We start from the raw sequence: 226,185 nt of genomic DNA on the forward strand, positions 1-226,185 counted from the left end.
ATCGACGAGGTGGCGATCTGCGCGGTGCCCGGCGTCTGGGAGCCGACCGTCCTCGACGGCCTCACCACGCACTGCGAGATTCTCGGCGACCGGTTCGCCGTGTTCGACGGACCTCCCACCGCCGATCTCGAAGGCATCAGGGACTTCCGCCAGCCGCTGTCCACCGACCGGGCGGCCCTGTACTACCCCTGGCTCCAGGTGCCGCATCCGGCGGGTGCCGGCACCGCGAAGGCGCCCCCGTCGGGGCACATGATCGGCGTCTACGCCCGTACCGACGTGGAGCGGGGAGTCCACAAGGCACCGGCCAACACGGTCCTGCGCGGCATCGTCCCCGGCGCCGGCCTGGCCTCCGACGTCACCCGGCGCGAGCAGGACACCCTGAATCCCGTCGGGATCAACGTGCTGCGGGCCTTCCCCAATCTGGGCCAGCGGGTGTGGGGCGCGCGGACCCTGTCGGACGACACCCGGTGGCGGTACGTCAACGTCCGGCGGCTCTTCCTCTTCATCGAGGAGTCGCTCGACGAGGGGTTGCAGTGGGTCGTCTTCGAGCCCAACGCCGAGCAGCTGTGGGCCTCGGTCCGGCAGAGCATCAGCAGCTTCCTGACCGAGGTCTGGCGGGCCGGCGCGCTGGCCGGCACCACACCGGAAGAAGCGTTCTACGTCGTGTGCGACCGGTCCACGATGACCGAGGACGACCTCGCGCAGGGCCGCCTGGTCTGCCAGGTCGGAATCGCCCCCGTCTTTCCCGCCGAGTTCGTGATCGTGCGGATCCAGCAGGCGACCCGCGAGTCGAACACGTCCTGAACACCCACACCGCCCAGGCCACTCACAACGCTTCAACCGCCGCAAAAGAAAGGGGACGGCTGTGCCACCCGTTCAGCGTGACGATCCGTACGGCGCCTACAACTTCCTCGTGCAGGTCACCGGCGTCGCCGCCAACGGCCAGGACGTCCAGGCGTCCTTCACCGAGGTCTCCGGGCTCACCGTGGACATCCAGCCGATCGACTACCGCAACGGCAGCGAGGACATCCGGGTGCGCAAGATCCCCGGCCTCAAGAAGTTCTCCAACCTGACGCTGAAACGCGGCATCACCGGCCATCCGGAGTTCTGGAACTGGATCAAGAAGTCGATGAACGGCCAGACCCAGCGCGCGCCGGGGGCGATCCTCCTTCTCGACGAGAACCGCCAGGAGGTCATGCGCTGGAACTTCGACCGCGGCTGGCCGGTGAAATACACCGGCCCCTCGCTCGGCGCGACCAAGAACGAGATCGCGATGGAGACGCTCGAACTCTGCGTCGAAGACCTCCAGATCGACGTGTGACCGGGAGACCGCCGTGTCCGCATCCGCCCTCGAACCACCCCTGCCCGCCGAACCGTTGCTGCCGGGACTGACCGCGATGGCAGCCGCGGCGGTGGATCCCGTCCAGCCGCTGCGTACCGATGTGGCCTGCTTCGTGGGGCGCACCCGGCGCGGCCCGGTGGCCACCCCTGTTCGCGTCACGGACTGGGCGGCCTACACCGCGGCCTTCGGCGGCCTGGATACCGCACTCGATCTGCCCTACGCGGTCCGCGGATTCTTCGCCAACGGCGGCACCGCGCTGTGGGTCCTGCGGACAGAACCGGCGGGCACAACCGCCGCCACGGCCGCCTGGCCGGCCGGGGCACCCTCACCGTTCGCACCCGCGGCGGGCTGCCGGGTCGAAGCAGTGTCCCCGGGCGGCTGGGCCGACGGCACCCGGGTAACGGTCCGTCATCGTCTGACCGGATCCGCCGGGCACCCCCAGGTGCTGGTGCGGGTCGATGCCCCCGGCGAGTCCCCCGAGTCCTTCGGCTGGCTGCGCCCCACCGAACTCCCCGCCGCCGTAGCAGCCGTCTCCCGGCTCATCCGGCTCATCCGGCTGATCCCCGACGGCCCCGCGCCCACCGGAGGGGAACCGGCCGCCCACGCGGGAACGCACACGGCCACCCTGGGCGGAGGAACTCCCGCCCCCGGCAGTCCCGATGACACCGGGACACTCGCCGACGCCTACGCCGACGCCGTACGGGCGATGGTGGAACTGCCGGAACCCGCCCTGCTGGCGCTGCCCGACCTGGACCGCAGCGGGGTCGGCGAGACCCACCGCGAGGAGTTGGCCGATCTGCTGATCGAGGGGTGCGCGGACGCGCTCGACCGGCTCGCCCTGCTCGACCCGCCGCTCACGGGCGCAAGGACCTCCGACCCCGCCGCCGCCACCCGGCGGGCCATCGGCTGGATGGAAGCACTGCGCCGGCGGCATGACATACCGGGCCTGCAGGCGTGCGCCGTCCACTGGCCACCGCTGCGGGTGCCCGATCCACTGGCGACCGCGCTCCCGGCGCTGCGTACGGTGCCCGCCTCCGGCCATGTCGCCGGAGTGGCGGCGCGATTGGACCGCGAGCGAGGCGCGTTCGCGACCCCGGCCAACGCCTCGCTCGAGGATGTCGTCGACCTCGCCCACGTACTGCGCTCCGATCAGGAGGTGGCGGTCTACGGATCGGGCGCCAATCTGCTGCGCTGTCCGCCCGGGAGAGGCCCCCTCGTGTGGGGCGGTCGCACGGCGGTGCCGCAATCGCAGGCGCAGGGGGTGGGTGACGGCTGGTTCATCGCCCACCGCAGGCTCGTCCACCGGCTGGTGCGGGCAGCCCGCGAGGTGGCCGGGCCGCTGCTCTTCGAGCCCGACACACCCGGTCTGCGGCTGCTGCTCGTCCAGGGGCTGACCGAAGTACTGCTCGGCCTCTTCGAGGCGGGCGCGCTGGCCGGGGACCGGCCCGCTGAGGCCTTCCGGGTGCGGTGCGACGAAGGGCTGAACCCTCCGGAGCAGGCGGCGCTCGGGCAGGTGGTCTGCCAGGTGGAGGTTGCTCCGGCCGCCCCCATGGAATTCATCGCGATCCGGCTGCTGATGGGCGGACGGGACCGGCTGGAGGTGGTGGAGGGATGACCGAGCAGACGCTGGAGTTCTTCGCCGAGCCGCTGCCGAAGTACCGGTTCCTGGTCGTGCTCGGCCCGGCCGCAGCCCATCTGCCGCCCGCGCAGACGGCGTTGCTGCCGCTCACCGCCCAGGGCGCCTTCCAGCAGATCACCGGACTCGGCGCGCAGCTGGAGGTCACCTCGTATCCGGAGGGCGGGGTCAACGACCGGGTCCGGCAGTTCCCCGTACGCCACTCCTGGAACCGGATTGTGCTGCATCGCGGGGTGGCCCGGGGCACGGGCCTGTGGTCCTGGTACCAGGCAGGGCTCGGCAATCCGCTGGGAGCTCGCCGCAGCGGGGCGGTGCTGCTGCTGGACGGGGCCGGAGTACCCGGCGCTGTGTGGGCTTTCCGGGGCGGCCTGGCCTCGAAGTGGACAGGCCCCGATCTGCACGCGGAGCGCAGCGAAGTGGCCGTGGAGCAGCTGGAGATCGCGCACGAGGGTCTGGTGGCGGTGGAGCAGGCGGTGCCGGGGCTGGGCTGACGCACGCGGCTACGGCCGCAGGGAAAAGCACCGCATGTCGTGATCACGTTCGGGAGAGAACAATGCTGACGATCCATCACCTTTCAGTCGACTTCGAGGTCGGCGGCGATGACACGGCAGTCTTCGCCCGGCTGTTCGCACAGCACATCCGGGAGTGGTCGCAGCAACAGGAGGATGTCAGGGCCCGCAGCCGACTGCTGGCCAGAGAGGCGTCCTTGACCGGTTGCGAACCGGGCCAGGACCCCTCCGGCGGGTCCGCGGCCGGCTGCTACGGGGGTGCCTGATGCTTCCGCTGCCCGGCCTCTCGGGACGGGACGCCGCCGCTACGCAGGCGACCCTGAGCGTGCACCCGCCCGGTTCGGTCTCGGGGCCCGTGGCCCCGCTGCTGACGCTGCCGGTCAATCCGACGGAGTACGCCGTCTCCAAGGCGGTGACGTTCGCCGAGATCGGCGTCCCGGGCCTGGACGCGCCCCCGCTGCAGTTCGTACGGGGCGGCGCGCGGACCCTCAAGCTGGACGCGCTGGTCGACGCGGCCGAGGAGCCGCTGCGTGGGCGCCGCGATGTACAGAAGCGATGGCTCGATGACTTCGAGTCTCTGACGGTCCGTCAAGGTACCACCCATGCACCGCCGGTGGTGACCTTCGCCTGGGGCGCCAATCCCCCGTTCACCGGTGTGGTGGACAGCCTCTCCATCACCTACGTGCTCTTCGACCGGGACGGCACACCGACCCGGGCCAAAGTGTCACTGTCGCTCAAGGAGTTCAGGACGGCGGAGGAGCAGAAGCTCACCACGCCCTTGAGTTCTCCGACCGTGCAGAAGGTCTGGACGGTGCGGCGCGGCGACACGCTCTCCTCCATCGCAGCCGCGGTGTACCGGGACTCCGGGCGCTGGCGCGAACTGGCGGCCGCCAACGCCCTCGCCGATCCCCGGGCGCTCGCCCCGGGGATGGCGCTCGTCGTCCCCGCGCTGGACCGGGGGTGAGGCGTGATGGCGCTCCTGGGGAACACGACCGCGACACCGCTGCCGGCCGATATCTACGCCCCGTGTTTCGAGGTCGCCCTGGACGGCTCCGAGATCGCCGAGCAGATGCGCAGTTGCGTGCTCGACATCCAGGTGGTCCGTGAGCTGGACAAGACCGGCACGTTCTCGCTGGCACTGAGCAACTGGGACGAGCTGAATCTGCGGCTGCGTTTCGACGACCCGAAGCACTTCGCCCCCGGCCAGCTGGTGGAGGTCCGGCTCGGCTACACCTCACAGCCCCGGCCGCCAGTGGTGGCCAAGGGCCAGGTCACCACGATCCAGCCGGACTTCCCCTCGTCGGGGCCGCCGACGCTGCAGATCTCCTGCCAGGACCGCACGGCGCAGATGAAGGCCCGCAAGCCACGGGCCGACGAGGTGAAGAAGTATCTGGACCTCGCCGACTGGCAGATCGCGCAGAAGGTCGCGGAGCGGCACGGGCTGGAGCTGGTGGCCGAGAAGGAGGGCGTGGTGCATCCGCTGGTGATGCAGAAGAACCAGGACGATGTCGCCTTCCTGCTGGAACGGGCGAAAGGCGTCGACCGGGAGTGCTACGTGGCGCCCGACCCGAAGAGCGGGGTGGAGCAGCTGTACTTCGTCTCCCCCGCCGACGGCAGGGCGGGTTCGACGGCCCGCCGGCCGCGCACCTTCGACCTCTGGTACGCGGTACTGGCACGTGGAGCCCGCTCCGGACGCCCGGAACAGGGCGAGGCGTCCAGGACCTCCCCCGCACCCAACCTGATCTCGTTCCGCCCGACCCTGACCCTGTCGGGGCAGGTCGCCAAAGTGACGGTGCGCGGCTGGGATCCCCGGACCAAGAAGGCGATCGTCGGCAGTGCGACACAGGCGGACTTGCAGGCGGAGCGCGACGCCGGGCGCAGCGGTCCAGCGGCCGCCGCACAGGAGATGGGCGAGAGGGAAGAGGTCATCGTGGACCGCCCGGTGAGCTCGGAGCACGAGGCACGGGCACTGGCGGTGAGCGTGCTGCGCGGCAAGTCGTATGAATTCGTCACCTGCGCGGGCCAGTTGGCCGGCCTCCCCGACCTGGTGCCGAGCGACTCGCTCCGGATCGGCGGGGTGGGGAGCAGGTTCGGCGGCACCTACTACACGACCAAGGTGACGCACTCCTTCAACTCATCAGGATTCCTGACCTCGTTCGAGGCACGGCGTACTTCCGAGGGACGGTGACGAGGCGATGACGGGAATGCCCGGATCGACCGTGGACAAGCGGTATTTCGGTGTGGCCACTGGTGTCGTGGAGCGGGTGGAGGACGACCCGGAGAAGGAGTGCCGGGTGCAGTTGAGACTGCCGTGGTTCGACAGCGCCACGATCACCGAGTGGTGCCGGGTGGTACAGCCGTACGCGGGCAACGGATACGGCACGAGCTTCGTGCCGGAGAAGGGCGACGAGGTGCTCGTCGCCTTCGACCAGGGGGACATGCGGTTCCCTGTCGTCATCGGCAGCCTCTACAACGGCGTGGACAAGCCGCCCACACACCGGGCGAGCGGCCGGGACGAAAAGCTGCTGCGGACCAAGCACGGCCACGAACTGGTTCTCGACGACAGCTCCGGCAAGGAAGCCGTACGGCTCACTTCGTCCGCCGGGCACCGCATCGAACTGGACGACGCGGGCAGCTCGGTGGTGGTGCGCACCGCGTCCGGCGGCAAGGTGACGGTGACCGCCGACGGCTCTGTGGAGATCAGTGCCGGTTCCGGCCCCGTGAAGGTCACCGGCGGCTCGGTGACGCTGGACGCGCCGCAGGTGCGGCTGGGGTCGGGCGCCTCGCAGCATGTGGTCCCGTGGGAGACCTTCCTGCCCTGGTTCATCGGGCACACCCACCCCGTCGTCTCGCCCGTCGCCACCGGTCCCGCACTCCCCGCGCCCGGCCCGCCGCCGATGTCGACGACGGTGCAGGTGGCGCCGTGAACGGCGGCGCGCCCGGCGGCGCGGAGGCCTTCCTCGGGCAGGGCTGGAGCTTCCCGCTGCTGCCGGACGCCTCGGGGCGACTGGCATACACGGCAGGCGAGGACAGCGTCCGCGACTGCCTACTGGTGCTGGTGCGCACTGCGCTGGGCGAGCGGGTGATGCGCCCCACGCTGGGCACCCGCGCCCCGGAACTGGTCTTCGCGCCCGGCAGTTCGCGCTCACTGCGCGAGCTCGAGGACTCGGTACGTATCGCCATCCGCGACTTCGAACCACGGGCGGCCGTGGACGACGTACGGGCGCAGGCACAGCCGGGCGAGGAGTGGCGGGTGACGGTCTTCGTCGACTACCGGGTCAGGGCGACCGGCCGGCACGAGACGCTGGTCTTCCCCTACTACCTCGACGGCGGCTCGGGACTGGTGGGCGGCGCGGGCGCGTTCGGGGCAGGCGGACCGGCGGGCGGCGGTGAAGCGTCATGACCCTGGCACCGCTGCGGCTGGACGATCTGTCCTGGGCCGATCTTGTTGACGCGGTCCGCTCCCGGATTCCCGCCGAATCCTCGGGCCGCTGGACCCTGCACGCCCCCGTCGACCCGGGCATGACACTGCTGGACCTCCAGGCATATCTGCTGGAGCAGCAGGTCTACCGGCTCGACCAGGTCCCCGACGCGGTCGTGCACGCGGTGCTGCGGCTGCTCGGCGTGCCCGGACCGGCCCCGGCGACGGCCGCGGTGACCGTGCTGCAGATCGTCCCGCAGGCGCCCGGCACCCGGCTGCGGATCCGGGAGGGCGCGTCGTTCAGCCGTGAACCGGGGCGCGGGAGGGACTTCTACCTCGACCGGAACCTGGACGTACTGCCGGTGCGCGTGGCCGGGTTGTCGGTGCGGGAGGGGACGGGCGACCGGGACCGCACCGCCGACCTCGCCGCCGGACGCCCGGTGCCCCTGACCGGCGTCCACGGCCGCCCGGCACGGGTCCGGATCCGGCTCTCTGTGTCCGGCGACGGTTTTCCGGACGGCGGAACCCTTTCGCTGCTGCTCGCGCTGGAGCAGCCGGCGGGGCCGTGGACCGGGAGCCGGACGCCCGACGGCTGGACCGCCGGGGCCGTACCCGACGTACCGCCCCCGGTTCGACTCAGCTGGTCCTACGGGGCCGTTGGGGACACCGCCCCGCTGCCCGAGGGGGCCGTGGCGGACGGCACCGGCGGACTGCGCCGGTCCGGCCTGGTCCGGCTGACCCTGCCGGCGACGGCCGCCGGGGCCGAGGTGGAGCTGGTACTGGCCACGCCCGCCTCCACCTACGCCGCACCGCCGCGACTGCTGCGGCTGTCCCCCAACTCCGTTCCCGCGCACCACGCGCAACGCGTCCGTCTGGAGGAGGCCTCCGACGGGCCCGTGGTCGCCCAACTCTCGGGCCGCCCGCCGCTTCCCGGCCTCACCGCTGTACTGCCCGGCGACGCCGCCGGGCGGCTGATCGACGTCGTGCGCTTCACGCTGCGCGAGAGGGATGACACCGGCAGCGGTCGCACGCACGACTGGACGGCCGTGCCGGATCTGGCGTTCAGCGGGCCGCTGGACCGGGTGTTCACCGTGGACCGGGCCCTGGGGGCGCTGCGCTTCGGCGACGGCCTGACCGGGCGGATCCCGAGGCCCGACGCCACCGGGCCCGGGACCGTATTGCGGGCGGAGTACCGGCTGGGCGGCGGGCCGTCCGGCAATGGCGGCGCGGACCCGGCAGTGGGCGTCCCGGCCCGCGCTGCCCAGCCGACGGCGCTGCTGGCCTTCCCCGCGCTGGCCGGATTCGCCCGCCCCCAGCCGCAGCGCGCGGCCGAGGAGGAATCGCCGCCCGGGGACTGGGTGTTCACCGGCGGATCCTCGGACACCGAACCACCCGATGCCCCGTGCACCGCTCGCGCCCTCGTCCCGTCCACGGGCGGGGCAGAGCCCGAGACCCCGGCGGCCGCGCGCCGCCGGGCCGCCACCGCGCTCGCCGTCGTCACCCGGGCCGTGACCGCCGCCGACCACGAGGAACTCGCCCTGTCCACCCCCGGGGTCGCCGTCGCCCGCGCCCACGCAGTGGTCGGCGCCCATCCCTCGCACCCGTCGCGGAACGTGCCGGGCGCCGTGACCACCATCGTCGTCCCCCGGGTGCCCCGCGCCGCAGGCGACAGCACCGCGCCCGACGCGGTACCCCTGCCCGTTCCCGACCCCGGCGCGCTGGCCGCCGTACGCGCCCGGCTGGAGGCCGGACGCCTGCTGGGCGCCCAGGTGTTCGCTGCGCCTCCGCGCTACCGTCCGGTCCGCGTCCGCGTCACCCTGTCCGCGGACACCGCCCGTCGGCAGCTCCTCGATGCGGCACTGCGCCGCTTCCTCGACCCCCTGACCGGCGGCGACGACGGCACCGGCTGGCCCTTCGGCGGCGTACTGCGCCCCTCGGCGCTGCTGCGAGCGGCCGAACGGGCTCTTCGAGCGGCGGGCGACCGCACCCCGGTGCAGGCCGTCGCCGCTGCCCTGGACGAGGGTCCCTACGAATCCTGCGGCGATCTTCCGCTGCGCCCCGGTGAACTTCCCGGCCCCGTCGAGATCCTCATGTGCACCACACAGCCGTCCGGTGCCGCTCCACGGGAGGTACGCGCATGACCGCCCACGGCGTCGACCGTTCCACCGCTCCCGATCCCTCCGCAAGGCTCGCCCCCGGGGCGGACGAACCGTGGTGGACGCTGTCCGCCGGCGCCGCGCGTACGGCGCTGCTCGACGCGGACGGCCGCCCGGTGCTGCTGGGTGCCGCACGGGACGACCTGGTCGCCGCGCTGCGCGCCCGGGTCGGCGGCTTCACCCCCGACTGGACCGGGACGGGCCCCGACGACGCGGGGGACGCGCTGCTGCGGCTGTTCGCGCTGATGGCCGAAGCGGTGGCCGAACGCGTGGACCGGCTGCCCGCCAAGCTGCTCGTCGAGCATCTGCGGATCGCCGGGGTCTCCCCGCTGCCCGCCGCGCCCGCCCAGGTGCTGCTTCGTCTCACCGCAACGGCGTCCGCAGGAGCGGGAGTTCAGGTCCCCTCGGGCTTCCAGGCCGGGGCGCCCGGCGAGGACGGCGCCGAAGTGGTGATGGAGACCGTGGACGACATGTGGGTGTCGCCCTCCGAGCTCACGTCCCTGGCCGTCGGCCGCCCCGCGACCGGCAGTCTGCCGGGCCCCGTGGATGAGGTGACGCCGGGTCAGGACCCCTGGGCCGACGGATTACTCCCCTTCGGCGCCCACAGCGCGCCCGGCTCGGCCCTCTGGCTGGGGTTCACCGCCCCCCAGGCGCTCGAGGGCGGACTCTCGCTCGCCTTCGTCGCGGCCCCGCGCCCCGGCGGTCCGGCCGCGGCCGCCCGGGGAGCCGTCGCTCCGCCCGAGGCGGCCCCGCCGCAACTGCGCTGGTCCGTACTGGACGGTGACACCTTCCGCGCGGCCGACGTGGTGGTGGACCACACCGGCAACCTCGCCGCCACCGGGACCGTACAACTGCGGCTGCCGACGGGCTGGCGGCCTGGCCGACCGCCCGGCGGGGCCCAGCTTCCCGAAGCCCGCTGGCTGCGGGTGCGGCTCACCGCAGGGACGTACGCCGAGCCGCCGCGGATCGCCGCGGTCCTGCCGCACACAGTGCTCGCGAGCGCCGTACGGACTGTGCGCGACGAGGTGTTGAGCCCGGCACCCGCGGATCCCCGGGAGCAGGACGGCGGCGCGGGCGTGCGGCTGCGCGTGGCGACGGCGCCCGTCGTTCCCGGATCCCTGACCGTCAGCGTCGCCGACGACCCGGCCGCGCCGCTCTTCCCCGTCGACGGCGCGGCCCCCACCGCGCACGACCCGCTGCCCGTGTGGCGGGAGGTGCCCGACCTGGTCCTCGCGGGCCCCGCCGACCGGGTGTTCGCGCTCGACGCCGACACCGGAGTCCTCACCTTCGGCGACGGAGTGCACGGGGTCGCGCTGCCGCCCGGCGTGGGCCATGTACGGGCCGTCAGCTACCGCACCGGAGGCGGCAGGCAGGGCGCCGTCGCGGCGGACACCGCCACAGTGCTGCGCACGGCGGTGCCGGGAGTGGCTTCGGTGACCAACCCGTTGCCAGGGACCGGCGGAACGGACACCGAGCCGTTCGGCGCGACCGTACGGCGCGGCGCAGCCGAGATCCGCACTGCCGGGCGGGCCGTCACCCCCGCCGACCACGCGCTGCTCGCGATGCGCGCCCCGGGTGCGCGCATCGCCCGCGCCCACGCCGTACCCGGGCACCACCCGGACCATCCCTGCGCCCGGCTGCCCGGCATCGTCGGCCTCTACCTGGTGCCGCCCGACGAGGACCCCGCCACCGCCGGTGCGCCGCTCCCCTCGGCCGGCGACCTCGAGGCCGTCACGGATCACCTGACGCGCACCCTCGCCCCCACCGGTATCACCGTCGTCGCCGCAGCGCCCCGGTACGTCCGCGTCGACGCCCGGATCGGGCTGGCGCTCGTCACGGGCGCCGACCGTGCCGCAGCCGTACGCCGCGCCGAGGACGGGCTGCGCCGCTTCCTGCACCCGCTCGCCGGGGGCGCCGACGGCGACGGCTGGCCCTTCGGCGGCCCCCTCGTCCACACCGCGCTGGCGCGCCGGCTGCTCACCGACGAGGAGGTGGCGGCCGTGCCACTGCTGACGCTCACAGTGGACGGCCTGCCCGTGCCGCCCTGCACCGATACGCCGCTGCCCGCGCACGCCCTGGTCCGCGTCGGACGGGTGACGGCCTCGGTCGTCACCAACACCGCCGCCAACATCACCGCGCAGAAGGGGAGGTGAGGCATGGACATCCGCACCGACGCACCCGCGCACCTGCTGCTGGACTCCGCCTCGGGCTGGCGCCCGGCCGCAGGAGCGGCAGACCCCCTCCCCGAACCCGTCCAGGACGGCGACGCGCTGGTCCTGCCGCCAGGCGTGACAGAGGCGGCGCTGGTCACCGTCCCGCTCGACAGCGGCATCTCCCGGTGCCGCTGGCACCGGATCCGTGTCGACGCCGATGTCCCGTCGGGCAGCGCACTGGTCGTCCAACTGGCCACCACCGGCGACGATCCCGACGGCGTGCCGGGGCCCGACGACTGGCAGACGGCCGCAGGACCGGCCTACGACGTCCTGGTGGACCAGCCGCCGGGCCAGTACGTCGTCGTGCGGCTGCTGCTCGGCCGTACCGACGCCTCCACGCCCGGTCCCGCCGTGCGGCAGCTCCGACTTGACCTTCCCCGGGCCACCTCGGCCGACCTCCTCCCGGCCGTCTACCGCGAGGATCCGACCGCCGACGACTTCACCGAGCGGTTCCTCGCTCTGTTCGACTCGGTGGTCGAGACCCTCGACCGGGCCACGGAACGGGCCCCCGCGCTGCTCGACCCGGCCGGCGTGCCGGACGGTGTGCTGCCGTGGATCGCGGGTCTGCTCGGCATCGATCTGGGGCCCGACCCCGACCCGGCGCCGGGCGCGAGTTCCGGCGGCGGCCCCGGGAGCGGCACGAACCCGGGCGCCCCGGACCCGGGGACTGCACAGCTCGCGCCGTCCGTACTGCGCCGACTCATTGCCGCGGCGCCCGAGTTGCGCAGACGGCGCGGTACGCCCTGCGGGCTCGCCCTCGCCCTGGAGATCGTGCTGGGGGTGCGCCCGGCGATCGTGGAACCTGCCGCGGCGCCGTGGGGTGCGGTGGGCCGGGACACGCGCCTGGGTGAGGTGCGGCTGTTCGGACGGTCGGCCACGCGGGTACGGCTCGGCGGCCCCGCGGTCCTCGGTTCGCGGCTGGCGGGACCCGGCGCCCACCGGAGCGGAGCACCGTTGCGATCGCTCGGCAACCCGGACGAGGACCCGCTGACCGGCACCACGTTCCGTTTCCGCGTACTGATCCCCCCGGGCCCGCCGCCCAGCCCCCGGCGTCCCAGATCGACCGACGCCACGGCCAGGACCGCCGCCGATCTGGTCGAACGACTCTCCCCCGCCCACACCACGGCGACCGTCTGCATCGGCGGTCTCGGTTTCACCGTGGGTGAGCGCAGCGCGGTCGGCGTGGACACCCTCCTCGTCAGCCCCGAGCCGTCCCCGGCCGGCGTGGCCGTCCTGGGCGCCGACACCGTTCTCGGGGCGGACCGTTCGGGGCGACGCGGCATCCGCCTGGACGGCACGTCAGGTGCGGGCATCCGCACGGTCGCCCTGCACGAGGGCGACACCGGCGCACACCCCGACGAGAAGAAAGGCAGGACCCCATGACGGCTCCCCCGACCGGGCGTGACAGCGCCCCGCGGACCGGCCGGCGGCGGCTGACGTACTTCCACGGCCAGTTGCTGTCCGCACAGGATCTCCGCCAGGAACAGGGGCAGTTCCTCGCACGGCTGCGCCTGCACAACCTCGCCCTGCACGGCTATGGCGTGGCCTACGGGATGTGGACGCGCCCGGTGCCACCACCGGCCGCCGAGTGCCCAGATCCGGAGCGCGCGGCCCCCTGGTTCGAGGTGACCGACGGCCTGGCCGTCGACCGGCACGGCGACGAGGTGATCGTGCCGTGCGGCGTCCTGCCGAGACACGACCTGTGGCAGCTGCTCGACGAGGACGAACGGTGCCGCGCCCTGGAGGAGATCCGCTCCGGTCGCGACGGCGTCACCGTCTATCTGACGATCCATCACTGCGAGGAGCCGGTCGACAGCGTCCGCGCCGTCTACACCGAGGCCTGCGACGGCCTCCCGCGCACCGCCTACGCCCACATCCGCGAAGGCTTCGCCCTGCGGGCGACGACCCGGCGGCCCGAGCCTGACTCCTGCGACCCTCCGTGCCCCTGCGAGCCGCCCGTCGAGGGCGCGCCGGAGCAGCACGGATGCGGTGACGGCAGGATCTTCGGCCCCGGGCTGCTGCTGGCTCGCGTGAACCACGTACGTCCCGACCGCGTGCTGGCCCCCGAGCAGATCCGTCCCGAGGTCCGCCGGCCCCTCGCCCGGCGTCCGGCGACCGTGATCACCCGCATCTCCTGGCCGCACGGCGGCCGGCTGACCACCCAGCAGGCCCGCGTGCTGCTGGGCGAACGCGGCCTGCGGATCCGCTTCTCGCGGCCGGTGCGCACCGCGACCCTCCAGGACCCGGGTATCGCCGACCTGTTCCAGATCACCGGCGGGCGGGGCGTCCACGGCACCGTCATGCGCCTGGAGACCCGGATCGAAACCGACGGGCCGGACGACGAGACCACGGACCGGATCACCATCCGGCAGACGGACATCGAGTACCTCAACGACGGCGACCGGATCCACCTGGTGCTGCGCACCCCGTTCGTCCTCGACATCTGCGGCGACCCGGTGGACGGCACCCACACCGGCGGGCTCGTGCCGCAGTCCGGCGGCCCGGTCGCCCACCGTCCGGGGCTACTGCCGCCCGACGGCTGCGGACCCCGCACCTCCGGGACGCCCACAGGCGCGGCCGGCGTCTTCGAGAGCTGGATCTTCATCGACAACCACCGTCCAGACGCCGGCTCCGAGGCCGGGGCGGAACCCGCCGACCGGACGGACAGCGCGGCCGACGACAGCGAGACCACCGAGGGGCAGCCATGACCACCTCCGGCACACACACCGCCGGCCCCCGTGACTGCGGCTGCGGTTGCGGCGGAAGCAGTGGCGGCAAAGGCACCGCGACCATCGCCTCACCTGCCGGATTCCGCACGGGCGGACCGGTCCGACCGGTCTTCTCCGCGGGCCAGCTGCTCACCGAGGACGATCTCGGACAGCTCACCGCCTGGACCACCGGGCGCATCCGCCTCCACAACCGGCTGCGTTACGTATCGCCCGAAGGACAGGGCGCGGTCCTGTGCGGGCTCGCCGTCAGCTGCGACTCATGCGCCCGCGGTGCGGTACGCATCGGCGAGGGGCACGCCGTGGACGGTCTGGGCAACGACATCCCGGTCATCTGCGTCGAAGACGTGGACGTCGTCGCCCTGGTACGGGAGTTCCGCGCCACGGGCGGCGGCTGCCCCGACCCCTGCCCGCCCGGGCCCGAGCGCACCTACGGCCTCTTTCTGCGCTACGAGGAGGAGTTCGCCGAGCCTGTCGCCCCGTACGATCCCGGCGACGGCTGCACGCCGACTGGCTGCGTTCCCACGCGGGTACGGGAGGGCCACCGCTTCTTCGTGGGCTGCGTCCCCGACCCGCCCCCCGACCGTCTCTGTGAACTGCTGCGCCGCCGATTCGGTGACGACCGGGAGTTGCTGGAGGACTGTCAGAGCGAGAGCCGGCCCTCGGCGAGCGAACTCACGGAGTGGCTCACGGCCCGCCTCGATGTCAACGGCGACCTGTGCGACCGCACCCCCCTGGCATTGCTGTGCGACGTACCACCCAGGCCGACCGGCAATGACGTTCAGCACAACCTGCACCGCAAGGTGGGTGCCTGGCGTGCCTTCGAGGCATATCTGCGCGCCGCCGTCCGCTCGCTCCTCGTCGTCCCGTGCCCCGGCGGCTGCGCCCCGGACGTGCTGATCGCCGAGGTGACGCTGGACGGCTGCGATGTCGTCCGTGCCGTGCCGGCCGGGCGGCGTGGCGCCCAGTTGCCCGATCCGGTGGAGCAGCGGTGGCGCAGCCGGCTGGCCAGGCTCTTCGAACACGACGCCGGCACATCGCAGTTGCTGGAGTTCCTACTGGAACTCCTGGACCGCACCGGCTGCCTGCCGCAGCCGACCGACACGTAGAAGCAGAAGGAGCGCAGACCATGCCGGCACCTCTGCGGCCAGAATTCCACGAGGGCCAGATCCTGGCCGCCGACGACCTGTCTGCCGTGGTGCGTTACGACCGTGACGCCGCCGCGCGCCACCACCGGCACCTGCACACCTGGGGGATCGCCTCGGGTCTGGAGGTGACGGTCCGCGCGCGGGCCGGCTCGGACATCTACAAAACAGTCGTCGTCGGCAGCGGCACCCTCGTCGACCCGTCGGGGCGGGAGATCGTGGTGCCCGCGCCGGTGGAACTCTCCACACCCGACCAGGGGTTCGTGATCGCCGACCCCGGCAACACGGCCGCCCGCCCGCTCATGCTCATGTGGAGCGACCAGCCCTCGAACAGCGGCGCGACGGTGTCCTCGGGCGGCTGCGGCACGAACGGGGCCGCGCGCACCTCGGAGGGCTTCGCCCTCGTGGTGGGCGCCCCCGGCGACGAGCTCGACCTCGGCGACCAGCAGCCGCCTGCGCCCGACGCGGGACCCGACTGGCTCGGCGGCGGCGACCGGGGCCGGGTACTCCTCTCATTCGTGACCTGGGGAGGCGGCGAGGAGGGCGGCTTCACCGCGGTGCTGCCCAGTGCGAACGGGGTCGGCCGGCGGTACGCGGGCGTCCTCGCCGACCGTGTGTCCGCGCGCGGCGGCACACTGGAACTGGCGGCCGAGCCGCGCCCGGTGGCCGGAAAGGTGGGCGTCCGGATCGGCGGTGAGCAGGGCAGTCTGGACATCGGCCGGTTCAACGCGGCCGGAGCACTCGCCCCGGCGCTGCGCGTACTCGGCGACGGCAGCACCCAGATCCACGGCGACGTGAAGATCACCGGCGGGCTGACCGTCACCGGCGCCGTAGACAGCCCGCTCGTCACCGGCAGCGTCCTCGTCCAGTCCGGTACCGCGACACACGGCGTCATCCTGCCGTTGCCCCCGCCGGTGACGGCAGATCAGGTGGAGTCGGGCGAGGTCGTTCTGCACCTCCAGGTGACGCCTCGGCTCCAGACGTACGGCGGGCCGCACGAAGGCGGTGTCGACGGATCCGGCTTCGGCGCACTGCCCGTGGTGCTGCGCTGCGAGGTGGACTCCCAGCGCCGGCTGAGCTGCCTGATCGCCTGGTACGGCGGGTTCCGCCCCGACCAGGCACTCGACTCTCCGTCCGTACTGCCGGGCGCCGCCGACTACTTCGTGCTGGCCACGGCCCGGCCGACCACCTGATGCATCCCCACGGAAGCAACGAGGGAGAGCAACGATGACGATCACCGCGCGAGATCAATCGGTGTCGCAGGCACCGGAGTTGACCGTCACGGTCGTCCGCCTCGAACACACCGGCCATGTTCTCGCCGCACTCACCCGCGCCACCGCCGGTCCCCCGCCCACCGTACGGCTGCTGACGCAGAGCGCATTCCCGCTGGCCGTCCCGGGTGCCTCGGGGCTCGTCCTGGTCCCGGCGGAACTTCTCACGACCGAGGAACTCAGCGCGCCCCGGGACATCCTGGCCGCGCCCTGGCGCTGGTACGTGGACACCGGCGGCGAGGAGGCCGCCACCCCAGCAACGCCGCAGCTCAAGCCGGTCTCCTGCCCCGCCCCCTCCGTCGGCCTCACCGAAGGATCGCTCACCGTCACGTCCTCCACCGCTGACGGCGCGGCCCCCGTCCTCGCGCTGGTCCATCCGACCGCCCAGTGGGGCGCCGGCAGCGCCGTCAGCCTTCAGATCCGCGACGTCCTCGGCCCGGGCGGAGCAGCCGTGCTGGGCAATGGCGCCGTCGAGGACAGCGACGAAGCCCTGGTCTTCGTCCGGGGGCGGCCGGTGAAGGTGTACAGCCCGGGCGGGATCGACTGACGGAAACAAGCGGACGGACCAGGGCAGGACGCAGGTGACAGCATGGTGACGGTTCACATGGATGCGACGACCGATGACGGTCTCATCGCCGCCCTCGGCGGCTGCACCGTGCTCGAATGCCGGGTGCGCGTTGTCAGGACCGACGGCTGGAGCTGGGGACCCGATCCCTCCGAACTGGCCCGTGGCGCAGTCGCGATGCTCCCCCGCGTGGTGGAGATGCACCTCGCCGGGGCCCTGGCTCGCACCGGCGTGTCGCTTCCCCCGCCCGTCGCGGGACAAGACCCGCACTCAGGCTTCATCCCGCAGGACATGGAGGTGACCGTCCCCGTGCACATAAGGTCCTTTGCCACTCTCGACGAGCTGGCGGGTGCCGCCCCCATGACGGACCGGACCATCGCGCGCGGATCCGGTCCTGACGCGACAGTGCTCCCCCACCGCGGTCACGCGGACCCATCGGCTCCGGGCACGACGCCGCTTTCCCGTCAAGCCGGATCCGATGCCGGATCCGGTACCGACGCCCGTGCCGAAGCCCTGCCTGGGCCCGGCCGACCGGTGCCGCCCGCGCTCGCCTTCGACCGTGACCAGGTGCTGGTCGGCCTCCTCAACGAAGCCTCCGCGTGCGGGGCGTTCGAGACCGTACTGGCCGGGCTTCCGCACGAGGCGCTACTGCTCCTGTTGCGCGCCCTCGATGCGGCGGGCAGCCGCCCGGCGCCCGGCCCCGGCGCTGCGGCCGACGCGGCCGACGCGGCAACTCCGTTCCCCGGTAGGGCCGGAGCAGTCCCCTGCGAAGCCCGGGACCCGGACCCCGACGCCCTCGCCGCCGCCCTCATGGCGGCCCTGCGGTACGAGCCACCCGTGTGGACGGACACCACGCTCCGTGCGACGCACACCCCGCTCACCGCCACCGGACCCGAGCCCGCCCCCGACTCCGCGCTGCCCGCACTCCCCGCGCGGATCCCCCCGGCCCCCGGCCGGGCAGAACAGCACCACGCAGGCCCTGCGCCCGGCACGGTGACCGATATCGACCGCGTACTCCCCTTCCTCCTGCTGCCCCCGCTGCACGACCGCGGCTATCTGGAAGCGGCGGCCGCCGTCCTGAGCGGTGGTGGCGCACAAGCCCCCGACGGTGCGGCCTTCGCCGCCTGCCTCGCGCACAAAGTGCTGCCTCCGCCCGCGCACGGCTGGCTGCGCTCACCACAGGACACGCACGCGGTCGCCGTCTTCGCGGGCACGACGACGACAGGCCACGCCGCACCCGACATCTCCGCTCTGGATCTCGAACGGCATCTCGGCCCGCTGCTGGCCCTGCTCGACTCCCGGCTCGGACTCCAGACCGCCCAAGGTCACACCGCCACCAGCCCCCTGCTGCTGCGCGCGGTGGCCCCGGGCCGGCTCCTCCTGCTGGACGTCGACGGCCTGTACCCGGTGTGGGACGCGACTAAGCCGGCAGAACTGCTCCGCCCGTGGGAACTGGCCGGGACACCCCTCGTGCTGCTGCCCTCCCAGCCCGATGCCCCCGCGGCCGGAGGGCTGACGCTCGCCCTGGACGCCCTGGGCATCGGCTTCGTGACCGATCTGCCGCCGGCCCGCGGCGAGCAGCTCAGCCGGGTGCCCGCTCCTCGCCGCTGCTGGACCAACACCGGGGCACGGCTCCCCTTCCGCTCCGCCCCGGACGACGCGCTGGTCGGGGCCGCACGGCGGCTGACGTACGAGGCGTCCCGCGCCGCCCGGTTCACCGAGGCGCTGGTCGAGCTGCGCCCTGCCGTCCGCGGCCAGGCCCCTGCGGTCGAACGCACGGTGACGCTGGCCGCCGCGGTCGCGCTGGCCGATCTCTCATGGAAGCTCTGGTCGGAGCGGGAGCCGTCCGACCCGATGTGTGCCCTCGACCGCTTCGCCGACCTGGGGGCCCGCGTGGCATTCCACGACAGCACCGTCGAGGTGCGCCTTCCGCTGGGTGCCCGCCACTCCGACCTCTACCGCCACCGGCTGCTCGCCGACGTACCGGACGTGCCGTGGTTCGGCGGCCGCACCGTCGTGTTCACAGGAGGGTGAAATGCCGACCCGATCAGGCGCCGCCGCGGCTCACTTGACCCTTCGCTACGGAGGGGTCCACCGCGCGCTGCGGGCGGCCGCGGCCCGCCGCGCGAAACGCTCCGGCCTGCTCGCCGGGGCCGAGCTGTCCCCCTATTGCGTCACCGACGAGCAGGCCGGACTGCTCCTCGACTCCACCGATCCCGCCGTGGTGCACCCGGGGCCCCGGAGCGGTGGGCCGCCCGCCGCGCAGACCCACGCCGAGCGCGAACTCCGCTTCCAGGCGGCCGCAGAGGGCATTTCGCTGCCGCTCGACGAGCTGGCGTCCGCAGCAGACCTTGACCCTTTCGAATGCGACGCGCTGCTGCTGTGCCTGGCGCCGGCGCTGGCCGCCGAGCACGCCCTGCTGTTCGGCTATCTCCTCGACGACCTCGACCAGCGCCGTCCCACCGCCGAGTTGCTCCTCACGGTTCTGGCGCCCTCCCCCGCCGAGCGGTACGACCGCCTGCCGGCGCTGGGACCGTACGGGCGGCTGCGCCGCTTCGGTCTGCTGATCCAGGACGGCGACCCGGACGCGTACGGCGGACCGGAACCCTCCGGCGCCGATCTGCTGCGCCCGCTGCACATCCGCGCCGAACTGCCCGCCTTCCTCCTGCACGGCCTCGGGGACCCCGCGCTCCTCGCGTACGACCCCGGCCGGGTACCCGCACCGCGCCCCGCGCTGCTGGACGGGCCGACCCGCGGCCGCACCGCACGGCTGGCCGCCCATCTGCAGGCGCACCCGGCCGGGATCGCCGCCCTCTGGGGGCTCCCGGACGGCAGCCAACTCGATGCGGCACACGCCGTGGCGGAGCAGGCGGGGCTCGCACTGCGCGGCGCTCCTGGCCTGGAGCTGTGCCGGACCCCCGCCGAGGTACGGGCCGCCACAGGCCGGTCTCTGGCCGCGGCGGCCGCGCTCGGTACCGCGTTGTGGCTGCCCGTCGACCGCTTCCACGACCCCGACGCCCGATGGGCCACGGCAGCGGCCGCCGACGTACTGACACGGACCGGCGTCCCGGTCGTCCTCACCGGGCAGACCCCGTGGCGCCCCCTCGATCTGCTCTCCTCGGGCCGCTACGCGGAAGAATCCACGGACGAACCCGGCTACGGGGAACGTCGCACCCTTTGGAGCACCGCCACCGCCGGCGCAGACCCCGAACCCCGCGCCCTTGACGACCTCGCCGCCCGCTTCCGGCTGACGCCCGCCCAACTGCGGTCAGCCGTCCGGCTCGCCGAGTCCGGCGGCATGCTTCTGGATACGGCGGTGCGCCGCGTCCTGGCCGCAAATCCGGGCCGCCTCGCCGATGTCCGCACTCCCTCCCGCGACCCTTCGGACCTCGTACTCCCTGCCGAACAGGCACAGCAGATCGGCGAACTCGCCGCCGCGTTCCGGGCTTGGCCCAAGGTCTCCCAGGAGTGGGGTTTCGGCGGGCAGCACGGCGGCCCCGGCCTCAAGGCCCTGTTCACGGGCGAGCCCGGCACCGGCAAGAGCCTCGCCGCCGAGGTGATCGCCGCCACGCTCGGCGTCGACCTGATCAGGGTCGATCTCGCGCAGACCGTCTCCAAGTGGGTCGGCGAGACCGAGAAGAACCTCGATGAGGCCTTCAGCCACGCGGAAGCGGCGGGCGCACTGCTGCTCTTCGACGAGGCCGACGCCGTCTTCGGCAAGCGCGGCGCGGTGAGCCGCGGCACCGACCGATACGCCAATCTCGAGGTCGGCTATCTGCTGCAACGCCTGGAGCGCAGCCCCGCGTTGGTCGTTCTCACCACCAACCTCCAGGGAAATCTGGACGAGGCCTTCACCCGCCGCTTCCAGTTCGTGGTGCACTTCACGCGGCCCGGCGACCGGGAGCGGTACCGGCTGTGGCGGATGGCGTTCCCGCACAGCGCCCCGCTGGACCCGCAGTTGACGCTGGAGGGGCTGGCGCGGCTCGATCTCACCGGTGCGGGCATCATGGCCGCCGCCCGCGGCGCCGCGCTACTGGCGGCGGAGAGCGGAAGCGCGGTCATCGGCCGGGAGCATCTCGCCGAGGCGATCGCGCGCCAGTTCCGCCAGGAGTCGCGGCTACCACGGTCCGGCGAGCTGGAGTTGGCGCTCGGCCCGGTGCCCGTACGGGACTCCGCCGCGTCAGCGGCGGCAGCAGCCTCCTGCGTGCTGCCATGAGCGCCCCCGCGCGGACCCCCACCACGCCACCGCCCGCCGTGACCCAGCCGGGCGCCAGGCCGGGGCCGCCTTCACCCGGCAAGCTCAAGGCGGTACGGAAACGACCGGCCCAGGCGGCAGCCGCTCCGGCGAAGGAGCGCGGAACCACCACCGCCACACCCACCAAGCGCCCGGGCCGTGCCAGGCCCGCCGTCGGCAACGCCGCCACCGCCGCGCTCGCCGCCCGGGGCGCGCAGGCGCCGGCCGGCCGCGACCAGGGCAAGACCCCAGGGCGGCCCGTCGTCGGCAAGAAGGCCGCCGCGCCGGGGCTGCGCCGGATCGCCGCCCAGGTCACCGCGGGCAAGCGGATCCTCACCCGGCACCCCGCGCCCGCCGCCGAGGCTGCGGCCGCGCAGCGCGCGGCCGCAGCCCCACCCGGAGAGCGTGCCGCGTTCGCCGGGCAGGACCAGGCGGCGGCGATCGCCTCGGCACAGGCGAAGCCCTTCGGCCGGGCCGAGTTCATCGCGAAGTTCGAGAAACGCATCAAGGAACAGCAGCCAGCCACCGCGGACGAGGCCAAGGCACTTGCGGACCCGGCCCGCCCGGACACCCTCACACCCCAGCTTTCCGGCGAGGTGCACGCCGCCGCGGATGCCTCATCGGGTGAGGTGCGAGCGACCGCGGAGACCCCGCCGGACCCGGCGCGAGTACCCGAGCGTCCCGCCGTACCCCTGTCGCCCGACCGCCCGCCGCCCGTCCCTGCCCCGCCCCGTGCGGCGGACGCCGTACCGGCGCCGGTGCCTGCCGCCGCGGTGGACCTGTCCGCGCATGCGAGCGGGACGACGGCGGAAATGGACAAGGCGGGGCTCACCGACGAGACCCTGCAGCGCGCCAACGAGCCCGCGTTCACGGCCGCCCTGCAGTCCAAGAAGGCCGCGGAGAAGGACTCCGCCGCTGCGCCGGGCTCCTTCCGGGCCAAGGAGGCGGAGCAGCGGGCCGCAGCCGAGCAGCGCGCGGCCGGCGCGGGCAAGGCGGCGATGGCCGCCATGGCCGGTGTACGTGCCACTACCGGCAAGTCGGTGGCGGGCGGCAAACAGGCCGCCCAGGCACGTACCGAAGCGCGCCGTGCAGAGATCACGGCACAGCTCACCGGGATCTACGAGGAGACCAAACGCAATGTCGAGGCCGCGCTGGCGGGCCTGGACGACACGGTCCGCACGCTCTTCGACGACAGGGCCGGGCAGGCCCGGAAGCGTTTCCTCGCCGCGTGCGAGAAGAGCTGGTGGGACTTCTTCTCCGGCGAGCCCGACTATGCGAAGCACTCGGCCGCCTACACCGCCGAGATCCGGGGCGTGGTCGACGAGGTCGCCACCGTCGTGGAGAAGCGCGTCAACGACGCGCGGCAGAAGGCCGCGGACGGCCGGCGCCGGATGGCCGATTTCGTCGCGGGCCTCGAGCCGGCGATGCGGGGGTTCGGGGAGCAGTCGGCTGCCGGATTCGCGGCGAAGTTCGACGAGTTGGAAGCCTCCATCGACGAGAAGGCCGACGCGGTCGTCGACCAGCTCGCCGAGTCCTACGCGCAGGCGCAGGAGGCGACGAACGCGGCGCTGGCCGAGGTGAAGGAGTCCAACAAGGGTCTGTGGGAGCGGGCCCGCGACGCCGTGGTCGGCGCGATCAAGATCCTCATCGATCTGAAGAACCTGCTGGTCGGTGTGGTGAAACGGGCGGCGGGCGTGGCCGAACGGATCATCAAGGACCCGATCGGCTTCCTCAGTAACCTGGGCGCCTCGGTCAAAGCCGGGCTGACGCAGTTCCTGTCGAACATCGTCAAGCACCTCAAGGCGGCCCTGCAGGAGTGGCTGTTCGGCAATCTGGCCGCGGCCGGGGTGGAGCTGCCCGAGCAGTGGGATCTGCGCGGCATCGTCAAGATGGTGCTGTCGCTCTTCGGGATCAGCTGGGCCTTCATCCGCTCCGAACTCCTCAAGCACATGCCCGAGTCGGTGCTGAACACGGTGATCGGTGCCATCAAGATCATCGGGGTGATCCGGGACAAGGGCGTCGGAGGCCTGTGGGAGGAGATCAAGGAGAAGATCGGGGACCTCAAGCAGCAGGCCTTCGAGATGATCAAGGGCTTTGTCGTCGAGACCGTCCTCAAGGCGGGCATCACCTGGCTGCTGTCCCTGATCACTCCGGCCGGCGCCCTGGTCAAGGCGGTCATGGCCGTCTACGACTTCGTCACCTTCCTGGTGGAAAAAGCCCGCGCGCTGGCCGAATTCGTCAACAGCATCCTCGACACGCTCGAGGAGATCTGCAACGGCGTGTCCCAGAAGGTGGCCACGAAGATCGAGGACTCCCTGGCGCGGACGCTCCCGCTCGCCATCGACCTGCTCGCCCGGGTGCTCAAGCTCGGCGCGATCCCGGCGAAGATCAAGAGCGTGCTGGAGAAGGTCGGTGCGCCCGTCCGGGGCTTCATCTCCAAGATGATCGCCAAGGCGGCCGCGTACGGCAAGAAGCTGCTGGCCGGCGGGAAGAAGGCCCTCGGCAAACTCGTCGGCAAGGCCGACCGGCGTACGGCGGTGGAGAAGGAGCGCGACGTCAAGGCCGCCGTCCGGCTCGGCGTCAAGACGGTCAACAAGCTGAAGGGAACCCGCCTCAGCAGGAGCATCCTCAAGGCCGCACTCCTCGCCATCCGGATTCGGTATCGGCTCAACTCCCTCGAGCCGGTCGACAACGACGGCGTGTGGAGCGTGCGGGGAACTCTCAATCCGACGGCCACGGAACAGACCGATGTGTCATCTCTCCCGCCACCTGGCACGCCCCGCTACGGAAGCCTGGACGGGCATGGACGCGCCACCGGGGTGGAAGCAACACTCACCGCGGCTTCGATCGGCGGCAGGACCAACCCCAAGGTCAACCCCGTCGACTGGGACACCGAAGCCAACAAGAAGGGCAAGGTGATCTTCCACCGATCGCACTTGCTCGGCGCCCAGCTCGGCGGTTCCAACAGCGAGAGGGGAAATTTCGTCACCCTGCACGCGCGCGCGAACACGCCCAAGATGCGCGACATTGAAAACAAGGTGAGGAAAGCAGTGAAGGAGCCGGGACAACAGGTGAATTACATCGTCACGGCCTTGTACGAGAATCCCGTCCCATCTGTGCCCAACCCCAACAAGAAAGACCTGCGGCCCACGAAGGTGCTCATCAAAGCCACAGGAAAGAATTACAACGTCAGCGAACCCGTGGACAACGTGCCTTAGGCTCACGCCCCGCCCACCGTGTCATACGTCCGCGCCAGTTCACTGCGCGACCGCACCCCTAACTTCCGGTACACATTCCCGAGATGAAACTCCACCGTCTTCGGGCTGAGGAAAAGCGCCGCAGCCGCCTCCTTGTTGGTGGCGCCGCCCGCCACCAGCGCGGCGATGCGGCTCTCCTGCTCGGTGAGCTGTCCGCACGCCGTTCGCCCGGCACGCCCGCCCGCCGCACGCAGTTCGCTGCGGACCGCCTCCTCCCACGGGACTGCGCCGAGCGCGCCGAAGACAGACAACGCCTCCTCCATGGCGTCGCGCGCCTGTGGGATGCGTCCCGTACGGCGCAGCCACTGCCCGTGGCAGAACACGGTCCGCGCCCGCTCGAAGACGACGGCACCACGCGCATGCCATTCCAGGGCCTCGTGGAAGGCCGCCTCGACGGCACCGGGCGTGCCGTGACCGTCGGCCTCCAGCAGCAAGGCGCGGCATCGGGCGCTCACGGCAAGCGCCCAGGAGGGGCCCGAGCGCCGCATTTCGGCGTCGAAGCGGGCGTGTTCGCGCACCGCTTCCCCGATCCGCCCGCTGCGTATGTAGGCCTCGATCAGGTTCGCCGCCCACGGGGTCACCGACGGGTTCTCGATTCCCGCGCTCCGCGCCAGGGCGCCCGCCCGCTCGTAACCGGCCACCGCCTCCTCATACTTGCCCGCACCGAGTGCCAACAGGCCCTCGGACACTGCGACCTGGCCCATGACGAGTTCGAGGCCGTGCGCCCGCGCCACTCCGGCAGCACGGGCCAGCACTGCTCCGCACTCCGTGACACGGCCCTGCGCTGCCTCGAGCCACCCCAGCGCGACCAGCCCCTGGGCCAGCGAAGCGGTCTCCATCCGCCGCGACGCGCACTCGACCGCTTCCGTCGCGTCTGAGCGGGCGCCGTGCCAGTCTCCGGTCCACAGCCGGATCCAGGCCCGGCAGCCGAGCGCGGCCGCCCGCCGCACCTCGTACGCCCTTCGCTCGGTGCCGGGCTGCTCCCCCAGGACACGGGCCAGGAGCACGCAGGCCGCCTCGTACTCCTCCAGCCAGCCCAGCACTTCCGCCCGCCCCACCAGAGTCCCTGCCGACTCGCCCGCCATCTGCGCCAACAGCAGTTCGCCGGCCTGCGCACGTTCCCCCCGCAGAGCCAAGACCTGCGCGAGATGGACCGCCGCGGCCTCGGCCAGATCCCCGCCGGACGGCCGGGTGATCCGGTACGCCTGCCACGCGCTGCCCAGTGCGGCACGGCTGTCCGCCGCGCGGACTGCGGAACCGCAAGCCTCCAGCAGCAGTTCAGCCGCCCGCGAGGGCTCGCCCGCCAGCCGCCCGGCCGCATCGCGCAGTACCCGGTGGACGATCCGCGGATGCCCGGTCGCGCCGCGCTGCCGTGCCTGAAGGACGCCCAGTTCCCGGCGCAGATCCGGCTCACGCGCAAGCTCCATCGCCTTGGCCAGCAGCACCGGTACGTGCTCCGCAGCTCCGGCCCGCTGCCGGCAGCCCGCTGCCAGTCCCAGCAGCCGGGCCGCGTCGTCGTCATCGTCGGCGAAACCCGCGGCGCACTCGTACAGTTCCGCGCATGCGTCCGGGTCCGCCTCCGCGGCGGCGCTCGCCGCCGCCTCAATGGCCTGTGCCACGGCCGGGCTCGGGCCGATGTGCGCGGCGGCCAGGTGGCGTGCCGCGGCCGTGCCGTGCAGGACCTGCGTGAGCGCCCGGTGGACGGCGCGCCGCCGCGATGTACAGGCGTCGTGGTACGCGACCATGCGCAGCCGCCGCTCGGCGAAGACCAGCCGCCCCCGGCGCAGTTCGAGGATGCCTTGTTCTTCGGCGGGCACCAGCGCGTCGGGCTCATGGCCGAGCAGCGCCAGTGCACGCTGGACGTCGCCGCTGCGGCCGTCGCCGGCCGCGGCGGGCACGAGCAGGGCGGTGCGGGCGGTGTCAGGGAGCCGCGCCAGCGTCGGCAGATGGGCGTCGCGCAGCCGCTCACCGGGGGTGAGCGGGTCGTCGAGCGGCAGGATTCCCGCGCACTGGCCCGGCGTGAGGGCGAGCGGCAGTTCGGTGAGTGCGAGCGGATTGCCCTCCGCGACGGCGAGCAGCCGCTCGGCGACGTAACGCCGGAGCGGATGCGGGGCGGACTGCTCGAGCAGGGTCCGCGCATCGGCCGGGTCCAGCGGTCCCAGCCTCAGTTCCGGTACGCCGGTGACGGCCGGGCGGATTGCGGACGTGGCGGCGGAGCAGCGGTGTTCCGCGGTAAGGAGCATGGCGATCGGCTCGCCCGCGATGCGCCGGGCGACGAAGAGCAGCACCTTCATGGACGGGGCGTCCAGCAGATGCGCATCGTCGATCGCGAGCAGCAGAGGACGCCGGGCGGCCGCGGCGCCGAGAAGACCCAGGGCTGCGGCGCCGACCGCCAGAGGGGTGTCCCCGGGCCGGTGGTGCCCGGTGGCCAGGAGGTGGCCGAGCAGATCGCGCTGGGGGGCAGGGAGCTGCGGCACAGCGCAGCGGTGCGCCTGGACGACCTGGTGCAGCCCCGCGTAGGGCAGTCCTGATTCGGCGGCAGTGCCGGCGAAGTACACCGATCGGAAGGTGGCGTCGAAGGTGAGGATCCTGCGGAGCAGGGTGGTCCGCCCCACCCCCGGCTCTCCTGTGATGAACAGCGCACCGCCACGCCCTGATGCCGTGTCACGGAGCAACCGGGCCACGGCTGATGTTTCGACGGTCCTCCCGAGCACATGCACATTGCGCGCGGCGCTTCGGGAATCAGACGCGACGCCCCGCGTCTCCGGTTGCCGCTTCCCCCCTACGGCAGTCTGGCACGCGACGGTTCACCAGAACCGGGAAATTCCAGACATTCACCCGATCTTGCGACGCCTGCCCGACGGCGGACGGGGACCGCCCGCGCCGATCCGACCAGCCGGGTCACCAAGACTCTGACGAGTCCTGGCCACAGGCGCCAAGACCCGCACCTCTCAGCAACCCGAGCCAACGCCCATGACCCGGATCAGCGCACCCGTCCCCGCGGCTTCAGGGCCACCGCCGGGAGTTCGGGAGCGGCCAGCGGACCACCGTCGTAGCCCTTCACCTCGCCGAAGCGGGAGCCGGTCATCCAGTCCGCGCGGGCCTGTTCGATCTCCTCGTGCGAACGGCCCACGAAATTCCACCACATGACGATCTCCTCCTCGAAGGGCTCGCCGCCGAGGAGCATCAGACCGGCATCGGATTCGGCACGCAGCGGGAGTTCGGTGCGGCCGCAGCCGAGGTAGAGCATCGAGCCGGGCAGTACGGGCACGCCGTCGACATGGGCCTCGCCCGACATGGCGAGTACGGCGTACTCGAAGTCGGGCACCAGCGGCAGGTTCAGTTCCGCGCCGCGCGTGAGCGCCAGGTCGGCGCCGACGAGCGGGGTGTACGTGGTGCCGGGCGAGGCGGCGCCCGCCAGTTCGCCGAGGATGACCGTGGCGCTCAGGCCGGGCGAGGTGACGGTCGGCAGGTCGGTGTGGTGCTGGAAGTGCGGCTCGACGTTCCGCTGCTCGTCGGGCAGCGCGACCCAGAGCTGGGCTCCGTGCAGGAAGCGGGCGTGCGGCTTGGGGCTCTCCTCGGAGTGGCTGATCGCGCGGCCCGAGGTCATCAGGCCGAGTTCGCGCGGCCGGATGGTGGCGAGGCTGCCGGTGCTGTCGCGGTGCAGCACCTCCCCGTCGTGGAGCCAGCTGACGGTCTGGAGGCCCATGTGCGGGTGGGGCGGGACCTGCATGCCGGGCTCGTCGGCGATGTCGTCGGGCCCGTAGTGGTCGACGAAGGCCCAGGCGCCGACCATCCGGCGGCCCAGGTTGGGCAGGAGCCGGCGGACCACGGTGGACTCGCCGAGCTGGACCCGGCGGGGGCTGAGGAGTTCACGGACGGGCTCGGCGACGACAAAGCCACGACCGCCGCAGACGGAGAGGGCGGCCTGACGATCGAGATTGCTCATGGGGCTCAACCTATTCCTGTTCGGGCGCGAGCCGTCAGTCCCCACGCCCACCTGATAGTGGAATATTCAACCATCTCTCTCTGTTCAGCTCCATGCAAGCAGCAGACCGGGACTCCGAGGAGGAGAGCACGTGAACGAGACGTACTACGAGTTCGGCACCCCCGCCGAGCGGTGGGACCGGGCGCAGCTGTTCTTCGACGCCAAGGAGTACGTCACGGCCGCCCGCATTCTCGGCGGGCTGGTCACCGAGGCGCCGGAGCAGATCGCGCCGCGGCTGCTGCTCGCCCGCGCCTACTACCACTCGGCGCGGCTGCGCCTGGCCGAGGCCGAGCTGCGCGCCGTCCTGGAGCTCAGCCCCGTGGAGTACTACGCGCGCCTCATGCTCGGCCGCACGCTGGAGCGCCAGGGGCGGCCCGCGGACGCCGCGCCGCATCTGCGGATGGCGGCGGCGATGTCCGGAGAAGCCTCGCCGGTCTGACCGGCAGGGGTCAGGCCAGCAGCCAGGTGATGAGCGAGAGGGAGCCCATCGACAGCAGCGTGGACAGCAGGACAGTGTCCCTGGCCAGATCCGTGTTCAGCCGGTATTCGGAGGCGAAGATGAAGGCGTTCTGCGCCGTCGGCAGGCCGGCGCAGAGCACTACGGCGAACAGTTCGTGCCCGCCGAGACCGAAGCCCCAGCGTGCGAGCGCGTAGGCGAGCAGCGGCTGGACGGCGATCTTGAGGGCCACCAGCACCCGGCGCTCCGCGCGGCCCGCGGAGTCGGGACGCTCGGCCCGCGCGTTCAGCGACATTCCGAGGGCGAAGAGCGCCGCGGGCACGGCCGCACCGCCGAGCATCTGGACCGGAGCGGTCAGCTCGGCGGGCAGCCGCCAGCCCGCGGCCGCGACGCTGACCCCTGCGGCGGACGCCGCGATGATGGGGTTGCGCAGCGGAAGCTTCAGGATCCGGCCCCATCGGGCGCGCGCTTCGCGCCGTACGTCCAGATCTATGAGAACCAGGATCAGGGGCGTGATGAACAGCGTCTGGAACAGCGCGGCCGCGATCACGAACGAGGCGTCGTCGAGGACATGGACGGCGATGGGAATGCCCAGATTGGCGGAGTTGACGTATGCCCCGGCCATGGCGCCTATCGCCCGGTCGGCCCGACGGCGGCGGAAGACCCACCGCCCCAGCAGCAGTCCCACCGCGAACACGATGACGAGGCTGGCCGCGAACACCGCCACGCCGGGACTGGCCAGCTTCGACACCCGTGACCTGGACAGCGTGAGGAACAGCAGCGCGGGCATGGCGAAGGCGAACCGCCCCAGCACGCTCTGCGCCTGAGTGCCGAGCACATTGAACCTGCCCGCCGCCCAACCGACGGCGGTGATGGCCCAGATGGGCAGAAAGCCGGAGAGCACGGTCACCCGGCCAGCATGCATGACCGCGATCATCGCGCCTCGGCCGCCCCCTAGTCTTCTGAGTCAGGAATTCTGTTCAGATGTGTAGGCTTGCTCTATGGCGGGGATGGGGCGGCCGAAGGCCGAGTTGATGCTGTCGGATGAGGAACGGGCCGCGCTGGAGGGGTGGGTGCGGCGTCGTTCCACGCCGCAGGCGTGGGCACTGCGGTGTCGGATCATTCTGGCCTGCGCCGCGGGTGCCTCGAACAAGGACGTGGCGGCCCAACTCGGTTCCACGCCTCATGCGGTGGGGCGGTGGCGTGCCCGGTTCGTGCAGTACCGGATCGCCGGTCTGGGTGACATGCCACGTCCGGGTGGTCCCAGGACGGTGACCGACGAGCAGGTGGCCGCGGTGGTCACCAAGACGCTGGAATCCACTCCGAAGAACGCGACGCACTGGTCGACACGGGCCATGGCGAAAGAGATGGGCCTTTCGCAGTCGTCGGTGTCCCGGATCTGGCGGGCCTTCGGCCTGCAGCCGCACCGGTCGGAGACCTTCAAGCTGTCGACCGATCCGTACTTCGTCGACAAGGTCCACGATGTCGTCGGTCTCTACCTGGACCCGCCCGAACGGGCTCTGGTGTTCTGCGTGGACGAGAAGTCGCAGATCCAGGCCCTGGACCGGTCCCAGCCCGTGCTGCCGATGATGCCCGGGGTTCCCGAGCGGGCCACCCACGACTACGTCCGCGCCGGTACCACCACACTCTTTGCCGCTCTCGAGGTCGCCACCGGCAAGGTAATCGGCTCCCTGCACCGCCGGCACCGGGCCGAGGAGTTCAGGAAGTTCCTGACCAAGCTCGACAAAGAGGTGCCAGCCGGCCTGGACGTCCACCTCGTCTGCGACAACTACGCCACCCACAAGACGCCCGCCATCAAGAAATGGCTGCTGGCCCACCCCCGCTTCCACCTGCACTTCACACCCACAGGATCGTCCTGGCTGAACCTCGTCGAGCGGTGGTTCGCCGAACTCACCAACAAGCAGATACGGCGAGGCGTCCACAAGTCCGTCCCGGCCCTGGAGAAGGACATCCGCAACTGGATCGCCGCCTGGAACACCGACCCGAAGCCCTACGTCTGGACGAAGACCGCAGACGAGATCCTCGAACGCCTCGCCTCATATCTGAACAGAATTCCCGACTCAGAAGACTAGGCCGTGTTTTAGAACTCCCTCCCCCAGAGCTTCGCATGGGAGGTACCCCCAGCCCGCGACGCCTGGCACGCACACTCGCTGCGTTGTCGGAGTCATCCAAGTACGTCCAGTACGAGGATGATCCTCCGCCTTGCGATTGCACGCACCAGACGCCGCGAGCCCCGCCCTATGGGCGGACGGCGCTAGTTCTAAAACACGGCCTAGGCGCTATCTCCCCGCCCCGAGGCAGCGGAAGTTGGGCCGGATTTTCACCGTCGGGTGGCCAGGAAGTGGAAGCCCGGACGGGGGTGCATCAGGAAGTCGTGGTGGGAGATGTTCCACGCGTACGCCCCGGCCAGCGCGAACACCACACGGTCCCCCGCCCGCAGACCCGCCGCCGGGACTTGGCGAGCCAGGACGTCCTTCGGTGTGCACAGCTGGCCTGCCAGGGTGACCAGCTGCTGCCGGGCCACTGGCCGCGGCCACGAGTGCGGCCAGTCCTCGACCGGAAGGACGACGCAGGGCTGGTCGTGGCCCTTGGTCGCCGGGGTACGCAGATGGTGCGTGCCGCCGCGTACGACGGCGAACTCCTCGCCGTGGCTGGGCTTGACGTCCAGGACCTCGGTGGCGTACCAGCCGCAGTACGCGGTCAGCGAGCGGCCCGGCTCGATGCGCAGTGTCAGACCGGGGTGAGCGGCGGTGATGCGGGCGAGGCCGGCGCCGAAGGCGGGCCAGTCGAAGCGCGCTTCGGGGGCGGCGTAGTCGACGGTCATGCCGCCGCCGACGTTCACCTCGGGCAGCTCGATGGTGTGGCGGGCGGCGAGGCTCGCGGCCCAGGTCACGATGGACTCGGCGGCGGCGAGCTGGCGAGGGGCGTCGAGTCCGCTGGCCAGGTGGGCGTGGATGCCGAGGAGTTGAAGGTGCGGGTAGGTGCCGTCGGTCAGGAGGCGGACGGCGGCGTCCGCCTGGGTGGGGTCGAGGCCGAACGGCGTCGGACGGCCGCCCATGGACAGGGCACTGGCCTCCAGCGATGCGTCGGCCAGCGGAAGGTTGAAGCGCAGCAGCACGCCGACGGGCTCGGCGCAGGCCCGCAGCAGGGCCAGATCCGCCAGCATCCTGAGCTCGTGGAGACTCTCGACATGGAAGCGCTCCACGCCGAGGTCCAGCGCCGCGGTGATCTCGGCGGGCGTCTTGCCGGGGCCGCCGAAGGCCAGCGGACGCTCCGGGACGATCTTTGCGACATGGGCGAGTTCGCCGCCCGACGAGACCTCGTAGCCGTCCACGTACGGCGCGAGCGCGGACAGGATCTCCGGTTCCGGGTTGGCCTTGGCGGCGTAGTACAGCTCGACGCGGTCGGGCAGCACCGAGCGGACGGACGCGGCGTGCCTGCGCAGCGCGCCGAGGTCGTACAGATAGGCGGGCAGGGACTGGGCCGGGAGCGACAGGGCACGCTCGCGCACCGGCGGTGTGAGGACGGTCATCGGGCGCTCCAGACATCATCGGTGCTGCTCGCCCCGGAGAGCACGTCCCGGGGAAGCGCTGCGTCGCTGAAGGGGGATGGCAGGCGCACATAGCCCGCGTCACGGTCGGCCGTACGCTCCCAGCGGGTGAGGAGGTTGGCCTTGGCCGGCAGCGGCGCTCCGGCGAGCAGGGCGGCGAGCCGGGGCGGGCAGTCGTGCTTCTCGGCGTACTCCTCGAGCGCCCGCCGGACCAGGGACCACAGCGCCGCCTCGATCTCCGGATGAAGATCGGCGAGCGCGGCGAGCATGTCGGACACATGGTTCACGACGAGGCAGTAGACGACCCGGTCCCAGCCGCGTTCGGCGTCGTACGTCAGCGGACCCGCGACCTCCGGCGGCAGCCCGGCCAGGCCCTCGGCGTGATGCCCGGCGACGAGCTTGGTGCCTTCCAGGTCCCGGAACAGGACGCGGGAGGGTCTGCCGTCGGCGTCGACGCAGACGATGACGTTCTGGAGGTGCGGTTCGAGGACCAGGCCGTGGTCGAAGTAGGCGGCGAGGACGGGCGGGACGAGCAGCGCGAGGTACGTCCGCCACCAGCTCAGGGCGCTTGCGGGGTCCGAGCCGGCCAGCAGCCGGGAGATGTGGGCGGGGCCCGTGGGGTACTCGTCGGCGACGGCCGCGGCGAGGAGAGGGGTGGTGCCGGGCCGCAGATGGCCGGCGAGGCCCTCGCGGACGATGACGCCGAAGCCTTCGAGAAGTGCGAGATCGGGCCGCCCGTCCGGGCCGGGGAGTGCGAGGCTGCGATAGGCGGGTTCGCGGAGGATGCCGCTGCCGGGGAAGCGGGCGGCCAGGTCGGCGAGGACCGGTCCGAGCAGGCTGGTGAGGGCGACCGCGCCGGCCAGTTCGTAGCTGGCGTTCTTGCGCACGCAGTTGGTGATGCGCACATTGAGGCTGAACTTCAGGAAGGTGTCGCCGTCGTAGAGCGTGCGGACGGACGCGGTCGCGGCGAACAGGGTCCTGCCGGTGCCAAGGTCGAGTACGTCTCCCCGGGCCAGGGCCGCCCGCAACGACGGGTGTTCGTGGAGCAGTTCGTACTGCCAGGGGTGCGCGGGCAGCAGCCGGTAGCCCGCGGGGACCGTGTGCAGCCTCTCCAGCGGGTCGGTCGCGCCGGGCTCGGCCCGCTCCTGGACGACCAGTTCCTCCCGCACGGCGAGCAGCCGGAGCGGGAAGGCTGCCGCGGCCTCGGGGGCGTACGCGGACCAGAGGGCGGGATCTCCGCTGCGGGCCTTGGGCGTGGGGTGGAAGCGGTGGCCGAGGGGGAGGGACTGTTCGGATGCCAGATAGGCCGACAGCGGGCTCCCGTCCAGCCGCGGACGCGGTGCGGCCAGGGCGGCGCCGACTCCCTGGTGGCTCGCGTCGACCTGGGCCAGGAACTCGTCGTTGCGCGCGCCGGTACGCAGCGAGAGCTCGGCATGGGCGTACTCCGCGAGGCGGCGCCAGCCGAGCTCGAACCAGCCGCCGCCGGCCTGTTCGGCGACCGGGCCGCTGAAGCGGTGCGCCCCGATGAGGGACGTGCGGCGCAGGGCCACCCTGAGCAGCACCCCGAGCCGTGGCAGACGCAGCAGCAGATGGCCGTCGATGACGGCGGTCTCGTGCTCGGGACCGGAGACCTCGCGGAGCAGACAGTTGAGGAGGGTGTGGGCCACGGCCTCGTCCGCGGTGGGAAGCCCGGCCGGGACCGCGGAACGGCCGGGAGCCGGCACCAGGGGCTCCGGCGGATACGGCGGGCGGCAGGCGGGTTGTGTGCCGGGCACCGGCGCTCACACCTCCCGCGACAGGTAGTTGGGACCGGTGGTGTAGTGCTTGTTGATGTCGGACGCGCCCGAGCGCTCCTTGCTGAGCAGGGTGCCCGCGGTCACCATCGCTTTGACGGGGAGGCGCGCGGCGTCCAGGACGTGTTCACGCAGGACGGCGCCAGGCTGCCCGGGACCGGTCCCGAGCCGCTCCACGGCTTCGGTGAGACGGTCCCGTACGAGACTCAGCAGCCGGTGGAGCGGGGCGCGGCCGTGGCGGGCGAGACCGAAGGCGTACGCACCCGCGCAGAGGTGGACCGTGATGGTGGTGAACAGATCGACGACCGGAGCGTCGGTGTCACCGAGGATCCGGGCATCGTCGAACTCGCAGGCGTCGGGCGCCTGCGCGCCGAGGGCCGAACGCATCCGGACAGCATTGATGCGCGGTCCGTCGTTGTCCTTGAGCAGCAGTCTGATCCGGGTGCGGTTCGCATGCGTGTCCAGCACCAGCGAGATGTTCTGCTGATGGGACTCCAGGGCGATCCCGTACCCGAAGAGCGTCGTCTGCCAGTCGAAGAGCAGGGCGAGTACGGCGTCGAGGAGGGCGAGGGGATCGCCGCCGTGGAAGCGGTCGGCGAGGTGGTCGATCAGCAGCCGCCCGCCGGGGGCTTCGCTCAGCAGGGCGGCCATCGGGACGACGACGGCGTCGTCCAGACCGGCCGGATACCGGCGGAGCAGTACGGCGAGAAGTTCGTGCCCGGCGTGGGCGAAGCTCGTCTCGTCGGTGTGCAGGACGCTGTCCCGGAAGCGGGGCTCGCGGGCGATCACGGTCTCGAGCAGACGCTGGACCGCGGCGCCGTCGACGAGTGTGCCCGGCTTGATCGTGCGCCGGTTGCGCAGGCCCAACGTGGCGGTGGGCAGGGGCAGTTTCAGATGGATGCGCGGATACGGGGCGAGTGCCACGGTCCGCATCGACAAGGTCGGCACGACCTCCATGTGGGAACGGCCGGACAGTACCGCCCGGCTGTCGAGCCCGGAGCTGCGCAGTGCGTCGCGCAGCGGTTCGCCCACGGTGAGCGGATGCACGGGCAGGGCGACGTGGCTGTCGTCGAGCTCCGGCAGGCCGAGTGCCGACACAGTGGGCCAGGCCGGGTCCGGTGGACCGGCCGTGCCCCGCATCGTGACCGTGTCCCTCGGCAGCGCGAGCCAGCGCAGCCGGAACCGGGGATGGAACTCCGGTGCGTACGCACGTAGTTGGTCCGTGGTGAGTCCGAGGCGGCCGCGCGCGGTGGGGTAGACGGGGTGGTCGAGGCGGGCGGCGAGCGTGTCGTGCGCGAGCCCGCCCGCAAGTCCGGTCCACCGCGCGGGATCGGGGCCGTACCGGGCGGCGAGCGTCGCTGCGACCTCGTCGTGCGTGGCGGCGTGCAGCCGAAGAGTGGCGAGCGTCTGACGGCATTCCTCGGCGAGGGCGTCGAAGCCGCCGCGGTCCTGCGGGTCCGCGAGCGCGCTGAGCGCGGCCAGGATGTCGTCGGCGGTTGTCAGTTCCCTGCGGTCGGACTCCCGGCGCAGCAGCGGCAGACGGGCGCCCCTCTCGTACTGGAACCCGTCCTCGCGTACGGGCAGCTCGAGCGCGTCGCCGTCCGCGCCATCCAGACGCAGCCAGGTCCCGTCCGGGTGCTCCGTCGCGGTGGAGCGGGTGCGCAGACCGGCGACGTCCTCGCGCAGGAGCGCGCTGAGCAGGCGGAGGACGAGGTCCGTCTCGGCCGGAGCGGCGGCTGTGGTAGTGGCGGTCACGGCGTGATCTCCCAGCGCTGGGCGGCGAGGAAGTCGGTGACCGCCCCGTCCACGCTCTCCTGGTCGGTGCCGATGGCCCGGACGACGCCCAAGAGGTCGCGGTTGGTGCGGTACACCTCGTGCCGCTCACCGGTCCGCCGCAGCGGCCGGTAGGTCAACTCGACGTCGTCGATGGTCAGTTCGGTCGGCTCAGGCGCGGCTGTCAGGGTTCCGGCACGCTCGGCGCACGGATAGTCGAGCCGGGCCGCGCCGCCGGTCCGGGCCCCCAGGTCCGTCGGCAGGGGCTCGCCCAGATGCGTACGCAGGATGTGCTCGAAGAGCGGGATGCCGAGCAGCCGGGCGAGGAGAAGATCGCACTGGTCCCCGATCGCGCGGTAGTTGACCTCGATGATGCGCGCGCGTCCTTCGTGCACGACGAACTCGGTGTGGCAGGCGCCGAATCCGACACCGAGGGCGTCCAGTTGGGCCAGGACCTGCTCGACCACGGGCTCCGGGTGGGTTGGAGCGTAGGTCAGGCGTTCCTCGACGAAGTACGGGGGCGGGGACAGCTCGGTGCGGAAACCGCCGAGCACATGAAGAACACGGCCGTCCCCGAGCGTCTCCAGGGTGTGCAGCTCGCCGGGCAGATACTCCTCGACGACCAGGGCGGCTCCCGGCCGGCGCGCCCGTATCTCCTTGCAGCGCAGAGCAAGGTCCGCGGGCCCCTCGACGAGGACGACGTCCTCGCTGGCGACTCCCTCGCGCGGTTTGACGACGCACGGATACGGCATGCCGAGACCGGCCAGCGCGGATGCGGGGTCCTGTCCGGCGGCGATTTCCACCGAGCGGACTGTGTCCATGCCGGTGGCGGAGAGGTGGCGGCGCATCTGGGCCTTGTCCTTGGTGCGCAGCGCGGTCTGCCAGCTCTTGGCGGGGAGGCCGAAATAGTCGGCGGCCAGGGCGGTCTGGGTCTGCAGATGGTCGCTGTTGGTGAAGACGGCGTCCGGCACGCGGTGGGTGGAAACGCGGGTGATGACCGCCCGGAAGTCGCGTACGTCGCAGGCGAGGATCTCGATGTCCGGGCAGACGGCGCGGTGTGCATCGGGCTGGTCGGTGAGCAGGGTGATGTCGAGGCCGAGCCGGCGGGCTGCGGGGAGGAACCCTTCGGTGACCGAGTCGGTCGGGTTGAGGGCAAGCAGGTACAGCTGCATGAAGGGATCACTTCCGCGCGCGAGGTCGGACCGTCCGAGGCGACCCAAATTCTTCTGGGACACGAGCGGAAAGCCTAAGTTAGGTATACCTAACACTGTCAATTCGTCGCCGCGCGGCCCCGGTTCACGGAAAGGCACCTTCATATGGTTAAGGTGAGCCTTGCCTTACCGCTCGTGAGGCCTCTTGTGTGACCTCCCCTGTGTCCGCTCTCGGTATTGAGGAGTACCTGTGACCCTGGCCCCGGCACTCGCCCCGGCCGGACCCGGCGTGAGCTGCTCCGCGCTGCTCGCCGCGACGTACCAAGGGCTCGCCGGGCTCTGCGGGTCGTTGGACGTGGATGTCATGGCTCCCGGCTCGCCGGCCGCCCAGGGGTGGGCCGACGGCGCCGAACTGGCGGAGCGTCCGGAATTCCTCCAGGCGTTCCTCGACGCCGAGGCCCGGCGCATCCAGGAGGAGCACGCCCACACGGCCCGGCGGGACGTCGCCGCGTCCCGTGCGCTGCACGGCTACCTCTGGTCCGTCTGCCTGCTGATGAGCGGCCCCTGGTATCTGGAGCGGCGCGCGCCGCGGATCCGTCCGCGCGACGTCCGGATCAGCCTCACCACCGGAGCGTTCGGGATCGTCCCGGGCGGCTTCGCCTGTCTCCCCGACGATCCGGCGGCCGGCCTTCCCGGCGCCCGCGTAGTGGCTCACGAGGAAGCGCTGCGGGCCGAGTTGCGGGCCGCGGTCGCCGACCACGTACGGCCCCTGCTCGCCGCGGTCGGTCCGCAGATGCGGCGCGGGCCGCGGGCGCTGTGGGGCATGGTCGGCGACGACCTGGTCTCGGGCATCTGGTACCTCGGCCGCATGCTGGACCTGGAGGAGCACGCCGTGCGGGCGGCCGGTGAACTGCTTCCGGGGCCTGTTCCGCCCTTCCCGGGCGGCGCCGACTTCCGCCGGCTGACGGGCCGGGCAGGGCAGTCGTATCTCACGCGGACCCGGCTGGGCTGCTGCCTCTACTACTCGATCCGCCCCACCGAGGCCTGCGACACCTGCCCGCGGACCTGTGACACCGAGCGGCTGCGCCGGTTGGGGGGCGACGAACCTGGCAACACCGTCAGTGCAGGTGACTGACGACGTTGACGACCCGGCCGTTGGGGTCGCGCACGAAGAAGCGGCGTACGCCCCACTCCTCGTCCCGCAGCGAGTGCACGATCTCCGCGCCCCGCTCCAGCATCGCCGCGTACACGGCGTCCACGTCGTCCACCTCGATGCTCAGGTCGGCCGGGACCGGCGCGGTCGCGTCATGGGTGGCGAGGGTGACCTGGGCGGTGGGGTTGGACGGGGATGCGAGCGTCATGACCCAGCCGTGGTTCATGACCTCCTCAAGACCGATGAGGCCGTAGAAGTCCCGGCTCTCCTCCATGGCCTCGGTTCGGATGTCGGGCACGACCCGGCGTACGGACATCGGCGCTTCCTCTCTGCGAACGGACCGTCCACGGTACGTCTCCGGCGGCACGGAGGGTCCGTGAACGGTCCGTTCGGGGCGGGCTAGGCCGTGTTTTAGAACTCCCGCCTGGCCCGCGACGCCTGGCACGCACACTCGCTGCGTTGTCGGAGTCATCCAAGTACGTCCAGTACGAGGATGATCCTCCGCCTTGCGATTGCACGCACCAGACGCCGCGAGCCCCGCCCTACGGGCGGACGGCGCTAGTTCTAAAACACGGCCTAGCTGAACGGGTCCAGCGTGATGTACGCCTGCTGCGGGTTGCCGTCGTGGACCAGCGACTCATGGGCGCCGACGTCGTCGAAGGCGAAGGCGTACGCCTTGCCGTCCGCCATCTGCGCATGGATCTTGCGGGCGTAGTGATTGGTCACCACGTCCTGGTAGAAGTTCGCCGGACCGCTGTCGGGCTGGTTGGGGTTGGTGAGGAGGGTGGAGCGGTTGAATCCGGCGCACAGCGTGCGCGAGATCGGGCCGCGCACCAGGTCGTTCGGCGCGTCCAGCCGCTTGTAGCAGCCGAAGATGCTGTCGGAGTCGGGCTTCTGGAACGAGGTGACGACGGCTCCGGAACCGTTGGTGAAGTTCATGACGCCACCCGAGACCCTGCCGTAGTACTTGGTGCCCGGCTGGTTGGCGAAGGGCGTGACGGTCAGTGTCGAGGCGGAGTACTTGCTCCACACCCGGTTGACGTAGTCGTCCATGACACCCGCCGGCAGGGCGCCGGTCTCGATGCCGTGGCCGGGCGCGAGAGCGCGCAGGACGGTGCCGTCGGAGCGCCGCTGGATCAGGTTGCCCCAGCCGCCGGGCTGTCCCCTGAGGGCGTTGTAGAGGCCGTTGTATCCACCGGGCTTGAGATGTCCGGTGCTCTTGGTGGCTCCGCTCGCCGGTCGGACGCCGACGGCGTACGGGGCCGAGAACATGTCGACCTGGGTGCTGTTGATCCACAGACCGGCGTCATTGAGCGTGTACTCGGACCAGTTGAAGAGGATGTTCCGGTTCGGGTCGGACGGATTCTGCACCGCGGGCTGCACGAGGCCGCCTGTGGTCAGTTTGAAGACGAGCTTCTGCCCGTAGGAGAAGTAGATCCTCCCGGAGAATTTGGGTATGCGGATCGTCTTGGACTGGCCGCCCGCCGGTCCGGCGATGGAGGCGTCGGGGGCGGGCGTGGGCGGGTTGCCGCCGGCGGGCCAGGGGTGGAAGGTGCCGTTCGCGTCGGCCCAGCCCTGTTGGCCCGTGGTGAGCAGCGTCCCCAGGTTGTAGATGTAGATCTGGTCGCCGCGCCCGGAGTTGTTGGTGAACGTGAGGGGAATCGTCGCGGGGACCGCGGCCTCGGCGGGGGGTGTGGGTCCGGCTGCCGTGATCCCGGCGGCGAGCAGCACCGCGGTGACCAGTAACGCCAGGACGTTTCGTTTGGCGAGCACGCTCATCCTCCCAGTCGGGTGGAGCTGTGGGGGTCATTCTGAGAGCGCTCTCAGAGTCAGCTCCCGCAGCGGGAGCGTCAAGCACCTCGACAAAGCTCGGTGAACTCGCCCCGTCCCGGCCGCAGTTATCGGCCCGGGCGATCGGCGGCGTCACGCGGCTCGGGCACCGCGCCCCCGGTCGTCGGTGACCCGTAGGTGGAGGCGAGTTCCGCCGCCAGAAGCGCGAGCCGCCTGCGGGCCGCGGCCGGTTCGAGGATCTCCACGCGCGCTCCGAGCCCGGCCAACTGCGCCGCCAGGATCTCCGGTGACCGCCCGTCGACCGCGATCTCCATCCATCCGCCGCCGAGCGGCCGACCCACCGTCAGCCGCCCGCCGAACAGCCCCTGCAGGACCGGCTCGGCGCTCCGTTCGGCCCGCCCCCGCACGGTCGCCGCGAGCATGCGGTCCTCCATCCGCCCGGCGAGGGAACGCCAGGCGGTGGCCAGATCGAAACCGTCCGGCGGTACGACGGGATCGCCCGTCGCCTCGACGGAGGTGACCCGGCTGAGCCGGTAGGCCCGCAGGCCACGGTCCGTACCGGCGACGAGGTAGTCGACGCCCGCTTTGGACGCGATTCCGAGCGGATGCACGGTCCGCTCACCGTTCGGCCTGCCGGGAGCGGCGTATCCGAGCCGGATCTGCGTACCGTCCACGACCGCACGCCGAAGGGCATCGAGGTGGGGCGCGGCGGCCCCGAGCGCGGAGCGGGACCAGTCGGTGCCGTCGGTGACGCCCGCTCTCGACGCGGCCTCGGCGCCGGACCTCATCGTCGCCGGAAGGGCCCGGACCAGCTTGCGCAGCGCGGTCCGCAGCTCGGGCGTGGCCGACGAAGGTCCCGCCACCAGGAACAGCGCCCGGATCTCGCCCGCCGTCAGTCCGGTCAGATCGGTCCGGGCTCCCCCGACCAGCGACCAGCCGCCGCCCCGGCCCCGCTGCGAATAGACGGGAATTCCGGCGCTCGCCAGCGCCTCCAGGTCGCGTCGCGCCGTGCGCTCGGACACTTCGACTTCCGCTGCCACTTCAGCCACGGTCACGCGCCCGCGCGCCTGAAGGAACAACAGCGTCGCGACCAGACGATCAGCCCTCATGCCGATCAGTCTCTCCCGGAAACTGGCCAGAAGATGGCCAGTTTGGCGCCCAGGATGGCGTTGTGCACCGGCCGGCAGACGGGCCGGACAACCGGAATGGGAGCTGATCATGATCGTGGTAACAGGAGCAACCGGCAATGTCGGACGGCCACTTGTGCAGGCGCTCACCTCGGCGGGAGAGACGGTCACGGCGGTCTCACGGCGGCCTTCCGATACGCAGGCGCAGGCGGGAGTCAGGCATCGGCAGGCCGATCTGACCGAGCCCGAGAGCCTCAAGCCCTTGCTCGACGGCGCCGACGCGCTCTTCCTTCTGGTCGCCGGAGGCGGCGAGGGCGTCAGCGCGAGCGGCATCCTCGACGTGGCCGGGGCGGCCGGGGTCCGGCACGTCGTTCTGCTGTCCTCCCAGGGCGCCCGGACACGTCCGTTGTCCCCGTCCCACGCTCCCCTGCGGGCGTTCGAGGACGACCTGCGGCACTCGGGCCTGCAATGGACGGTCCTGCGGCCGAGCGGATTCGCGTCCAACGCGTTCCTGTGGGCCGAAAGCATCCGCGCGCGGCGAACGCTCGCCGCGCCGTTTCCCGGTGTCGGGCTGCCGGTCATCGACCCTGCCGACATCGGGGAGGCCGCCGCCGCGGTCCTGCGCGATGCGGGGCATGCCGGTCACACCTATGAGCTCACCGGGCCGTCGCCGGTCTCTCCGCGCGAGCAGGCCGAGGCGATCGGTCAAGCGCTCGGGACACGCGTACGGTTCGTCGAGCAGAGCCGTGACGAGGCGCGGGCGCAGCTGCTGCGGTTCATGCCCGAGCCGGTCGTGGACGGCACTCTCGCCATCCTGGGCGAGCCGCTCGCCGCCGAACAGCGGGTGAGCCCGGCCGTCGGGCAGATCCTCGGCCGGCCCGCCCGCACCTTCACGCAGTGGGCGCAGCGCAATGTCGCGGCGTTCAGGTGACCGGCCCGGTGTGACCTTGCCCGTTCGGGCCACCGATGTGGACCGCGGCGCCGGGCGGGGTCAGGCTGGTCGCGTACTCCCGCTCAGCACGCGCCCTGCTCGCGCCCGGCACCAGGAGACGGCCGATGACCTCGACGACGTACCGCGACGACGACCTGCGCGCCGTCTTCATCAACTGCACGCTCAAGCGGTCACCGGAGACCAGCAACACCGAGGGCCTGATCGACAAGAGCCGCGCCCTCATGGAGACGAGCGGCGTCGCGACCGAGGTGATCCGCGCGGTCGACCACGACATCGCGACCGGCGTCTGGCCGGACATGACCGAGCACGGCTGGGAGACGGACGCCTGGCCGCAGTTGTACGAGAGGGTCATCGCCGCCGACATCCTTGTCCTGTGCGGACCGATCTGGCTCGGCGACAACAGCTCCGTGATGAAACAGGTCATCGAGCGTCTCTACGCCTGCTCCAGCATCCTCAACGACCGTGGCCAGTACGCCTATTACGGCCGTGCCGGCGGCTGCCTCATCACCGGCAACGAGGACGGTGTCAAGCACTGCGCCATGAACGTGCTCTACAGCCTCCAGCACCTCGGCTACACGATCCCTCCGCAGGCCGACGCGGGCTGGATCGGCGAGGCCGGACCCGGGCCCTCGTATCTGGACCCGGGCTCGGGAGGACCCGAGAACGACTTCACCAACCGCAACACGGCGTTCATGACCTGGAACCTGATGCATCTCGGCGCGATGCTGAAGCGGGCCGGCGGCGTCCCGGCCCACGGAAACCAGCGCTCCGAATGGGATGCGGGCTGCCGCTTCGACTTCCCCAATCCCGACTACCGCTGAGGCGATCGAGGCCCTGAGTCACGGCACTCAGCCGCGGTACGCCTCCAGCAGGCGCAGCCACACCTCGCTGATCGTGGGGAACGCGGGCACCGCATGCCACAGCCGCTCGATCGGCACCTCGCCCGCGACCGCCACCGTCGCCGAATGCAGCAACTCGCCCACGCCCGGGCCCACGAAGGTGACCCCGAGCAGAATCTCGCGGTCCAGGTCGACGACCATCCGGGCGTGGCCGCGGTAGCCGTCGCCGTACAGGCCGGCGCCCGAGACCGACGCCAGGTCGTAGTCGACGGCCCGGACCCGGTGTCCCGCCTCCTGCGCCTCGGCGAGCGAGAGGCCGACGGCGGTGGCCTCCGGGTCCGTGAAGACGACCTGCGGGACGGCGGCGTGGTCGGCCGTGGCGGAGTGCGCGCCCCAGCGGTCGGTCTCCAGGAGCGGAACATGCTGTGCCCTGGCGGCGATGGCTGCGCCCGCGATCCGTGCCTGGTACTTGCCCTGGTGCGTGAGGAGCGCGCGGTGGTTCACATCGCCCACCGCGTACAGCCAGTCGCTGCCCTCGACCCGGCAGCTGTCGTCGACGGGAAGCCACGAGCCCGGCGCCAGGCCCACGGTCTCCAGGCCGATGCCGTCGGTGCGCGGGGAGCGGCCGGTGGCGAAGAGGACCTCGTCGGCCTCGGCCCGCCCGCCGTCGTCGAGGACGAGCGTGACGGGACCGGTGCCGCCCATGCGTTCCACGGCGGTGACGGATGTGTGCGTACGGACCTTGGCACCGGCCTCGGTCAACGCCTCGATGACATGCTCGCCGACGAAGGGTTCCATCCGGGGCAGCACTCCCCCGCCCCGCACGAGCAGGGTGACCTGCGAGCCGAGCGCCTGCCAGGCGGTGGCCATCTCCACGCCGACCACGCCGCCGCCGACGACGGCGAGCCGCCCGGGCACCCGGTGGGCGCTGGTTGCCTCGCGGCTCGTCCACGCCTTCGCACCGACCAGACCCGGAACGTCGGGCAGTACGGCGCGGCTGCCGGTGCACACGACCACGGCGTGCCGGGCGGTCAGCACATGGTGCTCACCCTCGGGACCGTCGACCAGGACCTTCTTGGGGCCGTGCAGTCTGCCCGTGCCGCGATAGATGCGGGCGCCGATCGAGTCCAGCCAGCGGACCTGGCCGTCGTCCTTCCAGTGGGAGACGTATTCGTCACGGTGTGCCAGCACGGCCTCGGCGTCGAGCGGCCCTTGCACCGAGTGGCGGAGGCCGGGGACTCGGCGGGCGTCGGCGCGGGCGAGCCCGGAGCGGAGCAGCGCCTTGCTCGGAATACACGCCCAGTACGAACACTCGCCCCCGATCAGCTCGCTCTCCACGACCGCGGTACTCAGGCCCGCCGCCCTGGTGCGGTCGACCACGTTCTCCCCGACAGGTCCTGCGCCCAGCACCACAACGTCGTACTCCACGGCTTCCGTCATAGGGACAGTCTGGTCCCGGGTGTGCGTCCTGGCCACATGGGCAGGGGCAGGAATAGCACGACCCCGGGCACCGTTGTCGGGGGCGAGTCCACGGACATCAGGAAGAGGTAGCACGTCATGAGCACTGTTGAGCTCACCAAGGAAAACTTCGATCAGGTTGTAACAGACAACGACTTCATCCTGATCGACTTCTGGGCTTCCTGGTGCGGTCCTTGCCGTCAGTTCGCCCCGGTCTACGAGGGTGCCGCCGAGCGCCACCCCGACCTGGTGTTCGCGAAGGTCGACACCGAGGCTCAGCAGGAACTCGCGGCCGCGTTCGAGATCCGCTCGATCCCGACGCTGATGATCGTCCGTGACAACGTCGCGGTGTTCGCCCAGCCCGGCGCGCTGCCCGAGGCCGCCCTGGAGGACGTGATCGGTCAGGCCCGCGCGCTGGACATGGACGAGGTCCGCAAGTCGATCGACGAGGCTCAGAGCGGCAGCGCGGGGGCGGAGACCGCTTCGGAAGCCTGACCGGCGCCGCGGTTCCTGGTCGTCCCGGTACGGGACGACCAGGAACCGGTCACTTGTGAACTCGCACCTCATTGGCCAATGGTGCTGAAACCATGGGGACTTGAGGGCAGATGGCGGGGTTTCAGCGTTCTGCCGGGTCGACGACTCGCGCCGAAAGCCCGTAGTCCAGTTCCGTTCCGTCGACCAGCAGCGCCTCGACCGTACGTGTGACCGGGTCGATGTCCGCCTCCAGGCCGTCGCCCGAGAAGCGCGGATATCCGGATGACCCGTACTGACCGGTGGCCACCACGACGGCCGAGCGGATGGCACTTGCGGCCAGATGGGCCGCATCGCTGCCCTCGACATGCTCGGGCACCAGCAGGATCTCGAAGCGCTGCGGATCTGTGCTCATGCAAGCGACGCTAGACACGCACCGCGCGGCCCGCATGTCGTCGGGCTCAGGCCGTGGGGCGCGCGGGTCAGCTGGACTCGCGGAGCAGTGCCCGCGCCCCCATCAGATCGTGCCGCTCCGGCTCGACGCCGGGGTCACGCACCACGCGGTCGACGAGTTCGGCGAGCCGCTGACCGGTCACCATGTCGATCTGCACGGTGCTCAGCCGCGGCCGCAGCAGCCTTCCGAGCAGCAGATCGTCCGCACCGATCACCGCGGCCCCTGCGGGGACATCGATGTCCGCGTCCTGCAGGGCCCGCATCAGGAGCATGGCGTACTCGTCGTTGTACGCGTAGACGGCGTCGAGACCGAGTCCGCGCCAGCGGGCGGCGAGCCCGGCGGCCGACTCCTCGTCGTACGGCAGGGGCAGCGGCTCGATCCGGGCGCCCGTGCCCCCCGCGGCCCGCCTGGCACCTTCCAGGCGGGGTTCGGAGAACAGCTCCAGGCCCCTGTCCTGCGGCATGACGACGCCGATGGCGCGGCGGCCGCGCCCGACCAGATGGGCCACGGCGCAGTGGCCGATTTCGCTCTGGTCCATGACGAGGGAGTGCGCGCCCTCCACACGCTGCGGTCCGAGGGTGATGACGGCCTTCGCGCCGGAGCGTTTGAGGACGTCGACGCCGTACGGCGTGAGCGCGACCTCGCCGAGCGAGACGACCGCGACGGGACGCAGTTCGGCCCAGGCTCTGGCCGCCTCGTCGCCGGCGAGGCCGAGGCTGCCGTACTGCACGACGGTGTAGTCGAGGCGGCGCAGCGCCCACTGGAGCTCGTTGAAGAAGCGGCTGTAGAGCGGCCCCACGGGGAAGTGCGCGGTGGGCAGGAGCACCATCCGGGTGTGCCCGGCGCGCAGGCTGCGGGCCGCTGCGTGGGGCACGTAGCCGAGTTCTTCGGCGGCTTCGCGGACGCGGCGGCGGGTGGGCTCGCTGATCCGTACGGCGGAGGTGTTGTTGAGCACGTAGGAGACGGTGGCCCGGGAAACACCGGCCAGCCGGGCGACGTCGGCACTGGTCGGAATGGGGCGTTCTGCGGACTGCTTGGGTGACTGGCTCATCGCCCTCGGCATCTTTCCAGAACAGCTCCGTACGGGGTCCGGCAGATGGCCGGAAACGAGTGCCGCACGGCATCGGCCGTATCCGCGGCGGGGCCGAGCATTTCCTCGCGTATCCGGCGTCCGCGAAGGACCGGATCGAGACGGGGACGGTGGGGACGGTGGTGGAATGTCTGCCGCCACGCACCGTCTGTGTCTCCGGTGTACGGCAGTTGAGCCGGGCCCGATGAGGAGGACACTCTCGATCAGCCGGCGCCGGACGGCACCGGACGAAGGGGGCGAATGCCGATGGTCGTGACGGACGAGCCGAAGGAATGAGGGCGGCACCCGCCCTGCGGGAAGGACCGGGCAGGTCCTACCGTGTGGCGGGTGACGATCTCCCCTGACGCATCCGACAGCGCTTTTGACCTGCCCGGCCAGTCCGGCCCCGCGGCCACCACCGAGGCCGATCCCGCCGAGGTCGGCCCGGTCCGCACCTCGTACGCCCCCGACCGCGACGGCGATCCCGACCCCGGCGAGATCGTCTGGACCTGGGTGCCGTTCGAGGAGATGGACGGACGCGGCAAGGACCGTCCGGTCCTGGTGGTGGCCCGTGAGAAGGCCGGAACCCTGCTTGCCGTGCAGTTGTCCAGCAAGCGCCACGACCGGGACCGTGAGTGGGTGGCGATCGGCGTCGGGCCGTGGGACCGGGCGGGACGCGAGTCCTGGGTGGATCTGGACCGGGTGCTTCGGGTGCACGAGGACGGCATGCGCCGTGAGGCGTGCGCGCTGGACCGGCCGCGTTTCGACCGGGTCGTGCACCGGCTGCGGGAGCGCTACAGCTGGAGCTGACCCCGCGCTCTAAAGCTGAAGCTGACCGGCGAAGGTCCGGCGGAAGGCCCCGAGCGTCGGCCCGGCTGAGCTACGGTCCAGTACGGCGAAGACGATCTCCTCGAAATGGCCCGCGAAGCGGCCGCCCCCGGTGAGCAGGACGTGGAACGCGGCCGCGACCACCGCGGGGTCGTTGCGGAAGACCCCGCAGCCCCAGGCCCCCAGCACCAGGCGCCGGTAGCCCTCCCGTGCCGCTGTTTCCAGCACACGCTCGGCGCGGGCGGCAACCGCGGCCGGGATGCGGTGCGCCTGCTCGGGAGTCCGGCTCGTGATCACCCCGGCGTTCGGCGCGGGCGAGGTCAGAAATCCCACGGTGCAGGGCTCGTCGAGTAGCCGTCCCCGGTCGTCGCGGAAGACCGGGACGCCGGGTGAGTGGATGACCCGGTCGGTGTAGAAGGGGCTGCGCTCGGCGCGGTGGTGCTCGTAGAACTCGGGGGCACGCAGGAGCGTGACGTACAGCGCCGAGGCCCGGCAGAGCGCCTCTTCCTGGGCCTGTGCGCCGTTCAGATAGCCGCCCCCGGGATTGCGTGCCGAGGCGAAGTTCAGGACGGCGACGGGGCCGCTGTCGGTCGCGGTGAGACGCCGGGCCGCCTCGGTGCTGCTCTCGCCCGTGACCTCGAAGGATGTCGCGCGGTCGGTGTCCGGCACGACCTCCACCGCCTCGGGTCCGTACATCCGGGTCCCCGCCAGCGCGGCCGCCAACTCCCGGCCGATGTCGACCGTCCGGCCGTCGGAGGCCGGGTAGTGGCCGGTCTCGACGATTTCCTCGGTCTGCCGTGCGATCCCCCGCAGTCGTGCACTCATGGCGACATCGTGGGCGACCTGCCACGGGCGCGGCAATCGAATTTCTTACGTCCCACGAACATCCAACGGGCACTCTTGTGCGAAGCGGCGGCCTTGGCTTTAGGTTGGCAGAGTGCCTTTGAAAGAGGAACCGGACATGCACCCACCCGATGCAGGCGGCTTCGGCCCGCCTGTCGAGGAAACAGAGGCAGAGGATCTGCTCCGATGTATCTGCTTCAAGAACGGCCCGCCCCGCTTCGTGGGCGTGGAGGTCGAATGGCTCGTCCATGAGCTGGAGCGGCCCGATCGCCCCGTCCCCGCCGGCCGTCTCGTCGCGGCCCACGAACAGATACGTGCTCTACAACTGAATTCGGCCCTCACCTTCGAGCCCGGCGGTCAGCTGGAGCTCAGCTCGCCCCCCGCCGCTTCCCTGATGGAGTGCATCGACTCCGTCGCCGCCGATCTGGACGCCGTACGCACCGCGCTCCGCCCGGCAGGCCTCACTCTCAGCGGAATCGGGCTCGATCCCTTCAATCCCCCGCGCAGGCTGCTCCACGAACCCCGCTATGACGCCATGGAGGCGTACTTCGACCGGACAGGTGCGTCCGGCCGCGCCATGATGTGCAGTTCCGCCTCGGTCCAGGTGTGCCTGGACGCCGGTGCCGAGGAGCCGGGCCCGCTCGGGCACGGTCGTCGCTGGCAGCTCGCGCACCTGCTCGGCGCGGTGTTGATGGCGTCGTTCGCCAACTCGCCCGTACAGGGCGGGCGGTACACCGGCTGGCGCTCTACCCGGCAGGCCGTATGGTCCTCGCTCGATGCCGTACGGCCGCTCGCGCCGCCCCTGGGCGTGGAACCGCGCTCCGCCTGGGCCGCGCACGCGCTGGACGCACCGGTGATGTGCATACGGGGGGACGGCGACCCGTGGGAGCTGCCCGACGGGCTCACCTTCCGTGAGTGGATACGCTCCGGCGTCGTGCGCCCGCCGACCCGGCAGGATCTCGACTACCACCTGACCACCCTCTTCCCGCCTGTGCGGCCACGAGGCCATCTCGAACTGCGCATGATCGACGCGCAGCCGGGCGACGACGGCTGGATGGTTCCGCTCGCAGTCACCACGGCCCTGTTCGACGACCCCGAGGCGGCCGAGACGGTCTACCGCGTCGTGAAACCACTGGCGGAGTACGCAGGTTCGCAGCCTGCGCCGCGCAATCCGCTGTGGACCAACGCCGCACGGCACGGACTGGCCGATCCCGAACTGCACGCCGCCGCCACAACCTGCTTCGCCGTCGCCATGGAGGCGCTCCCCCGCATCGGCGCGTCCCACGCCGTACGGGACGCCGTCGCCGCATTCAACGAGCACTACGTCCTGCGGGGTCGATGTCCTGCCGACGAGCTGCGCATCCCCTCCCTCGGGAAGGAACCGATCAGATGACCGAAGACCTCCGGCTCCGCGCCCTGGACGCGCTGACCGCCGCCCGAGCCCGTACGGCCACGCTCACCTCGTGCGTCGACGACCATGAACTGACCGCCCAGCACTCGCCGTTGATGTCCCCGCTGGTGTGGGACCTGGCCCATATCGGCAACCAGGAGGAGCAGTGGCTGCTGCGCACCGTCGCCGGACGTGAGGCGCTGCGCCCCGAGATCGACTCCGTCTACGACGCCTTCGAGCATCCGCGGGCCCTGCGGCCCACGCTGCCGCTGCTCGCCCCGGCCGAGGCGCGTGCGTACGCCTCCGATGTGCGCGGCAGGGTCCTGGACGTCCTGGAGAGCACCCCGCTGGAGGGCCGGCCACTTCTCGACGCCGCCTTCGCCTTCGGGATGATCGCCCAGCACGAGCAGCAGCACGACGAGACGATGCTCATCACGCATCAGCTGCGCAAGGGGCCCGCGGCCCTCACCGCGCCCGAGCCGCCGTCCGGCAGCGCGCAGGGCCTGCCCGCCGAAGTCCTGGTCCCCGGCGGCCCGTTCACGATGGGTACATCGACCGAGCCGTGGGCGCTGGACAATGAACGGCCCGCCCACCAGCGCGTCGTTCCGGGATTCTTCATCGACACCGTGCCCGTGACCTGCGGTTCCTACCAGGCCTTCATCGAGGACGGCGGCTACACCGATTCCCGCTGGTGGGCGGCCGAGGGCTGGGAGCAGATCCGGCAGCACGACATCGGCGCCCCGCTGTTCTGGCGCCGCGAGGGCGGCCAGTGGCTGCGCCGCCGCTTCGGGGTGACCGAGCCGGTGCCCGCGGACGAGCCGGTGCTGCATGTCAGCTGGTACGAAGCCGATGCGTACGCCCGCTGGGCGGGGCGGCGGCTGCCCACGGAGGAGGAGTGGGAGAAGGCCGCCCGCCACGATCCCCACTCGGGCCGCTCGCGCCGCTTCCCGTGGGGCGACGAGGATCCCAAGCCCTCGTACGCCAACCTCGGCCAGCGCCATCTTCGGCCCGCCCCGGTCGGCAGCTGTCCCGAGGGGGAATCGCCGCTCGGGATCAGGCAGTTGATCGGCGATGTGTGGGAGTGGACGGCGAGCGACTTCCTGCCCTACCCGGGCTTCGCGGCATTCCCGTACCGCGAGTACTCCGAGGTGTTCTTCGGCAGTGCGCACAAGGTGCTGCGCGGCGGGTCGTTCGCCGTCGACCAGGTGGCCTGCCGCGGCACCTTCCGCAACTGGGACCTTCCTGTGCGCCGGCAGATCTTCTCCGGATTCCGTACGGCACGGGACGCACACGTGCGGGAGGAGTCGGCCTGATGTGCCGCCATATCGCCTTTCTCGGCCCGCCGCTGCCGCTTCGGCAGCTGCTCGTCGAGCCCGCGCACGGGTTGTTCAGGCAGTCCTGGGCGCCGCGTCACCAGCGGCACGGAACCGTCAACGCCGACGGCTTCGGCGTCGGCTGGTACGCCGAGGGCGATCCGGTGCCCGCGCGGTACCGGCGCCCGGGCCCCATCTGGGCCGATCTCTCGTTCGCCGATCTCGCCCGCGTGGTCCGCAGCGGCGCCGTGCTCGCCGCCGTCCGCGACGCGACCGAGGCGGGCGCGGACGGCGAGGCGGCGGCGGCGCCGTTCGCGGCCGGGCCCTGGCTGTTCAGCCACAACGGCGCGGTCAAGGGCTGGCCGGGCTCGCTGGCCCCGCTCGCCCTGACCCTGCCCGCGGCCGAGCTGCTGTCGCTGGAGGCGCGGTGCGACTCCGCGCTGGTGTGGGCGCTGGTGCTGCACCGGCTGCGCGACGGCGACGAGCTCGGCCAGGCGCTGGCTGACACGGTCCGCGAGGTCGGCGAGGCCGCGCCGGGCTCCCGGCTCAATCTGCTTCTCACCGACGGAGAGACCGTCGCGGCCACCGCCTGGGGCGACACGCTCTGGTATCTGGCCGAGCCCGGGCGCCGCACGGTCGTCGCCTCGGAGCCCTACGACGACGATCCGCACTGGCGCGAGGTCCCCGACCGCACCCTGCTGGCGGCGACCCGCACCGATATCCTTCTGACCCCGCTCAAGGAGCCACCCGCGTGAGCCCGTTCCTGCTGACCCGAACCCTGCCCGAGGACGCCACCGACGCCGCTCTGCGCGCGGACGTGCTGCACGGTCTGACCCGTACGCCCAAGACGCTGCCGCCCAAGTGGTTCTACGACGCCCGCGGCAGCGAGCTCTTCGAGGAGATCACCCGGCTCCCCGAGTACTACCCGACCCGCGCCGAGCGCGAGATCCTGCTCGCCCGTTCGACCGAGATCGCCGCGGCGACCGGGGCGCGCACCCTCGTGGAGCTGGGCTCGGGCTCCTCGGAGAAGACCCGGCATCTGCTGGACGAGCTGCCCCAGCTGCACACCTATGTGCCGGTCGATGTGAGCGAGAGCGCGCTGACCGGCGCGGCCGAGGCGCTGCTCGCCGAGCGGCCCTCGCTCAATGTCCATGCCCTGATCGCGGACTTCACCCACGGTCTGGCCCTGCCCGGCACCCCGGGACCGCGGCTCATCGCCTTCCTCGGGGGAACGGTCGGCAATCTGCTGCCCGAGGAGCGCGCGGAGTTCCTGCGCTCCGTGCGCTCGATGATGGACCCCGGCGACGCGCTGCTGCTCGGCACGGATCTGGTGAAGGACGAGAACGTGCTGGTGCGGGCGTACGACGACGCGGCCGGGGTGACGGCCGCGTTCAACAAGAACGTGCTGTCCGTCATCGCGCGCGAGCTGGATGCGGACGTCGACCCCGACGACTTCGAGCATGTGGCGGTGTGGGACCGCGAGCAGGAGTGGATCGAGATGCGGCTGCGGGCGCGCTCCGCACTGACCGTGAAGATCCCCGAGCTGGATCTCGTGGTGCCGTTCGAAGCGGGCGAGGAGATGCGTACGGAGGTGTCGGCGAAGTTCCGTCAGGAAGGCGTACGGACCGAACTGGCTGCGGCGGAACTCGAGCTGACGAACTGGTGGACGGACACGGAAGGCAGGTTCGCGCTGTCGCTGGCGACGGCCAGCTGAGCCGCGCGGGCCAGTGAGCGGCGGTCGGGGCAGCTCCCCGCGGGGATGGCCGGCAGCAGCCGGATCTCCGCGGTGAGCCCGCCGGCCGCCACCACCCGCCGAAGGGACGCGGCCAGCGAGTCCTCCCCGACGAAGGCGGCGGCGCCGGTGGGCAGATAGCTGATGCGTACGGGCTGAACGTCCGCGCCCGCGTCCAGCGCGGCCTGGAAGACGGCATGCCTGAAGCGGCCCTGGGCACGGCCGCACCAGGTGGAACCTTCGGGGAAGGCTATGACGCGCGCGCCGCCGTTCATCGCGGACGCCATATCGCGGACGGTGCCGGGCAGCGTACGCAGCCGGTCGCGCTCCAGGAAGAACGTGCCGCCGCGGGCGGCCAGCGGTCCGAGCACCGGCCAGCGCCGCACCTCGCTCTTGGCCAGCATCCGCCCGGGCAGGGCCGCCGCGATCAGCGGTATGTCCAGCCACGAGATGTGGTTGGCGACGACCAGGGATCCCCCGGTGCCCGGCGTGCGGCCGCCGCCGACGATCCGGACGCGTACGCCGAAGGCGCGTACCACCGCACGCGCCCAGCAGCGGGTCGCCAGATGGCGGAACCGGGTTCCGAGCACCACCGCGAGCAGCGCGACCACCGGCCCGAGCAGAAGACCGGTGAGGACCGTCGCGATTCCGGCGAGCAGCCGGGCGGCGGCCCTCAGCGAGCCGGCCGCCGGGCCGTGATGGTTCGCGCAGCCCCGCGGGGTGCAGGGCGCGCTGGGCAGCCAGACGCTCATCGCACCGGGGCGAGGGAGAGGAAGTGGCGCAGGTAGCGCGGGTTGGTGCGGCGCAGCGAGAGCAGCACATAGAGGTCCGCGACACCGAAGTCCGGGTCGTGGGCGGGCGCTCCGCAGACCCAGGCGCCCAGCCGCAGATAGCCGCGCAGCAGTGCGGGCAGCTCGGTGCGGCCCTCGGGGCGGGCGACGGAGTCGGGGTTCCACAGCTTGTGCGGGGTGACCCAGTACTCCTCGGGGGCGAGGTTCTTGGCCTTCACGGTGTCCCAGGTGGCCGCGGCGAGGGTGCCGCCGTCCGCGAGGGGGATGGAGCAGCAGCCGGCGAGCCAGTTGTGGCCGGTGCGGGTCATGTAGCGGGCGAGCCCGGCCCAGATGAGGGCGATGACGGCGCCGTTGCGGTGCAGGGGGTGGACGCAGGAGCGGCCGACCTCGACGAGGTCGTCGCGGATGGGGGCGAGCCTGGCCAGGTCGAACTCGGTCTCGGAGTAGAGCCGGCCCGCGCCCCGGGCGCGGTCGGGCGGCAGCAGGCGGTAGGTGCCGACGACCTCTCCGGTCTCGGCCTCGCGCACGAGCAGGTGGTCGCAGTACGCGTCGAAGGCGTCGATGTCCAGACCCGGCTCGGGCCCCTCCAGCCTGGCGCCCATCTCACCGGCGAACACCTGGTGCCGCAGTCGCTGCGCGGCCCGGACGTCCTCCTGGTCCCGGGCGAGAGAGACGACGTAGCGCTGCTCGTCCCCCTCACGCAGCGGCCCGGGGGCGGGCGAGGGCAGGGGCCCGGCGAGCTGGGTGGGGAGCTGCGCGGGGACGGAGAGCGGGGCGGCGAGTGGGGCGGGGACGACAGCTGGCGATGCGGGCATGACGGTCTCCTGTGCCGGACGGAAGGGGACGGACCGCGGGTGCGGCGGCCCGGCTCCTTACTTCTTCCGTGGCTGGCTGGATTCGACATGACCGCCCGGCGGAGAGTGGATGTGCGACGGCTGAATGGCGGGGAATGGCGTGCCGGGGACCTGGCACGCAGGGTAAGGAGAGCCGTCGGTTCAGTGAGGAGCGAGGGCTCCGGCGATGCGCTTGGGGGCCTTGCGCACCGCCCGCCGCAGGTGCCGGGACACGTCAGGCGGCCCGCTCATACGCGCTAGGCGGAGTCGAGATGGGCGAACACCACCACATTCTCGGTGTAGTCCTTCTTCTTTCGGTCGTACGAGCCCCCGCAGGTGATGAGACGCAGCTGCGGGTTCGGGGTGTCGGCGTAGACCCGCTCGTTGGGGAAGCGCGCCTTGCTGAAGCTCTCGACGGAGTCGACCACGAACGAGGCGACCGTGCCGTCCTCGCGGGTGATGGCGACCTTGCCCCCGGGCTTGAGCAGGCGCAGCTGCACGAACACGGCCGGGCCGGTCTTGGTGTCGACATGGCCCGCGACAATCGCCGCGCCGCGCTCCCCGGGCGAGACGCCTCCCGCGAACCAGCCGACCAGGTTGCTGTTGTTGGCGGGGGGTGCGTCGAGCCGCCCGGACTTGCCGATGGCCAAGGTCGTGAAGGGGGCGTTGACGCCGATCTGTGGGATCGAGAGCCGCTTCGGCGCGGAACGGGGCAGCACCAGCTCGGCGACGGGCGGCGGGACAGGGCCGTACGTGGGCGGGGCGGCGACCACCGGAAGGACCTGGGGAACGCTGTCCGCGGAGGATCCGGAGGAGTTGAGGATGACGATGACGCCCAGCCCGATCGAGGCGATGGCCCACAGCATCGAGCGGCCGAAGGAACGGGATGCGGAGGCGGGCGGGTTCGGGCCGGAGGACTGCAGGGCGGCCATGGGGGCGTGCCTTTCGTGGACGCGGGCCGGTGGGTCGCGAGCGGACGGCCGCGCGGGGGTTTGCCAGAGGAACCAGCCACCGCGGCCACCGTCCGGGAAGGACGGCGGCCGCGGCGGGAAGTGACTACGGGTGGCCCGGGCTATCAAGCCACCGCGCCACTCGTTGCGTTGCGGCGGCGCAGCGTGTACGCACCGAAGCCGATGCCGCCGAGCAGCAGGAGGGAGCCTGCGGCCAGGCCGCCACCGGAGTCGGCCAGACCGCCGCCACCGGCGTGGACACCGCCCGCCGGCTTCTCCTTCTTCCAGGAGCTGCCGCTCTCCGAGGAGGAGCCGCTGTCCTGACCCCAGTCCTCGGCCACGACCTTGGCCAGGGCGCCACCACCGGCGTGGACACCGCCCCACGGCTTGTCCTTCTTCCAGGACTCCTTCTTCGCCGGCGCCTCAGTCGTCGCCGACTCCTCAGTGGTGGCCGTCGACTCCTCAGTGGTGGTCGCCGACTCTCCGGTCGTCGCCGACTCCTTCTTCCAGGACTCCTTCTTCGCCGACTCGCCGGTCGTCGCCGAGTCTCCGGCGGCCGACTCTCCGGTCGTCGCGGAGTCTCCGGTCGTCGCCGACTCCTTCTTCCAGGACTCCTTCTTCGCCGACGGGTCGGACGCGGTGGAGGAGCCTTCCGTGGTGGAGTCCTGCGCGGTGGAGTCCTGCTTGTTGGTCTTGCCGTAGCCGCTGCTGGAGGAGGAGCTGTCTTGCCCGTAGTCCTCGTCCAAGGTGATGGCATTCGCGGCGGGCGCGGTGATGGCGAGGACCGCCGTCACGGCGGCCGAGGCGAACAGTGTGCGGGCAGAGCGCATGGGGCACTTTCCTTTCGCCGCGCTGCGAAGGCTGACACTTCGTCGGCTCATCGGATCGCAGTGCGACATGATCCACCGTCAGCCCGATCACGGCTCAGCACCAGTCGACACCACCGCAATCGAGTCAGACCCTGGGCCCTTCGAGTGGCGAAGGCCGGAATATCACTCGTTGGACTGCACAACACGCCGAGGCGATGTTTCAGCCGCGGCAATTTCGTCTTCACCTGACGGTGCATCACCTCGAAGAAGCTCTGACCTGCGAAGACGAGAAAGCGGAGGGCGGAAACGATGCTCGAAGCCTCGCTCTCGCCGAGGACCGGCGTCCCCGGCGACGCGATTCCTGCGAGCGCACCCTCGCCCCCGGACTCGGCGTCGACCGGTCGCTCCACCGCCGCGCCCGGCCGGCGCTCCGCCCGGCCTCGGACAGCCGTCCGGGTCCCGACGCCTCGCGCGCCGCCTCCCGGTGGGGCACCGTGGAGTGAACGCATCGAGAGGAGTGCGACACACATGTCGAATCACACCTACCGGGTCACCGAGATCGTCGGCACCTCGCCCGACGGCATCGACCAGGCCATCCGCAACGGCATCCACCGGGCGTCCCAGACCCTCCGCGCTCTCGACTGGTTCGAGATGACCGAGGTCCGAGGCCAGATCGTCGACGGGCAGATCCAGCACTGGCAGGTCGGTCTCAAGGTCGGATTCCGGCTCGAGGACGGCAGCTGACAGGCGGCCGCACGGACACCCGGGCGCCTGAGGGCTCACCCGTACGGACCCTCAGGTGCGGCCCGCGTCGCTCGTGGTCCACGCACCTGGGGAATCCTCGCGCGGCGCGGACGTTGAACCCTGTGTGAGCGCATTGATCGAGTCGACCCGCCTCTCCGTACTGGACCGTTCCCGCACCCGCGAAGGGCACGACGGGCCTGCGGCCCTGCGGGACACGGTCCGTCTCGCCCAGGAGCTGGAAGCACTCGGATACCACCGCTTCTGGGTCTCCGAGCACCACAGCGTGCCCGGAGTGGCGGGCTCCGCGCCGACTGTTCTCGCGGCCGCGGTCGCCGCCGCGACCTCGACGATCCGCGTCGGCACGGGAGGAGTGATGCTCCCGAACCATCAACCGCTGGTCGTGGCCGAGCAGTTCGGGGTCCTCGAAGCGCTCTTCCCCGGCCGGATCGACATGGGGCTCGGCCGCTCGGTGGGCTTCACGGACGGCATACGCAAGGCGCTGGGCCGGGGCAAGCAGGACGCCGGGGATTTCGCCGGGCAGCTGGAAGAACTGCTGGGCTGGTTCGACGGCCGGCAGACGGCGCATCCGCAGGTGCACGCCCGCCCGGCGGAGGGCCTGCGGGTCCCGCCGTATCTTCTGGCCACCGGCGAAGGAGCACAGATCGCGGCCGCCGCCGGGCTGCCGCTGGTCATCGGCGACATACGGAGCCGCGACCGGATGCTCTCGGCGATCGACCGCTACCGCCGGGACTTCCGGCCGTCCTCCTGGTCCGCGCGGCCGTACGTGGTCGTCTCTGGCACGGTCGTCGTCGCCGCCACCGAGCGGGAGGCGCACCGGCTGCTGATGCCGGAGGCCTGGTCGCTGGCGTACTCCCGGACGCACGGAGTCTTCCCTCCGCTCGCCCCGCCGGAGCGGATCGAAGCGCTGACGATGACGGCCCGGGAGCGCCAGTTCTACGAGTCCGGGCTCGGCGGCCACATCGCGGGCACCCAGGAGCAGGTTGCGGACGCGCTGGAGGCGGTCATCAAGGACAGCGGCGCCGACGAAGTACTGGTCACGACGAGCACGTACGACCGTGAAGCCCTGCTGGACTCCTTCCGCGGGCTCGCCCGGATCGCGGGGCTGACCAGCGCGAACGCCTAGAATCGTCCGCCGTGCGCAGCCCCGCGACCCGCTGTTGCGCTGTATCGCCTAGGCCGCTGTGTCGAAGGTGTAGTGGCGGGTGTGGTCCAGCATGTCGGCCGGGGTCACGTCGTTCCAGGGGCGCATGGTCTCCCGCAGATCGACGACATTGCGCGTGCCGGCGGCCGGGAGGTAGGTCGAGCCGGGGTGGCGTGTCTGCCACTCGGCCCAGAGCTTGTCGATGAAGGCGTGATGCATCCAGAACACCGGGTCATTGGGCGAGACTCCGGTGGCCATCTGGCCGCCGACCCAGACATGGACCCGGTTGTGCAGATTGACGCCGCGCCAGCCTTCCAGGTGATTACGGAAGCCGTCCGAGGCGCTGTTCCACGGCGGAGCGTCATAGGTGGCCATGGCGAGTACGGAGTCCACCTCGGCCCGGGTCGGCAGCTGACGCCCCCCGGCGCCGAGGTCCCGGCGCAGATAGCCGCGGCCGTCCACGCGTATGCTCACCGGCCATTTGCCGGCCGCGAAGGCGAACGGGCCGTCCGTCACCCGGCCGTCCCTGCTGCGCCCGGTGCCGCCGAGGAAGTCGGCCGCCCAGAGCGAGGAGGCGGCGGTGCGGTCGGCGGTCCAGTCCCAGTACGGGAGCGCCACCGAGGGGTCCACGGCCTGGAGCTGCTGCTCGAACTGTATGAGGAACCTGCGGTGCCAGGGCAGGAAGGAGGGCGAGCGATGGCCGACCCGCTCGCCGTTGTCGGTGTCGCCCATGATGAAGGCGTTGTGGGTGGTGACGAAGGTGTCGTACTGCCCATTGCGCTTGAGTTCGAGCAGCGCGTCGACGAAGCGGCGCTTCTCGGTGGCGGTGAGCTGCGCCTGGTTCTTGCGTACGGTCATGACGGTGCGGGCTCCTGGATCAGGTGGCGTTGAGCGGGACGAGGGCGGCGCCCTGGAGTTCGGCGACGGCGGCACGGGCCACCGCGCGGGGCGTGGCGAACGTCTCGTAGTGGTTGACGACGCTGATCCAGGTGCCGTCGGCGTTGCGCATCACATGCAGTTCTTCGCCGTCGATGTGCACGGCGAAGCCGCCCCCGTGTCCGCCGCCGTGTCCGCCCCCGTGGTGTCCGCCTCCGTGATGCCCGCCCGCCTCGGAGGGCGCGCCTTGTATACGGCGGCCCTGGAAGACCTCGTCGAACGAGGCGGGTTCGGCCGAGGGGCCGGGCACGGTCCGCCCGGTCCGAGCGGCAGCGGCCGTTGTGCCCGCTACGGCCACCGCGGCGGCCGCTCCTGCGACGGCGCCCAGGGCGCGTCGGCGGGTGAGTTCAGGCATGGCAAATACCCCCAGATGTTTCGGTGCTTCGGCCGGTCACGGGCGTGGTCGGCGCCCGTGACCCGGCTCCATGCCTACCGGCTCACCCGAACTCCGGGGAAATCTCCGGGAATTGGTTGGCTGCTATGCGGACATGTCGCGATACGCAGTGCAGCGTTGAACAAGGTTGATCTTGCTGTCCGCGCGTCCCGTTGCCGCCAGAGACGTAAATTCTGCGGCGGATGTGACAGTTGCGTGAAGAGTTTGTTGCTCACATCGGGAAAACGTGCGCGGCCTCACACCGGGAAGCTGTCCGGAATCTCATGGCTCAGCGGCGGACCTTCCGGCTCGCCCGCAGCCACTCCTTGTTCATCGCGGCGATCGACGGCAACGGGATCCCCTTCGGGCAGGCCGTGGCGCATTCGCCGGTCAGGGTGCAGCCGCCGAAGCCCTCCTCGTCCATCGTCGCGACCATGTCGAGCACGCGCGTCTCACGCTCGGGAGCGCCCTGTGGCAGCACATTGAGATGGTTGATCTTCGCCGAGGTGAAGAGCATCGCCGAGCCGTTGGGGCAGGCCGCGACGCACGCGCCGCAGCCGATGCACTCGGCGTGCTCGAAGGCGAACTCGGCGTCCGGCTTGGGGACGGGCGTGGCGTGGGCCTCGGGTGCCGCTCCGGTGGGGGCGGTGATGTAGCCGCCGGCCTGGATGATCCGGTCGAAGGCGCTGCGGTCCACCACCAGGTCCTTGACCACCGGGAAGGCGGAGGCACGCCACGGCTCGACGTCGATGGTGTCGCCGTCCTGGAAGGACCTCATATGGAGCTGGCAGGTGGTGGTGCGTTCAGGGCCGTGCGCGTCGCCGTTGATGACCAGGCTGCACGCGCCGCAGATGCCCTCGCGGCAGTCGTGGTCGAAGGCGACGGGGTCCTCTCCGCGCAGGATGAGTTCCTCGTTGAGGGTGTCGAGCATCTCCAGGAAGGACATGTCCTTGGAGATCCCGTCGACCTCGTACGTGGCCATGGCGCCGGGCGCTTCGGCGCTGCGCTGGCGCCAGACGCGCAGGTTGAGCTTCATGCGTAGCTCCGCTGGGTGGGGTGGACGTACTCGAAGACCAGGTCTTCCTTGTGCAGAACGGGGGCGTCACCGCTGCTGCGCTCTCCCGGGGGACGACCCCCGGACCCCCGAAATTCCCAGGCAGCCACATACGAGAACTCCTCGTCGCGCCGGGCGGCTTCGCCGTCCTTCGTCTGGGACTCCTCGCGGAAGTGGCCGCCGCAGGACTCGGAGCGGTGCAGTGCGTCGAGGCACATCAGCTCGGCGAGCTCCAGATAGTCGACGACGCGGTTGGCCTTCTCCAGCGACTGGTTGAACTCTTCGCCGGTGCCCGGCACCTTGATGCGGCGCCAGAACTCCTCGCGGATCCGCGGGATGCGTTCCAGAGCCTTGCGCAGGCCCGCGTCCGTACGCGCCATTCCGCAGAACTCCCACATGAGTTCGCCCAGTTCGCGGTGGAAGGAGTCGGGTGTGCGGTCGCCGTCGACCGCGAGCAGCAGATTCAGCCGGTCCTCGGTCTCCGCGAGCACTTCTGCCACCACCGGGTGCGAGGCGTCGACGCTCTCGGTGTGCGGGTTGCGGGCGAGATAGTCGTTGATCGTGGACGGCAGGACGAAGTACCCGTCCGCCAGGCCCTGCATCAGCGCGGACGCTCCCAGCCGGTTCGCCCCGTGGTCGGAGAAGTTGGCCTCGCCGATCGCGAAGAGCCCCGGGACGGTGGTCTGCAGGTCGTAGTCGACCCAGAGCCCGCCCATCGTGTAGTGCACGGCGGGATAGATCCGCATCGGCACCTCGTACGGATTCTCGGCGGTGATCCGCTCGTACATGTCGAAGAGGTTGCCGTACTTCTCCTGAACCGCCGTGCGGCCCATCCGCGAGATCGCGTCGGCGAAGTCCAGATAGACGCCCTGCCCGCCGGGTCCCACGCCGCGGCCCTCGTCGCAGACGTTCTTGGCGGCGCGCGAGGCGATGTCGCGGGGGACGAGATTGCCGAACGACGGGTAGATCCGCTCCAGGTAGTAGTCGCGCTCGTCCTCGGGGATCTCGTTCGGCGGCCGGTCCTCGCCCTTCACCGCGGGCACCCAGATGCGGCCGTCGTTGCGCAGCGACTCGCTCATCAGGGTCAGCTTGGACTGGTGGTCGCCGGTGCGCGGAATGCAGGTGGGGTGGATCTGGGTGAAGCACGGGTTGGCGAAGTACGCGCCGCGCCGGTGGGCGCGCCAGATGGCGGTGGCGTTGGAGTTCATGGCGTTGGTCGACAGATAGAAGACGTTGCCGTAGCCGCCGGAGGCCAGGACCACCGCGTCGGCGAAGTGGCTGGAGATCTTCCCGGTGATCAGATCTCGGGCGACGATGCCGCGAGCCCGCCCGCCGACGACGACGAGATCGAGCATTTCGGTACGGGCGTGCATGGTCACGGTGCCTGCGGCGATCTGCCGCGACAGGGCCTGGTAGGCGCCGAGCAGGAGCTGCTGACCGGTCTGGCCGCGGGCGTAGAAGGTACGGGAGACCTGGACGCCGCCGAAGGAGCGGGTGTCGAGCAGTCCGCCGTACTCCCGGGCGAAGGGCACGCCCTGGGCCACGCACTGGTCGATGATCTCGACCGAGATCTGCGCGAGCCGGTGCACGTTGGACTCCCGTGCGCGGAAGTCGCCGCCCTTGACGGTGTCGTAGAAGAGACGGTGGATCGAGTCGCCGTCGTTGCGGTAGTTCTTGGCCGCGTTGATGCCGCCCTGGGCCGCGATGGAGTGGGCCCGGCGCGGGGAGTCCTGGTAGCAGAACTGCTCGACGTGGTAGCCCTGTTCGGCCAGTGTCGCGCCCGCGGCGCCACCCGCGAGGCCGGTGCCGACGACGATGACGGTGTGCTTGCGGCGGTTGGCCGGGTTGACCAGCATGGCCTCGAAGCGGCGCCGGTCCCAGCGCTCGGCGACGGGCACTTCTGGGGCCTTGGTGTCGGCGAGGGGCGCACCGACCGTGTAGTTGAGACGGCTCATGTCAGCCCACCACTCCTGTCATGACGGCGACGGGTACGGAGATGAACCCGGCCGTGAGCACCAGCGCGAGGACATTGGCGACGGTCTTGAGCGCGCGGTCGCGGGTGGCGTTGCCGACACCGAGGGTCTGGGCGGCGCTCCAGAAGCCGTGGCGGACGTGCAGCCCGACGGCGAGCATCGCGACGATGTAGATGACGTTGCCGTACCAGGTGGAGAAGGTCGCGACGACGTTCTCGTACGGATGACCCGGCTCGGCGTTCTCGTTCACCGTCAGCGTCGTCAGGTCGAGCAGATGCCAGACGATGAACAGCGCCAGGATGATCCCGCCCCAGCGCATCGTGCGGGTGGCGTAACTGGCCCGGCGCCGTTTGTGCGCGTACGGCACCGGCCGCGCCCTGAGGTCCCGCCTGCTGAGCTGGTACGCCGAGACCGCGTGCCCCACGACGGCCGCCAGCAGCACGACGCGGACGATCCACAGACCCCACGAGTAGTGCAGTACGGGCTCGCCCATGGTGCGCAGCCAGTGGCCGTAGGCGTTGAACTCCCCAGCCCCGAAGAAGACCTTGAGGTTGCCCATCACATGCGCGACCAGATAGCCGAGCATGATCAGGCCGCTCACGGCCATCACCGTCTTCTTGCCGACCGTCGATCCCCAGAAGGTGCGCGTGGGCGACGGTTTTCGGTCCGTCCTCGTTGCCAGAGCCATACCGGGAACGCTAGGGCCGGGATGCTCCAGAGGTCCAAGACATGATCCGGCTCATCTCCATAGCCCTGGCCTATCGTGGATGCCATGCAGTTCCAGCAGCTCGTCTACTTCGTGGCGGTCGCCGAGACCCGGCACTTCACCCATGCCGCCGAGCGTGTCCATGTCTCCCAGCCGTCGCTCTCCCAGCAGATCAGGGCGCTGGAGAAGGAGCTGGGCGCCGAGCTGTTCAGCCGGGCTCGCGGCAATGTCGCGCTCACGGACGCGGGCGAGGCGCTGTTGCCGCTGGCCCGCCGGATCCTCGCCGACACCGACACCGCCCGGCACGAGGTGCAGGAGCTGGTGCAGCTGCGCCGCGGCCGGGTCAGGCTCGGCGCGACACCCAGCCTCTGCACCGGGCTGCTCCCCGATGTGCTGCGCGCCTTCCACGATCTGCATCCGGGCATCGAGCTGCTGATCGAGGAGAGCGGTTCGCGCGATCTCGTGCGGGAGCTGGCGCGCGGCTTCCTCGATCTGGCTCTGATCGTGCTGCCGCTGCCGCCCGCTTCACCCGCGCTGACCACGGTCGAGCTGTTGCGCGAGGACCTGGTGGTGGTGTCGTCCGCATCGGTGCCCGGACCGCGGAGCCCGGTCCGGATCGCCGATCTGCGCGATCAGCCGCTGGTGATGTTCCGGCACGGCTACGACCTGCGCGAACTGACGGTCGCCGCGTGCCGCGCGGAGGGCTTCGAGCCGGGCTTCACCGTGGAGGGCGGCGAGATGGACGCGGTGCTCGGTTTCGTACGGGCGGGGCTCGGCATCGCGGTGGTGCCGAGCATGGTCGCCGACCGGGCCGGCCGCGACCTGCGGGTCACACCGCTCGCCCGGCCGGGACTGCGCCGCACGATCGCGCTCGCGCACCGCAGCGACGTGGCGCCGCCGCGGGCGGCCCGCGAGCTGCAGCGGGTGCTGCTCGGCTCACGGGCGGCGGTGCGTTAGCTACGGCCCCAGCTACGGCTACCGGACCGCCCGGTCACACCGCGTCCGCCAGAGACAGGGCGTGCAGCTTGTCCGGCGGGCCCGGGCGCGCGTAGTACCAGCCCTGAGCCGTGTCGCAGCCGAGTTCCCGCAGCTGCTCCGCCTGCGCGCCCGTCTCCACCCCCTCGACCGTGACCGCGAGTTCCAGGCTGTGCGCCAGCGAGACGATCCCCTCGACGATCTTCAGATCGACGGGGTCGGCCGGGTGGCGCTGCATTCCCTGGGTGAAGGAGCGGTCGAGCTTGAGGACGCTCACCGGCAGCCGGCGCAGGTTCGCCAGGTTCGAATACCCCGTGCCGAAGTCGTCGAGCGCTATGTCCACGCCCATCTCGGCGAGTTGGCGCAGCGGCTTGAGCAGATCCTCGTCCGCGCCGATCAGCGCGGACTCGGTCACCTCCAGGCAGAGCGCGCCCGGTTCGAGGCCGGAGCGCTCGAGGACGTCGACGGTGTCGGTGACCAGGCCCGGGTGGTGCAGCTGCGCGGGCGAGAGGTTCACATTGATCCGCAGCGGCCCGCCGTCGGAGTGCCGCTCCTGCCAGTATCTGGCCTGGCGTACGGCCTCTTGGAGCACCCAGCGGCCCAGCGGCACGATCAGTCCGGTGTGCTCGGCGAGCGGAATGAACTGGTCCGGTCCCAGCACTCCGTGCTGCGGATGGCACCAGCGTACGAGTGCCTCCGCGCCGTGCACGCTTCCGTCGCCCAGGTGCACCAGCGGCTGGTACTCGATGAAGAACTCGCCGCGCTCCAGAGCCGCGGGCAGCGCGGTGGTCAGACCGTGCCGGGTGATCGCACGGGCGTCCGCCTCCGGGTCGGCGAGCTCGAAGCGGTTGCCGCCCGCGGACTTGGCCCGGTACATCGTGATGTCGGCGCTGCGCAGCACCTCGGCCGGGGTGCGCTCGCCCGCGGGGCCCTCGACGATGCCGATGCTCCCACGGACCGTGAACTCCCGTCCGTCGACCCGGATGGGGGATGCGAGCGCGCCGAGGATACGGCCCGCGAGCTCGTCGACACCGATTTGCGTATCGGGTCCGGTGGTCAGCGCCACGAACTCGTCGCCGCCGAGCCGGGCCACCATCTCGCCCTGAGCGGTGGCGCAGCTCTGCAGCCGGTCGGCGACCTCCACGAGGAGCCGGTCGCCCGCCGCGTGGCCGAGGCTGTCGTTGATCGCCTTGAATCCGTCGAGATCGAGGTAGCAGAGCCCGAAGCGTGAGCCCTCGCCGCCCGACAGAGCCTTCTCCAGCCGTTCGAAGAAGAGCGTCCGGTTGGGCAGTCCGGTCAGGGCGTCGTGCGTGGCCTCGTAGCGCAGCCGCAGGTTGAGCAGCCGGCGCTCCGTGGTGTCCTCCATCAGCGCCAGCTGGTACTGCGGCTTGCCCTCGGCGTCCCGCAGCAGGGAGACCGTCAGATTGGTCCAGAGCACGGTGCCGTCATTGCGGAAGAACGGCTTCTCGACGCGGTAGTCGTCGCGCTCGCCGCGTACCAACTCCCGGTACAGCTCCCAGACATGGGGCCTGTCCTCGGGATGGGACCACTCGGTCACCTTCCGGCCGCGCACATGGTGCTCGAGGCCACCGAACATCCTCGTCAGGGTCTCGTTGACCTCGAGGATATTGCCTTCGAGGTCGGCGATCCCGATGCCGATCGCGGCTCCCTCGAACACCGCCCGGAAGCGGGCCTCGGTCGCGTGCAGCGCCTGCACGGCGTCGCTGCGGGCCAGCAGCGAGGAGCGGGCGATGGATTCCTGCTCGGCGAGGGTGCGCTCGCGCAGCCCCTGGGCGAAGCCGGCGGCCAGCGCGTGCTGCAGCTTCGCGCAGCGGGCCCGGCTCTCCTCGGCCGGCTGCTCGGGATCACCGCTGCCGCAGTAGAGCACCAGATAGGCGTCGACGACGCCGAGCGTGCGGCTGAGCGCCTCCGGGTGCGTGCAGTGGACGTCGATGAGGGCCGCGCCGATGCGCTGGGCGCTCTGCGGGTCGAAGGGGCGCGCGTGCAGCGACTGGCTCAACTTCCTTGCCAGCGGCAGCAGATGCTCCTCGACCTCGGGCCGGGTCAGCGACGTGGCCGTCACCGGGAACACGGCACGGCTCCAGATCGTCGCGAACCGGCGGAGTCTGTCCTCCAGGCCGTCCGGGTCCGCCGGGGAACCCGCCGCCTGCGCCGGCGCCATCACGCCTTGTGCCCCACCCCGGCGAAGCCCGAGAAGGCATATGGGTCCTCCTGCTCGGTGGGGGTGTCGGGCCGCCAGCGCGGCATGGACACCAGGCCGGGCTCGACCATCTCGTACCCCTCGAAGAACCGCGTGATCTGCTCGCGCGAGCGCATGATCAGCGGGTTGCGTATGTTCCGGTAGACGCCGACGGCGCCGCCCGCCTGTTCCTCGGACAGCGGGATGCCCTCGTACGAGGCGTGGGTGACGACGACGAGACTGCCAGGCGCGAGCGCGTCCCGCAGCAGGGCCACGGCACCGTACGGGTCGTCCTCGTCCTCGATGAAGTGCAGTACGGCGACGAGGAGCAGCGCCACCGGCCGCTCCAGGTTGAGCAGTCCGACGACCTCGGGGTGGTCGAGTATCTGCTGCGGCTTGCGCAGATCGGCGGAGACGACGGCCGAGCGCTCGTCGCCGTCCAGGACCGCCCGGCTGTGCGCCACGGCGACCGGATCGTGGTCGACGTAGACGACCCTGGCCTCGGCGCTGGCCTGCTGCGCCACCTCATGGACATTGCCGAAGGTCGGAATGCCGGAGCCGATGTCGAGGAACTGGGTGACGCCCTCGCTCACCGCGTAATTCACGGCCCGGCGCATGAACGCCCGGTTCGCCTGCATGATCTTGGGCAGGCCCGGCATGAACTCCATCGCCTTGCGGGCGGCTTCCCTGTCGACCTCGAAATTGTGCGAACCGCCAAGGTAGTAGTCGTAAATGCGGGACACGCTCGGCACCGATATGTCGATGCCCTGCGGGGCCCAGGCGGGACGCTCCATCGATGTCTCCAACAAGTCGCCACGGGGGAGTTCGGCCATGTCCATGGCCAGTGTTCGAGCCGAGGCTACTGATCGCCCGCCTGGAGAGCGAGCCCAAACGGAAATTAGCGGTCCGTTCTTGGTCACACGTGTTGCTCCGCACGGGTGTTGACATAACGACCGGCCCGCCTGCACGCGGGGGGCGTGAGACGGGCCGGCCGGGCCGGACGCGCAGCGTGGGGACTACTTGGGCGCTCCGACCAGCTTGCCCTGGGGAGAAACCGCGTACCAGGTGCCGCCAACGCCCTGACCGTTGGTGTCACCGGGCTTGGCGTCGCCCGCGAAGGTGTAGATCGGCCAGCAGTCGAGGCTCTGCTGCTTGATTCCGTCGGGACGGTTGAAAGTCACGAAGCCCTTCTTGATGATTCCCTCGGTGTCGTTCTTGTCGACAGGGGCCACAACCGGCCACTTCTTGAGGCAATCTCCAGTGCAGGCCGACTTCATGGGCCAGGCGGAGTCCTTCTTGAAGCGGTAGACCGTCATTCCGTTCTTGTCGACGATGATCTCGCCGAGCTTGGGGTCCTTGCGGACCGAGAGGCCCGCGAGATCCGCCTGCTCGCCGCCCGCTTCCTCGCCGCCGTCGCCGTAGCCGCCCTCGCCGGAGTCCGAGCCACCGCCGGCGCCGCCCGCGGCCTTCTTGCCGTCGGGGGCGGAGGCGAACCACGTGCCGCCCACACCCTGGCCCTTGGCGTCACCGGGCTTGGTGTCCTTGGCGTAGCGGTACATCGCCCAGCCACCGATGGTGAGCTGCTTGGTGCCGTCGGTCCGGGTGACCTCGCCGATCAGGGAGGGGTCGACGCCAGGAGCGGCCGAGGCACCGCCGGCGGCCACGATGGGCCAGGTCTTCGCGCACTCGCCTTCGCAATTCGACTTCGGCGGGCTGGCGGTGTCCTTGTCGAAACGGTAGAGGGTGAAGCCCGCGCTGTCGGTGACGACCTTGCCGAGCTCCTTGCTGTCCCACACGGCCAGCTGGCCGGCGGGCTTGGCCGCCGCCTGGGCCGCGGTGCCGGAATCGGCACCGTAGTCGGAGCCGTAGCCGCCGCTGCCGGGCTGCGCCGGGTTGACGGCGCCGACGGCCTGGCCGTTGGGGGTCTCGGTGCCCTTTTCCTGACCGCACGCCGTCGTCAGCGCGAGTACGGCCGCCGCAGTCACCGCGAGCGAGGCGTTACGCCAGGTGTTCATGTCCACTCCCGTTAGTCCATCGAACCTGTTGCGACGCGTGTGTGCGCCGTGTTCATGGCCCTAGGTACGGACAGCGGGGCGGGGTGTGTTCAACGCGTCGGGAAAAATATCCGAGGTCGCGAACGCGAATCGTCGAAATCCCGCTTCCATCAGGGGAATTCACCCCACAACGGAATGGCTTGATCTCAACTGCCCCACAGGTTCCTTCAGTCACTCAGGGAGCCGAACCGGTCCAGTGCTCCGCGCACCTGTGCCCGCATCGACCGGCTGCCCTTGTGCCCGGCGTCGTCGACGACCACGAGTTCCGCTCCGGGCCAGGCGCGCTTGAGTTCCCAAGGGGTTTCGAGCGGGCTGCTCAGATCGAGCCGGCCGTGGAAGAGCACGCCCGGGATGCCCTTCAGCCGGCCGGCGTCGCGCAGCAGGGCGCCCTCCTCCAGCCAGGCGCCGTGCGCGAAGTAGTGGGAGGCGATCCGTACGAGCGCCAGCCGCGCGGACGGCGGGCAGCCGCCGTAGGGACTGGGCGCGCCCTGAGGTTCCATGGACAGCACGGTGTCCTCCCAGCGGCACCACTCGGCGGCGGCCCTCTCCCGTACGCGGGTGTCGGGGTCCGCCATCAGACGCGCGTAGGCCGCCACCGGATTGACCTCGTCGTCGGCAACCGGGGCGAAGGAGCGGAAGCGGTCCCATGCCTCGGGGAAGAACCGTCCGACGCCGCGGTAGAGCCAGTCGATCTCGGACCGCCGGGTCGTGGTGACACCGTTGACGACTATCTGGGAGACCCTGTGCGGATACCGCTCGGCGTAGGCGAGAAGCAGCGTCGAACCCCACGAGCCGCCGAAGAGCAGCCAGCGCTCGATCCCGAGGTGCTCGCGCAGGCGCTCCATGTCGGCGAGGAGATGGCCGGTGGTGTTGTGGGTCAGATCGGACGCGGGGTCGGCGGCGTGCGGTGTGCTGCGTCCGCAGCCTCGCTGGTCGAACAGGACGACGCGATAGCGGTCCGGGTCGAAGTAGCTGCGTACACCGGTGGAACATCCGGATCCCGGGCCGCCGTGGACGACGAGTGCGGGTTTGCCCTGGGGGTTGCCGCAGACCTCCCAGTGGACGAGGTGCCCCTCGCCTGCATCGAGCATCCCCTGCTCGTACGGCTCGATCGGCGGATACAGCTCGGACATGCCTTGCGCTCCCTGTCTGTACGGATGGGCTCGACCGCCCAGTACATCCCGGCGCGGGGCACGTCCGCCCCTCCTTTCTCATGCGTCGGCCCGGACAACGCCCCGACACCTCCTGGCCGTCCGCCGCACGGGGGACACGGATGCCCCATTCGCGCTACAGCGATCGCGGGGGGTAACAGCCGCTTCTAGCGTTTCGGGCATCGAGGTGCATTCCCCGCATTTTGTGGAAACCGGTTCCGCAGCTGCTCCTCGGAGACCCGGAGGACTGACCATGCGCGCGAAACGTGCCGCATCCGCCGCTCTGCTGGGAGTGGCCTCACTCACTCTGACCGCCCCCGTCGCCATGGCCGCCGACAGTCAGGTGTCGTCGCCCGTCTTCAGCGTCGCCCCCTCGACCGTCTCGCCGGGCGGCCGTGTCACCCTGTCCGCCACCGGATGCAACACGACCTCCACCGCCTCTTCCGGGATCTTCGACACCGTCAGCATCAGCCCGGGCTCCTCGGCCACGGTCACCGTCGACCTCGATGCGCGCCCGGGCGCCCAGTACTCGGTCCAGTTCAACTGCCCGGGGCAGGGCACGGGCTCGTTCAACCTCACCATCAGCGGCGGCCGGTCCACGCCGACCATCAGGACCACCTCCACCTCCAGCGCTCCCGCGGGTGTCAGGGGCGGGCTGGGCGGCAGCATCGGCGGGCTGAACGCCGGGGAACTCGCCGCGGGTACCGCACTGGTCGTGGCCGCGGCCACCGGCACCATCTTCGTCGTACGCAGACGCGCGGAGAGCCGCCGGCACTGACACTGATCGACCCGTAACCGCCCGTCGCCCCGAGTCCTGGCCAGGACTCGGGGCGACGGGCGGTAGGGGGTGTCCGGGAGGTTCGGCCGGTCAGACCTTTCCGCTGATCATGCGGCGGCGCCGGACGATGAAGAGCGAGCCGCCGACGGCCGCCGTGGCGACGAGTCCGCCGCCGATCGCCATTTCGGTGCCGCTCGGGCCGACCGAGCCACCGAGGCCGCCCATCGCGCCGCGGGCCGCCAGCACGGTGAACTGCGCGGTCGCCACGTTCTGGCTGTCGTTGCACCTGACGGCCAGGTTGTACTGTCCCGGCGCTGCGTTGTCGTTGACCCGCGCGGTGGCGGTCGAGATGCCGTTGCGGGGCTGGGAGAGATTGGTCTGCGGGAAGGCGTTGGACGTGACCGTGCCGCCGCGGTTGCAACCCCGGACGGTGACGGTCAGGGAGCCGCCCTGGTGGACAGCCTCCGGGCTGACGGAGAGGACCTGGACTCCGCCGTCGCCCCCCTGCCCTCTTCCACTCTGACCACCTTGGCCGACGTCGCCGCCCGCGGCGGCCATCGGGGCAGAGAGCCCGACGGCCGCGATGGCGGCCGCGGCCACTGCGAGAGCGCGTGATGCACGCATCGTAGAACCTCCTGTGGAAGACGCCCCAAAGCGGCGCTCCGGGAGATTCGACGAGTACGTCTTCCACGACGAACCCTCACCGGGCCTGACAACCCCCGCATTTCGGAATTGGTCCCTTCCGGTGAGCGACACGCCGACGACACGCCGAAAGATCTGACGGAGTCCCAGGTCACAGACCGTCAGAACTTTTATCCGACAAATACGTCGGATGGGCCAGCCCCGCCCGGCCCGCCACCCGTTCGCCCCTCCCTCCTCGCCGGTCCCCCCGCGCTCACTTAGCGTGCGTACAGGGCCTACGAAAAGGGAGAGTCATGGGCGAGTTGTACAGCGGCTCGGAGTCGAGGAAACGCTCGCCCTGGGGCGTACTGGCCCTTGTCATGCTCACCGGGTTGGCGATGATGAGGAACGGCGTCGATGTGGGCCTGGGCCCGCCCCAGCCGGCGGCCGCCGCATCGCAGAGCCGCCCCGGCGAGACCTTCGCCCCTCTGGTCGCCGCTCGGACACTGCCGTACGCCCCCGCGGAACGCGTACGCATCCCCGCGATCAAGGTCGACGCGCCGGTCATGAACGTGGGTCTGGACCCCGACGGCTGGATCGAGGCACCGCCGCCCCAGGACCCCAATATCGCGGGCTGGTACCAGAACGGCATCTCCCCGGGTCAGCGAGGCACCGCGGTCGTCGTCGGCCACGTCGACAATCTGTCGGGGCCCGCGGTCTTCTACGGGCTCGGCTCCATCGAGAAGGGCGAGCACATCGAGGTCGCCCGCTTCGACGGGAAGACCGCGGTCTTCGAGGTGTACGGAGTCGAGGTGTTCTCCAAGGCGAACTTCCCCGGTGCCCATGTGTACGGCGACACGGGCTATGCCGAACTGCGCGTGATCACCTGCGGCGGCGGTTATTCGAAGGGCCGCGGCTACGACGGCAACGTCGTCGTCTTCGCCCGGATGGTCAAGGTCCGCTGACCCGAGCCCGGATGAGCCGTCCCCCGCCAGTCCGCCGCCGTTCGCTGCCGCTGCTGCTGCTGCTGCTGCTCAGCGGTGCGGCACGGTGATGCTGTATCCCGCGTCCAGCAGTTCGGGCAGATAGCGGCGCAGTGCAGCGACGCTCTGCGCACGGTTGCCGCCCGCGTCGTGCGAGAGGATCACGACGCCCGGCGCCGCACTGTCGAGCACCCTGCGGACGATGGTCGCGGTGCCCGGCTCGGTCCAGTCGCGCGAGTCGAGGGTCCAGCCCAGGGGCTCCATACCGAGCTCCGCGCCGATTTCGAAGGAGAGCTTGTTCCAGGCTCCGTACGGGGCGCGGTACCACAGCGGCGCGGCGCCCAGGGTCTGCTCGATCAGCTCGCTGGTGCGGCTCAGTTCGCTGCGGATCTTCGACGGCGGGAGCCCGGGGATCAGCGGGTGGGACCAGGTGTGGTTGCCCACGATGTGCCCGTCGCGGGCGATCTCGCGCAGCAGTTCGGGGTTGTCGGCGACCATCTGGCCGCAGACGAAGAACATCGCGCTCACGTGGTACTGGCGCAGGGTGCTCAGAATGCCGGGCGTGTAGTGGGGATCAGGCCCGTCGTCGAAGGTGAGCACCAGGCTGCGGCCCGGCGCCCGGAACCGCTCGAAGGGTCTGGTCCGCACGGGCGGCAGCGCTCGGCGGAAGCGCGGTGGGACGTCCGCCGTCATGGGCTGCAGCCGGTACGCCGACTCCCTCACCGGCGGGCCCCCGGCGGCGGCCTGTGCGCCCGCTGCCGGGCCCGGGGCAGGGGCCCTGTCGGGGCTCCGGCCCAGCTCGGTGAAGAGCGTCCCAGTGGTGGCGGCCGCGCCGAGGCAGGCCGCGATACGGAGTACCGACCGGCGACCCGGGAGCATCTGATCAGATTTCATGACTAACTGCTCGCACGATCGGGGCCCCTGACACCTCACCCACACCGTTCGGGCGGGTGAAAGCACCCAATCGGAGCAGCCTGGGGTCGTCGGCGGGCGCGTCAGTTGCGGCGGACGAGCGGGAAGGGCAGTGTCTCGCGGATGGTCAGCCCGGTGAGGAACATGACGAGCCGGTCGACCCCGATGCCGAGACCGCCGGTCGGCGGCATCGCGTACTCCAGCGCGTCCAGGAAGTCCTCGTCGATCTCCATGGCTTCCGGGTCACCGCCCGCGGCCAGCAGGGACTGCGCGGTGAGCCGGCGCCGCTGCTCGACCGGGTCGGTCAACTCCGAGTAGGCCGTGCCCAGTTCGGTCCCGAAGGCGACCAGGTCCCAGCGTTCGGCCAGGCGCGGGTCGCGGCGGTGCTGGCGGGTGAGCGGGGAGACGTCGGTCGGGAAGTCCTTGTAGAAGGTGGGCAGCTTCGTCCGCTCCTCGACGAGGCGCTCGTACATCTCGAGGACCACGTCGCCGCGGGTGTCGTCCGGGATGTGCGGCACACCCACCCGGTCGCACAGTCTGCGCAGCACGGCCTCGTCGGTGTCGGCGTCGACCTCCTCGCCGAGCGCCTCGGACACCGCTTCGTACAGCGTCCTGACCGGCCAGAGGCCCGAGATGTCGTGCTCCACCAGCTTGCCGTCCGGGTCCGCCTTGTGCGCGATCGGGGCGCCGAAGGCGGCGGTGGCCGCGCCCTGGATCAGCTCGCGGGTCAGATCGAGCATCACGTCGTAGTCGGCGAAGGCCTGATAGGCCTCCAGCATCGTGAACTCGGGGTTGTGCTTGTAGGAGACGCCTTCGTTGCGGAAGGTGCGGCCCATCTCGAAGACCTTCTCCAGACCGCCCACGCACAAGCGCTTGAGATAGAGCTCGGGGGCGATCCGCAGATAGAGATCGAGGTCGTAGGCGTTGATGTGGGTGGTGAAGGGGCGGGCGTTGGCGCCGCCGTGGATCTGCTGCAGCATCGGCGTCTCGACCTCGAGATAGCCGCGCTCCAGCAGGCCCTGACGCAGCGCCTGGACGGCCGTGGAGTGGTGGCGTACGACATCGCGGGCGCCGGGGCTGGACACCAGGTCGAGATAGCGGCGGCGGACGCGCGCCTCGGGGTCGGCGAGGCCGCGGCGCTTGTCGGGCAGCGGGCGCAGGCACTTGCCGGTCAGCTGCCAGGCGCTGACGAAGAGGGACAGCTCGCCCCTGTCGCTGGCACCGATCTCGCCGGTGGCGGTGATGTGGTCGCCGAAGTCGACGTCGGAGGTGAAGCTGTTCAGTACGTCAGCGCCGCAGATGTCACGGGTGAAGGCGAGCTGGAGGTCGCCGGACCAGTCGCGCAGCACGGCGAAGACGACACCGCCGAGGTCGCGTACGACCATCACGCGCCCGGCGACGGTGGCCTTCCGGCCGGTGCGGGTACCGGCCGCGGGCGCGGGGTTGAGGCTTCGGATCTCGGCGAGCGTGTCCGTGCGCTCTGCGATGCCGACGGGGTACGGATCGATGCCGTCCGCCCGCAGGCGCTCCAGCTTGCGGTGACGGATACGTATCTGCTCGGGCAGCCGCTGCTCCCCCGCCGCCTGTGCCGAGGCCGGGCCCACCAGGCCGAGGGAGTCGATGGACGGCAGCCCCGCGGTCGTGACGGGGCTGACCACGCCCCGGTGCCGTGCCTTCCCCTTGCCCCAGAGCTTGCGCAGGCTCGGTACGGAGACGAAACCCTCCGCGATCGCCGAGGCCATGCCGACCCGGGCGAGGGAGCCGGCGTCTCCGTAGCAGAGGAAGCGCGGATACCACTCGGGCTGGTACTTCACGTTGGAGCGGTAGAGGGCTTCCAGCTGCCACCACTTGGAGAAGAAGAGGAGCAGCCTGCGCCACATCCGCAGGACCGGGCCCGCGCCGATGCGGGCGCCCTCCTCGAAGGCCGAGCGGAAGACGGCGAAGTTGAGGGAGATCCGGCGGACGCCGAGTCTGGGTGCCTGGGCGCAGAGTTCGGCGACCATGAACTCCATGACGCCATTGGGGGCGGTGCGGTCACGGCGCATCAGGTCGAGTGAGATGCCGTCCCTGCCCCAGGGGACGAAGGAGAGCAGGGCGATCAGATTGCCGTCGGCGTCGAAGGCCTCGACGAGCAGGCAGTCCCCGTCGGCCGGGTCGCCGAGGCGGTCCAGTGCCATGGAGAAGCCGCGTTCGGTCTCGGTGTCCCGCCAGGCGTCGGCCTTGTCGACGATGCCTCGCATCTCCTCGTCGGTCAGCGCGGAGTGGCGGCGGATCCGGACGGTGGCTCCGGTGCGCTTGACCCGGTTCACGGCCTGCCGGGTGACGCGCATGTCGCGGCCGTCCAGGTCGAAGCGTGCGACGTTCAAAATCGCCTCGTCGCCGAGCTGGATCGCGCCGAGTCCGGAGCGCGCGAAGGCCGTGGCACCCTCCTCCGAGGCTCCCATCACGGCAGGGGCCCAGGCATAGCGCTTGGCGAGGTCCAGCCAGGCCTGGATGGCCGGGGCCCAGGACGCCCGGTCGCCGATCGGATCACCGCTGGCCAGAGCGACTCCGGCCTCGACGCGGTAGGTGACGGCGCCCCTGCCGCTGGGCGAGAAGACGACGGCCTTGTCGCGGCGGGTGGCGAAGTAGCCGAGTGAGTCCTGCGCGCCGTACGCACCGAGCAGGGCCCTGATCCGGGGCTCCTCGTCGCCGTGCAGAGCGGCTTCCATGCGCTGGGAACGAAAGAGCGTGGCGGCGGCGCTGAGCAGGGCGATCGCGCCGAAGAGACCCAGCAGGAAGAAGAGGAAGCGGGGCGGGTGGCCGTCGAACTGGTCACCTGAGGCCAGACCGCCGAGCACCCGGTTGGCGGCCCACAGCAGGCGCTGGTTCTGCGGCAGAGTGCCGGGGAACAGCTCGACAAGGCCCCAGCCGACGAGTACGCCCGCGGCCAGTCCGAGGACCAGGACGAGAAGCGCGTGACCCAGCGACGCGCGCCGGGACTTGGCGTAGAACTCCCCCCGCGCCGCGACGAGCACCGCCACGGCGGCGGTGCACAGCACCAGATTGGGGATCCACGTCCACTCGTGGTCGACGGCCAGGACCAGTACGTCCGCGATCAGCAACAGGGCCAGATAGCTGACGACCAGCCACCACGCGGCCTTCTTGCGCGCGCCGATCGCCGCGGCGAGCAGCAGCAGGAAGACCGCGTAGGCGAGGTTCGCGCTGACGGGGATCGCGACGCGGTCCAGGAAGACGGCGACGGGGCGCAGCAGGCGCCGTAGCGGAGGGATGAGCGAGAGGATCACGCAGAAGACGCCGAGAGCGGCGAAGAACATCGCGAAAGCGCCGGGCACCCTGCTGAGCAGGCCGCCGCGGGCGGACGTGGGCTGCTCCACGGTGACACTCATGATCTGCACTTTAAGGAGGGCACCGGCGGGCCGCCTGTTGGAACGGATGAGGTCCGTTCCGGTTGATCGGACCCGCAGGATCGGCCGGACAGGGCATAACCTCGATGCTGTGACAGAGCAGCGGCCCCAGCAGCAACCTCAGCGCTTCGAGCGCGGTACCGACGGCCCGAAGGTGATCGTCGTCGGCATGGACGGCTCCGATTCCTCGATGCGGGCGGCGTCGTACGCCGGAGGTCTCGCCCGGCGGCAGAACGCCCTGCTCGCGATCGTGTACGTCCAGCCGGTGATGCCGACGGGTGCGGCGTTCGGTGCGCTGGTCGGGGACGCGACCGGGGACATCGCCGAGGAGTTGGCGGCCGAGATCCGCTCGGCGGCCGAACGGGTCAAGGGGATCTGGGACGTCCGCTGGGAGTTCCACACCGTCCGCGGTGACCCGTACAGCGGACTGGTCGCCGCGGCCGACGAGCTGAAGGCGGACGCCGTGGTGGTGGGTGCTTCGGAGTCGGCGGGCCACCGGATCATCGGCTCGGTGGCGGTCAGGCTGGTCAAGGCGGGCCGCTGGCCGGTGACGGTCGTTCCGTAACGCCGTCAGCGGCCGAGGGTGAGGCCGTCCCCGGCGGCGCCGCGGCTGAGCACCGCCGCGCGGATCGTCTGCTGTGCCTCGCGAAGCTCGTCCCGGTCGGCCCCGCGTCGCAGCGCGTCAGGGAGATTGATGACGCGTCCGGCGTCGGTGTCCATCCACGTCGGGACGAACTCCGCCTTCTTCACCACCCAGCGCCGACCGGCCCCGGCGGGCGGTGCGAAGGTGAAGCGGCCGATGGACCCGTGGACGGCGCCCATGCCGTAGACGATCCAGGTGCCGTTGACCTTCTCGTACGGCTGTGGCGCTCGGGCCTGCGTACCGAGGACGAGGTCGATGTCGGGGCGGCCGGCGCCGGTGGACCCGGTGAGCCGTCTGCCGACGTTCAGCTGATGCTCGTCGGGCTCGGTCTGCCACCGCGTACCCCAGTCCAGACTGACGACGACCACATCCGCTCCGGCTCTGCGGGCGGCGCGCGCGTCGGCGACGATCTTCTGCTCGTCGACGAGACTGACCGCCCAGGGCCGCTTGTCGGCGGGCGTCACGCCGTTGGTGCCGGAGGTGTAGGCCAGTTGGGCGACCTTGGCGCCGCCGGCCTTCAGCCAGGCGGGGCGGCGGGCCTCGGCGGCGGTACGGGCCGATCCCGCATGTCTGACGCCCGCCGTGTCGAGCGCGTCGAGGCTCTGGTTCGAAGTGGTGGAGCAGGAGTCGTATCCGGTGGAGCCCAGCGCCTTCGCGAGCTGCGGCAGGGAGGTGGTCGTGGGGTACTGGCAGATCGCCAGATCGGCCCGCGAGACGACGGGCTTGATGCCCGCGAGCATGGGCCGGAAGTCGTAGCCGTCGCCGCCCGCGTCCGCCCTGGCCCGGCCGACGACCGAGTCGTGCGCGAGCATGTCACCGCTGGCGACGAGCGTGAAGCCGCGGGTCGCGCCGGCACCGCCTGCGGCGGAGGGGGCGGGGTGCACGCTCCCCCGGTTCTGCGGGGCGTGGGCGGGGCCCGTCCGTCCCACGCAGCCTGCAGCGGCGGTGAGGAGCAGGAGGGTGGCGGCCACCGTTCCCTGACGCGTGCGCTGAGTCATCGGTCAGGGTTGCCGGTCGGGGCACGGTCGAGTCAAGCGACAAAGCCGACATGTCACTGAGACGGAGGCAGGGGCTGCCCGGCCGTTCGATTGCTCCCGGCCGCCCGCTCACCGCACCATTCGCCGCTCCGTGCGACCACTCGCCGACAACCGCTGCACGTCATCTGTCCCTTGGCGCCCTGATGCGTTCGTATACGCCACGTGGCGGCGACCTCTGCACGAAAGGGTGTTTGGCGATGGCGACGGCGACCGAGACGACCGACGAGCGGGCCATGGCGGAGCTGCAGCGTGAGCACGGGCCCGCACTGCTCAGCTTTCTGCTCGGTCTGACCTACGGGGACCAGCAACGCGCCGAGGACCTGCTGCAGGAGACGCTCGTACGTGCCTGGCAGCACCCCGAGGCCTTCGACGGGCCCTACGAGTCGATGCGGCCCTGGCTCTTCACGGTCGGCAGGCGGCTCGCGATCGACGCCAGGCGCTCCCGGATGGCCCGGCCGACCGAGATCGGCGACGGCGTCCTGGCCACCACGCCGGACCCGGCGGACATCACGGAGATGGCCGTCGCCGCGATGGATGTGCGGGCCGCGGTCGAGTCGCTGAGCCCCGAGCACCGCGCGGTGCTGGTGCACATCTACTTCCACGGACTGAGCGTGAACGAGGCCGCCGAGGAACTCGGCATACCGGCCGGAACGGTCAAGTCGCGTTCGTACTACGCACTGCGTGCGCTGGCCCGCTGTCTGCCGGGGTACGCGCGCCGCCGCTGACAACCGCCCCGGCTCTCGCGCCGCTCGTCCCGCCGGGCCGACCGTTCGTCGCGGCCCGCGACCCGTGGCGCGGCGGCTGGGCGATGGGGGCGGCACGGGCGGTGGCTGAACCAGGGGCGTGCGCCGTGCGTAATGCCCGAAGTGACCATCGCATGCTTCGACCATCCGAGGACGGTTCCCGTGACCGAGACGCCGTCATCCCGGCGGCCGGCGATCGCCGAGACGGCGCTCGCCGCTCTGGCGCTCGGCCGCTGCCCCGACGCGGCTGCCGCCCGGGCGGCCCGTCGTGCGCGCCGCTGGCTGCGCGGCGCCTCGCCCCAACCGGCGTACTCCACAGCCGGGTTGATCGAAACAGCGCTGCGGAAGCTCGCTCTCCGCGAAGGCGAGCCGGTCGATCTCGGCCACCCGCTGCTCTCCGCACCCGGCTGCGCCGCCCTCACCCGGATCGTCCATGCCGTCGCCGTCCACGTCGATCTCGCCGTGATCGGCGGCGCCCCGATCGCCAGGCTGGGCGGGCTGCTGGCCCGCGACATCGCGACCGGTACGCCGTGCCCCTTCACCGGCCGGCCCGGCTCCCCCGCCCTGCTCGCCGCCCGGCTTCTGGTCGAGCATCCGGCGGCGGGCCGCCTGCCGGTGCGCGAGGCGGTGGCCCGTATCGCGGCCTCGCGACGGGACGAGGCGCGCATCGAGGACGAGCCACCCGCCACGGCGCTGGCTCTGCTGGCGCTCAGCGCGGCGGACGCGGGCAGTCCCGCGTGGCGCAGATGCCGGGCGGGGCTGTTGCGTATTCAGCTCCACGACGGCAGCTGGCGGCACCGGCCGGTCCCGGTGGCGGCCTGACGCCAACGCCCGGGACAGCCGTCCCTCTGTCCGTCGATCCGTCCGAGATTCAGTCCCGCGCGCCCCGGATGTCCCTGCGGTGTCCATGTCCCCCTCGGGCCACGACCAAGGAGCGACAGTATGCGAAACCTCACGCGCAAGTTGAGTAAAGACGGGCTCCTGGCCGTGTCTGACGGTGGAGGCTCGTCGTCGTGTCGGCACGAAGTCGTCCGGAAGGAAGGTGGGAAGGGTGCAGCCCGAGAGTACGAACGGAACCAGCGGCGGCGGGCTGGCAGTCCCCATGGCGTGGCTCTGCGCCGAGTACATCGCCGACGAGATGCTGCGGGCGGGCGCGCTCGTGCAGGGCGGTTCGCTCGAATACCGCGCGGGCAGACAGACGCTGGCCCTCACCATCTATCTGTGCGACAGCGCGGACGAGCTGGCGGGCGTGCGGGTGGTCTCCCGGATCGACGAGTGGCTGTCATTGACCTCGTACGGCCATCCCTGGCAGGAGTGGGTGCAGGAGCGGCTGACCGCCCGGCAGGAGCGGGAGCGGGACCTCGACGAGGGAGCCGATCCGGATCTGGCACTCGCGCTGGACGCCTGGCGCTGGCTGCGGCAGACGGAGCTGCTCGCCGCCGATCTCGGGGACAGCGAGCCCTGGCACCCGGCCGGTCCGCAGTCCGGTGCCGTGGACGAGTACGCGGAGATATGGACTCCGGCCTGGCAGCTGGGTCTTCCGCTGAGCCACCTGGCCATCCATCTCTTCTGCTGAGGGTCCGGCGGCGGATCTTCTGCCGACTGTCCGGACGGGGTTCAGGCCGCCTTGCCCCGCGGCTGAGCCGGACCACCGCGCGATCGCGCGGTCTTCTCAGCCCGTGGACCGGCGGCCTGCCGAGGAGTGCACGCCCGAGTGGTACTTGGGGAGCCGGATCGTGATCTTCATGCCCGCGCCGACGCCTGTCTCGATGACCAGTCCGTGATCGTCGCCGTACACCTGGCGCAGCCGCTCGTCGACATTGGACAGGCCGATGCCCGACGACGCCGTCCGCTCCCCCGCGAGGATCCCCCGCAGCACGGCCGGGTCCATGCCCACGCCGTCGTCCTCGATGGTCACCATGGCCTCGGATCCGGCGTCCTGTGCCGCGATGGTGACGCGGCAGTCGTTCCTGGAGTCCTCCAGACCGTGTTTGACGGCGTTCTCGACGAGCGGCTGCAGACACAGGAACGGCAGGGTCACCGGGAGGACTTCGGGTGCCACCTGGAGCGTCACCTTGAGACGGTCTCCGAAGCGGGCACCGGCGAGCGCCAAGTACTGCTCGATGGAGCGCAGTTCGTCGGCCAGGTTGGTGAAGTCGCCATGCCTGCGGAAGGAGTAGCGGGTGAAGTCGGCGAATTCCAGGAGCAGTTCGCGGGCCCGCTCGGGATCGGTGCGGACGAAGGAGGCGATCGCGGCGAGCGAGTTGAAGATGAAGTGCGGAGATATCTGGGCACGCAGCGCGCGGATCTCGGCCTCGATCAGCCGGGTGCGGGACCGGTCGAGCTCGGCGAGTTCCAGTTGTACGGAGACCCAGCGGGCCACTTCGGTCGCGGCCCGCACCAGGACGGCCGACTCCCGCGAACCGTAGGCGACGAGCGCCCCGAGCACACCCTCCTCGCCGGTCAGCGGGGCGATCACGGCCCAGCGCAGGGGGCACTCCAGGTCCTCGCACTCGGTGTGGACGCTCTGGCTGCGCCCGGAGTCCAGCATGTCGGCGACGCGCACCATCACCCGTTGCTCGTGGTGGTCGGCGCCGGGACCGTCCCAGGCGAGCACGGATTCGCGGTCGGTGAGGCACAGCGCCTCGGTGCCGAGCAGGGAGCGCAGCCGCCGGGCGGCCTTGCGTGCGGTGTCCTCGGTGAGGCCCGCACGCAGCGGGGGCGCGGCGAGCGATGCGGTGTGCAGGGTGTGGAAGGTGGCGCGCTCGACGGGTGTGCCCAGGTCGAGGTCGGGTTTGATGCCGCGCCGCGCGGTCAGTCTGCCGAGTGCGACACCGGCGGCGAGCAGGAGCGCTCCCGCGGCGGCCAGCGCGGCCATTGCAGTCCCGGTCATCGTTCCGCTCCTTCGGGCTGCGGCCTGCCGACAAGGTCTTCCGGCAGATGCAACCGCGCGAGGATGGCGGCGGCGCCGGGCGGTATGTGGCGCTGGGTGGCCAGGGACACCAGCACCATGGTCAGAAAGCCGACGGGTACCGACCACACGGCGGGCCACGCCATCAGGGTGTGCACCCACCCGGCCGGGGCGAGGCCCGCGCGGGTGGCCATCACCGCGGTGAGGGCCGAGCCGCCGCCTGCGACGAGCCCGGCGGCGGCGCCGGGCGGGGTGAGTCCGCGCCACCAGATGCCGAGCACCAGCAGCGGGCAGAAGGAGGATGCCGAGACGGCGAAGGCGAGCCCCACCGCGTCGGCGACCGGCACATTGGTCGCCATCACGCTCAGGGCCAGCGGCACCGCCATGGCGAGCAGGGTCGCGAGGCGGAAGTGCCGTACGCCGCGCGAGGGCAGCACGTCCTGGGTGATGACACCCGCGACGGACATGGTCAGTCCGGACGCGGTGGACAGGAACGCCGCGAACGCCCCGCCCGCGAGCAGCGCCCCGAGCAGGTCCCCGGCGATGCCGCCCACCATCCGTTCGGGCAGGACCAGCACGGCCGCGTCCGCCTCGCCGGTGAGCGAGAGTTCGGGGGCGTAGATCCGTCCGAGTGCGCCGTAGACGGGCGGCAGCAGATAGAAGGCGCCGATCAGCCCGAGGACGACGAGTGTGGTGCGGCGGGCGGCGCGGCCGTTGGGGCTGGTGTAGAAGCGGACGGCGACATGCGGGAGTCCCATCGTGCCGAGGAAGGTGGCGAGGATGAGTCCGTACGTGGCGTACAGGTGGTAGCCGTCCCTGCCGCCGGACAGCGGCTGGGACCAGCTGGCCGGATCGGAGCCCGAGGAGGCCCGCTGGGGCACCTCGGCGCCCTGCGGGAAGCCCAAGCTGGTCCCCGCCCCGATGCGGTGGGTGCCCCGGTCGAGGGTGGCTGTCCCGTTCTCGTACGGAGTGTTGTCGATGTCTCCGGTGACGGTGAGGGTCAGCGGTTCGTCGAAGTCGACGCGGACGGTGTCGTCGATGCGCACGGTGGTGTGTTCGCGGAACACGGCCGGTGCGTCGAAGCGCGCCCGCGGTGTGTCGTCACCGGCCCAGGCCGCCACGAGGAAGAGCGCGGGCACCAGCAGAGCGGTGAGCTTGAGCCAGTACTGGAAGGCCTGCACAAAGGTGATGCTGCGCATGCCTCCCGCCGCGACGGCCCCCGTGACGACGAAGGCGACGACCACGCCGCCCACCCAGTCGGGTGCGCCGGTGAGGATCTCCAGGGTCAGTCCCGCACCCTGGAGTTGGGGCAGAAGGTAGAGCCAGCCGATGCCGACGACGAAGAGGCTGGCGAGTCTGCGTACGGCCGCGGACTCGAGCCGGGCCTCGGCGAAGTCGGAGAGGGTGTAGGCGCCCGAGCGGCGCAGCGGGGCGGCCACCAGCACCAGCAGGACGAGATAGCCGGCGGTGTACCCCACGGGGTACCAGAGCATGTCGGGGCCCTGGAGGAGCACCAGTCCGGCTATGCCGAGGAAGGAGGCGGCCGAGAGGTACTCGCCGCTGATGGCGGCGGCGTTGAGACCGGGCTTCACGGTGCGCGATGCGACGTAGAAGTCGGAGGTGGTGCGGGATATGCGCAGGCCGAGCGCGCCGATGAGCACAGTTGCCAGCACCACCACGGTGACGGCGGTCACCGCGTAGGTCTGGTTCATGTCCGGTCACCGGCGAGCACGGTCAGCGGCCTTCGACGAGTCTGCTGAAGTCCTGCTCGTTGCGCTCGGCACGGCGTACGTACCAGCGGGCCGTCAGCCACATCACCGGGTAGACCGCCACGCCGAGCGCCACCCAGACGAACGGCTCGGGTGAGGAGAGGGTGCCGCCGAAGGCGGCCGGGAGCGCGAACAGCAGCGGCAGCGAGCCGACGAGCAGGGCGAGCGCCCCCAGTGCGCAGAGGGCGGCCCGCAGCTGGCTGCGCATCAGGGAGCGGACATAGGTGGCACCGAGTGTCGTCTGCTCGCTGATCTCGGAACGGGCGGGCGCGTGCCCCGGTGCACGCCGGGCGCCGCGCGGCACGCCGGTGACCACCTCGCGGCGGGGATGTTGCTCTGCAGACATCGTCGTCCGCTCCAGCATCGGTAGGCGAACTCTCGGGAGCTGTGGAGTCTACGCAGGCGCGATTACCTGCGGTAGGGGTGTCTTTTTCGATCAGGCCGGGTCAGTGGCCGGTGCGCTTTGCGCAGTCGCTCAGCGCGATCTCCAGCTCGACATAGGACTCCTCGGCCCTGCGGAAGGCGACTTCGAGGGCGGCTTCGGCGCGCGGGCCGACAAGCCCCTGGGCCGACTCCTGGATCTCGTACAGCACATCCGCCCACCGTCCGGCGGCGCTCTTGACCGTGGCGAGCAGGGCTTCGAGGTCATCAGCGCCGGCCACCCGGGTCGCCGGCAGGCTCCGGAGCTCCTCCAGCAGTGCTTCGATGTCGGACATCAGGCCCCTTCCCCGCTTGCCGGATCAAGGTTAGGCGGCTGCCGGGGGCGGCTGCGGCCGAACGGGAGACCGGTCGGTCAGCGGACGGCGCGCGTCGCCGTACGGCTGTGACGGGTCGACGAGCGGCTGCCCACGGCGCCGAACGGTCACACGTCTGTGTGTCAGCCCCTGGCGTGCCGCATCAGCAGATCGCGCAGCTGGCGGGCGTGACGACGGCTGACGGCGAGCTCCGCGTCGCCCACGCGGACCGTGGTCGTCCCGGCGTCCAGGCGCAGTTCGTCGATGCGGGCGAGGGCGACGAGATGGCTGCGGTGTATGCGTACGAAGCCACGGGAGGCCCAGCGCTCCTCCAGTGTGGACAGCGGGATGCGCACCAGATGGCTGCCGTCCTTGGTGTGGAGGCGGGCGTAGTCGCCCTGGGCCTCGACATAGGCGATGTCGTCGATCGGTACGAACCGTGTGATACCGCCCAGTTCGACCGGTATCTGCTCGGGACCGGCGGTACTCCCGGCAGCGGTGTACTGCGGACCAGCCGGTGCGGTGTGCGCTGCGGGCGTGTGCGTGGCCGGGTCCTGCGGCGCGGGCTGCCGGGGCTCGCGCGCCGAGGCGACCAGGTCACGGACCCGCCGTACGGCTTCGGCCAGCCGCTCCCTGCGCACGGGCTTGAGGACGTAGTCGACGGCCTTGAGGTCGAAGGCCTGGACGGCGAAGCCCTCGTGGGCCGTGACGAACACGATCAGCGGCGGGCGCGCGAACCCGGCGAGCAGCCGGGCGACATCGAGGCCCGTCAGCCCTGCCATATGAATGTCGAGGAAGACGACATCGATGCCCTCCTCGCCGTCCGGGCCCGCGTCCAGCGCGCGGCTGATGCGGCGCAGTGCCTCAGTGGCGTCCGTGGCTCCCTCAGCGCTCCGGATCCGGGAGTCGGAACGCAGCAGGTAGAGCAGTTCCTCAAGTGCCGGTTTCTCGTCGTCGACGGCCAGTACGCGCAGCATGCTGCGGAGTGTAGGCGCGCCCGGACGGCGGGACCACGGGGTGTCGTCGCCGAGACCGCCGAGCAGTCAGCGCCTGTCGCGTTGCGCTTGTGACACATGGGTTGAGCAGAGCGCGCACCTGATGCGTACTCCATGGCGACAGACCGCAACGAAGTCAGCACCGCAAGAGACGAAACGAGGACGCCATGAGCATGCAGCAGCGACACCAGGACGTCGCCGCCTATGCGCTGGGCGTCCTCGAACCCGCGGACGCCTTCCGCTTCGAGGAGCATCTCGCCGAGTGCGTGATGTGCGCCGTACAGCTCTCGGACTTCACCTCGGTCGCCGCTTCGCTGGCCGAACTCGCCGGACCCGAGCGGGTCGAGGCCTCTGTGAGCCCGCGCCTGCTCGACCGGCTGACCGGCGAGGTCGCGGCGGAACGGCGGCGGGGCCGCAGACGCCGGCTTCAGCTGGTGGCGGCGGCCGCCGCGCTGATCGTGGCCCTGCCGGTGGCGGCGGTCGCCCTCCGGGGCGGCGGCTCGGGACCGGCCGGTCAGCAGGTCGAGGCGAGGGACGCCAAGACGGGCGTCACCGCTTCCGCGACACTTCAGGACCGGCAGTGGGGCACCGCGGTCTCGCTGCATCTGACCGATGTCAAAGGGCCGCGCACCTGCTGGCTGATCGCCGTCGGCAAGAACGGCATCGAACACCCGGTCCTCAGCTGGGCGGTGCCGGAGGGCGGCTACGGGATCGCGGGGTCACCCGGGCACGAGGAGCCGCTGGACATCGAGGGCGGTACGGATCTGCCGAGCGGCGAGATCGCCCGCTGGGAGGTCCGCGCGGCCGACGGGCAGCCGCTGGTCACGCTCGGGGGGTAGTCCTTGCCCGACAGCTCGCTTACTTGAGCAGGCGGGAGAGCCTGCGGTCGGCGAGCGGTTTGCCATCGGTCTGGCAGGTGGGGCAGTACTGCAGCGAGGAGTCGCTGAAGGAGACCTCGCGGATGGTGTCGCCGCAGACGGGACACGGCTGACCGGTGCGGCCGTGGACGCGCAGGCCGCTCTTCTTCTCGGCCTTCAGCCGGCCCGCCGCCACTCCGCGTGAGCGGTCGACGGCCTCGCCCAGCGTGGTGCGCAGCGCCTCGTACAGGGCGGTGATCTGGGCCTCGTCGAGGTTCTGCACCGGTTTGAACGGGGACATCTTCGCGGCGTGCAGGATTTCGTCGCTGTAGGCGTTGCCGATGCCCGCGATCAGGCTCTGGTCGCGCAGGGCGCCCTTGACCTGCCGCCGTTCCCCGGCGAGGAGGGCGGCGAAGGCGTCGCGGTCGAAGCCGTCGGCGAGCGGATCGGGGCCGAGGCGGGCGATGCCCGGCACTTCGGCGGGGTCGTGCACGAGGTGGACGGCGAGGCGTTTGGTGGTGCCCGCCTCGGTCAGGTCGAAGCCGCCGCCGGACTCGAGGACGGTACGCAGGGCGAGCGGCCCCTTGCCGGGGCGCGGCGGAGCGGCCGGGAACTCGTCCTTCCACTGGAGCCAGCCGGCCCTGGCGAGATGGGCGACGAGATGGAGCCCGCCCGCGCTGATGTCGAGCCACTTCCCGTGCCGGTCGACGGCGGTGACCTCGGCGCCCTCGACGGCGGTCAGGGGCGGGTCGTACGTCTTGAGGACGCTGATCGCCAAGGGCAGGACGCGGACGATCCGCTGTCCCACGAGGTGATCGTCGAGGAACTCTTTCAGTGCTTCGACTTCGGGCAGCTCCGGCATGCATCCAGAGTGCCAAAGGCATCAGGGGGCCGCAGGTTCACTGCTTGGGCAGTCCGTAGACGCGGCGCGCGGTCCCTTCGAAGACGGCGGTGCGCTCGCCCTCGCTCAGCCGATGGGTCAGGGCGCGGGCCGCGCTCACCACCTCGGCATAGCTGGCGGCGAGCAGGCAGACCGGCCAGTCGGAGCCGAACATCAGGCGGTCGGGGCCGAAGGCGTCGAGGACGGTTTCCGCGTACGGGCGCAGATCGGGCGTGGACCAGGTGGACCAGGCCGCCTCGGTGACCATGCCGGAGAGTTTGCAGACGGCGTTCGGGCGGGCGGCCAGGGCGCGCACCTCGCCTGCCCAGGGTTCCAGCTCCCCGGCCGCGATGGGCGGCTTGCCGAGATGGTCGAGTACGAAGGTGAGACCGGGGAGCCGGGCCGCCGCTTCGGCCGCGGCGGGCAGTTGGTGGGGCCGCACCACGAGGTCGTAGACGAGTCCGGCGGCCGCGACGGCGGCGAGGCCGCCCTGTACGTCGGGGCGCAGCAGCCAGCGGGGGTCGGGCTCGCCCTGGACCTGGTGGCGGATGCCGACGAGCCGGTCCCCGCCGGGGAGTTCACGCAGGCCCGCGAGGGTGTCGGCGACGCCGGGCGCCGTGAGGTCGGTCCAGCCGACGACGCCCGCGACGAGATCGCTGCCGTCGGCGAGCGCGAGGAGTTCGGGGGTCTCCCCGGCGACGGTGACCGTCTGGACGAGAACAGTGGCGCGTACGCCTTCGGCGCGCGCCTCGGGCGCGAGGTCGTCGAGCGAGAAGTCGCCGCGGACGGGCGCCAGCTCCGGGCCGGTGATCCAGTCCTGGTCCCGTACGGCGAGGTCCCACACATGGTGGTGCGCGTCGATGATCGCCATCGGCGGTCACAGCTCCCACACGACGGGCAGTCCGGCATCCGCGCCGTCCGCGGAGTAGTCGTGCGCCACGTCGAGGAGTTCGGCCATGCGGGCCTGCCAGGCGATGTTGACGGGGAGCTTTTCGAGTTCGGCGAGGAGATGGCCGTAGTCGGCGCAGTCGAGGAGATGGAAGAGGTCCGTGCCGCTGCGCCAGATGGTCCAGGAGGTGACACCGGCGGCGCTGATCGCGGCGGTCAGCTCGCCGGGGACCTCGCGGTGCGCCGCCTCGTACTCGGCGATGCGGTCGGCGCGGACCTTGGTGTGCAGGGCGACTCTCATCGGGGTTCCCCGTTCTTCGGTAGCAGTCCTTCGCCGCGCAGGTCGTCCCAGAGCGCGGGCGGGACGGTGAGGGCCAGCATCCTTGCGGCGTCGCGTACTTCACCGGCCGAGCGGGCGCCGACCAGGACGCCCGCGACGGCCGGGTGGGTGAAGGGGTAGTGCAGGGCGGCGGCGCGCAGCGGGACGCCATGACGCTCGGCGACGGCCTTGAGCCTCAGGGCACGCCTGAGGATCACGTCGGGTGCGGTGGTGTAGTCGTATGTGGCGCCGGGGCGCGGATCGGCGAGCAGTCCGGAGTTGAAGACCCCGCCGACGACGACGCTCTTGCCCCGGGCCGCCGCCTCGGGCAGCAGTTCGGCGAGCGCGCTCTGGTCGAGGAGCGTGAAGCGGCCGGCGCACAGGACGGCGTCGACATCGGTGTCGCGCAGAAAGCGGCCGAGCATGGGCGCCTGGTTCATTCCGGCGCCGATCGCGCCGATCACGCCTTCGGCGCGCAGCCTTTCCAGGGCCGGATAGCCCTGGCGGAAGGCGGCTTCCTCGTGCTCGTCCGGGTCATGCAGATAGACGATGTCGATCCGGTCGAGGCCGAGCCGCTCAAGGCTCTCCTCGATGCTGCGGCGCACTCCGTCCGCGCTGAAGTCCCATACGCGGCGGTGGTCCGCGGGGACGGCGAAGCCGTGATCGAGGTCGTCGCCGTCGGCGGGGCAGGGTTCGAGCAGCCGCCCGGCCTTGGTGGAGAGGGTGTACGCGTCGCGGGGGCGGGTGCGCAGCACCTCGCCCAGTCTGCGTTCGGACAGTCCGAGGCCGTAGTGGGGTGCGGTGTCGAAGGTGCGGATGCCCGCGTCCCAGGCGGCGTCGACCGCGGCGGCCGCTGCGTCGGGTTCGACCGGGGCGTAGAGATTGCCGATGGCGGCGGCGCCGAAGGACAGCTCGGTGATCTCGACCGCACTGTGTCCGAGCGTGCTCCATCGCATCCGCTGCTGACCTCTCGCCGTGGCGTTCGCCGATCACGACGAATATTCATCGGGTCTCTTGAGGCCGTCAACACCTTTGATGGGGCGATCTCTTGTGGCGGGACCCGATCCATCCGACCTATCGGCTGAGCGCGAGGAGTTCGTCAAGCTCCTCCCCCAGGCTGCGAGCGAGTCGGTCGAGGTCCGGAACCGCTTTGCCGTCCGCGACCAGGCCGACATGCACCCGCCCGCCGTATGTCGACAGCGCGATCGCCAGGGACTGCCCGCGGGCGAGCGGCGCCATCGGGTAGATCTCCCGCAGCGGGCAGCCGCCCAGCGACAGGGCCGAACGCGGCAGCGGCACGCTGGTCACCAGGACGTCGAACAGCATCCGGGCCGCCCCTCCGGCCAGGGGCGCGCCGAACCTGTGTGCCAGAGGCGGCAGTTGGTCGGCGAGTACGGTGAGCGCCCCGGCCCCGCGGGAGGGCCCGGCCGCCTTGTTGCGGTCCATGGCGGCGCGTACGCGATCCATCCGTGAGCGCGGATCCGGGTCGCCGACCGGCAGTTCCAGCAGATACGCGGAGAATTTGTTGCCCGATCCGGGCGGGCTGCCCGGCCGGCGCCGGGAGACGGGCACCAGGGCACGCGGGCCGACGTCCGGCAGCGGCTCGCCGCGAGACTCCAGCCAGCGCCGCAACCCGCCCGCGACGACGGCGAGCAGCACATCGTTGGCGGTCCCGCCCGCCGCTCTGCGGACGCGCTGGACGTCGTCGAGGTCGAGCACGGCGGTGCCGAGCCGCCTGGTGCCGCTGGAGCCGGCCGAGAGTGCGGGCACGCCGCGCGGGTCGAGCCTGCTGGCCCGTACGACCGAGGCGCCGACGCCGACGGCCCGGCCCAGCTCCTCGATACGGCCCCGAGCGAAACCGGCCACCTGCCGGGTGCCCGAGAGCCAGGACGTGGGCTGCACGGCACGCGCCCGACGGGCACCGACGGTGCGGGCGTCGGCGATCTCGTCGAAGATCCCAGCCCCGATGGCGACCGCGCGCATACCGTCGGCGAGCGCGTGGTGGAGCTTGACCAGCACCGCGAACGGACCTCCCGCCTCCCCGGTCAGCAGGTACATCTCCCAGGGCGGCAGACCCCGTTCGAGCGGACGCTCCATCAGCTCACCGGCGATCGCGACGGCCCCGGCGGCGAAGTCGCCGTCGGGGATGCGGATCTGATGCACATGACGCCGTACGTCGAAGTCCTTGGCCACGGACCAGGCCGCACCGCCGACGGGCAGCAGGACGTCCCGCACCTGCATCCGCAGCCGGCGGATCGCCGCGGCGCGGGTGGCGAGCAGGTCAAGGACACCCTCGCCGCTCTGTCCTCCCGGAGCCGGGGCGAAGCAGGCGAGGGCGCCGAGATGCATCGGATGCCCTTCGGACTCGAGATGCCAGAACGCCAGGTCGAGGGGGGCAAGAAGCTCGCTGCTCAAAGGGGTCCTCTTGTCCTAGAAGTGTCCCGGAAGGCCACGGAATACGAAGTCAACCGTCTACGGTCGGTTACGGTCAAGTACGATCAGTTCACGGACAGTTAACAACAGGTAATCATCGGCGGACCTGCCTGTCCGGGACAATGAATTCGCACCAGACACACTTGCCGCTGCCTCTCGATTCGACGCCCCAGGCCTCGGTCAGCCGGTCCACCAGCATCAGCCCGCGGCCCGAAACTCCCGACTCCCCCGCCTCGCGGCGGCGCGGCAGCGCGCTGGAACGGTCCTCGACCTCCACCCGCAGCCGCCGCTCGGGGCCCGCCAGCGCGCGCAGCGTCACGATCGCGCCTCCGTCGGTGTGCACCAGCGCGTTGGTGATCATCTCGTCCGCCGCGAGCTCGATCTCGTCCGACCGCTCGCGCGCCCCCCACGCCCGTACCGCCGCCCGGATCATGTGCCGGGCCGAGCGCAGCGCCTCCGGGTCGTTCTGCCCGACATGCTGCTGGAGCCGGCCGCCCGCCTGCGAGGTGAACGCGCCCCTGCGGCGCAGCAGCAGGAGCGCCACGTCGTCCTCGCCGCCCCGCTCGTCCACCACCTCGCACAGGCGGTCGGCGAGCAGTTGCAGATCCCGCGGCCCCGAGCGCACCAGCGAGGTCAGCAGCTGCATGCCGTCGTCGAGGTCGATGCCGGGCTGTTCGACAAGCCCGTCGGTGCAGAGCACAAGGGTCTGTCCGGGATCCAGTTCGACGGTGCTGACGGGGTATTCGAGCCTGCCGAACTCCGCCGAGAGCCCCAGTGGCAGCCCGCCCTCCACGGGCAGCCTGCGGCAGTCGCCGTCGGTGTCCCGGATCAGCGGGTCGATATGCCCGGCGCGCACCAGCTGCACCACGCCGGTCGTGAGGTCGGCCTCCGCGTACATGCAGGTCGCGAAGCGCTCGGTGTCCAGCTCGTGGAGGAAGACCGAGGCACGCGCCATCACGGTGGCCGGGGTGTGCCCCTCGGCCGCGTACGCCCGCAGGACGATCCGCAGCTGCCCCATCACCGCGGCCGCGTCGGTGTCGTGCCCCTGTACGTCGCCGATGACCGCGCCGACCCGTCCGCCGGGCAGCGCGATGATGTCGTACCAGTCGCCGCCGATGTCCCGGCCCAGCCGCGCGGAGCGGTAGCGCACGGCGATCTGCGCCCCGGGCACATCGGGGATCCGGCGCGGCAGCATCGCCTGCTGCAGCCCCTCGGCGAGGTCGTGCTCCTGCTCGTACAGGACGGCGCGCTGCAGGCTCTGCGCGATGCTGCTGCCGAGCGCGACCAGCAGATTGCGCTCGTCGGGGGTGAAACCGGTCTTGTCGCTGTACAGCAGGCCGAGGGCCCCGATGGGACGGGCCTGGGCGATCAGCGGCAGATAAGCGGCCGCGCTGATGTCGAGCCCTTTGATGTGCGGCCACAGGCGCGGGTAGGACTCGGCGAAGTCCTGTTCGGACTCGATGAAACGGGGCGCGAGGGTGCGGACCACCTCGCTCATCGGGTACTCCTCGTCGACGCGCGTGTAGCGCGTGCCGGGCACGAAGGAGCTCTCGGGACCTTCGGCGACGAGATGGATCCGGCCCGCTTCGAGCAGCCCCATGACCAGGCTGGTGGCCCCGAAGCGCTCCAGGCCCTGCGAGTCCTTCAGTACGTCGATGACGTCCTGGACGGTCCTCGCGTGGGCGAGGGCCGCGGTGGTGCTCTCCACGATGCTGGTCTGTCGGCGCCGGTCGCTGTCTGCCGCCACCCGCGCTGTGTACTGCGCGAGCTCCTCGGTGGCGTCGCGGATGATGCCGATGATGCGCAGCGGACGTCCGCTCTCGTCCCGGCGGACGGATGCCTGGGTATGGGTCCAGCGCAGCTTTCCGTCGCGGCGGCGGATGCGGAAGTACGCCCCGTAACGATCGCTGCCCTTCTTGAGCGCCTGCGTCACCATCGCGTCCAGCCGGGCGGCCTCGTCCGCCGGCACCCGGCTCGAGAGACTTTCCGGGCGGCCGTCGTACTCCTCGGGTCGCAGATCGAACACCTCAAGAGCGGGCCTGTCCATATGCATGAGCCCGCTGACCAGGTCCCAGTCGAAGCTGCCCATCCGATTGAGGGTCAGGCTCAGATCCGAGTCGGCCGGCCAGTCGTCGGGAAGCGACAGGGCACCCGCTGCCCGATCAACCATGTCGCCACTCTGCCATCATTTGTCGGATTCTTCGACCGATTCGGACCGATCCGCTCAGCCCTGGAAGGTGTCCGGCTCCGCCGGTTCCTCGGTGGGCAGGAGCAGGTCCGGCTCAGATGGAGTGACCCCCTCATCGGAGGGCACATCGGGCTCGACGGGCGGAGGCAGCTGCTCATTCGGCATGTCCGGCACCGGTTCCACGGGCGGGTTCACCGGCTGCTCGGGCGGGGCGGGGCTGCTCGTACCCTCGCTCGGCCCGGTCGAGTCGCCCGGCTGTGACGGGTCACCGGTTCCGGGCGGCTCCGGCATCGGCGGGTAGGTGAAGATGTCGTCCGGGGTCACGGGCGGGAGCACGTCGGGCCGCTTGTCCTCTTCGCCGTCGGTTCCGGCGTTCCGCTCGATCCAGGTGTTGTTGATGACGTTGACGATCACCAGGCTGTTGATGATCTGGACCGTGGGCTTGATGACGACCACCTTGTCGGGCTGGTAGCCGTCCCAGGACTGCCCCGTGTGGACCACGGCGCCCTTGACGGCGACCGGGGGCTTCAGCGGGTTTCCGCAGGCGCATCTGACCTTCGGTTCTCCGTGTCCGTCGACGAGGACCGCGGTCCCGGCCTGCAGCACGGCCTGGAAGCTGACGGCGGAGCCGGCGCGATAGCCGTGGTTGGTGACACGCGTGTCGGCGCGCAGAACGACCGGGGTGAGCCCTCGCAGATAGTCCGGGATGTCGGCCTGGGAGATGCCCGCACCCCGGGCGAAGGAACGCGCCCTGGCCTGGTCGCCGCCCAGGAACATCACCTGCTGCTCGACGTCGCAGCTGCCGATCGACTGGGTGCCGCCGTAGAGACCGGGCGTCGCGCCGGACAGCGTGCGCAGCGTCAGGCCTCTGGTGGGGCTCGGCTCGCTCGACGGTACGGGCGGCACAGGCGGGGGCGCGCCCCCGGAGAGAGCCGTGGTGTCGGTGTACGGGTCCGGCCCCTGGGCCCCGGCCGGCTGCAGGACGACCTCCCCCTGCCCGTCCGTCGCCGCGCTGCTGGCGCCGCCGCAGCCGGCGGCCAGGAGCGTGACGAAGAGCGCCGCGGCAACCGCGGCGTACCGACGACGTTTGGGTGGACGCACGAAGATCTCCCGCCTCTTCACCCGCTGTGCTCCTTCGAGCCGATGTGGTTCCTCAAGTTCTGCCGGACTGCCGACGCCCTCGCGACTTGAACGCGTTCAAGTTTGGCCCTAGTCTCGGCCGCAGAGAGTTGAACACGTTCAAGCCTGGGGTGGGGTGCGTGATGTCCGTACTGGTCAACGTGATCGTGATGCTCGGCATGCTGGTGATCGTGCCCGCCGGACTGCGCCTCATGGACGCCGCCGAGCTCGCGCCCATTCGGCGGATCTGGCCGGTGTTCGCGGTCCCGGGAGCGGTCGCGCTCTGGCTGCCGCGCTCGACGACGGCCGCCGCCCTCGCGGGCATCTACGCACTCGGCACGCTCGCCCTCGCCGCTCAGGCTCCGCGCAGACTCGCCCGCACCCGCTCACTCGCGCCCGGCGAGGTCGCACAGCTCACCGCGCTGGTGAGCCCGTCCGTCGCCGGGCTCGCGCTCGTCGCGGAACGCGCCGGGCACGAGCTCTTCGGTTTCGGCCTGACGGTCCTCGCGCTGACCGTTCCCCACTTCCACTTCGCCGGATTCACCGCTGCCCTGGTGGCGGGCCTGGTCTGCCGCACAACGGCCGGAGCCGCCGGGCGCTTCGCCGCGCTGAGCGTGCCGCTGGGCACCCTGCTCGTCCTGGCCGGGTACTTCCTCGACGACTGGGCCGAACTGCTCGGGGCACTCGTACTGACCGCGGGCATGTGGACCGTGGCCCTGCTGACCTGGCGCGATGTCCGAGCCGGCGGACGCGACGGGGTCACCCGCACCCTGCTGGCCGTCTCGGCCGCCGTCCTGGTGGCGACGATGCTGCTCGCCCTGAGCTGGGCGCTCGGCGAGGCAACCGGCCTGCCACACCCGAATCTCACCTGGATGGCCGCCACCCACGGCCTCGGCAACGCCCTCGGCTTCGCGCTCTGCTCGGTGCTCGCCTGGCGACGACTCAAGGAGACGACCGTATGAAGGACGACGGCATCAACAGCGTCCGCCCCACCACCGGCCGCGGGCTCAGCTACCCCGAGGTGGGCGCCACCCGGCTCGGGCCACTGCCCGACGGCTACCACCATCTCCACCACACCACCCGCATCGGCCGTGGCCGCACCGTCTTCGACGCGGCCGGCGAGGCGGTCACCACCTGGCGGATGCACCGCACATCGGGGGCACAGGTGCGCAGCACGGCGGTTCGCGCCGAGCCCGGCGCCCGGCTCCAGGTCTCGGTCGGCGTGGGACCGCTGCGGTTCACCGCGCCGTGCGAGGTGATCTGGACGGCGTACGAGTCAAACCGCACCGGCTTCGCCTACGGCACGCTGGCCGGGCATCCCGAGCGCGGTGAGGAGTCCTTCGTCGTCGACATCCGGGACGACGGCTCGGTGTGGTTCACCGTCATGGCGTTCAGCCGCCCCGCCCGCTGGTACGCCCGGCTCGCCGGCCCGCTCGTACCCGTACTGCAGAAGTGGTACGCCCAGCGGCTGGGTCAGACGGTGCGGCAGCTTGCCGCGGACCGATACTGGAGGTGATGGAGTGGTTCACGGACAGCGACTACTGGCTCAGCCGGCTGGTCTTCCAGCGGGCGCTGGCCACCGTGTATCTGGTCGCCTTTCTCACCGCCGCGCTGCAGTTCCGGGCGCTGATCGGCGAGCGGGGCATGCTGCCGGTGCCCGCGTACGTACGCCGGGTACCGATGCGGCGCGCGCCGAGCCTGTTCCAACTGCGCTACTCCGACCGGCTCTTCGCGCTCTGCGCCTGGTGCGGGGCGCTGCTCTCGGCGGGCCTGGTCGCGGGCGCCGCCGACGACATCCCGCTCCCGGTCGCGATGCTGTGGTGGGGGGCGCTGTGGGTTCTGTATCTGTCGATCGTGAACGTCGGTCAGACCTGGTACGGCTTCGGCTGGGAGTCGCTGCTGCTGGAGGTGGGCTTTCTCGCCGTCTTCCTCGGCAATGAGCGTACGGGCCCACCGGTGCTCGTGCTGTGGCTGCTGCGCTGGGTGCTGTTCCGGGTGGAGTTCGGCGCTGGGCTGATCAAGATCCGCGGCGACCAGTGCTGGCGGGATCTGACCTGCCTCTACTACCACCATGAGACCCAGCCGATGCCGGGCCCGCTGAGCTGGTTCTTCCACCATCTGCCCAGGCCCTTCCACCGGGTGGAGGTGGCGGCCAATCATGTGACCCAACTCCTCGTACCCGTCCTGCTGTTCACCCCTCAGCCGATGGCGAGCGTGGCCGCCGCGATGATGGTGCTGACCCAGCTGTGGCTGGTGCTCTCCGGCAACTTCTCCTGGCTGAACTGGATCACGATCGTCCTCGCCCTGTCCGTCGTGGACGGCTCTCTGATCGCCGATCCGCACGCGCTGCCGGGCGCCCCGCTCTGGTACGAAGTCGTGGTCATCGCCGTCAGCGCGCTGCTGCTCGGCCTCAGTTACCGCCCGGCGCGCAATCTGCTGTCCCGACGGCAGTCGATGAACCGCTCCTACGACCCCTTCCACCTGGTCAACGCCTACGGCGCGTTCGGCACGGTGGGGCGGGTGCGCTTCGAGCTGGTGGTGGAAGGCACGGACGAGAGGACGCTCCACCCGGGCACGGTCTGGCGGGAGTACGAGTTCAAGGGCAAGCCCGGTGATGTGCGCAGGCTGCCGCGTCAGTACGCCCCGTACCATCTGCGGCTCGACTGGATGATGTGGTTCGCCGCGCTCTCCCCCGCCTACGCGCACCCCTGGTTCGGCCCCTTCATGGAGCGGCTCCTCGACGGCGACAGGGACACTTTGCGGCTGCTGAGCCGCAATCCGTTCCCGGACGCGCCGCCCGCGTATGTCCGCGCCAGGCTTTATCACTATCGGTACACGACCTGGCGCGAACTGCGGGCCACGGGCGCCTGGTGGCACCGGACATATGTGCGCGAATTCCTCAGGCCGACCAGGCTGCTGTGAACACCCGGGCGATCGCCTCGCCGTTGACCTTGAGGCACGTACCGGCGGCCGCTCGACTGCGCGCACCGGCTCCACGACCGTCCGTGCCCCCTGCCTGTGGGGCAGGGGGCACGGGGGCGAAACGGTCCGCTCAGTCGATGCTGGGCAGGATATGCGGCTCGGCGAGGTCTTCCTCGTAGCCGGCCAGCCGGATCGGGGCCGATCGGGCCCACACTTCGAGACTGCCGAGTTCTTCGGACCGAGTGGTCCGTTCGCCGCTGCGTTCTTGCGGGCGCTTATCGTGCTTCTTCACTTCTGATGTCACCGCGCACTCCTCTGTGTCGCGTAACTGGGACAGGGCAGTTCGGGTCGCGGTGGCGCCGTTACTCGGGCGGGACCGCAGCCTGGTTGCAGACTTGTCCCAGGACGGCCAAGGGAGTTTCGTGGATCCCTTGGTGGCGTCCGTTCCCCCAAGGGTAACCATATGAGCGGCCCCCTGCTCGATGGGGCCCTGTAAATCTCCGGTAAACCAACCCAATTCCGGCCAACGATCTTTCTCTGTGCGGGGCTTCGTGGGATCGTACGCGGATGATTTCCGGGCGGGCTGAGCGCTGCCTCGAAGGCAGAACGGCCCTGGTGACAGGGGCTTCACGGGGTATCGGCCGCGCCCGGCGGTGCACTGGCCGCGGCCGGGGCGAACGTGTGGCCACCGCGCGGGACACGGATGGAGTAACAGAGGCTGTGGCCGGGCTGCGGAAGTCGGGCGCGCACGCCGCCGGCTGTCGGCGCGTACGGCACCAGTAAGGCAGCGCTGTTGCACCTCACGCAGCAGCTCGCGGGCGAACTCGCCCCGGGTGTACGCGTGAACGCCGTCTCACCCGGGCTGGTACGCACCGAAATGGCCCGTTTTGTCTGGGAGGGCGCCGAGCGGCGCACCGCCGAAGGTCTGCCGCCGAGCCGTGTCCGGCCTGTTCGACCGGACACAGCCTGAGATCTACCAGTTCGCCGGAGCGTAGTCCTTGAGGAAGCAGCCGTAGAGGTCCTCGCCGTCCTCGCCGCGCACGATCGGGTCGTAGACGCGGGCCGCGCCGTCGACCAGGTCGAGCGGGGCGTGGAAGCCCTCGTCGGCCAGGCGCATCTTGTCCGGATGCGGGCGCTCGTCGGTGATCCAGCCGGTGTCGACGGCGGTCATCAGGATGCCGTCGGTCTCGAACATCTCCTGGGCGCTGGTGCGGGTGAGCATGTTCAGCGCGGCCTTGGCCATGTTGGTGTGCGGATGGCCGGCGCCCTTGTAGCCGCGGCTGAAGACGCCTTCCATCGCGGAGACGTTCACCACATAGGTCCGCTTGCCCCGCGCGGCGGCCATGGCCGGGCGGAGCCGGCTGATCAGGATGAAGGGCGCGGTGGAGTTGCACAGCTGCACTTCGAGTAGCTCGACCGGGTCCACCTCTGAGACCGTCTGGATCCAGCTGTTGGTGTCGTGCAGATCGGGGACGAGACCGCCGGCGTCGATGGCGGTGCCCGCGGCGATGCGCTCCAGTGAGGCCGAGCCGCTGACAAGTGCGAGCTCTGTGACGTCCTGGGCGCTCAGGCCCTCGCCCGCGCCGGAGGGCAGTGCGGCCACGGAATCCACGGCGCCGCTGCCGAAGGTGCCGATGACCCGGGCGGGCGGCAGCTCTCCGGCGGGCAGCGGCGCGGACTCGGCGGCGACCAGTTCGCTGTACGCCCCCGGGGAGCGGCGTACGGTCTGGGCGGCGTTGTTGATCAGGATGTCCAGCGGGCCTTCGGCGGCCACTGAGTCGGCGAGCGCGACGACCTGGGCGGGGTCACGCAGATCGATGCCGACGATCTTGAGGCGGTGGATCCACTCGTCGCTGTCCGGCATCGCCTTGAAGCGGCGGATCGCGTCATTGGGGAAGCGGGTGGTGATGGTGGTGTGGGCACCGTCACGCAGCAGTCGCAGCGCGATGTACATGCCGATCTTGGCCCGGCCGCCGGTGAGGAGGGCCCGCTTGCCGGTCAGATCGGTGCGGGCGTCACGGCGGGCGCGATTCTCGGCCGCGCACTTCTGGCACAGCTGGTGATAGAAGGCGTCGACCTCGACATAGCGGGTCTTGCAGATGTAGCAGGACCGGGGGCGCTGGAGTATCCCCGCGATCTCGCCGCTGACCGAGGAGGACGGCAGCAGACCTTCGGTCTCGTCGTCGATGCGCTCGGCGGAACCGGTCGCGGTGGCCTCGGTGACCGCCTTGTCGTGGGCGGTCTTGGCGGCCCGGCGATCCTGGCGGCGGCGCTGCTTCACCGTGCGGTAGATGCCCGCGGTGGCGCGGCGCACCATGATCGCGTCGGGGTGGTCGACGTCCAGCTTGTCGAGCTCGTCGAGCACGCTGAGGCAGACGGCCAGGCGCTCCGGGTCGATGCCCGGGCCGAACGCCGGGCTGTCCTCTGTCACCGTCATTGCCTTTGCCGTTCCTCGGTCACTCGTACGCAGTGGTTTTCAAAAGCGCAACTTTACTGAGCAAAAGGGTGACGACAAAATCCCGTGACCGGCGGCTTCGGGACAGGAGCTCGCCCGCGGACCCCGGCCCGCGGGCGAAACCCCGGCGATTCCGCACCGGGTCACGCGAACAGGCCGGTCAGCCACGTCCGCCAGGCGTCCTCGTTCTTCCCCGCGTCCGCGCCACTCGCGAAGTCGTGCACGCTGACACCGACCGGCGCACCGAAGTGGTTGCGGCCGAAGACGCGGTACATCGCCTCGTCCGTGCGCAGCCCGACGAAGTACGGGTTGCGGTAGTCGAGGACCGCGTCGACCTGGCCGGCGCCCGGCACCTCGACGCGTACGGTCGCGCCCTCGGCGGCGTCGTCCGGCAGCCCGAGTCCGCGGCTGACGACCTCCAGGGCGCCCGGGGCATTCGACGCTGCGGGAGCGTCCAGCGTGGTGAAGGTGACCGCCCGGCCGGTGAAGTGCTTCAAGTACTGGCGCAGGGTGTGCAGATAGAAGTCCGTGTGCTTGCTCGCACCGTCGTACTGGTTGTCCCAGTCGTCGACGAAGATGCCGCTGTGCACATAGCGCACCCAGGAGCCGCCGCCCTCACGCGGCTCGATGACATGGTCGAGCTGGTTGTAGGTCTGCTGGGGAATGTCCTCCACGTTCTCGGTGCGCCCGGTCAGCCGGCGCGGGGGATCCCATTCGGTGACGGTGCTGCCGAAGGGGCCGGCGCCGCCCTTCTTGGGCTCGTACTCCAACGGCCACAGCCAGCCTCCCGTGCCGGAGGTGATCGCCTCCCAGACCTCTTCGGGGCTTGCGTCGACCTCGAACTCGCGGACGATCTCGAACTCCTTGGACATGGTGACTCCCGGTATTCAGGCGCTCTCGGGCGCTTTCTCAATGGCGGGGACGGCGGGTGGTGTCTTCACCGTGGGGTGGAGGGCGACGACGATGCGGTGCTCCCGGCCGCCCGGCGCGTCCTGGTCGTGATACTTGGCGATCAGCGCGCCGATGCCCTGTGTCAGCTCCTCCACGAACGCGGCCCGGTCGGCTGCCGAAGCGAAGCGCACCTCGCCGTCGAGTGCGTAGGTGGCGAGCCGTTTACGGGCCTTGGCGGCGCCCGTGATCAGCGTGCCGACGTCGCGCACGAGCCGCGCGGCGACCGCGAGCATCCAGCGGGCGGAGAGCTGGTCGCGGAAGCGGCCCGGGTCGGGCTGCACGGCGGCCAGGGCGAGCGGCGAGATGACGTACGAGGCCGCGGTGGCCCGCATCAGCCGCTCGGTGACATTGCCCTTCCTCCGCTCGCCGGCGAGCTCGACCAGGCCGTGCCGCTCCAGTGCCTTGAGGTGGTAGTTCACCTTCTGGCGGGGCAGCCCGACCCGGGCGGCCAGCATGGCCGCCGACGCCGGACCGGCGGCGAGCTCGGCGAGCAGCCGGGAGCGCATGGGGTCCAGCGAGACGGCGGCAGCCGCCGAGTCCTCGATCACGGTCACGTCCAACATGGCTTCACCCTCCCACCGAAAACTTTTTTTGTCCATACTCATTTCATTGTCGGTGGGCGGGCGCAAATGGGAGACGTTCCGACCAGACCACGGCTCGCGCCCGCCGACGGCAGGGCGCATGGGCATGCCAAGAACGACCTTTCCCCAAGTCGCCCAGCTGGTAGGGGACTTCGACTTGGCGGTGGACGAGGAGTGCGCACAGTACGACGACTGTGCGGCGCTGACGCCCTTCGCGAAGGGTGTGGCGTCAGCCGTGCAGATGCGGCGCCCTTGAGGATCTGGTCCTCAGGACGCGGCGAGCACCGCCTGTACGGTCTTGCCGCCGCCGGGTCCGCCCCGTACCGCGAAATGCTGCGACAGCTCGCGCACCATCACGATGCCTCGTCCGCCCTCGTCCAGGTCCAGCGGCGAGCACAACCGCGGGTGTACCGGACTGGCGTCCTCCACCTCGACGGTGACCAGCCCCGGGTCGACGTGCAGCCGCAGCCGGCAGCTGCTCCTGCCGTGCCGGGTGGCGTTGGTGACCAGCTCGGACACGACCAGGGTCGCGTCCTCCACCTGGTCGCCGGACAGCTTCTCGCCGCAGCCCCGGGTGAGGAAGGCCGTCGTCATGTGCCGTGCCCAGCGGGCCGAGTTCTCCGCCTGGGGCAGGACATACGTCGCGCATGCGGCGCGCCGACGGGAGCGTCTGTGCGCACGCATGTCATCACTCCGTTTCCGATCGGAACCAGCCAGGAAAGCCGTGTGGGGCTTTTGTCCGCGGTCCAAGCGCAACGACAGGCCCCTCACCCCAGTGATTCCCGCGGGGTGTGATCGGCAATCGGCCATGGCGCCGCGTTGCGGCCTCAGAGCACCTGCCGGCCCTTGCCCAGAGCGATGACTCCGTTCTTGGAGACGGTATAAAGCTCCTGGTCACGCTCGGGATTGACACCGATCGTCGCGCCGGGCGGGACATCGACGTTCTTGTCGAGAATCGAGCCGCGCACCACCGCTCCACGACCGATTCGCACGTTGTCGTGGAGGACCGAGCCCTGCACCACCGCTCCCTCCCCCACCGTCACACCCGGTGAGAGCACGGAGCGGGTGACCTGTCCGCGGACGATGCAGCCCGGGCTGACGACCGACTCGCTCGCGATGCCCGCGCCGATGAACCGGGCCGGCGGCAGCTGCCCGGGGTGGGTGTAGATGGGCCAGCGGCGGTTGTCGAGGTCGAAGACCGGGTGGTCCGAGATCAGATCCATATGCGCTTCGTAATACGTGTCGAGCGTGCCCACATCGCGCCAGTAGCCGTGCTCCCGGGCGCGCTCGCCGGGCACATGGTTCTCATTGAAGTCGTAGAGCTGCGCCACACCCCGCTCGGTGAGCATCGGCAGGATCGAACCGCCCATGTCATGGACGGAGTGCTGGTCCTCCGCGTCCCGGTGGAGCGCGTCGACGAGGACCTTGGTGGTGAAGAGATAGTTGCCCATGGAGGCGAAGACCCGGCCGGGGTCGCCGGGCAGCCCGGGAGGGTCGGCGGGCTTCTCCAGGAACCTCTCGACGCGGACGCCGTCCGATGCGGGGGTGATGATCCCGAACGAGGACGCCTCGGAGCGCGGCACCTTGATCCCGGCGACCGTGACGCCCGCGCCGCCCTCGATGTGCTGCTTCAGCATCTGCCGCGGGTCCATCCGGTACACATGGTCCGCGCCGAACACCGCTATGTAGTCCGGCCGTTCGTCGTTGACGAGGTTGAGGGACTGCAGAATCGCGTCCGCGCTGCCGAGATACCAGCGCGGTCCGAGCCGCTGCTGTGCCGGGACCGGCGTGACGTAGTTGCCGAGCAGGCTCGACATCCGCCAGGTGGTGGTCACATGGCGGTCCAGGGAGTGGGATTTGTACTGCGTGAGCACACAGATCCGCAGGATGTCGCCGTTGACCAGGCTGGAGAGCACGAAGTCGACGAGCCGGTACATGCCGCCGAAGGTCACCGCCGGTTTCGCGCGGTCGGCGGTCAGCGGCATCAGCCGTTTGCCCTCCCCTCCGGCCAGTACGATTCCGAGCACCGAAGGTCCACCGCGCATCGCCGCCCCTCTCTGCATGCCGTGCCTGCTACTCCTGCTTGAGCAACTCCTCGTACACCTCGTACGTACGCCGGGCCACCTGGTCCCAGCCGAACTCGCGCACCGCGCGCTCACGTCCGGCGGCGCCCATCCTGGCGGCCTGTCCGGCGTCGTCGAGTATCCGGTTCACGGACTGGGCCAGGCCCGACTCGAAGGCTTCGGGATGGTCGGCGTCGTACGGCACGAGCAGTCCGGTGCGTCCGTCGTCCACCACCTCGGGGATGCCGCCGACCGCAGACGCGACGACGGCGGTGCCGCAGGCCATGGCCTCCAGATTGACGATGCCCAGCGGTTCGTACACGGACGGGCAGATGAACACGGTCGCGTGGCTGAGCAGTTGGATGACCTGGGGTCGCGGCAGCATCTCCGGGATCCAGTGCACGCCGTCGCGCAACTGCTCCAACTCGTCGACGAGCGAGCGGAATTCACGGCCGATCTCCGGCGTGTCCGGGGCGCCCGCGCAGAGCACCAGCTGGGTTTCGGGGTCGAACGAGCGGGCGGCGCGCAGCAGATGCGGAACGCCCTTCTGGCGGGTGATGCGCCCGACGAAAAGGACGAAGGGCCGGTCCGGGTCGAGGCCGATGCGCTCCAGGGCGTCCGTGTCCGCGTCGGGGCGGTACATACGGGTGTCGATGCCGTTGTGGACGACGCGCACGCGGTCCGGGTCGAGGGCCGGATAGCAGGCGAGGATGTCGGCGCGCATGCCGTGGGAGACGGCGATCACGGCGTCGGCGGCCTCGATCGCGGTGCGCTCGGCCCAGCTGGACAGCGCGTATCCGCCGCCGAGTTGCTCGGCCTTCCAGGGGCGCAGCGGCTCGAGCGAGTGGGCGGTCATCACATGCGGGACGCCGTACAGCAGCTTGGCGAGATGGCCGGCGAGATTGGCGTACCAGGTGTGGGAGTGCACCAGTTCGCGGCCCTGCAGCTCGGCGGCCATCGCCAGATCGACGGAGAAGGTGCGCAGGGCGTCGTTGGCGTTCTCGAGTCCCGCGAGTGCCTGGTGGCGCAGGACACCTTCGGCCTCACCTTCGCCCCAGCAGTGCACTTCCAGATCGGCCAGGGCTCTCAACTCCCGGGCCAGGAACTCCACATGGACACCGGCGCCGCCGTAGACGTCCGGCGGATATTCGCGCGTGAGCAGTCCCACCTTCACGGAGTCTCACCTCGCGAGGGCGGTCGGTTCAGCCCCGATGGCCTGTCTTTCTGCCGGGGGTCCGGGGGTTGTCCCCCGGGAAGACACAGCACCTCATGATGGTCACTCACATGCGGCGTGCGGGGAAGAGCACGGCCAGGATCACTCCGCTTCTGGCGCCTTCACCTTCTGCCGCCTTCACCGCAGCGAGCGGGGCTGCGGCGGGCGGTCGAAGACGCAGTCGCCGCAGAGCCCGCCGCCGGGGCACCGGTAGTAGAGGCAGCAGGTCCGCCGCCGCATGGCGGGACCTTCGACCGTGCCGGACAGATCGGGGTGGGCGAAGAGCCCGGCGGCGAGGGCCGAGGCCCGCTCGGCGACCTCCGTCCGGCCACCGCGCCCGGCCCAGGCACGCAGTTCGCGCACTGCTCCGGCGAGCGCGGAGCCCGCGTTGCCCCACAGCAGCTGCCGTGAGATGCGGGTGTCGCCGGTGAGCGCGTCGGCGAGCGGCAGGAGATGGCCGTACTGGACCGCCTCGCGCACCGTGGCCACGGTGGCGGGCACGGTCCGGGTGGCGGTCAGACAGAGATCGTCGGGTGCGCTGAGCCGCGGGTCCCAGTGCAGCCGGGCGGGGTCGAGATCGGGGAGCTCGCCGTGCAGCGCGGCACAGCCGAGCGCCACCGACCACAGGCGGGCGGCGAACCCGAGGTGCGCGACCGAGGCTGCGACCCGCCGCTCGGGGGTGCGCAGCCGTGCGGCGACCGTGTCGACCCGGGCCGTGAGGGGTGCCGTGTCGCCCGCGTACAGCCGGGCCAGCGGCATATGCCCATCGCCGGGCTCGCCGGTCCGCAGGGCGAAGAAGCCGCCCACGGACCCCACCTCGTCGAGATCCACACCCACGTTTCCGTCCCTGGTGTCAGCTTCGTGTCAGCCCTGCCGCGGCGACCTGGCCGCCTGCGTCACGGTAGCGATAGCGTCGGCTGTCCCCACGCGCGCTGACCTGCCCACCCGTCGCAAGGGGGACTTTTGACCTAGGCTCGTACTACGTCGGCAGTACGTCCAAGTGCCTGCTCAAGGACGACGACGCGAACGCTGAAGAGGGAGATCGTGGTCTCTATGAGTTCCCTCGCGCTGGCCGTGGTGCTGTCACTGGTCTCCGCGGTCGCATATGCGGCCGGGGCGATCATGCAGGAGCATGTCGCCGCCTCCACCTCGGCCCGGCCGTACGCCCCGCTGCACCACGCCGCGTGGTGGGTCGCCGTCGCCCTCAACGGCTTCGGCGCCGTACTGCATGTCGCGGCGCTGGCGTACGGGCCGCTGAGCCTGGTCCAGCCGCTCGGAGCTCTGACGATCGTCTTCGCCCTGCCGATGGCCGCGCTGTTCGTACGGCGCAGGGCGGGCGCGGCCGCCTGGCGCGGCGCGATCATCACCACGGCCGGGCTCGCCGGACTGCTGGCGCTCACCGGAACATCCGCATCCCAGTCGCTGGACGGCGGGCAGCGCGGACTGCTCGCCGGTGCGACCTTCGGCGGGGTGGCCCTGCTCTTCCTGGTCGCGCAGACCGTGAACCGGCCGATCATCCGCAGCGTGCTGCTCGCCGCCGCGGCGGGTGTGGCCTTCGGTATCGCGTCGGTGTTCACCAAGACCGTCGCGGTGGACTGGACATGGTCGGCACCGCTCGACCAGTGGCCGAGCCTGGTGGCGATCGCCGTCCTGGCCTGCGGCGGGTTGCTGCTGTCTCAGTCCTCGTACCACGGCGCGGGCCTAGCGGCCCCGCTGGCCACGGTCACGGTCGTCAATCCGGTGGTCGCGGCAGCCGTCGGGCTGACGATGTTCGGCGAGACCTTCCGGTACGGCGTGCTGGGAACGGTGTTCGCGCTGGCCTTCGGCGCTGTGGCGGCGGGCGGGCTGATCCTGCTGACGACGGAACGGATCAAGGCGACGAGTACGGCAGCGGAAGCCCTGGCTCAGGCAGAGCCGGCGGCGCAGATACGCGCGTCGGAATCGGCGCCCTCGCGGCAGACGGCGCGCCACTCGGAGCCGCGTGTGCACCACGCGGACGGTACGCCGCGACCCTCGGACCGGCGGGTGCTGTCCTCAGACGCCGGCTCCGCCGGACCTGAGGTAGGCGAGGGGATCGATGTCGGACCCGTATCCGGGCCCTGTACGCACTTCGAAATGCAGATGCGGCCCTGAGGCGTTGCCGGTCGAGCCCGAGCGCGCGATCCGCTGACCGCTGCTGACGTGCTGGCCCGAGCGCACATTGAGCGCCGACAGATGCGCGTACTGGCTGTACCTGCCGTCCGCGTGCCGGATGACGACCTGGTAGCCGTACGCACCGCCCCAGCCGGCCGAGACGACACGGCCGGAGGCGACGGCCTTCACCGAGGTGCCGGTGGGGACCGGGAAGTCGACGCCCGTGTGGTAGCCGCTGGCCCAGGCGGAGCCCGGCTTGCCGTAGGGCGTGCCGACGCTCGCCTCCACGGGCGCGCTGAACCCGCTCCTGTGCGCGGGCTTGGTCTCGTGCGCTTGCTTGGGCGCCTGCTGTTTCGGCTGAGCCTTGGGCTTCGGTGCCTGCTTCTTCGGTGCCTGCTGCTTGGGCTTTTGTGGGGCATGCTGCTCGGGTGCCTGCCGCTTCGGCTGGGCCGTCGGCTTCTGCTTGCCGGGCACCTCGACGCGGAGGACCAGCTTCTGGCCGGGGAAGATCAGGTCGGGGTCGCTGCCGATGACGGTGCGGTTCTGCGCGTACAGACGCTGCCAGCCGCCGACGACGTCCTCGGAGTCCGCGATCTTGGAGAGGGAGTCGCCGCGGGCCACGGTGTAGCCCTCACGGTGCGTGGGCACGGTGGTCGGCGTGACCTTGCGGGGCGCGGTCTTCCGCTCGCTGTGCGTCTGTAAGCCCCTGGCCGGTGCGACGTCGGGTGCGTCGCCGCCACGGGTGAGACCCGCGCGGGCGGAGCAGGCGGGCCAGGCCCTCGGGCCCTGGCCCTTGAGCACCTTCTCGGCGATGGCTATCTGCTGGTCCTTGCTGGCCAGATCCGCGCGCGGGGCATAGTGCCTGCCGCCGTACGCCTCCCAGGTGGACTGGGTGAACTGCAGTCCGCCGTAGTAGCCGTTGCCGGTGTTGATCTTCCAGTTGTTGGTGGACTCGCAGGCCGCGACCTTCTCCCAGACATCCACGGAGGCGGCATGCGTCGTGCCCGCGCCGATGAGCGGCAGGGCCATGCCCGCACCGCCCGCGGTGAAGGTGAGGGAAGCACGGTTGATACGGCTCGGCTGGTATCGGCGGTGCCGACCGGTAGCGCCCATGGTGAGACTCCCCCACTGCCCTGTAGGTCACGCATGCAGTCACGTCGCAAGCGGTCAACTTAGGTGCTTGGCCCGGACCATGACAAGGGCTCAGGCCCGGCGCACTGGTGCCGGGCGGCTGCCTCCGCGCGCCAGGAAGTCGGCCAGCGGGAGCGTCGCCGCGCCGACCGTGACCGCGTCCGGGCCGAGCCGTCCCAGCTCGATGGTGGTGCGGTCGGCAGCATGCCGCAGGGCGTACTCCCCGGCGTACCGGCGCACTTCGGGAAGCAGATGCGGGCCGATGAGCAGTCCCGCCCAGCCGCCGATGAGGATCCGTTCGGGCCGGAAGAGATTGATCAGGTCGGCCACGGCCGCGCCCAGGTACTCGGCGGTGTCGTCGAGGAGGGAGAGCGCCACCGGGTCGGGCTTCGGTCCCTCTTCGCCGGGGAAGGCCGCGGCCAGCAGGGCGGCGAGCGCGGTCTCGTCGTCGGCGTCGGCGGGGAGCGGTCCGCCGGCCTCCTGCCAGCGTTCACGCAGCGCTTCGGCCCCCGCGTACGCCTCCAGACAGCCCAGAGAGCCGCAGCGGCAGCGCCGTCCCCGGATCTGTACGGTCGTATGGCCCCATTCGAGGGCGCTGCTGCGGGCGTTCTCGTCGGGGGTGGCGGCATGCACGACACAGGCGCCGACTCCTGAGCCGATGAGGGCGACGGCGGCCTCGCGGGAGCCGCGCCCGCCGCCGAACCACATCTCGGCCTGGCCCAGCGTCTTGGCGCCGTTGTCGATGAACACCGGGACTTCCGGGGGCAGTTCGACTGCGTCCCGGAGCAGTTTCTCGAGCGGCACGGCGCTCCAGCCGATGGTCTGGCCGTGCACGATCGCGCCGGTCGCTCCGGCACCGGCGTCCTGCTCGATGATGCCGGGGACGCCGATCCCGATGCCGAGCAGCCTCTCGGCACCGACGCCCGCCTCGGCCAGGACATCGGCGATGCCGGTACGGACATGGGCGACGATGCGCTCGACGTCGTAGCCGTGCTGGGCCAACAGGCGTTCCGTGCGGGCGAGTTCGGTGAGCGAGAGGTCGAAGAGCTCGACACGCACGCGGGTCTCGCCGATGTCGATGCCTATCAGCAGGCCGCTGGTGGGGGTGACGCGGAGCAGGGTGCGCGGGCGGCCGCCGTCGGAGTCGACCACTCCGGCTTCTTCGAGCACTCCTTCGGCGACGAGCTCCGCGACGACGTTGCTGATGGAACCTGAACTCAGCCCCGTGGCCGGTCCGAGTTCCTGGCGGCTCAACGGGCCGTCGAAATACAACCGTTGCAGAACCCTCGCGCGGTTGCCCCGCCGCAGGTCACGCACTGTCCGTCTGTTGCGCTCCGCCATTGTGCTCCTTCCCTGGAGGGAACATACCCCGGTCACAGACCTTGACGCGCCCTTCTCTCACCTCTTAAATCATGGCATAAATTAAGTCATGGAGGCCGTTCGGGAACCGAACGCAGCCACCCCCGGGAAGGGGCCACCTCTCATGCGCACGTTCAGAGCCGCAGCAACCTTCAAAGCCGCAGCAAGCCTCGCCGTCGTCACCGCGCTCGCCGCCACCGGCTGCGGCGGCGGCACCGCCACCGACGGAGCCGGCAGCAACGATTCGCCGAGGACGCTCACCTACTGGGCCTCCAATCAGGGCCCCAGCATCGAGGCCGACAAGAAGATCCTCACACCCGAGCTGGAGAAGTTCGAGAAGCAGACCGGTATCAAGGTCAAGCTCGAAGTGATCCCCTGGTCCGATCTGCTCAACCGGATCCTCGCCGCCACCGCCTCCGGACAGGGTCCCGACGTCCTCAACATCGGCAACACCTGGTCGGCCTCCCTCCAGGCGACAGGCGCGCTGCTGCCCTGGGACCAGAAGAACTTCGACACGATCGGCGGACGGGACCGCTTCGTCGATTCGGCGGTCGCATCGGCCGGGGCCGAGGGCAAGGACCCGGCGGCCGTGCCCCTGTACTCCCTCGCGTACGCGCTCTACTACAACAAGAAGATGTTCGCCGAGGCCGGGATCTCGCAGCCGCCGGCCACCTGGGACCAACTGGTCGCGGACGGAAGGAAGATCTCGAAGAACGGGAAGTGGGCGCTGGGCGCCGAGGGCGGGAACCTCGCCAACAACATCCACCAGGTCTTCGTCCTCGGCAAGCAGCACGGCGCGGACTTCTTCGACTCCTCGGCCAAGCCGGCCTTCACCTCCGACGGCGCGGTCGCGGCCGTGAAGCAGTACGTCGACTTCATGGCCAAGGACAAGATCGTCGCCCCCGGCAACGCGGAGTACGCCCAGAACCAGTCGCTCCAGGACTTCGCGCGCGGCAAGACGGCCATGGTGCTGTGGCAGGCGGCCGCATCCACCTTCGCCGCCCAGGGCATGAAGCCGGCCGACTGGGGAGTCGCTCCCGTACCCGTCCCTGCGGGTGCTCCCGGCGCCGGCCAGAACACCAACTCCATGGTCGCCGGGATCAACATGGCCGTCTTCAAGAACACCAAGAACATCGACGGCGCCAAGAAGTTCGTGAAGTTCATGACGAGCGACCCGGAGCAGAAGCTGCTCAACAAGGCGTACGGATCCATCCCGCCGGTCAAGGCCGCGCAACAGGATCCGGCGTTCTCGGCCCCCGACCTCAAGGTGCTGCGCGACACCCTGGCGACCAGCGCCGCGCCGCTGCCGCAGGTGCCCGCCGAGTCGCAGTTCGAGACGACGGTGGGCACGGCCGTCAAGGATCTGTGGGCCGATGCCGCGGCCGGACGGCCGGTGACGACCGAGTCCGTCAAAGCGCGCCTCGCCAAGGCCGAGCAGCTGATGCAGCAGTGAGGTCCTTGCGATGACCGCCACCGTGACCGAAGGCCGCACGGACCGGGCGGGCAGCGGTGAGAACGTGGGCAAGGGGGAAGCGCGCAGGAGACTGCCGCGCATCCCCGACCGGATCCGCCGCGGCGGCCTGCCCTATCTTCTGCTGCTGCCCGCCGTCGTGCTCGAACTGCTCGTCCACCTCATCCCGATGGTCATGGGCATCGTGATGAGCTTCCGTCAGCTCACCCAGTTCTACGTACGCAACTGGGGCGAGGCCCCGTGGGCGGCGTTCGACAACTACAAGGTCGCCGTCGACTTCGACGCCCCGATCGGCGAGGCCCTGCTCCACTCCTTCTACGTCACCTGCGTGTTCACCGTCATCGCGGTCGGCCTGTCCTGGCTGTTCGGCGTGGCCGCGGCGATCATGATGCAGGAGAACTTCCGCGGCCGGGGCCTGCTGCGGGCCGTCTTCCTCACTCCGTACGCCCTGCCCGTGTACGCGGCCGTCATCACCTGGGCCTTCATGTTCCAGCGCGACAACGGCCTGATCAATCACGTCCTGCACGACCAGCTCGGCCTCACCGACGAACCGTCCTTCTGGTTGATCGGCGACAACAGCTTCATCGCGCTGGTGGTGGTGGCCGTCTGGAAGTCCTGGCCGTTCGCCTTCCTCATCCTCATGGCGGGGCTGCAGAACATCCCGCGCGAGCTCTACGAGGCGGCGGCGATCGACGGCGCGGGCATCTGGCAGCAGATCCGCAGGATCACCCTGCCGTCGCTGCGCCCGGTCAACCAGGTGCTGGTGCTCGTGCTGTTCCTGTGGACCTTCAACGACTTCAACACGCCGTATGTGCTGTTCGGGAGGGCGGCACCGGAGGCCGCCGACCTGATCTCGATCCATATCTACCAGTCGTCGTTCGTCACCTGGAACTTCGGTTCGGGCTCGGCGATGTCCGTCCTGCTGCTGCTCTTCCTGCTGGTGGTCACGGCCGTCTATCTGCTGCTGACCTCGCGAACCTCACGGGGAAGGAGGAGCGCCGATGCCTAGGACGGCCGTCTCTCCCAGTGCACCGCCGCGGTCCTTCGTCTGGACGCGTCGTATCGTCCTGAGCTTGCTGACGGCGTTCGCGCTGCTGCCCGTCTATGTGATGCTCAGCAGCTCGCTCAAGCCGCTGCAGGACGTGTCGGGCACGTTCCGGTGGATCCCCTCCGGGCTCACGATCCGGCCGTACATCGACATCTGGCACACCGTGCCGCTCGCCCGCTACTTCCTCAACTCACTGATCGTGGCGGGCGCGGCGACCGTGCTGTCCGTGGTGATCGCGGTGTTCGCCGCGTACGCCGTGAGCCGCTACCGCTTCCGCGGGAAGCGGGTCTTCACCGTCACGGTGCTCTCCACGCAGATGTTCCCCGGCATCCTCTTCCTCCTCCCGCTGTTCCTGATCTTCGTCAACGTCGGCAACAGCACCGGCATCGCCCTCTACGGCTCGCGCGGCGGACTGATCCTCACCTATCTGACGTTCTCGCTGCCCTTCTCCATCTGGATGCTGATCGGTTACTTCGACTCGATCCCCCGGGATCTCGACGAAGCCGCGATGGTGGACGGCTGCGGGGCGCTGGGCGCGCTGTTCCGGGTCGTCGTTCCGGCCGCGGTCCCCGGCATCGTCGCCGTGGCCGTCTACGCCTTCATGACGGCCTGGGGCGAAGTCCTGTTCGCCTCCGTCATGACCAACGACACCACCCGCACGCTCTCCGTCGGGCTCAAGGGCTACGCCACCCAGAACGACGTCTACTGGAACCAGGTCATGGCCGCGTCGCTCGTCGTCAGCGTGCCCGTCGTCGCCGGGTTCCTGCTGCTCCAGCGCTATCTCGTCGCCGGCCTCACCGCGGGCGCCGTCAAGTGAACCGTCCCCCGACCCCAGCAGAAAGGCAGTCCGTGAACGACCTCAACGCCCTTCCGGCCGACTTCACTTGGGGCGCCGCCACCGCCGCGTACCAGATCGAGGGTGCCGTGGCCGAGGACGGCCGCGCCCCGTCGATCTGGGACACCTTCTCCCACACCCCGGGAGCGGTGGCGGGCGGCGACACCGGCGACGTGGCCTGCGACCACTACCACCGCTGGCCCGAGGACATCGCGCTGATGAAGCAACTCGGCCTCGGCGCCTACCGGTTCTCGATCGCCTGGCCCCGCGTCGTGCCGGGCGGCGACGGTCCGGTGAACAAGGCGGGCCTGGACTTCTACGACCGGCTGGTGGACGGGCTCCTGGACGCGGGCATCACGCCCTTCGCGACGCTCTACCACTGGGACCTGCCGCAGGCGCTCCAGGATCGCGGCGGCTGGCCGTCCCGTGAAACCGCCGAACACTTCGCGGCGTACGCCTCCGTCGTCACCGAGCGCCTCGGCGACCGGGTCAAGGACTGGGCAACCCTCAACGAGCCGCTCTGCTCGGCCTGGATCGGCCATCTGGAGGGCCGGATGGCACCGGGCCTCACGGACATCGGGGCCGCCGTGCACGCCTCGTACCATCTGCACCTCGGCCACGGCCTGGCCGTCCGGGCGATCCGCGCGGCCTCGCCCGACGCCCGCGTCGGCATCGTCAACAACCTCAGCCCGATCGAACCGGCCACCGACCGCCCTGAGGACCACGCCGCCGCGACCCGGGCGGACGGCCACACCAATCGCTGGTGGCTGGATCCGGTCCACGGCCGCGGCTACCCGCAGGACATGCTCGACCTGTACGGCGTCGAACTGCCCGAGCGGGCAGGCGACTTGGAGACCATTGCGGCGCCACTGGACTGGCTCGGCCTGAACTACTACTTCCGCCAGATTGTCACCGCCGACCCCACCGGCCCGGTGCCGCACGCCAAACAGATCTTCCTGCCGGGCGCCCGCCACACGGCCATGGACTGGGAAGTCCACGCTGACGGCCTGGAACAACTCCTGCTGCGCCTGACCGAGGAGTACGGCGCGCAACGCATCCACGTCACCGAAAACGGCTCCGCCTACCCGGACGTGGTCCGCGCGGACGGCACGATCGACGACCCGGAACGGGTGCGGTACCTGGAGGAACACCTGGCGGCATGCGCCCGGGCGGCCCGCCAAGGGGCCCCGGTGGCCGGGTACTTCGCGTGGTCACTGATGGACAACTTCGAGTGGGCGTACGGCTACGACAAGCGCTTCGGCCTGGTGCACGTGGACTACGCGACGCAGCGGCGAACCATCAAGGGGAGCGGGCACCGGTACGCGGAGATCATCCGCTCGGCGGGGAGGAGGGGCCGCAGGGCGGCGTGAACTGGGGCGACGGGCGGCTGAGTGTCTCCGAGCCGGCCACGAACGCTGCTTCACGGAGTGCCGCCGGGCCAGGAGTTCTGCGTGAGATCACGTACCTGCAGCCGGAACGTCCGGCGTTTGTCCGGGGCGTGGCGGGTGTGAGGCATCCGTGCGCCGTATGTGCAGATGGCCATCGACAGGGTACGAGGGCGGCGCTGCAGGCAGGACTCTGTCGAACTCGTACCGGCTCTTCTGCGCAACCCGGCACGATGCGAGGTTGTCCATCTGATGAAGGAGTTCGAGACGTTCCAAACCATCGGCCCCGAAGGTGTCGAAGGCCCAACGGGTGAGAACCTCCAGAGCCCGGGGGGCCACACCCCGCCCGCGAGCGTGCGCAGCTGTCCAATAGCCCACTTCCGCCGAGGGTTCGCCGGTCGTGACGTCCTTGAGGACTACGCTGCCGACCAACTGTCCGTGAGCTGATTCGGGTTGTGCTTCAAGGACTGCGAAGCCGAACCGGTCTCCTGCTGCCCAACCCTGTAGCTGAGCCTGGACCCATCGCGCCCCGTCAGCATCGTTCTCCACGGAAGAGCTGGTCCAGGGGCTCAGAGCGGGATCTCGGCAGACCTCAACCAGTGGCTCAACGTCCTCCACACACCAGGGTCGAAGAACGAGAGCGGGAGCGGACTGCGTCGCGCCCGCCTGCAGTATGACGGCGGCATTCACCAATCGATCATATGCGGCGGTGCTCTCACCTGACGCCGGCCATGCCTGCCCCACTCCGCCTCTCGACCGGCCACTACGATGTCTCGGGCCGCTTGGTCTCGAGCTCCATGCCTTGTAGCTGACCGCTCGCCCGGCCCTCCCCGTCGGACCGCTTCGCGCTGGTTCTATCCGCCCTGGTGCCCGCCGGAGCGAAAGGTTCGGCGGTGGGTCGCGGGGCCAACCCCCCGGCGGGCGGCGAAGTGGTGGCGCAGGGTGTCGGCACTGCCGAAGCCCGCGCGGGTGGCTACCGCGTCGACCGGCAGGTCGGTGGTCTCCAGCAGTTCCTCGGCGAGCTGCAGCCGTTGGTCGAGCAGCCATCGGTGGGCGGTGGTGCCGGTGACCGATTTGAAGCGCCTGGCGAATGTCCGCGTCGACATCGCCGCCCGGGCAGCCAAGTCCTCCACAGTCATCGGGTGGTCGAGGTGCTCCTGCATCCAGTCGATCAGACCGGACAGTTCATAGGTGGTGCGGACCTCAGGGACGGGCATTTCGATGAACTGCGCCTGCCCTCCGGATCGGTGAGCCGGCACCACCATGCGACGCGCCAGGGCGTTGGCTGTCGCCGCGCCGTGCTCTCGGCGCACCACATGGAGGCAGGCGTCGATTCCGGCAGCTGCTCCGGCGCTGGTGAGGATGGGACCGTCTTCGACGTACAGCACCTCACGGTCGACCCGCACCGCGGGATACCGCTCGGCGAGCAGGTCGGTGAACTGCCAGTGGGTTGCGGCTCGTCGCCCGTCGAGCAAGCCCGCTTCGGCCAGCAAGAACGCGCCTGTGCAAACGGAGAGCACCTGCGAGCCCCGGGCCACCGCGGTACGCAGCGCCTCCAGGAGTGCCGGCGGCGCTGCCCGGTCCAGCTGTGGCCAGGCGGGGACGGTGACGAGATCCGCGGCCGCCAGCCGGTCAAGGCCGTGGTCGACCTGAAGGGAGAATCCGGACGTCGTTCTGACCGCGCCCGGGGAGGGCGTGCACACGGCGAAGTCGTAGAACGGCAGGCCGTCGGCCAGTCGGTCCAGGCCGAAGACCTGACAGACCACTCCCAGCTCGAAGGCCGCAGCCTGCTCTCCGACCACGGCAGCCACATTGCGGATCGCACCACCCACACCACCATGATGGCAGAAAATTCCCGAACCCTGGCAACCATGCCACTGTTCGCCCGTGCCCGGGCTCGTCAGGCTGGGCTCATGGCAATCAGCGAACACCCCAGCTTTCCCCTTCCGGGGAGCGGACGCGCAGTAGTCGCCGTCGCCGCGCCCGGCCCGGGGCCACAGCGGTGGGCAGGCGCACCGAGCGCCGCCTTCGACGTCGACGGGTCCGTGGTCCTGGCCTATCGCGTGCGTGCCGAGCAGGACTTCAATGTCGTCGCCCGCTCCGCCGACGGCGAGCGGTTCACCACGGTCGGCATCCTGACCACGGACCGCTTGGGCGCCGCCATGGTCGAGCGCCCGGCCCTGGTGCGGACCGGCTCCGGCGCATGGCGGCTCTACGTCAGCTGTGCCACTCCCGGCACCAAACACTGGTGGATCGGCGTTGCCGAAGCCCGCGATCCGGAGGGGCTGGCCAGGGCCGGGATACGCCGGGTGTTCGAGGGCGACAAGGACACAGCGGTCAAAGATCCGGTGATCCGGTACGACGGTCGGAGCTGGCACGCATGGATCTGCTGTCACCCCCTCGACGAGCCGGGCGAAGAGGACCGCATGACGACGGCGTACGCCATCAGCGACGACGGATTGCGCTGGCAGTGGCAGGGCACTGCGCTGACCGGCCGACCCGGTGAGTGGGATGCGCGTGGCGTACGGCTGACCAGCGTCCTGGCCGACGGCCGCGCCAGCTACGACGGGCGGGCCAGTGCCCAGGAGAACTGGTTCGAGCGGACCGGGCTGGCGGTAGTGACCGGTGCCGCCGGAGAGCCACGGATCATGCCGCTCGAGAACTCCCCCGTCGTCGACGTCCGTTACCTCGACGTCCTCGCGCTGCCCGGCGGCGGCCACCGGATCTATTACGAGGCGCGACTGCCCGACGAAAGCCATGAGCTGCGGACCGAACTGATTCCGCCCACAGGCTCAGGCTGACCACTCCGAGGCCCGGCTCAGCCCTAGGCCTGTCGTTCGGATCTTGCCGGGTTCGCGTGCCCTGGCACGCACTCCCCCGTAGCCCTTCGGGCACGGGAGGTGCCCCCACGCCGCGTTGTCGTCAGTCGCCGACGCTCCGCGTCGGCTCCTTCCTCCGCCTTGCGATCGCACGCACCAGACCCCGCCCACTGATCCGGCCTGATCCAAACGACAGACCCTAGTCGACCTCGTCGATCCGCCGCCGCAGGCGCCGCATCCCCCGGAGCCACCTGTCCGTGTCGGTCGCCCGGAACGCGTAGTGCTCCCGCACCTCCCCGTGCGGCAGGATCAGGAAGCGTCCGTCCGCGAGTCCCTCCATGACCTCGTCGGCGACCTGCTCGGGTTCGAGGACCGAGCCGCCGAGCACCGCCTTGGCCGCCGCGTCCGTCTTCTCGTACATCTCGGTACGAACGCCCAGCGGGCATACGACCTGGACCTTAAGGCCCCGGTCGCCGTACGTGGCCGAGAGCCACTCCGCGAAGGCCAGCGCGCCGTGCTTGGACACCGAGTACGGCGCCGATTCGAGGTGGGTCAGCAGGCCCGCCGCGGAGACCGTGGCCAGGAAGTGGCCGCGTCCCCGTTCCAGCCACGGCCCGACGAGGTGGCGGGCCACCCGCACGTGTCCCATGACGTTCACCTGCCAGACCTGGTCCCACACGTCCTCAGGGGCGTGCAACCCGCCGCCGGGCTCGATGCCCGCGTTCGCGCAGAACAGGTCGATCTCGCCGAGGTGGGCGCGCGCCGCCGCGACCATGGCGGCCACGCTCTCCTCCGCGCCGGCGTCGCCCGGCACGGCGAGCCCGCCGACCTCGGCGGCGACCCTGGCAGCCGCCGCGCCGTCCAGGTCGTTGATCACGAGCCGGGCGCCCTCGGCGGCGAAGCGGCGGGCGAGCGCCGCTCCGATGCCCGATCCGGCGCCCGTGACGACCACACCCGCGTCCTTGAGATTCATCGCCGCCATCTGGATCACGCGTCCGCGATCTGGAGAACGAGCTTGCCGAGGTTCTCGCCGCGGAACAGCCGCATCAGGGTCTCGGGGAAGGTCTCGACCCCGCCGGACACGACGTCTTCCCTCGACACCAGCCGTCCGTCTGCCAGCCACTCGGCGAGCTGCGCGACACCCTCGCCGTAGCGGTCGGCGTAGTCGAAGACCACCATGCCCGTCATGGAGGCGCGGTTGACCAGCAGAGACATGTAGTTGCTCGGTCCCTTGACCGGCTCAGTGTTGTTGTACTGGGAGATCGCACCGCAGATGACGATCCGGGCGCCGCGCGCCAGCCTGGTCAGCACCGCGTCCAGGATGTCGCCGCCGACGTTGTCGAAGTAGATATCGACACCGTCGGGAGCGTGCTCGCGCAGAGCCTTGCGCACATCCTCCGTCTGGTAGTCGATCGCGGCGTCGAACCCGAACTCCTCCACCAACGATCGGCACTTGCGCTCTCCCCCGGCGATGCCGATGACCCGGCAGCCGAGGATCTTGGCGACCTGGCCGACCACGTTGCCGACCGCACCGGCCGCTCCGGAGACCACAACGGTCTGGCCCGGCTCGGGGCGGCCGATGTCGAGCAGGCCGAAGTAGGCCGTCATGCCCGACATGCCAAGGGTGCCGAGGTACACGGGCAGCGGAGCCATGGCCGGGTCGACCTTCGTCACACCGCGCCCGTCCGAGACGCAGTACTCCTGGACACCGAACGAGCCCGAGACGTGGTCGCCCACCGAGAATTCGGGGTGCCGGGAGGCGATGACCCGGCCCACCGCGCCCGCGCGCATCACCTCGCCGATTTCGACGGGGCGTATGTAGGACTTGCCCGCGTTCATCCAGCCGCGCATCGCCGGGTCGATCGACAGGTAGAGCACCTGCACCAGGAACTCGCCGTCGCCCGACTCGGCGACCGGCTCCTCGACCTGCTGCCAGTCGGTGGACCGGGGCTCCCCCACGGGGCGGGCGGCCAGGCGCAGTTGACGGTTGGTGCGGCTCATCTTCGGCTCCTCGGCCGTAGCGGGCGGTCTGCACGTACCTACCGGTCGGTACGTCCCTCGTGAGGCTAGATGCCGTCGCAACAGGAGGCAAGCGGCCCGCCGAACCGCAGGAGTGGTGCCCATCACATCGTCGGCCGGCCGGCCCTGGCCCCGCCGGAGGGGATGGTCCGGCGGGGCGAGAGTTCATACGGAGGCCGGTGCCGAGGGCTCCGTGCCCGGCTGGGTGACCACCGACGCCGCCACCTGTGCCGCGAACTCCAGCATGCTCACCGCCCGCTCCGGGCTCAGGGCGCGCTCCCAGCCACCCGTCGTGGCAAGCCAGGCCAGGACGCCCGCCATGAAGGCGTCACCGGCGCCGATGGTGTTGACCACCTCGACCGGGACGGCCGGGACCGAGACGGGCGGGCCCGACGGGGTGTGGGCGGTGGAACCCCGGGCGCCGCGGGTGAGGATCACCAGGCGGCCGCCCGCGGCCAGCCGACGGCAGGTCTCGTCCGGGGCCGAGTCCGGCCACAGCCCCAGCAGGTCCTCGTCGCTGGCCTTGACCACATGCGCGAGCTCGCACAGGTCACGCAGCAGGGCCAGGCTCCGGCCGGGGTCGATCGTGCGGTCCTCGCGGACGTTGGGGTCCACCACGAGCAGCGAGTGCCGGGCGGCGGCGCGCGCCGTGGACGCGACGGCGCCGGCCGCCGGATCGACGACGGCCGCCAGGCCCCCTGCGTACACCGCGCCGAAGCGGCTCACGTCGGCCGCCCGGTCGGGGAAGCGGAAGGTCGCCGTGTCCTGGAGGTGGAAGTGGTAGCCGTTCCCCGACTCCCCCGGGTCGGCGACCGCCAGCGCCGTGGGCAGGTCGGGGCGGGCGCATAGGGTGAGGTCGACGCCCGCGTCCGTGAGCCGGCGTTCGATCGCCCGCGCGAAGCCGTCGGTGCCGAGGGCTCCGGCGAAGGCGACGGGCCTGCCGAGGCGGGCCAGACCCGCCGCGACATTGGCGGGGGCGCCGCCCGACTGGGCGCGCAGGCTTTCCGGCTCGCCGGGCACGGGGACAAGGTCGATGAGCGCCTCTCCCAGGACCAGCACCGAGCCGGGTCCGCCGCTCACGGTTCCACCACGATCTTGCGGCCCTGCCCGGCCTTGAACCGGTCGATGGCCTCGGGGTACTGCTCCAGTGGCAGCCGGTCGCTGATGAAGACGGACGGGTCGAGCACACCGCTCGCGAAGAGCGCCGCGGCCCGCTCGTAGCTGTGCAGCACAGCCATGGAGCCGGTGATGGTGATCTCCTGGTTGTAGATGCGGTACGGCTCGATCACGGCGGTCGTCGCATAGTCGGCGACGCCGAACTGCAGGAACGTGCCCCCCTTCGCGACCCGTCCCAGGCCGTCCTGGATCGCCCCCGCATTGCCGGTCGCGTCGATGACGAAGTCCCAGCCCCCCGGCTGCTCCAGTTCCCCGGCGCCGGCTGCCGAGCGGGAGCAGCCGAGCACCGACGCCGTCGCGAGGCGGTCCGGGTTGATGTCGAGTATGTCGACGCTCGCGGCGCCGGTGCGCTTGGCGAGCTCCAGCATCATCAGGCCCATGGTCCCCGAGCCGTAGATCAGCACATGGGCGCCGAGGGTGCTGCTGTTCAGTACGTCGTACCCGCGCACCGCGCAGGACAGCGGCTCGATGAGCGCCGCGTCCCTGACGTCGATGTGGTCGGGCAGCCGTACGCAGTTGGCGACGGGCGCGACGGCGAACTCGGCCGCGCCGCCGGGCTCGGTGACGCCGATGGCGGCCCACCGGTCGCAGAGATTGCCGCGGCCTGCACGGCAGTAGCGGCATTCGTGACAGTGCAGGGACGGATCGACGGCGACCTTGTCCCCGACGGCGAGTTCGGTGACGTCCCTGCCGATCCCGACGACCTCACCGGCGAACTCGTGCCCGGGCAGGATCGGCAGGGTGGGCGCGAACTCGCCCTGCAGAATGTGCAGATCGGTGCCGCACAGACCGCACGAGGCCACCGAGACGACGACCTCCCGAGGTCCCGGGGTGGGGTCGGGAACCGTCGTGACGGAGACCTTGCCGGGGGCTTCGACGATCGCTGCCCTCATTTAACAGCTCCAAGGGAAAGGCCCTGGACGAGCTTGTCCTGGGCGGCGTAACCGGCGGCGAGCACCGGCAGGGACACAACGACGGACGCGGCGCACAGCTGGGCGAGGAACAGGCCCTGGCTGGTGACGAATCCGGTCAGATACACGGGCGCGGTCTGGGCGACGACACCGGTCAGTACGCGGGCGAAGAGCAGCTCGTTCCAGCTGAAGATGAAGCAGATCAGGGCGGTGGCCGCGATCCCGGGAGCGGCCACGGGCGCGACCACCCGGGCCAGGACCGTGGGCAGGCGCGCGCCGTCGACCTGCGCGGCTTCGATGATCGAGACCGGTACGTCCGCGAGGAAGGACTGCATCATCCAAACCGCGATCGGCAGATTCATCGAGGTGTAGAGGATGACGAGAAGCCAGATGTTGTCCAGCATCCCGGCGTTCTTGGCGAAGAGATAGACGGGCAGCAATCCGGCGACGACTGGCAGCATCTTGGTGGACAGGAAGAAGAACATGACGTCCGTCCACTTGCGTACGCGCCGGATGGAGAGCGCGTACGCCGCCGGGAGGGCGAGGAGCAGCACCAGCAGGGTGGAAAAGGCTGACGCCGTCAGGGAGTTGATCAGGGAGGGCCAGGGGCTCGGCCCGCCGCCCGCGCCGAAGAACTCGCGGTAGCTGTCGAGGCTCAGCGGGGCCGCGAAGGACGGCGGATTGGTCGCCGCGTCCGCCTCCGAGTGCAGGGAGGTCAGCAGCATCCATGCGGCGGGCAGACAGAATCCGATGCCCGCAACCCAGGCCAGCAGGCCCAGCACGGCGGACCGGCGCCTGGCCCGGCGGGCCGCGGGCGGCAGAAGCTCGGGCGGCTTTTTCGACGGAGCCGGTGCGGCTGTGGGAGCGGGAGCGGTATGAGCGGTCATGCGCGGTTCGCCTCCTCACGGAAGAGGGACGAGACCACCCGGAGCGCAAACGTCGCGATGATCATCGTGCCGATCACGACGACGACTCCCGCGGCGGACGCCAGTCCGTACTCGTGGGCCTGGTAGAAGGTTTGGTAGATCGTGTACGGGAGGTTGGCGGTGCCGAGCCCTCCGGAGGTGATCGTGAACACCGCGTCGAAGTTCTGCACGATGTACACGGAGCCGAGCAGCACGCCCAGTTCGAGATAGCGGCGCAGATGCGGCAGCGTGAGATAGCGGAAGGACTGCCAGGCGCTCGCGCCGTCGAGGCGCGCGGCCTCCATCATGTCGGCGGGCCTGCTCTGCAGTCCCGCGAGCAGGATCAGCATCATGAACGGCGTCCACTGCCACACCAGCGCGGCCTCGACCGCGATCAGCGGCATGCCGGATATCCAGTCGGGCTGGGCGGGAGTGTCGTCGCCGAAGAGCCCGGCGACCCAGTTCCAGGCCCCGTTGAGCAGTCCGTACTCCGGGTTGTAGAGCGCGTGCTTCCACAGCAGCGCGGCCGAGACGGGGACGATCAGGAAGGGCGTGATGAGCAGGGTGCGCACCATGCCGCGGCCGAAGAACGTGCGGTCGAGGAGCAGGGCGAGCAGCAGTCCGAGCAGCACGGTGGCGATGACGACGCTCGCGGTGAGCAGGACCGTGGTGAAGACCGAGTCACGCAGCTCCGGATCGGTGACCACGGTGCTGTAGTTGGCGAGCCCGGCGAAGCTGCGTTCGTCGGGGCTGAGGGAGTTCCAGTCGAAGAGGGAGATCACCAGCGTTGCCACGAAGGGCAGTTGGGTGACGGCGATCAGAAAGATGAGGGCGGGAAGGAGCGGGGCCCGGGTGGCCCAGGCCCGTACTCCTCCCTTGCGCTTCTTGGACTGCCGCGCCTGCTTCGAGCGGACCTGCGGGTTCAGCGGCTGGGTGGTGACGGAGGCACTCACTGCTGCTCCTTGCCGACCTTCTCGGCCAGCTTCTGCGAGTCGGCCAGGGCCTGGTCGACCGACTGTCGGCCGGCGATGGCGGCGCTGATCTCCTGCGAGACCTTGGTGCCGAGGTCGGTGAACTCGGGGATGCCGACGAACTGGATCCCGGCCGCGGGGCGGGGCTGGACGCCGGGGTTCTCCGGGTTGGCGCTCGCGATGGCCTTCTGGGTGATGTCCGCGAAGGCGCCCGCTGCCTTGCGGTACTCGGGGTTGGCGTAGGTGGAGGCCCGCTTGCCCGCGGGCACATTGGCCCAGCCGCTCTTCGCGCCGACCAGAGCCTCGTACTTCTTGCTCGACGCCCACGAGATGAACTTCCAGGCGTTGTCGGTCTTCTTGGACGCCTTCTGCATGCCCCAGGCCCAGGTGTAGAGCCAGCCGGAGCTCTGCGTCTTCTCCACCGGCGCCGGTACGTATCCGATCTTGCCCTTCACCGGGGATCCGGCCGCTTCCAGTGACCCGGCTCCCGCTGTGGCGTCGTACCACATCGCCGTCTTGCCCTGGGTCATGTTGTTGAGGCACTCGGCGTACCCGGACTGGGCCGCTCCCGCCTCACCGTGATTGCGCACGAGGTCGACATAGAACTGGGTGGCCTTCTTGAACTCCGGGGATGTCAGCTGCGCCTGCCAGTCCTGGGTGAACCAGGTGCCGCCCATGGTGTTGACGACGGTGGTGAGCGGGGCGATGACCTCGCCCCAGCCGGGCAGCCCGCGCAGGCAGATGCCCTTCATCCCGCTCTCCGCGCCGTCCGCCTTGGCCGCGAGATCCGCCACCTGCTGCCAGGTGGGCTTCGCGGGCATCGTCAGCCCCTTCTTGGCCAGCACGTCCTTGCGGTACATCAGGAAGGACGACTCGCCGTAGAAGGGCTCGGCGTAGAGCTTTCCGTCCTTGGCGGTGAGGGAGTCCCGCAGGGGCTTGAGTATGTCGTTCTGGTCGAAGGCGGTGTCCTTCGTCGCGTACTCGTCGAGCCCGTGCAGCCAGCCGTTCTTGGCGTAGAACGGCACCTCGAAATTGCTGATGGTGGCCACGTCGTACTGGCCCGCCTGGTTGGAGAAGTCCTGACTGATCTTGTCGCGGACGTCGTTCTCCGGGAGCACCGTGAAATTGACCTTGATACCGGTCTCCTTGGTGAAGTTCTCCGCGGTCAGTTTCTGCAGCTCGACCATCTGCGGGTTGTTCACCATGAGTACGTTCACGGCCTCGCCCCCTCCCGAGGACGATGCTCCTGCTCCGCTGCACCCCGCGAGCAGGGCCATGGCGGCCGTGCCGGCCCCCACTCTCAGGTGGATTCCACGTCGTCGGCGCTGGAGGGGCATGATGTCTCCTGATGGCTCGTAGCGGCTCGGTGATCGGTGGTTCAGGGCGTGAGGGCCCTGAACCCCGGCCCGGTGGCCGGGATCAATACTCTTATGGGGTAAGGAAGTCGGGCGTCGGGGGCGCGTCGGCGTCAGACCCGGATGATCTGGGGGCCGAGCAGGGAGTAGCGCTGCGCCTCGGCCGAGGGCAGGCCCACGTCGGTGACGATGGCCTCGAAGTCGCCGACGTCGGCGAAGCGGCAGAAGCTCACCGCGCCGAACTTGGTATGGATGCCGGCGAAGATCCGTCGGCGAGCGCTGCGCATGGCCTGCGCCTTGACCTCACTGACCGCGGGGTCGGGGGTGGTCAGTCCGTACTCACGGGAGATGCCGTTCGCGCCGACGTATGCCAGATCGATGACGAAGTCGGCGAGCATCCGGGTGGCCCAGTGGTCGACCGTGGCCATGGTGCCGCCGCGGACGCGTCCGCCCAGCAGCAGTACGGAGATCTTCTCGGCGTCCGCCAGGACGGTCGCGACCGCCAGGGAAGCGGTGACGACGGTCAGCGGCCGGTCCCGCGGCAGGGCCTCCGCGACGAGCTGCGGGGTGAAGCCCTCGTCGACGAAGACCGTCTCGGCGTCACCGAGGAGATCGGAAGCGGCCGCGGCGATCCGGGACTTCTGCGGGACGTGACGGGTGGTCCGTACCGCGAGCGTGGTCTCGAAGCCGGCGGACTCGACGGGGTAGGCGCCGCCGTGCGTACGCCGCACCAGGCCGTGTTCTTCCAGGGCGTGCAGATCCCGCCTGATGGTCTCCTTGGCCACCTGGAACTGCGCGGCGAGCCGGTTGACGTCGACCGACCCGTCCCGGCGGGCCGACTCGAGAATTCCCCGTCGGCGTTCCTCGGTGTCCACGGCACACTTCCTTGCTTGTGCTTGTGCTGTCGGCCCGGCGTCCGTTCGGGCCCATGCGTCGTTTGTACAAGCAGGTACGGGGGCTCGACCAGGCTCTTCACAGGATCCGCTGTGCCCGATCGTGCCCGTTTCGCCGGGGCGTCGGCCCTGGTAGCACTGCCCGTGGCGAGTCCCACGCCCTGCGGCGGTGCCCGCTTCCCCCCGATATGGCGTCCGAAACCCTGCCCGCGGGCGCACACAGAAGCCGCGCCGGGATTCGGCCACGACGGAAATACGGAAGCATGGGCAGGGCTTGAGGATCAATGAATGGCCGGCTGCGCGCGTACGTATGCGTAGAGGCCGGATTTTCCGACGGACATCCAGGAGCGCACGTATGAGTGGAACAGCCCAGATCGGCGTCACGGGGCTCGCGGTGATGGGCCGCAATCTCGCCCGTAACTTCGCCCGCAACGGCCTCACCGTCGCCGTGCACAACCGCACGGCGGCCAGGACGCGCGCGCTGGTCGAGGAGTTCGGCGACGAGGGCACCTTTGTGCCCGCCGAGTCGCCCGAGGAGTTCGTCGCGGCTCTGGAGCGCCCGCGCCGGCTGATCATCATGGTCAAGGCCGGCGATCCGACCGACGCCGTGATCGAGGAGTTCGCGCCGCTGCTCGAAGAGGGCGACGTCATCATCGACGGCGGCAACGCCCACTTCGCCGACACCGTCCGCCGCGAGAAGGAGCTGCGGGAGCGCGGCATCCACTTCGTGGGAACGGGCATCTCGGGCGGCGAGGAGGGCGCGCTGCACGGGCCGAGCATCATGCCGGGCGGCTCCACCGAGTCGTACGCCTCGCTCGGACCGCTGCTCGAGAAGATCGCCGCGAAGGCTCCCGACGGCACCCCGACCGTCGCGCACATCGGCCCGGACGGCGCCGGGCACTTCGTGAAAATGGTCCACAACGGCATCGAGTACGCCGATATGCAGCTGATCGCCGAGGCGTACCACCTGCTCCGCGCGGTCGCGGGCTACTCCCCCGCGCAGATCGCCGAGACCTTCCGCACCTGGAACACCGGGCGCCTCGACTCGTATCTGATCGAGATCACGGCGGAGGTGCTGGCCCACACGGACGCCGCGACCGGAAAGCCCTTTGTCGACATCGTCACCGACCAGGCGGAGCAGAAGGGCACGGGCCGCTGGACCGTGCAGATCGCGCTCGATCTGGGTGTGCCGGTCTCCGGCATCGCGGAGGCCGTGTTCGCCCGCTCCCTGTCGGGCCATGCCGAGCTGCGCGAGGCCTCACGCACGCTGCCCGGGCCGACGGCGCAGCCGCTGAGCCCGGCCGAGGCCGGGCGCTTCGCCGACCGTGTGGAGCAGGCGCTGTACGCGTCCAAGATCGTGTCGTACACCCAGGGCTTCCACCAGATCCAGGCGGGCAGCGACGCGTACGACTGGGACATCGACCTCGGTTCGGTGGCCGCGATCTGGCGGGCCGGCTGCATCATCAGGGCGGCGTTCCTGGACCGTATCCGCGGCGCGTACGACGCGCAGCGCGACCTGCCCAGTCTGCTCTCCGACAAGCAGTTCGCCGACGAGATCGGCGCGGCTCAGGACGACTGGCGCGAGGTGGTGGCGACAGCCGCACGGCAGGGCGTGCCGACGCCGGGCTTCTCGGCGGCCCTCGCGTACTACGACGCGCTGCGCGCGGAGCGGCTGCCCGCGGCGCTCACGCAGGGGCAGCGCGACTTCTTCGGTGCGCACACCTACCGGCGGACCGACCGGGCGGGCTCGTTCCACACGCTCTGGGGCGGCGACCGCTCGGAGGTGGGCACCGACTGAGTCTGCGCACGCCGGCTGGCCAGCGCTGAGACGATCAGCTCGAAGGCCCCGGCTGGGGCTCCGGCTCCGGCGGGGGTACGGGCTCGGGGCGGGGGCCCGGGCCCGGCGGCTGCGGAATGGGGTCCGGCGGGGGTCCCGGGGGCGGTGCCGGAGGCGGCACAGGGCTGGGCAGGGGCCCCGGATCAGGTCCCGGGAGGGGCGGCGAAGGCGGTACGGGCGGCTGGGTCATGCCGGACCTCCTGAGCTACGGAGTCGTGCGTTCCCAATGTCTCCCGTTGCGCGTGCCCACGCGCGCCGGGTCCACGCGTCATGCGCCGGACGCGATGGCCCCGGCGGCGGCCCGCAGTCCGGCCCGCGGGCTGCACAGAACGGGGACGGCGGTCGTCGTCCGGACTGCCGCGTCCGCCATCGACGCCTGGGCCAGCACGATGACATCCGCCTCCCGCACCCTGTCGACGGCGGTGGCGACCGCGTCCAGATACCCGTCGCGGTCGCCCGCCTCGAACAGCTCCCAGGCGCCCTCGACGAGCAGTGTGCGCAGGTCGACGCCCCGTCCAGCGGCCTCTTCACGGATCAGCGCGAGGGTCGGCTCCAGGGTGCTGTGCACGGAGGCGACCACGACGATCCGGTCGGCCGCGGCCGCCGCCGCGGCCATCGGGCGGTCGACCCGCAGCACCGGCACACCGAGCTCGGCGGCGCATGCCTCGGCAACGCCGCCAATCGTGGAACAGGTGCACAGAACGGCGCTCGCCCCCTCGTCGACCGCCTGTGCCAGCGCGTCCGCGACGGCGGGGGCGACGGCCTCGGCCCCTTCCTCCCGGGCCCGGGCGAGCAAGTCCTCGCGGACGAGATGAAGCATCCCGAGGCCGGGATGGTCCGCGTCCCGCAGCCCCTCGAAGACCGGGACATGGACCGGCGAGGTGTGCAGCAGCGCCAGCGTCCCGGAGGGGCCGGTGGGCACTACCAGAGCTCCGCGTGGTCGGCCTCGAGCTGCGCCTTGGCCTCCTGCACCAGTTCGGCCGGGGCCACGGGGGCCTCGTCGGGGTGCTTGGTGGCCCACTTGGCGGCGTACGGACACAGGGGCACGACGGGTACGCCCTCGCGTGCCGCCATCGCATAGAACTCCCGCACCAGGGCGCTCGCGATGCCCTTGCCCTCGTGTTCCGGCTCCACCACGGTGTGCACGGCGACCAGGGCCGCGGGATCCGCGTCGAGCGTGAAGTAGACGACGCGGCCCGTCACGCGACCGTCCTCGTACGCCTCCAGGAGTCCCTTCGGCCTGTTGTCACGGATGTCGCGTTCTGCCATGGCGGGCTCGCTCCTTGTGGCGCTGGGTGGGTGGTCACACGACGGCGTGCGGACTGCGTTCCGTATCACTGCCGGGTACGGGCGCGGAGGCGTCCGAGCCGAGCGCGACGATCCTGTTCTGCGCGTCGACATGGACCACACTCGGCACCAGTGTGCGCGCCTCGTCGTTGTCGACCTGGGCATAGCTGATCAGGATCACCAGGTCGCCGGGGTGGACGAGATGGGCGGCCGCACCGTTGATACCGATGACGCCGGAGCCGCGTTCGCCCTCGATGACATACGTCTCGAGGCGGGCGCCGTTGGTGATGTCGACGATGTGGACGAGCTCGCCGGGGAGCAGATCGGCTGCCTCCATGAGCGCCGAGTCGACGGTGACGGATCCGACGTAGTGCAGGTCGGCCTGGGTCACGGTGGCCCGGTGGATCTTGGACTTGAACATGGTACGAAGCATCGAGAAACTCCCGGAATGTCTGCTCCCTGCCTGCTTCCTCCAGGTCAAGGGCGGTTCTTTCACTCTACAACGGCTCGCTTTACGACTGCTTTTCACCAGGATTCCCGGTAGCCATGCTGACCGGTTACTGAGTTCCCTGACGCCACGTCGGGCACATGCAAAGACGCCTCAGGAGCCCTCTACCCCACCCTCAAGGCCGACAGGCGGGATCAGCCTACGAAACGGCGCCCCGGACCGCACCGAGAAATCCGTCACGTCGTCCGCGGCCGCGGCCGGCTCCGCGGGCCGTTGGCAGCATCCTCAGTGCAATCGAGCCGCCAACGAGTCCGCCAGGTTGAAGACTTGGTGGCCTGTTCACGGCCGGACAGTTCCAGACATGACTGTGCCCGCCCACCGCCCCCGAAGGGGACGGTGGGCGGGTGCGGAGAGCCGGCTCGGTATCAGAGCGTGCCGGCGAGGGCGATGGAGCCGAGCGGAGTGGCGGCGATGCCCTGGATCGTGGGCACCGCGACCGGGTTCGTGAAGATGGCGCCGGCGGTGTTGCGGGAGGTGTGCACGACCCGGTTGTCGCTGGTGGTGAAGGCGATCTCGACGTCATGGTCGACGCCGGCCGCACCCACGGACTTGACGGTGATGTTGCCGAGGTGGGCCGTCAGCTCCTTGAAGGTGCTCCAGCCGCCGGTGCCGAGGCGGACGGCGTGGTACTGGCGGGTACCGTTGTCCGTGGCGAGGACGATGTGGGCGGTGCTGCCCATCCCGGCCATGGCCACGGAAGTGATCGGGCCGGTGGCGCCGGCGGCCTGGGCGACGTCGCCCCAGACGGACCAGTGACCGGCGGTGGTGCGCAGGGTGTGGTATGCCTTGCCGCCGGTGATGGCGATGACCTGGAGCTCGCCCCCGGTGTTGGCGGTGGCGATCGAGGTCACGCCGCTCATGGGGCTGCTCACGGCGGCGACGTCACCGAAGGGGGCCCAGGTACCGTTCGCGCGGCGCACGGTGTGGAAGACCTTGCCGTTGGAGACCGCGACCACCTGCATCTCGCTGCCGGTGGAGACGGCGGACACCTGGGTGACATTGGAGAGCACGCCGGCCTCGGCACCGACGTCTCCGAAGGTGCCCCATGTGCCGTCCGCCTTGCGGATGGTGTGGTAGATGCGGCCGTTGCTGCCGAGCGCCACCACATGGGTGTCACCGTTGATCCCGGCGACGGTGGCCGTGCGGACGCCGCCGATGCCCCCGGCCTTGGACTGGACGTCGGTGAAGCCGGTCCAGGCGCCGTCCTCGAGGCGGATGCCCTGGTAGAGGGACGTGCCCGCCTGAACGACGGCCTCGGTCTTCCAGCCGGCGGTCAGCGAGCGGACCTCCGCGGACCACACGCTCAGGTTGTCGGCCCGCGCGGAGATGGCCCCGGTGCGGGTCTCGGTGGTGGCAGTGCCGAGGCAACCACCCTGCCAGGAGCGGCTGTTGACGCCGACGAGCTGGCCGGCCGCGTTGAGGAGCGGACCGCCGGTGTCGCCCTTGCAGAGGACGTCGGAGCCCTTGCCGGTGATGGTGATGGTGCCGGTGTCGGACGCGTTCGTGGCGAAGGTGCCCGTGTGGAGCTTGTCGGGGACCCACTCGGTCTTCGTACGTCCGAACCCGGCCGCGGTGAGGTCGGTGCCGGCTGCGGGCGCCGCGGGGGCGATCCTGACGATCGGGAGACCGGTGGCGGCGGTGGCCAGGCGGGCCAGGACCAGGTCGCGGTCGGTACGGGGCACGAGGTCGACGACCTCGACGGCCCTGCCGTCGGACAGCGTGGCGACGGACTTCAGCGCCGGCTTGCCGGCCGGGACCGACGTACCGGGGGTGCCGGCGAAGCAGCTGGCGGCCGTGACGATCCAGTTCGCGTCGACCAGAGTCGCCGTGCAGGCACGGGAGTTGGCCTCGTCGCCGATGTTCAGCTTCACGACGGACTTGTACTGGTCGGCCGGAGCCTCAGGACCTGCCACCGCCAGGGCGGGGGCGGCCGAGATCAGACCTGCGGCGACCGCGGTGGCGGAGAGCAGAACGGTTGTCCGCGCCGGGCGCAGACGGGGTGCGAGCATGGTTCTTCCTTCGGTGAACGGGTGCGTGGGGAAGCGATCGAGTGACGGCCGGACGCGCATCCGGCCTCCGTGCCTGTCGGCAGTGCCGGCTGACCCCTGCCAGTGCCGTACAGGCGTTACTTGGAGGTGCGGATCTCCATGAGCATGAAGTCGCGGCCCTGCTCATCGGCGCTCTCACCCACCGCGGTCCAGGAGTTCTTGTTCACGTCCCACGTCTTCTCCTCCTCGCCGACCTTCATGTCGACCTGGGCGGAGTAGTTGTTGCCCTTGACCGCGAAGACCGAGGGGATCTCCAGAGTCAGGTAGCCGCTGGTTCCGGTGACCCGGAAGCAGATCTTCTCCTTCTCGCGGGACCAGACCTCCATGAGGTCGGTCGCGCTCGCGCAGTCGGCGAGGAGGATGTGGCCGTCACCGCGCTTGAGGGTGATGTTCCGCTCGGCGAGGATCTTGTCGGCGTTCGGGTAGCCGAAGTCCTCGATGGCGTAGCCCGGGCCGTCCTCGGCGATGGACTTCATCGCGGCGGCGTCCGTGGCGGTCCCGCCCGCGGTGGCACCGGCGCCCGTGATCGCCAGCCATGCGAACGCGCCGGCGGCCGTGGTCGCGGCCACCGTGCGGACGAGCTTCTTGCGTGCCTTCATCCCTACCCCAGTCCTCAGTTCCGGTTCACTGCCCGGAAATTTCCATACGGATGCGAAGGCTCATGTCCAACCAACAAGAGGCGCACCAAAGACGGGTGTTCCCTCCTTGGAAGCCCCCAACTTCCTCCGGGATCTTAACCGCACACTTGGAGCAGAAATCAAGTCCAGAAAACGAAGATGACAGCCCGTCAGTCGATTTCTCGGCATTGACCACCGCGCGAGGACATCCGTTCACCAGGCGCCGCGCGGGTGGACTCGCCGACGGTGAAGGGCGGTCGACGGACCTCATGGGCAAGTGATCCGGCTCACATGGGATCGAGGCGCTGACCAGTGAGTATGTATCACTCAGGGAGTTCATGTCCGATTTGGACAGCGAGTTGGGCCACACCGAGGCCCAGTCAAGCTGGGTTTGAATAAACGGAAGTTGATTCTCCGTCATCTTCCGTCTGGCCAAGGCCATGTGTCCCGCGTAGGGTCATGCTGCGCGCCTCTCGGACCTCGCAATGCGTTCCATGGTCCGGCGATTGAAACGCGACTCACACCTTGCCGCCCTGGACCCGTCGCACTCTTTTGCGGCGCGCCATGCGCCGATAGCGAAGGACCGTTTTGGACACCATTTATTGGAGTAGGCGGCGCAGCCTCGCGGTGGTCGGCAAGGGGACCCGTCGTGAAGCGACCGGCGCGCTCAACGACGGTGACTCCGCCATCTCCGCGTTCCTCGCGGGCGGCTTCAAGTCCGCCCACGTGGAGGACCTGCGAGTGGCCACCGCCACGGTGATGGCCACCAGCGGGAAGGCCGTGACGAAGGCGGGCAACGCCGCCCTCACCGACGGCTCGCCGGCCGCGCTGGAGAAGTTCCTCACCACGGACCAGTTCACGGCACGGCTGGAGGACATGCGCGTCGAGGCCTCCAAGCTGCTGATGCTGGCGGGCCCGGAGGTACAGAAGTACGCCAACAGGGCCCTGTCCGGCACGGAAGCCGAGGTCAGCTCACGTGTGCCCGGAGGGGTGCCGGTCCGGACTCGGGGAATCTGCCGCTCCCGCAGGAGCCCCGTGAGGCATGACGGCCAAGGCCGGAAGAGCCCGGGAGATGCCGACCAAAAGGTCGCGGTACTCGGCTTCGGCGGCCCGCAGCGCCCGAACCGCCACCACGCCTTGTTCCTTGTCGGCGGGCATCGCGAGGGCGCGGGCGTCCGCCGCGGCCGTGAACATGGCGGCCAGGCCGAAGGCGACACTCTCGGCCTCCGTGCTGCCGCCCTCGCGGGCCCGGGCGTAGGCGTCCGCCCGTACCCCCTCCGAGCAGTACGCCCCCAGCTCCAGCATCCGGTCGTGGATGTCGGTCATCCGGTCCGTGAGGCGCCGGCCCGGACCGGCGTTCCAGGGAGTGGAGAGCCGCACCGGGCCCCGGGGACCACCGGCGCGACATAACGTCCGCCGCAGGGGGCCCAGGGAACGCAGGGTCCACAGAGGCCCGAACACCCGCGCGGTGATCCAGGGTCCGACGATGGGGATGAGGAAGCCGACGGCGATGAGGAGGGTGCCGAGGCAGGCGAACGACACGGCCGCCCGGTTGAGCGGTTCCCAGTCCCGGCCGCTCCAGGCGGCCACGACCGCGGCGAGCTTGGCCACACCGTAGGTGACGTTGGTCAGGAAGCCGACGGCCAGGACGGTGAGCCCGATGCGCAGCAAGCCTCCGGCCGGTGTCTTCCGCTGCGGGCACTCCCTGCGGATGTCGCGCGCCCAGTTCCAGCACGCGGCTGCCGCCGCGGCGGCAGCCGCGGTGACGGCGAGCAGGCAGAGCAGCACCATCTCGCGCATGAAGGGGGTGTTGGCGTAATACGTCTCGAAGTCACGCTGCCGTTCGACCGGCGCCTCGCCCAGTGCGAAACAGCCGATGAGGAGGATGGTCACGACACCGTGGCCCCAGATCCAACGCCTGACGCGGCGGCGTGTGTGGGGGAGGACCTCCACGTCCTCGCGCCAGTTCTCCATGAGGACCCGGCAGGCACATGCGTAAGCGGAGAGGATGCAGTAGACCAGCACCGCCGAGAAGTTGCTGACGCCCGACATCTCGTTGACGACCGTGATCGTCGGGGGCGCCGAGAAGAAGAACGCCGCGGCCTGCAGGAAGATCACGGCGTTGACGCTGCGGACCATGGGACTGCGCCGGCGCCTCACCAACGAGGGAAGTTTGACGGCCAGCACGATGCCGAGCGCGGCGGCCGGGATGTAGAGATTCACGCCTTCTCGCCCGTCATCCTCTGAGCGAGGCCCAGATGCGGCCGGCCACTCCGCCGAATGGTGTCGTGCTACGCGTGCGCTCCAGGCAGGGCCTGACCCGGTCGGCGAGCATACGGCCGAATCTCTCCGCACGCCGCTCCTCTTCGAGGTCCGGCTCCGTACGGGCGGCGACGTGGGCGACCGCGTCGGCAGGGCTCCAGCGGTCCCCCACCATGCGGGCCGCGGCCATCGCACCGGCCGCGCTGCCATGACCGCAGTGCCCCTCCTTGAGGTGCCACAGCTCATGCCCCAGGATCACGACCTGGTGCAGGGGAGAGGTGTTCGCCTCGAGGACGATCAGATCGTAGTCGCCCATGTCCAGCCACAGGCCCGTCACCGAGCCCGGCGGGAACTCCTCGAGCATCAGGCGCACTTCGCGCCCGCTGCTCCGTGCCGCACACGCGCAGATCGCCTTCAGCAGCTCCACCGGCTGCTCGGGAACCGGCTGCGGCAGCCCCATGAACAGCGCGTCGCGATACCGCTTCATCTCGCGCGAGACCCCCACCCGTGCCACCCGTCCCTCGTGCCGGATGCACAGCCCCCCATGCATCGTTCCTTGCGCGTTACCGCTGGTGAGCCGTGGTGTCCACGCCGCCGCGATCAATCGACGTCATTGTGCACCACTGTTGTCTCGAGGGCGGCCCGAGCCTCCCGGGCACGCTCCTCCCGGGACCGCCGCGCCACGGATTCGATCAGCGCGATCAGGGGCTGGGCGGTGTCGTCCGGTACGTCGGCCAGAGCCCGGGCGGCGTACGCGACCACGCCGAGCGCGGGATCCACCTCGCTCGCGGGCCCCGCGTTCCGCAGGCGCCGCAGATCCTGGTCCTGGCGCTCCACGGTCCGCTCCAGCAGGTCCTTGTGGATCTGCTGCAGGACGCGGTCCAGCGCCTCGGCGGGCTCGGCGACCAGGAACTCGATCTTCTCCCCGAAGAATGCCGCGATCCCGGCGGCGTGGTCGAGGTTCGGAGCGCGGCCGGTCTTGATCATCTTGTCCAGCCACTGCGCGCTCGTTCCCGCGCCGGCCGCGATCTCCGCCAGGGAGTACGCCCGCCTGCTGCCGTCCGAGGCCGCGCGCAGCCGCGTCGCGCGCAGGAACAATATCCGCTCGACCACGCGCCGGTGGCGCGCCTCGACCACGTCCACACCCGGGCCAGGCCCACCGAGCCGCTCGCCACGCAGCAACTCCCGTACCTCCTGGGCCGCCACCCCCGAGGCATACGACAGCCCGCCCTCGCCCTCCACCCGCAGCACGTCCCCGCGGATCAATCCCATGCGGTCCAGCAGAGAGTCGATACTGCGCACCGTTCCCACGAGGCCCCGAGCCGGCCCATCACTCACGCGAACTCCAACGGTTGTTGAACGAGGCCGTGCAAGGCTACAACCACCGTTGATCCGTCATCACCGATCCCTGATCGCCCGATCCCGCCAGCTCGGGCTCGTCCCGGGCAGCCACGGCGATGTATGCACGGCTCATGCTGACCTGCTGCTGATTCGCTGACGCTGCGTAAGCGGGAGCGAGGACTGTGTGTCCGTGAGCGTCGAGGCCTCACCAGAAGCGGGCCGCAGGCGCGAGTGCTGGGGAGCCAGTCGGGTGCAACCGGTGCGCCGACCCGTGGAACACCCTGGCGAGCCTGTTTGTCCTGAACCGCCCACGTCTATGGATTGTGTTGCTTATTCGGTCGATGCCTTGCTGTCCGAGTCATGGCCCCAGAAGTCGTCCACCCCGCGCCGAGAACAACAAACGATCACTGCCCAAGGCCTTCTGAAGGAGCCGAACCCGATGCTCAGACGATCAAGACGGCGTGTCGCCATGGCCGCCGCCACCGCAGCCCTGATTGCCGCCGCTCCGATGGTGCTTGCCGAGCCGGCCTACGCACAGTACCCGCCATGTCCTCCCCCTGAGCTGAGCGATGACACCGTGGCCCCCGGTGATGAGCTCACCTTCTCCGCGACGTGCTTCGAGGCGAATGAGGAGGTAGTCGCGCTCCTGCTCCCCGGTGGTGCCGCCACCACCCGAAGCGGCGCGTCCACGGCCGCACTCAGGACATCGCCGTCGTCCGTTCTGCCCATCGTGTCGCCCGCGGTGGACAGCGGAGAAGGTGGCGGACACGGAGGCGGACACGGGGACCCCGTGTACCTGGGCACCTTCACAGCCGACGCCGACGGAGCTGTGAGCGGAACGGTCACCATCCCCGAGGACGTTCGCCCCGGTGACTACCGCTTCACGCTCAAGGGCCGGTCATCCGGAAATTGGCTCTCGGCGGCGCTGACCGTCACCCGCGACGGGGACGGTCCCTGGGACAACCACGGACGCCCCGGCCACCCGGGCCATCATCACGACCCCTCGCAGCTCGCGAAGACAGGTTCCTCGGATGCGACGGTGGCGCTGCTCAGCGCGGCAGGCGCTCTGGTGCTTCTCGGCAGCGGGTCACTCGTGATCGTCAGGCGGCGGCGCAGCCACACCGAACGCGGCTGAGAGGCCAGCGGATGCCGTGGACGACCCGCAAACTCCAAGGCAGCGCGGTTGTGTCCCACGTCACCGGCCTGGTGCGACGGAATCACCGCCGCGCCCGGCCGCTGATGTGGGCAACGGCAGCCACTCTCCTCACCGGTTCGTGCTGGCTGGTCGTCACCGGCCTGTACGCCCGTAGCGAGCTGCTCGCGGCCCGCGGCGCCCTGGAAACGCTGCGGAACTCGGTGACGGCGCCCGCCTCGTCGGTCTCGACGGCGAAGGACGCAGCGGGCCGCCGTGAGCGCGGCGAAGCCGCTGCCCGGTCCGCTGCGGCGCACGCGGACCGGGCGCACCGCCTCACCACCGGACCCGCTTGGTCCATGGCCGCGTATCTGCCGGGCCTCGGCGGCACGGTCGAGACGGTTCGCGGTACGGCCAAGGCCGTCGACCGACTGACCGGTGACGTTCTGCCCGCCGTCGTACGGACCGCCGGCAACCTCGCCGACGATGCAGGCGCCGACGGCGGCCACTTGGACCTCTCCGAACTGCGCAAGGCCGCCCCGGCTCTCGAGAACGTCTCACGCCAGGTGGCCGTGACCCGTGCGGAGACCCGCAAGCTGCCCAGCCACACCTGGCTGCCCGCCCTGGACCGGGTCCGGGACGAACTCCTCGGCCGGCTCGACCGGATGGCGCCCGCTGTGGAGGACGCCGCAACCGGCGCCCGCCTCCTGCCGCTGATGCTGGGGGAAGACCGTCCACGGCGCTACCTGGTGGTGTTCCAGAACCCCGCCGAGGCGCGGGGAACCGGCGGAATGCCCGGTGCTCATGCCCTGATGACGGCCGACAGGGGCCGGCTGGCCCTGACACACTTCGGACACGACGCCGAGATGGTGACCACCCACCCCAAGGTGGATCTCGGTGCCGAATTCACCGCCATGTACGGACACTACGACGCCGTGAACACATGGCCCAATTCCAATATGAGCCCGCACTTCCCCTACGCAGCACGCATCTGGTCGGCCGCCTGGCTCGACAGGAGTGGCGAGCGTGTCGACGGCGTGCTCTCACTGGACCCGGGCGTGCTGGCCCGACTGCTGGCAGCCACCGGGCCGACGCGCACGACCGACGGCACCGTCGTCACCGCGGACAATGTGGTGGATCTCAGCGAGCGCACCAACTACACGCGGTACTCGGACCCGCTCAAGCGCAAGGCCTTCCTGCTCGACATGGCCCGTGCCTCTGCCGGGCAGTTGCTGGCCGCCGCCGAAGATCCCCAGCGGCGGCCGGGGCTGCTGCTCGGCCTGTACGACGTCCTGAGCAACGGGCAGATGAACATCTGGAGCGCCCACCGCGACGAGCAGCGGGAGCTGGAGTCACGCCCGGTCGGCGGCTCCCTGCCGCTGAAGCCGGAGCCCTACGCCGGGCTGGTGGTCAACAATGCCGCCGGCACCAAGCTGGACTACTACCTCGACCGCACCCTGGACTGGCGTCCCGGTCGCTGCACCGCGGCCGGCCGCGAGGTCACGGTCAAAGCCGTCGTCGCCAACAACGCGCCGTCCCAAGGGCTTCCCACATACGTCACCGACCGCCTGGACAAGCCGCCGTATGCAACGCACGACGGTGACAATCGCCTGCTCGTCTCCTACTACGCGACTGCCGGGGCGGATCTGATCAAGGCGACGGTCGACGGGCGCACGGCTCTCACGTCACCGGGCATCGAGCGCGGGCATCCGGTGTACACGCTCGACGTCGAGGTACCTGCGGGCAGCAGCCGTACCGTAATGCTGCAGCTGCTGGAGCCTCCGGCCGACGACGCGCCCACCGTGCTGAACCAACGGCTTCCGCGTCCGCTGCACGCCACAGTGCACCCCTCCTCGGGCTGCAAGGGGGTACTGAGCGGGGACCCCACCGGTCAGCCCAGCACTGCCGCGGTGATCCCTTCCACCGCTTCCGCGATCCGGGCGGCGCACGCCCTTGCCTCCTCCTCGGACGCACCATAGGGGTCGTCCAGGTCGTCGTCCCGCGATCCCCCGCCGCTTGCTCCCCGCCGGGCCGCGGCCCCTCTGGTCAGGGCCGCGGCCCGCTCGACCGGGTCGGTCAGACCGGCCGCGTCGTCCTCGTGCAGCAGCCGCGCGAACTCCCGCAACGTAAAGGCGCGTCCGAGCCCATGCACCGGGGAGAGCCGGACGGCCGCCTCGCGGTGCTCGGTCGCGGCGCCCAACACCAGTTCCGCATCCTTCACGAGAGGCGCGGTGAGCCGTCGGGCGGCGGCACCGGCGGGGTCCCCGCCCAACTCGGTGAGCAGGGAGGCTGCGGCCGGGTCCATCGGCGCCCCGTTCACCGCGATGGTTCCCGCGCTCGACACCCGGAACCTGCCCCCGGCCGAGGCGAGCCGGAAGGCCAGCAGACGCTCCGCCAGGGGTGAGCGATGCAGGTTCCCGGTGCAGACGACAAGCACACGGAACGGTTCACTCACGGCCGAGCACTGCGAAGGGCGGGGACTCGGCGAAGAAGCCGACACCTGGAAATCCTTTCAACAGGCGTGTCTACGTGTGGCGTTCACGAAATCGACGTGCCGCACCACGCCGGCCGTACGTGAAGGCCAGAGGAACGGCCAGACCCAGGACGCACACCGCCAGGCACTTGCTCCACGCCGTGGGCGTGAGGTGCGGGCTGTGCACAACGGCCACGGCAGCGATGGCGGCGAGCCACACGTGGATCCGCATCATGGCCCTGGCCGGAGAGAGAGGAAGATAGAGCACCACGAGAAGGAGCAGCATGCATTCGAGCAGGGAACGCTGCCGGTAAAAGGCTCCGCCGAAAGCCGCCATATAAGCAGCGGCATAGGCTGAGGCCCCCAGCACGGCGGCGCGCCCGACCCCCGTGGTGTCCGCCCAGGCCCTGCGCAGTGCGGTCGGACCAAGGAAAAGGCAAGCGATCCAGATGATCGTCCCCAGATAGAGCCAGCGTTCCGGCACGGCGGTCTCCGGCCCGAACTCCCACGGGAACGGCCCGAGCAGCAAGGTCACCAGATACTGAGGATGATTCAGCAGGTTCTGGGAGCCGTATCCCCCGCCGAAGGCGAGACGGGTTCCGTCGTGGACCTCCAGACTGTCCACAAGGCCGAAGAGCGTCATCACACGAGGAAGAATGAAGACGGCGGCGGCCCCGACGAGGACAAGTGAACCCGCCAGGTACTCACGGCGGAATCTCACCCGGGCGAGCAGAGCAACCCCGAGAAAGAGGGCTGCCGTTGGTCTGAGGTACAGACATGCGTAGATGCTCACCAGCGTGCTGAAACAGGCGAGCGAGAAGCGCGCACGGGTCTGCACGAGCAGGGACCACAGGACGATGCTGGTGATCAGCCCGTCCTTCAGGCCCCAGGCGTCCCACAGCAAGAGGGACGGACTTGCGCCCACCATCAGTCCGGCGGCGGCGGCGCGCTTGCGCCCCCGCCCGGATGTGAGGGCCAGTCCGTACGCGGCGACCGCGCCGGTGGCCGCGAGAAGAGCCAGAACCGTCTTGGCGGCCAGCCACCCACCACCGGTCAGGAGCCTGCACAGCGCCATGATCGCCGGGTAGCCCCACACCGCGGAACCGACCATGCCCGAGATATTGCGCGGCTCCCAGGGGATCCCGCTGCGCCAGGCCGCGGCAATCATGTCGCTGGCGGATCTATAGCCCTGAGCATCCGGAAAGAGCGCGTCGCCATTGGTCTGCGAGTGAACGACCAGAACAACACCGACGTGAAGAACCGCCGCTGCGGTGAGTACCGCAAGAGCGCCCAGGAAAGTACGTCGCGGGCTGTCGGTCGGGGACGGATGAGGACCGGCCGGTTTTCTGAGCACGGTCGTTGCGCGCATGGTCAACCGGCCTCTTTCGATCTGTATTACTTCGTTCCACGGACGACATAGAGCCCGCGAATGCGTTCGATCTCGAATTCGCTCAGGCGAAGATCCCGGCACCAGCGCTCGAGTCGGCGCCGCGGCTGGGGCCGCTCGAATTGAGGCGAGAGCCAGTCGAAGGTGTCCAGGATCGTCCAGGTCCGCAAGGTTTCGGAGTCGGTCAGCCCGAGGTGGCGGTGATTGGCGACAGGAACCAGCCGGGTCAGGTAGTCGCCCACCCGCGGAACTGCGCCGAGTCGCATGGAAACAGGCAGCAGTCGTGGCGCCACGGATTCGACAACGCTATAGAGCTTGCCGGGAGAAATTCGCTTGGTGACGGGCCTCAGCAGTTGCCGTAGATGCGGATAGGCGACGATCGCCGCGTACACGTCGATGCAGAACTTTCCACCGGGCCGGAGGTAACGGAAGATCGTCTTGAAGGATCGCTCGACGTCCGGCGTGTGCTGGATGACCCCGAGGCAGACGAGGTAGTCGAACGACTCGTCCACCAGGGGAAGGTCGTACATGCTGGCCTGGAGTAGACGCAGGTTGGCGAAGCGGCCATTGGATGCGGCGTTGGCGTCCACCGCATGGGAAATGTCGAAGGAGGTTACGGCAGCGCCCGTCTGGCACAGCACTTCCGTGAAGCGTCCGGCGCCGCTTCCGCACTCGAGAACTTCGCGGTCCTGAAGTTCATCAGCACTCCAGCAACTCTCCCGCAGCAGGCGATCTCTTGATACGGGGAGCCCCACATACGAGTCGAGCTGGGTAAGCCGATGCACATTCCATTGATACCCGAACGAATTCGCGTAGTTGTCCTCGGGAACGAACCGCGGGATCCCGTCACGCACCGGATAGGTCCGTCTGCACCTTTCGCAGGTCAGTGTGGTAACTCCGTGAAGCCGCGCACGGCAGTTGGGACACTGAAGCGTTTCGAACCAGCCACCGTCCCGGTTCTTCTCCGCGAGGCCATCGGCCAATCTCCTGTGCATGCAGGACAAGCTAACTGATCGTTCGCATTGCGGCGGGCAAGCACTCGCGTGTCGTGTTCTTGCCGCATATTACGACGAGTTAGGCGTGCAACCGAATCACGAGACCCACCAATCACCCACCAGAAGAGGTCACCGATTCAGAGCACACCGCGGCGTTTCCCGAATCGAGGGGCGGGCGTTGCGTGGTAAACCAGCCGAAATAGCCGTAAATGTGTGGTATGTATCTCAGGGCCTCTGCGGTCAGCCCGCGAGGCAGTGCACCGGCGAGCGGGAGCCCGCGATGTTGGCGGACCGGTCATCCGAACGGTGCAACACATGGGAGCGTTTATGTGCGGTGTAGCTGGAATCGTGTCCACCAGCCCTCCCGATCCCGAGCAGGTGCGGGCGATGTGCCGCCTCATCACTCATCGGGGGCCCGACGGTGAGGGCTACCACACCGACGCCAACGCGGCGCTGGGGATGCGGCGACTCGCCATCATCGACGTGGTCGGCGGAGGGCAGCCCGTTTACAACGAGGACCGCACCGTCGCGGCGGTCTTCAACGGAGAGATCTACAACTTCGTCGAGCTGCGCGAGCAACTGATCGCGCGCGGGCACCGGTTCGCCACCGACGGCGACACCGAGGTACTGGTCCACCTCTACGAGGAGCACGGCGAGGACCTGGTCGCCCAGCTGCGGGGGATGTTCGCCTTCGCGATCTGGGACATGTCACGGCGCCGGCTGCTGCTCGCACGAGACCGGGTGGGCAAGAAGCCGCTGTACTACCGGCAGTCGGGGACCTCACTGGCGTTCGCGTCGGAGCTGAAGGCCCTCATGGCCGATCCGGCGGTCTCCCGTGAGGTGGACCCGGTGGCTCTGCATCACTATCTGACCTACCAGTACGTGCCCGCCCCCTGGTCGATCTACCGCGGAGTCCAGAAGCTCTCCCCCGGGCACCTGCTGGTCTGGCAGGACGGAGAGGTGAGTCTGAAGCGCTACTGGAAGCTGGACTTCACACCCCGGCCGGTGGGCTCCGAGCAGGACGCGGCCCAGCAGGCAAGGGAATTGCTGCTGGATGCGACGCGGGTCCGGATGGTCAGCGAGCGTCCGCTGGGGGCGTTTCTGTCCGGTGGCATCGACTCCTCCGCGGTGGTGGCCGCCATGGCCCGGCTCAGTGACCGGCCCGTGAAGACGTTCTGCATCGGATTCGACGACCAGCGTTTCGACGAGCGTTCCTACGCGGCGACCGTGGCGCGCCGCTATGGAACCGACCACCATGAGTTCGTGGTGGCGGGATCGGCCGCGCTGGAGGTTCTGCCCACGGTGACGCGGCATTTCGACGAGCCGTTCGCCGACTCCTCGGCCATCCCCTCCTTCTTCGTGGCCGAACTGAGCCGTCGGCATGTGACGGTGGTGCTCAACGGCGACGGCGGGGACGAGAGCTTCGGAGGCTACCGGCGCTATGCGTACATGAAGAAGGTGGGTCGGCGTCAAGCCCCCCGTCGGCTGCACGGCGTGCTGAACCGTGTCGGCTCGGCACTGGCGGAGGCCGGCACCGCACCCCGGTTGCGCAGGGTCGGACGGGGGTTGCGGCTCCTGGGCGAGACGCCACAGCACCGCTACGCCAGCCTCATGTCCTACTTCACCAACGAGAACAAGGACGCTCTCTACACGGATGCGATGCACGAGCAACTGGACCACCTCGACAGCTACGAGCTGATCGGGGAGGTGTTCGACACGTCCCGTGCAGACGAGGACGTCAACCGGTTGATGGACGTCGACGTCAACACCTACCTGCCGGGAGACCTGCTCGTGAAGGTGGACATCACCACGATGGCTCACTCGCTGGAGGCCCGCTCTCCCTTCCTGGACCACCATTTGATGGAGTGGGCCGCGGGGCTGCCCGGGCGCTGGAAGGTCGACGGCCAAGTGACCAAGGCCCTGTTGAAGAAGGCGATGGCTCCGTGGCTGCCGTCCGAGCTGATCACCCGGCCCAAGGCCGGCTTCGGGGTGCCGCTGGCCGACTGGCTGCGCTGCGAGCTGCGACCGCTGGCTTTCGATCTGCTGACCGACCACACCGCTCGCTCTCGTGGGCTGTTCCGGCCCGAGGTCGTGCGCGGACTGCTGCAGGACCATGACGAAGGGCGCGACCGCTCCACGCGGCTGTGGTCACTGCTCCAGTTCGAGCTGTGGCATCGCACATGCGCCGAGACCACCTGCGACACCACAACTGCCCCTCCCGAACCCGCCGCCCAGGGGCACTGTGGCTGACACCGCGCGACAGGTTCTCGGCATACTGGGCAGCAGGGCTGCCTGCCTGGTGCTCTCCGTGGTCACCAGCGCTGTTATCGCCCAGTCGCTGGAGCCGGAGGGCCGCGGTGTCTACTACATGGCAGTCACGGTCGCCACAACCGCCACCATGCTGGGGCACCTGTCGGGGGAGCAGGCGCAGAGCGCCTTGTGGACCGGCACGGAGCGCCGCGAGGCACTCGCGGGCAACAGCGTGCCACTCGCACTCGCCCTCGGGACGCTCAGCGGGCTGGCGGGGACCGCTTTTGTGGCCGTGGTCGGCCCTGAAAGACTGAACCTGCCAGGGCAGTACCTGGTGATGATGGCCTGCCTCAGCGTGCCCTTCGGCATCGCATCGAACTACGCCGGAAACATCGTGCTGCTGCGGGGGCGGGTCGATGTGGCGAATTGGTCGATGCTGGCAGGTGCGCTCGCCCAGTGCGCCGTGGTGGCCGCACTGGCGGCCGGGGGGCGCTTGAGTGTCGAAGCTGCGGTAATCGTGTGGGTCGCCGCCGGATGTGTCCCCCTGGTGGTGTTCACCGCCGCGGGGGCGGCTGCGGGACGCCGCCGGGACCTGAAGCTGGCGTGCACGACTGTGACCACCGGCGCCCGCTACCACCTCGGACCCGCCTCGGTGTACCTCTTGATGAACGCCGACATCTACCTGCTCAGCGCACTCACCGGCGCGCGGGAGGTGGGCATCTACTCCCTGGCTGTCGGCCTGGCCGGGTACAGCCGGATGCTGGCGGATGTCGTCTCCCAGGTGATGCTCAAGCGCCAGTTCAGCTCCAGCGACACCGAATCCGCCGACGTCACCGCCCGGATCACCCGGTACGCGGTCCTGCTGGCCACGGGCTCGGCACTCGTGCTGACAATGGCCGCGCCGGTGCTCGTTTCCGCCGTGTACGGTGCGGCGTACGCCGAAGCCGTTCCCCTCGTGATGCTGCTGGCTCCCGGCGTGATGGCCCTGGGGGCGAGCCGGCTTCCGAGCACCTACCTGCTGCGGTCGCGCCGCGCGCGGACGGTCGTCGTCCCGTCCGTGATCTCGTTGGCGCTCAACATCGCACTGAACCTGCTGCTGATTCCCCTGTGGGGTGCTGCGGGCTGCGCGCTGGCGTCCTCGCTGGCATACGTACTGCTGGCCGCCCTTCAGACGCGACTGTTCACCAGGATGACAGGCGTCCCGGCCCGGCAACTGCTTCCCACGGCCGCCGACTTCCTCACCCTTCTCGCCACCGCGCGTCGCTGCGTACCGGACAAGCGGGCTGCCGTCTGACTGCCATCCGACAGAGGCCTGCGGACTGCCGACCACCGCCGAGCGGCCGTTCACCCGGACGACGGCGCGTCGCGATCGACACCAGAACAAATGCGACTGAGAGCCTGGAGGGAAGGAGCACCCCGCGTGTGCGGAACTGCTGCTGGACGGAGCTGTGATCAGTGACTGGATGCCGCGACACCGAGGCCGTACAGATCACCGGGAATGCCGCCACCGGTAATGAGCTGGCGCGAGTGAGCCTCATGATCGGTCAATTGGGGCTGGGCGGGGCCGAGAAGCAGGTCGTGATGCTGGCTCGTGGTCTGGTCGCTCAAGGCATTGAGACCACGTTGCTCCTGCTGTGCGAGCGAGGGCCGCGTGAGGAAGAGCTGGCCGGTTCCGGAGTGAGGATCGTCAGCCTGGGTTACCGGGGAATCACGCGGCCATGGGTGGATCTCCGGCGCGCCGTCAACGACACCGGTGCCGCCCTGCGGGCGTTCGCCCGGCTCGTGGCGCACCTGCGGCACACGCGACCACAAGTACTGCACGCCTACTTGTTCCACTGCTACATCGCGGCGGCTCCCGCGGCGCGTTTGGCGCGTGTTCCGGTGTGCGTGGCCGGGCGGCGCAGTCTGGGCACGTTCAAGGAGGGGCGCCGCGTGCAGCTGGCCGTGGAGCGCGTGGCCACAGGTATGACCGACTTCGTCGTGGCGAACGCACATGCCGTCGCCGCGGACGCCCTGCGCCAGGAGGGTCTGCCGCAGGACAAGATCGCCGTCATTCACAACGGCATGGAGGAGCAGGATTTCCTGGCGGTCGCACCGGCTGACCTGACAACAGATCTGCCCGTGGTGCTGTGCGTCGCCAACCTGCGTACGTACAAGGGCCACCAGTACCTGCTGGACGCCGTCTGCCGGCTGCAGCAGCGGGGGCAGCGCTGCACACTCGTCCTGATCGGGGAGGGTCCGCAGCGGCCCGATCTGGAGCAGCAGGCAGAGCGGCTGGGCATCGACGTACGCTTTCTGGGCCATCGCACTGATGTGGCCGCATTCCTCGCCCGCGCGGACGTCGTCGTACTGCCTTCCCTGGAGGAGGGCTTGAGCAACGCGATCATGGAAGCCATGGCCGCCGGCCGGCCGGTGGTGGCCACCGCCGTCGGCGGAACACCTGAACTGCTGCGCGACCGTGGGGTGCTGGTACCAGCGGCTGATGCCGAAGCTCTGGCGGAGGGCCTGCACTGGATGCTCACGGACCACACCGCCGCCGCACGACTGGGAAAGGCCGCCCGGGAATGGGCACTTGCGCACCTGAGCGCGGACACCATGGTGGAACGGCACGTCAGCCTTTACCGGAAACTGCTGGAGCGCGGATAACCCCTCGGCCGGGAACGCGGCGCCGCCCGCGCCGGGCGGTTCGCACCCGGCGCGGGCGGTTCGTACGGCCTCGGTTCGTACGGGCCTCGGTTCCTGACGAACGTCAGGCGGCGGCTGTCACGCTGCGAGCGGCGGGCGACGTCTGCACGCTGTCGTGATCGGTGATCGCGGCGAAAACGTACTCGTTGCAGCCCAGACCCCCTCCGCAGGTCTTGAGATGGCGCAGCTCCAACCCATGGCGCCGGCCCAGACGGAACACCTCCTCCGGAGCGGCGACTTCGAAGGGATAGCCTCCGACCCAGTCGATGAGGTCGTAGCGGGCCGACATCCCGCGAGCGCGGCGGTCCTCACCGCCGGCGGGACGTCGCCCCGTCGTGACCGACTTCAGCAGGGTGACCGCTTTCTGGGGAGTCCTCAGGTACAACCCGCTCCCGGCGACCAGCAGACGTCGCGCCAGCGGGCCGGAGGAGTTGTAGGTGCGCTTGACGCCCCTCCATACCCGGCTGCGCAGACCCTGATCGTTGTAGATCGACACGTACAGCAAGCCGCCGGGAGCGACCAGTCGGCAGGCGGTGTCCAACGCCTCCCACATGGCGCCCGTGTGGTGCAGCACGCCCCAGGAGTAGACGATGTCGAACTGTCCGAGGCGGGAGACGAGGGTGGAATCGAGCACGGAACCCTGCTCGACACGCCAGTCGCTGCCGGGTGCGTACCGGTCGCGCAGCTGCTTGGTGGTCGCCACGGCGTCGGGGTCGTAGTCGAAGGAGTGCACCTTCGCACCGAGTTGATGCGCGGCCAGCGAGAAGAGCCCGCTGCCGCAGCCGATGTCCAGGAAGGCGCGCCCCGTGAGGTCGCCGGTTCCCAAGGCCGCCACGAGGGATTCCCGTGCGGCGGCAATACGGTCCTCGTCGACCAGCCGGCTGAACTTCTGCCAATTCTGGCCAAAGGCGAAGCGCTTACCCTGCTCCACCTCGCTGGTGCAGTCGATCACCTCAAGGTCTCCTTCCTTCTGGGGGCATGTACCGCAGGCGCCGGCGCCACCCCTTGTGCTCGACCCGAGGAGAAACGCGCGTACTGACGCGGTATACCAGACGCCGGTCGAGAAAAGCGTCGACGCTGCGGTGACGGATACGAGAATCGACCGAATAGCGGGTTGCCGGCGGGCTCCTTGGCCTGTCGAAATATTTCCGGGCCCAAAGCGATGGAAACCCAATTCGCGCCCTTGCCGGATACCGGAGTGCGCTCGGCTTAATATCGGGCACATGTCGACCACCACGCACCGAGGTACGGGTTCCGGCATTCCACGCCTGCGCGTGATGAGGGTCATCACGCGAATGAACGTCGGTGGTCCGGCAGTTCAGGTCTCGGCCCTCATGCGAGGGCTGGACCCCGAACTATTTGACCATCTGCTGATCACCGGTCAGGTGGGTTCGGGTGAGGCGGACTATCTGGATCAGCGAGCGGCCGACCTGCCGGTCCAGCGGCTCGAATGGCTGGGACGGGCCGTAAGGCCCACCGACGATGTGCGCTGTGTTGTCGAACTGGCCAGAGCCATGCGCCGATTCCGGCCCCATATCGTCCACACTCACACGGCGAAAGCGGGTGCCCTCGGTCGGGCGGCCGCCGTCATGGCGCGTGTCCCCTCAAGGGTGCACACCTTTCACGGCCATCTCCTGCACGGCTATTTCTCCCCGGCGAAGACCCGCGTCGTGGTGCAGGCAGAGCGCTCGCTGGCAGCGTTCAGCGATCGGCTGGTAGCCGTCGGCAGCCGGGTGCGGGACGACCTGCTCGCCGCCGGAATCGGAAAGGTGAAGCAATATACGGTCGTGCCACCGGGAACCAGGCTCGCAGGTGCACCAAAATCCTCGGAAGCCCGGCGGTTGCTCGGTCTTCCGCAGGACTGTCCCGTGGTCGCCTATGTGGGGCGAATTACCGGAATCAAGCGACCCGATCGCTTTCTGGCCGTGGCCCGCGAAGTGCGCCGCGCCGTTCCCGCAACGCATTTCGTGGTGTGCGGAGAAGGTGACTTCGAGCCTGATCCGCAGGCGATCGCCGAACTCGGTGACTCGCTCCACCGGCTGGGCTGGCGCGCGGATGTGGAGACCGTCTACGCGGCCGCCGACCTGGTGTTGCTCACCTCGGACAACGAAGGCATGCCCGTCAGCCTGATCGAGGCCGGGCTGGCGGGACTTCCGGTGGTTGCCACGAACGTCGGCAGCGTCGCGGAGGTCGTGCAGGACGGCACGACGGGGTTCCTGGCACCGCCGTCGTCCACCGAACTCACCCGGCACACGGTGAAGCTTCTGCGCGACGGACAACTGCGCCAGGAGATGGGGGCGCGGGCGCGAACGTTCACCGCCCGGCACTTCGGCGAGGAACGTCTGGTGGCCGACACGCAGGCTCTCTACACCTCCATCGCGGTCGCCCGCCACTGGTGGACCGCATCCCCGTTCGAAAGGTCAGCACTGTGAACGTCCTAGTCACCGGAGGTGCCGGATTCATCGGTGCCAACCTCTGCCGAGAGCTCGCATCACGTCCGACCGTGAGCAAGGTCATCGCTCTGGATGACCTGAGCACTGGATTCGCGGCCAACCTGGCGGGAGTCGACGCGGAGCTGATCGAGGGCAGCATTCTCGACCCCGAACTCCTCGACGACATCGTGTCGGGAGTGGATGCTGTCGTCCACCTCGCGGCCCGCCCGTCCGTACCGCGGTCTCTGGCGGACCCCGTCGCCAGTCACAACGTCAACGCGAACGGGACGGTGTACGTCCTCGAGGCATGCCGACGCCATCGCGTCCCCGTGGTCGCCGCCTCGTCCTCCTCGGTCTACGGAGCCGTCCCCGTACTTCCCAAGCACGAGGACCTGCCCACGCGGCCCATGAGCCCCTACGCCGCGAGCAAGCTCGCCACCGAGTCGTATGTCCTTGCCTACGGGGCCTCGTTCGGCCTCCCGGTCCTGGCGTTCCGGTTCTTCAATGTCTACGGGCCGTTGCAGTCGGCGGGTCACGCCTATGCCGCCGTCGTACCGGCCTTCATCGATGCCCTGCTGCGCGGCACGCCGGTGAGAATCTTCGGCGACGGACTGCAGACGCGGGACTTCACCTACATCGGAACCGTCGTCAGGGTGCTGGCCGACGCTGTCCTGCGCAAGGTCACGTGCCCCGGTCCGGTCAACCTGGCCTTCGGCACGCGGGTGCCGGTCATCGACCTGACCCGGCAGCTCGCGGACATCATCGGGTCTCCGGCCGACATCCGGCACGAGGCGGCGAGGCCGGGAGACGTCCGACACTCCCAGGCCTCGGGCGGCCTTCTGCGCGAACTCTTCCCGGATGTCGCCCAAGTGCCGCTGGAGCAGGGGCTGGCCGAGACCGTGCGCTGGTTCCGTACCCTGCCCGAGTACGAGGCGGCGGTACCTGCCGAGCGCCTCACGGTGGAAGTGGGCTGACCACTGAATCGAGGGGAGCCCCGGCGATGCGCCGGGGCTCCCCTCAACTCTGTCCGCGCCGCTACGTGTACACAGGGACTCTCAGCAGCAGACCCCACGCCAGCGCGGTCACCGCGGTCACCACGACCACCGCGGCCAGCACGGCGCTCTGCGGGAACACCCTGAACATGACGAGCACCGCAGTCAGGCACGACATGGTCGCGAAACCGCCGATGACAACAGTCACCTGACGGACGGTCAGTCCGAGGCTGCGCAGCCGGTGGGCGATGTGGTCCCTGCCGCCCTGGAGCAGAGGCCTGCCCTCCCTGCGGCGGGCGACCATGACCAGGCCGGTGTCCGCGGTGACCACCAGCGTGATGAGCAACAGACTCGTGTACCCGGAAAGGGCGGCGGTGTCCCGGTGCAGGGTCACGGTGGCGGACGCCACCAGAAAGCCCACGAAGAGCGAGCCCGCGTCACCGAGAAAGATCCGCGCGGGATGCCAGTTGTGGAAGAGGAAGCCCGCGCTGGCTCCGGCGAGGGCAGCCATGACCGGGGCAAGGCCGGCCAGTCCGACGGAGAGGGCGGCGCAGCACAGGAATCCCGCGGTGACGGCGGTCACGGTGGACACCACCCCGTCCATGTTGTCCAGCAGGTTGAACGCGTTGGTGGTGAAGAGGATCCACCCGACCGCGAACACCACGTCGAACCATGAACCGAAGAGAACGGGATGGCCGCACCACAGCACCACCGCCAGGGCTGCCGCGGCCTCGACACACAGACGCAGACGAATGCTGAGCGGACGCAGGTCGTCGCCGAGGCCCAGCAGGGCGATGAGCGAGGCGCTTGCGAGCAGGACGGCGACCGTGGCGTCGGTCCCCGTCACGGCGACTGTCGCCGCACACGCCGAGCCGACCGTGGCGATCGCGACCGCGATGCCGCCGAGATACGGAGTGGGATGGACATGGGCTTTGCGTGCGCTCGGCTGGTCGGTGTAGCCGCGCCGCAGGGCCAGGCGTCGCAGGGGCTCGGTCAGCAGGGCGGCGATGAAGAGCGCCCCCACACCTGCAACTGCCGACACGAGCCACGGACTCAGACCGGACATGGACCCACCAGCGCCGTCCGGCCTTTGGGGTCGCCTGTTCCTCCCTTCGCCGAGCTGTCGGCGGCAGCCCCGAGTGCCTGCCTCCTCACGTCGCTCCGGGCGTCTTCGACAGCGTCGTCCAAAACGTCGTCGAGGTCCCGTTGCGGCTTCCAGCCGGTGAAGTTCCTGAGTTTCGTGGTGTCGGGGACCCGGCGCTCCATGTCCTCGAACTCCGGTCCGTAGACCTCGCTGTACGAGAGACGGTGCACCGTCGAACTGCTCTTGGCGCACGCGATGATCCGCCGCGCCAGATCCAGAACGCTGATCTCCTCGTCGCTCCCGATGTTGAAGGTCTGGCCCACCGCCTCCGGACGGTCGATCAGCAACAGGAGCGCTTGGACCACATCCGCTACATGGAGGAAGCACCGGCTCTGCTGTCCGGTGCCGTAGACGGTGAGGGGTTCTCCCCTGACTGCCTGACGGGCGAATCTCGGGATGACCATGCCGTAGGCGGGGCTCTGTCGAGGGCCGACGGTGTTGAAGAACCGCACGATGATGGACCGCAGTCCGTACTCCCTGCGATAGAGCTCGGCAAGGATCTCGTCGACCGCCTTGGCGGTGCTGTAGGACCAACGCGCGACAGAGGTGCTGCCGAGGACGCGGTCGGATGTCTCGCTCAGCGGTCCGGACGAGTTCTTGCCGTAGATCTCCGACGTGCTGGCAATGATGACTTTGCGGCCATGGCGGTGAGCGGAACTGAGCACCGTTTCAGTGCCCTTGGTGTTGATGGTGAAGGAATTCAGTGGCTGTTCGACGATGAGTTTCACACCTACGGCCGCCGCCAGATGCACCACGACATCGCATTCGCTGACCAGCTTGTCGACGAGCGATGTGTCCAGCACGGAACCGTGGACGAACTGGAAGTGACCCTGCTCGCGCGCTCGGGCAAGGTTCACCAGGCTTCCCGTACTGATGTCGTCGAGTGCAACGACCGGCTCACCACGCGCCAGAAGTGCATCAACGAGATGGGAGCCGATGAAGCCGGCTCCTCCGGTGACCAGGTATTTCGGACGTTCCATCACGCCGTCACTCCATGTCTGCGGGTGGGCGTTGCCCGGGGCAAGTGCCCGGCAACGCACGGAAACCATAGCCAGGGATGACGCAAAAAGAATGAATTGAATCCCGCCCTTAGCCCATTCGCACTCCTTGACTGCCGACATGCCCCCATTCGCCTGGCGAGTGTTCACTCGGGAGACGGACAGAAAGCCGCGTCGGGCGAGCACCGGGCATATCCCATCGAAACATTCTGCATGGCCAGCAGAGAGGAGTCCGATCATGTCGGAGGCAACAAAGAAGGTAGTGGTGGTCGGCCAGGGGTACGTGGGTCTTCCACTTGCCGTTCGCGCAGTGGAGGCCGGGCGCAACGTCGTTGGTCTCGATGTGGACGAGATGCGTGTCAAGCGTCTGGCCGGCGGCGAGTCGTTCGCCGAGGACGTGACGTCGCCCCGCCTGCTGGCTGCCCTCAACTCGGGCCGCTATGCCCTGAGTACCGACTACGCGGATGCGGCGGACTTCGATGTCTGTGTCATCACGGTGCCCACGCCTCTGAAGGAGGGCGCCCCCGATCTGAGTTTCGTGGAGAGCGCCGCGCGGGAAATCGCCCGGCACCTCCGCCCGAACGCCACGGTGATCCTGGAGTCGACCACGTATCCCTGCACCACCGAGCACGTGGTGTGCCCGATCCTCGAGGCGGGCAGCGGGCTTCAGGCGGGCAAGGACTTCTTCCTCGGATACAGCCCGGAGAGAATCGACCCGGGAAACCCGACCTGGCGGCTGGAGAACACCCCGAAGGTCGTCTCCGGTATGGACGAGGACTCCCTGCGACATGTGGAGCTCTTCTACGAAGACATCGTGGACCGTACCGTCCCGGTCAGCTCACCCCGCACGGCCGAGCTGACCAAGCTCCTGGAGAACACGTTCCGCCATGTCAACATCGCGCTCGTCAACGAGTTGGCGATGTTCTGCAAACCGCTCGGCATCGACATCTGGGAAGTGATCGACGCGGCGTCGACCAAGCCCTTCGGATACATGCGCTTTCTGCCCGGGCCCGGCGTCGGCGGACACTGCCTGCCCATTGACCCCTCCTACCTCTCGTGGCAGGTCAAGCAGAGGCTGCGGCACGACTTCCGCTTCGTGGCACTGGCCAACGACATCAACAGCCATATGCCCGACCATGTGGTGCTGCGGGTGGCCAGAGGGCTCAACGCCCGACGCAAGCCGGTCAACGGCAGCCAGGTTCTTGTCCTCGGACTCGCTTACAAGAGGAACACCGGCGACATCCGGGAGTCCCCTTCCGTCGCGGTGGCTCTCGGACTTCAGCACATGGGCGCTCACGTCCTCGCCGTGGAACCGCATGTCGACCCTCGTCAGCTGCCCGTCGACATTCTGTGCGTCGACCTCACGGAGGAACAAGTCGCTGCTGCCGATGCCGTGGTCATTGCCACCGACCACGACGCATTCGACTACGCAATGGTGGAGCGTGTCGCCGACTACGTATTCGACGCCTGCAATCGGTGCCGCGTGGAAACAGTTGAGCGTCTCTGAAAGGACGCCCGTGCACTCCATTGGGGTACGAATAGTCGAGTGCACCTGCCATGCGCCCCAAATCCCTGAGCCTGCTCCTAGGCTGACTGCTCACTCACTGCCTCCGACTGGGGAATGGCCTTGGATCTGCGCGACTACCTACGTGTCCTTTCCCGTCGTTGGCACGTCATCGCCCTGGTGACTGTGCTGGGAACGGTGGCGGGCGTCCTGGCGAGTGTCCTCGTCACTCCGGAGTACCGGGCGACGACCACGCTCTTCGTGTCCCTCCAGGCCGACACCAACACCGCCCAGCTCAACGAGGGCAACTCGTTCGCCCAGGCCAGAGTCCAGTCCTATGCCGACGTGGCGGAGAGCCCCGCGGTGACCGGACCCGTCGTGAAATCCCTCGGGCTCACGATGACGGCGGCCCAGCTGGCTGAACGGGTCGAGGCCGAAGCGCCGCTCAACACGGTTCTGGTCCGGCTGACCGTCACCGACACCAGTGCGGCACAAGCCGCCCTGATCAGCAACTCGGTCGCTCGGCGCTTTACCGACGTGATCAGGAAGCTGGAGCGTCCCCAGTCGAGCAAGCTCCCCTCCCCGGTTCGGCTCACCGTGACACACCCTGCCGCCGTGCCGACCGCGCCCTCGTCCCCGAACACCGCGGTCAACGTTGCCCTGGGTCTGGCGGTGGGCCTGCTGCTCGGGCTGGGGCTGGGTGTGGCACTGGAGACGGTGGACACCTCGATGCGTGACTCCAAAGCCCTTGCCGAGTGTCTGGCAGCCGCCGGGGGGCCGGCCGTACTGTCCAGCATCGTCCAGGACCCGCGAGCCGCACGGCAACCGGTCTCCCTGCGCGACGACATGCACAGTCCGCGTGCCGAGGGCTTCCGGAAGCTTCGCGTCAACTTGCAGTTCGCGCAGGTGGACCAGCGGCCGAAGGTGATCGCCGTCACCAGTCCGCTGCCACGCGAGGGCAAGAGCAGCGTGTCGGTCAACCTGGCCGCCACACTGGCCGAAGAAGGCGCAAAGGTATGTCTGATCGACTGCGACCTGCGCCGGCCTTCGATCGCCCCGGCCCTCGGCCTGGTCAGGGACGCCGGGCTCACCACAGCTCTGGTGGGCCATGCCGAACTGCATGAGGTACTCCAGTCGGCCGGTACCTTCTCGGTGCTTGCCAGCGGGAGGATCCCTCCCAACCCGACGCAGCTCCTCGGCAGTACCTACTTCGCCTCCCTGCTGCGCACTCTTGCCGAGCAGTTCGACCATGTCGTGGTGGACACCGCCCCGGTACTCCCCTTCGCCGACACCACAGCGATGGCACCGGCCATCGACGGCTACCTGCTCGTGGCTCGCGCCGGGCGGACGAGCCGGAGCCAGGTCATCGACGCCCTGCGCATCCTCGAACGCGTCAACGTACCTGTGCTGGGAGCCGTCTTGAACGCGGCTCCGGTACGCGGAGAGGGCGACGCACACGCCTATGCGTACACCTACCGGCCGAAGCAGGACACGACAGCCCGGCTCACCGCACTGGTGTCGTCGCGCTTGGCGGCGGTGGTCCCGGGCCGACGGCCGGCCGACAAGCAGCACGGAGCGCGGGTGCCGTCCAAAACACGGTCGTAGAACCGGGCAGCGTGAGGTCATGCGTCCCGCACTGAAGGTCCCCGTCGTGGTCCTGGCTCTGGTCGGTGGAACGCTCGCGACTTCGTGTGGGACGGGGGGCGGAGCCGGGGAGATCGGCCGCGGCACCGCCGGGCGGGCCCCGGCTGGGATCGAGCAATTGCGGGCCGAGGTCGTCGGCACCCTGCCGCATGACCCGAAGGCCTTCACCCAGGGCCTGGAGTTGACCGAGGGCGGCACGCTGTACGAGAGCACGGGCGTGGTCGGAAAGTCCTCGGTCCGGGCAGGCCCGCTCGAGCGATTTCCGGCAGTCCGCACCGAGTTGGCCCGGCCGCTGTTCGGCGAGGGGATCACCGTCATGGGGCCCACTCTGTGGCAGCTCACGTGGCGGAACGGCCTGGCCCTCGAACGGGACGCGCGAACGCTGGCCGAACTGCGCCGGGTCCCTTTCGGGGACGAGGGCTGGGGCCTGTGCCACCAGCGGCATCGCGACCGGCTGGTGACGAGCAACGGCTCCTCCCGGCTCACCTTCCGGGACCCCCGGACACTCCTCAAAACAGGAGAGGTTGCCGTCACCGCCGGTGGGCGCCCAGTGAGCCGGCTCAATGAGCTCGAATGCGTCGGCGACCTCGTGTACGCCAACGTCTGGCCGTCGGACCGGATCGTGCGCATCGACGGGAATAGCGGCACGGTCACCGGGGAGGTCGACGCCGCGGGGCTGCTCACGCCACAGGAGGCTGACCGAGCGGATGTCCTGAACGGCATCGCGGCCGTTCCCGGGACCCGTCAGTTCCTGCTCACCGGCAAGTGGTGGCCCAAGATGTTCCGGGTCGCCTTCGTTCCCCGGTGACCCACACCGTCGCTCTGGTCAGTTGCCGGACGCCCTGGCCCACAGGTGGTGCATCGCGTACGACCTCCACGGCCGCCACCTCTCCCCATCCCCGCTCTGCGCTTGCACCGTCACGTCGTCCAGCAGCAGGACGTCCGGGTCGCCGAGGGCTCGCATCCGGATGTAGCCCGCCGTCCGGCGGTCGATGCCCGGCAGCATGAGCAGCTGCTGTTCTGCCTCGTCGCGGTCCGCCCCCGGGTCGAGGATGAGCGAGCCGTCCGCGAGCGCGGCCGCCAGGGTGCGCAGCCGGCGGGGCTCCGCAGCCGACAAGTCCTCGGCGCGCGGGAAGAGATGTGTCAGCCCGCCGCTCGGCTCGGGCAGCTTCTGCCCGTACGCCGCGACGATCTCGCCGCAGAGCTCCCGCCGGCCCAGCACGGCCCGTACCGCGAGCTCGTGGGGATCGGCCGCGCCCGGCGCGCGCAGGCCGGGACGGGCCGCGACCAGGGGAGCCAGTGCCGGGTCTGTGCCGAGGCGTTCGGCGACAGCGCAGGGGTCGGCGTCGAGATCGAAGAGGCGGCGCATCCGCTGGGTGGCGGTCGTCAGGTCCCGCAGGTCCGTGAGATGCAGTCGGCACTCCAACCAGCCCCCCGCGCCCGGCTGTTCAGCGACCTCTGCCACGCCGGATCCTCCGGGCAGCCGCAGAGTGCGGCGGTAGGTACGCTCGCCGCGCTCACCGACGATCTCCTCGACGCCGGTGACGGCACGCGCGGCGAGGTGGTCGAAGACCTCCGCCGAGGCGTACGGGCCGCGGTAGGCAAGCCGCAGTGGCACGCCGGCGGCGCCGTTGGCCGGGGCGACCGGGCCGAAGCGCGAGCCGCGTCCGGGCCGGGCCGAGCGCAGTTCGCTGGGGGTGGCGGCGTAGATCTCGCGGATGGTGTCGTTGAACTGCCGTACGCTCGCGAAACCCGAGGCGAAAGCGATCTCCGCCGCCTGCAGGGTGGTCGTCTGCAGCAGTACGCGTGCGGTGTGTCCGCGCTGCGCGCGGGCGAGGGCAATGGGGCCCGCGCCGAGCTCGGCGTTCAGCTGCCGCTGCACCTGGCGGGCGCTGTAGCCCAGCCGGTCGGCGAGGCCCGCGACGCCCTCGCGGTCCACGATGCCGTCGCCGATCAGCCGCATGGCCCGGCCGACGACATCGGCGCGGGCGTTCCACTCGGCGGACCCGGGCACCGCGTCGGGGCGACAGCGGCGGCAGGCCCGGAATCCGGCGCCCTGGGCGGCGGCGGCCGTCCGGTAGAAGCTCACGTTCTGGCGCTTGGGCGTGATCGCGGGACAGCTGGGGCGGCAGTAGATCCCGGTGGTGGACACGGCGAAGAAGAACATCCCGTCGAACCGGGCGTCCCGGCTGCTCACCGCCTCGTACCTGCTGTCCTCGATCGTCATACGGCCAGTATGGGCACCGCCCGGGGCGGGGGCTGGCGGAAATCGGACATGGCGTTCGACGCGGAGATGCGCGGCGCGCGGCCACCGGGAAGCCGCCCTCCGAGCCCGAACAGGTCCGTCGCGCGGCGTGGTTCGTCACCGGACGCGCGTGCCCGCCGAGATCGCGGCGGGCAGGACACTCGTCGTTCGTCGGCACCGACGACGCCTTCTGCCTGACGGCGAACGCACCCCTGATCACCGGGCGCGTTCCGGCCGCCCCGGCGGTGCGCGAGGATGCATAGTGTCCGGATGCCGCCGGGCCACGATGGACGGACGCTGGAGACATGGCTGTACACCCACCGATCGTTGTACACCGGATCTCCCCGTCGGGTGGCCGCCGGGTCACCGTGCGGGATCAGATCATGGGGCTCGCCCACTCCGACGACCAGTTGCTGGAGTTCCTCCGCCGGGCCGGACTGCCCGACGCGGACAATCTGCTCGACGACCCGACCTGGATCGAGTGGGTGGGCGACCGGCCCCATGAGTACGACCCCCTGGAACTCATGCCCTGAACTGCCCGCGCCCCACGGCAGGACCCGGGCGAACCCGCTGCCCGGCGGGCATTGTCAGTGCCTCGCGAGATGCTTGACGGTCCGACACCTTTCCAAGGGGGCAACCGACATGACCGACTCCGAGCTCGCCGCGGCACAGGCGTACCTACGACTGCTGCAGACCACCCGGGCCGTCCTCTCCGAAACGGAACAGCCGCTGCTCACCCTGCCGCTGCTCACCGCGCCGATCGCCGAGGCGGACGAGGCGCTGCGCGCTCTCGGCATGGCGGGCAACGAGGCCGGCTTCTTCCGTCTGGTGTCCAGGCTTCAACCCGCGCTGCGCGAGGACAGGCGGGTTTCCTGAATGTGGGGCGCCGGTTGAACTGACAACTATCCGCCTTCCGGCGCACCCCCCTCCGCCCTACGCGCCCTGGTCAGGCGAGTCGTGGCCGGACAGCGGGCCGCCCCGGGACCGTAGCCCCGGGGCAGCCCGTCCACCTGGCCGGAGACTTACCGTCCGCCCGGCTTCCTCACCTGGTCGGCGGCTTGCCGCACGGCCTCCTGGGTCGAGCCGGCGATCTGCTCGCCCCGGCCTTCCGCCTGCATGCCGCGGTCGCCCATGGCCTTGCCCGCGGATTCCTTCATCCGACCCTTGACCTGCTTGCCCTTGGCCTTTGCCTTACCCATGACATGTCCTTTCGGGTGTTTCGGGTGTGGCGTGAAACGCCGTAACCACACTGCGCCCATCGCTCAAAGTACGCAACCGAACACTTAACGTGACAATTTGATGGATCTTGCTCGACCCGCGACGTACCCCAAGCGCTCATCCGCCGAACTCCGGCAGGAACGTCGAGCAGAACGCCTTCAGATCGGCCGGTCTACGGCTCGTGATCAGCGTTGCCGGGGCGGCGCGGCAGACCGCGACCTCCTCGTCGACCCAGGTCCCGCCCGCGTTGCGGATATCGGTCCGCAGACTGGGCCACGAGGTCAGCGTCCGATGGCGGACCACGTCCGCCTCCACCAGTGTCCACGGGGCGTGGCAGATCGCGGCCACCGGCTGGGCGAGGCCGAAGAAGCGTTTGACGAACGCGACGGCCGCTTCGTCCATACGCAGTACGTCCGGATTGGCGACGCCTCCCGGGAGCACCAGCCCGTCGTAGTCCGCGGCGCGACTCTCGGCGACCGTCCGGTCGACGGCGAAGGTGTCGGCCTTGTCGAGGTGACGGAAGGCCTGCACACGGCCGGGCTTCGTCGACAGCAGCTCCGGCTCTCCACCGGCGTCGACGACGGCCCGCCACGGCTCGGTCAGCTCGATCTGTTCGACCCCTTGGGGGGCCATGAGGAACGCCACTCTCATGGGGCTCACGTCCTTTCGCGCTCCTTGCTCGTGCCGCTGTCGGTCGCCGGGTTCCCATGGCCCGGCGGAGTATCCCCGTGAGGAGTTCGAGGTTGATCACCCGCAACCGGGCGACGGGCCACGGTCCGCGGGGACACCCGCCGGCCGGGTGCCCGAGTCGGCTGGCACAACAGCGGCTGACGACCTGCCCCAAGGACAGGCCGTCAGCCGTTCACGTGGTGCGGGCACCTACAGGGGGCGGGGGTCCCCACTGCCCATGCTGCTTTCCTGCTCGCTCTGCTCCTGCAGCTTCCGGGCCTTCTCCTGGAGCCGCTGACGCTCCTGCGGGTCGGTCGTGCGCTCCGCGGCCTCCTGCATCTGCTTGGCCTTCTCGCGCATCTGCCGGACTCGGCCACCGGATTCACCTGCAACGCTCATCGTCACTCCCTGGACGTCGGGTAGAGCGGACTACCTCAGCGAAGCAGCGCGCCGACACGCTCGCAATATGAACCGTCACGCGCTGCAACCACCGCCGGACCGCGCCTCGGACGGTGCCCGCCGGCGTTCCGGGTCCACGAATGGGTCGTTGCTCGGGTGCGCCTCAACTTGCTCGATTCCGCAGGGCACTTTGGGCAGGTCGTCGTAATCTGGTAGTAATCACCCTCCCAAGCCTGGGGGAGATCATGGAACTTGCTTTTCTCAAGCCGCTGTTCGATCGTCCAGGCCCCTGGGCCTCCGTCTACATCGACACCTCGCGCGCGACCGAGGAAGCCGCAAAGGTCCAGAAGCTCCGTGAGCGCTTTGTCGCGACGCAGCTCATCGACGCGAGCGCCGACGCCTACACCGTCAAAGCGGTGATCGACACGCTCTCCCATGAGCCGGTCTCCGGGGCACCCCCCGGCCGGGCGATCTTCGCCGCCGGCGCCGAGGTCGTGCTCGACCTGCCGCTCGCCGTCTCTCCCCTCAACACGGAGGCGACCTGGTCGATCCTGCCCCACGTCGCCCCGCTCGCCGGCCTGCGTGGCGACGAACCCCCCTGCCTGGTGGCGTACATCGACCGGACCGGCGCCGATCTGGAACTTCGCGACGCGCTCCACCGCGAGACCCTGGGCCACGCCAACGGCAAGGAGTGGCGGGGCCGCGGGCATCGCAGCATCCCCGCCGACCGTTACGAGTGGCACTACCGGAACAAGGTCGAGAACAGCTGGAACGAAACCGCAGACATCATCGCGGGCGAGATCGCGAAGCAGTGGCCCGCCAGCGGCGCCCGGCTGCTGGTCCTGACCGGAGACTCCCGCGAGCGCAAGGCGGTGCACACCCGGCTGCCCGAACCCATCCGGGCCGCTGCCGTCGAGGCCGAGAGCGGCAGCAGATCGCCGGGCGCCTCCAAAAGCGTGCTCGACCGCCGGATCGCCGAGGCCCGCGAGGCGTACGCGCGCGACCGGCTCCAGAGCGCCCTGGAGCGCTTCCGTATCGGACGCGGCCGCCCCGGCGAGCACCGCAAAGCCTCCGTCGACACCGGACGCGGGGAAGCCGCGGAAGGGGTTCCGGCGGTCGTGGACGCGGCACGCAGCCACCAGGTGGCCACGCTCCTGCTCGCACAGGACGCGTCGGACGCGGCACGCGACGTATGGATCGGCCCCGGCGTGGACGAGGTCGCCGTACAGCGCGGCCAGGCCCAGGCGATGGGCGTCGCCAAGCCCGTGCAGGCACGCGCGGACGACGCGCTGCTGCGGGCGGCCGCGGCGGCCGACGCCGAGGTACTGCTCGTGCCTCAGGGCATGCACGGTCCGGCGGGCGGGCTGGGGGCGGTGCTGCGCTGGAGCACGCCGTGACCCCCTGAACAACGCAAGAGGGCCGTGCCGGAAACTCCGGCACGGCCTCTTCTTCCGCGATTCTTCTACGACTTCGAAAAGTCGGGACGACAGGATTTGAACCTGCGACCCCTTGACCCCCAGTCAAGTGCGCTACCAAGCTGCGCCACGTCCCGCTGCGCGAATCCTCCCGGTTTCCCGGCCGAGCGCGCAGGAGAACACTACCTCACCGCGCAGGGCCACCGGACGCACTGCCTGCGGTCATTCGCTCGCGGCCGGCGAATCGGCAGCCGGCGAATCGACTGGTCCGGAGGAATTCCAGCCGGGCGTACGTACGTCGAGCCGCAGATCCTCGGGCACGACCTCCTGGCCGCAATGACGGCAGCTGTGGACCATGTCCAGCTCTTCGCCGCACGAGTGGCCGAAGACGGCGGGCGGCTCGTCGACGAGCCACCGGTCGCCCCACGCGCGCAGCGTGGTCAGCACCACCAGCAGGTCCCGCCCGGCCTCGGTGAGGTGGTACTCGAAGCGCGGAGGGTGCTCGCTGTACTGCCGCCGGGTCAGGACGCCGACGGACTCCAGATGACGCAGGCGCGCGGTGAGGACATCGCGGGGAGCGCCGGTGTTGCGCGCGATCGCGGCGAAGCGACGGTTGCCGAAGCTGATCTCCCGCACCGCCAGCAGTGACCACTTCTCGCCGACGGCCTGGAGCGATGCGGCGATCGAACAGGGCCGGCCACGCGAGTCGAGGGCGAGTGCGGGGAGCTTGTGGTCCTCGGTGGTGCGTGCCTTCATGCCACTAGGTTGCCACATCCAACTCACTCCCTGCCGTCCGCCGACGACCCCGTCCGGTCACCGGGTCCGTGGCACGGGGGACAATCGATGGGTGGACAAGGCACGCAGGGACCGCGACACCGAAGGGCGCGCACGCAACGCACGGCCGCGCGACGGGCTGGGGCGCCCTCTCCCGTACGGGACGCAGGGAGTGGAGCGGCAGCCCGAGGGCGTCGTCCGTACCCCCGGCCAGACACTCGCCGATGCCCAGCGGCTGCTCGACGCGGGCATGCCCTTCCACGCCCACGAGGTCTTCGAGGACGCCTGGAAGACCGGGCCCGAGGCGGAGCGCGAGCTCTGGCGCGGGCTCGCCCAGCTGGCGGTGGGGCTCACGCATGCCGCCCGCGGCAATACGGCGGGCGGCGCGCGGCTGCTGCTGCGCGGCGCGGACCGGATCTCCGGCTACCGCGATCCGTACGCGATCGATGTGGCCGGTCTGACGGCCTGGGCGCGGGTGCTCGCGGCCCGGCTCGACGGACCGGTGGACGCGGGCGCCGAGGCTCCCCGGCTGACCTCGGTGTCGTAACAGGCTCAGTCCTGGGCCGTGTCTGACACATCTCGCCTGGTGCGCGACGCCCGGCACGCACACTCGCTGCGTTGTCGGAGTCATCCAAGTACGTCCAGTACGAGGATGATCTCCCCCAGACTTCGTCCGGGGGTACCCCCACCGCCTTGCGATTGCACGCACCGGACGCCGCGCACCCCGCCCTGCGGGCGGACGGCGCCATGTGTCAGACACGGCCCAGCAGTACGACCTCGAGGGTGCGGGGGCCGTGGACGCCTTCGACCCGGTCGAGCTCGATGTCGCTGGTGGCCGAGGGACCGGAGATCCAGGTCAGCGGGCGGGTCGGGTCGATGCGCGGCATCGCCTGCGGTACGGAGGCGACGATCTGCCCGGGGGCCCTGACGACGCAGATGTGCAGATCGGGAACGAGCGTGAGCGCCCGGCGCCCCTGCCCGGGGCCCGCGTCCAGGACGATCGTGCCGGTCTCGGCGATCGCAAGGGTGCAGCCGGTCACCACGGCATCAATGGCGTCGAGCTCGTACGGAGTGAGCGGACCGTCGTCCGTGCGCTGTGCGGCGGTCGTGTCGGCGAGCCAGGCGTCGGGCAGCCCGTCCGGTACGACGACTGACCGCGCACTGTGCGTGCCGAGCAACTCGGCGATGAGGGCGGGCAGTTCGGCTTCGGTTGCGCGGTGCACGATCGCCCGGTAGTCGGCGAGGTTCTCGTGCAGCAGATCGAGGATCTCGTCCGGATCGTCGGAGGTATGGCTCTCCAGATAGTCGCGGGCAGGCTCGGGCGCCTCGGGGGCGCCGGCCACGGCCGCGCGGACCCGGGCGAGGATGCGCTCGCGTGAGGCGCTCATGTGCGGTTCTTCTTCCACCAGTCACGGAAGGATTGGGCGGGCAGTTCGGGCAGTTCCCGGTCCGCGGTCCAGGCCCCCGCGCCCGGGAGATTCTTCGGATGCAGTTTGCGGGTCCTGGCGGCGGCCTTCTCCCCGGCGGCGAGCGCGGCCGGATGGCTGAGGATCCACCCCGCCGCCTTGATCGCCGCCTTTTCGACGCGGTGCCCCTTGCCGCCCTGCTCCGCGACCTTCTCCCTGAGGTGGAGCAGGACTTCAGGGATGTCGATGGCGACCGGGCACACCTCGTAGCAGGCGCCGCACAGCGAGGACGCGAACGGCAGCGAGGCGTCGATCTCGCTCTGGATTCCCCGCAGTTGGGGACTGAGGATGGCTCCGATCGGGCCGGGGTAGACGGAGCCGTAGGCATGGCCGCCGGCCCGCTCGTACACCGGGCAGACGTTCAGGCAGGCCGAGCAGCGGATGCAGCGCAGCGCCTGGCGGCCGACCTCGTCGGCGAGCGTCTCGGTCCTGCCGTTGTCGAGCAGGACCAGATGGAAGGTCCGCGGTCCGTCCGCGTCGGCCGTTCCCGTCCACATCGAGGTGTACGGGTTCATGCGCTCGGCGGTCGACGAGCGCGGCAGGGTCTGCAGGAAGACCTCGAGGTCGCGCCAGGTGGGGACCACCTTCTCGATACCGACGACGGAGATCAGGGTCTCGGGGAGGGTCAGACACATCCGCCCGTTGCCCTCGGACTCGAAGACGACGAGGGTGCCCGTCTCGGCGACCATGAAGTTGGCGCCGGAGATGCCGACCTTGGCGCGCAGGAACTTCTCACGCAGATGCAGGCGCGCGGCTTCGGCGAGTTCGGCCGGGGCGTCGGTCAGTCCTTCCGGGGCCGCTCTGCCCCAACTTCCCATCTTCTTGCGGAAGATGTCGCGGATCTCGCCGCGATTGCGGTGGATGGCCGGGACGAGGATGTGGGACGGGCGGTCGTGGCCGAGCTGCACGATGAGTTCGGCGAGGTCGGTCTCGTACGCCGCGATGCCCTCGGCCTCCAGCGCTTCATTGAGGCCGATCTCCTGGGTGGCCATCGACTTGACCTTGACGACCTCGCTCTGGCCCGTCGCCTTCACCAGATCGGCGACGATGCGATTGGCCTCGGCGGCATCGGCGGCCCAGTGAACGGTGCCCCCGGCCGCGACGACCGCCGACTCCAACTGCTCCAGATAGCGGTCGAGATGGCGGAGCGTCTGGTTCTTGATCTGCTTGCCCGCTTCGCGCAGCAGCGCCCAGTCCTCCAGCTCCGCCACGGCTTTGGCGCGCTTGTCGCGGATGGTGTGGGTGGCGTGACGCAGATTGGCGCGCAGCGTCACATCGTGGACGGCCTCCCTGGCGGCTTTGGGGAAGGACGGCATGCCGAGATACGTACCGCTCACAGCAGGGGCTCCTCTTCCGTGCTCGCGAGGATGTCGGCGATGTGCAGGGCGCGCTGCGGGGCGTCCTGGCGGCGCAGGATGCCGCCGATGTGCATCAGACAGGAGTTGTCGGCGCCGCACAGCACCTCGGCGCCGGTGGCGAGGGCGTTGCGGACCTTGTCCTGGCCCATGGCGGCGGAGACGTCGGGGTTCTTGACGGCGAACGTGCCGCCGAAGCCGCAGCACTCCTCGGCACCGGGCAGTTCCCTCAGCTCCAGGCCCTTGACCGCTTCGAGGAGCCTGCGTGGCCGCTCTCCCAGGCCCAGGGCCCGCAGTCCGTGGCAGGAGGGGTGGTAGGTGACGGTGTGCGGGAACCAGGCGCCGACATCGGTGACACCGAGGACGTCGACCAGGAACTCGGTGAGTTCGTACGTACGGGCCGGGAGCGCCGCCTCACCGAACTTCGGATAGTGCTCCCGCACCATCGCCGCGCACGACCCCGACGGCGTCACGACATATTCGTACCCCTCGAAGGCCTGGGCCGTCCGCCGTACCAGGGGCTCGGTCTCCCGCCGGTAGCCGGTGTTGTACTGCGGCTGTCCGCAACAGGTCTGCGCCGCCGGGAAGTCCACCTCCACCCCCAGCCGCTCCAGGAGTCTGACGGTCGCGATGCCCGTGGCCGGATACACCGCGTCGTTGACGCAGGTGACGAAGAGTGCGACACGCATGGTCGGAGGATATGCCGCGACCGGCGGCCCCGGTAGCTCCCGCTTACCGCCGGATGAGGGGTGCCCCGCATAATCGGTGGGGTGAGAAAGATCTATGTGATCGGCATCGGGGCGGGCGACCCCGACCAGCTGACCTTGCAGGCCGTCAAGGCGCTGAACAAGGCGGATGCGTTCTTCATCCTCGACAAGGGAGAGGAGAAGTCGGATCTGATCCGGCTGCGGCGGGAGATTCTCGACGCCCATGTCGAGAACCGCGCCTACCGTCTGATCGAGGCACGCGATCCGGAGCGGGACCGGGAAACATCGGACTACTCCCCCGCCGTCGACGACTGGCGCCGCCGCCGTGCCGATCTGTACGAGCGGTTCATCACCGAGGAACTGGGCGATGACGAGTGCGGTGCGTTCCTGGTGTGGGGCGATCCCGCGCTGTACGACTCCACACTCGCCATCCTTGAGGAGATCCTTCAGCGGGGCACGGTCGCCTTCGAGCACGAGGTGGTGCCGGGCATCAGCAGCGTCTCGTCGCTGCTGGCCAGGCACCGCACCGCTCTGAACCGGGTGGGCCGCCCGGTGCAGATCACCACGGGCCGCCGGCTCGCCGAGGGCTGGCCCGAGGGCGTGGACGACGTGGTCGTGATGCTCGACGCGCGGCAGGCCTTCACCCGCCATCTCGACCAGGATCTCTTCATCTACTGGGGCGCATACGTGGGCACCGAGGACGAGATCCTGGTCTCGGGCCGGCTCGCGGACGTGTCCGGGCGGATCGAGGAGCTGCGGGCCGAGGCGCGTGCCCGCAAGGGCTGGATCATGGACACCTATCTGCTGCGGCGCGGCTGACGGATCCCGTCCCCGGGCACTGCTTCGCCCAGAGATCGCGTACGGAAGCTCGGAGGTGATCTGCCCACGGGGATCAGTTCACCAGGCGAGATGCAGCGCCTCGGGCGAGCGGTGGATGAGCGTCGGCCGCATCACGGGCCACGGCTTGTCCTCGTCGAGCCGCAGGCCGGGGAGCCTGCCGGCGAACAACTCAAGGGTCAGGCGCAGTTGTTCGCGGGCCAGCTGCGATCCGGGGCAGCCGTGCGTGCCATGCCCGAAGGCAACATGCTGCCGCGAGAGGGGCCGGGTGATGTCGAAGACCTCCGGCCGGTCGTAGCGTTCCTCGTCACGGTTGGCCGATCCGTACGCCACGAACACGGTTGCCCCGGCGGGGAGATCGGTACCGGCGATCGTGACGGGCCGGGTGGTTGTACGCCGGAAGCCCTGGACCGCCGTGTCGTACCGCGCCGCTTCCTCGACGGCGGCCGGTATCAACTCCGGTTCACTGCATATCAGTTCCCACTGCCGCCGGTCGCGCAGCAGATGCAGCAGCGTCGAACCGATAAGAGCCGTGGTGGTCAGATGCCCGGCGATCAGGAAGTTCTGGAGGTTGGACACGAGCTCGTGGCGCTGGTCGAGAGTGAGCTCGCCGCTTCCGGGCGCGAGCGCGGCGACCATCCCGGACAGCAGATCGTCGCGCGGGCTCTGCCGCCGCTCACGTACGTACTCGTCCAGCAGCTTCTGGAGCGCAACGACGTCCTCGGCGGCGGCGACCTGCCCGTCCGGGTCCATCGGCCGGAACAGCAGTTCCTCGGCGCGGTGGCCGCCGTGCACCGCGAGCGGCACGTCCACCGGGTCGAAGCCGATCAGGCGCCCTATGACCTGGCCGGGTAACTTCCGCGCGTACGCCTCCATCAGCTCGACACGGCCGTCAGGTCCTGCGGCGAAGCCGTCGACGAGCGCCTCGGCTCGCTCGGCTGCGTACGGGACGAGTGCGGCGATCCGCCCGGCGGACAGTCCGCGGTTGAGCGGAGCGCGATGGCGCTGATGCGCCGGACCGTCCGTGGAAACGACGGTGGGCCGCTTGCCGAACCCCTTGGACAGCACCTCCAGGGCGGCGGGCGAGGGCATCACATCGGGGAGCAGAGCGCGTACGGACGAGAACTCCTCGGGCCGCCGCAGGACTTCACGTACATCCGCGTCCCGGGCGACCAGCCAGGCGTCGAGCTCGGGAACGAAGGTCAGGCCCTTGGTCCGGCGCGCCCGCGCGTAGAGCGGATAGGGGTCGCGTTGCAGCTCGTCGAGCCTGGCGTGATCTTTGCTCGGCACGCGGCGCCTCCGGTTACTCCGGGTCGGAACGGATCTGGACGGTGGGCACACTTGTTCGCCCGGCCATCGTGCCCCAGCCCTGCCATGCCCGAAAGGGCCCCTCGGTCACACGCTTCAGGCACACCCCTCGCTCGCGGCGACCGGTCACACCCGGAAGGGTCGGCCGGTGTGTGCGGTGGGTGAGTAAGCGAGCGCGGGCCGGTGCCCAGCCAATGATGATGTCCATGCCAGGAGCCGATGCCATGCCCCCGGAAAACCGGCGAGGCCGTATCGGAAAGTTCCGATACAGCCTCTGACCTGCATAAACGCTGGTCGGGACGACAGGATTTGAACCTGCGACCCCTTGACCCCCAGTCAAGTGCGCTACCAAGCTGCGCCACGTCCCGGTGCCCGTCTGACCTGGGGTTTCCCCCGGCCGAACGCGCATGAGAACAATACCGCACTTCGACCGGTGGTCACGAACCGCTTTCCCCTGGGCGCAGGGGGGCCGGGGCGGAGCTGCAGGCTGGTGATCGCGCCGCAGGCAGCCCGCACCCTCACCCCCGCCCCGCCAATTCCGGGTGCGCGTCCAGCAATCTCCGCGGAGCCGCCTGCCGCCACGAGTCCCCCAGAATCGCGTACAGCTCCTCCTCGTCCTCCAGCGCCGCCAGCCGCACTCGCAGCCACGCGAAGTTGTCGTCGTGCCCCGCCCGCATGAAGAATTTCTCCGGCTCTGCGGCGATCAGCTCCTCCCTGTCCCCCTTCGGGCACTTCACCCCCATCACCTTGTCGTCGTCGTCGAGCGAGGCGAAGATCCTTCCCCCGCTCTCCAGGCGGAACGTCGGCATGCCCCAGGCGAGCTTCTCCATCGCCCCGGGCAGCGAGAGCGCAAGTCTGCGTACGTCGTCGGCAGTGGCCATACGAAGACCGTACGACGCGGCACTGACACTCAGCGGGCGCCTGCATATAGCGAGAAAGCGCTTTCCCCGCAGCTCGCGAGTGTCTTTAAAGTCCCGTATGCGTGGCAGCACCCCGGGGCCATACAAGCGCAGGGGCGTGCGCCCCCTGCGCCCCCTTGCAACACTTCGCGCGCCGGGTAGCACCTCCACGCGCCAGCACTGCAGACCTCCGCGCCTGCCCTTCGTGCTCGCATGCGCTCTTTTCGGTGTGGGTGTGTGCCGTATCGGTTCTTCCGGTGTTCCCGAATGTCGCACATATGCAGGTCTGCGACTCGCACATGTCCCTCAGTGCCACATGCCCACCAAACCTTTGCCGTTGGCATGTGGCAGAAAGAGGCACAGGGGGAATGCCGTACGTCAGGACCGGACAGGCTCGTACCACGCGAACCACATCCTCAATCAAACGTCAACGGCCTGCGTTCAGGCCAAAGTTGGTATCGATCTTGTGCCGCCGAAAAGCGATCAACACCATGAGGTGGTCGGCCTGTTCGGGACGAGATCACTGCCGATGCACCACCTGCTCGAACAACTGCCCGGGCAGGCGTTTCGCAGAGGAGGACTCGCGATGGACGGCTACTTCGCCAGTCGACTGCATCACCAATTACGCGACCACGTTCGCGAGTTCGCCGAGACCGAGGTACGTCCACGGATCCCGGCGATGGAGACCGCCCGCTCGGTCCACCGCGAACTGTCCCGGCTGATAGCCCAGCAGGGCTGGCTGGGCGCGACGATCAGCAAGGAACACGGAGGCATGGGGGTCGGGCATCTCGCCAAGACCATCATCATCGAGGAACTGTCCAGGGTCAGCGGGGCGATGGGTGCGATGGTGCAGGCCTCGCAGCTCGGCGTCGCCAAGATCATCCACTTCGGCAGCGACGAGCAGAAGAAGACGTGGCTCCCCGTCATCGCCGCCGGCGACTGTCTGCCGACGATCGCCGTCACCGAACCGGAGTCCGGCGGCCATGTGCTGGGCATGAGTGCCACCGCCGTACGGGACGGCGACGACTACGTTCTCAACGGCCGGAAAGTGTATGTGGGCAACAGCCATGTCGGTGATCTGCACGGCGTCGTGGTGCGGACCGCTCCCGGTTCCAAGGGGCTGACGGCCTTCCTGGTGGAATCGGACCGCCCCGGGTGCGCCGTCGGCGAGCAGCGGCCCGCCATGGGCCTGCACGGCTTCAGCTTCGGCGAACTGCACTTCCACAACTGCCGCGTGCCCGCCCCGAACCGGCTCGGTGAGGAGGGCGACGGACTGGCCGTGGCGTACTCCTCCAGCGTGCTCTACGGACGGGCCAACCTCACCGCCGTGTCGCTCGGCATCCATCAGGCGATCCTTGAGGAGACCACACGCTTCTGCGCCGAGCGCCACCGCTACGGCAAGCCCCTGCACCATCTGCAGTCGGTCAAGCTGAAGTTGGGGAAGATGCAGTCGCGGCTGATGACCGCACGGCTCGCCGCGTATCACGCGGTGCATCTGCTCGACCGGGGTCTGCCGTGCGACGCGGAGCTCATGAACGCGAAGCTGGTCAATGTCGAGTCGGCGATCGACACCGCGCGCAACGCCATGGAGGTGCATGCCGCAGCCGGGCTCTTCACCGACCGCCCCATCGAACGGTATCTGCGGGACGCCCTCCACATGTTCGCCCCCGCCGGCACCTCCGACATCCAGCTGCTGCGCCTGGCGGAGGTGGCGCTTGGCACGTCGAAGGGCGAGTGGTCGGACCGGCTGTCCGACTCGGTGAGGCTGGAACCGGCGGTCTGACCGGCCCTGAACTCCGCCCCGGCCCGGGGTACGCCCCCGAGAGGCGTACCTCGGGGCCTCGGGGCAACCCCGCTAGATCCGGCCATCCTCGCGGCGGTGGATCTGTTCGATCAGCTCAGCGGCCAGCGACTTGATCGTCTCCAGGCCCGCACGCCCCCACGGCCGCGGCTCCGTGTCCACGACACAGATCGTGCCCAGCGCGATCCCCGTACGGTCGATGAGCGGCGCCCCGAGATAGGAGCGGATGCCGATCTCGTCGACGACCGGGTTGCCCGCGAACCTCGGATAGTCGCAGACGTCCTCCAGGACGAGCGCCTTGCGCCGTACGACCACATGCGGGCAGTAGCCGTGGTCGCGCGCCATGAAACGGCTGACCCCGCCGTCCCCCGCCGCGCCCAGATCGCTTCCGGTGTGCATACCGGACGGGGTGTGCAGCCCCGCGAAGAACTGCCGGTGCTCGTCAATGAAGTTGACCATGGAGAACGGCGCCCCGGTCACCTCCGCGAGCTTGTGCGCGAATTCGTCGAAGGCGGGGTCCGGCCGGTCCCCGAAGCCGAGCTGGCGCAGCCGCCGCACGCGGACGGGCGCCTCGCGGTCGACGGGGGTCAGCAGCAGATGGCCGGTCGGGTCGTACGTCATATCTGTGCTCCGTAGCTCGGGGCCGGCGCGGCCGGCGCCGGGGTGGTGGTGAGCAGATGCTGGACGAGGGTGACCAGTGTTCCTATCCCCGAGCTGGCGATACGTGCGTCGCACAGGACGACCGGCACCTCCGGCTTGAGGTCGATCGCGGCCCGTACCTCTTCCGGTTCATAGCGGTAGGCGCCGTCGAACTCGTTGACGGCGACGACGAATCCGATTCCGCGACGCTCGAAGAAGTCCACCGCCGAGAAGGAGTCCTCGAGTCGGCGCGTGTCGGCGAGCACAACCGCTCCAAGAGCGCCCTCGGAGAGCTCGTCCCACATGAACCAGAAGCGCTCCTGGCCGGGTGTGCCGAACAGATAGAGCACATGACTCCGGTCCAGCGTGATCCGGCCGAAGTCCATGGCGACCGTCGTGGTGGTCTTGGACTCGATGCCGTCGAGTCGGTCGGTCGCCACGCTGACCTGGGTCAGCAGTTCTTCCGTACTGAGGGGTTCGATCTCACTGACCGCCCCCACAAAGGTTGTCTTGCCCACCCCGAATCCGCCCGCGACAAGGATCTTCAGAGCGGTCGGGAAGAGGTCGTCGACGTCAGAGCCGTCGTCGTAGGCCATCGAGCACCGCCTCCAGCAATGAACGGTCCGTGAGTGAGTCGTTGCAGCGCGGCGCCCGCGCGGTGACCGCGCCGCAGTCCACCAGATCGGAGAGCAGCACCTTGGTGACGACCGCCGGGAGCCTGAGATGCGCGGAGATCTCGGCCACCGACGTCGGCCCGTCGCACAGGCCGAGCGCCGTGGCGTGCTCGGGCCCTAAGTGCGTCTGTGGCACGGTCCCGGTCGCCATCACGAGGGAGAGCAGGTCCAGTGCGGCCGTCGGACGGGTGCGGCCACCGCTCACCGTGTACGGGCGGATGAGCCGGCCTGCCGCGTCGTCGAGCAGTGGCCCGTCCTTGGGGGACGGCACTTTCAGTGCCCCGCGGCACTCGGCGCCCCGGCCGAATGTCTGGCGGGCGTGGTCAAATACGGCCGCACGCTCTTGACCAGCATCGCCATCTCGTATCCGAGGACCGCGGCGTCCGCCTCCCGGCCGGCGAGCACGGCGAGACAGGTGCCGGAGCCCGCGGTGGAGACGAACAGCAGAGTCGAGTCCAGTTCCACCACCACCTGGCGCACCTCTCCCCCGTCGCCGAAGCGCGCTCCGGCGCTGCGGCCCAGGGAGTAGAGGCCGGAGGCGAGCGCCGCCATGTGGTCGGCGCTGTCGGGGTCCAGGCCGTGCACGGATTTCACCAACCCGTCGGAGGAGAGCAGTACCGCGTTCCGGGTGTACGGCACGCGCTGGACCAGGCCGCTGAGCAGCCAGTCGAGGTCCGAGGCATGGCCGTTCGGCACATCGCTCGCCATGGTGATCTACTCCTTGGAGGTGTTGTCGTGGCGCTGCGGGTCAGGCAGCGGCGCGCTGTCCGCGAGGGGCTGGGACTCTGCCAGTCCGATGCCTCGCTGGAAGGCTGCCATCAGCCCCGGGTCGTGGAGGGCGTGATCGTCGTCCTTGCGGGGCGCCGGGGCGTCCCGCAGCTGGGGGACGAGGTGTTCCTGGCTGCGGCGCTTGGGCAGTTGGGGGCGGCCCATGGCGCCGCGCACCGCATCGGGGGCCTCGGCGGGTGAGCTCGGCGCGGGTGCCGCGTGGTTGACGCCGGCGTGGTTGACGCTCCCCTGGCTGATGTCCCCGTGGCTGATGTCCGAGCGACCGACACCGGGCGTGGCTGCCGCCGGGTTGGGGCGGTCGGCGTGCTCTCCCCGCACGGGGAGGGGGCCCGAGCCGAGGGTGGTGGCGTACACCGGCTCCCGCTGCGGTTGCCTGTGTGGCTGCTGTGGCAGCTGCGGCGGGGAGTGGGGCTGCTGCGGAATCGGCGGGCGTGCCGCGGTCGCCTGGGTGCCCCTCGTCTCTCCCCTCGGGCGCGCCGCGGCTTCCGACACGGCAGCCGCACTGTTCTGCTGGAGTGCGTCGGGCTCGGCGCCGAGGAGCCCCTGCGGGAGTACGAGGATGGCCTGGACGCCGCCGTAGATGTTGGACTGCAGGCGTACCGCGATGCCGTGCCTGCGGGCCAGCGCCGAGACGACGAAGAGGCCGATACGCCCGTCCTGCAGCAGATGGGCGACGTTCACCTGGTCGGGGTCGGCGAGCAGCGCGTTCATCCTGTTCTGCTCGTCCACCGGCATACCGAGGCCGCGGTCCTCGACCTCGACGGCGAGTCCGGCCGTGACGTGCTGGGCGCGCATCAGCACCTGGGTGTGCGGGGCGGAGAACAGGGTGGCGTTCTCGACCAGTTCGGCCAGCAGGTGGATCACGTCGGCGACGGCGTGGCCACGCAGTGTGCCGTCGATCGGCGGCACCAGCTTGACCCGGGGATACTGCTCCACCTCCGCGATCGCGGAACGCAGCACCTCCGTCATGGTGACCGGGTTGGACCACTGCCGCCGGGAGATCGCGCCGCCGAGGACGGCGAGGTTCTCGGCGTGCCTGCGGATGCGGGTGGCGAGGTGGTCGACATGGAAGAGGCCCTTGAGCAGCTCCGGGTCCTCGACCTCGTTCTCCAGCTCGTCGAGGAGCTGGATCTCCCGGTGGACCAGCGACTGGAGCCGCCGGGCCAGATTGACGAAGACCTCGACCTTCTGTTCGTTGCCGACGCTGCTGGAGAGCCGGGATGCCTGCACCACTGCCGCCACGGCGGCGTCGTGCGAGCGGCTCAGCTCCTGCGTCAGCAGGTCGAATTCGTCGCCGTCGAGGGGCGCGGGCAGGGGGGAACGGCGCGCGGGCGGACCCTCTCCCCGTCTGAGCTGTTCGACGACCGTCTGCAGATCGGCCTGCCCGCGTGCGGAGTTGCGGCGCAGGGCCGCACAGCGGTCCAGTACGGACTTGGCCGTGCGGTCCGCGCCGATGGCCGCCGCGGCGACCGCGGCGATGGCGAGCACGGCGGCACCGGCCAGTACGGCCCAGAGTTCGACGGTGGGCCGCAGCCCGGCGGCGCGGATCGTGAAGAGCACGGCAGTCGCACCGCTGAGGGCGACGACGGCCGCCGGCAGCACTGCGGTGCGCTGGAGTTGAGGGCGTATCCGGGCTTCCGGCGACGACGGCACGGGTTGCGACCTTCCGGCTGACGGCAGGGAGCGTGCGCCTGGCCGGCCATGGCGCCCGCCCTCCCGGCGGTCCGGCCGCGCGGCGGGTGCGCGTAATTGAGACATCAGCATCCTTGGTACGTGGGGCCCCAGGAATCGGCGTACTGCAATGCAAGTGGTCAGCTTCGGCTCGACGATAGGCTCGGCGTACGCAGAAAAATCCCATCGTGGATCACCGGGCACACACGGTAGTCGCCAAGAGGGCACGTGCGGAGGGCAGTTGACAAACTTGCCCGCTATTCATTCCCGCTCTGGTATGAGCCTTCGCACGGCAGGCCGAAAACGCGGCTCCCGCCGGGTGTGTCGGCGGGAGCCGCGGGCCGACGGGAGCGAGGCGTCGGGGATCAGGCGGTCGGCGCCACCTCGGGGCTGCTGCCCTTGCCGCCGGAGGCGGCCCAGCCCTGGGCGGGCGCGGTCGCCGCCGCGCGCCACCACAGCTCGGACGGAACACGCTCGGCCGTCGGCTCGAAGGGCTCGCCGGGCCGCGGCAGCGCGACGCGGGCGCCTTCCGCCGCTGCCGCGGCGACCGTGTCCTCGCCGGGCTCGGCCCACGGGTGCGGCGCGAGATTGAACGTGCCCCAGTGGATCGGCAGCATCGCGCCGGACGGCTCGCCGCCCTGGAGATCGAGGTGGGCGCGCATGCCCTCGGCGGGTGTCATATGGATGTCCGGCCAGTATTCGCTGTACGCGCCGATCTGGATCATGGTGGCGTCGAAGGGGCCGTGCTCGGCGCCGATGTCCTTGAAGCCGGGAAAGTATCCGGTGTCACCGCTGTGGTAGACGCGGTGCTCGGGGCCCGCGACGGCCCAGGACGCCCAGAGCGTGTGCTGCTGATTGCGGATTCCGCGCCCGCAGAAGTGCCGGGCAGGTGTCGCGGTCAACCGCAGGCCCGCCACCTGAGCCGATTCGTTCCAGTCCAGCTCGCGCAGCCGGTCGGCGGGCACGCCCCAGTGCTCCAGATGTGCCCCGACGCCGAGAGGCACCGCGAAGATCGTGTCGGTGGAGGCCAGCGCCCGGATGCTGGGCAGATCGAGGTGGTCGTAGTGGTCGTGGGAGATCACGACGACATCGACCGGGCCGAGCTCTGCGAGCGGGACGGGCACGGGGTGCAGCCGCTTGGGCCCGGCGAAGGGGAAGGGGGAGCAGCGCTCACCCCAGACCGGATCGAAGAGCACCCTCCGCCCGTCGATCTCCGCGAGGACGCTGGAGTGTCCCATCCAGGTGAGCCGCAGCCCGGAGGCAGGCGGTTTGGCCAGGTCGGCAAGGGTGGTGGCATGCAGGGGCACATGCCCGACCGGGGAGCGGCGGGCCCGCGCCTCCTTGCGGAAGTAGATCTTGGCGAACTCGATCATGGAACCGCCGGACGGCCTGGTCCTGGCTCCCACGGGGTTCTGGAAGACGCCGTCGGAGAAGTTCGGTGAGCGCTTTATCCGCTCCCACCGCTCGCCGGACGGGTCGGCGCCGAAAGCAGCCGGCCGGAGCGCGCGCAGCCGGGAACTCAGCGGGTTGTGGGGGCCAGTGCCGGTCACGGCACCTCCTGAGGTCGGTGTGGTGTCTTCATTATGTGCGTGGGGTCCGACAGCGGTCAGCCTCGGGGCTGGCCGTATGCCCGTTCCACCCGCAGCCTGAGCACGAGACGTTTGTCGCGGACCATGGCACTGCGGTAGTCGTCCCAGTCCGGGTGCTCGCCGCTGACGTCGCGGTAGAGCGTGATCAGTTCCTCGACCGTTTCGTCGTACGGATCGGCCGCGACCGCGGAGAGCTCGGCGGTGCCCTCGGCGACGGTCCAGGCCCAGCGGTCCCCGCTCGTGACGTGGTACGAGGCGCGGGGGTCGCGGCGCAGGTTCGCGGTCTTGGCGCGGCCGTCCGTGAGCGACACCCTGATGGTCCGCTCCTGCGGATAGTAGAAGTGGTTCACATTGGAGAGCTGGGGCCTGCCGTCCCGCTTGAGGGTGACCAGCACCCCGCCCTTGTGTTCGGCCACCAGCCTGAGCAAGGCGTCCTGCCGCGCGCTTTCCGTCATGACCAGGCAACGCCCGTCCCGGTGCGGGTGTTCCTGAAGATCTTTTCCCGGCCGCGGTTCCAGATGTCACGTCTGGCCACACCCCGTCCGTCGTAGGCGTGAAAGGACACCGTCCACAGCTCAGGAGGCCCGTCATGGCCCGTATCTCCCTCACCCCGCGCCGTTCGCTGCTCTTCCGCCTCACCGAGCGGTACTCCCGGCGCGTGTACGGAATGGTGCTCGACCCCGCCCGTGCGCTGGCCCACAACCCACGGGTGCTCTGGAGCGATCTGCGTTTCGAGCAGTCGGTGGCGAAGTGGAAGCACCTCGACGCGGATCTGAAGGCGCTGGCCGAGATGGCGTCGGCCGCGTCGATCGGTTGCAGCTGGTGCATGGACTTCGGCCACTGGGTGAGCCGGGAGCGCGGCATGGACGTGCGCAAGGTGCACGATGTGCCGGTGTGGCGCGACAGCGACGCGTACACCGCGCTGGAGCGCGATGTCATGGAGTACGCGGAGGCGATGACCGCCAATCCGCCCGAGGTCGGGGACGAGCAGGCCGGGCGGCTGCTCGCGACGCTGGGCGAGGCCGCGTTCGTCGAGCTCACGGCGATCGTGGCGGTGGAGAACCTGCGCTCGCGGATGAATTCGGCGCTCGGTCTGACGAGCCAGGGGTTCAAGGACCACTGCGAGATCGAGGCCCGCGGGGCCGTGCCGGGGTCAGCCTCCGTCTGACCGCCGGCTCGCCCTGCCCGTTCGCCGCCCGTACAGCCGCCCGGTCCGCCGGGCGGACCATCGGGCGGGGCACCGCGCCGGGCATGTTGACGATCATGTTGACACGGGAGCCCACGCCTCCAGATACTGACTGACGGTTCAGTTACTCCGTCCTCGTCGTGCCTGGAGGCACCATGTCCGAGCTCCCCACCGAGCTGGTCCCGCTCACGACCGAACAGCGCGACATCGTCGACGTCAGCCGCGCGTTCGCCCGCGAGGAGATCCGGCCTCGGGCGCGCGCGGTGGACGAGGCGGACACCGAGACACCATGGGATCTGTGGCGCAAGGCCGCCAAGGTGGGCATCACGGGTTTCATGCTCCCCAAGGAGTACGGAGGCGGCGGCTACACCGACGTGTTCACGCAAGTCCTCGTCCAGGAGGAGCTCTGCGTCGGCGATCTCGGCATCGGCAATCTGCTCTGCTCCAACGGCTTCTTCGCCGACCCGCTGCTCGCCCTCGGCAGCGCGGAGCAGAAGCGGACCTGGCTCACGCCGCTCGCAGGCCCGGACACCCCGATGACCGCCCTGGCGACCACCGAGCCGGGCTCGGGCTCGGACGCCGCCTCCATCGTGACGACGGCCACCAGGACCGACGGCGGCTATCTGCTGAGCGGCCAGAAGGCGTGGATCTCCAACGCCGGTGAGGCCGAGCAGTACGTCGTCTTCGCCAAGACCGACCCCTCGCAGCGCTCTCGCGGGGTCAGTGCCTTCCTCTTCCGCAAGGGCACGCAAGGGGTCAGCTTCGGCGAGCCGATGCGCAAGATGGGCCAGCGGGCCATCGTCTGCCGGGAGATCTTCTTCTCCGGCGCCTTCGTGCCCGAGGCCGACCGGCTCGGCGGCGAGGGCGAGGGCTTCCACGGCCTCATGCGGACGTTCGACATCTCGCGCGCGGTGCTCGGCGCGGCGGCGACGGGCGTGGCCCGCGCGGCGTACGAGTACGCACGCGACTACGCCAAGACCCGGCTGCAGTTCGGCAAGCCGATCATCGAGCACCAGGCCGTGGCTTTCCGGCTCGCCGACATGCGCACTCGGATCGAGCAGGCCCGGCTGATGACCTGGCGGGCCGCCAAGCGGCTGGACGCCGGTCTCGACGCGACGACCGAGGCGGCGATGGCGAAACTGACGGCCTCCGAGACGGCCGCGTACTGCACCTGGGCAGCGGTCCAGACGCTGGGCGGATGGGGGTACTCCCGCGAGTTCCCCGTGGAGCAGTGGATGCGGGACGCCAAGCTGGAGGAGATCGAGGAAGGCACCTCGGACATCATGCGGCTGATCATCTCCAGGAGCATGTGACATGGCGTCCACGGCTGTGACGGGCGGCGAAGCCGCCGTCCGGGCACTCGCGGCGCACCGCGTCACCCAGGCCTTCGGCATTCCGGGCACGCACAACCTGGAGATCTACCGGCATCTCGACGCTTACGGAATCGCCCATGTGACGCCCCGTCACGAGCAGGGCGCGGGATACGCGGCCGATGCGTACGCCCGGGTCAGCGGGCGCCCCGGGATCGCGATCACCACCACGGGACCCGCCCTGCTGAACATCGCGGCGGCGGTCGGCCAGGCGTACTCCGACAGCGTGCCCCTGCTCGTGGTCTCGCCCGGGATGCCACTGCGCCACCCGCGCCAGTCGACCGGCCTGCTGCACGAGATGCGCAGCCAGACCGAGGCGCTGCGGGGCGTCGCGGCGTTCAGCCACCGGGTGTCGACGGCCGACGAGATCGGCGCCGCGGTCGCGCGGGCGTTCACGCTCTTCGCCACCGGGCGGCCGCGGCCCGTGCACATCGAGATTCCGCTCGATCTGCTGGAGACCGCGGAGAAGGCGGGTGAGGTACGCGGCGCCCCGGCGGCCGGGACCTTGATCCCCCCTGCCACCGGGCTGCGGGAGGCCGCCGAGGCCCTGCGCACGGCGAGCCGGCCCGCGCTCGTGCTGGGTGGCGGGGCACGCGGCGCGGCGGGTGAACTGCTCGCTCTGGCAGAGGAGTTGAGCGCACCCGTCGTCACCACCGCCAACGGCAAGGGGATCGTGGACGAGTCCCATCCGCTGTCGCTGGGCGTCTCGCTGCACAGCCCGGCAGTACAGAAGTGGCTGACCGAACGCGATGTGGTGCTGGCGGTGGGAACCGAACTGGCCGAGTCCGACCTGTGGTCGGAGCCGCCGCCGCTGGGCGGGACGCTGGTGCGTGTCGACGTGGACCCGGCGCAGATGTACGCGGCGCTCCCTGCGGACGTCGCACTGGTGGGCGACGCGCAGCAGGTGCTCGGCGCACTGCTGGCCGCGTGCAGGGACGCCGGAGCGGGCCGGGGAGCAGGGGGAATCGTCACCGCGCTGCGTCCGCCGCGTGCCGTGGATCTGTGTCTCGTACGGGATGCGGGGAGCGGAGCCGACGACGCGGGGGACGGCTCGCCCGGTGCCGCCGAGGAGGTCGCCGCTCTGCGTCTCGCGCGGGACGCAGAGACCCGGGAGCGGGACGCGCGCTGGCTGCCGTACCTCCGGGCGATCCGCGGCGTCCTCGACGCCGACGCCGTCATCACCTCCGACAGCGCCCAGTGCTGCTACTACGGGGCCCTGCCGCATCTGCCCATCGGCCCCGGCGCCCGCTATCTGCACCCCACGGGATTCGGCACCCTCGGCTACGCCCTGCCCGCCGCGATCGGCGCGAAGACCGCGCACCCGGACCGCCAGGTGATCGCGCTCAGCGGGGACGGCGGGCTGCAGTTCTCCGTGCAGGAGCTCGCCACCGCCGCCCAGCTCCAACTGCCCCTTCCCGTCGTGGTGTTCGACAACGGCGGGTACGGGGAGATCCGCGACGAGATGGCCGCCCGCGGCGACGAACCGGCCGCCGTCGACCTCGCGCCCGTCGATCTGCCCGCCCTCGCCCGCGCCTACGGCGGGCACGGGGTGCACGCCCCCACCCCCGGCGCGCTCGCCACCGCTCTCGCCCGGGCCCTGGCCACCCCGGGCCCCACCGTGATCACCGTTCCCGAGGAGACCGCCCGATGACCACCACTCCCCTGCTGTCGCTCACCTGGACCGACCATGTCACCGGGCGCCAGGGCCATCTGGTGATCGACCGGCTCGTGCGCGGGGTGTCCAGCGGCGGACTGCGCATGCGCGAGGGCTGCACGCTGGAGGAGGTGACCGGGCTGGCCCGCGGGATGACGATGAAGGAAGCCCTGCACTACAACCCCGACGGGCGGTACATCCCGCTCGGCGGCGCGAAGGGCGGCATCGACTGCGACCCGCAGGACCCGCGGGCGTACGGGATCCTCGTGCGCTATCTGCGTGCCGTGCGGCCGTACCTCGAGACGATGTGGACCACCGGCGAGGACCTCGGCCTCACCCAGGACATCGTGGACCGCGCCGCCGAGGAGGCCGGTCTCGTCTCCTCCATCCAGGCCGTCTACCACCTCCTCGACGACGAGGCCTCCGCGCGCAAGCGGCTCGCGGACGCCTTCGCCGTGGAGGTCGACGGCATCGGCCTCGACGAATTGGTCGGCGGCTGCGGCGTCGCCGAGTCGGTCCTCGCCGCGCTCGACCGGGCGGGGGTGCCGTACGAGGGAACGCGCGTCTGTGTCCAGGGACTCGGCACCATGGGCGGCGCGAGTGCCCGCTTCCTCGCCCGCGCCGGGCTGAAGATCGTCGCCGTCGCCGACATCAAGGGCACCGTGGCCAACCCGGACGGCCTGGACGTCGACGTGATGCTGGCCGCGCGGGACTCGTACGGCACCGTCGACCGCAGCGCCCTTCGGCCCGGTGACCTGGAACTGCCGGGCGACGCCTGGCTGTCCGTCGACGCGGACGTGCTTGTCCCCGCGGCCGTCTCGTACGCCGTCGACACGGCCAACCAGGCGCAGATCACGGCCCGCCTCGTCGTCGAGGCCGCGAACATGCCGGTGCTGCCGGACGCCGAGGAGATGCTCGCGCGGCGCGGGATCACCGTGCTGCCCGATGTCGTCGTCAACTCCGGTACCAACGCATGGTGGTGGTGGACGCTGTTCGGGGACATCGACGCCGACGCGGACGAGGCGTTCGCCCACACCCGCCGCTCGATGCGGGCGCTGATCGGCCAGATGCTGGCGCGCGCCGAGGCGGACGGGACGACCCCGCGCGCCGCCGCCCATGCCATCGTCGCCGACCGGCTGCCGGTCATCGCCGAGCGCTTCGGCCGGTACAGATGACGACGTCGCTCGACGCCCTCTTCGACCCGCGGTCGGTGGCCGTCGTCGGCGCCTCGGACAATCCGCAGAAGTGGGGCTATTGGCTCGCGGCCGGAGCGCTCGCCGGGCGCGCCCGCCGCACGGTCCACCTCGTCAACCGGCGCGCCGGCGCACTGGACGGGGTGCCCTTCCTCCCCGGCCTCGCCGCGCTGCCGGGACCCGCGGACCATGTGGTCGTCGCCGTCCCACCGCAGCAGGTGCGGCCCGTGGTGACCGAGGGGCTCACGGCGGGAGCGCGCTGCTTCACGGTGATCACCTCGGGCGGTACGAGCGCCGCCGAGGAACTCGAACTGGCCGAGCTGGTCCGGGCGCACGGGGCACGGCTGCTGGGCCCCAACTGCATGGGCATCGTCGACACCACCAGCGAACTGCGGCTCAGCTGGGGAGAGTTCCCCGCGGGCGGGGTCGGCCTGGTCTCGCAGAGCGGCAACCTGGCCCTGGAGATCGGCCGCCTGCTCGCCCGCGCCGGTCAGGGCTTCTCGCGCTTCGTCTCGCTCGGCAACCAGCGGGACATCGACGCGGCGGAGGCCCTGGAGGCGCTGATCGCACACGAGCCGACGCGGGTGATCGCCGCGTACGTGGAGGACTTCCGCGACGGCCGCAGACTGGCCCACGTCCTCGCGTCGGCGAGCGAGGCGGGCAAGCCGGTGCTGCTGCTGACGGTGGGCGCGAGCGCGGCTTCGGGCCGTGCGGCGGCCTCGCACACGGGCGCGCTGGTGAGCGCCCGCGCAACGGTGGAGGCGGTCTGCGACGACGCGGGCGCGCTCCTGCTGAACACGGCGGGGGAACTGGTGGACACGGCGGTTCTGCTGCTGTCCGGCGTGCCCGCACCGGGTGCGCCGGATCCTGCGGCGCAGCCGGTGGTGCGCCGCGCGGCGACGGATGCAGCGAGAGTCCCTGCCGGGACGTCAAATGCGGCGGCAGAAACCGTGGTTGACCCACCAGCTTCGCCGCAGGCGCCCGCGCAACCCGCCACGACCCCAGCCGATGCGTGCGGCGCGACGGCGAAGCCCGTCGCCAGTCCGCCGGAGGCGGCTCACGCGGCACCTGACCCCTCGCCCGGACATCCGGGGACCGCCCACCCGGCAGCAGACCCCGTCGGCGGGAACGCGCCAACCTCCGGCGCGCCGGCGGACGCGGTCCCGCATCGCACACCACTCCGGGTCGCCCTCGTCGGTGACAGCGGCGGGCAAGGCGCCCTTGCCGCCGATACGTTCGCCGCTCGCGGGCTCGGGATACCGCCGCTCTCCGCCGGCACCGCCGCCGCGGTCGCCCGGCATCTGACCGCCCGCGCGGAGCGCGGCACCCCCGGCAACCCCGTCGATCTCGCGGGCGCCGGTGAGGCCGACCTCGGAAGTTACGCCCGCATCGCGCGCACGCTCCTCGAAAGCGGCGACGCCGATGCCGTCGTCCTCACCGGATACTTCGGCGACTACGCCACCGCCAATCCCGCCCAGACCGACCGCGAGTGCGCCGTGGCCCGTGAACTCGTGGACGCCGCAAGGGATTCGGGCCGTACCCTCGTCGTCCACACCATGGCCCGGGACACCCCCGCCCTGGCCGTCCTGCGGGAGGGGCGCATACCCGTCTACGAGCGCATCGAGCAGGCGGCGACCGCCCTCGCCGCCGTGGCCAGGTGCCGGCACCTGGTGCCGCCGCCCCCACCGGAGCTCCCGCCCGCGGCCCGGTACTCCGTGCCCGACGGAGGATACGAGACCGTGCGCGAGCTGCTCGCCTCGTACGGACTCGCCTTCCCCGACGCGGAGTTCGTCCAGGGCGCCGCGGAAGCCGCCGAAGCCGCACGACACACCGGGTATCCGCTCGTCCTCAAGGCGATGGGGCCGGCCCACAAGACCGAGGCGGGCGCCGTTGCCCTGAACATCGCCGACGAGGGCGCGCTGCGGGCCGCGTTCGCGCGGATGCGGGCCGCCACCGGTGCCGAGAGGTACGCGGTGGAGGTGATGGCGGAACCTGCGAACGCCGTCGAACTGATCGTCGGCGTACGGCACGACCCGGCCTTCGGTCCCGTCGCCATGGCCGGCATCGGCGGAGTAACAGCCGAACTCCTGGCGGACACAGCCGTCGCCCTCGCCCCGCTCACTCCCGAACGGGCCCGTGCCCTGCTGCTCTCGTTGCGGCACGCACCGCTGCTGACCGGCTGGCGTGGTGGTCCGCCCGTACATCTGGACGCCGCGGCGGCCGCCCTGTGCGCCCTCTCCCGGGCCGCCGCCGAACATCCCGAGCTGTCCGAACTGGAGGTGAATCCCCTGCTCGTGCACCCCGGCGGGGCGCTCGCACTCGACGCACACGGTGTACGGGCCGCGTCCAAGATCGGCTGTGTAGGGTGAGCACGTGGCCAGAGTCCGGTTGAACGTGGCGGAGAGGCGTGAGGAACTGCTCGGCGCCGCCGTCGAGCAGATCGAGGAGCACGGCGTGGCGGCCGTACGCATCGCCGATGTCGCCTCCGCGCTGGGGGTGAGCAACGCCCTGGTCCTCTACCACTTCTCGACCAAGGAGAAACTCGTCGCCGCGGCTTTCGCGTATGCCGCAGACGGCGATCTCGCCCATCTGCGCAAACTGCTCGGCCGACGCACCACGGCGCTGCGCCGGCTGCGCGCCGCGGTCCGCTGGTACGCGCCGACGGGGACGGCCAAGGGCTGGCGCCTGTGGATCGAGGGCTGGGCGGCCGCGCTGCGGGAACCCGCCCTGCGCGAGGTGGCCCGCGATCTCGACCAGCAGTGGAAGGCCGCACTGACCGAGGTCATCGCGGAGGGCGCGGCGGCAGGCGAGTTCCCGTGCGAGGACCCGGCGGCAACGGCCTGGCGGCTGACGGCGTTTCTGGACGGGCTCGCCGTGCAGATGACCTCGTACGCGGGGTCGCTCTCCCGTGCCGCGATGCTGGAGTGGACCGACGAGGCCCTCGCCCGTGAGCTCGGCGTGGAACGCGAGGCGCTGACAGCCGCCGCCCGCTGACCCGCCCGCCGGTACGCCGAACCGGCTGGGCAGTCATACTGGGCGACTGTGTCTCATCTGTCGCAGCATCAGCAGACCGGTCAACTCCCCTACAACACACAGGATGTGCTGGTCGTCGGCGGCAGCGGCGTCGACACGGTCGTCCGCGTCGACTCCCTGCCGGTTCCGCTCGCCGACTCCGTCGGCGTCGGCCCGATCCGCGAATGGCCCGGCCACACCGGCGGCAATGTGGCACTCGGCTGCCGGGCACTGGGACTGAAGGTCACGCTGCTCGACTACATCGGCGACGACTGGCCCGGACGCCAGGTCCAGGACCGGCTCGCCGCCGGCGGGGTGGACTTCGAGCCGCTCATCTCCCCGGCCGGTACCCGGCGCGCGGTCAATCTCGTCGATCCCTCGGGCCGCCGGATGTCGTTCTACGACGCCCGTGATCCTGAGGAGTTGCGCATGCCGCGCGAGGTCTACCTTCCCCATCTGCGCCGGGCCCGCCATGTCCATCTCTCGATCGTGAACTTCGCTCGGTTCCTGTACGACGACATCGAGAAGCTGGGCGTCCCGGTCTCCACCGATCTGCACGACTGGGACGGACTGGCCGACCACCACCGGGAGTTCGCGCTCCGCTCGGACCTGGTCTTCCTCAGTGCGGCGGGCGCGGGCGAGCGGATCGCGTCGGTGATGCGGGAGATCCTGCGCGACGGACGGGCCGAGGCCGTGATCGCGACGGCCGGTGCGGGAGGCTCGTATCTCCTGACCCGCGACGGCAGCAGCACCCCCCGCCCGGTCCCCGCGGTGGCGCCGCCCGCCCGGGTGGTGGACTCCAACGGCGCGGGCGACGCGTATGTCTGCGGCTTTCTCTACGGGCGGCTGGCGGGCCGTGATCTGGAGCAGAGCGCCCGGCTCGGCGCGCTGGCGGGCGCGCACGCCTGTACGGGCGAGGGCAGTACGGCGCTGATCGGCGCGCCGGAACTCCTGGCGGCTCAGACCTGACAAACGGCCGCCGAGCCGCGGGGCCGCCGGGCCGACCCCGCGGGGCGCTTCACCCCGCCGCTGTCACAGGGGCAGCAGATTCGGCCGCTTGGCCTCCACGTGGTCGCCGGAGCTCTCACCGCGCAGCCGGCGGCCGATCCACGGCACCAGATGCTCCCGCGCCCACTGGATGTCGTCGCGGCGCACTTCGAGCGTGCCACGGGGCGGCAGCGGCGGCCACGGCTGGTCGGGGTTGGCGGGCACCTCGATGCCGAGGACCTGGGCTGCGCGCAGCGCGACCCGGGTGTGCCCCTCGGGGGACAGATGGAGCCGGTCGGCGTCCCAGGCGCGCCGGTCCTGGACGGACCTGAGCGACCACAGATCGAGTACGGGACAGTCGTAGCGGTCGGCGATGGCCCGTACATGCGCGGTGTACATGGCGATCTTGCCGCGGAGATGGCGCAGCACCGGCACCCCGCGGGTGTCGAAGCCGGTGGTCACCATGACCGTCCCGACGGCGCCGGTGAGGTCGGCGACCGCGCGCTCGAAGCGCTCGGCCACGTCGTCCGGGTCGGTGCCGGGCCGGATGATGTCGTTGCCGCCCGCGCAGAACGTCACCAGGTCCGGGGCCAGTTCCATCGCCCTTGGCACCTGTTCCTCGACGATCTGGTCGAGCAGGCGCCCGCGCACGGCGAGGTTGGCGTACCTGAAGGTGTGCTCCGGCATCCGGTCGTCGAGCAGCACCGCGAACCGGTCCGCCCAGCCGACGTACATCCCGTCGGGGCCCGGGTCGCCGACGCCTTCGGTGAAGCTGTCACCGATCGCCGCGTACGACCCGAATCCGCCGCTGTTCTCTGTTCTCGAATCGTCTGCCACAAGTACTGATCCTCCCCTTACGGATGTGACCTACGCGACCGTAAGGAGGGGTTGACGAGGGGTGATCTTTGCCACCGCTCAAGATTGTCCACGGCGGAATACGCCGGATCCCCCCGCGCCGCCGCTGCGGCACGAGGGGACCGGGACGTGATCGCCGCGTCGGACGGGCGTCAGACGGTGACGCCGTGCTGGCGCAGGTAGGCCAGCGGGTCGATGTCCGAGCCGTAGCTCGGGCCGGTGCGGATCTCGAAGTGCAGGTGCGGTCCCGTGGAGTTGCCGGTGGAGCCGGAGAGGCCGATCTGCTGGCCGCCGCTCACGCTCTGGCCGGCGGAGACGGCCAGGGCGGAGAGGTGGGCGTACTGCGAGTAGCTGCCGTCGCTGTGCTGGATGACGACCTCGTTGCCGTACGCGCCGCCCCACCCGGCGGAGACGACGGTGCCCGGGCCGACGGCCTTGACCGTGGTGCCGGTGGAGGCGGCGAAGTCCACACCGGTGTGGTAGCCGCTGGCCCACATCGACCCGGCGAGGTGGTACGGCGTGATGACGGTCGCGCCGTCGATGGGGGTCGTGAAGCCGGAGCTGCTGGTCTGCGGGGCGCTCTTCGCCGAGCCGGAGTCCGTGGAGACCTTGGCAGCGGTCTTGGCAGCGGGCTTGGACGCGGTCTTGGCAGCGGACCGGGCCTGGCTCTTCTCGCGGTGCTGCGACTTCTCGGGAGCCTTGGCCTTCGAGGCGGCGCCGAGGGTGAGCTTGAGGCCGGGGTGGATCAGCGAGGGGTTGTCACCGACCCGCTCGCGGTTGTCCTGGTACAGCTTCTTCCAGCCACCGCGGACATTGTGCTCGTCCGCGATCTTGGAGAGATAGTCGCCGGCGACGACGGAGTACGTCGTGGGTGCGGCGGCCGGCTTGTGCGGCGCCTTGTACGCGGCCGGTGCCGCGGTGGCGGTCACGGTCGTGTGCGACGAGGTCGCGACGGGGGCGGTCTTGCCCGCGGCGTGGGCCCCGGTGGCACCCATGAGCGGGATCGCGATGGCGGCGCCACTGGTGCCCGCTGCGACGAAACCGCGGGTGATCGGGCTGGTCTTGGGACGGCGGTGCTTACCCTTTGCGGGCATGGCGCTTTCCTCTCCGGCGCCGGCGAGGTGAGCTGTCGGGTTCGGGCTGGAGATGCCCGGCCGCGCGGTTGCGCTGCTTAACCCCGAGCCGTTCCACAAGTGCGGAATCGGCGTACTACCTGGGTCCCCCGCTCCTGCCACGCGTGGGTGGGTTCGAATTCCGGGCGGCGGCAGGATTTGGCGGTCCGTCCGGATTGCGGTGAACGTAAACGAGCCGGGCCGACCGGAACAAGCGACCGCAATTACGGATCACCATCCGGCGTGATATCGCCGGAGAATTCCCGTTACGCTCCGTCAATCAATGATCTTCCCTGCCCTGTCAGGCAACGGATTTCGCAACCGTCACGCCGCCACACACCGTCACAAATATGATCCTGCTCACGAGGCATGCCCCATCTGCATTGCAGACGGGGCAGGTTATACCGAACCGTCCAATTCGGACAGAAGCACCATTTGATGACTATCGACCGATCAGGCTCACTTTTCCCTCGGATCCACCATTACCGAGAAATTCCGCGGCGGCTGATTGTCCCTTTTCGGGCGTATTCTCCGGACCTCTCCGTCACGGTTGCCTCCGCACGAGCCGCCGCAGCCGGATCACCGTGGCGTCCAGGTCACCCTTGAGTCCGGTGTGCAGCCCGTGGTGCAGCAGTAGCGACCCAGGATGCTCGGCTCCGGTGTCCGGGCACTCGTAGACCGCCGCCGGATCGAGACCGCGCAGCCTGAGCCGCGGCGGCTGTTCGCCGTAGTGCTGCGCCTGCAGCCAGGCGAGGACGACGGTCTCCTCGCCATGTACGTACTGGACGGCACTGAGCCCGCCCTCGGGCGCGCGCAGCCGGTACAGCTCGCCGTGCTGCACCAGCGGCCTGATCTCCTTGTAGAGCTCCACCCAGCCGCGCGCCTCTGCGAGCTCCTCGTCGGTCCACTCGGTGAGGTCGCCGCCGACCCCGAGCACCCCGGCCATCGCACTGACGAAGCGGAAACGCAGCGTACTGATGCGGCCGTTGAGCTGGACATTGGGGCTGTCGGTGACCCATGCGGCCATGACCCGAGCCGGGTGCAGCTGGGTGAAACCCCGCTGGATGGCGAGCCGGTCCAGCGGGTCGGTGTTGTCCGAGGTCCACACCTGGTCGGTACGCGCGAGGATGCCGAGGTCGATCCGGCCGCCGCCGCCCGAGCAGGACTCGAAGGCGACGCAGGGATGCGCGGCCCGCAGCCGGTCCAGCAGTGCGTACAGCGCGTGGACATGCTCGACCCACAGCTTCTGCGGGTACTCCTCACCGGGCCAGCCCGCGTCCGTGAAACAGCGGTTGAAATCCCACTTCACATAGTCGATGGGGGCATTGGTCAGCAGGGTGTCCAATTGCTCCCACAGATAGTCCTGCACGTCCCGGCGGGCGAGATTCAGCACCAGCTGATTGCGGAATTCGGTCCTGGCGCGGCCCGGATGGTGCTGCACCCAGTCGGGGTGCGCCCGGTAGAGATCGCTGTCGGCGTTGACCATTTCCGGCTCGACCCAGATCCCGAACTGCATGCCCAGCGCGTGCACTTCACCGGCGAGCGGGCCCAGGCCCTTCGGGAAGCGCTCGGCGCTGGGGGTCCAGTCGCCGAGGCCGGCGCGGTCGCTGGTGCGCCGCCCGAACCAGGCGTCGTCGACGACGAACAGCTCGACGCCCATGGCTGCGGCCCGATGCGCGAGGGCCCGCTGCTGCTCCTCGCAGATGTCGAAGCCCGTGGCCTCCCAGGAGTTGTAGAGGACCGGCCGTTCGGTCGCGGCGTCCGGAATGACGTGTGCCAGCTGCCAGGCGTGCCAGGCCCGGCTGGCACCGCCGAAGCCGCCGCTGCTCCACAGCCCGGCGAAGACGGGCGAGGTGTAGGACTGCCCGGGCGCGAGCCGCAGCAGCCCTGAGTCGTCGTAGCCCGCCCCACCGGTGATCTGCACCAGACCGTCGGGCAGTTGCTGTACGCAGATCCGCCACGATCCGGACCAGCCGAGCGCCACGCCGTACACCTCACCGTGCTCCTCGGTGGCCTCCTCGGCGTCCAGCGCCACCCACGGCAGATGCTGATGCCCGGTGTGGCCGCGGCGACTGCCGATCACCTTCTCCCCGTATGTCAGTTCCGACCGTACGAGCAGGGATTCGGCGGCCCACCGGCCGTGCAGCCGGCTGAGCCGCCAGCCGTCGCGCTGCGGCAGCGTCCAGGCGGCCGCATCGGCCCTCAGCAGCTCCAGATCGGGTCCCTCGCCCTCATGGGCGACGGTGACCCAGCGCTCGATCACATCGGCGTCGTCGCGCATCCGGTGGTGCAGGGTGAGAGCGAGTCCGTGCACGGCGTCCGTGAAGCGCAGCCGCAGCTCGTCGCCGTCCACCGCGGCCCGGTGGAAGGTCCACTCGGTGCCGCGCACCTCGGCCGTACGGACGGACAGCGCCGGGCGTACGAAACGGGGGCCGCCCTCGACCGGATACTCCTCGTGCCCGTCTAGCCGGGACTCGAACGGCCAGTACGGCGGCGGACCCTGTGCCGCGAGCGCCTCGGCGTCGGCGCCCGCGATCCGTGGCCCCCAGTGCAGATGGAGCAGTTCGTCGTCGTCCGTGAGGTGAAGTGCGTAACTGCTCGTCGGTCCGGAGAGGACCCACGTACGTCCGCTGCCAACGCTCTCGATCATCCCGGCCCCTCAGATACTCACAGGTCCGCACAGGCCCGAACATCATCCGACGGGAGTCGCCGCCCGTGCAACGCCCTTGAGGCGACAGATCGAAATGATTGCCCGCTAAAGCGATGTCGTATCGTCGGGAAAGCGCCATCGTCGGCGAGGAGCGCCGACGGCAGTCACCTCAGGAGCCCACGTGACGCAGCAACTGCCGCAGGCCCCCTCGACAGAGCCCGAGCTGACCGGAGTGCGCAATTTCCGTGATGTGGGCGGCCTGCCGACCGTGGAGGGCAGGCGGGTGCGGCACGGCCGGCTCTTCCGCAGCGGTCATCTGGCCCACGCCACCGAGTCGGACACCTCGTTCCTCGCCACGCTTGACCTGCACACGATCTTCGACTTCCGCAATGCGGCCGACATGCGCCTTGAGGGCCCGGACGTCGAGTTGCCCGGCGTGCGCAATGTGAATCTGCCGCTCACCGACCCGGCCGACGGCGCGGAGTTCTGGAAGATGGTCCGGGACGGCGACCTCGACCAGCTGCGCTCGATCCTCGCGGACGGGAAGGCGGCCGGCCGGATGTCGGCGTCGTACCGGAGGATCATCAAGGAGCGCACCGCCGAGCACAGCAGGGTCCTGCACGCGCTGGCCGAGGACAGCGTTCCGGCGCTGATGCACTGCGCGGCGGGCAAGGACCGCGCCGGTCTGTCCATAGCGGTCTCGCTGCTCGCGGTCGGTGTCGAACGGGACGCCATTGAAGCGGACTACCTCAAGTCCAATGACCCGCACCGCCGTTACCTGGTACGCCGCGGCGACAACTCTCCGGCCGCGATGTCCCCCGAAGTGATGGAACTGCTCGCCCCGCTCTTCGACGCGCGCGCGGAGTATCTGAACGCGGCCTTCGAAACGATCCAGCAGACCTGGGGCGACACCGAGCGCTACCTCAGCGAGGGCCTGAAGGTGAGCGCCGAGACCCGGGAGCGGCTGCGCGAGCGTCTCCTCGACGAGGCGTGAGCCACGGCGGCTACCCCTTGCCGCCGAGCGTGAACAGCAGATAGAGGAACGCGGCGAACAGATGGCCCGCCACCAGATAAGCGAAGAGGCGGATCACGAGCCCTCGGGGGAACTTCCCCTCTTCGTTGTGCTGGGACATGGCGGGCCTTTCGCGTGTGTCAGACATGCGGATGGATGTCGGGGCTCTGCAGCAGCGTATGGACGAACAGGAGCTCGGCCCCTTCGCGGGTGGCCGCGGCGATGCGGTGCGGGGTCCCTGAGTCGAAGTGCGCGCTGTCCCCGGGGCTCAGCTCGTACACGGCGTCCCCGAGCGCCAGCCGGAGCCGCCCTTCGAGGACGTACAGCCACTCCTCGCCCGGGTGCACCCGCACCAGATCGCCCTGGGATCCGTACGGCACCACCACCCGAAGGGCCTGCATGGCCCGGCCGGGGCCCCCGGCCCGGTGGTAGGTCCAGCCGTCGGCCGACGAGGGCTCCGTGTGCCCGGCGCGCATGATCGGCTCGCGCTCGGGCGCCGACTCGCCGAGGAGTTCGGCGACCGTCGTACCGTAGATGCGGGCGAGGCCGAGCAGCATCGGCAGCGAGGGCTGGCGGCGGCCCGTCTCGAGCCGCGACAGATGGGCGGGGGAAAGCCCCGCGCGCTCGGCGGCGGCCTCCAGGGTCAGACCGCGGCGGCGGCGCAGATCGCGCAGCCGCGGCGCGACGTCGGGCAGCCCGTCAGCCGCCCCTGCGGCAGGAATGGTCATGCGTCCATTGCGCCAGGAGACTGCCTCTGAGGCAAATTTCTTGCCCCAGAGGCAAACAGGCTCAGCGGTTCGCGACGGCCTGCTTGACCAGGGTCTTGCCGAAGTCCCACATCAGTCCGCCCCCGCCGTGGGCATCGTCCATCACGGCCGTGAACGCCTCCACGAACCGGTCCACCTCCGGCTCCCCGATGGTCAGCGGCGGAATCAGCTTGATCACTTCCAGATGGTCGCCGGAGACCTGGGTCAGGATCCGGTGCTTCTGCAGCAGCGGCACAACGACCATCTGGGCGAACAGACCCTTGCGGGCCGCCTGCAGCATGGTCCAGCGGCTGCGCAGCTTGATCGAGTCCGGCCGGCCGAACTCGATGCCGATCATCAGGCCCCGACCGCGCACCTCGTGCAGCAGCTCATAGCGGTCGACGAGCGCGGCAAGACGGGAGCGAAGCAGCTCTCCGGTCACCCTGGCGTTGGCGACGATCTGCTCGTCCTCGATCACCGAGAGCACCGCGAGCCCGGCGGCCATCGCCTGGGCGTTGGACCCGAAGCTCGCCGAGTGCACAAGGACCCGGTCCATCGAGGAGTAGACCTTCTTGAAGATCCAGTCCTTCCCTAGGGTGGCTCCGACCGGTACGTATCCGCCCGAGAGCGCCTTCGCCACACAGACCAGATCCGGCTCGACCCCTTCCTCGTGCTGGTAGGCGTAGAAGTCGCCGGTCCTGCCGAGGCCGGTCTGCACCTCGTCGGCGATCAGCAGGGCCTTGTGCCTGTGCAGCAACTCCTGTGCCGCGTACAGGAATCCGGGCGGGCTCGCGTGCACCCCCTTGCCCTGGACGGGCTCCACGACGAACCCCGCCACATCGCCGCGCTTCAACTCCCGCTCCAGCGCGGCCAGATCGCCCATGGCGACAGCGGTGTCGGGCAACAGCGGCGCGAATCCGTCCCGGAAGCCCGCCTCGCCGTTGACCGACAGGGACCCGGTGGTGAGCCCGTGGAAGGCGTGGGAGCAGTAGATGACCCTCGGCTTCCCGGTCGCGTACCGGGCGAACTTGAGGGCGGTCTCCACCGCTTCCGTACCGCTGTTGCCGAAGAACACCCGGTCCAGGTGCGGGCTGTGCGCCAGCAGCTTCTCGGCGAGCAGTCCCGGCAGCGGCTGGCAGTCGAAACGGGTGAGGTCGGCCAGCGAGGCATCCAGGACGTCGTGCAGCGCCTTGCGTACGACGGGGTGGTGCCGGCCGAGCCCCATCACGCCGAACCCCGCGAGCATGTCGAGATAGTCGTTGCCCTCGGAGTCCCAGAAGTACGCGCCCTCGGCCCGCTCGTAGACCTTGTCGAAGCCGATGGTGTGCAGCATGCGCGGCAGCTGGTGGTTGAGATGTCTGGCGTGCAGCTCGTAGCGCTCGCCTCCGCGCTCGGCGAGCAGCTGGGCCAGGTCGAACTCCTTGCTCATTGACCGTTCTCCTTGACTGCCATGGCAGCGCTGATCCGTCCCGCGATCTCCACCGGCGTGAGCCCTATGTCGGCGAGCACCTCGCCGCGCTTGGCGTGCGCGAGGAACTGCTCGGGGATGCCGAAGGTACGCAGCGGCACATCGACGTCCGCGTCCCGCAGTGCCTGCCCGACGGCCGAACCGACGCCGCCGTTGCGGCTGTTGTCCTCGACCACGGCCACCAGCCGGTGCTGGGCGGCGAGCGGCGCGAGCTGTTCGTCGACGGGCTTGACCCAGCGCGGGTCCACGACGGTGCATGCGATGCCGCGCCCCCGGAGCAGTTCCACGGCCTGCAGACAGACCGACGCCAGGGCGCCGACGGACACCACAAGCACCTCGGGCTCGATGTCCCGGTGCAGTACGTCCATCCCGCCGATCCGGCCGATCGCCTCGACCGGTTCGCCCACGGACTCCTTCGGAAAGCGCAGCACGGTGGGCGCGTCACCGACCTCGACGGCCTCGCGCAACTCCTGGCGCAGCCGGTCGGCATCGCGCGGCGCCGCGATCCGCAGTCCGGGGACGACCTGGAGGATCGACATGTCCCACATGCCGTTGTGGGAGGGTCCGTCGACGCCGGTGACGCCGGCGCGGTCGAGCACGAAGGTCACTCCGCACTTGTGCAGGGCCACATCCATCAGCAACTGGTCGAACGCCCGGTTGAGGAAGGTGGCGTACACGGCGACGACCGGGTGCAGGCCTCCGGTGGCCAGCCCGGCCGCGGACACGGCGGCGTGCTGCTCGGCGATCCCGACGTCCCACACCCGCTCGGGGAAGCGCTCGGCGAACTTCGTCAGACCGACGGGGTGCAGCATCGCGGCCGTTATCGCCACGACGTCCGGCCGCTGCGCGCCGATCTCGGCGATCTCGTCCCCGAACACCGAGGTCCAGGAAGGGCCGTTGGACGGTGCGAGCGGCTCGCAGGTCAGCGGATCCATGATGCCGACCGTGTGGAAGCGGTCGGCCTCGTCCTCCAGCGCGGGCTGATAGCCGCGGCCCTTCTCGGTCAGACAGTGCACCAGGACGGGGCCGTGGAAGCGTTTCGCCCGGCGCAGCGCCGACTCGACGGCGGCAATGTCGTGACCGTCGATGGGGCCGACGTACTTCAGGCCCAGATCCTCGAACATCCCCTGTGGCGCGAAGGCGTCCTTGAAGCCCTTCTTCGCACCGTGCAGCGATTCGTACAGCGGCTTGCCGACGACGGGCGTGTGCTGGAGGACGTCCTTGCCCCAGGCCAGCACCCGCTCGTAGCCGTCGGTGGTACGCAGTGTGGCGAGGTGGTTGGCGAGCCCGCCGATCGTCGGCGCGTAGGAGCGTTCGTTGTCGTTGACGACGATGATCAGCGGCCGGTCCTTGGCCGCTGCGATGTTGTTGAGAGCCTCCCAGGCCATGCCGCCGGTGAGCGCGCCGTCCCCGATGACCGCGACGACATGACCGCTGCTGCCGAGCACCTGATGGGCCTTGGCAAGGCCGTCGGCCCAGCCGAGCACGGTGGAGGCGTGGGAGTTCTCGATGACGTCGTGCTCGGACTCCTCGCGCGAGGGATAGCCGGAGAGCCCGCCCTTGCCGCGCAGCTTGGAGAAGTCCTGCCGGCCGGTGAGCAGTTTGTGTACGTAGCTCTGGTGCCCCGTGTCCCACAGGATGCGGTCGACGGGCGAGTCGAAGACCCGGTGGAGGGCGACGGTCAGCTCCACCACGCCGAGGTTCGGTCCCAGGTGGCCGCCCGTCCTCGCCACCGCCTGCACCAGGAACTCTCTGATCTCCTCGGAGAGTTCTTCGAGTTCCGCATCGGTCAGCGCCTTCAGATCGCGCGGCCCCCGGATGTTCTCAAGAATCGTCACGGTCGGACCCCCTTCACTTGCTGGTTCAGCTCACGGTGACGGCGGGCGGACCCGAGGCCGTCCCCGCGTCCTCCATGGATTCGGCGATCTTCATCGCCTCTTCGATGAGGGTCTCGACGATCTTCGACTCGGGCACGGTCTTGATGACCTCGCCCTTCACGAAGATCTGACCCTTCCCATTGCCCGACGCCACGCCGAGGTCCGCTTCCCTCGCCTCGCCGGGACCGTTGACGACACACCCCATGACGGCGACGCGCAGTGGCACCTCCATGCCCTCAAGGCCTGCCGTGACCTGGTCGGCGAGCTTGTACACATCGACCTGGGCCCGTCCGCAGGACGGGCAGGAGACGATCTCCAGGCGGCGCTGGCGCAGATTGAGCGACTCCAGGATCTGGATGCCGACCTTGACCTCTTCGGCGGGCGGTGCGGAGAGCGAGACCCGGATGGTGTCCCCGATTCCCTCGCTGAGCAGCGCCCCGAAGGCGACGGCCGACTTGATCGTCCCCTGGAACGCGGGCCCCGCCTCGGTCACCCCCAGGTGCAGCGGATAGTCGCAGGCCGCGGCGAGCTGCCGGTAGGCGTTGACCATGACGACCGGGTCGCTGTGCTTGACCGAGATCTTGATGTCGCGGAAGCCGTGCTCCTCGAAGAGCGACGCCTCCCACAGCGCCGACTCGACCAGCGCCTCCGGTGTCGCCTTTCCGTACTTGGCGAGCAGCCGCCGGTCCAGCGATCCGGCGTTCACCCCGATCCGGATCGGAATCCCCGCGTCCGAGGCGGCTCGGGCGATCTCCTTGACCTTGTCGTCGAACTGCTTGATGTTGCCCGGGTTGACCCGGACCGCCGCACACCCGGCGTCGATGGCCGCGAAGACATACTTCGGCTGGAAGTGGATGTCGGCGATCACCGGGATCTGTGATTTGCGGGCGATGGTGGCGAGCGCGTCCGCGTCGTCCTGGGTGGGGCAGGCGACCCGTACGATCTGGCAGCCCGACGCGGTCAGCTCGGCGATCTGCTGCAGCGTCGCCCCGATGTCCGAGGTGCGCGTGGTCGTCATCGACTGCACCGATACGGGCGCGTCCCCGCCGACGGCGACCGGCCCGACGTGGATGCGCCGCGAGGTGCGGCGCATCGCGATCGGCCGGGCCGGCAGCTCCGGGAGCCCCAGCGCTACTGGCTCTCCTTGGGACATGACGTCACCCGCGGTTTCCCGAGACGGTGTCGCGGGCGGCCCGCAGAGACTCCTTGAGGGAGCCCATGGTGGCGAGGACGGCGGTTGGCTCGTAGCCGCAGTGCGCCATGCAGTTGGCGCAGCGCGGGTCCTTGCCGCGGCCGTACTTGCTCCAGTCGGTCTCCTCGATGAGCTCCCGGTAGGTGGGGACGTAACCGTCGGCCATCAGATAGCAGGGGCGCTGCCAGCCGAAGAGCGAGTAGTTGGGGATCGCCCACGCCGTGCAGGGGAAGTCGGCCTTGCCCTCCAGGAAGTCGAGGAAGAGCGGCGAGTGGTTGAGCCGCCAGCGTCGCCGGTTGCCGCCGGCGAAGGACTTCTTGAACAGCTCGCGGGTCTGCTCGACGCCGAGGAAGTGCTCCTGGTCGGGCGCTTTCTCATACGCGTACGCGGGCGAGATCATCATCTCGTCCACCTTCAGGTCGTCATTGAGGTAATTGAGCACCTCGATGACGGTCTGCGGGGTGTCGGTGTTGAAGAAGGTCGAATTGGTGGTGACCCGGAAACCGCGCTTCTTGGCCTCCTTGATCGCCTCCACCGCCTCGTCGAAGACACCTTCCTTGGCGACCGATTCGTCGTGCCGCTCGCGCAGCCCGTCGATGTGCACGGCAAAGGCGAAGTACCGGGAAGGGGTGAAGTTCTCGATCTTCTTCCGCAGCAGCATCGCATTGGTGCAGAGGAAGACGTACTTCTTCCTCGCCACCAACTGGCGCACGATCTCATCGATCTGAGGGTGCATCAGTGGCTCGCCGCCCGCGATGGAGACCATCGGCGCCCCGGACTCCAGGACCGCCCCCACCGCCTGCGCGACCGGCATGCGCTGCTTCAGAACCCCGGCCGGATGCTGGATCTTCCCGCACCCCTCGCATTTCAGATTGCAGGCGAAAAGCGGTTCCAGCTCGACGATGAGCGGGAACTTCTCACGCTTGCGGAGCTTCTGTTCAAAGAGGTACGTCCCGACCCTGATGGTCTGACGGAGCGGCATGGCCATCTAGCTCACCTCCTGGGGAGCAGCAAAGAACGGTGCCATTCGAAAAAAGCAGGAAGGACGGCACGAAGAACACGGAAGGCTGATATTCCACCGCGTACCGTGCCAATACGGACCAGCTCATGCTCAGGAGCGTCCACGACCACCCGGACGGCCGCAACCGGGCGGGGCCCGGCGCTCAGAGCGCTGCGGAGTGTGGCCGCGGATTCCATGTCCACGGCGATCGCACCGCCGGCGCGCAGCTCGGCCCGTTCGTGTCCGCGGACGACATGGTCGGAGCCGGTCAGCGGGCCGGTGTGCACCCTGCGTCCGGGCACCGCCCGGGTCACCGCCTTGACCAGCAGTTCCGTATCCGTGCAGACCGTGGAGCCGCCGGCGTGACGGGTCTCTTCGGCTACCACCAGATCCCCGGGGTGCATCCCCGGGGCGAGCCCGGCGCAGAAGCCCGAGGCGACGACCGCCGCATCCCGCAGTGGCCCTTCGCCCAGCGCCTCCCGCACGGCACGCTCCGCGCTCTGCGGGCCCATGCCGCTGCGGAGCACGGTCACCGGACCGCGTGCGCCACTGCGGTCACCGGTGCGCAGGGCGAGTTTCTCGATGCCGAGCGCACAGGCGATCAGCAGCGGCGCCGGGGAGCCGGACGGCTCCGGGGACCGGTCCATCAGCCCCCCTCTCGGTTGTCCGGGGCGCTGCCCGCGCGGTCGCTGAAGGGCTCACCGTGCACATAGCGGCCGAGCGCCGTGAGCGGGAAGACCTGCCGGTAGAGGTGGTAGTTGATCGAGAAGTCCCAGGGGAAGCCGGTGCCGGTGAAGTACGGCTCGTCCCAGGATCCGTCCGCCTGCTGGGTCTCGGCGAGCCAGGCCACGCCCCGCTCGACCATCTTGCTCTCCCGCCCCCCCGCGGCGAGCAGCGCGAGCAGCGCCCAGGCGGTCTGGGAAGCGGTGGACTCGCCGTGGCCGATCCACTTCTGCTCGCGGTAGGAGCGCAGGTCCTCGCCCCACCCTCCGTCGTCGTTCTGGACGGATTCGAGCCAGCGCACGGCACGCCGGATCGCGGGATGAGTGAGGGGCATCCCGGCCGCGGTGAGCGCCGGGACCACCGAGCCTGTTCCGTAGATGTAGTTGACGCCCCAGCGGCCGAACCAGGCACCGCTGGGCTCCTGTTCGGCGAGCAGCCACTCGATGCCGCGCCGGGTACAGGGGTGGTGGGCCTTGCCCTCGTGGGCCAGCATCTCGACGACATGCGCGGTGACGTCCGCCGACGGCGGGTCGATCACCTCGCCGAAGTCGCAGAACGGCAGCCGGTTGGGAAACGCGCTGGTGTTGTCGGCGTCGAAGGCGGCCCAGGCTCCGTTCCTGGACTGCATGCCCACGGTCCAGCGCGCGCCCCGGACGATCGCCGCGTCCACCCGCTGCGGATCGGGGTGCCTGACCCGCCGCAGCGCGAGGATGACCTCGGCCGTGTCGTCGATGTCCGGGTAGTTGTCGTTGTGGAACTCGAACGCCCAGCCGCCCGGGGCGAGCCGGGGCCTGCGTACGGCCCAGTCGCCGGGCCGCACGATCTCCTCGGCCAGCATCCAGTCGGCGGCCTTGACGAGTGCCGGGTGGTCGGGTGCCAGTCCCGCGTCGGCCAGCGCGATGGTGGCCAGGCAGGTGTCCCATACGGGCGACTGGCACGCCTCGATCATGCGTGCGCCGTCCTCGCGCCACACGGCGAAACGGTCCAGCGACTCCAGGCCCGCCCTCATGACGGGGTGCTGAAGGTCGTAGCCGAGCAGATGCAGAGCGATGACGGAGTACACAGCGGGCGGCTGGATACCGCCCCAGCAGCCGTCGTTCTCCTGGCGCTCGATGATCCAGCGCGCGGCCGCGTTCATCGCTACCCGGCGCAGCCGGCGGGGTGCGACCTTGTGATAGGCGTGCAGCACCTTGTCGGCACGCTGGAACAATCCGTCCCAACTCGTGGCGGGAGCAAGGGGCTTGACCGGGTTCGGCGTGCGCGCGTCGGTGTGCAGCTCGTCGAGTGCGAACGGCGCGGGCCGCACCGGACGCTTCGCCGAGACCACCGTGAGCGGCACTATCGTCTGCCGGGCCCAGCAGCCGAAGTCGTAGATGTTGAGCGGGAGCCACGGGGGAAAGAAGATCAGCTCGGGCGGCAGCTCGGGGAGGTCGTCCCACTTCCACCAGCCGAAGAGCGCGAGCCAGATCCGGGTGAAGACCCGGCTCGCGGCGATGCCGCCCCGGTCCCTGATCCAGGCGGATGCGCGCGCCATGTGGGGATCGTCGGGCCGGTCACCGGCCAGCCGCAGCGCGACGTACGCCTCGACGGTGGTGGAGAGCTCGCCGGGCCCGCCGTAGAAGGTGGCCCAGGCGCCGTCGTCGCGCTGCTCGCCCCTGATGAAGCGGCCTGCCGCCTCGGTGATCCGCGCGTCCTGGATCCCGAGGAACTGACGCAGCAGCAGATCCTCGGCGTCCATCGTCACATTGGTCTCGAGGTCGCCCTTCCACCAGCCCTCGGCGTCCTGCCGGCCCAGCAGATGCTCGATCGATCGTTCCGCGGCCCGGGCCGCGGCCCGGGTGACATCGACGGCTTCGCGCGTGATGTCGGTTTGTTCATTGGCCGCGGCTGCCACGGGCCCCGCGGGCCCGCTGCTTCCGTCGGTCGTCGCTGTCATGGCTTCCCCTTCGTTGCAGTGGCTCTCTGCTGTGCTGGGGTCTCCGTCGGCCGGTGCCCGGTCTCCCGAACGCCGGCCGGCGACTGCATGGGGGTCTGGGGGCTAGCCCCCAGAGGACACGCATATGCTGCAGGCGATAGCGATCATCTCTTTCGTACGACGACGAAGTCCGCGAGCGCGACGAGCTGCGCCCTGACCTGCTCCGGCATGTCGACACCGCTCAGGGCCTCGATCGCGATCGTGTGCTGCCTGCGGGCCTCTTGCGAGGTCCACTCGCGGCCGCCCGCCTCCTCGATCAGGGCCGCCCTGGTGGCGAATTCCTCCTCGGAGAAGCTGTCGAAGTCATTGCTCTTGGCATCGGCCGCGAGCAGCTCCCCGAGACGCTGCGACGCCGGGCCGCCGGCCGCGAGAGCGGCGACGACCGGCAGGGACTTCTTGCGCTGACGCAGATCGCTCCAGGTCTGCTTGCCGGTCGCCTCCGGGTCGCCCCAGATGCCCAGCAGATCGTCGACGGCCTGGAAGGCGAGACCGAGGTGGTAGCCGTACGCCTCCAGCGTGTCGGCCATCTTGTCGTCGGCCCCGCCGAGCACCGCGCCGATGGAGCAGGCGCAGGCCAGCAGGGCGCCGGTCTTGTTGCCCTCCATCTCCAGGCACTCCTCGACGGTGACCCGCTCGCGGTGCTCGTAGGAGATGTCCTGGGCCTGGCCGTCGATCAGCTTGCGGGTGGCGGTGGTCAGCCGGCGGGTGGCGCGGCCCGCCTCGACGGTGCCGAGCTCCAGCAGCACCTCGCCCGCGAGCGCGAACAGCGCGTCGCCGACGAGGATCGCCTGGGCCGGTCCGTGCACCTTCCACACCGTGTCGCGGTGGCGGCGCTGCTCGTCGCCGTCCATCAGGTCGTCGTGCAGCAGCGAGAAGTTGTGTACCAGCTCCACGGCGACAGCTCCGGGGATGCCCACCTCGGGTGCGGCGCCGGCGGCCTCGGCGGACAGCAGGGCGAGCGCCGGGCGTACGGCCTTGCCGCCGTCGCCGTCGGCGGGCCGCCCCTGCGCGTCGATCCAGCCGAAGTGGTAGGAGGCGACGGTGTCCATGGGCGGCGCGAGCCGGCCTACGGCCGCACGCAGCACCGGGGTGGACATGGTCCGCCCGCGCTCCAGCAGCGCGATGATGTCCAGGCTCTCTCCTCCGGCTGCGGTGTCATCAGCCGGGTTCGCCGAGGGCACAGTCGGCACGGTCTCTCCTCTTGTTCCAGTACTGATGCTCACGCCGCCTCCTTGAGCGGATGTTCCTGGTGACGGCCGAGAGCGGAGAGTGCGGCGCCGGCGGCGCTGAAGCCGCTGCGTACGGCACCCTCCATGGTCGCGGGCCAGCCGGTGGCGGTCCACGCGCCCGCAAGGTACAGGCCCGGCGCTGCGGTACGCGCACCGGGGCGCAGCCTGCCGACGCCCGGGCTCGGAGCGAAGGTCGCCGTACGCTCCCGGGTGACGAAGAAGTCGCGGACTTCGGCTCCGCGCGTGGCGGGCAACAGCCGCTCCAGCTCGGGCAGATACCGCTCGCGCAGGGCGGCGACGGGCGTGTCGATCTCGTCCTCGGCGGCCGACTGGGACAGGGCCAGATACTGGCCCTCGCCAAGCCCCGAGGCCTCCGTGCGGTCGAAGACCCACTGGACCGGCGTGCCGAGCGCGGCGAAGAACGGGCGGCGCAGGACCTTTCGGTCGTACAGCACATGGATGTTGAGGATCGGCGCGGTGCCGATGTCGAGCAGCCTGTCGGGGTCCTCCAGAGCCCCCTCGGGCAGCAGCGCATGCGCCTCGCGCTGCGGTACGGCGAGCACGACGGTGTCCGCCTCCAGCAGTTCGCCGTCCACCTCGACGTGCCAACGCCCGAGATCCGCACGGGAGATGCCGCGGACGCGGGTCGACAGCTCGGTGCGTACGCCCGCCGAGTCGAGGGCCTTGCGGGCCAGCGTGTCGTGCAGTTCCCCGAGCGGCACGCGCGCCCAGCCGATGTCGGCGGCGCCCGGCTCGGACAGGAGTCCCGTCTTGAAGACCATCGCGGCGAGCCCCATGGAGGCGTGCGGCGCGGTGGCGTTCAGGGTCGCCACGCCGACGAGGTCCCACAGGGCCTCGATGGCGCGCGCCGACTGGCCGTGGCGGCCCAGCCAGGTCGCGAAGTCGATGCCGTCCAGCGCCGGGTCGGCGGGGTCGAGCTTCTGCAGCGCGAGCGCGGCGCGCCCGACGGCGGCGCGCTCGGCGAGCGAAAGGTGCGGATAGGTGGCCAGTCCGGCGGCGAGGTGCAGCGGCACGGGCAGCGCGGTACGACGCAGCCGGCCGAGGCGCGGACCGCGCTTGTGCCCCACATCCAGCACCGGCACGTCCAAACGGTCCTGGAGCGGGGCGAGATGAGCGCCGTCGATCCGGTCCAGGAACCAGCTGTACGCGGTGCAGCAGCGCAGATACACATGCTGGCCGTTGTCGACGGTCAGGTCGCCGCGCCGGAAGGAGAAGGCGAGGCCGCCCAGCCGGGTGCGGCTTTCGACCAGTGTGACGCTCATTCCCGCCTCGGCGAGTTGCAGCGCCGCGGTGATGCCGGCGAGCCCTCCGCCGACCACCACCGCGTGCGGGGACCGCATGTCGTCGTCCGTCACGCGACCTCCCCCCGGTCCCGGTCCTCGTCCGATGCAGTCAGGGACGCCGCGTCGGAGCGGACGGTTGCCCGCCGCTTGTGCGCCCGCATCAGACACGCCCCCTCAGGGTCTGCCGTGTGATGTGGCGGGCGTCGAGTCCGGACAGTCCGCGCACGGCGACGTACGCCTTCTCACGCCCGGGCAGCGAGACGCGGCCGCGCAGTACCGCCTCGGGGTCGCGTTCGATGCGGTCGAGAAGCCGGCGGTAGATCCCGGCCATCGCGGCGACACAGGCGCCGCTGCGCCGGTCGAGCATGGGCAGCAGGCGATAGCCCTCGGCGAACAGGGTGCGGGCGCGCCGCACTTCGAAGTGCACCAGGCCCGCGAAGTCGGAGCCGGGCGGCGGGGTCGCGGTGTGGAAACCCGCGGAGCAGCCGAACTTGGCGAGGTCGTCGGCGGGCAGATAGGTGCGTCCGTTGGCCGCGTCCTCGCGAACGTCCCTGAGGATGTTGGTGAGTTGAAGGGCGAGCCCCAGCGTGTCGGCGTACTCTGCGGCGCGCTCGACGCCGCGCGCGCCGGGCTGAGTCCCGAACACGCCGAGCGAGAGCCGCCCGATCGCGCCCGCGACACACCGGCAGTAGACCTTGAGGTCGTCCCAGGTCTCGTAGGTCTCGCCGCGTACGTCCATCAGCACGCCGTCGATGAGCTCGTCGAGGCCCGCGAGCGGGAGCGGGAAACGGCGTGCCGCGTCCGCGAGGGCGACAGCGACCGGGTCGGTGTCGTCCTCCTGGACCGCGCCCCCGCGAATCCGCTCCAGCACGTCCCGCGTGCTCTCCAGCCGGTTCCGCTTGGCCTCGGGGGCGAGCTCCCCGTCGCCGATGTCGTCGACGCGCCGCGAGAACGCGTACAGCGCCGACATGGCCTGTCGCTTGTCGGTGGGCAGCAGCCTGATGCCGTAAGCGAAGTTCCGCGCCTGCCGGCCGGTGACGGCCTCGCAGTAGCTGTACGCGGCCTGCACCGGCGCCGACGACTCCGTCGATCCCTCCATCGTCCGGCTCACCCCTCTCTACGCGCTCTTCGCAAGACTGCTCCCACCTCACGCAGCAGATTGGCCTTGGTCGCCGTGGGCGGTCCGGGCAGGACGTCGTGTCCGGCTGCAGCGATCGCGGTGAGGGCGGCGCGCCCTCCGGCCACGAATCCGGCGAACAGCAGCCGCAGCCTGCCGTGGACGCTGCCCACCAGAGGTGTGCCTTCATCCAGGAGTCGCCGGGCGCGATCCGCTTCGTATGCGATCAGTGCGCGCACCGGCACACCCGCGGTCCGTGCGGCGAGATCGTCCTCCGTGACATGGAAGCGCTGCATGTCCTCGGCGGGCAGATAGATCCGGTCGCGTCCGAAGTCCTCGCCCACGTCCTGGAGGTGCTCGACGATCTGGAGCCCGGTGCAGATCGCGTCGGAGAGCCGGACGCGCTCGGGGCTGGCGGTGCCGGTGATCTGCAGGACGAGCCGGCCGACGGGGTTGGCGGACAGCTCGCAGTACGCGACGAGCTCGTCGTACGTCTTGTAGCGCCCCACCAGCTGGTCCTGGCGGTTGGCCTCGATCAGCCCGAGGAAGGGCTCCGGGGTGAGCGAACGGCGGCGTACGACCGGCCGCAGGGCGCTCAGCAGCGGGTGGTGCGGGTCGGCGTCGGCTCCGGCGAAAACGCGGCGCAGATCCGTCTCGAAGGCGTCCAGCATCACCAGCCGGTCATCCGCCTTCGCGGGGTCGACGCCGAGGTGGCGGGCGTCCGCGCCGCCGGGTGCGAGGTCGCCGTCGCCGATGTCGTCGACAAGGCGGGCGTAGCCGTACACCGCCATCAGGTCATCGCGCCAGGCGCGCGGCAGGAAGAAGGGGGCCACGGGAAAGTTCTCGTCCGCGGCCTTGTCGAGTGTGGCGCGCGCGGAAGCCTCGGCGCGCGCCTGCCGGGTGCCCGTCATTCGGAACTGCCCGGTGCGGGGACGGCGAAAGCCTCGCGGAGCTGGAGATTTTCCGTCATAGCCGTCACATCTCCCGTTCTACACTGCCGATCCAACCCATCCTATTTCGGACACGCCGCCGGTCCTCCCGACTCAGCGGAGACCGCCCGGCGGACGGCGCGCCACAGGTCTGGTCCGGCCGTATCGCCCCGATTGCCGCGATTCAGCACCGGTACAGCTTACGTTGTACAACGCGCGGTGATACGTCCGGGTGTTGCGCGCATTACAAGAACACTCCAATCCTGACCAACCTTCCGCGGCGGCTCGGGAATTGACCTTGGCTTGACGATCCTTGCCCGCTTGTTCGGCGCGCGGCGCGGTCCGTGTCCTCCTAGGGACGCAGAAGACCCCCGCCGGGATGCGCCGACGGGGGTCTTTTCAGGCGATCTTCGTGGTCCGGCTACTTGCCGGTCTCCTTCTCGTACGCCCGCAGGACCTCGTCGGTCGGGCCGTCCATCAGGAGCTCGCCGCGCTCCAGCCACAGGACACGGTCGCAGGTGTCCCGGATCGTCTTGGCGCCATGGCTGACGAGGAAGACCGTGCCCGCCTCCTTGCGGAGCTCGCGAATGCGCTCCTCGGAGCGGATCTGGAACTTGCGGTCACCCGTCGCCAGGGCCTCGTCGATCATGAGGACGTCGTGGTTCTTGGCGGCGGCGATGGAGAAGCGGAGCCTGGCACCCATACCGGAGGAGTAGGTGCGCATCGGCAGGGTGATGAAATCGCCCTTCTCGTTGATGCCCGAGAACTCGACGATCCCCTCATAACGGTCACGGATCTCCTCGCGCGACATGCCCATCGCGAGGCCGCCGAGAATGACGTTCCGCTCGCCGGTGAGATCACCCATGAGCGCGGCGTTGACGCCGAGCAGGGAGGGCTGACCGTCGGTGTACACCCGGCCACTCTCGGTCGGCAGCAGTCCGGCGATGGCACGCAGGAGAGTCGACTTGCCGGAGCCGTTGGTCCCGATCAGTCCGATCGCCTCGCCGCGGTACGCGGTGAAGGAGACACCGCGCACGGCATGGACCTTGCGGATACCGCGGGACTGGCCCTTGTCGCGGCGGAGTATCCGGCTCAGGGCCGCGGTGGCACTGCCCTTGCCGCCACTGCCGCCGTGCACCCGGTACACGATGTGCACGTCGTCAGCGATGACGGTGGGGATGCGCTCCTGCGCGATGTCCTGCGCTGTGATGTCCTCAGCCACGGCCATATCGCTCCTCCGCCTTCCAGAAGTACACAAACCCGGCGACGCCGAAGAGAACGGCCCACAGGACGGCCGCGAACCAGACGTGCGACGGCAGATTGGACGCGCCGTATCCGTCGATCAGCGCGAAGCGGACCAAGTCCATGTAGACCGCTGCGGGGTTGTAGCCGAGCACTTCGGCGATCCAGGCCGGCTTGTCCTTCAGCATGATCGGGATGGAGTACATGACGCCCGAGGCATACATCCAGGTGCGCATGATGAACGGCATCAGCTGGGCCAGGTCGGGCGTCTTGCTGCCCAGCCGCGCCATCATCAGCGCGATACCGATGTTGAAGACGAACTGCAGGCCCAGTGCGGGCACGATCAGCAGCCAGCTGAGCGAGGGGTAGCTGCCGAAGGCAGCCGCGATGATGAAGAGCACGATCATCGAGAACATCAGCTGCTGAAGCTGCTGCAGCGCGAAGGAGATCGGCAGTGCCGCCCGGGGGAAGTGCAGTGCCCGTACCAGCCCGAGATTGCCCGAGATGGCTCGGACACCGGCCATCACAGAGGTCTGGGTGAAGGTGAAGACGAAGACGCCCGTCACCAGGAAGGGGATGAAGACATCGTTGGAGATGCCCTTCCTGGTCCCCAGGATGAGGCCGAAGATCAAGTAGTACACGGCAGCGTTCAGCAGGGGCGTCGCCACCTGCCAGAGCTGGCCGAGCTTGGCCTGGCTGTACTGGGCGGTCAGCTTCGCCGAGGCGAAGGCCACGATGAAGTGGCGCCGGCCCCAGAGCTGCCGGATGTATTCGACGAGCCCCGGTCGGGCACCGCTCACCGACAGACCGTACTTGTCGGCGAGCTGCGCCGGTGTCAGGCCTTCGTCGGCGGATGGCGGGGCGCTCGTCGCGATCGCACCGTCATGGGTTGTGTCACTCACAAGTTGAAACTTTCGTGTTCAAGATGCGCAGCCGGTCGGGCGCAGGCTCGGACGTCCAGGTCCCGGGAGTACGCCCGATGCTCTCAGGACCGAGCATGTCAGATGACAGGAGGGCGGCCCAGACGGGTCAGGCGCCACACCGTACGCCACCTGATGGGCCGACGGGGACCACAAGGAGTTTGCCAGCCTTCCTTGAAACCGCCGAACCAGGCCTTCAGAGCGGGCAGCGATGGCCGCCGCAGCAGGGTCAGCAGCACCCAGACACCGAGGTAGACGGGGACCAGGGGCGCAGGGAGGTTGCGGCGGGCCAGCCAGACCCGGTTGCGGGCCACCATGCGGTGGTAGACCGCGTGCCGGGACGGCGGCATCGTCGGATGGAACAGCACCATGTCCGAGCGGTAGTCGATCGCCCAGCCCGCGTCCAGCGCCCGCCAGGCCAGGTCCGTCTCCTCATGGGCGTAGAAGAACTCGTCCGGCAGCGAGCCGACCTCGGCGAGGACCTTCGTACGCACGGCGTTGGCGCCGCCGAGAAACGTTGTCACCCGCGAGGAGCGCATCGGGTCGGAGGCGCGCAGCCGCGGGACATGGCGGCGCTGGGTGAGCCCGGTCTCCGGATCGGCGATACGGAAGCTGACGATGCCCAGCTCCGGATCGGCCTCGAAGGCGCCGCGCACCAGCTCGCCGGTGTCGCTGTTGGGCAGCAGACCGTCGTCGTCCAGGAAGAGCAGCGCGTCGACGTCGGAACCGGAGGGGCCGAAGGCCTCGATGCCGACATTACGGCCGCCCGGAATGCCCAGGTTGTCGGGCAGGTCCACGGTCCGTACGCCCTCGGGGACATCGATCACCGGGGCGCCGTTGCCGACCACGACCACCTCGATCGGGTCGCCGTCCTGCTTGGCGACCGAATCGAGGAGGGCGCGCAGATCGTCGGTGCGATTGCCCATCGTGATGATGACCGCGCCGAGCTTCATCGGCCTCGGGGTTTCGGGGGTCGTCCCCCGGGAGAACACAGTCATTTGAGCCTGCTCGAAGCCAGGATGGACACCAGGTGCAGCACCGTCTGGAGCAGCGCGATGCCGGCAAGCACGGCGACGCCGAGGCGCGTGAAGAACAGGTCGCCCTGGATCGCGTCCAGGACGGCGAGCACCAGGATGAGCAGGGACGCCTCGATGCCGAGGACGAGCCGGTGGAACTTCAGCGCGGCGGCGGCCCGGCGGGCCAGTGCCATGCCGGACGAGCGCGGCTCGGCCGCCGCCTCCTTGACCGGCGGCAGCCCGCCCTGATGGCGGGCGACCCCGACCAGGTCGGTCTCGGCCTTGATCAGGATCGCGCCGAGCGCGGCGAGGGTGCCGAGGAAGGCCCACAGCCAGTCGATCGGCCCGGGGCCCCACAGGTCGGCGGCGCGCAGGCCGAAGCCGACCAGGACCGCCGCGTCGCACAGGTAGGCACCGACGCGGTCGAGGTAGACGCCGGAGAGCGAGAACTGCTTCTTCCAGCGGGCGACCTCGCCGTCGACGCAGTCGAGCAGCAGATAGAGCTGGACCGCCACGACGCCGAGGACGGCGCCCCAGATGCCCGGCACGAGCAGGGCCGGGGCCGCGAGGACACCGCAGATGGTCATCAGGTACGTCAGCTGGTTCGGCGTGACGTCGGTGGTGACCAGACGGCGGGTGATGCGCAACGAGATCTCGCGCATGTACAGGCGGCCGCCCCAGTGCTCGCCGCTTCGCCGGTCCTTCACTCCCGCCGGGTGAACGACCGGACGGAGTTCAGCTACTGATGGTCTTGACATAGTCGGCGTACGCGTCCCTGATCTGATCGGTGGTGAGGTCAAGGTGCTCGAGGATGGTGAAGCGGCCAGGACGGGTCTGTGGTGCGTACTCCACAGCCTTGACGAACTCGTCCGTGGAGAACCCGATTTCCTCGGGCAGCACCGGCAGGCCGTGCCTGCGCAGCACCTCGGCGAAGAGTCCGGACTGCTCGTGCGCACCACGCAGGTGCATCGCGAAGGCGGCTCCGATGCCGACCTGCTCGCCGTGGAGTGCGGAGCGCTTGGGGTACAGCAGGTCGAAGGCGTGGTTGATCTCGTGGCAAGCACCGGAGGCCGGTCGGCTGTCGCCTGCTACCGACATGGAGATACCGGTCAGGACCAGCCCTTCGGCGAGGACGGTGAGGAATGCGTCGTCGCCGATGCCACCGGGATGCCGCAGCACGGCCTCGCCGGCCTGACGGGCCATCGCCGCGGCCAGTCCGTCGATGGATTCGCCGGTCACCCGGTGGGAGAGCTCCCAGTCGGCGACACACGAGATGTTCGAGATCGCGTCACCGATGCCGGAACGCACGTAGCGCACGGGGGCTTCGCGGACCACATCGAGGTCGATGACGACGGCGATCGGCGTGGGGACTCCGTAGGAGCCCCGGCCGTTGTCGTTGTCGAGAGTCGCGACTGGGGAGCACAGCCCGTCGTGTGCGAGATTCGTGGCGACTGCGACCATCGGCAGCCCCACACGGGCCGCCGCGTACTTCGCCACGTCGATGATCTTGCCGCCGCCCAGGCCGACGACCGCGTCGTACCGCTTGCCCTTGATGTCGTCGGCCAGTCTTACGGCCGAGTCGATCGTCCCGTCGGCGACCGCATACCAGTCGGCGTCGGGAAACAGCGGCGCCAGCTTCTCGCGCAGCGCCTGACCGGAGCCATTGCTGATCGCGAAGGCGAGCGTGCCCGACGCCGAGATCCGCTGGTCGGCGAGGAGGCCGACCAGGTCGTCGAGGGCTCCGGTGCGGATGTCGACGACGACCGGCGACGGAATCAGTCGGGTCAGTACAGGCACGCGATCTCACGGCCCTTCGCGAGGTCGTCGTGGTTGTCGATCTCGACCCACCTGACGTCGCCGATGGGGGCCACGTCCACGGTGAAGCCGCGGTTCACGAGCTCCTGGTAGCCGTCCTCGTAGTAGAGGTCGGGGTCGCGCTCGAAGGTGGTCTTCAGCGCGTCGGCGAGCTCGTCGGCGGCCTCGGGCTCGATGAGCGTGACGCCGATGTACTCGCCGGTGGCGGTGGCCGGGTCCATCAGCTTGGTGATGCGCCGGACACCCTTGTCGCCCTCGGTGATGACCTTCATCTCCTCGTCGGCGAGGTGCTTCACCGTGTCGAGGGCGAGGATGATCTTCTGGCCGTTGCCGCGGGCGTCGAGCAGGGTGCGCTCGACGGAGACGGGGTGGACGGTGTCGCCGTTGGCGAGGATCACGCCCTGCTTGAGGACGTCACGCGCGCACCACAGGGAGTAGGCGTTGTTCCACTCCTCGGCCTTGTCGTTGTCGACGAGGATGAGCTTCAGGCCGTACTTCGCCTCCAGCGCCGCCTTGCGCTCGTAGACGGCCTCCTTGCGGTAGCCGACCACGATGGCCGCCTCGGTGAGGCCGATCTCGGCGAAGTTCCCCAGGGTGAGGTCGAGAACGGTGGTGTCGCCGTCGACGGGCACGAGGGCCTTCGGAAGCGTGTCGGTGTAGGGGCGAAGACGCCGTCCGGCACCGGCTGCCAGTACGAGGCCGATCATGCGGGTTCTCCTTCGTCATGTACGGCGGGTGCTCCGGAGGACACCCAGAAGCGGATGCTCTCCACCAGCACCACGAGTGCGACGGCCACAGCGAGGACCGTCAGCGCGATCGTGAAGTGTGCGTTGGTGACCAGTGCGGCCAGCACCGCGACTGCCAGGGTCCGCCCCTCGTGCCCGCCGATGACCCGCACCAGCCAGTTCGGGGGCGCGCCCGTACCGCCGCGGATGCGGTACACCGTGTCGTAGTGATGGTAGGCGACGGCCGCCACCAGGCCGAAGGCCGCGGGCAAGGCTCCGTTCACCTCGGCGCGGGCGGCGAGCGCAAGGACGGTGCAGTACTCGGCGGCCCGGAACACCGGCGGTACGAGCCAGTCGAGGGCGCCCTTGAGGGGGCGGGCGACGGCGATGCCCGAGGTGATGACATACGCCACAGCGGCGACAGCCGGCCAGGGCGAGCCGTAGTCGGTGAACGCGGCGGTCGCCACCACGGCGGCACCGCCCGCCAGGGCGATCACGAAGGGAGCGAACGCGGGCAGGCTCGGCGCGCGCTTGCTGAAGCCGCCCGCGACCGCTTCGGCGAGCGGGCCGGAGTCGGTCAGGTCGGCGAGCGCCTGAGCCGCGCGGTCGGTTCGCTGTGCCTTGCGGGTCAGCGAGCGCAGGACGCGGCCGGCGGTGGTGTAGGAAGCGGCGAACGCACAGCCGATGAGCAGTGCGTAGAAGACGATCCGGGGCGTGGTCACGGCGGTCAGCACGGCGATCATCGCCCAGCGCTCGCCGATGGGCAGGACGATCATCCTGCGCACCCAGACCGTCCAGCCGACGCTGTCGAGCTTGTCGGAGAGCGCGGCGGTGGGGCTCGTGTTCGACACGGCGTCGTGGTTCGCCTCGTTGAAGGAGAAGTCCACGACATGGCGGCAGGTCTGCAGCACCATCGCGCCGAGCGCCAGCGCCCATACGTCGTCACCGCCGCGTGCCGCGCCGAGGGCGAGGCCCGCGTAGTACGCGTACTCCTTCGCGCGGTCGAAGGTCGCGTCCAGCCAGGCGCCCATCGTGGAGTACTGCAGCGAGTAGCGGGCGAGCTGCCCGTCGGTGCAGTCCAGGACGAAGGAGAAGATCAGCAGCACGCCCGCCGCGATGTAGCCGCCGCGGGTTCCGGTGGCCGCGGCACCGGCCGCGATCAGCGCGGTCAGCAGCGAGGCGGTGGTGACCTGGTTGGGGGTCAGTCCCCGGCGTGCGCACCAACGGGCGATGTAGCGGGAGTACGGGCTGATGCAGAAGGTGGTGAAGAAGCCGTCGCGGGCCTTCACGGCCGAGCGCAGGCGTACGTCCTCGTCGTCGACCGCGGTGACGGCCTGCCGTGCCTCGTTACGGGCCTGGGGGTCATCGGGCACCGTCGCGACGAGCGATCCCAGCTCGGGCCGGTGCACGGCGGTGCCTTCGGCATCCAGCGCGTCGGCGAGCACGTCGGGCAGCACCACGGCCCGCACCGCCGACAGGGTGTCGCCGTCGTCGGCCGCACCGGAGGGTGTGCCGGTTCCTGCGGCCGACAGGGCCCGGGTCAGCGCTGTGCGCGCCTCGGGCTGTGCAGTCAGCGCGCCGGGCACCGCGGCTGCCGGGAAGCGGGGATCCGTCAGCGCCAGCCGCAGCGAGTGGACGTGCCCGACGAAGCGGGGGTCGACGACAGCGACGCGCTCGGCGCCCGGGACGGCGGCGATCAGCGCCGCGGTGTCCTCGGTGCCGGAGGCGATCCGTACGTCAAAACCCAGCGACCGCAGATCGCCCTCGAGCGACGATCCGGGTACCGGCGGACCGGTGAGGATGGCGGTCGACAGACGAACTCACTCCTTGGAGCTGAGGGTGCGGATGCGCGGCGGCTCGGCCCGTATACGGTCGGCGGCTCGTCGGCAGAGGCTATCGGATGTGCGGAAGCGGGAGTTCACTGGCCGTTCACGGCTCGCTCGCCATGGACATGGCTTGCTGGGTCCCGCCGAGATCATCATCGACGATCGCATGCCCGCTCAACAAACCGCGGACCCTGCATGATCCACAGGACACCGCCTAAGGTGGCGGTCATGACTTGGCTGATCACAGGTGGAGCGGGGTACATAGGAGCGCACGTCGCGCGGGCCATGACGGCGGCGGGTGAGCGGGTCGTCGTCCTCGACGACGTCTCGTCCGGCGTCGCCGAGCGGCTGCCTCAGGAGATTCCGCTGGTGCGGGGGGCGGTCCTGGACCGCGAGCTGCTCGACCGCACTCTCGCCGAACACGCCGTCACCGGCGTCGTGCATCTCGCGGCGAAGAAGCAGGTCGGACAGTCCGTCGAGCAGCCGCTGCTCTACTACCGGGAGAATGTGCACGGCCTCACCGTGCTGCTCGACGCGGTCGTCGAGGCCGGTGTGAAGCGGTTCCTGTTCTCCTCGTCGGCCGCCGTGTACGGGGTCCCCGAGGTGGAGCTGATCCCCGAGTCCTCTCCCTGCGAGCCCATCAATCCGTACGGCGAGACGAAGCTCGCGGGCGAGTGGCTGGTCCGGGCGACCGGCAAGGCGCACTCCATCTCCACGGCTTGTCTGCGCTACTTCAATGTGGCTGGATCAGCACGGCCCGAGCTGGCGGACACCGGGGTGTTCAACATCATCCCGATGTTCTTCGACCGGATCACGCGGGGCGAGGCTCCGCGGATCTTCGGCGACGACTATCCGACGCCGGACGGCACCTGCATCCGGGACTACATCCATGTCGCGGATCTGGCCGACGCCCACCTCGCTGTGGCCCGCAGGCTCGCGGAGCAGGACGGCGCGGGGGATCTCACGGTCAACATCGGCCGCGGCACCGGGGTCTCGGTGCGAGAGCTCGCCGATCTGGTGGCCGAGGTCACGGGTGACGATACGGAGCCGGTGATCGAGCCGCGCCGCCCCGGCGACGCCGCCAGGGCCGTCGCCTCGGTCGATCTGATCACCAAGGAGCTCGGCTGGACGGCCTCGCGCGGGGTTCGCGAGATGGTCGAGTCGGCCTGGGACGGCTGGCGCGTCCGGCACCCCGAGGCAGGGGCCAACTGATCTTGTGAGTGCCTGACCTGCGCGTCGTCCTGTAGGTCGTTTCCGCAGGTCAGGCGATATGACAACGGTGTTCAGTGCCGTGTTGCTCGATACCCCCCACCCGTAGTTCACTGAGGTCTCGGCAGTCACGTCCGAGACCAGGAGGCGTCTTTCATGGGGGCTGGGCACGACCACGGGCATTCGCACGGCGGACCGCCGCCGACCGGCACCGCGGCATCGGCCTACAAGGGACGTCTGCGCATCGCCCTGTCGATCACGCTGGGCGTGATGGTCCTGGAGATCGTCGGCGGCATCCTGTCCGACTCGCTCGCGCTGATCGCCGACGCCGCCCACATGGCGACGGACGGAGTCGGGCTCGCCATGGCTCTGCTGGCCATCCACTTCGCCAACCGGCCCGCGGAGGGGAACCGCACCTTCGGCTTCGCGCGGGCCGAGATCCTGGCCGCGCTCGCCAACTGCATCCTGCTGCTCGGCGTGGGCGGCTATCTGGTCGTCGAGGCGGTACAGCGCTTCATCACTCCGGCCGACACCAGGGGCGGACTGACGATCGCGTTCGCCGTGGTCGGTCTGGTCGCCAACATGGTCTCGCTCGCCCTGCTCGTACGGGGCCGGCAGGAGAGCCTGAACGTCCGCGGGGCGTACCTGGAAGTCCTCGCGGACGCGCTCGGGTCCTTCACCGTGCTGGTCTCGGCGGGCATCATCCTCGCCACCGGCTGGCAGGCGGCCGACCCCATCGCGTCCCTGGTCATCGGCCTGATGATCGTCCCGCGCACCTTGAAGCTGCTGCGCGAGACGCTCAACGTGCTGCTGGAGGCGGCTCCCAAGGGCGTGGACATGGGTGAGGTGCGCGCACACATACTCGCCCTGCCCGGGGTCGAGGACGTACACGATCTGCATGCCTGGACGATCACTTCGGGGATGCCGGTGCTCTCGGCGCACGTGGTGGCGCACCAGGACGTCCTGGACGCGGTCGGGCACGAAAAGATGCTGCACGATCTGCAGGGGTGCATCGGGGACCACTTCGATGTGGAGCACTGCACCTTCCAGCTCGAGCCGGTCGGCCATGCCGAGCACGAGGCCAGGCTCTGTCACTGAGGGGTTCCCGGGGCCGGTTCTGAGCCATCCGGCCTACTGCCCGAGGTTCGCCTTCGAGGGGGCTCCGCGCCGTGGGACGAGGCCGGTTTCCGAGGTGCCCGGCGAGGCCATGATGGCCCTTGTGCTCAACGATTCCGGGGGCGTGCCACGAGGCACGGCCGAGCGCCCCGGAGCCTTCGGCATATGACGAACAACGTCGCCCCCGCCGCGTCCAGGCGCGGCGGGGACGGACATGCCCGGACTGCCGAAGTGCGGACAAGCCGCTTTTGTACGGCAGACTGGGCAGGCCACCCAGGGCCGCCGAGGACCGATGCGAAGGATGGTTATGCCGACCTCACCAGCCACCGCGACGAACAGCTCGTCGAACGGAACCACCCAAGCGATCCTGCTCGAACTGGTCGACGAGCACGGCAACACCATCGGCACCGCGGAGAAGCTCGCCGCCCATCAGGCGCCCGGGATGTTGCACCGGGCGTTCTCCGTCTTCCTCTTCGACGAGCACGGGCGGCTGCTGCTTCAGCGTCGCGCGCTGGGCAAGTACCACTCCCCCGGTGTCTGGTCGAACACCTGCTGCGGGCACCCGTACCCGGGCGAGGCCCCGTTCGCGGCGGCCGCCCGGCGTACGCACGAGGAGCTGGGGATCTCGCCCTCGCTGCTCGCCGAGGCGGGCACGGTCCGCTACAACCACCCCGACCCCGACTCGGGTCTGGTGGAGCAGGAGTACAACCACCTCTTCGTGGGACTTGTGCAGACTCCGCCGCGTCCGGACCCGGACGAGGTCGGCGAGACGGCCTTCGTGACGCCGAGGGAGCTTCAGGCGCGGCATGCAGCGAGTCCGTTCTCGGCATGGTTCATGACCGTGCTCGACGCGGCGCGCCCCGCGATCAGGGAGCTGACCGGTCCCTCCGGCGCCTGGTGACCGGACGGGCACGGCGACCTACGGGACAGGCAGGGCGGCCTACAGGCCGGGCAGGGCGCCTAGAAGACCGCGGGGCCGCCCGGTCTCAGCGGCAGCGCGGCCCAGATGATCTTCCCGCCGCTCGCGGTGTGCTCGACGTCGCAGGATCCGCCGGCTTCCAGGGTGATCTCGCGCACGAGAAGCAGACCGCGGCCGCCTGTCTGTCCGTAATCCGTCTCCAGCGCCTTGGGCCGGTAGGGATGGTTGTCCTCCACCGACACCCGGATCCACTCCGCGCCGATGGCGACCTCGACGGCGATCTGGGGCGAGAGCAGGGCAGCGTGCCGTACGGCATTGGTGACCAGCTCGGAGACGATCAGCAGCAGCCCCTGGACGAGGTCGTCCTGCACGGGGACACCTTGACGGTTCAGCAGGTCCCGAACGGCGTGCCGGGCCTGCGGTACGGACACGTCGACCGCTGGAGCGGTGAATCGCCAGACGCCCTCGTACGACAGGGGCCGGGCCGGGACGCTCCCGCGGCTCTCCATAGTCCGGCACCCACCCTCGGCTCGACTGCCACTGACCATCGAGTAATAAGTGTTGGTCTCGGTTGGTCCAGACCCGGCCACTGAACACAAGTCAGCGCCTATCGACGTCTTTTGATCGAGTGCGCATGACGCAGTCGGCCGTTCGACCGTTCCTGATCTTCTTCTGGCTGATTGGTGGGCTCGGGGGCGGCGGATAGCATCCGGCGCATGGAGCCGCAGCTGGAACTCACCGTCGCGGACGGGGTCGCCACCGTCGTCATCAGCAATCCCGCCAAGCGCAACGCCATGACCGCGGGGATGTGGCGCGCGCTGCCCGGGCTGCTCGCGGAGCTGGGCACCGACGATTCGGTACGAGCGCTCGTACTGACCGGCGAGGGCCCGACCTTCTGCGCCGGCGCCGACATCTCCTCGCTGCGGGAGCCCGGCGAGGCCCCCCAGGCCCTCGCCGTACAGGCCGAGGATGCGCTGGCCTCGTTCCCCAAACCGACGCTCGCCGCGGTGCGCGGCTACTGCGTGGGTGGCGGCTGTCAGCTCGCCGCGGCCTGCGATCTGCGGTTCGCGGAGGACGACGCGCTGTTCGGGGTGACCCCCGCGAAGCTCGGGATCGTCTATCCGGCCTCGACCACCCGGCGGCTGGTCTCACTGGTGGGCCCGGCGACTGCCAAGTACCTGCTCTTCTCGGGCGAGTTGATCGACACGGAGCGGGCACTGCGCACCGGACTGGTGGACGAGGTGCTGCCGAAGGGCGAACTGGGCAAGCGGGTCGCCGAGTTCACGCGGATCATCGCCTCACGCTCGCAGCTGACCCAGGCAGCCGCGAAGGAGTTCGCGACCGGCCGCACCGACCGGGACGCCCACTGGGAGGAGCAGGCGCGCGCCGGCGGCGACACCGCCGAGGGGGTCGCCGCCTTCCTGGAGCGCAGGGCGCCCCGTTTCACCTGGTCTGTGTGACCTTCCCTGCCTGACCGCGCCAGTAGTCGACGATCTTCGCGGGAGCCTTGTCGGGCGAGCCCGCGCGCGCACCCGGGCTTCACGGCGTACCGACCGGTCGGTAACATCTCTGGTATGAGCACTCTGCCCGCGCGCTCCGGCCGCCACTGTCACCACGCACTCAACCCGATGCACTCGACGCTCTACTTCTCGCCGGACTTCGCGGCCGAGTACGCGCGGCTCGGCATCGAGGACGAGCGCGCCGCCTACTTCGCCACGCGCGCGGCCGCGATGGGAGCCGTCGGCCCGGGCGCGGTCGCGGCCACCTTCTACAACTTCAACCACGAGCTGATCGCACAGCATCTGCCCGCCGTGTGGGACACCGCCTCGCCCGAGGCAGTGCTCGACGCCCGGCTGCGCATCGTCGACCGCACGCTGCGGCGGCTGCTCGGCGACGAGGTGATCGGCTCCAAGGAGCTGGCGGAGGCCGCCGAGCTTGCGCTGCGGGCCGCCGAGGCCTGTACCCGGCACGCCCGGCCGCTGTATGCCGCGCACGCCGATCTGCCCGTGCCCACCGAGCCCCATCTCGCGTACTGGCACGCCGCCACCCTGCTGCGCGAGCACCGCGGCGACGGCCATCTCGCCGCCCTGCTCTCGGCCGGGCTCGACCCCCTCGAAGCGATGGTGAGCCACACGGCGACCGGAAAGGGCGCGGCGCCGCGCTGGATCCTGGCCACCCGCGGCTGGCGGCGCACCGACTGGGAAGCCGCACAGGACCGGCTGCGCGAGCGCGGACTGCTGGACGCCGAGGGCGAGTTGACCGAGGCGGGCGCAGAGCTGCGGGCCGGGCTCGAAGACCATACGGACCGCATCGACAAGGCACCGTACGAACATCTGGGCGCGGAAGGCGTCGAGCGGCTGACCGAGCTGGCGCGCGGCTTCCTCAGCCTCGCGGTGGCCGCGGGCGCCTTCCCCGCGGACCTCAGCAGCAAGAGCTGAGGCCTAGGCGCGGCACGATGGCCGGATCGGGTCCGAGGCGGCGCGCGACACGGGCCCCGGCCACCCGGCACAATGCACTCTCAAGCACAGCCAGCACGACCAGCATGAGAAGGCGAGTCGGGGAACCGTGACGACGTCCATCGAAGGCAGGATCGCCGAGGAGCTCGGCGTACGCGAGCGGCAGGTGAAGGCGGCCGTCGAGCTGCTCGACGGCGGGTCGACCGTGCCGTTCATCGCGCGCTACCGCAAGGAAGCGACCGAGATGCTCGACGATGCGCAGCTGCGCACGTTGGAGGAGCGGCTGCGCTATCTGCGGGAGCTGGAGGAGCGGCGGGCCGCGATCCTTCAGTCCGTGGGCGAGCAGGGCAAGCTCACCGGCGAGGTCGAGGCGCAGATCCGGGCGGCCGACACCAAGGCGCGCCTCGAGGACATCTATCTGCCCTTCAAGCCCAAGCGGCGCACCAAGGCACAGATCGCGCGCGAGGCCGGTCTCGAACCGCTCGCCGAGGGGCTGCTCGGCGATCCGTCGGTGGAGCCGCTCGCGGCCGCCGCCGCCTTCGTCGACGCAGACAAGGGCGTCGCGGACGCCGCCGCGGCGCTGGACGGCGCGCGGTCGATTCTGACGGAGCGTTTCTCCGAGGACGCCGACCTGATCGGCGAGCTGCGTGAGCGGATGTGGACGCGCGGGCGGCTGGCGGCGAAGGTGCGCGCGGGCAAGGAGGAGGCGGGCGCCAAGTTCGCCGACTACTTCGACTTCGCCGAGCCCTTCAAGGAACTGCCCTCGCACCGGGTGCTCGCCATGTTCCGGGGCGAGAAGGAAGAGGTCCTCGACCTGGTCCTGGAGCCCGAGGAGCCGTCCGAGCAGCCGGGTCCCTCCCTCTACGAGTCGATGATCGCCCGGCGCTTCGATGTCGCCGACCGGGGCCGTCCCGGCGACAAGTGGCTCGCCGACACGGTGCGCTGGGCCTGGCGGACCCGGATCCTGGTGCACCTGGGCATCGATCTGCGGCTGCGGCTGCGCACGGGCGCCGAGGACGAGGCGGTACGCGTCTTCGCCGCGAACCTGCGGGATCTGCTGCTGGCGGCCCCGGCGGGCACCCGGTCCACGCTCGGGCTGGACCCCGGCTTCCGTACGGGTGTGAAGGTCGCCGTCGTCGACGCGACCGGCAAGGTCGTCGCGACCGACACGATCTATCCGCACGTCCCCGCCAACAAGTGGGACGAGTCGCTGGCCAAGCTGGCTCGGCTCGCCAAGGAGCACTCGGTCGATCTGATCGCGATCGGCAACGGCACGGCTTCCCGCGAGACGGACAAGCTCGCCGGTGAACTGTGCGCCAAACACCCGGAGTTGAGCCTCACCAAGGTGATGGTCTCGGAGGCGGGGGCCTCGGTGTACTCCGCGTCCGCGTTCGCCTCGCAGGAGCTGCCCGGCCTCGATGTCTCGCTGCGCGGCGCCGTCTCCATCGCCCGCCGCCTCCAGGACCCGCTGGCCGAGCTCGTCAAGATCGACCCCAAGTCGATCGGCGTCGGCCAGTACCAGCACGACCTGTCCGAGGTGAAGCTCTCCCGCTCGCTGGACGCGGTCGTCGAGGACTGTGTGAACGGCGTCGGAGTCGACGTCAACACCGCGTCCGCGCCGCTGCTTTCACGGGTGTCGGGCATCGGCACCGGACTCGCCGAGAACATCGTGGCGCACCGCGACTCCAACGGTCCCTTCCGCTCCCGCAAGGCGCTGAAGGATGTGGCGAGGCTCGGCCCCAAGGCGTACGAGCAGTGCGCGGGCTTCCTGAGGATCCGCGGCGGCGACGACCCGCTGGACGCCTCCAGCGTGCACCCGGAGGCGTATCCGGTGGTGCGGCGCATGGTGAAGACGGCGGGCGAGGAGGTCGCCGCGCTGATCGGCAACGCGCCGGTGCTGCGTTCGCTGAAGCCGGCCGACTATGTGGACGAGACCTTCGGTCTGCCGACGGTGACCGACATCCTGCGGGAGCTGGAGAAGCCGGGGCGCGACCCGCGGCCCGCGTTCAAGACGGCCACCTTCAAGGACGGCGTCGAGAAGATCGGCGACCTGGCGTCCGGGATGATCCTGGAGGGCGTGGTCACCAATGTGGCGGCCTTCGGTGCCTTCGTGGACATCGGCGTCCACCAGGACGGACTGGTGCATGTGTCGGCCATGTCGAAGACCTTCGTCAAGGACCCGCGGGACGTCGTGAAGCCGGGCGACGTGGTGAAGGTGAAGGTCCTGGACGTCGACATCCCGCGCAAGCGGATCTCGCTCACACTGCGCCTCGACGACGAAGCCGCACCGAAGGAGGCCGGCGGCCCGAAGCAGCGGGAACGCGGTGAGCGCGGCGGCCGGCCGCCGCAGCAGCGCGCCCGGCAGGGCGGACGCGGGGACCGGGGCGGCGACCGCCAGGCTCCACCGCCGGCGAACAGCGCGATGGCGGACGCGCTGCGGCGCGCGGGTCTCACCGATCCCGACCGGCGCCGCTGACAACGCGCCAGGGCCCCGTCACCCTCGGGTGGCGGGGCCCTTCGCGTCCGTTGTGAGCGCGGTTCGGCTCTCCGGAAGTGACGAGACGTCAGCCTTCGGTGACCTTGCCCGCCGACACGTCGATACGCCGCGTGGTGCGGACCGAGTCGAGCATCCGGCGGTCGTGAGTGACCAGCAGCAGCGTGCCGGTGTACGAGTCGAGCGCGGACTCCAGCTGCTCGATCGCCACAAGATCGAGATGGTTGGTCGGCTCGTCGAGTACGAGGAGATTGACACCGCGGCCCTGGAGCAGCGCCAGCGCGGCGCGGGTGCGTTCACCCGGGGAGAGCGTCGTCGCCGGGCGCAGTACGTGCTCGGCCTTGAGCCCGAACTTGGCCAGCAGGGTACGTACTTCGGCCGGTTCGGTGTCCGGGACGGCGGCGCAGAACGCGTCGAGCAGGGTCTCGTTGCCGTAGAAGAGACCGCGGGCCTGGTCGACCTCGCCGACCACGACGCCCGAACCGAGCGAGGCATGGCCCGCGTCCAACTCGATGCGGCCGAGCAGGGCCGCGAGCAGTGTCGACTTGCCCGCTCCGTTGGCTCCCGTGATGGCGACCCGGTCGGCCCAGTCGATCTGGAGCGAGGCCGGGCCGAAGGTGAAGTCACCACGGCGGAGCTCGGCCTCGCGCAGGGTCGCGACGACGGAGCCGGAGCGCGGGGCGGAAGCGATCTCCATCCGCAGCTCCCACTCCTTGCGGGGCTCGTCCACAGCGTCGAGCCGCTCGATCATGCGCTGCGTCTGGCGCGCCTTCGCCGCCTGCTTCTCGCTCGCCTCGCTGCGGAACTTACGGCCGAGCTTGTCGCTGTCGGTCGCCTTGCGGCGGGCGTTCTTGACGCCCTTGTCCATCCAGGACCGCTGCATCTGGGCCCGCCCTTCGAGCGCGGCCTTCTTGTCGGCGTACTCCTCGAAGTCCTCGCGGGCGTGGCGGCGGTCGGTCTCCCGCTCCTCCAGATACGCCGCGTATCCGCCGCCGTACAGGGTGATCTGCTGCTGTACGAGATCGAGTTCCAGGACCTTGGTGACGGTACGGGTCAGGAACTCGCGGTCATGGCTGACGACGACCGTCCCGGCGCGCAGTCCCTGCACGAAGGTCTCCAGGCGGTCCAGTCCGTCCAGGTCGAGATCGTTCGTCGGCTCGTCGAGCAGAAAGACGTCGTAGCGCGACAGCAGCAGGGAGGCGAGGCCCGCACGGGCGGCCTGGCCGCCGGAGAGCGCGGTCATCGGCAGGTCGAGCCCGACGGTCAGACCGAGGGTGTCGGCGACCTCCTCGGCGCGCTCGTCGAGGTCCGCGCCGCCGAGAGCAAGCCAGCGCTCCAGGCTGTCGGCGTACGCGTCGTCCGCGCCGGGCGCGCCGTCCACGAGCGCCTGGGTCGCCTCGTCCATCGCGCGCTGGGCGGCGGCGACGCCCGTCCGGCGAGCGAGGAAGTCCCGCACGCTCTCCCCGGGCCGCCGCTCGGGCTCCTGCGGGAGGTGCCCGACGGTGGCCGTGGGCGGCGACAGCCTCAGTTCGCCCTGCTCGGGGCGGTCGAGCCCGGCGAGCAGACGCAGCAGGGTCGATTTGCCGGCGCCGTTGACTCCGACGAGACCGATCACGTCGCCGGGCGCGACGACGAGGTCGAGCCCGGAGAAGAGCGAGCGGTCGCCGTGCCCGGCGGCGAGTTCTTTGGCGACGAGGGTTGCGGTCATCAGGGGGCTGATCCTAGCCGCGGGGGTGCGGGGCTGGGTCCCCAGGCCCGCGCATCTCCGCGGCCTGAACCAGCACGGCTCAGCGCCCCAGCCCGAGGTCTTCCCGGGCTGGGGCGCTGACTCGTAGCGGCTCCCGCGCTCGTGCGTCAGCAGCTGATCGAGTCGATGTACACGTGGTTGACGTCGTAGATCTTGCGCCAGATGCTGTCCTTGCCGCGGCGGTCCTCCGTCTGGATGGAGCCGCCCCAGAAGTGGTAGCGGGTGACGCAGCCCTTGTAGAAACGGATGGCGTCGGTGTCGTAGTAGTAGTAATGATTGCTCGACCAGCCGCCCACCGGAAGTTCCACATCGGCGTTGTAGTAGCTCCAGCTGTTCGGATGGGTTACACAGCTGAGCTTGTCACCGTTTTCCCATACGCCGTAGCTGTCCCGCCAGCAATTGGTTATCCGGATACTCATTCCGGAGTTGTTGCTGACCTCTCCGCCGCAGCCCTGACTGGTGCATGTACCTGCCTGCGCGGCGCTGGGTGCTCCGAGGACGATCGCGGCACTGATCGAGGTGGCCAGCGCAATCCGCGCCACGTATTTCTGCAGTCTCTTCATTTCTGCCCCCTTGGGTGTTGGTCCCCGCACGGAACGACGAGGTAGGAGCCGAGCGGGCGGCCGTCCGGCGGTCAGAGCATGTCCCGGCGGATATCGCGGCACAACGACGGCAGGGTGATCCGGCACGCCTGGAACGGCGAACCCTCGTTGACCTGCGACGTTGCGCGAACATGAAACGCCGGTCGCGGAGGCGCACGGAACGGGACAGCAGTTTCCGGCCGGGGCGGTACCCTACGCGCGACGGTGCAGGCCGGCACCGGACCGGGGCGGGGGGACATGGCTGAGGGACGACCGTGCGACGAGGAGCTGGGGACGCTTCTCGAGGAGTTGAAGCGGCGCAGCGGGCGCAGCTATCAATGGATCGGCCGGCAGGTGAATGCGAGCAAGTCGACCGTGTACCGGTATTGCACCGGGCGCAGCATCCCGCCGGATTTCGGCACGGTCGAGCGCATAGCGAAGGCATGCAATGCGGACCGAGCCGAGATGGCGAAGCTGTACAGGTTGTGGAATCGCGCGACGGACATCGCAACGGTCACTGAAACAGAAACATCCGGCGCAATCCCGGCCGAACCCGAAGAACCCGGCAGCGGCGGCTCCGGCCCTTCCGCCCCGGAGGCCGGTCCCCGTGCCGGAATACCCGCGTCCGCGCCCGCAACACATCCGCATCCGCATTCGCATTCGCATTCCATAAAGCGCAGGCTCACCGTTCTGCTTTCCGCCACGATGGCGGTCCTGCTGATCGGCATGACCGCATCGCGTGACGGCCGTCCCGGGAACCGGCTGTCGCGGCAGCCACCGGCGCAGTGGATCGCCGGTCCGGCATGGGTCAGTTCCCCGGCGCCGGTGCCGTCCACGCTGTTCGGCGTAACCCTGAACAGCACCACGGGCACGATGCCCGCCTTCCGGGTCGGTGCCGTACGTTTCTGGGACAGCGGCACCCGGTGGGCGAGCATCGAGCCGCGGCGCGGCGAGTTCGACTGGTCGGTGCTCGACCGGTTGGCCGGCGGAGCCGACCGGGCCGGCCTGCCGTCCCTGTTCGTGATGGGCGGCACACCCCGGTGGGCCGCCCCGGACGGCCCGGCCGGACCGTACGAGGACGGCTCCCGTGCCGCCCCGCCAAACAGCCTCGCCGACTGGGACGCCTTCGTGAAGGCCGTCGTTCACCGGTATCGGGGGCGCATCGACGCGTACGAGCTGTGGGTGCTGGCCAACGATCGCCGCTTCTACAACGGCAGCGTCGAAACACTGGTCGAGATGACCCGGCGCGCAAGCCGGATCATCCGGGCGGCCGACCCGAAGGCGACCGTGGTCTGCCCGGGGATGGGGCGGCTGTGGGAGCCCGGCGGCGTGGCGGTGCTACGGCGCTTCGCGGAGCTCGGCGGATACGGCTACTGCGATGTCGCGGGCATCAAGCTCTATCAGCGCACGGCCTCCGATCCGCCGGAGACCATGCTCGGTCTCACCCGCGAGGTGGACCGGGTCCTGCACGCCGCCGGAGTCCACCCACGTCTGTGGAGCACGGGAACGATGTACGAAATCCCGCTGCAGGGCTCCCTGGACAGCGTGCGAGCGACCAACTACGCCGTACGTTTCTATCTGGTGGGCCTGTACGCGCACGCGGTGAACGTCGAGCGCATGTACTTCTACAACTGGGGCGGAACGAAGATCCCGATCGTGCTGCAGGCCGAAGGCGGCCCCCCGACGCAGGCGGCGCTGGCCGTGGAGCAGTTGCAGCGCTGGCTCGTCCACGCCCGGATCCGCTCGTGCGGCCACGGCCTGTCGGCCAACCTGCCCGGCAACGTGTGGCAGTGCGAGTTCACCATCTCGGATCCACAGCGAAGTCACCCGGCCGTGATCCGCTGGACCGATTCCGGCACCGCCGCGATGACGGCGGAACCGGATGCCAAGGCCGTGCACCGGCTCGGAGGTGCGACAACGCCGGTACGTCCCGGCGACACCCTGGTGATCACGGAGCAGCCGGTGCTCATCGAGCATTGAGCATGAGCGCATCGGCCTCACCCCACCACCGGCGCCACCACCACGCCCCCCATCGTCCTCCCCACCAGGAACGACCGCCCCCGCGCCGCCCGCCCCTCCAGCGGAATCCGGTGCTCGCCCGGTTCCAGCATCCCGTCGAACACCTCCCTCGTGTGCGTGCGGTACAGCCGGTCCAGGCGGTATGCCACCAGCTGTACCCGGCACGTCGAGGTCACCTCCACGTGTGCCACCCCCGCCGACGCCGTCAGGCTGATCAGCCTGCGGCGTTGTGGCGGGCTGCGGTCCAGGGCGTGTTCTATCTGGGCGACCAGCAGCGGAATGATGGGGGCGAGTCCGTCCACATACGCCACGTCCGCGCCCGCCGCCTCGAACGCCGCCCGTACCGCCGCGCGTTCGGGTTCGCCGACCGCGCGGCCGAAGGCGACCGCGCCGTAACCGACGAGCTCCTCCGCGTCGATCCCGGTCGCGTCCTGGGTGATGTCCGCGCCGATGCCGATGGTCCGCAGGGCGGCGGCCAGCTTGGCCAGTACGTCGACGCGCGCGCCGATGAGCAGGACCCGGCGGCGCGGGGGCGGCGCGGCGTCGCCGTCCGGCAGCAGGCGTTCGAGCTCGGCGCGGTACGCCTCGCCGCGGAAGCGGAACGGCCCTATCCCGCGGTAGCCGTTGAGTTCCAGGTCCGCCGTCTCGGACGTCTGCCAGGCGAAGTCCCGCCATACGACGTCGTCACCGTCGCACTCGATGACGGCGGTCACCGCGCCGCACTCGATGCTCTCGCACTCGGGGCAGCCGTAGATCACACAGCGCCCGTCCGCCAGCGGCGCCGGCGCTTCGAGCAGCAGAGTGCGCAGCTGGACGGTGAGTATCGCCGGGGGTATGTCGGCAGCCAGCGGAGAGACGGCGTCGAGGTCGCAGAGCTGGAACAGCAGCGGCCGCCCGTCGACAACGAAGTCCATGAAGTCCCGGTGCGCTTGGTGGCCACCATTCGCCAGGACTCCCCCGACCCGCGTCGCCGGCGACAGCTCGAAAGTCGCGTACACGGCAGACATGTCCTGAGTATCCCCACCTTTGACCCGTTCTGAGCACGGCGCCCGTCATTGGGCTACGGTCCCGTCATGAGCGGCGACGTGGTGGTGGTGGGTGGCGGGGTCATAGGGCTGACGACGGCGATCGTGCTTGCGGAGAGTGGCCGCCGCGTACAGGTGTGGACGCGGGACGCGCCGCAGGAGACGACGTCGGCGATGGCGGGCGCGCTGTGGTGGCCGTACCGCGTCGAGCCGCTGGAGTTCGTCGGCGCATGGTCGCTCGCCTCGCTACGGGTGTACGAGCAGCTGGCGGCCCACCCGGAGGAGACGGGCGTGCGCCTGGTCGCGGGCGTGCACGCCCATGAGCGGCTGTCGGGTCTGGGACCGTGGGCCGCCGAGGTGGCGGGCCTGCGCGAGGCGCGCGCCGACGAGCTGCCCGAAGGGTACGGGACCGGGCTGTGGGCCAGGCTTCCGCTGATCGACATGCCGGTTCATCTGGGCTGGCTGCGGCGGCGGTTGGAGGCCGCGGGCGGCACGGTCGTGACGCGCGCCGTGAAGACTCTGGCCGAGGCCTCGGACCGGGCGCGGGTCGTGGTCAACTGCGCGGGTCTCGGCGCGCGCGAGCTGGTCGGGGACGCCCGGCTGAGGTCCGTACGCGGGCAGTTGGTGCTGGTGGAGAATCCGGGCATCGAGGAGTGGTTCACCGCGGCCGACCACGCGTCGGCGAAGACGACGTATTTCTTCCCTCAGCCGGGCCGGCTGATTCTGGGCGGCACGGCCGAGGAGGACGACTGGCGGCTCACGCCGGATCCGGCGACGGCCGAGGAGATCGTGGAACGGTGTGCGCGCATCCGCCCGCAGATCGCGGGGGCACGGATCCTCGGACACCGGGCGGGGCTGCGTCCGGTGCGGACGAGCGGCGTGCGGATCGAGGCCGGGGAACTGCCGGGTGGCGGGCTGCTGGTCCACAACTACGGCCACGGGGGCGCCGGAGTGACGGTGGCCTGGGGGTGCGCGGAGGCTGCGGCGGCGCTGGCCGAACGGTGACCGGAGCGGGGCGCACCGTCGCATCGCCCGCCCCGATGTGTCCCGGGGCGGGCGATGTCGACGTGAAACCGCTCGGCGTCAGCCGCTCGGCGTCGGCAAGCGCGGCGTAAACCGCTGGGCGACTTGATCGACCGGCCTCAGCAAGTGGCCACCGCCTGACCCGATGTGAGGTGATAGGTCGCACGGGAATCAAGCAGCAGCGGGATCAGCTCGCGCTGGGACTGCCGCAGCGGTACGAAAGCCCCGTCGCCGTCCGGTCTCGACACGACGCCATGCAGGGCCAGTTCGTCCTTGACGTCCGCGTACTGCGCGCCGTCGAGGCGGTAGCCGCAGGGCGGGTCGAGGAGGGTCTCATCGGGGGTCGCCGGATCGTTGTCTGCGCCGCCCAGATAGACCGGGCCACGGTCCTTCAATCCGGCCAGCCGGGCCGCCGCGGTCACCGCGACGATCCGGCCGCGTCGTTCGTCGGCGAAGGCCAACAGCCCGCCCAGGGCGTCCAGTTGGCTGGTGACACGGCGGCGGTTGTTCAGCGCGGGATCGGCCTTCTCCTCGGGTGTCATGGGGTCGACGCGGCTCTCGATGAGCAGTCCCAGCGCGTTCTTGACGCCCGAGGCATTGCGCAGGATGCGCTCCTGGCCGTCGCCCGCGACCTGTTTGACGGGGTCGCCGGTGACCGGGTCGGTCCAGATGCCGTAGGTGCCCGTGCTGAAGCCGCCCTCGTGTGCGGCCGGGCGGACATAGTCCCGCGAGAGCGTCTGTGACTCCTCGTGGACCTTGGCGTCGGTGTTCAGATTGCGCGGCCAGAGGTCGAACAGATCCTTGTCGTAGTACTGAGGGGTCGTACCGTACTCGTGCAAGTCGTAGACCACGTTGGGGCGTTGGTCCCGGATCACCGCGGCCGTCGCCCGCGCCTCGGCGGTCTTCAGAGCGATGTGGTCGCGGTTGATGTCCAGGCCGTCGGAGTTCTCCCGGGTGTCGGCGGCCCGTCCGTCCGGGTTGGCGGTGGGGACGACGAGGATCCTCGTACGGGACAGCAGTCTGCGGGTGTCGCTGTCCCTTGCGTACGCGAGATCGCGGATCGTGGTCAGGCAGGCTTCCCGGCCTGAGGGCTCGTCTCCGTGCTGCGTGCAGATCAGCAGCACGGTGTTCGGCGCGTGGCGGGAGCCGATCCGTACGAGCTGGAGCGGCCGGCCCTGCTTCGTCGTACCGATCCGGCCGACCGAGACCCGGTCGCTGCCCCGGTCCACGGCTGAGAGGAAGGTCTGTTCCTCGGGCTGCCCGGTCCAGCGCGCGCCCTTGCTGGTCTCGAAGCCGGTGCGCGGCACACTGTGCGCCG

General features: G+C 70.3%; 205 protein-coding genes, 2 tRNA genes, 4 pseudogenes and 1 riboswitch (2 of these 212 cut by a window edge). Of the genes and pseudogenes, 87 read left to right on the top strand and 124 right to left on the bottom strand.

From position 1 onward, the window contains the following. The 19 genes from OHA61_RS04220 to OHA61_RS04310 all read left to right on the top strand — a co-directional run. On the top strand, positions 1 to 804 hold the end of the coding sequence (locus OHA61_RS04220) for a phage tail sheath family protein (RefSeq protein WP_406301756.1). Its footprint begins 1,020 nt before the window's first position; only the last 804 of its 1,824 coding nucleotides appear in the window; the start codon falls outside the window, past its left edge; it ends in the stop codon at positions 802 to 804. 61 nt (positions 805 to 865) lie between these two features. Beyond that, positions 866 to 1,321: a phage tail protein gene (locus tag OHA61_RS04225; RefSeq protein ID WP_266484108.1), complete on the top strand. Its 456-nt coding sequence runs from the start codon at positions 866 to 868 to the stop codon at positions 1,319 to 1,321. Positions 1,322 to 1,334: 13 nt separating this feature from the next. After that, positions 1,335 to 2,957 carry a phage tail sheath subtilisin-like domain-containing protein gene (locus OHA61_RS04230; protein WP_406301757.1) on the top strand — a complete coding sequence of 541 codons (1,623 nt, stop codon included), beginning with the start codon at positions 1,335 to 1,337 and terminating at the stop codon, positions 2,955 to 2,957. Then, positions 2,954 to 3,469 (top strand): phage tail protein, encoded by a 516-nt coding sequence (locus OHA61_RS04235; RefSeq protein ID WP_361905959.1) that lies wholly within the window; start codon positions 2,954 to 2,956, stop codon positions 3,467 to 3,469. The genes OHA61_RS04230 and OHA61_RS04235 overlap by 4 nt, the downstream gene beginning before the upstream one ends. 62 nt (positions 3,470 to 3,531) lie before the next feature. Beyond that, complete coding sequence (locus tag OHA61_RS04240; RefSeq protein ID WP_406301758.1) at positions 3,532 to 3,753, top strand: putative phage tail protein; 222 nt, start codon at positions 3,532 to 3,534, stop codon at positions 3,751 to 3,753. After that, entirely contained in the window at positions 3,753 to 4,451 is a 699-nt protein-coding gene (locus tag OHA61_RS04245; protein ID WP_406301759.1) for a LysM peptidoglycan-binding domain-containing protein, read from the top strand. Before OHA61_RS04240 ends, OHA61_RS04245 begins: the two co-directional genes overlap by 1 nt. Positions 4,452 to 4,457: 6 nt before the next feature. Continuing rightward, entirely contained in the window at positions 4,458 to 5,675 is a 1,218-nt protein-coding gene (locus OHA61_RS04250) for a phage late control D family protein (protein ID WP_406301760.1), read from the top strand. A gap of 7 nt (positions 5,676 to 5,682) precedes the next feature. Beyond that, positions 5,683 to 6,414: a phage baseplate assembly protein V gene (locus OHA61_RS04255; RefSeq protein ID WP_406301761.1), complete on the top strand. Its 732-nt coding sequence runs from the start codon at positions 5,683 to 5,685 to the stop codon at positions 6,412 to 6,414. Beyond that, positions 6,411 to 6,890, top strand: coding sequence for a GPW/gp25 family protein (locus OHA61_RS04260; protein ID WP_406301762.1), 480 nt, complete (start codon positions 6,411 to 6,413; stop codon positions 6,888 to 6,890). Before OHA61_RS04255 ends, OHA61_RS04260 begins: the two co-directional genes overlap by 4 nt. Beyond that, positions 6,887 to 9,049: a baseplate J/gp47 family protein gene (locus tag OHA61_RS04265; RefSeq protein ID WP_406301763.1), complete on the top strand. Its 2,163-nt coding sequence runs from the start codon at positions 6,887 to 6,889 to the stop codon at positions 9,047 to 9,049. The genes OHA61_RS04260 and OHA61_RS04265 overlap by 4 nt, the downstream gene beginning before the upstream one ends. Continuing rightward, positions 9,046 to 11,217, top strand: coding sequence for a putative baseplate assembly protein (locus tag OHA61_RS04270; RefSeq protein ID WP_406301764.1), 2,172 nt, complete (start codon positions 9,046 to 9,048; stop codon positions 11,215 to 11,217). Before OHA61_RS04265 ends, OHA61_RS04270 begins: the two co-directional genes overlap by 4 nt. A 3-nt stretch (positions 11,218 to 11,220) precedes the next feature. Next, positions 11,221 to 12,660 (top strand): hypothetical protein, encoded by a 1,440-nt coding sequence (locus tag OHA61_RS04275; protein WP_406301765.1) that lies wholly within the window; start codon positions 11,221 to 11,223, stop codon positions 12,658 to 12,660. Next, positions 12,657 to 13,985 carry a hypothetical protein gene (locus OHA61_RS04280; RefSeq protein ID WP_406301766.1) on the top strand — a complete coding sequence of 443 codons (1,329 nt, stop codon included), beginning with the start codon at positions 12,657 to 12,659 and terminating at the stop codon, positions 13,983 to 13,985. Before OHA61_RS04275 ends, OHA61_RS04280 begins: the two co-directional genes overlap by 4 nt. Further along, positions 13,982 to 15,112, top strand: coding sequence for a hypothetical protein (locus tag OHA61_RS04285; protein WP_406301767.1), 1,131 nt, complete (start codon positions 13,982 to 13,984; stop codon positions 15,110 to 15,112). Before OHA61_RS04280 ends, OHA61_RS04285 begins: the two co-directional genes overlap by 4 nt. 20 nt (positions 15,113 to 15,132) lie before the next feature. Continuing rightward, positions 15,133 to 16,341, top strand: a complete 1,209-nt coding sequence (locus OHA61_RS04290; RefSeq protein WP_406301768.1) for a hypothetical protein — start codon at positions 15,133 to 15,135, stop codon at positions 16,339 to 16,341. A gap of 34 nt (positions 16,342 to 16,375) precedes the next feature. Next, positions 16,376 to 16,966: a hypothetical protein gene (locus tag OHA61_RS04295; RefSeq protein WP_406301769.1), complete on the top strand. Its 591-nt coding sequence runs from the start codon at positions 16,376 to 16,378 to the stop codon at positions 16,964 to 16,966. Positions 16,967 to 17,008: 42 nt separating this feature from the next. Further along, positions 17,009 to 19,018 carry a hypothetical protein gene (locus OHA61_RS04300; protein WP_406301770.1) on the top strand — a complete coding sequence of 670 codons (2,010 nt, stop codon included), beginning with the start codon at positions 17,009 to 17,011 and terminating at the stop codon, positions 19,016 to 19,018. 1 nt (position 19,019) lies between these two features. Next, positions 19,020 to 21,200, top strand: a complete 2,181-nt coding sequence (locus OHA61_RS04305) for an ATP-binding protein (RefSeq protein WP_406301771.1) — start codon at positions 19,020 to 19,022, stop codon at positions 21,198 to 21,200. Then, positions 21,197 to 24,436 (top strand): DNA/RNA non-specific endonuclease, encoded by a 3,240-nt coding sequence (locus OHA61_RS04310; protein WP_406301772.1) that lies wholly within the window; start codon positions 21,197 to 21,199, stop codon positions 24,434 to 24,436. The genes OHA61_RS04305 and OHA61_RS04310 overlap by 4 nt, the downstream gene beginning before the upstream one ends. 2 nt (positions 24,437 to 24,438) lie before the next feature. Here the strand turns inward: OHA61_RS04310 and OHA61_RS04315 are convergent, their stop codons facing one another. Then, complete coding sequence (locus OHA61_RS04315) at positions 24,439 to 27,195, bottom strand: LuxR C-terminal-related transcriptional regulator (protein ID WP_406301773.1); 2,757 nt, start codon at positions 27,193 to 27,195, stop codon at positions 24,439 to 24,441. 263 nt (positions 27,196 to 27,458) lie between these two features. Continuing rightward, positions 27,459 to 28,424: a pirin family protein gene (locus OHA61_RS04320; RefSeq protein WP_406301774.1), complete on the bottom strand. Its 966-nt coding sequence runs from the start codon at positions 28,422 to 28,424 to the stop codon at positions 27,459 to 27,461. A 130-nt stretch (positions 28,425 to 28,554) separates the two neighbouring features. Between OHA61_RS04320 and OHA61_RS04325 the strand changes: the two genes are divergently transcribed. Then, entirely contained in the window at positions 28,555 to 28,902 is a 348-nt protein-coding gene (locus OHA61_RS04325) for a tetratricopeptide repeat protein (RefSeq protein ID WP_406301775.1), read from the top strand. A gap of 10 nt (positions 28,903 to 28,912) precedes the next feature. On the opposite strand, the gene OHA61_RS04330 is transcribed toward OHA61_RS04325, so the two are convergent. After that, on the bottom strand, positions 28,913 to 29,845 hold the full coding sequence (locus OHA61_RS04330) for an AEC family transporter (RefSeq protein WP_406301776.1): 933 nt from the start codon (positions 29,843 to 29,845) through the stop codon (positions 28,913 to 28,915). Positions 29,846 to 29,930: 85 nt separating this feature from the next. Here OHA61_RS04330 and OHA61_RS04335 point away from each other — a divergent pair, with 85 nt between their 5' ends. Further along, positions 29,931 to 31,013 carry an IS630 family transposase gene (locus tag OHA61_RS04335; RefSeq protein WP_406307235.1) on the top strand — a complete coding sequence of 361 codons (1,083 nt, stop codon included), beginning with the start codon at positions 29,931 to 29,933 and terminating at the stop codon, positions 31,011 to 31,013. Between the two features lie 248 nt (positions 31,014 to 31,261). Here the strand turns inward: OHA61_RS04335 and OHA61_RS04340 are convergent, their stop codons facing one another. The 4 genes from OHA61_RS04340 to OHA61_RS04355 are packed head-to-tail and all read right to left on the bottom strand — an operon-like array spanning position 31,262 to position 37,229. Then, entirely contained in the window at positions 31,262 to 32,473 is a 1,212-nt protein-coding gene (locus OHA61_RS04340; RefSeq protein WP_406301777.1) for a type III PLP-dependent enzyme, read from the bottom strand. Next, positions 32,470 to 34,215 carry an IucA/IucC family protein gene (locus tag OHA61_RS04345; RefSeq protein WP_406307272.1) on the bottom strand — a complete coding sequence of 582 codons (1,746 nt, stop codon included), beginning with the start codon at positions 34,213 to 34,215 and terminating at the stop codon, positions 32,470 to 32,472. The genes OHA61_RS04340 and OHA61_RS04345 overlap by 4 nt, the downstream gene beginning before the upstream one ends. Positions 34,216 to 34,272: 57 nt before the next feature. Beyond that, positions 34,273 to 36,039: an IucA/IucC family protein gene (locus OHA61_RS04350; RefSeq protein ID WP_406301778.1), complete on the bottom strand. Its 1,767-nt coding sequence runs from the start codon at positions 36,037 to 36,039 to the stop codon at positions 34,273 to 34,275. Beyond that, on the bottom strand, positions 36,036 to 37,229 hold the full coding sequence (locus tag OHA61_RS04355; RefSeq protein ID WP_406301779.1) for an acetyl-CoA carboxylase biotin carboxylase subunit family protein: 1,194 nt from the start codon (positions 37,227 to 37,229) through the stop codon (positions 36,036 to 36,038). The genes OHA61_RS04350 and OHA61_RS04355 overlap by 4 nt, the downstream gene beginning before the upstream one ends. A 229-nt stretch (positions 37,230 to 37,458) precedes the next feature. On the opposite strand from OHA61_RS04355, the gene OHA61_RS04360 reads away from it, so the two are divergent. Continuing rightward, positions 37,459 to 38,343: a (2Fe-2S)-binding protein gene (locus OHA61_RS04360; protein WP_406301780.1), complete on the top strand. Its 885-nt coding sequence runs from the start codon at positions 37,459 to 37,461 to the stop codon at positions 38,341 to 38,343. Here OHA61_RS04360 and OHA61_RS04365 read toward each other — a convergent pair. The 3 genes from OHA61_RS04365 to OHA61_RS04375 form a co-directional block, all read right to left on the bottom strand. Beyond that, positions 38,327 to 38,677 carry a VOC family protein gene (locus tag OHA61_RS04365; RefSeq protein WP_406301781.1) on the bottom strand — a complete coding sequence of 117 codons (351 nt, stop codon included), beginning with the start codon at positions 38,675 to 38,677 and terminating at the stop codon, positions 38,327 to 38,329. The genes OHA61_RS04360 and OHA61_RS04365 overlap by 17 nt on opposite strands. Positions 38,678 to 38,937: 260 nt before the next feature. Next, complete coding sequence (locus tag OHA61_RS04370) at positions 38,938 to 40,104, bottom strand: glycoside hydrolase family 64 protein (protein WP_406307273.1); 1,167 nt, start codon at positions 40,102 to 40,104, stop codon at positions 38,938 to 38,940. A 155-nt stretch (positions 40,105 to 40,259) separates the two neighbouring features. Beyond that, entirely contained in the window at positions 40,260 to 41,261 is a 1,002-nt protein-coding gene (locus OHA61_RS04375; RefSeq protein ID WP_406301782.1) for a helix-turn-helix transcriptional regulator, read from the bottom strand. A gap of 109 nt (positions 41,262 to 41,370) precedes the next feature. On the opposite strand from OHA61_RS04375, the gene OHA61_RS04380 reads away from it, so the two are divergent. Both OHA61_RS04380 and OHA61_RS04385 read left to right on the top strand, forming a co-directional pair. Continuing rightward, positions 41,371 to 42,210 (top strand): SDR family oxidoreductase, encoded by an 840-nt coding sequence (locus OHA61_RS04380; RefSeq protein WP_406301783.1) that lies wholly within the window; start codon positions 41,371 to 41,373, stop codon positions 42,208 to 42,210. A 125-nt stretch (positions 42,211 to 42,335) separates the two neighbouring features. Next, positions 42,336 to 43,052, top strand: coding sequence for a flavodoxin family protein (locus tag OHA61_RS04385; protein ID WP_406301784.1), 717 nt, complete (start codon positions 42,336 to 42,338; stop codon positions 43,050 to 43,052). A 27-nt stretch (positions 43,053 to 43,079) separates the two neighbouring features. Here OHA61_RS04385 and OHA61_RS04390 read toward each other — a convergent pair whose 3' ends face one another. Beyond that, positions 43,080 to 44,510, bottom strand: coding sequence for a dihydrolipoyl dehydrogenase family protein (locus tag OHA61_RS04390; RefSeq protein WP_406301785.1), 1,431 nt, complete (start codon positions 44,508 to 44,510; stop codon positions 43,080 to 43,082). Between the two features lie 117 nt (positions 44,511 to 44,627). Between OHA61_RS04390 and trxA the strand changes: the two genes are divergently transcribed. Next, a complete protein-coding gene (gene trxA / locus OHA61_RS04395) occupies positions 44,628 to 45,023 on the top strand; it encodes a thioredoxin (protein WP_266484006.1) in 396 nt (131 codons plus the stop codon). Between the two features lie 121 nt (positions 45,024 to 45,144). Here trxA and OHA61_RS04400 read toward each other — a convergent pair whose 3' ends face one another. Both OHA61_RS04400 and OHA61_RS04405 read right to left on the bottom strand, forming a co-directional pair. Further along, on the bottom strand, positions 45,145 to 45,414 hold the full coding sequence (locus tag OHA61_RS04400; RefSeq protein WP_324981204.1) for a hypothetical protein: 270 nt from the start codon (positions 45,412 to 45,414) through the stop codon (positions 45,145 to 45,147). Between the two features lie 67 nt (positions 45,415 to 45,481). Continuing rightward, complete coding sequence (locus OHA61_RS04405) at positions 45,482 to 46,504, bottom strand: LacI family DNA-binding transcriptional regulator (protein ID WP_406301786.1); 1,023 nt, start codon at positions 46,502 to 46,504, stop codon at positions 45,482 to 45,484. A 59-nt stretch (positions 46,505 to 46,563) separates the two neighbouring features. Between OHA61_RS04405 and OHA61_RS04410 the strand changes: the two genes are divergently transcribed. Together OHA61_RS04410 and OHA61_RS04415 are read left to right on the top strand one after the other, a co-directional pair. After that, positions 46,564 to 46,731, top strand: a complete 168-nt coding sequence (locus tag OHA61_RS04410; protein WP_406307630.1) for a hypothetical protein — start codon at positions 46,564 to 46,566, stop codon at positions 46,729 to 46,731. Positions 46,732 to 46,870: 139 nt separating this feature from the next. Continuing rightward, positions 46,871 to 47,332, top strand: coding sequence for a type II toxin-antitoxin system PemK/MazF family toxin (locus tag OHA61_RS04415; protein ID WP_406301787.1), 462 nt, complete (start codon positions 46,871 to 46,873; stop codon positions 47,330 to 47,332). A 9-nt stretch (positions 47,333 to 47,341) separates the two neighbouring features. On the opposite strand, the gene OHA61_RS04420 is transcribed toward OHA61_RS04415, so the two are convergent. After that, positions 47,342 to 48,175: a TIGR02452 family protein gene (locus tag OHA61_RS04420; RefSeq protein ID WP_406301788.1), complete on the bottom strand. Its 834-nt coding sequence runs from the start codon at positions 48,173 to 48,175 to the stop codon at positions 47,342 to 47,344. A 136-nt stretch (positions 48,176 to 48,311) separates the two neighbouring features. Here OHA61_RS04420 and egtA point away from each other — a divergent pair, with 136 nt between their 5' ends. Genes egtA through egtD form a run of 4 tightly spaced genes read left to right on the top strand, consistent with a single transcriptional unit; the run spans position 48,312 to position 52,610 of the window. Then, the gene (egtA, locus tag OHA61_RS04425) at positions 48,312 to 49,586 is read left to right on the top strand and encodes an ergothioneine biosynthesis glutamate--cysteine ligase EgtA (protein WP_406301789.1); all 1,275 of its coding nucleotides are present in this window, start codon (positions 48,312 to 48,314) and stop codon (positions 49,584 to 49,586) included. Continuing rightward, positions 49,583 to 50,896 carry an ergothioneine biosynthesis protein EgtB gene (gene egtB, locus OHA61_RS04430; RefSeq protein WP_406301790.1) on the top strand — a complete coding sequence of 438 codons (1,314 nt, stop codon included), beginning with the start codon at positions 49,583 to 49,585 and terminating at the stop codon, positions 50,894 to 50,896. The genes egtA and egtB overlap by 4 nt, the downstream gene beginning before the upstream one ends. Then, positions 50,896 to 51,651 carry an ergothioneine biosynthesis protein EgtC gene (gene egtC / locus OHA61_RS04435; protein ID WP_406301791.1) on the top strand — a complete coding sequence of 252 codons (756 nt, stop codon included), beginning with the start codon at positions 50,896 to 50,898 and terminating at the stop codon, positions 51,649 to 51,651. Before egtB ends, egtC begins: the two co-directional genes overlap by 1 nt. After that, positions 51,648 to 52,610 carry an L-histidine N(alpha)-methyltransferase gene (egtD, locus tag OHA61_RS04440; RefSeq protein ID WP_406301792.1) on the top strand — a complete coding sequence of 321 codons (963 nt, stop codon included), beginning with the start codon at positions 51,648 to 51,650 and terminating at the stop codon, positions 52,608 to 52,610. Before egtC ends, egtD begins: the two co-directional genes overlap by 4 nt. Here the strand turns inward: egtD and OHA61_RS04445 are convergent. From OHA61_RS04445 to OHA61_RS04460, 4 genes are all read right to left on the bottom strand, one after another. After that, on the bottom strand, positions 52,505 to 53,380 hold the full coding sequence (locus tag OHA61_RS04445; protein WP_406301793.1) for a lysophospholipid acyltransferase family protein: 876 nt from the start codon (positions 53,378 to 53,380) through the stop codon (positions 52,505 to 52,507). The genes egtD and OHA61_RS04445 overlap by 106 nt on opposite strands. Next, positions 53,377 to 54,234 carry a GNAT family N-acyltransferase gene (locus OHA61_RS04450; RefSeq protein ID WP_406301794.1) on the bottom strand — a complete coding sequence of 286 codons (858 nt, stop codon included), beginning with the start codon at positions 54,232 to 54,234 and terminating at the stop codon, positions 53,377 to 53,379. The genes OHA61_RS04445 and OHA61_RS04450 overlap by 4 nt, the downstream gene beginning before the upstream one ends. A gap of 275 nt (positions 54,235 to 54,509) precedes the next feature. After that, positions 54,510 to 55,184, bottom strand: coding sequence for a class F sortase (locus OHA61_RS04455; RefSeq protein WP_406301795.1), 675 nt, complete (start codon positions 55,182 to 55,184; stop codon positions 54,510 to 54,512). Between the two features lie 143 nt (positions 55,185 to 55,327). Next, on the bottom strand, positions 55,328 to 56,032 hold the full coding sequence (locus OHA61_RS04460; protein ID WP_406301796.1) for a hypothetical protein: 705 nt from the start codon (positions 56,030 to 56,032) through the stop codon (positions 55,328 to 55,330). Between the two features lie 507 nt (positions 56,033 to 56,539). Between OHA61_RS04460 and OHA61_RS04465 the strand changes: the two genes are divergently transcribed. Together OHA61_RS04465 and OHA61_RS04470 are read left to right on the top strand one after the other, a co-directional pair. Then, positions 56,540 to 56,755, top strand: coding sequence for a dodecin (locus OHA61_RS04465; protein WP_266483971.1), 216 nt, complete (start codon positions 56,540 to 56,542; stop codon positions 56,753 to 56,755). A gap of 124 nt (positions 56,756 to 56,879) precedes the next feature. Next, entirely contained in the window at positions 56,880 to 57,899 is a 1,020-nt protein-coding gene (locus tag OHA61_RS04470) for an LLM class flavin-dependent oxidoreductase (RefSeq protein WP_406301797.1), read from the top strand. Between the two features lie 48 nt (positions 57,900 to 57,947). On the opposite strand, the gene OHA61_RS04475 is transcribed toward OHA61_RS04470, so the two are convergent. The 5 genes from OHA61_RS04475 to OHA61_RS04495 all read right to left on the bottom strand — a co-directional run bounded on the left by OHA61_RS04475 (position 57,948) and on the right by OHA61_RS04495 (position 62,941). Next, positions 57,948 to 58,775 carry a tyrosinase MelC2 gene (locus OHA61_RS04475; protein WP_324974464.1) on the bottom strand — a complete coding sequence of 276 codons (828 nt, stop codon included), beginning with the start codon at positions 58,773 to 58,775 and terminating at the stop codon, positions 57,948 to 57,950. Positions 58,776 to 58,794: 19 nt separating this feature from the next. Further along, the gene (locus OHA61_RS04480; protein ID WP_406301798.1) at positions 58,795 to 59,208 is read right to left on the bottom strand and encodes a tyrosinase cofactor; all 414 of its coding nucleotides are present in this window, start codon (positions 59,206 to 59,208) and stop codon (positions 58,795 to 58,797) included. A 307-nt stretch (positions 59,209 to 59,515) separates the two neighbouring features. Further along, positions 59,516 to 60,262 (bottom strand): succinate dehydrogenase/fumarate reductase iron-sulfur subunit, encoded by a 747-nt coding sequence (locus tag OHA61_RS04485; RefSeq protein WP_324974459.1) that lies wholly within the window; start codon positions 60,260 to 60,262, stop codon positions 59,516 to 59,518. Next, positions 60,259 to 62,235 carry a fumarate reductase/succinate dehydrogenase flavoprotein subunit gene (locus OHA61_RS04490; RefSeq protein WP_406301799.1) on the bottom strand — a complete coding sequence of 659 codons (1,977 nt, stop codon included), beginning with the start codon at positions 62,233 to 62,235 and terminating at the stop codon, positions 60,259 to 60,261. The genes OHA61_RS04485 and OHA61_RS04490 overlap by 4 nt, the downstream gene beginning before the upstream one ends. A 1-nt stretch (position 62,236) precedes the next feature. Next, positions 62,237 to 62,941: a succinate dehydrogenase gene (locus OHA61_RS04495; protein WP_406301800.1), complete on the bottom strand. Its 705-nt coding sequence runs from the start codon at positions 62,939 to 62,941 to the stop codon at positions 62,237 to 62,239. An 84-nt stretch (positions 62,942 to 63,025) separates the two neighbouring features. Here OHA61_RS04495 and OHA61_RS04500 point away from each other — a divergent pair, with 84 nt between their 5' ends. Then, entirely contained in the window at positions 63,026 to 63,916 is an 891-nt protein-coding gene (locus OHA61_RS04500; protein ID WP_406301801.1) for a LysR family transcriptional regulator, read from the top strand. Between the two features lie 34 nt (positions 63,917 to 63,950). On the opposite strand, the gene OHA61_RS04505 is transcribed toward OHA61_RS04500, so the two are convergent. The 4 genes from OHA61_RS04505 to pip all read right to left on the bottom strand — a co-directional run bounded on the left by OHA61_RS04505 (position 63,951) and on the right by pip (position 69,321). After that, positions 63,951 to 66,119: a putative bifunctional diguanylate cyclase/phosphodiesterase gene (locus tag OHA61_RS04505; protein ID WP_406301802.1), complete on the bottom strand. Its 2,169-nt coding sequence runs from the start codon at positions 66,117 to 66,119 to the stop codon at positions 63,951 to 63,953. Next, positions 66,116 to 66,928: an SAM-dependent methyltransferase gene (locus OHA61_RS04510; RefSeq protein ID WP_406307274.1), complete on the bottom strand. Its 813-nt coding sequence runs from the start codon at positions 66,926 to 66,928 to the stop codon at positions 66,116 to 66,118. The genes OHA61_RS04505 and OHA61_RS04510 overlap by 4 nt, the downstream gene beginning before the upstream one ends. 222 nt (positions 66,929 to 67,150) lie before the next feature. Continuing rightward, complete coding sequence (locus OHA61_RS04515; RefSeq protein ID WP_324974443.1) at positions 67,151 to 68,149, bottom strand: SCO0930 family lipoprotein; 999 nt, start codon at positions 68,147 to 68,149, stop codon at positions 67,151 to 67,153. A 206-nt stretch (positions 68,150 to 68,355) separates the two neighbouring features. Then, a complete protein-coding gene (pip, locus tag OHA61_RS04520) occupies positions 68,356 to 69,321 on the bottom strand; it encodes a prolyl aminopeptidase (RefSeq protein ID WP_406301803.1) in 966 nt (321 codons plus the stop codon). Positions 69,322 to 69,592: 271 nt separating this feature from the next. Between pip and OHA61_RS04525 the strand changes: the two genes are divergently transcribed. Then, entirely contained in the window at positions 69,593 to 70,117 is a 525-nt protein-coding gene (locus OHA61_RS04525) for a hypothetical protein (protein WP_361917526.1), read from the top strand. A gap of 90 nt (positions 70,118 to 70,207) precedes the next feature. On the opposite strand, the gene OHA61_RS04530 is transcribed toward OHA61_RS04525, so the two are convergent. Next, complete coding sequence (locus OHA61_RS04530; RefSeq protein WP_361904866.1) at positions 70,208 to 70,741, bottom strand: hypothetical protein; 534 nt, start codon at positions 70,739 to 70,741, stop codon at positions 70,208 to 70,210. 311 nt (positions 70,742 to 71,052) lie between these two features. Between OHA61_RS04530 and OHA61_RS04535 the strand changes: the two genes are divergently transcribed. After that, positions 71,053 to 71,703 (top strand): class F sortase, encoded by a 651-nt coding sequence (locus OHA61_RS04535; RefSeq protein WP_406301804.1) that lies wholly within the window; start codon positions 71,053 to 71,055, stop codon positions 71,701 to 71,703. Positions 71,704 to 71,772: 69 nt separating this feature from the next. Here the strand turns inward: OHA61_RS04535 and OHA61_RS04540 are convergent, their stop codons facing one another. Together OHA61_RS04540 and lysX are read right to left on the bottom strand one after the other, a co-directional pair. Continuing rightward, on the bottom strand, positions 71,773 to 72,615 hold the full coding sequence (locus OHA61_RS04540) for a polysaccharide deacetylase family protein (RefSeq protein ID WP_406301805.1): 843 nt from the start codon (positions 72,613 to 72,615) through the stop codon (positions 71,773 to 71,775). Between the two features lie 101 nt (positions 72,616 to 72,716). Beyond that, positions 72,717 to 76,022, bottom strand: a complete 3,306-nt coding sequence (lysX, locus tag OHA61_RS04545; RefSeq protein WP_406301806.1) for a bifunctional lysylphosphatidylglycerol synthetase/lysine--tRNA ligase LysX — start codon at positions 76,020 to 76,022, stop codon at positions 72,717 to 72,719. A 109-nt stretch (positions 76,023 to 76,131) separates the two neighbouring features. Between lysX and OHA61_RS04550 the strand changes: the two genes are divergently transcribed. Continuing rightward, the gene (locus tag OHA61_RS04550; RefSeq protein ID WP_361904853.1) at positions 76,132 to 76,605 is read left to right on the top strand and encodes a universal stress protein; all 474 of its coding nucleotides are present in this window, start codon (positions 76,132 to 76,134) and stop codon (positions 76,603 to 76,605) included. A gap of 5 nt (positions 76,606 to 76,610) precedes the next feature. On the opposite strand, the gene OHA61_RS04555 is transcribed toward OHA61_RS04550, so the two are convergent. Beyond that, the gene (locus tag OHA61_RS04555; RefSeq protein WP_406301807.1) at positions 76,611 to 77,681 is read right to left on the bottom strand and encodes a CapA family protein; all 1,071 of its coding nucleotides are present in this window, start codon (positions 77,679 to 77,681) and stop codon (positions 76,611 to 76,613) included. 236 nt (positions 77,682 to 77,917) lie between these two features. Between OHA61_RS04555 and OHA61_RS04560 the strand changes: the two genes are divergently transcribed. The 3 genes from OHA61_RS04560 to OHA61_RS04570 all read left to right on the top strand — a co-directional run bounded on the left by OHA61_RS04560 (position 77,918) and on the right by OHA61_RS04570 (position 80,039). After that, complete coding sequence (locus OHA61_RS04560; protein ID WP_389369490.1) at positions 77,918 to 78,445, top strand: sigma-70 family RNA polymerase sigma factor; 528 nt, start codon at positions 77,918 to 77,920, stop codon at positions 78,443 to 78,445. 180 nt (positions 78,446 to 78,625) lie between these two features. After that, a complete protein-coding gene (locus OHA61_RS04565; RefSeq protein WP_406301809.1) occupies positions 78,626 to 79,285 on the top strand; it encodes a hypothetical protein in 660 nt (219 codons plus the stop codon). Between the two features lie 229 nt (positions 79,286 to 79,514). Next, the gene (locus OHA61_RS04570; protein WP_324980913.1) at positions 79,515 to 80,039 is read left to right on the top strand and encodes a hypothetical protein; all 525 of its coding nucleotides are present in this window, start codon (positions 79,515 to 79,517) and stop codon (positions 80,037 to 80,039) included. Between the two features lie 96 nt (positions 80,040 to 80,135). On the opposite strand, the gene OHA61_RS04575 is transcribed toward OHA61_RS04570, so the two are convergent. The 5 genes from OHA61_RS04575 to OHA61_RS04595 all read right to left on the bottom strand — a co-directional run bounded on the left by OHA61_RS04575 (position 80,136) and on the right by OHA61_RS04595 (position 84,854). Continuing rightward, positions 80,136 to 81,356: a sensor histidine kinase gene (locus OHA61_RS04575; RefSeq protein ID WP_406301811.1), complete on the bottom strand. Its 1,221-nt coding sequence runs from the start codon at positions 81,354 to 81,356 to the stop codon at positions 80,136 to 80,138. Beyond that, positions 81,353 to 83,086, bottom strand: coding sequence for a cation acetate symporter (locus OHA61_RS04580; RefSeq protein ID WP_406301812.1), 1,734 nt, complete (start codon positions 83,084 to 83,086; stop codon positions 81,353 to 81,355). The genes OHA61_RS04575 and OHA61_RS04580 overlap by 4 nt, the downstream gene beginning before the upstream one ends. Before the next feature lie 22 nt (positions 83,087 to 83,108). After that, a complete protein-coding gene (locus OHA61_RS04585; protein ID WP_406301813.1) occupies positions 83,109 to 83,489 on the bottom strand; it encodes a hypothetical protein in 381 nt (126 codons plus the stop codon). Positions 83,490 to 83,589: 100 nt separating this feature from the next. After that, positions 83,590 to 83,859 carry a hypothetical protein gene (locus tag OHA61_RS04590; RefSeq protein WP_406301814.1) on the bottom strand — a complete coding sequence of 90 codons (270 nt, stop codon included), beginning with the start codon at positions 83,857 to 83,859 and terminating at the stop codon, positions 83,590 to 83,592. 161 nt (positions 83,860 to 84,020) lie between these two features. Next, on the bottom strand, positions 84,021 to 84,854 hold the full coding sequence (locus tag OHA61_RS04595; RefSeq protein ID WP_406301815.1) for a LytR/AlgR family response regulator transcription factor: 834 nt from the start codon (positions 84,852 to 84,854) through the stop codon (positions 84,021 to 84,023). A gap of 191 nt (positions 84,855 to 85,045) precedes the next feature. Between OHA61_RS04595 and OHA61_RS04600 the strand changes: the two genes are divergently transcribed. Further along, positions 85,046 to 85,711 (top strand): hypothetical protein, encoded by a 666-nt coding sequence (locus tag OHA61_RS04600; RefSeq protein WP_406301817.1) that lies wholly within the window; start codon positions 85,046 to 85,048, stop codon positions 85,709 to 85,711. 19 nt (positions 85,712 to 85,730) lie between these two features. Here OHA61_RS04600 and OHA61_RS04605 read toward each other — a convergent pair whose 3' ends face one another. From OHA61_RS04605 to OHA61_RS04635, 7 genes are all read right to left on the bottom strand, one after another. Beyond that, a complete protein-coding gene (locus OHA61_RS04605; protein WP_406301818.1) occupies positions 85,731 to 86,591 on the bottom strand; it encodes an Fpg/Nei family DNA glycosylase in 861 nt (286 codons plus the stop codon). 37 nt (positions 86,592 to 86,628) lie between these two features. Further along, on the bottom strand, positions 86,629 to 87,480 hold the full coding sequence (locus OHA61_RS04610) for an amidohydrolase family protein (RefSeq protein ID WP_406301819.1): 852 nt from the start codon (positions 87,478 to 87,480) through the stop codon (positions 86,629 to 86,631). 6 nt (positions 87,481 to 87,486) lie between these two features. Beyond that, positions 87,487 to 87,798, bottom strand: coding sequence for an L-rhamnose mutarotase (locus OHA61_RS04615; protein WP_406301820.1), 312 nt, complete (start codon positions 87,796 to 87,798; stop codon positions 87,487 to 87,489). Next, positions 87,795 to 88,772: an aldo/keto reductase gene (locus OHA61_RS04620; RefSeq protein WP_406301821.1), complete on the bottom strand. Its 978-nt coding sequence runs from the start codon at positions 88,770 to 88,772 to the stop codon at positions 87,795 to 87,797. Before OHA61_RS04620 ends, OHA61_RS04615 begins: the two co-directional genes overlap by 4 nt. A 118-nt stretch (positions 88,773 to 88,890) precedes the next feature. Beyond that, entirely contained in the window at positions 88,891 to 90,231 is a 1,341-nt protein-coding gene (locus OHA61_RS04625) for a wax ester/triacylglycerol synthase family O-acyltransferase (protein ID WP_406301822.1), read from the bottom strand. A 112-nt stretch (positions 90,232 to 90,343) separates the two neighbouring features. Then, entirely contained in the window at positions 90,344 to 92,419 is a 2,076-nt protein-coding gene (locus OHA61_RS04630; RefSeq protein WP_324980880.1) for a SpoIIE family protein phosphatase, read from the bottom strand. A 54-nt stretch (positions 92,420 to 92,473) separates the two neighbouring features. Next, on the bottom strand, positions 92,474 to 93,559 hold the full coding sequence (locus OHA61_RS04635) for a DUF6777 domain-containing protein (RefSeq protein ID WP_406301823.1): 1,086 nt from the start codon (positions 93,557 to 93,559) through the stop codon (positions 92,474 to 92,476). Positions 93,560 to 93,699: 140 nt separating this feature from the next. Here OHA61_RS04635 and OHA61_RS04640 point away from each other — a divergent pair, with 140 nt between their 5' ends. Genes OHA61_RS04640 through OHA61_RS04650 form a run of 3 tightly spaced genes read left to right on the top strand, consistent with a single transcriptional unit; the run spans position 93,700 to position 96,478 of the window. After that, a complete protein-coding gene (locus tag OHA61_RS04640; protein ID WP_406301824.1) occupies positions 93,700 to 94,518 on the top strand; it encodes a YndJ family protein in 819 nt (272 codons plus the stop codon). After that, positions 94,515 to 95,072 carry a DUF1990 family protein gene (locus tag OHA61_RS04645; RefSeq protein ID WP_406301825.1) on the top strand — a complete coding sequence of 186 codons (558 nt, stop codon included), beginning with the start codon at positions 94,515 to 94,517 and terminating at the stop codon, positions 95,070 to 95,072. Before OHA61_RS04640 ends, OHA61_RS04645 begins: the two co-directional genes overlap by 4 nt. After that, the gene (locus tag OHA61_RS04650) at positions 95,072 to 96,478 is read left to right on the top strand and encodes a lipase maturation factor family protein (RefSeq protein ID WP_406301826.1); all 1,407 of its coding nucleotides are present in this window, start codon (positions 95,072 to 95,074) and stop codon (positions 96,476 to 96,478) included. Before OHA61_RS04645 ends, OHA61_RS04650 begins: the two co-directional genes overlap by 1 nt. Before the next feature lie 130 nt (positions 96,479 to 96,608). Here the strand turns inward: OHA61_RS04650 and OHA61_RS04655 are convergent, their stop codons facing one another. Beyond that, the gene (locus tag OHA61_RS04655; RefSeq protein ID WP_324980866.1) at positions 96,609 to 96,782 is read right to left on the bottom strand and encodes a hypothetical protein; all 174 of its coding nucleotides are present in this window, start codon (positions 96,780 to 96,782) and stop codon (positions 96,609 to 96,611) included. A 450-nt stretch (positions 96,783 to 97,232) separates the two neighbouring features. On the opposite strand from OHA61_RS04655, the pseudogene OHA61_RS04660 reads away from it, so the two are divergent. After that, positions 97,233 to 97,421 (top strand): annotated as a pseudogene (locus OHA61_RS04660) (SDR family oxidoreductase); the annotation flags it as partial. 30 nt (positions 97,422 to 97,451) lie between these two features. On the opposite strand, the gene OHA61_RS04665 reads toward OHA61_RS04660, so the two are convergent. The 3 genes from OHA61_RS04665 to OHA61_RS04675 form a co-directional block, all read right to left on the bottom strand. Further along, positions 97,452 to 98,915 carry an SDR family NAD(P)-dependent oxidoreductase gene (locus OHA61_RS04665; RefSeq protein WP_406301827.1) on the bottom strand — a complete coding sequence of 488 codons (1,464 nt, stop codon included), beginning with the start codon at positions 98,913 to 98,915 and terminating at the stop codon, positions 97,452 to 97,454. A gap of 161 nt (positions 98,916 to 99,076) precedes the next feature. Then, entirely contained in the window at positions 99,077 to 99,805 is a 729-nt protein-coding gene (locus tag OHA61_RS04670) for an SRPBCC domain-containing protein (protein WP_406301828.1), read from the bottom strand. Between the two features lie 15 nt (positions 99,806 to 99,820). Beyond that, positions 99,821 to 100,447: an ArsR/SmtB family transcription factor gene (locus OHA61_RS04675; protein WP_406301829.1), complete on the bottom strand. Its 627-nt coding sequence runs from the start codon at positions 100,445 to 100,447 to the stop codon at positions 99,821 to 99,823. A gap of 124 nt (positions 100,448 to 100,571) precedes the next feature. Between OHA61_RS04675 and OHA61_RS04680 the strand changes: the two genes are divergently transcribed. Further along, positions 100,572 to 100,721 carry an endo alpha-1,4 polygalactosaminidase gene (locus tag OHA61_RS04680; RefSeq protein WP_406301830.1) on the top strand — a complete coding sequence of 50 codons (150 nt, stop codon included), beginning with the start codon at positions 100,572 to 100,574 and terminating at the stop codon, positions 100,719 to 100,721. Between the two features lie 11 nt (positions 100,722 to 100,732). Here OHA61_RS04680 and OHA61_RS04685 read toward each other — a convergent pair whose 3' ends face one another. The 4 genes from OHA61_RS04685 to OHA61_RS04700 all read right to left on the bottom strand — a co-directional run bounded on the left by OHA61_RS04685 (position 100,733) and on the right by OHA61_RS04700 (position 104,572). Beyond that, positions 100,733 to 101,149 carry an ATP-binding protein gene (locus tag OHA61_RS04685; protein WP_361904786.1) on the bottom strand — a complete coding sequence of 139 codons (417 nt, stop codon included), beginning with the start codon at positions 101,147 to 101,149 and terminating at the stop codon, positions 100,733 to 100,735. 143 nt (positions 101,150 to 101,292) lie between these two features. Continuing rightward, a complete protein-coding gene (gene glgC / locus OHA61_RS04690) occupies positions 101,293 to 102,510 on the bottom strand; it encodes a glucose-1-phosphate adenylyltransferase (protein WP_406301831.1) in 1,218 nt (405 codons plus the stop codon). Positions 102,511 to 102,538: 28 nt separating this feature from the next. Then, on the bottom strand, positions 102,539 to 103,702 hold the full coding sequence (glgA, locus tag OHA61_RS04695; RefSeq protein ID WP_406301832.1) for a glycogen synthase: 1,164 nt from the start codon (positions 103,700 to 103,702) through the stop codon (positions 102,539 to 102,541). A gap of 177 nt (positions 103,703 to 103,879) precedes the next feature. Further along, positions 103,880 to 104,572 carry a (2Fe-2S)-binding protein gene (locus OHA61_RS04700; protein ID WP_406307275.1) on the bottom strand — a complete coding sequence of 231 codons (693 nt, stop codon included), beginning with the start codon at positions 104,570 to 104,572 and terminating at the stop codon, positions 103,880 to 103,882. Positions 104,573 to 104,794: 222 nt separating this feature from the next. Here OHA61_RS04700 and OHA61_RS04705 point away from each other — a divergent pair, with 222 nt between their 5' ends. Beyond that, the gene (locus tag OHA61_RS04705; protein ID WP_406301833.1) at positions 104,795 to 105,874 is read left to right on the top strand and encodes a DMT family transporter; all 1,080 of its coding nucleotides are present in this window, start codon (positions 104,795 to 104,797) and stop codon (positions 105,872 to 105,874) included. On the opposite strand, the gene OHA61_RS04710 is transcribed toward OHA61_RS04705, so the two are convergent. Further along, positions 105,776 to 106,987, bottom strand: coding sequence for a transglycosylase family protein (locus OHA61_RS04710; RefSeq protein WP_406301834.1), 1,212 nt, complete (start codon positions 106,985 to 106,987; stop codon positions 105,776 to 105,778). The two genes, OHA61_RS04705 and OHA61_RS04710, sit on opposite strands and share 99 nt — an antisense overlap. A 90-nt stretch (positions 106,988 to 107,077) precedes the next feature. After that, positions 107,078 to 108,346, bottom strand: a complete 1,269-nt coding sequence (locus OHA61_RS04715; protein WP_406301836.1) for an ROK family protein — start codon at positions 108,344 to 108,346, stop codon at positions 107,078 to 107,080. Between the two features lie 142 nt (positions 108,347 to 108,488). On the opposite strand from OHA61_RS04715, the gene OHA61_RS04720 reads away from it, so the two are divergent. The 4 genes from OHA61_RS04720 to OHA61_RS04735 are packed head-to-tail and all read left to right on the top strand — an operon-like array spanning position 108,489 to position 113,088. Continuing rightward, positions 108,489 to 109,817, top strand: a complete 1,329-nt coding sequence (locus OHA61_RS04720; RefSeq protein ID WP_406301837.1) for an ABC transporter substrate-binding protein — start codon at positions 108,489 to 108,491, stop codon at positions 109,815 to 109,817. Positions 109,818 to 109,827: 10 nt separating this feature from the next. After that, a complete protein-coding gene (locus tag OHA61_RS04725; protein ID WP_406301838.1) occupies positions 109,828 to 110,844 on the top strand; it encodes a carbohydrate ABC transporter permease in 1,017 nt (338 codons plus the stop codon). After that, entirely contained in the window at positions 110,837 to 111,700 is an 864-nt protein-coding gene (locus OHA61_RS04730) for a carbohydrate ABC transporter permease (protein WP_406301839.1), read from the top strand. Before OHA61_RS04725 ends, OHA61_RS04730 begins: the two co-directional genes overlap by 8 nt. Before the next feature lie 32 nt (positions 111,701 to 111,732). Beyond that, complete coding sequence (locus OHA61_RS04735) at positions 111,733 to 113,088, top strand: GH1 family beta-glucosidase (RefSeq protein ID WP_406301840.1); 1,356 nt, start codon at positions 111,733 to 111,735, stop codon at positions 113,086 to 113,088. An 87-nt stretch (positions 113,089 to 113,175) separates the two neighbouring features. Here the strand turns inward: OHA61_RS04735 and OHA61_RS04740 are convergent, their stop codons facing one another. Together OHA61_RS04740 and OHA61_RS04745 are read right to left on the bottom strand one after the other, a co-directional pair. Then, entirely contained in the window at positions 113,176 to 113,775 is a 600-nt protein-coding gene (locus OHA61_RS04740) for a GNAT family N-acetyltransferase (RefSeq protein WP_406307276.1), read from the bottom strand. Between the two features lie 182 nt (positions 113,776 to 113,957). After that, complete coding sequence (locus OHA61_RS04745) at positions 113,958 to 114,935, bottom strand: GlxA family transcriptional regulator (protein WP_406301841.1); 978 nt, start codon at positions 114,933 to 114,935, stop codon at positions 113,958 to 113,960. A gap of 81 nt (positions 114,936 to 115,016) precedes the next feature. On the opposite strand from OHA61_RS04745, the gene OHA61_RS04750 reads away from it, so the two are divergent. Then, a complete protein-coding gene (locus tag OHA61_RS04750) occupies positions 115,017 to 115,904 on the top strand; it encodes a hypothetical protein (protein ID WP_406301842.1) in 888 nt (295 codons plus the stop codon). Between the two features lie 217 nt (positions 115,905 to 116,121). Here the strand turns inward: OHA61_RS04750 and OHA61_RS04755 are convergent, their stop codons facing one another. From OHA61_RS04755 to OHA61_RS04790, 8 genes are all read right to left on the bottom strand, one after another. Then, entirely contained in the window at positions 116,122 to 116,904 is a 783-nt protein-coding gene (locus OHA61_RS04755) for an SDR family oxidoreductase (protein WP_406307277.1), read from the bottom strand. Positions 116,905 to 116,909: 5 nt separating this feature from the next. Then, positions 116,910 to 117,923: an NADP-dependent oxidoreductase gene (locus tag OHA61_RS04760; RefSeq protein ID WP_406301843.1), complete on the bottom strand. Its 1,014-nt coding sequence runs from the start codon at positions 117,921 to 117,923 to the stop codon at positions 116,910 to 116,912. Between the two features lie 183 nt (positions 117,924 to 118,106). Continuing rightward, positions 118,107 to 119,021, bottom strand: coding sequence for a PfkB family carbohydrate kinase (locus OHA61_RS04765; RefSeq protein WP_406301844.1), 915 nt, complete (start codon positions 119,019 to 119,021; stop codon positions 118,107 to 118,109). After that, the gene (locus tag OHA61_RS04770; protein WP_361904754.1) at positions 119,018 to 120,010 is read right to left on the bottom strand and encodes a zinc-dependent alcohol dehydrogenase family protein; all 993 of its coding nucleotides are present in this window, start codon (positions 120,008 to 120,010) and stop codon (positions 119,018 to 119,020) included. Before OHA61_RS04770 ends, OHA61_RS04765 begins: the two co-directional genes overlap by 4 nt. Next, positions 120,007 to 120,915, bottom strand: coding sequence for a carbohydrate ABC transporter permease (locus tag OHA61_RS04775; protein ID WP_406301845.1), 909 nt, complete (start codon positions 120,913 to 120,915; stop codon positions 120,007 to 120,009). The genes OHA61_RS04770 and OHA61_RS04775 overlap by 4 nt, the downstream gene beginning before the upstream one ends. Beyond that, positions 120,912 to 121,859, bottom strand: a complete 948-nt coding sequence (locus OHA61_RS04780) for a carbohydrate ABC transporter permease (RefSeq protein WP_406307278.1) — start codon at positions 121,857 to 121,859, stop codon at positions 120,912 to 120,914. Before OHA61_RS04780 ends, OHA61_RS04775 begins: the two co-directional genes overlap by 4 nt. A 23-nt stretch (positions 121,860 to 121,882) precedes the next feature. After that, a complete protein-coding gene (locus OHA61_RS04785) occupies positions 121,883 to 123,241 on the bottom strand; it encodes an ABC transporter substrate-binding protein (protein WP_406301846.1) in 1,359 nt (452 codons plus the stop codon). Between the two features lie 131 nt (positions 123,242 to 123,372). Further along, positions 123,373 to 124,134: a DeoR/GlpR family DNA-binding transcription regulator gene (locus OHA61_RS04790; protein WP_389369455.1), complete on the bottom strand. Its 762-nt coding sequence runs from the start codon at positions 124,132 to 124,134 to the stop codon at positions 123,373 to 123,375. 373 nt (positions 124,135 to 124,507) lie between these two features. Between OHA61_RS04790 and gndA the strand changes: the two genes are divergently transcribed. After that, a complete protein-coding gene (gene gndA / locus OHA61_RS04795) occupies positions 124,508 to 125,950 on the top strand; it encodes an NADP-dependent phosphogluconate dehydrogenase (RefSeq protein ID WP_324980804.1) in 1,443 nt (480 codons plus the stop codon). Positions 125,951 to 126,257: 307 nt separating this feature from the next. Here the strand turns inward: gndA and OHA61_RS04800 are convergent, their stop codons facing one another. The 5 genes from OHA61_RS04800 to OHA61_RS04820 all read right to left on the bottom strand — a co-directional run bounded on the left by OHA61_RS04800 (position 126,258) and on the right by OHA61_RS04820 (position 130,431). Next, entirely contained in the window at positions 126,258 to 126,911 is a 654-nt protein-coding gene (locus OHA61_RS04800; RefSeq protein ID WP_406301847.1) for an aspartate/glutamate racemase family protein, read from the bottom strand. After that, positions 126,911 to 127,390, bottom strand: a complete 480-nt coding sequence (locus OHA61_RS04805; RefSeq protein WP_406301848.1) for a GNAT family N-acetyltransferase — start codon at positions 127,388 to 127,390, stop codon at positions 126,911 to 126,913. The genes OHA61_RS04800 and OHA61_RS04805 overlap by 1 nt, the downstream gene beginning before the upstream one ends. Next, positions 127,293 to 127,709: an aspartate 1-decarboxylase gene (gene panD, locus OHA61_RS04810; RefSeq protein ID WP_406301849.1), complete on the bottom strand. Its 417-nt coding sequence runs from the start codon at positions 127,707 to 127,709 to the stop codon at positions 127,293 to 127,295. The genes OHA61_RS04805 and panD overlap by 98 nt, the downstream gene beginning before the upstream one ends. Before the next feature lie 440 nt (positions 127,710 to 128,149). Beyond that, positions 128,150 to 129,793 (bottom strand): trypsin-like serine protease, encoded by a 1,644-nt coding sequence (locus tag OHA61_RS04815; protein ID WP_406301850.1) that lies wholly within the window; start codon positions 129,791 to 129,793, stop codon positions 128,150 to 128,152. Between the two features lie 116 nt (positions 129,794 to 129,909). Continuing rightward, entirely contained in the window at positions 129,910 to 130,431 is a 522-nt protein-coding gene (locus tag OHA61_RS04820) for a hypothetical protein (RefSeq protein WP_406301851.1), read from the bottom strand. Positions 130,432 to 131,208: 777 nt separating this feature from the next. Between OHA61_RS04820 and OHA61_RS04825 the strand changes: the two are divergent. Beyond that, positions 131,209 to 131,406: pseudogene (locus OHA61_RS04825) on the top strand (ALF repeat-containing protein); the annotation flags it as partial. A gap of 15 nt (positions 131,407 to 131,421) precedes the next feature. Here the strand turns inward: OHA61_RS04825 and OHA61_RS04830 are convergent. From OHA61_RS04830 to OHA61_RS04840, 3 genes are read right to left on the bottom strand one after another with little or no spacing between them, the layout of a single operon-like run. Beyond that, positions 131,422 to 132,672: a DUF6545 domain-containing protein gene (locus tag OHA61_RS04830; RefSeq protein ID WP_406301852.1), complete on the bottom strand. Its 1,251-nt coding sequence runs from the start codon at positions 132,670 to 132,672 to the stop codon at positions 131,422 to 131,424. 13 nt (positions 132,673 to 132,685) lie between these two features. After that, positions 132,686 to 133,261 (bottom strand): toxin-antitoxin system, toxin component, encoded by a 576-nt coding sequence (locus tag OHA61_RS04835; RefSeq protein WP_406301853.1) that lies wholly within the window; start codon positions 133,259 to 133,261, stop codon positions 132,686 to 132,688. Positions 133,262 to 133,311: 50 nt separating this feature from the next. Next, a complete protein-coding gene (locus OHA61_RS04840; RefSeq protein WP_406301854.1) occupies positions 133,312 to 133,983 on the bottom strand; it encodes a hypothetical protein in 672 nt (223 codons plus the stop codon). Positions 133,984 to 134,491: 508 nt separating this feature from the next. Here OHA61_RS04840 and OHA61_RS04845 point away from each other — a divergent pair. After that, positions 134,492 to 135,187: an LPXTG cell wall anchor domain-containing protein gene (locus OHA61_RS04845; RefSeq protein ID WP_406301855.1), complete on the top strand. Its 696-nt coding sequence runs from the start codon at positions 134,492 to 134,494 to the stop codon at positions 135,185 to 135,187. A gap of 11 nt (positions 135,188 to 135,198) precedes the next feature. Beyond that, a complete protein-coding gene (locus OHA61_RS04850; protein WP_406301856.1) occupies positions 135,199 to 137,163 on the top strand; it encodes a DUF4012 domain-containing protein in 1,965 nt (654 codons plus the stop codon). Here the strand turns inward: OHA61_RS04850 and OHA61_RS04855 are convergent. The 4 genes and pseudogenes from OHA61_RS04855 to OHA61_RS04870 all read right to left on the bottom strand — a co-directional run. After that, on the bottom strand, positions 137,076 to 137,639 hold the full coding sequence (locus OHA61_RS04855) for a low molecular weight phosphatase family protein (protein WP_406301857.1): 564 nt from the start codon (positions 137,637 to 137,639) through the stop codon (positions 137,076 to 137,078). The two genes, OHA61_RS04850 and OHA61_RS04855, sit on opposite strands and share 88 nt — an antisense overlap. Positions 137,640 to 137,709: 70 nt before the next feature. Continuing rightward, positions 137,710 to 139,026 (bottom strand): hypothetical protein, encoded by a 1,317-nt coding sequence (locus tag OHA61_RS04860; protein WP_406301858.1) that lies wholly within the window; start codon positions 139,024 to 139,026, stop codon positions 137,710 to 137,712. A gap of 26 nt (positions 139,027 to 139,052) precedes the next feature. Further along, positions 139,053 to 139,898, bottom strand: coding sequence for a class I SAM-dependent methyltransferase (locus OHA61_RS04865; RefSeq protein ID WP_406307279.1), 846 nt, complete (start codon positions 139,896 to 139,898; stop codon positions 139,053 to 139,055). Next, a pseudogene (locus OHA61_RS04870) lies at positions 139,899 to 140,039 on the bottom strand (hypothetical protein); the annotation flags it as partial. Between the two features lie 327 nt (positions 140,040 to 140,366). Here OHA61_RS04870 and asnB point away from each other — a divergent pair. The 3 genes from asnB to OHA61_RS04885 all read left to right on the top strand — a co-directional run bounded on the left by asnB (position 140,367) and on the right by OHA61_RS04885 (position 144,935). After that, a complete protein-coding gene (asnB, locus tag OHA61_RS04875; protein ID WP_406301859.1) occupies positions 140,367 to 142,289 on the top strand; it encodes an asparagine synthase (glutamine-hydrolyzing) in 1,923 nt (640 codons plus the stop codon). Beyond that, positions 142,282 to 143,583 carry a lipopolysaccharide biosynthesis protein gene (locus tag OHA61_RS04880; RefSeq protein WP_406301860.1) on the top strand — a complete coding sequence of 434 codons (1,302 nt, stop codon included), beginning with the start codon at positions 142,282 to 142,284 and terminating at the stop codon, positions 143,581 to 143,583. The genes asnB and OHA61_RS04880 overlap by 8 nt, the downstream gene beginning before the upstream one ends. 161 nt (positions 143,584 to 143,744) lie before the next feature. Continuing rightward, complete coding sequence (locus tag OHA61_RS04885; protein WP_406301861.1) at positions 143,745 to 144,935, top strand: glycosyltransferase; 1,191 nt, start codon at positions 143,745 to 143,747, stop codon at positions 144,933 to 144,935. Between the two features lie 103 nt (positions 144,936 to 145,038). On the opposite strand, the gene OHA61_RS04890 is transcribed toward OHA61_RS04885, so the two are convergent. Then, on the bottom strand, positions 145,039 to 145,926 hold the full coding sequence (locus tag OHA61_RS04890) for a class I SAM-dependent methyltransferase (RefSeq protein ID WP_406301862.1): 888 nt from the start codon (positions 145,924 to 145,926) through the stop codon (positions 145,039 to 145,041). Between the two features lie 271 nt (positions 145,927 to 146,197). On the opposite strand from OHA61_RS04890, the gene OHA61_RS04895 reads away from it, so the two are divergent. Together OHA61_RS04895 and OHA61_RS04900 are read left to right on the top strand one after the other, a co-directional pair. Continuing rightward, a complete protein-coding gene (locus OHA61_RS04895; RefSeq protein WP_406301863.1) occupies positions 146,198 to 147,406 on the top strand; it encodes a glycosyltransferase in 1,209 nt (402 codons plus the stop codon). Further along, positions 147,403 to 148,380 (top strand): NAD-dependent epimerase/dehydratase family protein, encoded by a 978-nt coding sequence (locus OHA61_RS04900; protein ID WP_406301864.1) that lies wholly within the window; start codon positions 147,403 to 147,405, stop codon positions 148,378 to 148,380. The genes OHA61_RS04895 and OHA61_RS04900 overlap by 4 nt, the downstream gene beginning before the upstream one ends. A gap of 61 nt (positions 148,381 to 148,441) precedes the next feature. Here the strand turns inward: OHA61_RS04900 and OHA61_RS04905 are convergent, their stop codons facing one another. Both OHA61_RS04905 and OHA61_RS04910 read right to left on the bottom strand, forming a co-directional pair. Further along, positions 148,442 to 149,464, bottom strand: coding sequence for an MraY family glycosyltransferase (locus tag OHA61_RS04905; RefSeq protein ID WP_406301865.1), 1,023 nt, complete (start codon positions 149,462 to 149,464; stop codon positions 148,442 to 148,444). Further along, a complete protein-coding gene (locus tag OHA61_RS04910; RefSeq protein ID WP_361904681.1) occupies positions 149,452 to 150,663 on the bottom strand; it encodes an NAD-dependent epimerase/dehydratase family protein in 1,212 nt (403 codons plus the stop codon). Before OHA61_RS04910 ends, OHA61_RS04905 begins: the two co-directional genes overlap by 13 nt. Before the next feature lie 115 nt (positions 150,664 to 150,778). On the opposite strand from OHA61_RS04910, the gene OHA61_RS04915 reads away from it, so the two are divergent. The 3 genes from OHA61_RS04915 to OHA61_RS04925 all read left to right on the top strand — a co-directional run bounded on the left by OHA61_RS04915 (position 150,779) and on the right by OHA61_RS04925 (position 154,496). Then, positions 150,779 to 152,047 (top strand): nucleotide sugar dehydrogenase, encoded by a 1,269-nt coding sequence (locus OHA61_RS04915; protein ID WP_361904678.1) that lies wholly within the window; start codon positions 150,779 to 150,781, stop codon positions 152,045 to 152,047. Positions 152,048 to 152,161: 114 nt separating this feature from the next. After that, positions 152,162 to 153,649 (top strand): polysaccharide biosynthesis tyrosine autokinase, encoded by a 1,488-nt coding sequence (locus tag OHA61_RS04920; protein ID WP_406301866.1) that lies wholly within the window; start codon positions 152,162 to 152,164, stop codon positions 153,647 to 153,649. Between the two features lie 19 nt (positions 153,650 to 153,668). Next, entirely contained in the window at positions 153,669 to 154,496 is an 828-nt protein-coding gene (locus tag OHA61_RS04925; protein WP_406301867.1) for a glutaminyl-peptide cyclotransferase, read from the top strand. Between the two features lie 18 nt (positions 154,497 to 154,514). Here the strand turns inward: OHA61_RS04925 and OHA61_RS04930 are convergent, their stop codons facing one another. After that, positions 154,515 to 155,915: a DNA-3-methyladenine glycosylase 2 family protein gene (locus tag OHA61_RS04930; RefSeq protein ID WP_406301868.1), complete on the bottom strand. Its 1,401-nt coding sequence runs from the start codon at positions 155,913 to 155,915 to the stop codon at positions 154,515 to 154,517. A 323-nt stretch (positions 155,916 to 156,238) separates the two neighbouring features. Here OHA61_RS04930 and OHA61_RS04935 point away from each other — a divergent pair, with 323 nt between their 5' ends. Both OHA61_RS04935 and OHA61_RS04940 read left to right on the top strand, forming a co-directional pair. Next, the gene (locus tag OHA61_RS04935) at positions 156,239 to 156,466 is read left to right on the top strand and encodes a hypothetical protein (protein ID WP_266483695.1); all 228 of its coding nucleotides are present in this window, start codon (positions 156,239 to 156,241) and stop codon (positions 156,464 to 156,466) included. 109 nt (positions 156,467 to 156,575) lie between these two features. Beyond that, positions 156,576 to 156,809: a hypothetical protein gene (locus OHA61_RS04940; RefSeq protein ID WP_406301869.1), complete on the top strand. Its 234-nt coding sequence runs from the start codon at positions 156,576 to 156,578 to the stop codon at positions 156,807 to 156,809. Between the two features lie 146 nt (positions 156,810 to 156,955). Here OHA61_RS04940 and OHA61_RS04945 read toward each other — a convergent pair whose 3' ends face one another. From OHA61_RS04945 to OHA61_RS04955, 3 genes are all read right to left on the bottom strand, one after another. After that, positions 156,956 to 157,132: a CsbD family protein gene (locus OHA61_RS04945; RefSeq protein WP_324989283.1), complete on the bottom strand. Its 177-nt coding sequence runs from the start codon at positions 157,130 to 157,132 to the stop codon at positions 156,956 to 156,958. A 136-nt stretch (positions 157,133 to 157,268) separates the two neighbouring features. Further along, positions 157,269 to 157,802 (bottom strand): type 1 glutamine amidotransferase domain-containing protein, encoded by a 534-nt coding sequence (locus tag OHA61_RS04950; protein ID WP_406307280.1) that lies wholly within the window; start codon positions 157,800 to 157,802, stop codon positions 157,269 to 157,271. 228 nt (positions 157,803 to 158,030) lie between these two features. After that, the gene (locus OHA61_RS04955; RefSeq protein ID WP_406301870.1) at positions 158,031 to 158,219 is read right to left on the bottom strand and encodes a DUF6381 family protein; all 189 of its coding nucleotides are present in this window, start codon (positions 158,217 to 158,219) and stop codon (positions 158,031 to 158,033) included. A 245-nt stretch (positions 158,220 to 158,464) separates the two neighbouring features. Here OHA61_RS04955 and OHA61_RS04960 point away from each other — a divergent pair, with 245 nt between their 5' ends. Then, positions 158,465 to 159,616, top strand: coding sequence for a hypothetical protein (locus tag OHA61_RS04960; RefSeq protein ID WP_406301871.1), 1,152 nt, complete (start codon positions 158,465 to 158,467; stop codon positions 159,614 to 159,616). Between the two features lie 81 nt (positions 159,617 to 159,697). Here OHA61_RS04960 and OHA61_RS04965 read toward each other — a convergent pair. Then, positions 159,698 to 159,771 (bottom strand) — tRNA-Pro (locus OHA61_RS04965). A gap of 85 nt (positions 159,772 to 159,856) precedes the next feature. Next, the gene (locus OHA61_RS04970) at positions 159,857 to 160,390 is read right to left on the bottom strand and encodes a winged helix-turn-helix transcriptional regulator (protein ID WP_406301872.1); all 534 of its coding nucleotides are present in this window, start codon (positions 160,388 to 160,390) and stop codon (positions 159,857 to 159,859) included. A gap of 91 nt (positions 160,391 to 160,481) precedes the next feature. On the opposite strand from OHA61_RS04970, the gene OHA61_RS04975 reads away from it, so the two are divergent. Further along, positions 160,482 to 160,955, top strand: coding sequence for a DUF309 domain-containing protein (locus OHA61_RS04975; protein WP_406301873.1), 474 nt, complete (start codon positions 160,482 to 160,484; stop codon positions 160,953 to 160,955). Between the two features lie 205 nt (positions 160,956 to 161,160). On the opposite strand, the gene OHA61_RS04980 is transcribed toward OHA61_RS04975, so the two are convergent. From OHA61_RS04980 to OHA61_RS04990, 3 genes are read right to left on the bottom strand one after another with little or no spacing between them, the layout of a single operon-like run. Then, positions 161,161 to 161,796: a lactate utilization protein C gene (locus tag OHA61_RS04980; protein ID WP_406301874.1), complete on the bottom strand. Its 636-nt coding sequence runs from the start codon at positions 161,794 to 161,796 to the stop codon at positions 161,161 to 161,163. Further along, a complete protein-coding gene (locus OHA61_RS04985) occupies positions 161,793 to 163,211 on the bottom strand; it encodes a LutB/LldF family L-lactate oxidation iron-sulfur protein (protein ID WP_406301875.1) in 1,419 nt (472 codons plus the stop codon). Before OHA61_RS04985 ends, OHA61_RS04980 begins: the two co-directional genes overlap by 4 nt. After that, positions 163,208 to 163,918 (bottom strand): (Fe-S)-binding protein, encoded by a 711-nt coding sequence (locus OHA61_RS04990; RefSeq protein ID WP_406301876.1) that lies wholly within the window; start codon positions 163,916 to 163,918, stop codon positions 163,208 to 163,210. The genes OHA61_RS04985 and OHA61_RS04990 overlap by 4 nt, the downstream gene beginning before the upstream one ends. An 81-nt stretch (positions 163,919 to 163,999) precedes the next feature. Here OHA61_RS04990 and cobF point away from each other — a divergent pair, with 81 nt between their 5' ends. After that, the gene (cobF, locus tag OHA61_RS04995; RefSeq protein ID WP_406301877.1) at positions 164,000 to 164,755 is read left to right on the top strand and encodes a precorrin-6A synthase (deacetylating); all 756 of its coding nucleotides are present in this window, start codon (positions 164,000 to 164,002) and stop codon (positions 164,753 to 164,755) included. A gap of 78 nt (positions 164,756 to 164,833) precedes the next feature. On the opposite strand, the gene OHA61_RS05000 is transcribed toward cobF, so the two are convergent. The 3 genes from OHA61_RS05000 to OHA61_RS05010 all read right to left on the bottom strand — a co-directional run bounded on the left by OHA61_RS05000 (position 164,834) and on the right by OHA61_RS05010 (position 166,962). Next, positions 164,834 to 166,063 (bottom strand): cytochrome P450, encoded by a 1,230-nt coding sequence (locus OHA61_RS05000; RefSeq protein WP_406301878.1) that lies wholly within the window; start codon positions 166,061 to 166,063, stop codon positions 164,834 to 164,836. Positions 166,064 to 166,372: 309 nt separating this feature from the next. Further along, positions 166,373 to 166,449, bottom strand: a tRNA-Pro gene (locus OHA61_RS05005). A gap of 150 nt (positions 166,450 to 166,599) precedes the next feature. Next, the gene (locus OHA61_RS05010; protein WP_406301879.1) at positions 166,600 to 166,962 is read right to left on the bottom strand and encodes an MmcQ/YjbR family DNA-binding protein; all 363 of its coding nucleotides are present in this window, start codon (positions 166,960 to 166,962) and stop codon (positions 166,600 to 166,602) included. Between the two features lie 604 nt (positions 166,963 to 167,566). Here OHA61_RS05010 and OHA61_RS05015 point away from each other — a divergent pair. After that, positions 167,567 to 168,763: an acyl-CoA dehydrogenase family protein gene (locus OHA61_RS05015; protein ID WP_406301880.1), complete on the top strand. Its 1,197-nt coding sequence runs from the start codon at positions 167,567 to 167,569 to the stop codon at positions 168,761 to 168,763. A 72-nt stretch (positions 168,764 to 168,835) separates the two neighbouring features. Here OHA61_RS05015 and OHA61_RS05020 read toward each other — a convergent pair whose 3' ends face one another. The 7 genes from OHA61_RS05020 to OHA61_RS05050 all read right to left on the bottom strand — a co-directional run bounded on the left by OHA61_RS05020 (position 168,836) and on the right by OHA61_RS05050 (position 174,598). Beyond that, entirely contained in the window at positions 168,836 to 169,402 is a 567-nt protein-coding gene (locus tag OHA61_RS05020; protein WP_406301881.1) for a GAF domain-containing protein, read from the bottom strand. Continuing rightward, complete coding sequence (locus OHA61_RS05025; protein WP_406301882.1) at positions 169,399 to 170,016, bottom strand: GTP-binding protein; 618 nt, start codon at positions 170,014 to 170,016, stop codon at positions 169,399 to 169,401. The genes OHA61_RS05020 and OHA61_RS05025 overlap by 4 nt, the downstream gene beginning before the upstream one ends. Further along, on the bottom strand, positions 169,994 to 170,365 hold the full coding sequence (locus OHA61_RS05030; protein WP_266483629.1) for a DUF742 domain-containing protein: 372 nt from the start codon (positions 170,363 to 170,365) through the stop codon (positions 169,994 to 169,996). The genes OHA61_RS05025 and OHA61_RS05030 overlap by 23 nt, the downstream gene beginning before the upstream one ends. A gap of 2 nt (positions 170,366 to 170,367) precedes the next feature. Next, on the bottom strand, positions 170,368 to 170,802 hold the full coding sequence (locus OHA61_RS05035; RefSeq protein ID WP_324989312.1) for a roadblock/LC7 domain-containing protein: 435 nt from the start codon (positions 170,800 to 170,802) through the stop codon (positions 170,368 to 170,370). A gap of 6 nt (positions 170,803 to 170,808) precedes the next feature. After that, positions 170,809 to 172,641 (bottom strand): ATP-binding protein, encoded by a 1,833-nt coding sequence (locus tag OHA61_RS05040; RefSeq protein WP_406301883.1) that lies wholly within the window; start codon positions 172,639 to 172,641, stop codon positions 170,809 to 170,811. 278 nt (positions 172,642 to 172,919) lie between these two features. Then, positions 172,920 to 174,104 carry an MBL fold metallo-hydrolase gene (locus OHA61_RS05045; protein ID WP_406301884.1) on the bottom strand — a complete coding sequence of 395 codons (1,185 nt, stop codon included), beginning with the start codon at positions 174,102 to 174,104 and terminating at the stop codon, positions 172,920 to 172,922. Positions 174,105 to 174,160: 56 nt separating this feature from the next. Then, on the bottom strand, positions 174,161 to 174,598 hold the full coding sequence (locus OHA61_RS05050) for a PPOX class F420-dependent oxidoreductase (protein ID WP_406301885.1): 438 nt from the start codon (positions 174,596 to 174,598) through the stop codon (positions 174,161 to 174,163). A 134-nt stretch (positions 174,599 to 174,732) separates the two neighbouring features. Between OHA61_RS05050 and OHA61_RS05055 the strand changes: the two genes are divergently transcribed. The 7 genes from OHA61_RS05055 (at position 174,733) to OHA61_RS05085 (ending at position 183,527) form a co-directional block, all read left to right on the top strand. Further along, entirely contained in the window at positions 174,733 to 175,311 is a 579-nt protein-coding gene (locus OHA61_RS05055; protein ID WP_406301886.1) for a carboxymuconolactone decarboxylase family protein, read from the top strand. A gap of 173 nt (positions 175,312 to 175,484) precedes the next feature. Then, positions 175,485 to 176,642 (top strand): acyl-CoA dehydrogenase family protein, encoded by a 1,158-nt coding sequence (locus tag OHA61_RS05060; protein WP_406301887.1) that lies wholly within the window; start codon positions 175,485 to 175,487, stop codon positions 176,640 to 176,642. Between the two features lies 1 nt (position 176,643). After that, on the top strand, positions 176,644 to 178,350 hold the full coding sequence (locus tag OHA61_RS05065) for a thiamine pyrophosphate-dependent enzyme (protein ID WP_406301888.1): 1,707 nt from the start codon (positions 176,644 to 176,646) through the stop codon (positions 178,348 to 178,350). Next, positions 178,347 to 179,528 carry a Glu/Leu/Phe/Val dehydrogenase dimerization domain-containing protein gene (locus tag OHA61_RS05070; protein WP_406301889.1) on the top strand — a complete coding sequence of 394 codons (1,182 nt, stop codon included), beginning with the start codon at positions 178,347 to 178,349 and terminating at the stop codon, positions 179,526 to 179,528. Before OHA61_RS05065 ends, OHA61_RS05070 begins: the two co-directional genes overlap by 4 nt. Beyond that, a complete protein-coding gene (locus OHA61_RS05075) occupies positions 179,525 to 181,915 on the top strand; it encodes an acetate--CoA ligase family protein (protein ID WP_406301890.1) in 2,391 nt (796 codons plus the stop codon). Before OHA61_RS05070 ends, OHA61_RS05075 begins: the two co-directional genes overlap by 4 nt. 4 nt (positions 181,916 to 181,919) lie before the next feature. Next, on the top strand, positions 181,920 to 182,540 hold the full coding sequence (locus tag OHA61_RS05080) for a TetR family transcriptional regulator C-terminal domain-containing protein (protein ID WP_324989331.1): 621 nt from the start codon (positions 181,920 to 181,922) through the stop codon (positions 182,538 to 182,540). 108 nt (positions 182,541 to 182,648) lie between these two features. Continuing rightward, on the top strand, positions 182,649 to 183,527 hold the full coding sequence (locus tag OHA61_RS05085) for a carbohydrate kinase family protein (RefSeq protein ID WP_406307281.1): 879 nt from the start codon (positions 182,649 to 182,651) through the stop codon (positions 183,525 to 183,527). A 63-nt stretch (positions 183,528 to 183,590) separates the two neighbouring features. Here the strand turns inward: OHA61_RS05085 and OHA61_RS05090 are convergent, their stop codons facing one another. The 3 genes from OHA61_RS05090 to OHA61_RS05100 all read right to left on the bottom strand — a co-directional run bounded on the left by OHA61_RS05090 (position 183,591) and on the right by OHA61_RS05100 (position 188,162). Then, complete coding sequence (locus OHA61_RS05090) at positions 183,591 to 184,382, bottom strand: SGNH/GDSL hydrolase family protein (protein WP_406301891.1); 792 nt, start codon at positions 184,380 to 184,382, stop codon at positions 183,591 to 183,593. Positions 184,383 to 184,552: 170 nt separating this feature from the next. Then, positions 184,553 to 185,494 carry a peptidoglycan DD-metalloendopeptidase family protein gene (locus OHA61_RS05095; RefSeq protein ID WP_406301892.1) on the bottom strand — a complete coding sequence of 314 codons (942 nt, stop codon included), beginning with the start codon at positions 185,492 to 185,494 and terminating at the stop codon, positions 184,553 to 184,555. Between the two features lie 4 nt (positions 185,495 to 185,498). Further along, positions 185,499 to 185,654: riboswitch (cyclic di-AMP (ydaO/yuaA leader) on the bottom strand. Between the two features lie 402 nt (positions 185,655 to 186,056). Beyond that, positions 186,057 to 188,162, bottom strand: coding sequence for an alpha-galactosidase (locus OHA61_RS05100; protein WP_406301893.1), 2,106 nt, complete (start codon positions 188,160 to 188,162; stop codon positions 186,057 to 186,059). Positions 188,163 to 188,343: 181 nt separating this feature from the next. Between OHA61_RS05100 and OHA61_RS05105 the strand changes: the two genes are divergently transcribed. Next, positions 188,344 to 189,156: a tyrosine-protein phosphatase gene (locus tag OHA61_RS05105; RefSeq protein WP_406301894.1), complete on the top strand. Its 813-nt coding sequence runs from the start codon at positions 188,344 to 188,346 to the stop codon at positions 189,154 to 189,156. A 10-nt stretch (positions 189,157 to 189,166) separates the two neighbouring features. Here OHA61_RS05105 and OHA61_RS05110 read toward each other — a convergent pair whose 3' ends face one another. The 19 genes from OHA61_RS05110 to OHA61_RS05200 form a co-directional block, all read right to left on the bottom strand. Continuing rightward, on the bottom strand, positions 189,167 to 189,322 hold the full coding sequence (locus OHA61_RS05110; RefSeq protein ID WP_406301896.1) for a DUF6126 family protein: 156 nt from the start codon (positions 189,320 to 189,322) through the stop codon (positions 189,167 to 189,169). Then, positions 189,315 to 189,902 (bottom strand): cupin domain-containing protein, encoded by a 588-nt coding sequence (locus OHA61_RS05115; protein ID WP_406301897.1) that lies wholly within the window; start codon positions 189,900 to 189,902, stop codon positions 189,315 to 189,317. Before OHA61_RS05115 ends, OHA61_RS05110 begins: the two co-directional genes overlap by 8 nt. 61 nt (positions 189,903 to 189,963) lie before the next feature. Further along, positions 189,964 to 191,349, bottom strand: a complete 1,386-nt coding sequence (locus tag OHA61_RS05120; protein WP_406301898.1) for an aspartate aminotransferase family protein — start codon at positions 191,347 to 191,349, stop codon at positions 189,964 to 189,966. Then, a complete protein-coding gene (gene dxs / locus OHA61_RS05125) occupies positions 191,346 to 193,226 on the bottom strand; it encodes a 1-deoxy-D-xylulose-5-phosphate synthase (RefSeq protein WP_406301899.1) in 1,881 nt (626 codons plus the stop codon). Before dxs ends, OHA61_RS05120 begins: the two co-directional genes overlap by 4 nt. Positions 193,227 to 193,251: 25 nt before the next feature. Further along, complete coding sequence (gene ispG, locus OHA61_RS05130) at positions 193,252 to 194,418, bottom strand: flavodoxin-dependent (E)-4-hydroxy-3-methylbut-2-enyl-diphosphate synthase (protein ID WP_405603816.1); 1,167 nt, start codon at positions 194,416 to 194,418, stop codon at positions 193,252 to 193,254. Between the two features lie 4 nt (positions 194,419 to 194,422). Beyond that, on the bottom strand, positions 194,423 to 195,445 hold the full coding sequence (hpnH, locus tag OHA61_RS05135; protein ID WP_266483575.1) for an adenosyl-hopene transferase HpnH: 1,023 nt from the start codon (positions 195,443 to 195,445) through the stop codon (positions 194,423 to 194,425). A 5-nt stretch (positions 195,446 to 195,450) separates the two neighbouring features. Beyond that, positions 195,451 to 196,104, bottom strand: coding sequence for a 1-hydroxy-2-methyl-2-butenyl 4-diphosphate reductase (locus OHA61_RS05140; RefSeq protein ID WP_406301900.1), 654 nt, complete (start codon positions 196,102 to 196,104; stop codon positions 195,451 to 195,453). Beyond that, on the bottom strand, positions 196,104 to 198,116 hold the full coding sequence (gene shc / locus OHA61_RS05145) for a squalene--hopene cyclase (protein ID WP_406301901.1): 2,013 nt from the start codon (positions 198,114 to 198,116) through the stop codon (positions 196,104 to 196,106). The genes OHA61_RS05140 and shc overlap by 1 nt, the downstream gene beginning before the upstream one ends. A gap of 143 nt (positions 198,117 to 198,259) precedes the next feature. Continuing rightward, complete coding sequence (locus OHA61_RS05150) at positions 198,260 to 199,336, bottom strand: polyprenyl synthetase family protein (protein ID WP_361906675.1); 1,077 nt, start codon at positions 199,334 to 199,336, stop codon at positions 198,260 to 198,262. Between the two features lie 38 nt (positions 199,337 to 199,374). After that, on the bottom strand, positions 199,375 to 200,745 hold the full coding sequence (gene hpnE, locus OHA61_RS05155) for a hydroxysqualene dehydroxylase HpnE (RefSeq protein WP_406307282.1): 1,371 nt from the start codon (positions 200,743 to 200,745) through the stop codon (positions 199,375 to 199,377). A 103-nt stretch (positions 200,746 to 200,848) separates the two neighbouring features. Next, the gene (gene hpnD, locus OHA61_RS05160; protein WP_406301902.1) at positions 200,849 to 201,787 is read right to left on the bottom strand and encodes a presqualene diphosphate synthase HpnD; all 939 of its coding nucleotides are present in this window, start codon (positions 201,785 to 201,787) and stop codon (positions 200,849 to 200,851) included. Positions 201,788 to 201,795: 8 nt separating this feature from the next. Beyond that, positions 201,796 to 202,716 (bottom strand): squalene synthase HpnC, encoded by a 921-nt coding sequence (gene hpnC, locus OHA61_RS05165; RefSeq protein WP_406301903.1) that lies wholly within the window; start codon positions 202,714 to 202,716, stop codon positions 201,796 to 201,798. A gap of 439 nt (positions 202,717 to 203,155) precedes the next feature. Continuing rightward, entirely contained in the window at positions 203,156 to 203,962 is an 807-nt protein-coding gene (locus tag OHA61_RS05170; protein ID WP_406301904.1) for an ABC transporter ATP-binding protein, read from the bottom strand. After that, positions 203,949 to 204,878 carry an ABC transporter permease gene (locus OHA61_RS05175; protein ID WP_406301905.1) on the bottom strand — a complete coding sequence of 310 codons (930 nt, stop codon included), beginning with the start codon at positions 204,876 to 204,878 and terminating at the stop codon, positions 203,949 to 203,951. The genes OHA61_RS05170 and OHA61_RS05175 overlap by 14 nt, the downstream gene beginning before the upstream one ends. 98 nt (positions 204,879 to 204,976) lie before the next feature. After that, positions 204,977 to 205,849 (bottom strand): glycosyltransferase family 2 protein, encoded by an 873-nt coding sequence (locus OHA61_RS05180; protein ID WP_406307283.1) that lies wholly within the window; start codon positions 205,847 to 205,849, stop codon positions 204,977 to 204,979. Positions 205,850 to 205,890: 41 nt separating this feature from the next. Further along, positions 205,891 to 206,670 carry a CDP-alcohol phosphatidyltransferase family protein gene (locus OHA61_RS05185; RefSeq protein ID WP_324989365.1) on the bottom strand — a complete coding sequence of 260 codons (780 nt, stop codon included), beginning with the start codon at positions 206,668 to 206,670 and terminating at the stop codon, positions 205,891 to 205,893. Then, a complete protein-coding gene (locus tag OHA61_RS05190; RefSeq protein ID WP_324989367.1) occupies positions 206,648 to 207,709 on the bottom strand; it encodes an iron-containing alcohol dehydrogenase family protein in 1,062 nt (353 codons plus the stop codon). Before OHA61_RS05190 ends, OHA61_RS05185 begins: the two co-directional genes overlap by 23 nt. After that, positions 207,697 to 208,434 carry a phosphocholine cytidylyltransferase family protein gene (locus OHA61_RS05195; protein WP_324989369.1) on the bottom strand — a complete coding sequence of 246 codons (738 nt, stop codon included), beginning with the start codon at positions 208,432 to 208,434 and terminating at the stop codon, positions 207,697 to 207,699. The genes OHA61_RS05190 and OHA61_RS05195 overlap by 13 nt, the downstream gene beginning before the upstream one ends. Beyond that, the gene (locus OHA61_RS05200; RefSeq protein WP_406307284.1) at positions 208,431 to 210,266 is read right to left on the bottom strand and encodes a DUF5941 domain-containing protein; all 1,836 of its coding nucleotides are present in this window, start codon (positions 210,264 to 210,266) and stop codon (positions 208,431 to 208,433) included. The genes OHA61_RS05195 and OHA61_RS05200 overlap by 4 nt, the downstream gene beginning before the upstream one ends. 240 nt (positions 210,267 to 210,506) lie before the next feature. On the opposite strand from OHA61_RS05200, the gene galE reads away from it, so the two are divergent. From galE to idi, 3 genes are all read left to right on the top strand, one after another. Next, positions 210,507 to 211,490: a UDP-glucose 4-epimerase GalE gene (gene galE / locus OHA61_RS05205; protein ID WP_406301906.1), complete on the top strand. Its 984-nt coding sequence runs from the start codon at positions 210,507 to 210,509 to the stop codon at positions 211,488 to 211,490. Positions 211,491 to 211,643: 153 nt separating this feature from the next. After that, positions 211,644 to 212,585: a cation diffusion facilitator family transporter gene (locus OHA61_RS05210; protein ID WP_406301908.1), complete on the top strand. Its 942-nt coding sequence runs from the start codon at positions 211,644 to 211,646 to the stop codon at positions 212,583 to 212,585. 325 nt (positions 212,586 to 212,910) lie between these two features. Continuing rightward, a complete protein-coding gene (gene idi / locus OHA61_RS05215; RefSeq protein ID WP_406301909.1) occupies positions 212,911 to 213,504 on the top strand; it encodes an isopentenyl-diphosphate Delta-isomerase in 594 nt (197 codons plus the stop codon). A 59-nt stretch (positions 213,505 to 213,563) separates the two neighbouring features. Here the strand turns inward: idi and OHA61_RS05220 are convergent, their stop codons facing one another. Beyond that, positions 213,564 to 214,031: an ATP-binding protein gene (locus OHA61_RS05220; RefSeq protein ID WP_406301910.1), complete on the bottom strand. Its 468-nt coding sequence runs from the start codon at positions 214,029 to 214,031 to the stop codon at positions 213,564 to 213,566. Between the two features lie 207 nt (positions 214,032 to 214,238). Here OHA61_RS05220 and OHA61_RS05225 point away from each other — a divergent pair, with 207 nt between their 5' ends. The 3 genes from OHA61_RS05225 (at position 214,239) to OHA61_RS05235 (ending at position 218,454) form a co-directional block, all read left to right on the top strand. Next, positions 214,239 to 214,982: an enoyl-CoA hydratase/isomerase family protein gene (locus OHA61_RS05225; RefSeq protein ID WP_406301911.1), complete on the top strand. Its 744-nt coding sequence runs from the start codon at positions 214,239 to 214,241 to the stop codon at positions 214,980 to 214,982. 114 nt (positions 214,983 to 215,096) lie between these two features. Beyond that, positions 215,097 to 215,960 (top strand): SCO6745 family protein, encoded by an 864-nt coding sequence (locus OHA61_RS05230; RefSeq protein ID WP_406301912.1) that lies wholly within the window; start codon positions 215,097 to 215,099, stop codon positions 215,958 to 215,960. Between the two features lie 127 nt (positions 215,961 to 216,087). Next, complete coding sequence (locus OHA61_RS05235) at positions 216,088 to 218,454, top strand: Tex family protein (RefSeq protein WP_406301913.1); 2,367 nt, start codon at positions 216,088 to 216,090, stop codon at positions 218,452 to 218,454. 88 nt (positions 218,455 to 218,542) lie between these two features. Here the strand turns inward: OHA61_RS05235 and OHA61_RS05240 are convergent, their stop codons facing one another. Then, positions 218,543 to 220,180 carry an ABC-F family ATP-binding cassette domain-containing protein gene (locus OHA61_RS05240; RefSeq protein WP_406301914.1) on the bottom strand — a complete coding sequence of 546 codons (1,638 nt, stop codon included), beginning with the start codon at positions 220,178 to 220,180 and terminating at the stop codon, positions 218,543 to 218,545. Between the two features lie 146 nt (positions 220,181 to 220,326). Next, positions 220,327 to 220,782 (bottom strand): hypothetical protein, encoded by a 456-nt coding sequence (locus OHA61_RS05245; protein ID WP_406301915.1) that lies wholly within the window; start codon positions 220,780 to 220,782, stop codon positions 220,327 to 220,329. Positions 220,783 to 221,058: 276 nt separating this feature from the next. Here OHA61_RS05245 and OHA61_RS05250 point away from each other — a divergent pair. Together OHA61_RS05250 and OHA61_RS05255 are read left to right on the top strand one after the other, a co-directional pair. Further along, positions 221,059 to 221,217 (top strand): annotated as a pseudogene (locus OHA61_RS05250) (helix-turn-helix domain-containing protein); the annotation flags it as partial. A gap of 456 nt (positions 221,218 to 221,673) precedes the next feature. Further along, positions 221,674 to 222,780 carry a hypothetical protein gene (locus tag OHA61_RS05255; protein ID WP_406307631.1) on the top strand — a complete coding sequence of 369 codons (1,107 nt, stop codon included), beginning with the start codon at positions 221,674 to 221,676 and terminating at the stop codon, positions 222,778 to 222,780. A 17-nt stretch (positions 222,781 to 222,797) separates the two neighbouring features. Here the strand turns inward: OHA61_RS05255 and OHA61_RS05260 are convergent, their stop codons facing one another. Beyond that, a complete protein-coding gene (locus OHA61_RS05260; protein WP_406301916.1) occupies positions 222,798 to 223,826 on the bottom strand; it encodes an oxidoreductase in 1,029 nt (342 codons plus the stop codon). 66 nt (positions 223,827 to 223,892) lie between these two features. On the opposite strand from OHA61_RS05260, the gene OHA61_RS05265 reads away from it, so the two are divergent. Then, positions 223,893 to 224,849, top strand: a complete 957-nt coding sequence (locus tag OHA61_RS05265) for an FAD-dependent oxidoreductase (RefSeq protein ID WP_406301917.1) — start codon at positions 223,893 to 223,895, stop codon at positions 224,847 to 224,849. A gap of 137 nt (positions 224,850 to 224,986) precedes the next feature. On the opposite strand, the gene OHA61_RS05270 is transcribed toward OHA61_RS05265, so the two are convergent. Beyond that, positions 224,987 to 226,185 carry the 3' portion of a M14 family metallocarboxypeptidase gene (locus tag OHA61_RS05270; RefSeq protein ID WP_406301918.1) on the bottom strand. Its footprint extends 82 nt past the window's final position, so only the last 1,199 of its 1,281 coding nucleotides appear in the window; its start codon lies beyond the right edge, outside the window; its stop codon occupies positions 224,987 to 224,989.

The organism is Streptomyces sp. NBC_00885 (assembly GCF_045207475.1).
In the GTDB taxonomy this organism is placed as follows: domain Bacteria; phylum Actinomycetota; class Actinomycetes; order Streptomycetales; family Streptomycetaceae; genus Streptomyces.

Coding starts and splice junctions, on each gene's coding strand:
- OHA61_RS04300 (WP_406301770.1), top strand. CDS start 17,009: ATGGTGACGGTTCACATGGATGCGACGACCGATGACGGTCTCATCGCC.
- OHA61_RS04555 (WP_406301807.1), bottom strand. CDS start 77,681: ATGACTCAGCGCACGCGTCAGGGAACGGTGGCCGCCACCCTCCTGCTC.
- OHA61_RS05015 (WP_406301880.1), top strand. CDS start 167,567: ATGGACGGCTACTTCGCCAGTCGACTGCATCACCAATTACGCGACCAC.
- OHA61_RS04235 (WP_361905959.1), top strand. CDS start 2,954: ATGACCGAGCAGACGCTGGAGTTCTTCGCCGAGCCGCTGCCGAAGTAC.
- OHA61_RS04730 (WP_406301839.1), top strand. CDS start 110,837: ATGCCTAGGACGGCCGTCTCTCCCAGTGCACCGCCGCGGTCCTTCGTC.
- OHA61_RS05110 (WP_406301896.1), bottom strand. CDS start 189,322: ATGTCTGACACACGCGAAAGGCCCGCCATGTCCCAGCACAACGAAGAG.
- OHA61_RS04455 (WP_406301795.1), bottom strand. CDS start 55,184: ATGGCCGCCCTGCAGTCCTCCGGCCCGAACCCGCCCGCCTCCGCATCC.
- OHA61_RS04255 (WP_406301761.1), top strand. CDS start 5,683: ATGACGGGAATGCCCGGATCGACCGTGGACAAGCGGTATTTCGGTGTG.
- OHA61_RS05185 (WP_324989365.1), bottom strand. CDS start 206,670: ATGTCAAGACCATCAGTAGCTGAACTCCGTCCGGTCGTTCACCCGGCG.
- OHA61_RS04750 (WP_406301842.1), top strand. CDS start 115,017: ATGGCAATCAGCGAACACCCCAGCTTTCCCCTTCCGGGGAGCGGACGC.
- OHA61_RS04245 (WP_406301759.1), top strand. CDS start 3,753: ATGCTTCCGCTGCCCGGCCTCTCGGGACGGGACGCCGCCGCTACGCAG.
- OHA61_RS05140 (WP_406301900.1), bottom strand. CDS start 196,104: ATGGACCGGTCCCCGGAGCCGTCCGGCTCCCCGGCGCCGCTGCTGATC.
- OHA61_RS04760 (WP_406301843.1), bottom strand. CDS start 117,923: ATGAGCCGCACCAACCGTCAACTGCGCCTGGCCGCCCGCCCCGTGGGG.
- OHA61_RS04905 (WP_406301865.1), bottom strand. CDS start 149,464: ATGTCCGGTCTGAGTCCGTGGCTCGTGTCGGCAGTTGCAGGTGTGGGG.
- OHA61_RS04980 (WP_406301874.1), bottom strand. CDS start 161,796: ATGAGCGCCTCACGCGAGCGCATCCTCGCCCGGGTCCGCGCGGCCGTG.
- OHA61_RS04270 (WP_406301764.1), top strand. CDS start 9,046: ATGACCGCCCACGGCGTCGACCGTTCCACCGCTCCCGATCCCTCCGCA.
- OHA61_RS05100 (WP_406301893.1), bottom strand. CDS start 188,162: ATGATCGAGAGCGTTGGCAGCGGACGTACGTGGGTCCTCTCCGGACCG.
- OHA61_RS04250 (WP_406301760.1), top strand. CDS start 4,458: ATGGCGCTCCTGGGGAACACGACCGCGACACCGCTGCCGGCCGATATC.
- OHA61_RS05255 (WP_406307631.1), top strand. CDS start 221,674: ATGCCCGCCTTCCGGGTCGGTGCCGTACGTTTCTGGGACAGCGGCACC.
- OHA61_RS05065 (WP_406301888.1), top strand. CDS start 176,644: ATGGCGTCCACGGCTGTGACGGGCGGCGAAGCCGCCGTCCGGGCACTC.
- OHA61_RS04820 (WP_406301851.1), bottom strand. CDS start 130,431: ATGAAGGCACGCAAGAAGCTCGTCCGCACGGTGGCCGCGACCACGGCC.
- OHA61_RS04910 (WP_361904681.1), bottom strand. CDS start 150,663: ATGTCGGCAGTCAAGGAGTGCGAATGGGCTAAGGGCGGGATTCAATTC.
- OHA61_RS04675 (WP_406301829.1), bottom strand. CDS start 100,447: ATGTTGGACGTGACCGTGATCGAGGACTCGGCGGCTGCCGCCGTCTCG.
- OHA61_RS04445 (WP_406301793.1), bottom strand. CDS start 53,380: ATGAGCGTCTGGCTGCCCAGCGCGCCCTGCACCCCGCGGGGCTGCGCG.
- OHA61_RS05240 (WP_406301914.1), bottom strand. CDS start 220,180: ATGACCGCAACCCTCGTCGCCAAAGAACTCGCCGCCGGGCACGGCGAC.
- OHA61_RS04460 (WP_406301796.1), bottom strand. CDS start 56,032: ATGCGCTCTGCCCGCACACTGTTCGCCTCGGCCGCCGTGACGGCGGTC.
- OHA61_RS05035 (WP_324989312.1), bottom strand. CDS start 170,802: ATGGCGAGCGATGTGCCGAACGGCCATGCCTCGGACCTCGACTGGCTG.
- OHA61_RS04895 (WP_406301863.1), top strand. CDS start 146,198: ATGTCGACCACCACGCACCGAGGTACGGGTTCCGGCATTCCACGCCTG.
- OHA61_RS05120 (WP_406301898.1), bottom strand. CDS start 191,349: ATGAGCAAGGAGTTCGACCTGGCCCAGCTGCTCGCCGAGCGCGGAGGC.
- OHA61_RS04620 (WP_406301821.1), bottom strand. CDS start 88,772: ATGCGATGGAGCACGCTCGGACACAGTGCGGTCGAGATCACCGAGCTG.
- OHA61_RS04940 (WP_406301869.1), top strand. CDS start 156,576: ATGACCGACTCCGAGCTCGCCGCGGCACAGGCGTACCTACGACTGCTG.
- OHA61_RS04805 (WP_406301848.1), bottom strand. CDS start 127,390: ATGTCGACGCGCAGAACAGGATCGTCGCGCTCGGCTCGGACGCCTCCG.
- OHA61_RS04305 (WP_406301771.1), top strand. CDS start 19,020: ATGCCGACCCGATCAGGCGCCGCCGCGGCTCACTTGACCCTTCGCTAC.
- OHA61_RS05060 (WP_406301887.1), top strand. CDS start 175,485: ATGTCCGAGCTCCCCACCGAGCTGGTCCCGCTCACGACCGAACAGCGC.
- trxA (WP_266484006.1), top strand. CDS start 44,628: ATGAGCACTGTTGAGCTCACCAAGGAAAACTTCGATCAGGTTGTAACA.
- OHA61_RS04295 (WP_406301769.1), top strand. CDS start 16,376: ATGACGATCACCGCGCGAGATCAATCGGTGTCGCAGGCACCGGAGTTG.
- OHA61_RS04380 (WP_406301783.1), top strand. CDS start 41,371: ATGATCGTGGTAACAGGAGCAACCGGCAATGTCGGACGGCCACTTGTG.
- OHA61_RS05115 (WP_406301897.1), bottom strand. CDS start 189,902: ATGACCATTCCTGCCGCAGGGGCGGCTGACGGGCTGCCCGACGTCGCG.
- OHA61_RS05025 (WP_406301882.1), bottom strand. CDS start 170,016: ATGGCCTACGACGACGGCTCTGACGTCGACGACCTCTTCCCGACCGCT.
- OHA61_RS04610 (WP_406301819.1), bottom strand. CDS start 87,480: ATGGCGATCATCGACGCGCACCACCATGTGTGGGACCTCGCCGTACGG.
- OHA61_RS04720 (WP_406301837.1), top strand. CDS start 108,489: ATGCGCACGTTCAGAGCCGCAGCAACCTTCAAAGCCGCAGCAAGCCTC.
- OHA61_RS04950 (WP_406307280.1), bottom strand. CDS start 157,802: ATGAGAGTGGCGTTCCTCATGGCCCCCCAAGGGGTCGAACAGATCGAG.
- OHA61_RS04935 (WP_266483695.1), top strand. CDS start 156,239: ATGGCTGTACACCCACCGATCGTTGTACACCGGATCTCCCCGTCGGGT.
- OHA61_RS04355 (WP_406301779.1), bottom strand. CDS start 37,229: ATGCAGCTGTACCTGCTTGCCCTCAACCCGACCGACTCGGTCACCGAA.
- OHA61_RS04490 (WP_406301799.1), bottom strand. CDS start 62,235: ATGAGCCGTCTCAACTACACGGTCGGTGCGCCCCTCGCCGACACCAAG.
- OHA61_RS04960 (WP_406301871.1), top strand. CDS start 158,465: ATGGAACTTGCTTTTCTCAAGCCGCTGTTCGATCGTCCAGGCCCCTGG.
- gndA (WP_324980804.1), top strand. CDS start 124,508: ATGAGTGGAACAGCCCAGATCGGCGTCACGGGGCTCGCGGTGATGGGC.
- OHA61_RS04670 (WP_406301828.1), bottom strand. CDS start 99,805: ATGTCCAAGGAGTTCGAGATCGTCCGCGAGTTCGAGGTCGACGCAAGC.
- OHA61_RS04705 (WP_406301833.1), top strand. CDS start 104,795: ATGAGTTCCCTCGCGCTGGCCGTGGTGCTGTCACTGGTCTCCGCGGTC.
- OHA61_RS04850 (WP_406301856.1), top strand. CDS start 135,199: ATGCCGTGGACGACCCGCAAACTCCAAGGCAGCGCGGTTGTGTCCCAC.
- OHA61_RS04475 (WP_324974464.1), bottom strand. CDS start 58,775: ATGACCGTACGCAAGAACCAGGCGCAGCTCACCGCCACCGAGAAGCGC.
- OHA61_RS04385 (WP_406301784.1), top strand. CDS start 42,336: ATGACCTCGACGACGTACCGCGACGACGACCTGCGCGCCGTCTTCATC.
- OHA61_RS04715 (WP_406301836.1), bottom strand. CDS start 108,346: ATGGCGGAGCGCAACAGACGGACAGTGCGTGACCTGCGGCGGGGCAAC.
- OHA61_RS04710 (WP_406301834.1), bottom strand. CDS start 106,987: ATGGGCGCTACCGGTCGGCACCGCCGATACCAGCCGAGCCGTATCAAC.
- OHA61_RS04500 (WP_406301801.1), top strand. CDS start 63,026: ATGCAGTTCCAGCAGCTCGTCTACTTCGTGGCGGTCGCCGAGACCCGG.
- OHA61_RS04340 (WP_406301777.1), bottom strand. CDS start 32,473: ATGACCGTCCTCACACCGCCGGTGCGCGAGCGTGCCCTGTCGCTCCCG.
- OHA61_RS04860 (WP_406301858.1), bottom strand. CDS start 139,026: ATGCGCGCAACGACCGTGCTCAGAAAACCGGCCGGTCCTCATCCGTCC.
- lysX (WP_406301806.1), bottom strand. CDS start 76,022: ATGAGTGTCACCGTGGAGCAGCCCACGTCCGCCCGCGGCGGCCTGCTC.
- OHA61_RS04640 (WP_406301824.1), top strand. CDS start 93,700: ATGTCCGTACTGGTCAACGTGATCGTGATGCTCGGCATGCTGGTGATC.
- OHA61_RS04600 (WP_406301817.1), top strand. CDS start 85,046: ATGCAGCAGCGACACCAGGACGTCGCCGCCTATGCGCTGGGCGTCCTC.
- OHA61_RS04375 (WP_406301782.1), bottom strand. CDS start 41,261: ATGAGGGCTGATCGTCTGGTCGCGACGCTGTTGTTCCTTCAGGCGCGC.
- OHA61_RS05095 (WP_406301892.1), bottom strand. CDS start 185,494: ATGCCCGCAAAGGGTAAGCACCGCCGTCCCAAGACCAGCCCGATCACC.
- OHA61_RS04240 (WP_406301758.1), top strand. CDS start 3,532: ATGCTGACGATCCATCACCTTTCAGTCGACTTCGAGGTCGGCGGCGAT.
- OHA61_RS04510 (WP_406307274.1), bottom strand. CDS start 66,928: ATGGAGCGTCCCGCCTGGGCCCCGCAGGGCATCGACATATCGGTGCCG.
- OHA61_RS04465 (WP_266483971.1), top strand. CDS start 56,540: ATGTCGAATCACACCTACCGGGTCACCGAGATCGTCGGCACCTCGCCC.
- egtA (WP_406301789.1), top strand. CDS start 48,312: ATGCACCCACCCGATGCAGGCGGCTTCGGCCCGCCTGTCGAGGAAACA.
- OHA61_RS04480 (WP_406301798.1), bottom strand. CDS start 59,208: ATGCCTGAACTCACCCGCCGACGCGCCCTGGGCGCCGTCGCAGGAGCG.
- OHA61_RS04525 (WP_361917526.1), top strand. CDS start 69,593: ATGCGCGCGAAACGTGCCGCATCCGCCGCTCTGCTGGGAGTGGCCTCA.
- OHA61_RS04320 (WP_406301774.1), bottom strand. CDS start 28,424: ATGAGCAATCTCGATCGTCAGGCCGCCCTCTCCGTCTGCGGCGGTCGT.
- OHA61_RS04915 (WP_361904678.1), top strand. CDS start 150,779: ATGTCGGAGGCAACAAAGAAGGTAGTGGTGGTCGGCCAGGGGTACGTG.
- OHA61_RS04540 (WP_406301805.1), bottom strand. CDS start 72,615: ATGAAATCTGATCAGATGCTCCCGGGTCGCCGGTCGGTACTCCGTATC.
- OHA61_RS05170 (WP_406301904.1), bottom strand. CDS start 203,962: ATGGCCGTGGCTGAGGACATCACAGCGCAGGACATCGCGCAGGAGCGC.
- OHA61_RS04945 (WP_324989283.1), bottom strand. CDS start 157,132: ATGGGTAAGGCAAAGGCCAAGGGCAAGCAGGTCAAGGGTCGGATGAAG.
- OHA61_RS05050 (WP_406301885.1), bottom strand. CDS start 174,598: ATGACGGAAAGCGCGCGGCAGGACGCCTTGCTCAGGCTGGTGGCCGAA.
- OHA61_RS04285 (WP_406301767.1), top strand. CDS start 13,982: ATGACCACCTCCGGCACACACACCGCCGGCCCCCGTGACTGCGGCTGC.
- panD (WP_406301849.1), bottom strand. CDS start 127,709: ATGCTTCGTACCATGTTCAAGTCCAAGATCCACCGGGCCACCGTGACC.
- OHA61_RS05010 (WP_406301879.1), bottom strand. CDS start 166,962: ATGGCCACTGCCGACGACGTACGCAGACTTGCGCTCTCGCTGCCCGGG.
- OHA61_RS04390 (WP_406301785.1), bottom strand. CDS start 44,510: ATGACGGAAGCCGTGGAGTACGACGTTGTGGTGCTGGGCGCAGGACCT.
- OHA61_RS04265 (WP_406301763.1), top strand. CDS start 6,887: ATGACCCTGGCACCGCTGCGGCTGGACGATCTGTCCTGGGCCGATCTT.
- OHA61_RS04335 (WP_406307235.1), top strand. CDS start 29,931: ATGGGGCGGCCGAAGGCCGAGTTGATGCTGTCGGATGAGGAACGGGCC.
- shc (WP_406301901.1), bottom strand. CDS start 198,116: ATGACAGCGACGACCGACGGAAGCAGCGGGCCCGCGGGGCCCGTGGCA.
- OHA61_RS04575 (WP_406301811.1), bottom strand. CDS start 81,356: ATGACCGGGACTGCAATGGCCGCGCTGGCCGCCGCGGGAGCGCTCCTG.
- OHA61_RS05040 (WP_406301883.1), bottom strand. CDS start 172,641: ATGTCTCAATTACGCGCACCCGCCGCGCGGCCGGACCGCCGGGAGGGC.
- OHA61_RS05075 (WP_406301890.1), top strand. CDS start 179,525: ATGACGACGTCGCTCGACGCCCTCTTCGACCCGCGGTCGGTGGCCGTC.
- OHA61_RS04420 (WP_406301788.1), bottom strand. CDS start 48,175: ATGAGTGCACGACTGCGGGGGATCGCACGGCAGACCGAGGAAATCGTC.
- OHA61_RS04560 (WP_389369490.1), top strand. CDS start 77,918: ATGGCGACGGCGACCGAGACGACCGACGAGCGGGCCATGGCGGAGCTG.
- galE (WP_406301906.1), top strand. CDS start 210,507: ATGACTTGGCTGATCACAGGTGGAGCGGGGTACATAGGAGCGCACGTC.
- OHA61_RS04815 (WP_406301850.1), bottom strand. CDS start 129,793: ATGCTCGCACCCCGTCTGCGCCCGGCGCGGACAACCGTTCTGCTCTCC.
- OHA61_RS05180 (WP_406307283.1), bottom strand. CDS start 205,849: ATGAAGCTCGGCGCGGTCATCATCACGATGGGCAATCGCACCGACGAT.
- OHA61_RS04605 (WP_406301818.1), bottom strand. CDS start 86,591: ATGCCGGAGCTGCCCGAAGTCGAAGCACTGAAAGAGTTCCTCGACGAT.
- OHA61_RS04330 (WP_406301776.1), bottom strand. CDS start 29,845: ATGCATGCTGGCCGGGTGACCGTGCTCTCCGGCTTTCTGCCCATCTGG.
- OHA61_RS04290 (WP_406301768.1), top strand. CDS start 15,133: ATGCCGGCACCTCTGCGGCCAGAATTCCACGAGGGCCAGATCCTGGCC.
- OHA61_RS04450 (WP_406301794.1), bottom strand. CDS start 54,234: ATGCCCGCATCGCCAGCTGTCGTCCCCGCCCCACTCGCCGCCCCGCTC.
- OHA61_RS04280 (WP_406301766.1), top strand. CDS start 12,657: ATGACGGCTCCCCCGACCGGGCGTGACAGCGCCCCGCGGACCGGCCGG.
- OHA61_RS04930 (WP_406301868.1), bottom strand. CDS start 155,915: ATGACGATCGAGGACAGCAGGTACGAGGCGGTGAGCAGCCGGGACGCC.
- OHA61_RS04515 (WP_324974443.1), bottom strand. CDS start 68,149: ATGAACACCTGGCGTAACGCCTCGCTCGCGGTGACTGCGGCGGCCGTA.
- OHA61_RS04530 (WP_361904866.1), bottom strand. CDS start 70,741: ATGCGTGCATCACGCGCTCTCGCAGTGGCCGCGGCCGCCATCGCGGCC.
- OHA61_RS04645 (WP_406301825.1), top strand. CDS start 94,515: ATGAAGGACGACGGCATCAACAGCGTCCGCCCCACCACCGGCCGCGGG.
- OHA61_RS04580 (WP_406301812.1), bottom strand. CDS start 83,086: ATGAACCAGACCTACGCGGTGACCGCCGTCACCGTGGTGGTGCTGGCA.
- OHA61_RS05195 (WP_324989369.1), bottom strand. CDS start 208,434: ATGATCGGCCTCGTACTGGCAGCCGGTGCCGGACGGCGTCTTCGCCCC.
- OHA61_RS04615 (WP_406301820.1), bottom strand. CDS start 87,798: ATGAGAGTCGCCCTGCACACCAAGGTCCGCGCCGACCGCATCGCCGAG.
- hpnD (WP_406301902.1), bottom strand. CDS start 201,787: ATGGAGGGATCGACGGAGTCGTCGGCGCCGGTGCAGGCCGCGTACAGC.
- OHA61_RS04785 (WP_406301846.1), bottom strand. CDS start 123,241: ATGCCCCTCCAGCGCCGACGACGTGGAATCCACCTGAGAGTGGGGGCC.
- ispG (WP_405603816.1), bottom strand. CDS start 194,418: ATGTCCCAAGGAGAGCCAGTAGCGCTGGGGCTCCCGGAGCTGCCGGCC.
- OHA61_RS04495 (WP_406301800.1), bottom strand. CDS start 62,941: ATGGCTCTGGCAACGAGGACGGACCGAAAACCGTCGCCCACGCGCACC.
- OHA61_RS05220 (WP_406301910.1), bottom strand. CDS start 214,031: ATGGAGAGCCGCGGGAGCGTCCCGGCCCGGCCCCTGTCGTACGAGGGC.
- pip (WP_406301803.1), bottom strand. CDS start 69,321: ATGTCCGAGCTGTATCCGCCGATCGAGCCGTACGAGCAGGGGATGCTC.
- OHA61_RS04725 (WP_406301838.1), top strand. CDS start 109,828: ATGACCGCCACCGTGACCGAAGGCCGCACGGACCGGGCGGGCAGCGGT.
- OHA61_RS04400 (WP_324981204.1), bottom strand. CDS start 45,414: ATGAGCACAGATCCGCAGCGCTTCGAGATCCTGCTGGTGCCCGAGCAT.
- hpnC (WP_406301903.1), bottom strand. CDS start 202,716: ATGACGGGCACCCGGCAGGCGCGCGCCGAGGCTTCCGCGCGCGCCACA.
- OHA61_RS05230 (WP_406301912.1), top strand. CDS start 215,097: ATGAGCACTCTGCCCGCGCGCTCCGGCCGCCACTGTCACCACGCACTC.
- egtC (WP_406301791.1), top strand. CDS start 50,896: ATGTGCCGCCATATCGCCTTTCTCGGCCCGCCGCTGCCGCTTCGGCAG.
- OHA61_RS04835 (WP_406301853.1), bottom strand. CDS start 133,261: ATGCATGGGGGGCTGTGCATCCGGCACGAGGGACGGGTGGCACGGGTG.
- OHA61_RS04770 (WP_361904754.1), bottom strand. CDS start 120,010: ATGAGGGCAGCGATCGTCGAAGCCCCCGGCAAGGTCTCCGTCACGACG.
- OHA61_RS04650 (WP_406301826.1), top strand. CDS start 95,072: ATGGAGTGGTTCACGGACAGCGACTACTGGCTCAGCCGGCTGGTCTTC.
- OHA61_RS05020 (WP_406301881.1), bottom strand. CDS start 169,402: ATGACGTACGACCCGACCGGCCATCTGCTGCTGACCCCCGTCGACCGC.
- OHA61_RS05070 (WP_406301889.1), top strand. CDS start 178,347: ATGACCACCACTCCCCTGCTGTCGCTCACCTGGACCGACCATGTCACC.
- OHA61_RS04405 (WP_406301786.1), bottom strand. CDS start 46,504: ATGAGCCAGTCACCCAAGCAGTCCGCAGAACGCCCCATTCCGACCAGT.
- OHA61_RS04755 (WP_406307277.1), bottom strand. CDS start 116,904: ATGGCGGCGATGAATCTCAAGGACGCGGGTGTGGTCGTCACGGGCGCC.
- OHA61_RS04365 (WP_406301781.1), bottom strand. CDS start 38,677: ATGTCCGTACGCCGGGTCGTGCCCGACATCCGAACCGAGGCCATGGAG.
- OHA61_RS04590 (WP_406301814.1), bottom strand. CDS start 83,859: ATGTCCGACATCGAAGCACTGCTGGAGGAGCTCCGGAGCCTGCCGGCG.
- OHA61_RS04685 (WP_361904786.1), bottom strand. CDS start 101,149: ATGCGTGCGCACAGACGCTCCCGTCGGCGCGCCGCATGCGCGACGTAT.
- OHA61_RS04955 (WP_406301870.1), bottom strand. CDS start 158,219: ATGAGCGTTGCAGGTGAATCCGGTGGCCGAGTCCGGCAGATGCGCGAG.
- OHA61_RS05245 (WP_406301915.1), bottom strand. CDS start 220,782: ATGAAGAGACTGCAGAAATACGTGGCGCGGATTGCGCTGGCCACCTCG.
- OHA61_RS05265 (WP_406301917.1), top strand. CDS start 223,893: ATGAGCGGCGACGTGGTGGTGGTGGGTGGCGGGGTCATAGGGCTGACG.
- OHA61_RS04840 (WP_406301854.1), bottom strand. CDS start 133,983: ATGGGATTGATCCGCGGGGACGTGCTGCGGGTGGAGGGCGAGGGCGGG.
- OHA61_RS04310 (WP_406301772.1), top strand. CDS start 21,197: ATGAGCGCCCCCGCGCGGACCCCCACCACGCCACCGCCCGCCGTGACC.
- OHA61_RS04630 (WP_324980880.1), bottom strand. CDS start 92,419: ATGGTTGATCGGGCAGCGGGTGCCCTGTCGCTTCCCGACGACTGGCCG.
- OHA61_RS05210 (WP_406301908.1), top strand. CDS start 211,644: ATGGGGGCTGGGCACGACCACGGGCATTCGCACGGCGGACCGCCGCCG.
- OHA61_RS04665 (WP_406301827.1), bottom strand. CDS start 98,915: ATGACGGTGACAGAGGACAGCCCGGCGTTCGGCCCGGGCATCGACCCG.
- OHA61_RS04595 (WP_406301815.1), bottom strand. CDS start 84,854: ATGCTGCGCGTACTGGCCGTCGACGACGAGAAACCGGCACTTGAGGAA.
- OHA61_RS04990 (WP_406301876.1), bottom strand. CDS start 163,918: ATGCGTGTCGCACTCTTCGTCACCTGCGTCAACGACGCGGTGTATCCG.
- asnB (WP_406301859.1), top strand. CDS start 140,367: ATGTGCGGTGTAGCTGGAATCGTGTCCACCAGCCCTCCCGATCCCGAG.
- hpnE (WP_406307282.1), bottom strand. CDS start 200,745: ATGCGGTCCCCGCACGCGGTGGTGGTCGGCGGAGGGCTCGCCGGCATC.
- OHA61_RS05055 (WP_406301886.1), top strand. CDS start 174,733: ATGGCCCGTATCTCCCTCACCCCGCGCCGTTCGCTGCTCTTCCGCCTC.
- hpnH (WP_266483575.1), bottom strand. CDS start 195,445: ATGGCCATGCCGCTCCGTCAGACCATCAGGGTCGGGACGTACCTCTTT.
- OHA61_RS04535 (WP_406301804.1), top strand. CDS start 71,053: ATGGGCGAGTTGTACAGCGGCTCGGAGTCGAGGAAACGCTCGCCCTGG.
- glgC (WP_406301831.1), bottom strand. CDS start 102,510: ATGCGCGGTGGACCTTCGGTGCTCGGAATCGTACTGGCCGGAGGGGAG.
- OHA61_RS04585 (WP_406301813.1), bottom strand. CDS start 83,489: ATGTCTGCAGAGCAACATCCCCGCCGCGAGGTGGTCACCGGCGTGCCG.
- OHA61_RS04845 (WP_406301855.1), top strand. CDS start 134,492: ATGCTCAGACGATCAAGACGGCGTGTCGCCATGGCCGCCGCCACCGCA.
- OHA61_RS04485 (WP_324974459.1), bottom strand. CDS start 60,262: ATGAAGCTCAACCTGCGCGTCTGGCGCCAGCGCAGCGCCGAAGCGCCC.
- OHA61_RS04925 (WP_406301867.1), top strand. CDS start 153,669: ATGCGTCCCGCACTGAAGGTCCCCGTCGTGGTCCTGGCTCTGGTCGGT.
- OHA61_RS04970 (WP_406301872.1), bottom strand. CDS start 160,390: ATGAAGGCACGCACCACCGAGGACCACAAGCTCCCCGCACTCGCCCTC.
- egtB (WP_406301790.1), top strand. CDS start 49,583: ATGACCGAAGACCTCCGGCTCCGCGCCCTGGACGCGCTGACCGCCGCC.
- OHA61_RS04920 (WP_406301866.1), top strand. CDS start 152,162: ATGGCCTTGGATCTGCGCGACTACCTACGTGTCCTTTCCCGTCGTTGG.
- OHA61_RS04680 (WP_406301830.1), top strand. CDS start 100,572: ATGCCAAGAACGACCTTTCCCCAAGTCGCCCAGCTGGTAGGGGACTTC.
- OHA61_RS05225 (WP_406301911.1), top strand. CDS start 214,239: ATGGAGCCGCAGCTGGAACTCACCGTCGCGGACGGGGTCGCCACCGTC.
- OHA61_RS05260 (WP_406301916.1), bottom strand. CDS start 223,826: ATGTCTGCCGTGTACGCGACTTTCGAGCTGTCGCCGGCGACGCGGGTC.
- OHA61_RS04275 (WP_406301765.1), top strand. CDS start 11,221: ATGGACATCCGCACCGACGCACCCGCGCACCTGCTGCTGGACTCCGCC.
- idi (WP_406301909.1), top strand. CDS start 212,911: ATGCCGACCTCACCAGCCACCGCGACGAACAGCTCGTCGAACGGAACC.
- OHA61_RS04775 (WP_406301845.1), bottom strand. CDS start 120,915: ATGACCGCTCATACCGCTCCCGCTCCCACAGCCGCACCGGCTCCGTCG.